Source organism: Desulfuribacillus stibiiarsenatis, assembly GCF_001742305.1.
Lineage (GTDB): Bacteria > Bacillota > Bacilli > Desulfuribacillales > Desulfuribacillaceae > Desulfuribacillus_A > Desulfuribacillus_A stibiiarsenatis.
On record NZ_MJAT01000001.1, the window covers coordinates 115,343 to 346,028 of the forward strand.

216 protein-coding genes, 2 tRNA genes, 1 other RNA gene, 1 pseudogene, 1 riboswitch and 1 other annotated feature (2 of these 222 cut by a window edge) are annotated in these 230,686 nt (G+C 38.9%); of the genes and pseudogenes, 173 read left to right on the forward strand and 47 right to left on the reverse strand.

Annotation, left to right across the window (positions count from 1 at the left end; genetic code table 11):
- From argB to ppaX, 27 genes are all read left to right on the forward strand, one after another.
- On the forward strand, positions 1-738 hold the 3' portion of the coding sequence (gene argB, locus BHU72_RS00480; protein WP_069700660.1) for an acetylglutamate kinase. It extends 132 nt beyond the left edge of the window; the window shows 738 of its 870 coding nt (coding positions 133-870); its start codon lies beyond the left edge, outside the window; it ends in the stop codon at positions 736-738.
- Entirely contained in the window at positions 735-1,916 is a 1,182-nt protein-coding gene (locus tag BHU72_RS00485) for an aspartate aminotransferase family protein (RefSeq protein WP_069700661.1), read from the forward strand. The genes argB and BHU72_RS00485 overlap by 4 nt, the downstream gene beginning before the upstream one ends.
- 158 nt (positions 1,917-2,074) lie before the next feature.
- Positions 2,075-3,190 carry a glutamine-hydrolyzing carbamoyl-phosphate synthase small subunit gene (gene carA / locus BHU72_RS00490; protein WP_069700662.1) on the forward strand — a complete coding sequence of 372 codons (1,116 nt, stop codon included), beginning with the start codon at positions 2,075-2,077 and terminating at the stop codon, positions 3,188-3,190.
- Positions 3,178-6,441, forward strand: a complete 3,264-nt coding sequence (gene carB, locus BHU72_RS00495) for a carbamoyl-phosphate synthase (glutamine-hydrolyzing) large subunit (protein ID WP_069700663.1) — start codon at positions 3,178-3,180, stop codon at positions 6,439-6,441. Before carA ends, carB begins: the two co-directional genes overlap by 13 nt.
- A gap of 480 nt (positions 6,442-6,921) precedes the next feature.
- Positions 6,922-7,854 carry an ornithine carbamoyltransferase gene (argF, locus tag BHU72_RS00500; RefSeq protein ID WP_245671820.1) on the forward strand — a complete coding sequence of 311 codons (933 nt, stop codon included), beginning with the start codon at positions 6,922-6,924 and terminating at the stop codon, positions 7,852-7,854.
- A 102-nt stretch (positions 7,855-7,956) separates the two neighbouring features.
- The gene (locus BHU72_RS00505) at positions 7,957-9,159 is read left to right on the forward strand and encodes an argininosuccinate synthase (protein ID WP_069700664.1); all 1,203 of its coding nucleotides are present in this window, start codon (positions 7,957-7,959) and stop codon (positions 9,157-9,159) included.
- Positions 9,160-9,317: 158 nt separating this feature from the next.
- A complete protein-coding gene (gene argH / locus BHU72_RS00510; protein WP_069700665.1) occupies positions 9,318-10,688 on the forward strand; it encodes an argininosuccinate lyase in 1,371 nt (456 codons plus the stop codon).
- A gap of 255 nt (positions 10,689-10,943) precedes the next feature.
- Entirely contained in the window at positions 10,944-13,379 is a 2,436-nt protein-coding gene (locus tag BHU72_RS00515; protein WP_069700666.1) for an NfeD family protein, read from the forward strand.
- Positions 13,376-13,669: an EscU/YscU/HrcU family type III secretion system export apparatus switch protein gene (locus BHU72_RS00520; protein ID WP_069700667.1), complete on the forward strand. Its 294-nt coding sequence runs from the start codon at positions 13,376-13,378 to the stop codon at positions 13,667-13,669. The genes BHU72_RS00515 and BHU72_RS00520 overlap by 4 nt, the downstream gene beginning before the upstream one ends.
- Positions 13,670-13,780: 111 nt before the next feature.
- Entirely contained in the window at positions 13,781-14,251 is a 471-nt protein-coding gene (gene fliS / locus BHU72_RS00525; RefSeq protein ID WP_083248155.1) for a flagellar export chaperone FliS, read from the forward strand.
- A gap of 19 nt (positions 14,252-14,270) precedes the next feature.
- Positions 14,271-15,095, forward strand: a complete 825-nt coding sequence (locus tag BHU72_RS00530) for a flagellin N-terminal helical domain-containing protein (RefSeq protein WP_069700669.1) — start codon at positions 14,271-14,273, stop codon at positions 15,093-15,095.
- A 204-nt stretch (positions 15,096-15,299) separates the two neighbouring features.
- Complete coding sequence (locus BHU72_RS00535) at positions 15,300-15,737, forward strand: YaaR family protein (protein WP_069700670.1); 438 nt, start codon at positions 15,300-15,302, stop codon at positions 15,735-15,737.
- Between the two features lie 385 nt (positions 15,738-16,122).
- Complete coding sequence (ftsE, locus tag BHU72_RS00540; RefSeq protein WP_069700671.1) at positions 16,123-16,809, forward strand: cell division ATP-binding protein FtsE; 687 nt, start codon at positions 16,123-16,125, stop codon at positions 16,807-16,809.
- Complete coding sequence (gene ftsX, locus BHU72_RS00545; protein ID WP_069700672.1) at positions 16,799-17,686, forward strand: permease-like cell division protein FtsX; 888 nt, start codon at positions 16,799-16,801, stop codon at positions 17,684-17,686. The genes ftsE and ftsX overlap by 11 nt, the downstream gene beginning before the upstream one ends.
- Positions 17,687-17,766: 80 nt before the next feature.
- Entirely contained in the window at positions 17,767-18,945 is a 1,179-nt protein-coding gene (locus BHU72_RS00550) for a murein hydrolase activator EnvC family protein (protein WP_083248156.1), read from the forward strand.
- A gap of 396 nt (positions 18,946-19,341) precedes the next feature.
- Positions 19,342-20,784, forward strand: coding sequence for a S41 family peptidase (locus BHU72_RS00555; protein ID WP_069700673.1), 1,443 nt, complete (start codon positions 19,342-19,344; stop codon positions 20,782-20,784).
- Positions 20,785-20,848: 64 nt separating this feature from the next.
- Complete coding sequence (locus BHU72_RS00560) at positions 20,849-22,156, forward strand: PDZ domain-containing protein (protein WP_069700674.1); 1,308 nt, start codon at positions 20,849-20,851, stop codon at positions 22,154-22,156.
- Positions 22,157-22,198: 42 nt separating this feature from the next.
- Entirely contained in the window at positions 22,199-23,113 is a 915-nt protein-coding gene (locus tag BHU72_RS15270; protein ID WP_083248157.1) for a chemotaxis protein CheW, read from the forward strand.
- A gap of 549 nt (positions 23,114-23,662) precedes the next feature.
- Complete coding sequence (uvrB, locus tag BHU72_RS00570; protein ID WP_069700675.1) at positions 23,663-25,633, forward strand: excinuclease ABC subunit UvrB; 1,971 nt, start codon at positions 23,663-23,665, stop codon at positions 25,631-25,633.
- 67 nt (positions 25,634-25,700) lie between these two features.
- Entirely contained in the window at positions 25,701-28,553 is a 2,853-nt protein-coding gene (uvrA, locus tag BHU72_RS00575; protein WP_069700676.1) for an excinuclease ABC subunit UvrA, read from the forward strand.
- A 53-nt stretch (positions 28,554-28,606) separates the two neighbouring features.
- Positions 28,607-29,329 carry a transglycosylase domain-containing protein gene (locus BHU72_RS00580; protein ID WP_176720356.1) on the forward strand — a complete coding sequence of 241 codons (723 nt, stop codon included), beginning with the start codon at positions 28,607-28,609 and terminating at the stop codon, positions 29,327-29,329.
- A 136-nt stretch (positions 29,330-29,465) separates the two neighbouring features.
- A complete protein-coding gene (locus BHU72_RS00585; protein WP_083248158.1) occupies positions 29,466-29,675 on the forward strand; it encodes a PspC domain-containing protein in 210 nt (69 codons plus the stop codon).
- Entirely contained in the window at positions 29,668-30,015 is a 348-nt protein-coding gene (locus tag BHU72_RS00590) for a phage holin family protein (protein WP_069700679.1), read from the forward strand. Before BHU72_RS00585 ends, BHU72_RS00590 begins: the two co-directional genes overlap by 8 nt.
- 165 nt (positions 30,016-30,180) lie before the next feature.
- Positions 30,181-32,133, forward strand: coding sequence for a peptidoglycan DD-metalloendopeptidase family protein (locus tag BHU72_RS00595; RefSeq protein ID WP_069700680.1), 1,953 nt, complete (start codon positions 30,181-30,183; stop codon positions 32,131-32,133).
- A gap of 241 nt (positions 32,134-32,374) precedes the next feature.
- A complete protein-coding gene (locus tag BHU72_RS00600) occupies positions 32,375-35,041 on the forward strand; it encodes an S-layer homology domain-containing protein (RefSeq protein ID WP_069700681.1) in 2,667 nt (888 codons plus the stop codon).
- A 257-nt stretch (positions 35,042-35,298) separates the two neighbouring features.
- Positions 35,299-36,114 (forward strand): prolipoprotein diacylglyceryl transferase, encoded by an 816-nt coding sequence (gene lgt / locus BHU72_RS00605; protein ID WP_069700682.1) that lies wholly within the window; start codon positions 35,299-35,301, stop codon positions 36,112-36,114.
- A gap of 3 nt (positions 36,115-36,117) precedes the next feature.
- Positions 36,118-36,753 (forward strand): pyrophosphatase PpaX, encoded by a 636-nt coding sequence (ppaX, locus tag BHU72_RS00610; protein WP_069700683.1) that lies wholly within the window; start codon positions 36,118-36,120, stop codon positions 36,751-36,753.
- A 108-nt stretch (positions 36,754-36,861) separates the two neighbouring features.
- On the opposite strand, the gene BHU72_RS00615 is transcribed toward ppaX, so the two are convergent.
- Positions 36,862-37,485 (reverse strand): YktB family protein, encoded by a 624-nt coding sequence (locus tag BHU72_RS00615; RefSeq protein WP_069700684.1) that lies wholly within the window; start codon positions 37,483-37,485, stop codon positions 36,862-36,864.
- Between the two features lie 289 nt (positions 37,486-37,774).
- Between BHU72_RS00615 and BHU72_RS00620 the strand changes: the two genes are divergently transcribed.
- From BHU72_RS00620 to whiA, 16 genes are all read left to right on the forward strand, one after another.
- Positions 37,775-38,302, forward strand: coding sequence for a metallophosphoesterase family protein (locus tag BHU72_RS00620; RefSeq protein WP_069700685.1), 528 nt, complete (start codon positions 37,775-37,777; stop codon positions 38,300-38,302).
- 567 nt (positions 38,303-38,869) lie between these two features.
- Positions 38,870-40,102, forward strand: a complete 1,233-nt coding sequence (gene hisZ / locus BHU72_RS00625; RefSeq protein ID WP_069700686.1) for an ATP phosphoribosyltransferase regulatory subunit — start codon at positions 38,870-38,872, stop codon at positions 40,100-40,102.
- Positions 40,090-40,713, forward strand: a complete 624-nt coding sequence (gene hisG / locus BHU72_RS00630) for an ATP phosphoribosyltransferase (RefSeq protein ID WP_069700687.1) — start codon at positions 40,090-40,092, stop codon at positions 40,711-40,713. The genes hisZ and hisG overlap by 13 nt, the downstream gene beginning before the upstream one ends.
- Positions 40,714-40,740: 27 nt before the next feature.
- Positions 40,741-42,021: a histidinol dehydrogenase gene (hisD, locus tag BHU72_RS00635; RefSeq protein ID WP_069700688.1), complete on the forward strand. Its 1,281-nt coding sequence runs from the start codon at positions 40,741-40,743 to the stop codon at positions 42,019-42,021.
- A complete protein-coding gene (gene hisB / locus BHU72_RS00640) occupies positions 42,022-42,624 on the forward strand; it encodes an imidazoleglycerol-phosphate dehydratase HisB (protein ID WP_069700689.1) in 603 nt (200 codons plus the stop codon).
- Positions 42,625-43,233, forward strand: coding sequence for an imidazole glycerol phosphate synthase subunit HisH (gene hisH, locus BHU72_RS00645; RefSeq protein ID WP_069700690.1), 609 nt, complete (start codon positions 42,625-42,627; stop codon positions 43,231-43,233).
- A gap of 32 nt (positions 43,234-43,265) precedes the next feature.
- The gene (gene hisA / locus BHU72_RS00650; protein ID WP_069700691.1) at positions 43,266-44,018 is read left to right on the forward strand and encodes a 1-(5-phosphoribosyl)-5-[(5-phosphoribosylamino)methylideneamino]imidazole-4-carboxamide isomerase; all 753 of its coding nucleotides are present in this window, start codon (positions 43,266-43,268) and stop codon (positions 44,016-44,018) included.
- Entirely contained in the window at positions 44,012-44,770 is a 759-nt protein-coding gene (gene hisF, locus BHU72_RS00655) for an imidazole glycerol phosphate synthase subunit HisF (RefSeq protein WP_069700692.1), read from the forward strand. The genes hisA and hisF overlap by 7 nt, the downstream gene beginning before the upstream one ends.
- A gap of 20 nt (positions 44,771-44,790) precedes the next feature.
- Positions 44,791-45,498, forward strand: a complete 708-nt coding sequence (gene hisIE / locus BHU72_RS00660) for a bifunctional phosphoribosyl-AMP cyclohydrolase/phosphoribosyl-ATP diphosphatase HisIE (RefSeq protein ID WP_069700914.1) — start codon at positions 44,791-44,793, stop codon at positions 45,496-45,498.
- Between the two features lie 25 nt (positions 45,499-45,523).
- Positions 45,524-46,348: a histidinol-phosphatase HisJ family protein gene (locus BHU72_RS00665; RefSeq protein WP_069700693.1), complete on the forward strand. Its 825-nt coding sequence runs from the start codon at positions 45,524-45,526 to the stop codon at positions 46,346-46,348.
- Between the two features lie 79 nt (positions 46,349-46,427).
- Positions 46,428-48,098: a tetratricopeptide repeat protein gene (locus BHU72_RS00670; RefSeq protein ID WP_069700694.1), complete on the forward strand. Its 1,671-nt coding sequence runs from the start codon at positions 46,428-46,430 to the stop codon at positions 48,096-48,098.
- A 44-nt stretch (positions 48,099-48,142) separates the two neighbouring features.
- Complete coding sequence (gene trxB / locus BHU72_RS00675; protein ID WP_069700695.1) at positions 48,143-49,069, forward strand: thioredoxin-disulfide reductase; 927 nt, start codon at positions 48,143-48,145, stop codon at positions 49,067-49,069.
- Between the two features lie 12 nt (positions 49,070-49,081).
- Entirely contained in the window at positions 49,082-51,019 is a 1,938-nt protein-coding gene (gene selB / locus BHU72_RS00680; RefSeq protein WP_069700696.1) for a selenocysteine-specific translation elongation factor, read from the forward strand.
- 134 nt (positions 51,020-51,153) lie between these two features.
- A complete protein-coding gene (rapZ, locus tag BHU72_RS00685) occupies positions 51,154-52,008 on the forward strand; it encodes an RNase adapter RapZ (protein WP_069700697.1) in 855 nt (284 codons plus the stop codon).
- 1 nt (position 52,009) lies between these two features.
- Positions 52,010-53,233, forward strand: coding sequence for a gluconeogenesis factor YvcK family protein (locus BHU72_RS00690; RefSeq protein WP_301553454.1), 1,224 nt, complete (start codon positions 52,010-52,012; stop codon positions 53,231-53,233).
- Positions 53,234-53,281: 48 nt separating this feature from the next.
- On the forward strand, positions 53,282-54,232 hold the full coding sequence (gene whiA / locus BHU72_RS00695) for a DNA-binding protein WhiA (RefSeq protein ID WP_083248160.1): 951 nt from the start codon (positions 53,282-53,284) through the stop codon (positions 54,230-54,232).
- Here the strand turns inward: whiA and BHU72_RS00700 are convergent.
- Positions 54,211-54,285 (reverse strand) — tRNA-Arg (locus tag BHU72_RS00700). The genes whiA and BHU72_RS00700 overlap by 22 nt on opposite strands.
- Positions 54,286-54,388: 103 nt before the next feature.
- On the opposite strand from BHU72_RS00700, the gene BHU72_RS00705 reads away from it, so the two are divergent.
- The 20 genes from BHU72_RS00705 to BHU72_RS00800 all read left to right on the forward strand — a co-directional run bounded on the left by BHU72_RS00705 (position 54,389) and on the right by BHU72_RS00800 (position 77,912).
- Positions 54,389-55,105 carry a cytochrome c biogenesis CcdA family protein gene (locus tag BHU72_RS00705; RefSeq protein ID WP_069700698.1) on the forward strand — a complete coding sequence of 239 codons (717 nt, stop codon included), beginning with the start codon at positions 54,389-54,391 and terminating at the stop codon, positions 55,103-55,105.
- A gap of 103 nt (positions 55,106-55,208) precedes the next feature.
- Complete coding sequence (gap, locus tag BHU72_RS00710) at positions 55,209-56,234, forward strand: type I glyceraldehyde-3-phosphate dehydrogenase (RefSeq protein ID WP_245671822.1); 1,026 nt, start codon at positions 55,209-55,211, stop codon at positions 56,232-56,234.
- A 66-nt stretch (positions 56,235-56,300) separates the two neighbouring features.
- The gene (gene tpiA, locus BHU72_RS00715) at positions 56,301-58,241 is read left to right on the forward strand and encodes a triose-phosphate isomerase (protein WP_069700700.1); all 1,941 of its coding nucleotides are present in this window, start codon (positions 56,301-56,303) and stop codon (positions 58,239-58,241) included.
- A gap of 165 nt (positions 58,242-58,406) precedes the next feature.
- Positions 58,407-59,945 (forward strand): 2,3-bisphosphoglycerate-independent phosphoglycerate mutase, encoded by a 1,539-nt coding sequence (gene gpmI / locus BHU72_RS00720; RefSeq protein ID WP_245671830.1) that lies wholly within the window; start codon positions 58,407-58,409, stop codon positions 59,943-59,945.
- 61 nt (positions 59,946-60,006) lie between these two features.
- Entirely contained in the window at positions 60,007-61,287 is a 1,281-nt protein-coding gene (eno, locus tag BHU72_RS00725; protein WP_069700702.1) for a phosphopyruvate hydratase, read from the forward strand.
- Positions 61,288-61,373: 86 nt separating this feature from the next.
- Entirely contained in the window at positions 61,374-61,604 is a 231-nt protein-coding gene (gene secG, locus BHU72_RS00730; RefSeq protein WP_069700703.1) for a preprotein translocase subunit SecG, read from the forward strand.
- 155 nt (positions 61,605-61,759) lie between these two features.
- Positions 61,760-62,461: an alpha/beta hydrolase gene (locus tag BHU72_RS00735; RefSeq protein WP_069700704.1), complete on the forward strand. Its 702-nt coding sequence runs from the start codon at positions 61,760-61,762 to the stop codon at positions 62,459-62,461.
- Positions 62,458-63,207 (forward strand): alpha/beta hydrolase, encoded by a 750-nt coding sequence (locus BHU72_RS00740; RefSeq protein ID WP_069700705.1) that lies wholly within the window; start codon positions 62,458-62,460, stop codon positions 63,205-63,207. Before BHU72_RS00735 ends, BHU72_RS00740 begins: the two co-directional genes overlap by 4 nt.
- Positions 63,208-63,225: 18 nt before the next feature.
- A complete protein-coding gene (gene rnr, locus BHU72_RS00745; protein ID WP_301553455.1) occupies positions 63,226-65,550 on the forward strand; it encodes a ribonuclease R in 2,325 nt (774 codons plus the stop codon).
- Between the two features lie 235 nt (positions 65,551-65,785).
- Positions 65,786-66,256, forward strand: coding sequence for an SsrA-binding protein SmpB (gene smpB, locus BHU72_RS00750; protein ID WP_069700706.1), 471 nt, complete (start codon positions 65,786-65,788; stop codon positions 66,254-66,256).
- A gap of 114 nt (positions 66,257-66,370) precedes the next feature.
- Positions 66,371-66,796, forward strand: coding sequence for a 4Fe-4S binding protein (locus BHU72_RS00755; RefSeq protein WP_069700707.1), 426 nt, complete (start codon positions 66,371-66,373; stop codon positions 66,794-66,796).
- Positions 66,777-68,522: an aldehyde ferredoxin oxidoreductase C-terminal domain-containing protein gene (locus tag BHU72_RS00760; RefSeq protein ID WP_069700708.1), complete on the forward strand. Its 1,746-nt coding sequence runs from the start codon at positions 66,777-66,779 to the stop codon at positions 68,520-68,522. The genes BHU72_RS00755 and BHU72_RS00760 overlap by 20 nt, the downstream gene beginning before the upstream one ends.
- A gap of 243 nt (positions 68,523-68,765) precedes the next feature.
- Positions 68,766-69,056 (forward strand): hypothetical protein, encoded by a 291-nt coding sequence (locus tag BHU72_RS00765; RefSeq protein ID WP_083248161.1) that lies wholly within the window; start codon positions 68,766-68,768, stop codon positions 69,054-69,056.
- A gap of 21 nt (positions 69,057-69,077) precedes the next feature.
- Positions 69,078-69,893: a S16 family serine protease gene (locus BHU72_RS00770; protein WP_069700710.1), complete on the forward strand. Its 816-nt coding sequence runs from the start codon at positions 69,078-69,080 to the stop codon at positions 69,891-69,893.
- Between the two features lie 54 nt (positions 69,894-69,947).
- On the forward strand, positions 69,948-70,556 hold the full coding sequence (locus tag BHU72_RS00775) for a DUF4328 domain-containing protein (protein ID WP_176720357.1): 609 nt from the start codon (positions 69,948-69,950) through the stop codon (positions 70,554-70,556).
- A gap of 152 nt (positions 70,557-70,708) precedes the next feature.
- Positions 70,709-71,061: a transfer-messenger RNA gene (ssrA, locus tag BHU72_RS00780) on the forward strand.
- Between the two features lie 150 nt (positions 71,062-71,211).
- Complete coding sequence (locus tag BHU72_RS00785) at positions 71,212-71,412, forward strand: antitoxin VbhA family protein (RefSeq protein ID WP_069700712.1); 201 nt, start codon at positions 71,212-71,214, stop codon at positions 71,410-71,412.
- Positions 71,405-71,614, forward strand: a complete 210-nt coding sequence (locus BHU72_RS15970) for a hypothetical protein (RefSeq protein WP_069700713.1) — start codon at positions 71,405-71,407, stop codon at positions 71,612-71,614. Before BHU72_RS00785 ends, BHU72_RS15970 begins: the two co-directional genes overlap by 8 nt.
- 98 nt (positions 71,615-71,712) lie before the next feature.
- Positions 71,713-72,099: a Fic family protein gene (locus BHU72_RS15975; RefSeq protein WP_218076065.1), complete on the forward strand. Its 387-nt coding sequence runs from the start codon at positions 71,713-71,715 to the stop codon at positions 72,097-72,099.
- A 296-nt stretch (positions 72,100-72,395) separates the two neighbouring features.
- Positions 72,396-77,912, forward strand: coding sequence for a DUF4011 domain-containing protein (locus tag BHU72_RS00800; protein WP_069700715.1), 5,517 nt, complete (start codon positions 72,396-72,398; stop codon positions 77,910-77,912).
- Positions 77,913-78,052: 140 nt separating this feature from the next.
- On the opposite strand, the gene BHU72_RS00805 is transcribed toward BHU72_RS00800, so the two are convergent.
- Positions 78,053-78,889 (reverse strand): hypothetical protein, encoded by an 837-nt coding sequence (locus BHU72_RS00805; protein WP_069700716.1) that lies wholly within the window; start codon positions 78,887-78,889, stop codon positions 78,053-78,055.
- A 401-nt stretch (positions 78,890-79,290) separates the two neighbouring features.
- On the opposite strand from BHU72_RS00805, the gene BHU72_RS00810 reads away from it, so the two are divergent.
- Positions 79,291-79,641, forward strand: coding sequence for a PadR family transcriptional regulator (locus tag BHU72_RS00810; RefSeq protein ID WP_069700717.1), 351 nt, complete (start codon positions 79,291-79,293; stop codon positions 79,639-79,641).
- Positions 79,625-80,929, forward strand: a complete 1,305-nt coding sequence (locus BHU72_RS00815) for an FtsW/RodA/SpoVE family cell cycle protein (RefSeq protein ID WP_069700718.1) — start codon at positions 79,625-79,627, stop codon at positions 80,927-80,929. The genes BHU72_RS00810 and BHU72_RS00815 overlap by 17 nt, the downstream gene beginning before the upstream one ends.
- A gap of 256 nt (positions 80,930-81,185) precedes the next feature.
- Here the strand turns inward: BHU72_RS00815 and BHU72_RS16290 are convergent, their stop codons facing one another.
- Positions 81,186-81,314: a hypothetical protein gene (locus tag BHU72_RS16290; RefSeq protein ID WP_301553456.1), complete on the reverse strand. Its 129-nt coding sequence runs from the start codon at positions 81,312-81,314 to the stop codon at positions 81,186-81,188.
- A 179-nt stretch (positions 81,315-81,493) separates the two neighbouring features.
- Between BHU72_RS16290 and BHU72_RS00820 the strand changes: the two genes are divergently transcribed.
- Entirely contained in the window at positions 81,494-81,928 is a 435-nt protein-coding gene (locus BHU72_RS00820) for a hypothetical protein (protein WP_069700719.1), read from the forward strand.
- A gap of 283 nt (positions 81,929-82,211) precedes the next feature.
- On the opposite strand, the gene BHU72_RS00825 is transcribed toward BHU72_RS00820, so the two are convergent.
- The gene (locus tag BHU72_RS00825) at positions 82,212-82,808 is read right to left on the reverse strand and encodes an exosporium glycoprotein BclB-related protein (RefSeq protein ID WP_069700720.1); all 597 of its coding nucleotides are present in this window, start codon (positions 82,806-82,808) and stop codon (positions 82,212-82,214) included.
- Positions 82,809-83,017: 209 nt separating this feature from the next.
- Here BHU72_RS00825 and BHU72_RS00830 point away from each other — a divergent pair, with 209 nt between their 5' ends.
- Both BHU72_RS00830 and BHU72_RS00835 read left to right on the forward strand, forming a co-directional pair.
- Positions 83,018-84,073, forward strand: a complete 1,056-nt coding sequence (locus tag BHU72_RS00830; protein WP_245671823.1) for a YheC/YheD family endospore coat-associated protein — start codon at positions 83,018-83,020, stop codon at positions 84,071-84,073.
- A gap of 270 nt (positions 84,074-84,343) precedes the next feature.
- Entirely contained in the window at positions 84,344-84,943 is a 600-nt protein-coding gene (locus BHU72_RS00835; RefSeq protein WP_083248162.1) for a CBO0543 family protein, read from the forward strand.
- A gap of 72 nt (positions 84,944-85,015) precedes the next feature.
- Here the strand turns inward: BHU72_RS00835 and BHU72_RS00840 are convergent, their stop codons facing one another.
- From BHU72_RS00840 to BHU72_RS16300, 3 genes are read right to left on the reverse strand one after another with little or no spacing between them, the layout of a single operon-like run.
- Positions 85,016-85,474 carry a hypothetical protein gene (locus BHU72_RS00840; protein WP_069700722.1) on the reverse strand — a complete coding sequence of 153 codons (459 nt, stop codon included), beginning with the start codon at positions 85,472-85,474 and terminating at the stop codon, positions 85,016-85,018.
- A 2-nt stretch (positions 85,475-85,476) separates the two neighbouring features.
- Positions 85,477-85,842: a hypothetical protein gene (locus tag BHU72_RS16295; RefSeq protein WP_301553457.1), complete on the reverse strand. Its 366-nt coding sequence runs from the start codon at positions 85,840-85,842 to the stop codon at positions 85,477-85,479.
- Positions 85,843-85,846: 4 nt separating this feature from the next.
- A complete protein-coding gene (locus BHU72_RS16300) occupies positions 85,847-86,257 on the reverse strand; it encodes a hypothetical protein (RefSeq protein WP_069700724.1) in 411 nt (136 codons plus the stop codon).
- A gap of 344 nt (positions 86,258-86,601) precedes the next feature.
- Between BHU72_RS16300 and BHU72_RS15980 the strand changes: the two genes are divergently transcribed.
- The 14 genes from BHU72_RS15980 (at position 86,602) to BHU72_RS00915 (ending at position 100,659) form a co-directional block, all read left to right on the forward strand.
- Positions 86,602-86,928 carry a hypothetical protein gene (locus BHU72_RS15980; protein WP_069700725.1) on the forward strand — a complete coding sequence of 109 codons (327 nt, stop codon included), beginning with the start codon at positions 86,602-86,604 and terminating at the stop codon, positions 86,926-86,928.
- Between the two features lie 201 nt (positions 86,929-87,129).
- The gene (locus tag BHU72_RS00860) at positions 87,130-87,669 is read left to right on the forward strand and encodes a methylated-DNA--[protein]-cysteine S-methyltransferase (RefSeq protein WP_069700726.1); all 540 of its coding nucleotides are present in this window, start codon (positions 87,130-87,132) and stop codon (positions 87,667-87,669) included.
- A 4-nt stretch (positions 87,670-87,673) separates the two neighbouring features.
- Positions 87,674-88,573, forward strand: a complete 900-nt coding sequence (locus BHU72_RS00865; protein WP_069700727.1) for a PstS family phosphate ABC transporter substrate-binding protein — start codon at positions 87,674-87,676, stop codon at positions 88,571-88,573.
- Entirely contained in the window at positions 88,557-90,053 is a 1,497-nt protein-coding gene (locus tag BHU72_RS00870; protein ID WP_069700728.1) for a hypothetical protein, read from the forward strand. Before BHU72_RS00865 ends, BHU72_RS00870 begins: the two co-directional genes overlap by 17 nt.
- 78 nt (positions 90,054-90,131) lie before the next feature.
- Positions 90,132-90,758 (forward strand): copper amine oxidase N-terminal domain-containing protein, encoded by a 627-nt coding sequence (locus BHU72_RS00875; protein ID WP_069700729.1) that lies wholly within the window; start codon positions 90,132-90,134, stop codon positions 90,756-90,758.
- Positions 90,759-90,975: 217 nt separating this feature from the next.
- Complete coding sequence (locus BHU72_RS00880) at positions 90,976-91,242, forward strand: autorepressor SdpR family transcription factor (protein ID WP_069700730.1); 267 nt, start codon at positions 90,976-90,978, stop codon at positions 91,240-91,242.
- A complete protein-coding gene (locus BHU72_RS00885) occupies positions 91,242-91,880 on the forward strand; it encodes an SdpI family protein (protein WP_083248164.1) in 639 nt (212 codons plus the stop codon). The genes BHU72_RS00880 and BHU72_RS00885 overlap by 1 nt, the downstream gene beginning before the upstream one ends.
- 56 nt (positions 91,881-91,936) lie before the next feature.
- Complete coding sequence (locus BHU72_RS00890) at positions 91,937-92,836, forward strand: CPBP family intramembrane glutamic endopeptidase (RefSeq protein WP_083248165.1); 900 nt, start codon at positions 91,937-91,939, stop codon at positions 92,834-92,836.
- Between the two features lie 101 nt (positions 92,837-92,937).
- Complete coding sequence (locus BHU72_RS15685) at positions 92,938-93,111, forward strand: hypothetical protein (protein WP_176720359.1); 174 nt, start codon at positions 92,938-92,940, stop codon at positions 93,109-93,111.
- Between the two features lie 774 nt (positions 93,112-93,885).
- Positions 93,886-95,244 carry a DNA recombination protein RmuC gene (locus BHU72_RS00895; RefSeq protein ID WP_069700731.1) on the forward strand — a complete coding sequence of 453 codons (1,359 nt, stop codon included), beginning with the start codon at positions 93,886-93,888 and terminating at the stop codon, positions 95,242-95,244.
- 79 nt (positions 95,245-95,323) lie between these two features.
- Positions 95,324-96,715 (forward strand): GGDEF domain-containing protein, encoded by a 1,392-nt coding sequence (locus tag BHU72_RS00900; RefSeq protein ID WP_069700732.1) that lies wholly within the window; start codon positions 95,324-95,326, stop codon positions 96,713-96,715.
- An 83-nt stretch (positions 96,716-96,798) separates the two neighbouring features.
- A complete protein-coding gene (locus tag BHU72_RS00905; RefSeq protein WP_069700733.1) occupies positions 96,799-97,299 on the forward strand; it encodes a hypothetical protein in 501 nt (166 codons plus the stop codon).
- Positions 97,300-97,453: 154 nt separating this feature from the next.
- Positions 97,454-98,677 carry a DUF438 domain-containing protein gene (locus BHU72_RS00910; protein WP_069700734.1) on the forward strand — a complete coding sequence of 408 codons (1,224 nt, stop codon included), beginning with the start codon at positions 97,454-97,456 and terminating at the stop codon, positions 98,675-98,677.
- Positions 98,678-98,964: 287 nt separating this feature from the next.
- Positions 98,965-100,659 (forward strand): methyl-accepting chemotaxis protein, encoded by a 1,695-nt coding sequence (locus tag BHU72_RS00915; RefSeq protein WP_069700735.1) that lies wholly within the window; start codon positions 98,965-98,967, stop codon positions 100,657-100,659.
- Between the two features lie 101 nt (positions 100,660-100,760).
- On the opposite strand, the gene BHU72_RS00920 is transcribed toward BHU72_RS00915, so the two are convergent.
- The 3 genes from BHU72_RS00920 to BHU72_RS00930 are packed head-to-tail and all read right to left on the reverse strand — an operon-like array spanning position 100,761 to position 103,372.
- Positions 100,761-101,708 (reverse strand): metal ABC transporter solute-binding protein, Zn/Mn family, encoded by a 948-nt coding sequence (locus BHU72_RS00920; RefSeq protein WP_069700736.1) that lies wholly within the window; start codon positions 101,706-101,708, stop codon positions 100,761-100,763.
- A gap of 30 nt (positions 101,709-101,738) precedes the next feature.
- Positions 101,739-102,611 carry a metal ABC transporter permease gene (locus BHU72_RS00925; RefSeq protein WP_069700737.1) on the reverse strand — a complete coding sequence of 291 codons (873 nt, stop codon included), beginning with the start codon at positions 102,609-102,611 and terminating at the stop codon, positions 101,739-101,741.
- Positions 102,611-103,372, reverse strand: a complete 762-nt coding sequence (locus BHU72_RS00930; protein ID WP_069700738.1) for a metal ABC transporter ATP-binding protein — start codon at positions 103,370-103,372, stop codon at positions 102,611-102,613. Before BHU72_RS00930 ends, BHU72_RS00925 begins: the two co-directional genes overlap by 1 nt.
- Positions 103,373-103,697: 325 nt before the next feature.
- On the opposite strand from BHU72_RS00930, the gene mntR reads away from it, so the two are divergent.
- The 8 genes from mntR (at position 103,698) to BHU72_RS00965 (ending at position 108,737) form a co-directional block, all read left to right on the forward strand.
- Entirely contained in the window at positions 103,698-104,201 is a 504-nt protein-coding gene (mntR, locus tag BHU72_RS00935; protein WP_069700739.1) for a transcriptional regulator MntR, read from the forward strand.
- A gap of 37 nt (positions 104,202-104,238) precedes the next feature.
- Positions 104,239-104,694: a protease complex subunit PrcB family protein gene (locus BHU72_RS00940; RefSeq protein ID WP_069700740.1), complete on the forward strand. Its 456-nt coding sequence runs from the start codon at positions 104,239-104,241 to the stop codon at positions 104,692-104,694.
- A gap of 131 nt (positions 104,695-104,825) precedes the next feature.
- Positions 104,826-106,292, forward strand: coding sequence for a stalk domain-containing protein (locus BHU72_RS00945; RefSeq protein ID WP_069700741.1), 1,467 nt, complete (start codon positions 104,826-104,828; stop codon positions 106,290-106,292).
- A gap of 140 nt (positions 106,293-106,432) precedes the next feature.
- Positions 106,433-106,508: transfer RNA gene (locus tag BHU72_RS00950), tRNA-Ala, on the forward strand.
- Between the two features lie 140 nt (positions 106,509-106,648).
- On the forward strand, positions 106,649-106,792 hold the full coding sequence (locus tag BHU72_RS15690) for a hypothetical protein (protein ID WP_176720360.1): 144 nt from the start codon (positions 106,649-106,651) through the stop codon (positions 106,790-106,792).
- A gap of 122 nt (positions 106,793-106,914) precedes the next feature.
- Positions 106,915-107,553: a dual OB domain-containing protein gene (locus BHU72_RS00955; protein WP_069700742.1), complete on the forward strand. Its 639-nt coding sequence runs from the start codon at positions 106,915-106,917 to the stop codon at positions 107,551-107,553.
- 108 nt (positions 107,554-107,661) lie between these two features.
- Entirely contained in the window at positions 107,662-108,294 is a 633-nt protein-coding gene (locus BHU72_RS00960) for a DUF488 domain-containing protein (RefSeq protein WP_069700743.1), read from the forward strand.
- A complete protein-coding gene (locus BHU72_RS00965; RefSeq protein ID WP_069700744.1) occupies positions 108,291-108,737 on the forward strand; it encodes a DUF488 domain-containing protein in 447 nt (148 codons plus the stop codon). Before BHU72_RS00960 ends, BHU72_RS00965 begins: the two co-directional genes overlap by 4 nt.
- A 155-nt stretch (positions 108,738-108,892) precedes the next feature.
- Here the strand turns inward: BHU72_RS00965 and BHU72_RS00970 are convergent, their stop codons facing one another.
- From BHU72_RS00970 to BHU72_RS00980, 3 genes are all read right to left on the reverse strand, one after another.
- Positions 108,893-109,090: a hypothetical protein gene (locus BHU72_RS00970; protein ID WP_069700745.1), complete on the reverse strand. Its 198-nt coding sequence runs from the start codon at positions 109,088-109,090 to the stop codon at positions 108,893-108,895.
- Positions 109,091-109,535: 445 nt separating this feature from the next.
- Positions 109,536-110,138 carry a class I SAM-dependent methyltransferase gene (locus BHU72_RS00975; protein ID WP_069700746.1) on the reverse strand — a complete coding sequence of 201 codons (603 nt, stop codon included), beginning with the start codon at positions 110,136-110,138 and terminating at the stop codon, positions 109,536-109,538.
- A gap of 98 nt (positions 110,139-110,236) precedes the next feature.
- On the reverse strand, positions 110,237-110,617 hold the full coding sequence (locus BHU72_RS00980; RefSeq protein WP_069700747.1) for an RrF2 family transcriptional regulator: 381 nt from the start codon (positions 110,615-110,617) through the stop codon (positions 110,237-110,239).
- A 343-nt stretch (positions 110,618-110,960) separates the two neighbouring features.
- Between BHU72_RS00980 and BHU72_RS00985 the strand changes: the two genes are divergently transcribed.
- From BHU72_RS00985 to helD, 9 genes are all read left to right on the forward strand, one after another.
- On the forward strand, positions 110,961-111,386 hold the full coding sequence (locus BHU72_RS00985) for an NfeD family protein (protein ID WP_069700748.1): 426 nt from the start codon (positions 110,961-110,963) through the stop codon (positions 111,384-111,386).
- Positions 111,387-111,405: 19 nt separating this feature from the next.
- Positions 111,406-112,326, forward strand: coding sequence for an SPFH domain-containing protein (locus BHU72_RS00990; protein ID WP_069700749.1), 921 nt, complete (start codon positions 111,406-111,408; stop codon positions 112,324-112,326).
- A gap of 523 nt (positions 112,327-112,849) precedes the next feature.
- Entirely contained in the window at positions 112,850-113,233 is a 384-nt protein-coding gene (locus BHU72_RS00995) for a nuclear transport factor 2 family protein (RefSeq protein WP_069700750.1), read from the forward strand.
- 19 nt (positions 113,234-113,252) lie between these two features.
- Positions 113,253-114,134 (forward strand): VOC family protein, encoded by an 882-nt coding sequence (locus tag BHU72_RS01000; protein WP_069700751.1) that lies wholly within the window; start codon positions 113,253-113,255, stop codon positions 114,132-114,134.
- A gap of 197 nt (positions 114,135-114,331) precedes the next feature.
- On the forward strand, positions 114,332-114,748 hold the full coding sequence (locus tag BHU72_RS01005; RefSeq protein ID WP_218076067.1) for an ArsR/SmtB family transcription factor: 417 nt from the start codon (positions 114,332-114,334) through the stop codon (positions 114,746-114,748).
- Complete coding sequence (locus tag BHU72_RS01010; protein ID WP_176720361.1) at positions 114,748-116,667, forward strand: heavy metal translocating P-type ATPase; 1,920 nt, start codon at positions 114,748-114,750, stop codon at positions 116,665-116,667. Before BHU72_RS01005 ends, BHU72_RS01010 begins: the two co-directional genes overlap by 1 nt.
- Positions 116,668-116,857: 190 nt before the next feature.
- On the forward strand, positions 116,858-117,439 hold the full coding sequence (locus BHU72_RS01015) for a GerMN domain-containing protein (RefSeq protein WP_069700753.1): 582 nt from the start codon (positions 116,858-116,860) through the stop codon (positions 117,437-117,439).
- Between the two features lie 170 nt (positions 117,440-117,609).
- Positions 117,610-118,827 (forward strand): HD-GYP domain-containing protein, encoded by a 1,218-nt coding sequence (locus tag BHU72_RS01020; protein WP_069700754.1) that lies wholly within the window; start codon positions 117,610-117,612, stop codon positions 118,825-118,827.
- Between the two features lie 153 nt (positions 118,828-118,980).
- Entirely contained in the window at positions 118,981-121,275 is a 2,295-nt protein-coding gene (helD, locus tag BHU72_RS01025; RefSeq protein ID WP_069700921.1) for an RNA polymerase recycling motor HelD, read from the forward strand.
- Between the two features lie 80 nt (positions 121,276-121,355).
- On the opposite strand, the gene BHU72_RS01030 is transcribed toward helD, so the two are convergent.
- Positions 121,356-121,775, reverse strand: a complete 420-nt coding sequence (locus BHU72_RS01030) for a universal stress protein (protein WP_069700755.1) — start codon at positions 121,773-121,775, stop codon at positions 121,356-121,358.
- A 307-nt stretch (positions 121,776-122,082) separates the two neighbouring features.
- Here BHU72_RS01030 and BHU72_RS01035 point away from each other — a divergent pair, with 307 nt between their 5' ends.
- The 3 genes from BHU72_RS01035 (at position 122,083) to BHU72_RS01045 (ending at position 125,829) form a co-directional block, all read left to right on the forward strand.
- Positions 122,083-123,543, forward strand: a complete 1,461-nt coding sequence (locus BHU72_RS01035) for a SulP family inorganic anion transporter (RefSeq protein ID WP_069700756.1) — start codon at positions 122,083-122,085, stop codon at positions 123,541-123,543.
- 104 nt (positions 123,544-123,647) lie between these two features.
- Positions 123,648-124,067: a universal stress protein gene (locus BHU72_RS01040; RefSeq protein WP_069700757.1), complete on the forward strand. Its 420-nt coding sequence runs from the start codon at positions 123,648-123,650 to the stop codon at positions 124,065-124,067.
- Positions 124,068-124,257: 190 nt separating this feature from the next.
- A complete protein-coding gene (locus tag BHU72_RS01045) occupies positions 124,258-125,829 on the forward strand; it encodes an ammonia-forming cytochrome c nitrite reductase subunit c552 (protein WP_069700758.1) in 1,572 nt (523 codons plus the stop codon).
- A 62-nt stretch (positions 125,830-125,891) separates the two neighbouring features.
- On the opposite strand, the gene BHU72_RS01050 is transcribed toward BHU72_RS01045, so the two are convergent.
- Positions 125,892-128,723: a histidine kinase N-terminal 7TM domain-containing protein gene (locus BHU72_RS01050; RefSeq protein WP_083248169.1), complete on the reverse strand. Its 2,832-nt coding sequence runs from the start codon at positions 128,721-128,723 to the stop codon at positions 125,892-125,894.
- 278 nt (positions 128,724-129,001) lie between these two features.
- Between BHU72_RS01050 and BHU72_RS01055 the strand changes: the two genes are divergently transcribed.
- Positions 129,002-131,410, forward strand: coding sequence for an EAL domain-containing protein (locus tag BHU72_RS01055; protein WP_069700759.1), 2,409 nt, complete (start codon positions 129,002-129,004; stop codon positions 131,408-131,410).
- 63 nt (positions 131,411-131,473) lie between these two features.
- Here BHU72_RS01055 and BHU72_RS15285 read toward each other — a convergent pair whose 3' ends face one another.
- Positions 131,474-131,650 (reverse strand): YgaP family membrane protein, encoded by a 177-nt coding sequence (locus BHU72_RS15285; RefSeq protein ID WP_083248170.1) that lies wholly within the window; start codon positions 131,648-131,650, stop codon positions 131,474-131,476.
- Positions 131,651-131,829: 179 nt separating this feature from the next.
- On the opposite strand from BHU72_RS15285, the gene BHU72_RS01060 reads away from it, so the two are divergent.
- A complete protein-coding gene (locus BHU72_RS01060) occupies positions 131,830-132,183 on the forward strand; it encodes a DUF2512 family protein (protein ID WP_069700760.1) in 354 nt (117 codons plus the stop codon).
- A gap of 97 nt (positions 132,184-132,280) precedes the next feature.
- On the opposite strand, the gene BHU72_RS01065 is transcribed toward BHU72_RS01060, so the two are convergent.
- Complete coding sequence (locus BHU72_RS01065) at positions 132,281-134,341, reverse strand: molybdopterin-dependent oxidoreductase (protein ID WP_069700761.1); 2,061 nt, start codon at positions 134,339-134,341, stop codon at positions 132,281-132,283.
- 79 nt (positions 134,342-134,420) lie between these two features.
- On the opposite strand from BHU72_RS01065, the gene BHU72_RS15990 reads away from it, so the two are divergent.
- The 10 genes from BHU72_RS15990 (at position 134,421) to BHU72_RS01115 (ending at position 143,545) form a co-directional block, all read left to right on the forward strand.
- Complete coding sequence (locus BHU72_RS15990; RefSeq protein ID WP_069700762.1) at positions 134,421-134,999, forward strand: 4Fe-4S dicluster domain-containing protein; 579 nt, start codon at positions 134,421-134,423, stop codon at positions 134,997-134,999.
- On the forward strand, positions 134,996-136,621 hold the full coding sequence (locus BHU72_RS01075; RefSeq protein ID WP_069700763.1) for a PucR family transcriptional regulator: 1,626 nt from the start codon (positions 134,996-134,998) through the stop codon (positions 136,619-136,621). Before BHU72_RS15990 ends, BHU72_RS01075 begins: the two co-directional genes overlap by 4 nt.
- A gap of 336 nt (positions 136,622-136,957) precedes the next feature.
- Entirely contained in the window at positions 136,958-137,266 is a 309-nt protein-coding gene (locus BHU72_RS01080) for a hypothetical protein (protein ID WP_069700764.1), read from the forward strand.
- Between the two features lie 12 nt (positions 137,267-137,278).
- A complete protein-coding gene (locus tag BHU72_RS01085) occupies positions 137,279-137,929 on the forward strand; it encodes a TorD/DmsD family molecular chaperone (protein WP_069700765.1) in 651 nt (216 codons plus the stop codon).
- Between the two features lie 15 nt (positions 137,930-137,944).
- Positions 137,945-140,158 (forward strand): molybdopterin-dependent oxidoreductase, encoded by a 2,214-nt coding sequence (locus BHU72_RS01090; protein WP_069700766.1) that lies wholly within the window; start codon positions 137,945-137,947, stop codon positions 140,156-140,158.
- Positions 140,159-140,174: 16 nt separating this feature from the next.
- Positions 140,175-140,738 carry a 4Fe-4S dicluster domain-containing protein gene (locus BHU72_RS01095; protein WP_069700767.1) on the forward strand — a complete coding sequence of 188 codons (564 nt, stop codon included), beginning with the start codon at positions 140,175-140,177 and terminating at the stop codon, positions 140,736-140,738.
- Between the two features lie 142 nt (positions 140,739-140,880).
- On the forward strand, positions 140,881-141,138 hold the full coding sequence (locus BHU72_RS01100) for a hypothetical protein (protein ID WP_069700768.1): 258 nt from the start codon (positions 140,881-140,883) through the stop codon (positions 141,136-141,138).
- A gap of 60 nt (positions 141,139-141,198) precedes the next feature.
- Positions 141,199-142,059, forward strand: coding sequence for a nitroreductase family protein (locus tag BHU72_RS01105; RefSeq protein ID WP_069700769.1), 861 nt, complete (start codon positions 141,199-141,201; stop codon positions 142,057-142,059).
- A gap of 39 nt (positions 142,060-142,098) precedes the next feature.
- Positions 142,099-143,151: an asparaginase gene (locus BHU72_RS01110; protein ID WP_245671831.1), complete on the forward strand. Its 1,053-nt coding sequence runs from the start codon at positions 142,099-142,101 to the stop codon at positions 143,149-143,151.
- A gap of 214 nt (positions 143,152-143,365) precedes the next feature.
- Complete coding sequence (locus BHU72_RS01115; protein ID WP_069700771.1) at positions 143,366-143,545, forward strand: hypothetical protein; 180 nt, start codon at positions 143,366-143,368, stop codon at positions 143,543-143,545.
- 12 nt (positions 143,546-143,557) lie between these two features.
- Here the strand turns inward: BHU72_RS01115 and BHU72_RS01120 are convergent, their stop codons facing one another.
- The 4 genes from BHU72_RS01120 to BHU72_RS01135 all read right to left on the reverse strand — a co-directional run bounded on the left by BHU72_RS01120 (position 143,558) and on the right by BHU72_RS01135 (position 147,704).
- Positions 143,558-144,703 (reverse strand): YibE/F family protein, encoded by a 1,146-nt coding sequence (locus BHU72_RS01120; protein WP_069700772.1) that lies wholly within the window; start codon positions 144,701-144,703, stop codon positions 143,558-143,560.
- Between the two features lie 168 nt (positions 144,704-144,871).
- Positions 144,872-145,567: a LutC/YkgG family protein gene (locus BHU72_RS01125; protein ID WP_069700773.1), complete on the reverse strand. Its 696-nt coding sequence runs from the start codon at positions 145,565-145,567 to the stop codon at positions 144,872-144,874.
- Entirely contained in the window at positions 145,567-146,973 is a 1,407-nt protein-coding gene (locus BHU72_RS01130; RefSeq protein ID WP_069700774.1) for a LutB/LldF family L-lactate oxidation iron-sulfur protein, read from the reverse strand. The genes BHU72_RS01125 and BHU72_RS01130 overlap by 1 nt, the downstream gene beginning before the upstream one ends.
- Entirely contained in the window at positions 146,970-147,704 is a 735-nt protein-coding gene (locus tag BHU72_RS01135) for a (Fe-S)-binding protein (protein ID WP_301553458.1), read from the reverse strand. The genes BHU72_RS01130 and BHU72_RS01135 overlap by 4 nt, the downstream gene beginning before the upstream one ends.
- Before the next feature lie 366 nt (positions 147,705-148,070).
- Here BHU72_RS01135 and putP point away from each other — a divergent pair, with 366 nt between their 5' ends.
- The 10 genes and pseudogenes from putP to BHU72_RS01185 all read left to right on the forward strand — a co-directional run bounded on the left by putP (position 148,071) and on the right by BHU72_RS01185 (position 159,523).
- Entirely contained in the window at positions 148,071-149,576 is a 1,506-nt protein-coding gene (putP, locus tag BHU72_RS01140; protein WP_083248173.1) for a sodium/proline symporter PutP, read from the forward strand.
- Positions 149,577-149,774: 198 nt separating this feature from the next.
- Entirely contained in the window at positions 149,775-152,138 is a 2,364-nt protein-coding gene (locus BHU72_RS01145; protein WP_069700775.1) for an anaerobic ribonucleoside triphosphate reductase, read from the forward strand.
- A 121-nt stretch (positions 152,139-152,259) separates the two neighbouring features.
- The gene (locus BHU72_RS01150; RefSeq protein ID WP_069700776.1) at positions 152,260-153,066 is read left to right on the forward strand and encodes a dimethylarginine dimethylaminohydrolase family protein; all 807 of its coding nucleotides are present in this window, start codon (positions 152,260-152,262) and stop codon (positions 153,064-153,066) included.
- A gap of 263 nt (positions 153,067-153,329) precedes the next feature.
- A complete protein-coding gene (gene nrdG / locus BHU72_RS01155; protein WP_069700777.1) occupies positions 153,330-153,827 on the forward strand; it encodes an anaerobic ribonucleoside-triphosphate reductase activating protein in 498 nt (165 codons plus the stop codon).
- Between the two features lie 41 nt (positions 153,828-153,868).
- Positions 153,869-154,309, forward strand: coding sequence for a CBS domain-containing protein (locus BHU72_RS01160; RefSeq protein WP_069700778.1), 441 nt, complete (start codon positions 153,869-153,871; stop codon positions 154,307-154,309).
- Positions 154,310-154,383: 74 nt separating this feature from the next.
- Entirely contained in the window at positions 154,384-154,740 is a 357-nt protein-coding gene (locus tag BHU72_RS01165) for an ion channel (RefSeq protein ID WP_069700779.1), read from the forward strand.
- A gap of 43 nt (positions 154,741-154,783) precedes the next feature.
- The gene (locus BHU72_RS01170; protein WP_069700780.1) at positions 154,784-156,262 is read left to right on the forward strand and encodes a potassium/proton antiporter; all 1,479 of its coding nucleotides are present in this window, start codon (positions 154,784-154,786) and stop codon (positions 156,260-156,262) included.
- A gap of 19 nt (positions 156,263-156,281) precedes the next feature.
- Positions 156,282-157,222: pseudogene (locus BHU72_RS01175) on the forward strand (arsenic resistance protein).
- A 166-nt stretch (positions 157,223-157,388) separates the two neighbouring features.
- Complete coding sequence (locus tag BHU72_RS01180; protein ID WP_069700781.1) at positions 157,389-158,501, forward strand: aminopeptidase; 1,113 nt, start codon at positions 157,389-157,391, stop codon at positions 158,499-158,501.
- 110 nt (positions 158,502-158,611) lie between these two features.
- A complete protein-coding gene (locus tag BHU72_RS01185) occupies positions 158,612-159,523 on the forward strand; it encodes a DUF2935 domain-containing protein (protein ID WP_069700782.1) in 912 nt (303 codons plus the stop codon).
- A 93-nt stretch (positions 159,524-159,616) separates the two neighbouring features.
- Here the strand turns inward: BHU72_RS01185 and BHU72_RS01190 are convergent, their stop codons facing one another.
- Positions 159,617-159,883, reverse strand: coding sequence for a GlsB/YeaQ/YmgE family stress response membrane protein (locus BHU72_RS01190; RefSeq protein WP_069700783.1), 267 nt, complete (start codon positions 159,881-159,883; stop codon positions 159,617-159,619).
- Between the two features lie 237 nt (positions 159,884-160,120).
- On the opposite strand from BHU72_RS01190, the gene BHU72_RS01195 reads away from it, so the two are divergent.
- From BHU72_RS01195 to BHU72_RS16310, 8 genes are all read left to right on the forward strand, one after another.
- On the forward strand, positions 160,121-160,609 hold the full coding sequence (locus BHU72_RS01195) for a peroxiredoxin (protein ID WP_301553461.1): 489 nt from the start codon (positions 160,121-160,123) through the stop codon (positions 160,607-160,609).
- Positions 160,610-160,959: 350 nt separating this feature from the next.
- Entirely contained in the window at positions 160,960-161,172 is a 213-nt protein-coding gene (locus BHU72_RS01200; RefSeq protein WP_069700785.1) for a hypothetical protein, read from the forward strand.
- 72 nt (positions 161,173-161,244) lie between these two features.
- Positions 161,245-162,048: a metallophosphoesterase gene (locus tag BHU72_RS01205; RefSeq protein WP_069700786.1), complete on the forward strand. Its 804-nt coding sequence runs from the start codon at positions 161,245-161,247 to the stop codon at positions 162,046-162,048.
- 203 nt (positions 162,049-162,251) lie between these two features.
- On the forward strand, positions 162,252-163,652 hold the full coding sequence (locus tag BHU72_RS01210; RefSeq protein ID WP_069700787.1) for a protoporphyrinogen/coproporphyrinogen oxidase: 1,401 nt from the start codon (positions 162,252-162,254) through the stop codon (positions 163,650-163,652).
- A 175-nt stretch (positions 163,653-163,827) separates the two neighbouring features.
- Positions 163,828-165,618, forward strand: coding sequence for a B12-binding domain-containing radical SAM protein (locus BHU72_RS01215; RefSeq protein ID WP_069700788.1), 1,791 nt, complete (start codon positions 163,828-163,830; stop codon positions 165,616-165,618).
- 72 nt (positions 165,619-165,690) lie between these two features.
- Positions 165,691-166,887 (forward strand): M20 metallopeptidase family protein, encoded by a 1,197-nt coding sequence (locus BHU72_RS01220; protein ID WP_245671824.1) that lies wholly within the window; start codon positions 165,691-165,693, stop codon positions 166,885-166,887.
- Between the two features lie 57 nt (positions 166,888-166,944).
- Positions 166,945-167,223, forward strand: coding sequence for a stage VI sporulation protein F (locus tag BHU72_RS01225; protein ID WP_069700789.1), 279 nt, complete (start codon positions 166,945-166,947; stop codon positions 167,221-167,223).
- A 506-nt stretch (positions 167,224-167,729) separates the two neighbouring features.
- Positions 167,730-167,852: a hypothetical protein gene (locus BHU72_RS16310; RefSeq protein WP_301553462.1), complete on the forward strand. Its 123-nt coding sequence runs from the start codon at positions 167,730-167,732 to the stop codon at positions 167,850-167,852.
- A gap of 287 nt (positions 167,853-168,139) precedes the next feature.
- Here BHU72_RS16310 and BHU72_RS01230 read toward each other — a convergent pair whose 3' ends face one another.
- Both BHU72_RS01230 and BHU72_RS01235 read right to left on the reverse strand, forming a co-directional pair.
- Positions 168,140-168,595 carry a hypothetical protein gene (locus BHU72_RS01230; protein ID WP_069700790.1) on the reverse strand — a complete coding sequence of 152 codons (456 nt, stop codon included), beginning with the start codon at positions 168,593-168,595 and terminating at the stop codon, positions 168,140-168,142.
- A 697-nt stretch (positions 168,596-169,292) separates the two neighbouring features.
- The gene (locus BHU72_RS01235) at positions 169,293-169,790 is read right to left on the reverse strand and encodes a hypothetical protein (protein ID WP_069700791.1); all 498 of its coding nucleotides are present in this window, start codon (positions 169,788-169,790) and stop codon (positions 169,293-169,295) included.
- A gap of 35 nt (positions 169,791-169,825) precedes the next feature.
- Here BHU72_RS01235 and BHU72_RS01240 point away from each other — a divergent pair, with 35 nt between their 5' ends.
- The 3 genes from BHU72_RS01240 to BHU72_RS01250 all read left to right on the forward strand — a co-directional run bounded on the left by BHU72_RS01240 (position 169,826) and on the right by BHU72_RS01250 (position 172,209).
- Positions 169,826-171,001 carry a S8 family peptidase gene (locus BHU72_RS01240; protein WP_069700792.1) on the forward strand — a complete coding sequence of 392 codons (1,176 nt, stop codon included), beginning with the start codon at positions 169,826-169,828 and terminating at the stop codon, positions 170,999-171,001.
- A 64-nt stretch (positions 171,002-171,065) separates the two neighbouring features.
- Positions 171,066-171,521 carry a hypothetical protein gene (locus tag BHU72_RS01245; RefSeq protein WP_141709215.1) on the forward strand — a complete coding sequence of 152 codons (456 nt, stop codon included), beginning with the start codon at positions 171,066-171,068 and terminating at the stop codon, positions 171,519-171,521.
- A gap of 355 nt (positions 171,522-171,876) precedes the next feature.
- A complete protein-coding gene (locus tag BHU72_RS01250; protein WP_069700794.1) occupies positions 171,877-172,209 on the forward strand; it encodes an AMP-binding enzyme in 333 nt (110 codons plus the stop codon).
- Between the two features lie 54 nt (positions 172,210-172,263).
- On the opposite strand, the gene BHU72_RS01255 is transcribed toward BHU72_RS01250, so the two are convergent.
- Complete coding sequence (locus BHU72_RS01255; protein ID WP_176720362.1) at positions 172,264-174,057, reverse strand: M1 family aminopeptidase; 1,794 nt, start codon at positions 174,055-174,057, stop codon at positions 172,264-172,266.
- Positions 174,058-174,231: 174 nt separating this feature from the next.
- Here BHU72_RS01255 and BHU72_RS01260 point away from each other — a divergent pair, with 174 nt between their 5' ends.
- Genes BHU72_RS01260 through BHU72_RS01270 form a run of 3 tightly spaced genes read left to right on the forward strand, consistent with a single transcriptional unit; the run spans position 174,232 to position 175,826 of the window.
- Positions 174,232-174,450, forward strand: coding sequence for a hypothetical protein (locus BHU72_RS01260; protein WP_176720363.1), 219 nt, complete (start codon positions 174,232-174,234; stop codon positions 174,448-174,450).
- Positions 174,451-174,464: 14 nt separating this feature from the next.
- Positions 174,465-174,680 carry a hypothetical protein gene (locus BHU72_RS01265; protein ID WP_069700797.1) on the forward strand — a complete coding sequence of 72 codons (216 nt, stop codon included), beginning with the start codon at positions 174,465-174,467 and terminating at the stop codon, positions 174,678-174,680.
- Positions 174,681-174,692: 12 nt separating this feature from the next.
- Positions 174,693-175,826, forward strand: coding sequence for a GerAB/ArcD/ProY family transporter (locus tag BHU72_RS01270; RefSeq protein ID WP_069700798.1), 1,134 nt, complete (start codon positions 174,693-174,695; stop codon positions 175,824-175,826).
- A 134-nt stretch (positions 175,827-175,960) separates the two neighbouring features.
- On the opposite strand, the gene BHU72_RS01275 is transcribed toward BHU72_RS01270, so the two are convergent.
- Complete coding sequence (locus BHU72_RS01275) at positions 175,961-177,043, reverse strand: NAD(P)/FAD-dependent oxidoreductase (RefSeq protein ID WP_069700799.1); 1,083 nt, start codon at positions 177,041-177,043, stop codon at positions 175,961-175,963.
- Between the two features lie 143 nt (positions 177,044-177,186).
- Here BHU72_RS01275 and BHU72_RS01280 point away from each other — a divergent pair, with 143 nt between their 5' ends.
- The 5 genes from BHU72_RS01280 to thmT all read left to right on the forward strand — a co-directional run bounded on the left by BHU72_RS01280 (position 177,187) and on the right by thmT (position 179,277).
- A complete protein-coding gene (locus BHU72_RS01280; RefSeq protein WP_069700800.1) occupies positions 177,187-177,639 on the forward strand; it encodes a hypothetical protein in 453 nt (150 codons plus the stop codon).
- Positions 177,640-177,800: 161 nt separating this feature from the next.
- Entirely contained in the window at positions 177,801-178,268 is a 468-nt protein-coding gene (locus BHU72_RS01285) for a hypothetical protein (protein WP_069700801.1), read from the forward strand.
- A gap of 106 nt (positions 178,269-178,374) precedes the next feature.
- Positions 178,375-178,608 (forward strand): ferritin family protein, encoded by a 234-nt coding sequence (locus tag BHU72_RS01290; RefSeq protein ID WP_069700802.1) that lies wholly within the window; start codon positions 178,375-178,377, stop codon positions 178,606-178,608.
- Between the two features lie 30 nt (positions 178,609-178,638).
- The gene (locus BHU72_RS01295) at positions 178,639-178,926 is read left to right on the forward strand and encodes a spore coat protein (RefSeq protein ID WP_069700803.1); all 288 of its coding nucleotides are present in this window, start codon (positions 178,639-178,641) and stop codon (positions 178,924-178,926) included.
- A gap of 165 nt (positions 178,927-179,091) precedes the next feature.
- Positions 179,092-179,277: a 2-hydroxymuconate tautomerase gene (gene thmT, locus BHU72_RS01300; RefSeq protein WP_069700804.1), complete on the forward strand. Its 186-nt coding sequence runs from the start codon at positions 179,092-179,094 to the stop codon at positions 179,275-179,277.
- 144 nt (positions 179,278-179,421) lie between these two features.
- Here thmT and BHU72_RS01305 read toward each other — a convergent pair whose 3' ends face one another.
- On the reverse strand, positions 179,422-180,654 hold the full coding sequence (locus BHU72_RS01305; protein ID WP_069700805.1) for a DUF445 family protein: 1,233 nt from the start codon (positions 180,652-180,654) through the stop codon (positions 179,422-179,424).
- Positions 180,655-180,849: 195 nt separating this feature from the next.
- Here BHU72_RS01305 and BHU72_RS01310 point away from each other — a divergent pair, with 195 nt between their 5' ends.
- Positions 180,850-181,824 carry an NAD(P)H-dependent flavin oxidoreductase gene (locus BHU72_RS01310; protein WP_069700926.1) on the forward strand — a complete coding sequence of 325 codons (975 nt, stop codon included), beginning with the start codon at positions 180,850-180,852 and terminating at the stop codon, positions 181,822-181,824.
- Between the two features lie 110 nt (positions 181,825-181,934).
- On the opposite strand, the gene BHU72_RS01315 is transcribed toward BHU72_RS01310, so the two are convergent.
- Positions 181,935-182,186: a DUF3243 domain-containing protein gene (locus tag BHU72_RS01315; protein WP_069700806.1), complete on the reverse strand. Its 252-nt coding sequence runs from the start codon at positions 182,184-182,186 to the stop codon at positions 181,935-181,937.
- Between the two features lie 175 nt (positions 182,187-182,361).
- Between BHU72_RS01315 and BHU72_RS01320 the strand changes: the two genes are divergently transcribed.
- The 11 genes from BHU72_RS01320 to BHU72_RS01370 all read left to right on the forward strand — a co-directional run bounded on the left by BHU72_RS01320 (position 182,362) and on the right by BHU72_RS01370 (position 192,127).
- Positions 182,362-182,793 (forward strand): Fur family transcriptional regulator, encoded by a 432-nt coding sequence (locus BHU72_RS01320; protein WP_218076068.1) that lies wholly within the window; start codon positions 182,362-182,364, stop codon positions 182,791-182,793.
- 468 nt (positions 182,794-183,261) lie between these two features.
- The gene (locus tag BHU72_RS01325) at positions 183,262-183,702 is read left to right on the forward strand and encodes an RrF2 family transcriptional regulator (protein WP_069700807.1); all 441 of its coding nucleotides are present in this window, start codon (positions 183,262-183,264) and stop codon (positions 183,700-183,702) included.
- Positions 183,703-184,887, forward strand: coding sequence for a cysteine desulfurase NifS (gene nifS / locus BHU72_RS01330; protein WP_069700808.1), 1,185 nt, complete (start codon positions 183,703-183,705; stop codon positions 184,885-184,887). It abuts the gene before it with no gap.
- Between the two features lie 91 nt (positions 184,888-184,978).
- Positions 184,979-185,425, forward strand: a complete 447-nt coding sequence (gene nifU / locus BHU72_RS01335) for a Fe-S cluster assembly scaffold protein NifU (protein WP_069700809.1) — start codon at positions 184,979-184,981, stop codon at positions 185,423-185,425.
- Positions 185,426-185,440: 15 nt separating this feature from the next.
- Positions 185,441-186,370 (forward strand): peptidase U32 family protein, encoded by a 930-nt coding sequence (locus BHU72_RS01340; RefSeq protein ID WP_218076069.1) that lies wholly within the window; start codon positions 185,441-185,443, stop codon positions 186,368-186,370.
- Positions 186,371-186,431: 61 nt separating this feature from the next.
- Positions 186,432-186,749: a rhodanese-like domain-containing protein gene (locus tag BHU72_RS01345; protein WP_069700811.1), complete on the forward strand. Its 318-nt coding sequence runs from the start codon at positions 186,432-186,434 to the stop codon at positions 186,747-186,749.
- A 98-nt stretch (positions 186,750-186,847) separates the two neighbouring features.
- The gene (locus tag BHU72_RS01350) at positions 186,848-187,132 is read left to right on the forward strand and encodes a hypothetical protein (RefSeq protein ID WP_069700812.1); all 285 of its coding nucleotides are present in this window, start codon (positions 186,848-186,850) and stop codon (positions 187,130-187,132) included.
- A gap of 337 nt (positions 187,133-187,469) precedes the next feature.
- A complete protein-coding gene (ilvA, locus tag BHU72_RS01355) occupies positions 187,470-188,684 on the forward strand; it encodes a threonine ammonia-lyase (protein ID WP_069700813.1) in 1,215 nt (404 codons plus the stop codon).
- A gap of 75 nt (positions 188,685-188,759) precedes the next feature.
- Positions 188,760-190,004, forward strand: coding sequence for a CapA family protein (locus BHU72_RS01360; RefSeq protein ID WP_069700814.1), 1,245 nt, complete (start codon positions 188,760-188,762; stop codon positions 190,002-190,004).
- 86 nt (positions 190,005-190,090) lie between these two features.
- Positions 190,091-191,650 (forward strand): putative glycoside hydrolase, encoded by a 1,560-nt coding sequence (locus BHU72_RS15295; RefSeq protein ID WP_083248180.1) that lies wholly within the window; start codon positions 190,091-190,093, stop codon positions 191,648-191,650.
- A 33-nt stretch (positions 191,651-191,683) separates the two neighbouring features.
- Positions 191,684-192,127, forward strand: a complete 444-nt coding sequence (locus tag BHU72_RS01370; RefSeq protein WP_069700815.1) for a 2-thiouracil desulfurase family protein — start codon at positions 191,684-191,686, stop codon at positions 192,125-192,127.
- 95 nt (positions 192,128-192,222) lie between these two features.
- Here BHU72_RS01370 and BHU72_RS01375 read toward each other — a convergent pair whose 3' ends face one another.
- Complete coding sequence (locus tag BHU72_RS01375) at positions 192,223-194,292, reverse strand: ABC transporter ATP-binding protein (protein ID WP_069700816.1); 2,070 nt, start codon at positions 194,290-194,292, stop codon at positions 192,223-192,225.
- A complete protein-coding gene (locus tag BHU72_RS01380; protein WP_069700817.1) occupies positions 194,289-196,175 on the reverse strand; it encodes an ABC transporter ATP-binding protein in 1,887 nt (628 codons plus the stop codon). The genes BHU72_RS01375 and BHU72_RS01380 overlap by 4 nt, the downstream gene beginning before the upstream one ends.
- Before the next feature lie 240 nt (positions 196,176-196,415).
- On the opposite strand from BHU72_RS01380, the gene BHU72_RS01385 reads away from it, so the two are divergent.
- On the forward strand, positions 196,416-197,585 hold the full coding sequence (locus BHU72_RS01385) for a LysM peptidoglycan-binding domain-containing protein (protein WP_083248181.1): 1,170 nt from the start codon (positions 196,416-196,418) through the stop codon (positions 197,583-197,585).
- 255 nt (positions 197,586-197,840) lie between these two features.
- Positions 197,841-198,716 (forward strand): mechanosensitive ion channel family protein, encoded by an 876-nt coding sequence (locus BHU72_RS01390; protein WP_069700818.1) that lies wholly within the window; start codon positions 197,841-197,843, stop codon positions 198,714-198,716.
- A gap of 150 nt (positions 198,717-198,866) precedes the next feature.
- Here the strand turns inward: BHU72_RS01390 and BHU72_RS01395 are convergent, their stop codons facing one another.
- From BHU72_RS01395 to cimA, 4 genes are all read right to left on the reverse strand, one after another.
- Entirely contained in the window at positions 198,867-199,700 is an 834-nt protein-coding gene (locus BHU72_RS01395) for a MetQ/NlpA family ABC transporter substrate-binding protein (protein ID WP_069700819.1), read from the reverse strand.
- A gap of 100 nt (positions 199,701-199,800) precedes the next feature.
- Positions 199,801-200,481: a methionine ABC transporter permease gene (locus tag BHU72_RS01400; RefSeq protein WP_069700820.1), complete on the reverse strand. Its 681-nt coding sequence runs from the start codon at positions 200,479-200,481 to the stop codon at positions 199,801-199,803.
- Positions 200,471-201,502, reverse strand: a complete 1,032-nt coding sequence (locus BHU72_RS01405; RefSeq protein WP_069700929.1) for a methionine ABC transporter ATP-binding protein — start codon at positions 201,500-201,502, stop codon at positions 200,471-200,473. Before BHU72_RS01405 ends, BHU72_RS01400 begins: the two co-directional genes overlap by 11 nt.
- Positions 201,503-201,607: 105 nt before the next feature.
- A riboswitch (SAM riboswitch) is annotated at positions 201,608-201,717 on the reverse strand.
- A 120-nt stretch (positions 201,718-201,837) separates the two neighbouring features.
- Complete coding sequence (gene cimA, locus BHU72_RS01410; RefSeq protein WP_069700821.1) at positions 201,838-203,457, reverse strand: citramalate synthase; 1,620 nt, start codon at positions 203,455-203,457, stop codon at positions 201,838-201,840.
- A gap of 286 nt (positions 203,458-203,743) precedes the next feature.
- Between cimA and BHU72_RS01415 the strand changes: the two genes are divergently transcribed.
- From BHU72_RS01415 to BHU72_RS01435, 6 genes are all read left to right on the forward strand, one after another.
- Entirely contained in the window at positions 203,744-205,126 is a 1,383-nt protein-coding gene (locus BHU72_RS01415) for a sensor histidine kinase (protein WP_069700822.1), read from the forward strand.
- Positions 205,074-205,721, forward strand: coding sequence for an accessory gene regulator ArgB-like protein (locus tag BHU72_RS01420; RefSeq protein ID WP_069700823.1), 648 nt, complete (start codon positions 205,074-205,076; stop codon positions 205,719-205,721). Before BHU72_RS01415 ends, BHU72_RS01420 begins: the two co-directional genes overlap by 53 nt.
- Entirely contained in the window at positions 205,708-205,836 is a 129-nt protein-coding gene (locus tag BHU72_RS15300) for a cyclic lactone autoinducer peptide (protein ID WP_176720364.1), read from the forward strand. The genes BHU72_RS01420 and BHU72_RS15300 overlap by 14 nt, the downstream gene beginning before the upstream one ends.
- A gap of 12 nt (positions 205,837-205,848) precedes the next feature.
- The gene (locus tag BHU72_RS01425; RefSeq protein WP_069700824.1) at positions 205,849-206,613 is read left to right on the forward strand and encodes a LytR/AlgR family response regulator transcription factor; all 765 of its coding nucleotides are present in this window, start codon (positions 205,849-205,851) and stop codon (positions 206,611-206,613) included.
- A 136-nt stretch (positions 206,614-206,749) separates the two neighbouring features.
- Positions 206,750-208,276, forward strand: coding sequence for a hypothetical protein (locus BHU72_RS15995; protein WP_218076070.1), 1,527 nt, complete (start codon positions 206,750-206,752; stop codon positions 208,274-208,276).
- Between the two features lie 124 nt (positions 208,277-208,400).
- A complete protein-coding gene (locus tag BHU72_RS01435) occupies positions 208,401-209,147 on the forward strand; it encodes an EcsC family protein (protein ID WP_069700825.1) in 747 nt (248 codons plus the stop codon).
- Positions 209,148-209,203: 56 nt separating this feature from the next.
- On the opposite strand, the gene BHU72_RS01440 is transcribed toward BHU72_RS01435, so the two are convergent.
- The 9 genes from BHU72_RS01440 to BHU72_RS01480 all read right to left on the reverse strand — a co-directional run bounded on the left by BHU72_RS01440 (position 209,204) and on the right by BHU72_RS01480 (position 220,293).
- Positions 209,204-209,776 carry an indolepyruvate oxidoreductase subunit beta gene (locus BHU72_RS01440; RefSeq protein WP_069700826.1) on the reverse strand — a complete coding sequence of 191 codons (573 nt, stop codon included), beginning with the start codon at positions 209,774-209,776 and terminating at the stop codon, positions 209,204-209,206.
- Positions 209,776-211,551 (reverse strand): indolepyruvate ferredoxin oxidoreductase subunit alpha, encoded by a 1,776-nt coding sequence (gene iorA / locus BHU72_RS01445; RefSeq protein ID WP_069700827.1) that lies wholly within the window; start codon positions 211,549-211,551, stop codon positions 209,776-209,778. The genes BHU72_RS01440 and iorA overlap by 1 nt, the downstream gene beginning before the upstream one ends.
- Positions 211,552-211,623: 72 nt before the next feature.
- Positions 211,624-212,910 (reverse strand): phenylacetate--CoA ligase family protein, encoded by a 1,287-nt coding sequence (locus BHU72_RS01450; protein WP_069700828.1) that lies wholly within the window; start codon positions 212,908-212,910, stop codon positions 211,624-211,626.
- Between the two features lie 23 nt (positions 212,911-212,933).
- Positions 212,934-214,235 carry a TRAP transporter large permease gene (locus BHU72_RS01455; RefSeq protein ID WP_069700829.1) on the reverse strand — a complete coding sequence of 434 codons (1,302 nt, stop codon included), beginning with the start codon at positions 214,233-214,235 and terminating at the stop codon, positions 212,934-212,936.
- On the reverse strand, positions 214,232-214,726 hold the full coding sequence (locus BHU72_RS01460; RefSeq protein ID WP_069700830.1) for a TRAP transporter small permease: 495 nt from the start codon (positions 214,724-214,726) through the stop codon (positions 214,232-214,234). The genes BHU72_RS01455 and BHU72_RS01460 overlap by 4 nt, the downstream gene beginning before the upstream one ends.
- Positions 214,727-214,744: 18 nt before the next feature.
- A complete protein-coding gene (locus BHU72_RS01465; protein WP_069700831.1) occupies positions 214,745-215,824 on the reverse strand; it encodes a TRAP transporter substrate-binding protein in 1,080 nt (359 codons plus the stop codon).
- Positions 215,825-216,098: 274 nt separating this feature from the next.
- Entirely contained in the window at positions 216,099-216,530 is a 432-nt protein-coding gene (locus BHU72_RS01470) for an ACT domain-containing protein (protein ID WP_069700832.1), read from the reverse strand.
- 28 nt (positions 216,531-216,558) lie between these two features.
- Positions 216,559-217,857 (reverse strand): phenylacetate--CoA ligase family protein, encoded by a 1,299-nt coding sequence (locus tag BHU72_RS01475; RefSeq protein WP_069700833.1) that lies wholly within the window; start codon positions 217,855-217,857, stop codon positions 216,559-216,561.
- 264 nt (positions 217,858-218,121) lie between these two features.
- The gene (locus tag BHU72_RS01480) at positions 218,122-220,293 is read right to left on the reverse strand and encodes a cell division protein FtsA (protein WP_069700834.1); all 2,172 of its coding nucleotides are present in this window, start codon (positions 220,291-220,293) and stop codon (positions 218,122-218,124) included.
- A gap of 250 nt (positions 220,294-220,543) precedes the next feature.
- Positions 220,544-220,768, forward strand: a binding site (T-box leader).
- A 57-nt stretch (positions 220,769-220,825) separates the two neighbouring features.
- Here BHU72_RS01480 and hisC point away from each other — a divergent pair.
- From hisC to BHU72_RS01520, 9 genes are all read left to right on the forward strand, one after another.
- Positions 220,826-221,935 carry a histidinol-phosphate transaminase gene (gene hisC, locus BHU72_RS01485; protein WP_069700835.1) on the forward strand — a complete coding sequence of 370 codons (1,110 nt, stop codon included), beginning with the start codon at positions 220,826-220,828 and terminating at the stop codon, positions 221,933-221,935.
- Positions 221,936-221,966: 31 nt separating this feature from the next.
- A complete protein-coding gene (locus BHU72_RS01490; RefSeq protein ID WP_069700836.1) occupies positions 221,967-223,034 on the forward strand; it encodes a bifunctional 3-deoxy-7-phosphoheptulonate synthase/chorismate mutase in 1,068 nt (355 codons plus the stop codon).
- Positions 223,035-223,125: 91 nt separating this feature from the next.
- Positions 223,126-223,296, forward strand: coding sequence for a DUF896 domain-containing protein (locus BHU72_RS15305; RefSeq protein WP_083248184.1), 171 nt, complete (start codon positions 223,126-223,128; stop codon positions 223,294-223,296).
- 161 nt (positions 223,297-223,457) lie between these two features.
- Positions 223,458-223,613 carry a DUF1540 domain-containing protein gene (locus BHU72_RS01495; protein WP_069700837.1) on the forward strand — a complete coding sequence of 52 codons (156 nt, stop codon included), beginning with the start codon at positions 223,458-223,460 and terminating at the stop codon, positions 223,611-223,613.
- Positions 223,614-223,719: 106 nt separating this feature from the next.
- Positions 223,720-223,932, forward strand: a complete 213-nt coding sequence (locus BHU72_RS01500) for a hypothetical protein (RefSeq protein ID WP_069700838.1) — start codon at positions 223,720-223,722, stop codon at positions 223,930-223,932.
- Between the two features lie 251 nt (positions 223,933-224,183).
- Complete coding sequence (locus tag BHU72_RS01505; protein WP_069700839.1) at positions 224,184-224,651, forward strand: NapC/NirT family cytochrome c; 468 nt, start codon at positions 224,184-224,186, stop codon at positions 224,649-224,651.
- A gap of 284 nt (positions 224,652-224,935) precedes the next feature.
- Positions 224,936-226,117: a tryptophan synthase subunit beta gene (gene trpB, locus BHU72_RS01510; protein ID WP_069700931.1), complete on the forward strand. Its 1,182-nt coding sequence runs from the start codon at positions 224,936-224,938 to the stop codon at positions 226,115-226,117.
- 221 nt (positions 226,118-226,338) lie between these two features.
- Entirely contained in the window at positions 226,339-227,157 is an 819-nt protein-coding gene (locus tag BHU72_RS01515) for a MotA/TolQ/ExbB proton channel family protein (protein WP_069700840.1), read from the forward strand.
- A complete protein-coding gene (locus tag BHU72_RS01520; protein ID WP_176720365.1) occupies positions 227,150-227,926 on the forward strand; it encodes a flagellar motor protein MotB in 777 nt (258 codons plus the stop codon). Before BHU72_RS01515 ends, BHU72_RS01520 begins: the two co-directional genes overlap by 8 nt.
- A 102-nt stretch (positions 227,927-228,028) precedes the next feature.
- Here the strand turns inward: BHU72_RS01520 and BHU72_RS01525 are convergent, their stop codons facing one another.
- From BHU72_RS01525 to BHU72_RS01535, 3 genes are read right to left on the reverse strand one after another with little or no spacing between them, the layout of a single operon-like run.
- Positions 228,029-229,168: an acetoin utilization protein AcuC gene (locus tag BHU72_RS01525; RefSeq protein ID WP_069700842.1), complete on the reverse strand. Its 1,140-nt coding sequence runs from the start codon at positions 229,166-229,168 to the stop codon at positions 228,029-228,031.
- Positions 229,158-229,817 (reverse strand): acetoin utilization AcuB family protein, encoded by a 660-nt coding sequence (locus BHU72_RS01530; RefSeq protein ID WP_069700843.1) that lies wholly within the window; start codon positions 229,815-229,817, stop codon positions 229,158-229,160. Before BHU72_RS01530 ends, BHU72_RS01525 begins: the two co-directional genes overlap by 11 nt.
- A 12-nt stretch (positions 229,818-229,829) precedes the next feature.
- Positions 229,830-230,459: a GNAT family N-acetyltransferase gene (locus BHU72_RS01535; RefSeq protein WP_069700844.1), complete on the reverse strand. Its 630-nt coding sequence runs from the start codon at positions 230,457-230,459 to the stop codon at positions 229,830-229,832.
- Between the two features lie 154 nt (positions 230,460-230,613).
- On the opposite strand from BHU72_RS01535, the gene acsA reads away from it, so the two are divergent.
- Positions 230,614-230,686: the start of an acetate--CoA ligase gene (gene acsA, locus BHU72_RS01540; RefSeq protein ID WP_069700845.1), read on the forward strand. It continues 1,658 nt past the right edge of the window; the window shows 73 of its 1,731 coding nt (coding positions 1-73); it begins with the start codon at positions 230,614-230,616; its stop codon lies off the right edge, out of view.

The following is a 230,686-nucleotide window of genomic DNA, read 5'->3' on the forward strand; positions in this document are numbered from 1 at the left end:
GATTTAGTGCTGATGAAGCAAGTAAATATTCATCCAGTTGTTGTTCATGGCGGTGGACCGGAAATTACCAACCTTTTGGAGTCAATGGGCGTAGAGGTTCAGTTTGTAAATGGCTTACGTGTAACGGATCAAGCGGTCCTTGATGTGGCAAGTATGGTGCTAGTTGGGAAAATCAATAAGCAAATCGTGTCGCAAATTCAGTCGTATGGTGGAAAAGCGATAGGCCTGAGTGGTATTGATGGAAAGCTTTTGCTTGCGAGAAAGAAACAAAACACGAAAGTTGATTTAGGTTTTGTAGGTGAAGTGGAGCAAGTCAATTGCAAGCTGTTACGTGGCTTAATCGATGAAGGATATATTCCTGTCATTGCACCTTTAGGTGTAGATGACCAAGGCCAGCGTTATAATATCAATGCAGATACGGTGGCAGCAGCAGTCGCAGGAGAGCTTCGGGCTGAGAAGTTTGTTTTATCGACGAATGTTCCTGGTATTTATATAGAAGAAAACGGGGTTAAAACAATTATATCTGCAATAGGCGCTAAGAAGATTGAGGAATCGATTGACAATGGTCAAATCAGTGGAGGTATGGTGCCAAAGGTAGAGGCGTGCTTAGAAGCTTTGAACCGTGGCGTGAACACTACGCATATCGTAGATGGTAGACAAGAGCATGTATTGCTTTTAGAACTTTTAACAGATACGGGTGTAGGAACTATGGTATCGAGGGAGGATGAAATATCATGAGTTTAATGAACACCTATAATCGCTGGCCAATTCAACTGGAACGCGGGCAAGGAAGTTATGTGTGGGATACGGAAGGTAAGAAGTATTTAGACTACACATCAGGGATTGCAGTGAATCAGTTCGGGCATAACTTTCCACCGCTGGTTCAGGCGATTCAGGCACAAGCAGAGAAGCTGATTCATTGCTCAAACTTATTTCATATTCCTTCGCAACAACAATTAGCAGATGCACTAGTACAAGAATCGGGCTATGGGAAAGTGTTTTTCTCAAATAGTGGTGCAGAAGCCAATGAGGCTGCGATTAAGTTAGCTCGTCGCTACCAGCAAAAAGTCCGTGGAGAATATAGATACGAGATTATTACCTTTGAGAAATCCTTTCATGGACGCACATTGACGACAATCACGGCAACGGCGCAACCGAAATATCAAGAAGGATTCCAACCCCTTCCTGAAGGATTTATCTATTGTCCACTTAATAACTTAGAAGCAGTAGAGCAGGCAATCACGGATAAGACAGCAGCGATTCTTTTTGAACTTGTGCAGGGAGAAGGCGGGGTACACATTGTAGACCCTCAGTTCTTACAAGGTCTGAAAGTGTTAGCGGAAAAACATCAATTATTGTTGATTGTCGATGAAGTGCAGACAGGTATGGGACGTACGGGTACGATGTTTGCGTGGCAACAATTTGATTTTCAGCCTGATATCTTTACATTAGCTAAAGGCTTAGGGGGAGGAGTTCCGATTGGTGCTTGCGTGGCAAAGGAAACTGTAGCGGAAGCGTTTGTCCCTGGAACCCATGCATCAACATTTGGTGGAAACCCACTTGTTACAGCGGCTGCCAATGCCATTATGAACGAAATGAAGAAGGAAGAAACAAAGCAACAAATCCGAACCAACAGTGAACAACTAACAGAAAAATTACAATTGCTACAACAAGATTTTTCTGATTTAATAGTAGAAATGCGAGGAATGGGACTAATCCGCGGGATACAATTCGTAGATTCTGTGCCTGTCCTTGATATGATTGCTAAGTTCCGCGAGAAGGGCTTATTGCTAGTACCGGCTGGAGATAACACTTTGCGCCTATTGCCGCCACTTAACACCTCTTTTGACGAAATAGAGGAAGCTTTTACGGTGATTCGCGAAGTCCTCAACGATTTGACATTAGTAAAAAGTTAAAAGCAGCTAAATCTATCTTCAGCATACGATATGATTACGATACGACAGTCTACATGTATTGTGAATTATCCGAAGCACTTCTATTAGGTTAACCGAAAACATCTATTATTTAAGTTTAAAAGAAGATTCGATAACAACTAGAACAAGGGGGTACGAGGATGAAAGGGAAATTAGTGCTGGAAAATGGTGCTGTCTTTGAGGGGAAACTCATTGGAGATACGAAAGTAACCTACGGAGAGGTTGTCTTTAATACTGGAATGACAGGCTACCAGGAAGTTTTAACAGACCCGTCCTACGCAGGACAAATCGTCATCATGACATATCCTTTAATCGGAAATTATGGAATTAACGTGGATGACCATGAGTCTTATCGATCTCATGTGGCGGGCTTTATCATTGGGGAAATGTGCCCTACACCAAGTAACTTCCGCAGTTCGTTCACGGTAGATGAATATTTAAAATCGCAAGGCGTAGTTGGTCTATCTGACATCGACACTCGCCAATTAGTGAGAATGATACGCGAGAATGGGACGATGAAGGGATACATCATTCCAAACAGTCAATACGGTGTTGTGACGGTTAACGGCCTTGATTATCCTGAACTGCCAAAGGACTTAGTTGCCAGAGTAACTCGTAAGAATCGAGCAACCTTCGAACCAGCCAATGTAAAGAATCCTACCCATCATATAGTGATTTATGATTTTGGACAAAAACAAAATATGGTTCGTGCGTTACATGCCCTTGGTTGCAAAGTGACAATCGTACCGTATTTTACAACGTTAGATGAAGTTATGAAACTAAACCCTGACGGAATTCTTTTCTCCAATGGACCTGGGGATCCGATGGACCTTGTAGATATTACTCCGGAACTGAGAAAAGTAGCGGAAGCGTACCCGACGATGGGTATTTGCTATGGCCACCAAATGTTAGGGTTAGCGTTCGGTGCGAAAACAACGAAATTACGCTACGGCCATCGTGGAAGTAACCACCCAGTAAAAGACTTACGAACAGGTAAAGTGTATATTACTTCGCAAAATCACGGATATATTGTAGAACCAGATTCTTTAGCAGCTACGGATATGGTCGTTACACATATCAATGTGAATGATGGTACAGTAGAGGGAATTCAACATAAATCGTTACCAATTTTCAGTGTTCAATATCATCCGGAAGCATGTCCTGGACCGAAGGATTCGCTATACTTTTTCCAGGATTTCATCATGACGATTAATGAACATAAGGAAAGGACGCGTGAGCTAGTTTGCCCAAAATAGATTCCATTAAAAAAGTTCTTGTAATCGGTTCTGGCCCTATTATTATTGGGCAAGCGGCTGAGTTCGATTATGCAGGAACTCAAGCATGCAACGCATTGAAAGAAGAAGGCATTGAAGTTGTGTTAGTGAATAGCAATCCAGCGACGATTATGACGGATCAAGGGATTGCCGACAAAATATATATTGAGCCGCTAACAGTACGTTCCTTATCGCAAATCATCGATAGAGAGCGTCCAGACGGAGTACTTCCTACATTAGGAGGACAGACTGGATTAAATCTTGCGGTCAAATTATCCGAAGCTGGAGTTTTAGAAAAATACAATGTTAAGCTCCTTGGAACCTCGTTAGAAGCGATTAAAAAGGCAGAAGACCGTGATCTCTTCCGCACATTGATGCTGGAGATTGGACAACCGATTCCAGAGAGTGAAATCATTGATAACTTAGTAGAAGCTGAACAGTTCGCTGCTCGCATAGGATTTCCGTTGATTATTCGCCCTGCCTATACTCTTGGTGGTTCTGGCGGTGGAATCGTAGACGATCACGAGCAGTTAAGAGAAACAGTCAGTCGTGGGCTTTCGCAAAGTCCGATTGGTCAGGTGCTAATTGAAAAAAGTATCAAGGGCTGGAAAGAAATTGAGTATGAAGTTATGCGTGACTCCAATGATACTTGTATTACCATTTGTAACATGGAGAACTTTGACCCTGTTGGGGTTCACACAGGCGATAGTATCGTTGTTGCTCCTTCACAAACATTATCGGATTGTGAATACCAGCTATTACGTACTGCGTCCTTAGATATCATTCGTTCACTAAAAATTGAAGGCGGTTGCAATGTCCAACTTGCCTTAAATCCATATAGCTTTGAATATTGCGTAATTGAAGTAAATCCTCGTGTAAGTCGTTCCAGTGCCCTGGCATCAAAAGCTACAGGATATCCTATTGCAAAAGTAGCCGCAAAAATAGCAATTGGTATGCATTTAGACGAAATCATTAACCCTGTTACTGGTCTTACGTATGCAAGTTTTGAGCCAGCACTTGACTATGTAGTTGCAAAAATTCCGCGTTGGCCGTTTGATAAGTTCCCAGAAGCGAACCGCAAACTCGGAACGCAAATGAAAGCGACGGGAGAGGTCATGGCAATTGCTAGGACAATGGAAGGCGCTTTATTAAAAGCCGTTCGTTCCTTAGAAATTAAGGTACAAACTCTTTTGCACCCAGTATATGCAGAGTGGACCCTGGAGCAATTAACGGCAAAACTTGCGGAACAACCAGATGATAATCGTTTATTTATCTTAGCAGAAGCACTACGCAAAGGCATGACTGTACAGAAAGTACGTGACATCACAGAGATTGATCCATTCTTCGTGGAAAAGATATTAAACATCGTCCGCTGGGAAGAAGAAATTAAAAAGGCAAATCTTGATGAGGTTACTTCTGAACAACTGCGTTTGTGGAAAAAAGTTGGATTCTCTGATGCGTATATCGCTGACTTAATCAATATGGGTGCACTTAGTAGAGCGGAAGATGATGCATTACTTACACATTTAGATGTGCGTAAACGCCGTAAGCAGCTCAATGTGATCCCTTCATATAAGCTGGTAGATACATGTGCTGCAGAATTTCCGGCAAAGACTCCTTACTACTACTCTACCTACACAGGTGAAGATGAAGTAGAGAAAACGGACAAGGAAAAGATTCTTGTTATCGGTTCAGGGCCAATCCGTATTGGTCAAGGAATTGAATTCGACTATTGTTCCGTCCATGCGATTTGGGCGTTGAAAGAAGCTGGTTATGAAGCAGTCATCATTAACAATAATCCGGAAACAGTAAGTACAGACTTTAACGTAGCAGATCGCTTATATTTCGAACCATTAACATTAGAAGATGTACTAAATGTAGCTGAAAAAGAAAACATCAAAGGTGCTTATGTGCAATTTGGTGGGCAAACAGCAATCAACTTAGTGCATGGTCTACGTGATTATGGCATTCAAATCCTTGGAACATCAGTGGAAGGTATTGACCTAGCAGAAGACCGTGACAAATTCCGTAGGTTACTTGACCGTTTGCAAATTCCTCAGACAAATGGTGCAATGGCAGAAAATGTCGAAGGAGCATTAAAAGTTGCTGAAGATATCGGCTATCCATTAATGGTTCGCCCTTCTTACGTCATTGGTGGGCGTGGCATGCAAGTCATATATGAGCAATCGGAACTAGAGCGCTATTTAGCAGAGGCAGTGGACGTTTCCCCTGGTCGCCCGGTACTTTTAGATCAGTATTTACCAGGTAAAGAAGTAGAAGTTGACGCTGTATGTGATGCGGAAGATGTATTAATCCCAGGAATTTTCGAGCATATAGAAAGGGCTGGCGTTCACTCAGGCGATAGTATGGCCGTGTATCCTCCGCAAAACGTTAGCCAGCAAGTATTAGATACCCTAATACTATATACGACAAATATTGCCCGGGAAATGTCGATTCGTGGATTAATCAATATCCAATATGTAATAGTTGATGAAGTGGTATATGTGCTAGAGGTAAATCCTCGTGCATCTCGAACTGTGCCGATCATCAGTAAAGTCACGGATACACCACTGGTGCAGTTGGCAACTCGCATTGGTCTTGGTGATACTTTGAAAAATATGGGCTATACGAGCGGACTGATTCCAAATCGTGATTTTGTAGCTGTTAAAGCGCCTATATTCTCCTTTGAGAAAATGAGTGACGTGGATATTTCTTTAGGGCCTGAAATGAAATCTACGGGTGAAGTATTGGGAATTGCTCGTAACTTTGTAGGATCACTTGGGAAGGTATTTGCTACAGGGCATATTCGCGAAGCGACAGAGCAGAGACAGCCAGGATTATTATGCTCGATCTCTGACCGTGAGAAAGAAGCAGGCGTTGCACTAATGAGAAAGTTCGCAAGTCTGGGCTTTAAGTTATATGCAACACCAACCACAGCAAAAGCATTAGAGGATGCGGGATTAGAAGTGACAGAAATTCCGTGGCAGCTTGTGCAAATCCGCGAAATGTTTAGACGTAATGAGATTAATTTAGTCATCAACATACCAACTATCGGAAAAGATTCTTCACGACAAGGATTTAAGTTAAGAAGAATGGCTGTAGAGTTCGGAGTTGGATGTTTAACGGCATTAGATACAGCGGATGCGCTATGCCAAAGTATAGAAGAGCGTGATAAGTATTTGCCTTTTACTTTGGAAGAGTTTTTAAGTGGGGAATTCCTGCAGAAATTATAGCCTTATGTTTCGAAAGCGAGGTACTGCCTCATTCACTACAGTTCCGTCTTTATGATTTCTAAGTTCGGTTTCTAAATGATTCAAACTCGCTGTCGCTCAAACAATGAATCATTTTGCGAAACCTTCACTAACAAATCATTACAAGACTTCACTGGAATGCTCTTTCGGCAGCACACACTTTCCACCACAATACAAATGATCAACTCATGAGTATGTGTGGAAATGTATGTAACGAGTGGTTTTTGTGAGAGTAAGAATGGTTCGATGAATGATTTTAGCGGAGCCTTTATGGAATAACTTTGCGATAAGGATTTTCTTAAAAGTTTCACTGTCTGAGCGTAGAGAGTTTGAAACTTGAAAATCTGAGCGTAGAGATTCCAAAGGTGTAGCTCTAATGAACGAATTGAACCGTTATACTCTAATGAACGAGTGTATATTTATTTTCACAGCCCCACAACTATTGAAAGCGAGGTGCTTTTTTTGAATATATTAAATAATTTAAAGGGTAAAGACTTCTTAACCCTTGCAGATTTTTCTACAGAAGAAATTCTTGCATTATTAGACCTTGCCATTGAATTAAAAGCTGGGAAAGGTCCACAAAAACCGCTAGCTGGCAAAACACTAGGAATGATTTTCCAAAAGTCTTCTACACGTACCCGCGTATCCTTCGAAGTTGGGATGTTACAGCTTGGAGGGCATCCATTGTTTTTGAGTAACAATGACATTCAATTAGGACGTGGAGAAACGATTTATGATACAGCAAAAGTACTTTCTCGTTATGTGGATGCAATCATGATTCGCGCTCACGGACATGAGCAAGTAGAAGAGCTGGCAAAGCATGCTGATATTCCTGTCATTAATGGTCTTACGGATACGTATCACCCATGCCAGGCATTAGCAGATTTGCAAACCATTTTAGAGCACAAAGGTAGACTAAAAGGCTTGAAGGTAGCTTACATTGGCGATGGCAACAATGTGGCGCACTCACTCATGATAGGTTGCGCGAAAGTTGGAATCGATGTAGCAATTGCTACTCCCGCTGGTTATGAGCCAGATGCTAAGATTGTTGAAAGAGCAAAATTAATTGCACAGGCACATGGAAGTTCTGTTGTAGTTACCAATGATCCAGTGGAAGCCGCGAAGAATGCTGATGTGTTGTACACAGATGTATGGGCAAGTATGGGGCAAGAAGCGGAACAAGAGAAACGCGTGAAGGATTTTGCAGGGTATCAAATCGACTCTCAGTTATGCAGTCATGCAAAGCCTGACTTTATATTCTTGCATTGCTTACCGGCACATCGTGGCGAAGAAGTTTCAGCAGAAGTGATTGATGGACCTAATTCTGTAATTTTTGATGAGGCAGAGAATCGCTTGCATGCACAGAAGGCAATCATGGTTGCTTGCTTAAGCTAGTTCTTTATTTTACGAATGTTTTATGATACATTGATTGATAGTGAAAAATATGAATATATAGTGATCTCGCGAGATCCAAATAAAAGGAGTATGATTATTCAAATGAGTAAAGAAAAAATTATTTTAGCGTATTCCGGTGGTTTAGATACTTCAGTAGCAATTAAGTGGCTACAAGAGAAATATAACTATGATGTAATTGCAGTAGGGTTAGACGTAGGCGAAGGTAAAGACCTAGAGTTCGTAAAAGAAAAGGCATTAAAAATTGGTGCAATAGCGTCTTACACAATTGACGCTCGTGAAGAGTATGCATATGAATTCGCACTACCAGCGCTTCAAGCAAATGCTTTATATGAAACGAAGTACCCTCTATCTGCTGCTTTATCTCGTCCTTTAATTTCTAAGAAATTAGTTGAAATTGCAGAAAAAGAAGGCGCAACTGCTGTAGCTCATGGTTGCACTGGTAAAGGTAACGACCAAGTTCGTTTTGACGTTTCTGTAACAGCTTTAAACCCAGATTTGACAATTGTTGCTCCAGTTCGTGAATGGGCTATGTCTCGTGATGAACAAATTCAATATGCACTTGAAAGAGATATTCCAGTACCAGTTACAAAAGAAAATCCTTTCAGTGTTGATGAAAACTTATGGGGTCGTAGCTGCGAGTGTGGCGTGTTAGAAGATCCATGGGCAGAAGCTCCTGAAGCTGCTTTCACTTGGACGAACTCTATTAGCAATACTCCAGATGAAGCTGAGTATGTGGAAATTGAGTTCAAAGAAGGCGTTCCAGTTAAGTTAAATGGAGAACAATTACCATTACATGAGTTAATTGTAAAATTAAATACAATCGCAGGTAAACACGGCGTCGGAAGAATCGACCATGTAGAAAACCGTTTAATCGGTATTAAGTCTAGAGAAGTTTACGAAGCTCCAGGTGCCATGGTATTAATTCAAGCACATAAGGAAATCGAGTTCTTAACATTACCTAAGGAAATCATTCAGTTTAAGCCTGTAATTGAGCAAAAATACGCGCAAATGATTTATGACGGCCTATGGTTCTCAGCGTTAAGAGATGTTCTTGATGGATTCATCAAAGCTAGCCAAAAGACAGTAACAGGTACTGCAAGAGTGAAACTTCACAAAGGTACTGCATTTACTGTAGGTAGAAAATCAGAGCAATCTCTATACAACCATGAATTAGCTACTTATAATCCAGAAGATACATTCGATCATGACGCTGCCATTGGTTTTATTAAGCTTTGGGGTCTTCCAACTAAGGTATATGCAATGGTAAATAAGAAGAATAAGTAATTCGCAACGCTAGTTGGGATTACAACTTAACATAAATGGAACATACAGAATTTAAATACTAATGAAGGAATGACTTACTTGGTGCTTGTATTGATTTGCTGCGGCAATTGATATGCACTAAGTTAGTCATTTTAATATGTAGCGAAGGGGTTTTAACGATGAAACTATGGGGCGGCCGATTCACAAAATCTACCCATAAATTAGTGGATGAATTCACAGCTTCTGTACTTTTCGACCAGAAGCTTTGGAATGAAGATATTAAGGGAAGTATTGCCCATGTCACTATGCTTGGGAAACAGGGAATTATCCCACAAGCAGATGCAGAAACGATTAAGAATGGTTTGCTCGTCATCCGTGAACGCATTGAAAACGATGAATTTACATTCTCCGTTACTGATGAAGATGTGCATATGAATATCGAGAAAGCCTTAATCGAAGAAATTGGTCCTGTCGGTGGTAAATTACATACAGGCAGAAGCCGTAACGATCAGGTTTCTACAGATATGCACTTGTTCTTATGTTCTCGTATAAAAGAAATTGTTGAATTGCTGAAGGGATTACAACAGGTTCTTGTGCAAAAGGCTGAGACGAATATCGATATAGTCATTCCAGGATATACCCACTTACAACGTGCGCAACCGATTTTATTTGCTCATCATATGATGGCGTATTTTTGGATGTTTCAACGTGATGTGGAGCGTTTCGAAGACGCATACAAACGTGCCGACATATTACCATTAGGCGCAGGTGCAATGGCTGGGACAACTTTCCCGATTGACCGCCAGTTTGTTGCGGATCAATTAGGATTTACTAATATTTATGAGAATAGTTTAGATGCAGTAAGCGATCGCGACTATATCTTAGAATTTTTATCTGCTGCTTCGATTACAATGATGCACTTATCACGTTTTTGTGAAGAGTTGATTTTATGGTCAAGTACAGAGTTCCAGTTTATTGAACTTGACGATGCATTCTGTACTGGCAGTAGCATCATGCCGCAGAAGAAAAACCCTGACGTAGCAGAGTTAGTTCGCGGGAAAACGGGTCGTGTCTATGGACATTTGATGTCATTACTAACGATTATGAAGTCCTTGCCATTAGCGTACAACAAAGACTTACAAGAAGATAAAGAAGGCATGTTTGATGTGGTAGAAACCTTGAAAATGTCATTGACCCTATTTGCACCAATGATTGAAACGATGAAAGTAAATGAAGATGTTTTGAAGAAGACTGTGAATCAAGATTTTGCGAACGCAACGGACCTAGCAGATTATCTTGTAAGAAAGCATTTACCGTTCCGTGATGCTCATGAAGTAATCGGAAAAATCGTGTTACATTGCATCCAGAATAAAAAATTCTTACCTGATTTAACGATAGAAGAATATAAGGAATTTTCGGATTTATTCGATAAAGACGTGTATCAGGTCATTGATCCGATCAACGTTGTGAATGCTCGTAATGTCCTTGGTGGAACAGCCAAACCTCAAGTTCTTCAGGCTATAGAAAAAGCGAAAATACTACTAGGATAAAGAACATAAAAAATATAAGCCCAGACTCACTTTTCAATTAAGTGCATTCTGGGCTTTCTTATGTTAGATAAAGGTAAACTTAACATAGATTCTATTATCATTTATATAAATGACGTCTAATTGGAAGAACTTTATTACTTTTTTTATACTTGTAGTTTATTAAGAAAGCTGTCAGAAAAACCGATAATATAAGTGCTAAGTATTTTTCGAGATGATATTTTCTAATTATAATTCATGAAATGTTGGTGAACCAATATGGAAATCACAAGTCATATAGCTTCTAATGTTCGAACATCAGACCCTAAATCCGATTTGCGATCGGGGCAGGTGGTGTCGGCTACAGTTAAGGAACGAATTTCTGACAGTGAAGCTGTCCTATCTATTCGTGGGCAGGAAGTGAAAGCGACCTTTGAAGGGAAAATCCCAGAAGGTGATCGTTTATTAGTTGAAGTCAAAAATGCTGAAGGAAACCAAATTGTAGTAAAAGCAATGGACGGGCAACAAGCACAGAGCCTAACTAAGCTTACGGCAGAAAGTGAGTTACAAGCAATTGCACAGAAATTTGGCGAAAAACTCACTCCAGAGCTTCGTCAAGCAATGCGTATGGTAATTGACTCAGGGATGCCGCTTTCTAAAGAATTAATTCAAGAGATTAAAAACTTTATTCATACAAAAATTGATACTTCGACTGTTGAAAATGCAAAATATGCTGATCGAATGAATCAATTGGAGAACAAATTAGAGACACTGCAAGCTGCTCTAGCTAAAAACATAAACATTTCTCAAGTTCATTTACAAGCCGTTCACGAAGCATTACATGGGTCGGGATTGACAGAAGCAATCAAAAATTTACAATTGCAGATTTCTAACAACCAGGGCTCTATTGCACAACAAGGGACATATCTCAATCATGAGCTTATTCAAACCTTAGGAAATATCAGTGCAAAGGATTTTCTTGTAAGTGTAGTGACGCAGAAAATGGCTGAAGTAGGCAATGAATTTAAGGATTTACGAAAAGAATTAACCAAAAACCTAGATAACCTATCTCGTTTAGTGGAACAGGGGGCACGCAATTCCTCCCAGTTAGCAATGCGCATAATTGAGCCAACCATTCAAATGCTTGATAAAGCCTTATTAAAAAGCGATATGTTCCTATTTACTGATATGAAAACAGAGAAAGTTATGATGAAAGCTAGCTCCGATTTAGCGGCAGCTAAAAGTTTATTAGCAAATGGTGATCGCGAAGGGGCATTCAAGCTGATCCAACAAGTCCAATCACAAATCAGTTCATTAAATTGGAAACCATCAGCGGACCGCGTACAGAGGTTTGTGATGGAAGGTCAGAATCAAATAGATTTCTTGAAACAACCAGTAGAAAAGCAATTGAGCCAAGTAAGCAATCAGTTTGCGTTACAAGTAAATAAAGAAAGTATTACTAGCCGCGAAGTATTTGAGTTTATGCGTTCTGTAGGCCTTAATTACGAAGCTGATTCTGCACAAAAGTTAGTTTCAAATACGGCACAGAGTGTCCCTCAAGGTCTAGCGCAAGGGATGATAGGGCTGCAATCAAATGGAATCAACCAGACAGCACAGCAAGCGCAGCAAAACGTCTTAAGTCAACAACAAAATCAGGCTAGTGCTGCCAATAAAATTATTGGAGAGATTCAGGAATTATTGCAGAAACCAGCAATTGCTAAGGCGATTCATACAGCTGTTCAACAATTGAACTTGCAACAGAATACTCAGGCCAACCAAACAATTCAAATAAACCAAACGAATCAAGAAGTATCAAACAACCCATCTCGTATCATAGGGGAGTCAAGTTTAGGACAGCAACAGATTCAGGCCGCTAACAATACAACAGTCAATCTGCAATCGACGGTCGAAGCAATGAAACAGTTACTTTCTAAAATCGATTTAGCAGTGCGCCAAAATTTAGATACACAACCTTTATTACAAGAGTTTCAAAAGACTTTTATAGGTGATGGAAAGCAACCCGGTGTTCCACAAGAAATAGCTCAACGGTTTGAGTTACTGAAAGAGGCTTTTCAGCGTAAAGATGGAAACTTCTCTCCAGCCATGCTAGCGCAAATGCAAGAAGAGCAAATGGGGAAACATCGTCAGAACCTGAAATCAATGTTAGTAGAGATGTTGAAGAATGGAGAAATGTTAAAAGGCTCAGCCCAGCAATCAGCAGAGCAAACGTTATCAAACTTGACAGGACAGCAATTATTGAGCAAAGTTGATTCTCAATCGAATGCTCAATCGATGTTTTTTCACTTGCCTGTAATGTTAAAGGAACAAATTGAGAACATAAAGGTTTTCGTTAATGGAAAAAGCAATTCAGAGAAAATCGATTGGGAGAATTGTAGTCTCTACTTCTTACTAGAGACAAAGAAATTAGGCGACACGGGAGTTCATATATCGGTCGTCAATCGAAATCTTTCACTAACCGTAAAAAATGATAATCCTATGATGAAAAAACTATTTGATCCTATGATGGACCGCTTCACGCAAAAACTCGACGAAATTGGTTTTCGAGTGAAAGGAATGAAGTTTGCTCCACTTACAGAACCAGTGTTATCGCAGAAAAGCTTAGCTAATGACAAAAAACTAGATAAAGAAACGAAGCAGAACAATGGATTTGCAGCATCTTATAATCAACAGAAGGGATTTGACTTCAAGATATGATGCAAAAATGGTTCAATCAGAAAAAGAAACGAGAACTTAGTGGTCCTTCTGCCGTTGCACTGCAATATAAAGAAGGAGAAGATGATAAACCAGTCGTCATTGCCCATGGACGTGGTGCTGTCGCACAAAGAATATTAGACTTAGCAAAAGAAAACGATGTGCCGATGCAAGAGGACGCATCCCTTGTAAGTGACTTGATTGATATGGATTTAGGCTCGAGTGTTCCACCGCAGTTGTATCATGTAATCGCAGAGGTTTTGATTATGTTAGAAGAAATAGAAAACTCCTAAGCAATAAAAATGGTTAAACATATTTTTGGTAATGCCGATAATTCATATAGTACTCATGGATGGAGACGTAAACACATGGATGTGGCCAACAGGAAACTGGAGGTGTCACTATTGACAAGCATAGTGGTAACAAAAGAAGAAGTATATAAGAAGAAACCAGAAGAACTAACAATGCTATTATACGAGGCACTAGAAAAGAATTTGATAGAAGCGGCTCAAGGTATCGAGAGCAACCAGATGGGTTTGGCAAACAGCAAGCTCCAAAAGGCCAATGATATTATTCAGCGTTTAGGGGCTGGAATTAATTACGAAGCAGGAATTATAGCAGATCAGCTGCATGTTCTATATGAATATTTAGCAGAAAAAGTCATAGTAGCAAACCAGCACAAAAATCAGAATCTATGCAAGGAAGTTTTAGTTATAGTCAAAAGACTTTCTGATTCTTGGAAAGAAGCTATGGACTTAGCGAAAAAGGGAACAGCTGGCGTGAAACGAAAAACTGGTAGCTATGACGATCAAATTGATTTCGCGTCAAGTTATACAGCTGCAACAGCAGAGAAAGCTCTTGATTATAAAAAATAGCATGGAGGGATGAACACTCGTGAGAATTAATAATAATATACAAGCGCTAAATGCGTATAATAATTTAAGTAAGAATCAGTTTAAAACATCTAGAAACCTAGAGAAACTATCATCAGGCCTTCGCATTAACCGTGCATCAGATGATGCAGCTGGATTAGCGATTTCTGAGAAAATGCGTGGTCAGATTCGTGGGTTAAGTATGGCTGAGAAGAACGCTTTAGACGGGATTTCGGTTATTCAGACAGCAGAGGGTGCTTTGTCAAGTGTCCATGCGATGCTTCAGCGTATGAGAGAACTGGCGGTGCAAGCAGCAAATGACACTTACACTACTTCTGACCGAACAGAGATTCAAGAAGAGATTAATCAGCTATTAGCATCGATTGATGATGCTGCTCAAAACACAGAGTTTAACACGAAAAAGTTACTAGATGGTTCTTTTGCAACTTCTGGTACTGCTTTACAACTCCAAATTGGGGCTAATGCAGGCCAAAAAATTGCAGTTACAATCGGTGAAATGGGTACTAGTGGATTAAGTTTAACGGGCCTAAGCGTATTAAACCATGATGACGCTAGCACTGCGATTGATACTGTAAATACGGCTATTGAAGCTGTTTCATCGCTCCGTTCCAAATTGGGAGCACTTCAAAACCGCCTGGAGCATACAATGAACAATCTTGCGACAGCCCGTGAAAACTTAACGGCTGCAGAATCACGCATCCGTGATGCTGATATGGCGTTAGAAATGACTGATTTTACACGAAATAATATTATTAACCAGGCAGCAACAGCGATGCTTGCACAAGCCAACCAATTGCCACAAGGTGTATTACAATTACTTCAATAGAAATGGTACAATAGAAAGAGCAAGGTCTACTTGCTCTTTTTTAGTACTATCAGATAGTATAAGTTATTAAATGTAGATAGTATAAGTGCAACTAAGGCATTCTCTTCGCCAAAGCTTGGCGAATGCCAAGTTTACTTTATACAATAACAATATTTGAATTGAAACATCTCCATAACTTTTGAATGCCGAAGAGGTGAAAACTAAATGGAAGTAAATCGCATACAACGGACGGGTACTACGAAAGCGACTGCTAAATCCGAAGGGATGACAGAAAAAATAACTTTTACAGAAATCATGCAAGGGAAGCGCGATGCCGCTCAAGTGGAAAAGTTCAATCAAAGATTAGTAGAGATTGAAAAACAGGGTCAGCGCCTAGCGGAACATCGAACGGTTGAAGACTTAAATAAATTCAAGAAGCTTGTCAAAGATATGATGGATGACACTGTTAAGTTTGGTCTAAGTCTTGAAGAACGCCAAGGCTTTAATCGCCGTGGACGCAGTAAAATATATAAAATTATTAAAGAAGTAGATAAAAAGCTCCTAGAAGTTACAGATGCTGTGCTAGATTCTCAAAAGAAAAATCTCGAGGTGCTTTCCCTAGTAGGTGAAATTAAAGGTTTGTTAATCAATGTCTATACGTAAGTAATAAAACTTATAATACGGGCGTATGAAATAATATGTGAAGTAAAATTGTGTCAAACCTTATCGTATACTCTAACTTAACAATAAATTATAATCACTAGAGCACATACGCTACTAGTGATTTTTCTGTAGAAGATGGCTATTTTTGCTGAAATGGGCAGGGTTATTGAATATTGTGTCGAATAGAATATAAGTGTGATTTAGTAAGGGTTTACATAATTTATGTGTTGGTTGGTACGAGCCTATACGTTATAATAAAAATAATGAGATTGTGATTTTTGTAACAATGTTATACTTTTAACCCTAAACCTTTACTTAAACTTAAAATTTATTTTAAATGTAACCAAATCTTAAACTTAAACTTAAACTCTAAAGGAGTATATACATGATTGAATTGTACGATGTCTGGAAGACTTACGGTAACGGGGTCGAAGCGCTTCGTGGTGTTAGTGTGAAAATCAAAAAAGGTGAGTTTGTATATGTAGTAGGCCCGAGCGGTGCTGGAAAATCGACATTTATAAAAATGCTATATAGAGAAGAGAAACCTTCCAAAGGAGCTATTTTTGTTAATGGTTTTAACGTTGATAAAATTAAAGAGCGTCAAATCCCGATGATTCGCCGCACAATTGGTGTGGTTTTTCAGGATTTCAAACTATTACCGAACCTAACTGCATTTGAAAATGTTGCATTTGCCCTGGAGGTTATTGAAACTCCTAAGAAACAAATTGCAAGAAGAGTGTTGGAAATGTTAGATCAAGTTGGCTTAAAGGGGAAAGAGCATTCCAAACCAAATGAGTTATCGGGTGGGGAACAACAACGTGTTTCGATTGCAAGAGCACTTGTGAACAATCCTGCAATCATTATTGCTGATGAACCTACGGGGAACTTAGATCCAGATACCTCATGGGAAATTGTTCGTTTATTAGAAGATATTAATTACAAAGGAACAACTGTAATCATGGCAACCCATAATAAAGATATCGTGAATCGTACGAAAAAACGCGTGCTAGCATTCGAAGGTGGAAAAATCGCCCGCGATGAACGTCGAGGGGGGTATGACGATGCGAATTAGTACAGTAGGTCGCCATCTCCGTGAAGGTTATAAAAATCTTTCTCGTAATTCATGGATGTCTTTTGCTGCTGTAGGGGCAGTTTCAGTATCGCTATTTATTTTGGGTGTATTTCTTCTCCTAGCGATGAATGTTAGTTATATGGCGGAAAAACTAGAAGAACAAGTAGAAATTCGAGTATTTGTGGATGAATTAGCAAATGAGAATGAAGTAGAGGCTATTGATGCCAAGTTAAGGTCCTTAGTAGATGTGAAGGAAGTTGTATTTATCTCTAAGGAAGAAGGCCTAGAGATTTTGAAGAAAGGCTTAGGAGAAGAGTCATCTGTCCTTGATGGTTTAGAAAATGAGAATCCATTACGGGATGCATTTTATGTGAAAAGCTTCCATCCTCGTCAAGTCGGAGATTTAGCGAAAAAGATTGAGAAGATTCCTTTTGTCGCGGAAGTGAAATATGGACGTGACACTGTGGAAGCACTGTTTAGCGTGACAACGATTGTTCGAAATGTGGGACTTATATTTTCTATAGGACTCGCTTTTACATCATTATTTTTGATTGCGAATACAATACGTCTTACAATTTATGCAAGACGTAAAGAAATAGAGATTATGAAACTTTGCGGTGCTACCAATTGGTTTATTCGTTGGCCGTTTTTCTTGGAAGGCATGTGGATGGGTTTTCTGGGTTCGTTATTACCAATTCTTTTAATAGGAGTGGGATATTTCGAACTGCTTCGTAGGCAGAAAACTTCTATTTATTTCTTAGAATTAATGCCATTTGATCCTTTTATTTATCAACTAGCAATACTGTTGACAGGATCTGGTGTATTCATCGGTGTTATTGGAAGTATGATGTCTGTCCGTCGTTTTTTGAAGATTTAGTCAAAAAGACCCTTATCTTGTCAAAACTTGTCTAGTATAGTAGAAATAGAGCGATTGGGACGGAGGAGTGACTGTAATATATGAGGAATCTATCGATTTTAAAAGCACTACCTGTTTTACTAGTGTTAGCTCTAGTACTTACAATTGTTACCCCAATGCATGGCTCGGCAAATCAAATGCTAGAGTTGCAAACTAAAATGGATGCGATTAAAAAGCGACAATCAGAGTCTCAAGCAAAAGCCAAAGATATTCAACAAGGTATTAACAGTGTGAAACAACAAGAGCGATCAGTAGTTACTCAAATTAATCAAATTCATCATGAAATCGAGTTAAAAGAATTAGAGTTAAATCAACTCACTTTAGATATTGAACAAACAGAAACGCAAATTGAAATCACTACGCTTGAATTACAGGAAGCAGAGCAAAGAATTATTAACCGCGATAGTGTTCTTAAATCGCGCGTACGCTCTATGTATGAAAATGGCCAAGTCTCTTATCTAGAGGTTTTACTAGGGTCTAGTGATTTCGTAGATTTCTTAAACCGTTATGAAGCTTTAAGTTTAATTGTTGAACAAGATTTTAGGATTCTTAAAGAAGACCAACAAGATCGAGATATGATTCAAGTAAAGAAGGATGAAATCGAAGAACAATTTGCCCAGCTTCAAAGCTTGAAAGAACAGGCTGAATTTGCGAAAGCCGATTTATCAGATAAGGAAAAGAAACAAAAGGTTGAGCTAGCGGAGCTTAAAGATAACCGAAGTTCTTTGCAGAAACAGCTAGATGAAGAAGAAGCAGCTCAAAAGAAATTGATTCAAGAATTAAATGAAGTTACAAAACAATTCCAAAGAATCTATCGAGGAACTGGTGCATTTACACATCCAGTACCTGAGCATACGCGTATGTCATCGAATTATGGGACTCGAGTTGACCCTATTACTGGGAAGAAGGGTGTATGGCATAATGGTGTTGACTTCGCCGCTAAGACAGGCACCCCGATACTAGCTGCAGAGGATGGCGTAGTGATTTTATCAGGTTGGGTTCGTGGTTTTGGATATACTGTTATATTAGATCATGGTAGCCAGATTACCACATTATATGGACACGCTAGCCAATTGTTAGTAAAAGAGGGGCAAACGGTACAGCGTGGACAGCAGATTGCAAAGGTTGGATCTACGGGAAACTCCACTGGGCCTCACTTACACTTCACTGTATATGAGAATGGTAAAGACGTATCACCATGGAATTATATTAAACAATAAAACTTGCGAAGTTTGCAAAAAGGGTTTTCCGTTAAGGATACCCTTTTTCTTATTTCTCAACTTTTCTTTTCTTATATTAGAAAGTTTGTTAATATGATGTATAAGAAGATTCATTTTATCCGAATATTAATCAGAAACATGTATACAAATTTATCTCAGCGTATTACTAATACTCCCACTTTTTAAGTAGCAGAAAGTGCTGCTAAGCTTCACCCACAAGGGGTACAGGCGAAATAAGTGCAACTAAAGTTCATCTGGAATAACATCCGTTTTCGTAAGGTTTTACCTTACAGAAAACTGGGTACTCTTGAGTAAAATTCCATCTGAACTAAGTTTTCTTTATATATAAATATTTAGGGCAAAATATCTCTACCAACACAGAATAGGAGTGTCATAATGAAATTGCAAATTCGCAAATTATTACTTCTCACGATGGTATGCGTTGCTTTAGGAGCAAGTTTTTATTATGTATATGACCAACAAGGCGCATCGGATTTTCCACCTTCGTCCCATGCGGAACGCGTTGCAACTACAGAAGATTTAACGAATTATCCGAAGGATTTTGAGAAACTATTAAAGGCCTATAGAGAAATTGACCAACGATATATTGAAGACGTTCCTACACAAAAGCTAATCGATGGTGCAATCCGTGGCATGTTAGAAGCATTAGATGACCCATATACTTCTTACATGAATCCAGAAGCAGCACAGGAATTTGACCATTCGATTCAATCTTCGTTTGAAGGGATTGGTGCTGAAGTCGCATCAGAAGCTGGAAAAGTGAAAATTGTCTCGCCGATCAAGGGTTCTCCGGCAGAACGAGCGGGTTTGTTACCTGGGGATTTAGTGTTCACTGTGAATGGTGAAACAGTGGAAGGGCTAACGCTAATGGAAGCGATTTTGAAAATTCGCGGTCCGAAGGGTTCTAAAGTTGTTCTTCAAGTGCAAAGAGAAGGGCACCGAGAGCTTATTTCTGTTGAAATTATTCGTGATACGATTCCCATTGAAACAGTGCACGCAGAGATGATAGAAGGAACGATTGGAAAAATTGAGATTACACAATTCTCGCTGAAGACAGCGGATCGCTTTGCTGCTGAACTGAAGAATTTAAAACAGCAGGGAATGAAAGGTCTAATTATTGACGTTCGCAATAATCCAGGGGGAGTATTAGAAACAGTAGTAAAGATATGTAGCCAGTTTATTCCGAATCAAGGGATTGTTCTACAGATTGAGAACCATAAAGGGGAACGTGAGGTCGTTCGTTCCACGTTGAAGCAAAGTGATTTCCCTGTAGTAGTACTTATGGATAAAGGAAGTGCTAGTGCTTCGGAGATATTAGCTGCTGCAGCACAAGAATCTGCTGGGTTTAAGGTTGTAGGTGTAAACTCCTTCGGCAAAGGTTCTGTACAGACGACAGAAAAATTCTCCGATGGAAGTGAAATGAAGTTTACTATAGCGAAATGGCTTACACCGAAGGGGAACTGGATTAATAAAGTCGGTGTGACACCAGATATTGAAGTGCAGCTACCGGAGGTTTTCACAACTGGTAGGATTCCTTCTGATGTAACGCTGAAATATGACGATAATAGTACCAATGTGCGAAGCCTGCAAATCTTTTTACGCCATTTAGGTTTCCCAACGGATAGAGTTGATGGGTATTTCAGTCGTCAAACGGAAAAAGCTTTAACGGATTTTCAGCAGAGCAAAGGTTTGCCGATGGATGGGGTAGTATCAGAAAAAGTCGCGCAAGCCCTGAATCAAGCAGTTGTTGACTCTTTAAAGGCTTCCGATACGCAATTAGCAAAGGCGATTGAAGTGTTGAAACAACAGATGAAATAGCAACTCACTAAATTGTAACTGAGATTTTGTTAAGAAAGACAGAGATAAATTAGGGGGAGCGGGAATGTTTCCGTTTGCAGATATTGGTTTGGCTATTTTGCACAACATGAAATTCTTGCTATTGAATCCATTCATTTATGTGGTAATTTTACTAATTACCTTGCAATATCGAAGGATGATTGAAAAAGAACGGAGTATGTACTCCGTTCGTATCAATTCAGTAGCAGACCAGACAATTCAATCGATTGGCTTTGGTTTTTTAGGTGGGTTGTTTGCAACGGCCTTACTACTAGTTGTCGGGGTCGTTTTAAATCCCTATGACATGGTTTACGTCTGGGTTGTCGCTGTGTTTGTTGCGCTGATTAACATACGTTATTTATGTTTTTCATACGCAACAGGAATCTTAGGCATTCTGGCATTCGTGACCATGTTACTACCGAATGGCGAAACACTGCCATTGATTGGCGGTTTATGGACGGGTGTATCGCAGTTGAATGTTCCTATGCTAATCGCTCTCGTTGCGATATTACATCTTACGGAAGCTATGCTGATTTGGATTCATGGGGATAAAAAGGCAAGCCCAGTATTTTTAAGTGGGAGTAGAGGCAAGCTAGTCGGTGGATTTACGATGCAAAAGTTTTGGCTGGTCCCATTATTTATCATTGTTGCGATTGACCCTGCAAGTTTACAAATGTCACCTAGTACTTCTCCAGATGGAGGGGGTACTATTCTTTTTCCAGATTGGTGGCCGTTACTGCCCCTTTCAACACTGCTTGGCAGTGGCGTGATTCTAGGCATGCTGCCTGTGCCAGCGGTGCTAGGCTATGGTGATATTGCAGTGTCACGCACACCACGACAAAAAGCAAAGCAAACGGCTAAATGGTTGGCTTTATATAGCGTAGTTTTACTTATGTTAGGACTTGTAAGCCAATACTCACCTTGGTTACTGCTATTGGCAGCATTGTTTTCCGCTGTAGCCCATGAGTCGATAATTGTTTTTACTCAGCGCAAGGAATTCTTAGACACACCTATGTATAGTAAGCCATTAAAGGGAGTTCGCATCCTACAAGTACTACCGAATAGTACTGCACAAAAACTTGGACTTACATCAGGTGAAGTAATTCTTAAGGTGAACGGGTTTCCAATCTATCATAAATCTGAACTTCACTATGCATTATCGTTACAGCCTGTGTATGTGAAACTTGAGATTGAAGATTTAAATGGTGAAATTAAATTTGCCCAAACCGCTTTGTATCAAGGAGAACACCATTCTTTAGGAATTATCTTAGTACCGGACGATGACGCAACCCATTATGTAAAAATAAATATCGATAATCCTTTAAAAATGTTATGGAAAAAATTCAGAAGATAATGATAAAATAATTACAGAGAGATTTTTTGGGAGGAAGACTAGATGCTAGAATCACATGAAATAAATACAATTCAAGAAGCGAGAAATCAAGGGCTAAAAACTTTTTTAATTCGTGTGAAGCTTCTTAAGGATACTCAGCTAAAAGGTGTACGTGCCTACATGGTATTTACCAAATTAGAAGAGTATGGTGAAATTTTAAAAAGCATACCAGCATCTGAATTACTGGAAAAGGGTGAATTCGAGCATTCTTTCGAGCTTGTATTTATTACAAAGGAACAAGAAGAGGGAATCATCGAAGATATTCAAAACATTTCTGAAGTAGAAGATGTGACCATAGAACCAATTGGAGATTTCGCATCAACAAATTCTCCAAGAACTACGATGACTTCTTCAGACACGCAAACAGTGGTTCTAGCAACGCCTAATAATATAAAAGAAGTAAATGCACCAGAAACAAATACAGTACAAAAAGAAACAGCAAAGAAAGAATCCCCGAAGAAAGAAGAACCAGTAGAAACATCGGAAACAGAAAAGAAATACATTGTATTTCAGGTAGGATCTGAAGAACTCGCTTTGCCAATCGATTATGTAATGTCGATTGAGCGCAGTATGAAAATTACTCGTGTGCCGAATGTGCATGCATTTATATTAGGGGTCATCAACTTACGTGGAATTGTCATTCCAGTCATTGACTTAAAGCACAAGTTCACGTATACCTATTCCGAGATGACAGATGCTTCAAGGGTCATCATCTGCCGTTTTGAAAACATTGAAGTCGGGTTTGTGGTCGATTCTGCGAAGGATGTATTAACTGTTAAGAACAAATTTATTGAAAATGCCCCTGATATTGAAAAGTCGGCAGCAACTGAATTTATTAAATCCTTAATTCACTTAGACAAGAGGATTATCATATTACTAGATGTAATGAAGTTGTTTAAAGGTAGCGATTTGAATTAAATTGCAAATCAAAATAAAGCAAATTAATTCAAATTATATCGAAATAAATCAAATTTAATCAATGAGTTGTAACGATTGAACTTACGGATAAAGGTGCTGAGAAATCAGCACTTTTCCTGTTCCTCTATCAGATTTTATATAAAGAAAACTTAGTTCAGATGGAGAGTTTTTACTCCACCTGAACTCTAGTTGCACTTATTTCGCCTGTACCCCTTGTGGGTGAAGCTTGACGGCACTTATCTCCCACTTATTGAAGTGGGAGTATTAGTAAACGCTACTGAGATAAATTCTTAGTATAGCAGCAACTAAGGTATGCACTGTACCTTAAGGGTTTGGTGCATGCATATATTTTCATATAGCGAACCGATACATTATAATGATATACGTCATAATGCTATACTTAGAAATATGATATAATATTATGATAACAATTCTAAACAAAGAATATTGCGCAGTAATTGTTAAATCAATCCAAATGTAAATTGGGTTTCTAACGAGGCTTAAGCGCATTGTGAGTCTCAACATATTATACGAGAGAGGTGATAGTGAATGTTCGAAGTGGTCTCTGAATATCAGCCAAAGGGTGACCAACCAAAGGCAATTGAAGAAATCGTTCAATCTGTTGAACAGGAGAAACAACGATTTACAACACTTTTAGGAGTTACTGGGTCGGGAAAGACATTTACTATGGCCCAGGCGATTGCCAAATTACAACGACCAACATTAGTGTTAGCCCATAATAAGACGCTTGCGGCACAGCTTTGCAGTGAGTTTAAAGAATTTTTACCAAATAACGCTGTTGAGTATTTTGTAAGCTATTACGACTATTATCAACCAGAGGCATATATTCCTCATTCTGACACTTATATTGAAAAAGATTCAAAAATTAACGATGAAATTGATAAATTACGACATTCAGCAACTAGCTCTTTATTTGAGCGTAGAGACGTTGTCATTGTAGCCAGCGTTTCAAGTATCTATGGTTTGGGATCTCCGGAAGATTATCGCAATCTTTTAGTTTCCTTGCGCGTAGGGATGGAGCAAAATCGCGATGATGTGTTACGTAAGCTGGTATCGATTCAGTATGAGCGAAATGATATTAACTTTACCCGTGGTACTTTTAGAGTCCGTGGCGATACATTAGAGATATTTCCTGCATCTCGCAGTGAGCACGCGGTTCGTGTAGAATTTTTCGGAGATGAAATTGATCGTATAACAGAAATCGATGTCCTCACAGGAGAAATCATCGGTGAACGTAAGCACATTGCAATTTTCCCGGCTTCCCACTTTGTTACTACAGAAGAGAACGTGAAACGTGCGGTTGTAGCGATTGAGAAGGAATTAGAAGAACGGCTGAAGGAGTTCCGAGATAATGGAAAGCTGCTAGAAGCGCAACGATTAGAGCAACGAACGCGCTACGACATGGAGATGATGTTAGAGGTAGGTTTCTGCTCTGGTATCGAGAACTACTCCAGACATTTAACAGGTAGAGAACCAGGTTCTACACCATACACCTTACTCGACTATTTTCCAGACGATTTTCTTGTCGTCGTGGATGAGTCACACGTCATGCTTCCGCAGGTTCGGGGGATGTATGAAGGAGACCGATCGCGCAAGCAAACATTAATTGATCACGGTTTCCGACTTCCTTCTGCTGCCGATAACCGCCCTTTGCGATTTGAGGAATTTATGAAGCGGATTAACCAAGCGGTCTTCGTGTCTGCTACGCCAGGACCTTTTGAAATTGAGACAAGCACAAAGGTTGTAGAACAGATTATTCGTCCAACGGGCTTGATTGATCCGGTCATTGATGTACGTCCGACGAAGGGGCAGATTGATGATTTACTGCACGAAATTCGCCAACGTATTGAGAAAAAAGAGCGTGTACTAGTAACCACACTAACGAAAAAGATGTCTGAGGATTTAACCAGCTATATGGGCGACGTCGGGATTAAAGTCCGTTACCTCCACTCAGAGATTAAAACGATTGAACGTATGCAAATTCTTCGTGATCTTCGACTCGGAGTTTTTGATGTATTAATTGGAATCAACTTATTGAGAGAAGGTTTAGATTTGCCAGAGGTATCGTTAGTGGCAATCTTAGATGCAGATAAGGAAGGTTTCCTTCGTGGTGAACGGTCTCTGATTCAGACGATTGGACGTGCTGCGCGTAACGTAAGTGGTACGGTCATCATGTATGGTGATAAAATGACAAATGCTATGGAAGTAGCGATTCGTGAAACCAATCGACGGAGAGAAATCCAGGTTGCATATAACGAGGCGCATGGAATTACGCCTCAGACCATCAATAAATCGATCCGTGAAGTGATAGAGGCAACGAAGGCAGCGGAGAGTAAAGCAGAGTATTTACCAAAGAATCCATTGCAGACAATGACCAAAGATGAGAGAAAACAATATATTCAGAGATTAGAGGAGCAAATGAAGCAAGCGGCTAAGGATTTGCAGTTTGAACGTGCCGCCGATTTACGAGATTTAATTATAGAATTAAAAGGATCTTAATCAATGAATTAAGGCTCCTAATCATTGAATAAGGCTCTTAATCATACGACTGAAAGGTGATACTCTAATGGCACTAGAAAATATTGTTGTTAAGGGGGCCCGCGCCCATAACCTTAAGAACATTGATATTACAATCCCACGCGATAAATTTGTCGTGCTTACAGGTTTGAGTGGTTCCGGTAAGTCGTCTTTAGCCTTTGACACAATCTACGCAGAAGGGCAAAGAAGATATGTAGAATCTCTATCTGCTTACGCGCGCCAATTCTTGGGGCAAATGGACAAGCCGGATGTTGATTCAATAGAAGGTCTTTCTCCAGCCATATCAATCGATCAAAAGACGACTAGCAGAAATCCACGCTCTACCGTGGGTACAGTTACTGAAATCTATGATTATTTACGCTTGCTTTTTGCAAGAATTGGACGACCGTATTGTCCGCATTGTAACATCCAAATTGCTGCACAAACGGTTGAACAAATGGTAGACCAAATTCTGAGTTTACCAGAAAAAACAAAAATTCAAATTATGGCTCCAGTCGTACGCGGACGTAAGGGTGAACATAATAAGCTCCTCGAACAGATTCAAAAAGAGGGGTTTGTTCGTGTGCGTATTAACGGTGAAATCTATGATATTAGTGAAGCTCCAAAATTGGAAAAAAATAAAAAGCATTCGATTGAAGTAGTTGTCGACCGTATTGTCGTCAAAGAAGATATAGCCACACGATTGGCGGATTCGATTGAAACAGCTCTCAAACTCGGAGAAGGGCTATTACTAGTGGATGTTATCGGTCAGGAAGAATTGCTGTTTAGTCAGAAGTTAGCCTGTCCAGATTGTGGTTATAGTAGTGAGGAATTAGCGCCGAGAATGTTCTCGTTTAATAGCCCTTTTGGAGCCTGTGAAACCTGCAGTGGTCTTGGTACGAATATGGTGGTGGATGAAGATTTAATTGTTCCAGATGAGAAGCTATCCATCGAGCAGGGAGCAATAGTTCCTTGGGCGGGAGTTTCATCTAACTATTATCCGCAGCTCTTGCAATCTGTTTGCAAACATTTCTCGATAGACATCAATACGCCGTGGAAGGAATTGTCGTCCGAGCACAAGTCGATTATTTTAAAAGGTTCAGATGCAATTATTGAGTTTCACTATGAAAATGACTTTGGTGAATCGCGGAGAACAAAGGTCGGCTTTGAAGGTGTGATTGGTAACTTAGAAAGACGCTATAAGGAGACGAGCTCTGATTATGTGCGCGAATTTATTGAGGGATTTATGAGTTCGCGTCCTTGTCCGAAGTGTAAAGGAGAACGTCTAAAGCCACAAAGTTTAGCAGTATACGTAGGAGATAAAAACATTTCTTACGTAACAAGTTTAACGATTCGTGATGCATTACAATTCTTTGAAAATCTGCAACTAACAGATAAAGAAATGGCAATTGCGCGCTTAGTTTTGAAAGAAATTCAAGAGAGATTAGGATTTTTAAGAGATGTTGGTCTAAACTATCTAAACTTGAGTCGTTCAGCAGGCACTTTGTCTGGGGGAGAAGCCCAACGTATTCGACTGGCTACACAAATTGGTTCTTCGTTAATGGGTGTACTGTACATCCTAGATGAGCCAAGTATTGGTCTGCATCAGCGTGATAATAACCGTTTAATTGCCACGTTGGAACGTATGCGCGATTTAGGAAATACTTTGATTGTCGTAGAGCATGACGAGGATACCATGCTAGCAGCCGATTGGATTATTGATATCGGGCCAGGGGCTGGAGTGCATGGCGGTCAAGTGATTGCCGAAGGGACTCCACAAGAGATTATGGAAAACCCGGATTCTATCACAGGCCAATACCTTAGTGGTAGAAAGTACATCGCTTTGCCAGAGGAACGCCGTCGCCCGAATGGTAAGATACTAGTTGTTTATGGAGCAGAAGAGAATAACCTGAAAAATGTTGATGTAGAAATTCCGATTGGCCTTTTCACATGCGTTACAGGGGTATCTGGTTCCGGGAAGAGTACCTTAATTAATGAGATTCTGCATAAGAGCGTTGCGAAAGAACTACAGAACTCGAAACAAAAACCTGGAAAACACAAGCAAGTGACTGGTCTTGAACATTTAGATAAAGTCATTGATGTTGATCAATCCCCAATTGGTCGTACACCGCGCTCCAACCCTGCAACTTATACTGGTGTGTTTGATGACATACGTGATGTATTTGCGGCAACTCAAGAAGCGAAGATGCGCGGCTATAAAAAAGGGCGCTTTAGTTTCAATGTTAAAGGTGGGCGATGTGAAGCGTGTCGTGGGGACGGGATTATAAAAATTGAAATGCATTTCTTACCTGACGTGTATGTTCCGTGTGAGGTGTGTAAAGGCAAACGCTATAACCGTGAAACCTTAGAGGTTAAGTATAAGGGAAAAACAATTGCAGATGTGCTAGATATGACGGTGGAAGATTCAGTAGAATTTTTCAAAAACATTCCGAAGATTCAACGAAAGCTGCAAACGATTCATGATGTTGGGTTAGGCTATATCCGTCTAGGGCAACCGGCGACTACATTGTCTGGGGGAGAAGCACAGAGAGTGAAGCTTGCGTCTGAATTGTATCGCAGAAGTACGGGAAGAACTTTATATATCCTCGATGAACCAACAACAGGTTTGCATATAGACGATATTGCCAGACTACTTCACGTACTACAGCGGTTAGTGGACAATGGTGATACGGTGCTTGTTATCGAGCATAACTTAGATGTCATCAAAGTAGCAGACTATATTATCGATTTAGGACCAGAAGGTGGCGATGGCGGAGGCCGCATTGTTGGTAGTGGTACGCCAGAAGAAATCGTAAAAATTAAAAAATCGTACACGGGACACTATTTAAAGCCAATTTTAGAACGAGACCGTTCGCGTAAGGAGCAACCAGTCATTTCATGATCAAAGGTATATGGAATACGATAACATTAATAATAAAGGGGATTCTCATCCTATTGGGGCTATTTGTTACGTATCATAGCGTGTCTGTTGGAATATATCTAGCGACATATCCACAGCTATTAACGAATAATGTGCTAGAGATTACCGATGGGGAAAGCCAGATCATTACGTTTCCAAGACAATTGCCAGTTGCGAATGAGAGTGAATTTGGCATACAATATGTTACCAAAGATGAGATATCTCCGGCTCTTTTTATGGCGATAGTGGCCATAGAAGATGCGCGCTTTTATGAGCATAGTGGTGTAGACTACTATGCCATATTACGGGCTGTCTATTATAACGCGTTTGCCAAGGAATATCTGCAAGGTGGCAGTACAATTACACAACAACTGGCCAAAAACTTATATCTAAATCCGGATAAACGATTATCACGCAAACTTGCAGAAGTATATTTAGCTAGAAAGCTGGAAGCACAGTTTCCTAAAGACGATATTCTAGAAATGTATGTGAACCAAAGCTACTATGGGCAAGGGATGTATGGGGTCGAACGAGCAGCTAATTATTATTTTCGGAAAAAAGCTCGACAACTAGACTATGCGGAGGCTAGTTTTCTTGCTGGCTTGCTACAAGCGCCATCCTTCTATAGCAACCCAAATAACCGTGAATTAGCGTATGTGCGTCAGGATTTAGTGCTTAAGCTAATGGTCAATCAGAACTTGATCCGCCAAGATGAAGCGGAGAAATCATTAGAAAGCTTTAGAAAAAGATTTCAGTAAATTGATAAGATAAATAATATAATGAAAATAAAATGGTAGGACAAATTGGTAGGATTTTTTCCGATTTTAAATAATACACATGAGTATAAGCTTAGTATTATTGATTCGTGGAAAATGCAAAGAATGGAGGGACAGTATGAAAAGGCTATTTCGATCGAAGCGATATAAGATGATTGGCGGCGTATGTGGAGGCATTGCTGAGTATTTCCGAATGGATCCGACAATTGTGCGCGTAATTTATGTCATGCTAAGCTTATTTACCACACTGTTTCCGGGTATAATACTGTATATTGCATTACTATTTATTATGCCATTGGATGATTCGGAGGAGTATATTGATGTTTAAAAGAAGAATATTGAGAATCTTAGGTAGTGCAGCGGCCTTATTAGTCGCAGAACAAGTACTGCCAGGTATGGAATTGGCAGACTATAAAATTGCTTTACTTGCTGCCGTCATATTTGCCATTATCAACGTAACAATCAAGCCAATCGTTAAATTGTTTGCGTTTCCGATTACATTTTTTACCTTGGGACTTTTTTCTTTTGTGATTAATGCTGGATTTTTTCTATTAGTTTCGCGCTTAATTGAAGGATTTGAAGTGGATGGATTTCTTACGGCCCTACTTGGATCAATTCTTGTAAGCTTTATCAATAGTGTATTGCACTCAATTATTGACAAAAAATAAATCCTTATAGATTAAAAGTTCTAGGACTTTTGATTCATTCTTTCTGAAAAAGCAGGAATATTGTCATTTCGTGTAGAATAAGTATCTTGGTGATTTGTGAAATTCTTTAACTTAAGTGCTTATTGGTAGAAGTGCTTCCGGTAGAAAGGGTGAATTTTTTTCTTTATGAAACAGAAACAACCTCACGAGAAGAAACGTACCGAAACAACAAACAGACAACGTAGACACACAAAACAGAATAGTGGGAAAGCAGAAATTACAATTTCACAAGCAGTAATTAATGAGATAGAAAAGACAAATGCTTTCAGAACTCAATCAACTGAAAATGAAAATGCTGGGAAGAAATCTCAGCAGAATTTGGCATATCAAGAAATTGAAAAGAAAAAAGTTAAAGATAAAAATGCAAATAAACAAGAGGTTTATATAAAAGAAGATAGGGTTGTAAACGTTGAAAAACTCAATGAGCAAAGAATATATGCTCAAAAACTGGTCGGTGAGAAGTTTAAGACTTTGATTCAAGTCTACAAAGAATATATACCAAATATAGACATATCTAAGTGGAAATCGGTTGTTCCAGAAGATGTAAAGAGTTCAACGTTGAATAGAATTAAGGCTGTTCGAAGTAAAGCTCAGTCTACATTACGTTTGGCTCAAGCGAAAGGAAGCTCAATCGCTTCATCGATAAGCTCGATGAAAGTAGTAGAAGACTTGAAATCTCATCAAGCTTTGAAGCAGTTGAAAGAAGTGAAAATTCTCCAAAACAAAGTCTTTATTATGTCATGCGTCGCGTTGTGTGTACTATTTGCTAGTTTAGGTATTGGCTATCAAGTGAAAGAAGCTAGGCATCAAGAAATGCTAGAAGCTAGTAAGGCCTATAAAGTGTATGTAGATGGAGCGTACATAGGTTTAGTCAGTGATGAAACGTTAATTAACGACTACTTAGCGAGTAATCTCAATACTTTGCAAGCTGCAGAAAACTTAGATACGCAAGTGGCTAATGAAATTAAAACAGAAGTCTATTATGATTTGAACAACGTTCCTCAAGATGAACAAGTCATGCAAAAAATGAAAGATTTAGTAGAGTTTCAAACCCGTGCATTTACGATTTATGTAAACGAATCACCAGTCGTTAAAGTAGCGAGTGCACAAGAAGCTCAAGATGTAATCGAAAAAGTTAGAACCGCTTATGTTTCAGATAAAGAAAACACTACATTAAAATTAGCTGTCATTAATGACAATGTTACGATTAAAGAAGAATGGACCAATGGACAGCTTTACGAAGTAGAAGATGCTACCAAGATTCTACTTACTGGAACGAATAAGCATGTGACGTATGAAGTATCAAAAGGGGATAGCCTTTCTGTCATTGCAAAAAAGACTAAAGTTACAGTCAGTGAGATTGTGTCTGCAAATCCGCAGAAGCTAAAGTCTGAAGAAACGATTATTCATCCTGGAGATCAGTTAGTGCTAACGGTTCCAGAGCCGTATGTAAATGTAGAAATCGTAGAAGAAATTCTAGAAGTGGAAGAAATTCCTTTTGAAGTAAACTATGTTAAAGATAACAAAATGTATACTTGGGAATCTAGAGTTCAAACACGAGGACAACGCGGTGAAAAAGAAGTTCTATACCGCATTACGAAAGTCAATGGTAATGAAGTAGAAAGAAAGATTATTAGTGAGAAGGTCATTTCTGAGCCGATTGACCAAGTAGTATACAAAGGTACGTTAGGTGCACCAGCTAATGGTACAGGGCAACTGATTTGGCCTACACAAGGTGGTTCGATTAGCTCACCATACGGTGGAGCTAGACGACATTCAGGAATCGATGTTCCAAGACCTACCGGTACTGCAGTTTATGCAGCAGATGATGGTACTGTAATATTTGCTGGATGGAATGGCGGATATGGACGTTTAGTTCGTATCACTCATACGAATTCCATGCAAACTTACTATGCTCATCTAAACTCAATTAATGTAGAAGTCGGACAGAGCGTGAAAAAGGGAGAAGTAATAGGGTCAATTGGTAGTACAGGGAACTCTACAGGACCACATTTGCATTTCGAAGTACGTATCAATGGTGGAACTGTGAACCCCCTAAACTATTATAAATCTCGTTAAGAAGAAATAAGATAACATCATACAGAAAGCTCAGCGGCACATCATGTGTCGCTTTTGTTTTAATATATATTTGTCTTATGTAAGAAAATAAATTTTCAATTTCTTGAAACAAAACTGGACATTCTTACGTATATATTGCGAGGAAATAGCAGGAATATAAGGATTTATGTAGAAATTAGTCAGTAGACGTGACCAAAAACGTGAGCAAAAATTATCAGGAGAGATTAGGAGAGATGATAAAGTGATCAAAAAACATTTCAGAACTACAGTGTGCATAGCAACGATGGTAGCTATTATCATCACAATCCTGCCTTTGGGTATTATCCAAGCGCAGACAACGTATTCCCCATTTCATGATGTTCCTACGACTCATTGGGCTTTACCACATATTGTAAAAAGTGAAATTCGTGGTGTCGTCTCTGGGTATGGTAACGGTGTGTTTAAGCCAGATCAGACGGTTACTCAGCTTGAGGCTGTGGTCATGGCAGTAAGAGCTATGGGGCTTGAGAAAGACGCGAATGACGTGAATCAATACGTGGATACATCAGCGCTTTCGCTTCCTACAACATGGAATGCGAGAGGATTTGCAAGTGTTGCGATTAAGAAGAATTTAATTGACACATCAACCTTTAGGCACGATGCGGGTGCTTCTCGTGCATGGACAGCACAACTGTTGATTCGTATGATTGGCATGCAAGGTCAACTAGATTCATTAGCTAAAACTACTTTTAAGGATGATAATCTCATTCCAATATGGGCTAAGCCATCTGTAGCGTTAGCAGTAGAAAAGGGTATTATCTCAGGTATGGCAAATCCTACGGGGGGATTTGATTATAAGCCTAATGATGCCGTGACGAGAGCACAATTAGCGACATTGATTAGTCGTTCCGATCGCTATATGAATGATGTGCAAGGACAATTACCGCTTGGCACAATCGAGAAGATTGATAATAATCAAATCACAATCGTGAAAAAGGATAATACAAAAGCAGTATATAGAATTACAACAACATCGTCCCTATATAATGCGAACTATTCACCAATAACAACAACTCAGCTGGTAGTAAATGAGCCAGTGCGTTTCCAAGCAAATGCTGCTGGAGATATCAGGTACATAGAAATCGTCAATCGGTCCGATTATAACAACCTTCCACAAGCAACAAAGGCCGATGCTATCAACGGGAGTATTGTACAGGTATACCCTGAGCAAAAAGTAATTATTGTCAAACAAGAAAACAATACGTTGTATACCGGTTCTATAGTGAATGATACAATCTTAAGAAATAGTGCGCAAAATAGAAGTATTGTGTTTGCTGATCTTCAAGTAGGTGACACGTTAGAATTAACGGTAAATGGGAGTGCCATCTCGACATTGAATGTCACGAAAGCAGCACAGTCAGGCCTGTTAAAAGGTTTAATTTTTGCTGTTGATATTGAAAAAGGGCTGTTAACATTAGAAAACAGTGGTCGATTCTCCACATACACGTTTGATGATACGGTAAGTGTAGAATATGCGGCCGTCCGATTTGCAACAATTCGAGACCTGAAAAAAGGTGACGAAATCGAAATTCAAATCGAAAATGAGAAAGTAAAGAAAGTGAAATTGATTACACCATTCCAACAAACGAACTTCTCAGGTTCAATCGTTGCTGTTGCGACTTCAGATAACATTGTCACAATACTAACATCAGAAGCTACTCCTAAAGCCTATCGAGTGAACAATAATACGGTATTTAGCATCCCAGATATTGTGAGCGGTGGCATTAAAGATCTAGAAATTGGCGATCAAGTCACGGTTGCGATTGATGGACAATTTATCAGTAAAATATCGGTGACAAACCGTCCAACGCAAGAGTCTGTGAAAGGGCAAATCGTCCTAATAAACACAACTTTAAGCATGATTACGATTGAATTGGCGAATAAAGAGTTACGTTCCTATAAATATGATAATACATTAGAACTTCAAATCGAGAGTGTGAGTAATCCGAGATTATCAGATTTGAGTGAGGGTACTTACGTAGCACTACGAGTAGACAAAAACACAATTCGTAAAATTACTGTCAATAATACGATTTCAGGAATCATCGAGGGATATGACAAGACACGTAATACAGTAACCATAAAGCATGATGGTGGTACGACGACATACACTTTAGATACAGGCTATGACATTCATATTTTCGATATCAACCGCCCTGTGTTAGAAGATTTAACTAGAGGAATGGAAGTCATAATCACGCTGAATCAAAACAGAATTCGTAAAATTGAAGTGAATAAGAGTATTACTTCGATGGTTACGGCAGTTATAACAGATTGGGATCGTCTAGAAATAGAAGACCCTACAAAAACAGGGGATAAAGTACGTTATTATATCTATGATAGTGTGAAATTTATTATTCCTGGTATAACAAATCCGAAGTTATCGGATTTCAAAGTGAAGGATGCAGTGAAAATCGACTTCGTTGGTTATGATATTAAACAAATCCAAGTATTGCCAACAATGGTTGGGTCAGTTGTTAGCGTAGATACAGCGAGAAATATCATAGATGTTCGCAGTCGTACGGAGAATAAGAATGTGGCTATTAATAATAAACTAGAAGTATTCTCACCAGCAGAAGTACTCATGTCTATTTCGAATCTAAAGGCTAATGATTATGTAAAAGTAATCACCATGAACGATAAAACGAAAATCTACCAGACAACTGCTGTAGATGTAGAATTCTACAGTGTAACACAAAACCGAGTATATTATTACGATAGCGCCCGTAGCTTTAGAAATATGGAGCTAGATCGTGATGTGCAAATCTGGAAAGATAACACGTATTATCTACCAGGAGATTTGAAGCAAGGGAACCAGATTACTATGTATCACTTGAACAATCAGATTATTGGGATACGAGTGAAATAATAAGCAAAAAACAAAAGAGATTAACAAAAGAGATAATCAAAAGTAAGAAATAAGAGAAAGAAATACTTGAAATGAGAAGGCTCTATGGGTGAATCCTGTAGAGCTTTTTCAATCGAGTGTGGCAGTTTTCAATATGATATGTCAGGTTTTCTATACGTATCCGTTATGTTATACTATCAAAAGTATAAGTTTTTTAAAATTAGCACGAACTGGAAAATTGTTTTGCAAGTAGAATCTACGGAGATAGGAGATATTATATGCTTTTTTCAGTCATTGATAGTGTGGCATTACAGTTAGGGCCCATTCAAATTCATTGGTATGGTTTAATTATAGGCTCAGGGATCTTTCTTGCGTTATATATTGCGCTTAGGGAAGTTAAGCGCTTGGGATTAAATCCAGATCATTATATTGATGTCGTATTAGTAGGTGTACCTGTAGCGGTGATTTTCGCAAGAATCTATTATGTAGCTTTTCAATGGGATTATTACGGACAGAATCCTGGTGAAATTTTTGCCATTTGGCAAGGTGGATTAGCGATTCATGGTGCCTTAATCGGTACAATATTAACAGGCTATATTTATGTCCGCATGAAGAAGATCTCGTTTTGGAACATGGGTGATATCGCAGCTCCTTCGATTCTACTTGGGCAAGCGATTGGTCGATGGGGAAATTTTATTAATCAAGAGGCTCATGGAGGACCGATTACTGAAGAGACACAATGGATTATTAATATTTTGCCCAATTGGATTGCTGAGCAAATGAATATTGGTGGTACTTATTATCATCCAACATTTTTATATGAATCACTATGGAGTATTGCAGGGGTATTGTTGATTATTTTCGTTTTAAGATATCAGACTTGGATTCGTCGTGGGGAAATATTCTTAAGCTATTTGCTTTGGTATTCAGTCGGAAGATTCTTCATTGAAGGTATGCGGACAGACAGTTTAATGATTACTGAATCTCTTCGTACAGCCCAGGTCATAAGTATTGTATTAATTCTATTATCTGTGTTTGCCCTATGGTATCGAAGAAAGTACGGTTATGCAGATGAGAAATATGGGGTGGAATAAAGTATGAAGTATCCTTATATATTATTTGATTTAGATGGCACGTTAATTGACTCCAATGAGCTAATCCTAACTTCTTTCATGTATTCACTAGAGCAATTCAACCCAGGGAAATATACCCGTGAAGACGTGCAGAACATTATGGGAAAACCCCTTCTTGAGATGATGACAACATTCAATGCGGAAAATGCTGAAGAATTGGTAAGAGTCTACAGAAAGCATAACTTAGAGCATCATGATTCATTAGTTACGTCATTTCCAAATGTTGTGGAGACGTTGAAAACCTTGCACGAAAATGGTCATAAAATGGCCCTAGTAACTACGAAACAACGCCAAGCCGCAATGAAGGGTTTAGCGTTGTTTGGACTCGATCAATATCTAGAAGCCACGGTTTGTTTGGATGACACGGATAAACATAAGCCTGACCCAGAACCGTTACGATTGGCAATGCAAGCAATTCATGCAGATCCAGAAAAGACAATCATGGTCGGAGACAATCCGGCGGATATACTAGGGGCTCATAATACTGGTGTGGCAAGTTGTGCAGTTTCCTGGTCTATGAGGGGTGCCGAGTATTTGAAGCAATATAACCCTGATTATTTGATTGATGATATGCTCGAGCTCCTAGATATAGTGAAGTAGTTTTCCTAGCCCATTGTAAGATTGTTAAAATTATATTTTCAATAAATCTAGACTTATCTAGACGAAATTAACTTAAATTCAAATGTATTTGTATACTTTTATTAACAATTAAAACGACAGACGATAGAGTGGGAATAGCTCTTCTATCGTTTGTTCTGCTTTATCTAAGAAACGATTACTATCCATATTCACAACTAACTCTTTCGAGAGGTCAATACCACAGGTTAGCTCACTCTTTTTCACGTGCTTTAATTGCTCGGAAAACTCTTGAAAAGTATCAACGGTCATCCGACTATGAGGTGTGCCATAAGGAACCGTATGATCTAATGACCACCGAAAGTTAGCTGGTATCGACTGGCGAATCATTGGAAGTTGACTATCCATATTGTTCGCGAAGATTGCCTTGTGATTCGATTCGTAAATTAGCGCGAATTGTATGTATACATGGTCCTTCCATAGGCCAACCTGGAAATGCGGAAGAGACTTATATCCTCGAGGATTTGTGGAAAAGGACACCCAAGTATCATCTGGTGGATTCACTGTTCGGCGGGCATGACGCGCCACGTGTGGATAAAAAGGTTGTCCCAGCTTTGCGCTTAAAAATGGTGCGATTCGGTCACCAATCGCATGCAGTTTTGGTCGAACATGTGTGATAATTGCGCCCATTCTAGGATCAAGACCTGGTATTTCTAAGATTTCGAAGTCGGATGCAGTAAATCCGGTGAAAGACATTCGTTTTACCCCTTTCAGTATATTACTACTATTGTGTCATATTTAGTGTTGAAATATAGATACATCTTGTGGATACGATATAAATGATAACATGAAATCAAATTCCTATGGTAATTGCAGTTATATATTTTCGATGAGTCTCTATATATGCAATAGAGTCTCTATGTATGCAATAGAATCTCTATGTATGCAATAGAATCTCTATGTATGCAATAGAATCTCTATATATGCAGTAGAACTGTATACATTATAGTTCTGTTTATATGATGTAATGAATTGAGGTGATTATATGAAACGGATTGGAATCATTTCAGATACCCATGGTCAATTAAGAACAGAAGTGTTAGAAGCTTTACGAGGCGTTGATGAAATCATTCACGCAGGTGATGTAGTAGGTGACGAGGTTCTACGAGAATTGCAACGGATCGCACCCGTTCATGCCGTTCGCGGAAATAATGACTACGGAGAATGGGCTATGTGCTTACCCAAAACACAAATGCTTGAGCACGAAGGATTTACATTATATGTCCTTCACATACTGCAAGAGATGGACATAGCACCAGGCGCTGCTGGAGTGAATATAATAATTAGTGGGCACACCCATAAGCCTCTAATCGAGGAAAAGGGAAACATCCTATATATAAATCCGGGAAGTTGTGGACCGCGTAGATTTTCTTTACCAGTCTCCGCTGTAATTTTAGAAATTGAATCGAAAAACTGCATTGCACATTATATAGACTTACAGGATTCAGCGAAAAACTACTCATATACCTTTGCATTACAATCATACAACCAAATCATCAGACTATATCCCTAGAAAAATCTACATTAGGCATAGTCATATGCCGGAATTTCTAGCTACTTTTGATTATTTTTGTATGCTATAACAGGAATACTATATTTTTTGTCGAAACATGGAGCATATGAGAGACAAAAATTTAGGAAAATGTAAGGTGGAATGGTACGTGGTCGACAAGAAAACTTGTGTCTCCTGTTGGAAAAACGAACTATGCAAATGCAGTGTAAGCATGTGTCCGTTTTGGGAGGCAAGCATCCAAGGTCAACAGGTATGTAGTGACTCGGATTTGATGAAAGCACAATAAAAGAGTTCGTCGTTCTGATAGTACTCCTTTTCTATTGAGAGAGGGGTGCTATTTTGCGTTTACGGTCTTATATACAGATGGTTCCTATAATTATTTATAGATTTATCTATTGTACATAGCAATGCTTTAGCAACACTTCAGTAATTTCTATATTTTCAGAAAATTCTCATCTTGACACTATCTCACACCTCATGATAGGATAATAGAAATATATTCTTCGCTTTATTATATTAGCAGACTAAAGCGTAAAAGTGCTAGTTTTTCTTGGGGGGGAGCAGAGAATGGCAAAACCATTAGTATTTGAGAAGCCATTTGGAGTTAGAGATTATTTGCCGAGTGAAGTACAGTGGAAGAAAGAAGTTGAGCGTAGAATTAGCTCTTGCATGGAACGATGGGGCTATAAAGAAATTATTACCCCGGCATTAGAATATTTAGATACGGTCGGAGATTCAAGCAATATCTTGCAAAACCGTTTATATAAGCTGATTGACCGCAATGGGAAAACTCTTGTATTACGACCTGATATGACAACACCAATTGCTAGAGTTGCAGCATCACTTTTAAAAGATGAGCCGCTCCCGTTGCGCCTATGCTATAATGCAACGATTTATAGAATGCAGGAAAAAGAAGCTGGAAGAGACACGGAATTCTTCCAATCGGGTGTAGAATTGATAGGGATTGAACAACCATACGCAGATGCAGAGGTGATTGCTTTAGCGGCTGAATCGCTAATCGCTGCTGGACTGTATGATTTCAAAATTGCGATTGGAGAAACGACGTTCTTACAATCCTTACTATCAGAAAAAGCGCCTCAACATCTAGAAGAATTGAAAAGCTTACTATTAAAGCAGGATTATGTAGGTTGGAAGACCTTTGTCGAAACGATTGATTTAGATGAGTCATCGAAAGAGTGTTTACGAGCTTTACCTCGACTGCAGGGTGGCAGGGAAATGATTGCCAAAGCAAAAGGCATGGTCCAAGATGCCAAAGGACTGGAAGCTCTCGATCACTTGGAAGCTGTATGGTCGATATTAGAGCAATATGGCGTCGCGCAATACGTCCATATTGATTTTACTACGTTACGAGGGCAGAACTATTACACAGGTATGATTTTTGAAGTATATACACCATCTGTAGGATTTCCGATTTGTGGAGGCGGTCGATATGATGACCTTTTACACGAATTTGGTAGAAAAGCACCTGCTGTCGGATTTGGTATGTGGCTCGAACGTTTAATTGATGCTTTAAACATGGAGACGAATGCAGCAGATACTTATTTATTTATTTTTGACCATGAGAATGTTAAGGAATCGCAGGCAGTCATTGAACAAGCAAAACGATGGCGCAATGTGGGCTGCAAAGTAGAAATAATCGGTGTAGCGAAAGAACAAAGCAATGCTTGCGTCATCGAGCGCCAAGCGACGAAAAAATATCGAGAAGTATGGACATATGATATGTGGGCATCACAACATCCGACACACACCAAGGAGGATGAATCTACATGGAAAAACTAGTGGTAGCTCTGCCGAAAGGACGCATCATGGAAGAGGCCGTTGATTTGTTACGTCAATGTGGTTTTTCGCTTCCGAAAAATGGTGATTTGTCGCGCAAGTTAATTATTGAAGATGACGAATCGCAATTAACTTTTATACTAGCAAAACCATCAGACGTGCCAATCTATGTGGAGTATGGAGCGGCGGACTTAGGTGTCGTGGGGAAAGATGTATTATTAGAAGAAAGTCGCGATGTGTATGAATTGCTAGATTTGCAAATTGCCGGTTGTCGACTGTCAGTTGCCGGAATTCCAGGCACACAAACACGGATGATTCCGAGAATTGCGACGAAATTCCCTAAGGTGGCCTTCGATTATTTCCGTCGTCAAGGGAAGCAAGTAGAGATTATAAAACTTAATGGGTCGATTGAAATCGCACCATTGATTGGTTTATCCGACCGGATCGTAGATATTGTATCAACAGGAAGAACCTTGAAGGAAAATGGTCTAGTAGAAATGGAAGAGATTATGACAATCACCAGCCGTTTAATTGCCAATCGTATGAGTTATCGTATGAAGCATCCAATGATTACACATATTGTAGATACTCTTGAAAAAATCATAAAGAAATAAAGTCATCAATCATAGAGGAGGGAATATATGGTCCAAGTTCAAATCATTGAAAGCAAAGACTTCTCCTATAATCGAAACGTAGAAACAGGCAATCAAGAGCAAATGAACGCAGTACTTCATATTATTAACGAAGTGAAAACCCATGGAGATCAGGCGGTCAAAGCGTTTACCAAGCAATTTGACCGAGTCGATATAGAGGAATTACTCGTAAGCGAAGAAGAGATCCAGGCAGCCTATGCAAAGGTTTCTCAAGAATATATACAAACGATTCGTGAAGCGCGTGATAACATTCGTCGCTACCATGAAAAGCAAAAGCAAAGCTCTTGGTTCACAACAGAAGAAAATGGTACAGTTCTTGGTCAGAAGGTAACTCCTCTAGATCGAGTTGGCGTATATGTACCTGGTGGAACAGCGGCATATCCATCATCTGTACTGATGAACGTAATTCCTGCTCAAATTGCTGGCGTACGTGAGATTGTCATGTGCACACCACCGGGGAAAGACGGAATTCCGCCAATTATATTAGTTGCGGCAAAGGAATGCGGCGTAACACATATATATCGCATTGGTGGGGCACAGGCAGTCGCTGCCTTGGCCTATGGCACGGAATCAATTCCAAAGGTAGACAAAATCACTGGACCTGGGAACATCTATGTAGCGATTGCCAAGAAGATGGTGTTCGGTATGGTAGATATCGATATGATTGCAGGACCGAGTGAAATCCTCGTTGCATGTGACGAATCAGCAGATGCTTCGTATGCTGCGGCAGATATGCTTTCGCAAGCAGAACATGATGTGTTGGCTGCTGCGTACTGCGTGACCTTATCCCGACAAAAAGCAGAAGAGATTCATCGCGAGTTAGAGATTCAGCTCGCGCAATTAAATAGAAACGAAATTGCCAAGCAATCGATTGAGAACCAAGCGAGAATTATCATTGCTCCAAATCGCGCAGAAATGGTGCGCGTCATTAATGAAATTGCCCCTGAACATTTAGAAATGATGGTAGAAGAGCCATTTTCTTACCTTGGGGAAATTCGACATGCGGGAGCGATTTTCTTGGGACGTTATAGCTCAGAGCCTGTTGGTGATTATTTTGCAGGACCGAATCATGTACTGCCGACCAGTGGGACAGCACGTTTTTCATCCCCGTTGTCGGTGGATGATTTTATCAAAAAATCAAGCGTTATATACTATAGTAAGCAAGCAATGATTGAGCACGGCAGAAAAATTGCAGGCTTTGCCAATGAAGAAGGACTAGATGCACATGCCAAGGCAGTGGCGATACGCATCGAAAAGGAGGGGCTGTAAATGGCGGAAAAAGCTACCTTGCGTCAGGCAGAAATTCAACGTACGACACAAGAGACGAGTATTTATGTGAATTTAAATATTGATGGCACAGGTAAAAGAGAAATTGATACGGATGTACCATTTATGTCACATATGCTCGACCTATGGGCAAAGCATGGGCTCTTTGATTTGCAGGTAAAGGGTCATGGAGATGTAGAGATTGATGATCATCATACTACGGAAGATATGGGAATCACATTAGGCCAAGCGTTTGCTAAGGCAATTGGTGATAAGGCAGGCATTAAGCGCTATGGGCAAGGTCTTGTGCCGATGGATGAGTCCTTAGCTGAAGTGATTGTAGATTTGAGTAATCGCCCTCATTTAGAGTACCATGCACAATATCCAACCGACACAGTTGGGACATTTCCGGTGGAGCTTGTGGAAGAATTTTTATGGAAATTTGCTTTAGAAGCGCGAATTACCTTACACGTGCGCGTTCAGTACGGAAAGAATACGCATCACATGATTGAAGCGATTTTTAAAGCGCTTGGTCGTGCATTAGATGATGCAACCCAATATGACCCTCGTATCCAGGGTGTTTTATCGACAAAGGGGGCGTTGTAATTGATCGCAGTGATCGATTATGGAATGGGAAACCTTAGAAGTGTAACGAAGGCCCTGGAAAAGCTTGGATATGCAACGAAAATTGTTGCAGACCCGCAGGAACTAAAGGGTGCAGACGGGGTGATTTTACCTGGGGTTGGCGCTTTTGGCGATGCAATGGAGAACTTGCAGGAGCAGAATTTCATTCCTGCAATTCACGAATATGTACAATCTGGGAAACCGTTTCTGGGAATCTGCCTAGGGATGCAGTTGCTGTTTGACAGTAGTGAAGAAATGGGCGAGCATCAAGGGTTAGGCCTTATCCCAGGGAAGGTTGTGCGCTTTCAAGGAGACTTTAAAGTGCCACAGATAGGCTGGAATGAGCTCAAGTTATATCATGAAACCCATTACCTATTTGAAGGTATTCCAGGCAGTCGCTTTGTGTACTTTGTTCATTCTTATCATGCGAAAGTGGAAAATCACGACCATGTCTTAGCATCTACTGACTATTTCGGAGAAGTTACGGCGATTGTTGGGCGCGATAATGTAGTAGGTATGCAATTCCATCCCGAGAAAAGCAGTGAAGTAGGGCTTAAGCTATTAGAAAACTTTGCGAAGCAATGTAGATAAAATTTATAATTAATATAAACGGAGGAGCAAACATGAATTTTACAGTGTACCCTGCTATTGATATGAGGGGTGGGAAATGTGTACGTCTATTTAAAGGGGATTTTGCCCAAGAGACGGTATATCATGAGGACCCAGTGTCCGTTTATAAACAATGGGTGGAGCAAGGGGCGAAGTTTGTCCATGTAGTTGACTTAGACGGAGCTAAGGATGGAAAACCTGCCCACTTAGAAGTTGCTACGGCAATGGTGCAGGCAGGCCAACAAGATGGTCACCAAACGCCTGTCCAATATGGCGGTGGAATTCGTTCTATGGAAACTTTGGCGCAGATTTTAGACGCCGGTATTGATCGTGCAATTATTGGTACATCAGCGGTAGAAGATAAGCAATTTGTAAAACAGGCGTTAGAAACCTATGGCGGCGAGCGTGTTGTGATTGGCCTTGATTGCCGGAATGGTTACGTAGCAACGAAAGGCTGGTTAGAAACGGCAGAAGTGAAAGCTGTCGATGTAGCGCGTGAGCTGAAGGAGTGGGGTGCGAAGATATTTGTATACACGGATATTTCGCGTGATGGCACATTAACGGGACCGAACATAGAGGAAATGCTGCATTTTGCGGAGGAAGCGGAAGTAGAAGTGATAGCTTCTGGTGGAGTCAGTAATTTACAGGATATTAAGGATTTAGCTGACCAAAAAGCACAAGGAATCGTTGGCGCAATTGTTGGAAAGGCGCTCTATACAAATGCGGTGACACTTCAACAAGTGAAGGAAGAAGGGATCGAATGTTAACGAAACGAATCATCCCGTGCTTAGATGTGAAAGATGGTCGAGTCGTCAAAGGGATTCAGTTTGTCAACTTGCGTGATGCAGGAGATCCTGTTGAGCTAGCGGCTTTCTACGATCAAGAAGGGGCAGACGAGTTAGTATTTCTAGATATCTCTGCGTCCCATGAGGGTCGTGCAACGATGATACAAGTGGTGGAACGTACAGCGTCTGAGGTATTTATTCCCTTCACTGTAGGTGGCGGTATATCATCTGTGGAAGATATTAAAGGTATTTTGCGCGCTGGAGCAGATAAGGTATCTCTGAATACGCAAGCAGTCCTGAATCCACAACTCGTTTCTGACGCTGCTAAGCGTTTCGGAAGTCAATGCATTGTAGTCGCCATTGATGCCAGATATCGTCCAGAGAGTGATGATTTTGAGGTGCTTACCCATGGTGGACGCAAGCAAACGGAATGGGAAGCGGTTGCGTGGGCGAAGGAAGTACAGCGCCTTGGTGCAGGAGAAATATTACTGACGAGTATGGATGCTGATGGTTCGAAGGATGGATTTGATATCGAACTGACAAAGCGCATTAGCGCAGCAGTTACTATCCCTGTGATTGCTTCTGGTGGAGCAGGAAATCAAGAGCATTTTGCAGAAGTATTCGAGCAAACGGGTGCCGATGCAGCATTGGCAGCGTCTATTTTTCACTATAAAGAAACTTCGGTAAAAGAAGTGAAAGCGTATTTAAAAGAGAAGGGAGTCGTCGTGCGATAATGAGTGATTCGATTATGTCTATGAATGCGATTGATGTAACACGTGCATTACAAACGATTGATTTTTCCAAAGCAGAGGGGCTTATCCCAGCGATTGTGCAGGATGTAGATACGAAAGAAGTATTGATGCTGGCATATGTCAATCGCGAGTCGTTACAGAAGACTGTAGAAACGAGAACGACATGGTTCTGGAGCCGTAGCCGTAATGAGCTATGGAATAAAGGTGCAACTTCTGGGAACACGCAAGAGGTGGTAGACATACGCTTTGATTGTGATGAAGATACCATTCTTATGCTTGTAAAAGCGAATGGTCCAGCTTGTCATACGGGCAGAGAAACATGCTTTTATCGTTCATTCTTTGACGGGTGGCCGAAACAAGCAGAGGATAACGGAGATGTGGAAACGCCGATCGCATCGACGATGGTTCCTGCTAAGAAAACAATGTCGTTGCATTTCTTGTATCAATTAGAGCAATATATTCATGAGCGCAAACATACTCGTCCAGAGGGCTCATATACTACGTACTTATTTGATAAAGGGATTGATAAAATCCTTAAGAAGATTGCCGAAGAAAGTGGCGAAGTGATTATTGCTGCGAAGAATAACGACACCACAGAACTGGTCTATGAATCAGCAGACTTAATGTATCACTTAATCGTATTGCTGCAGAATCAAGGAATTTCTCTCGATCAAATTGCTGAAGAATTATCAAAACGACATAAAAAGTAAGATATTCAATTAAAGGTGTGATTGCATGAAAAGACAACCTTACTTAGTGGATTATCATACTCATAACTACCGTTGCGGACATGCGATCGGGGAGCTTCGAGAGTACGTGGAAAGAGCTGTAGAGCTTGGGTTCCATGAGATCGGACTTTCCGATCATTTTCCTTTATTCCATATTCCTGCAGAACGAAGATTGCCAGAGATTACGATGGAAATGCATCAGTTAGAAGAGTATGTGCAAGAGGCAATAGCTCTGAAACAGGAGTTCGCCCAACAGATTGATGTCAAAGTTGGCATTGAAGCCGATTACGTGCCAGAGTGGGAAGACTACTTAGCGAACCAATTAAGACAATATCCATTTGATTATGTGCTTGGTTCAGTGCATTTTATTGGTGAGTGGGATCATTCTGATAGTCGTTGCACCCACGAATGGGACAACCGCGACGTAGATCAAGTGTATCGTCATTACTACGCATTAGTTAAAGCAGCAGCCGAGTCTAAGATATACGATTCGATTGCCCACTTCGATGTAATCAAGCGCTTTAACCATCATCCGACAAGTGACATGACAGAAAACATCCGAGAGGCTCTACTAGCTGTGAAAGCCGCTAATATTTGCGTGGAAGTCAACACTTCTGGCGAGTTTATGCCTGTAAAGGAAATATTCCCTTCGAAAACAATCTTACATATGTGCAAGGAATTAGACATACCCATTACAGTAGGGTCTGATTCCCATCGACCACATAATGTAGGCACAAACATCGAGAGGATATACGGGGAATTACGCGATTTAGGGTTTACTGAAATTGCAGGATTTGACCAAAGACGTAGATATCGAATTTCTCTCTTGTAACATTTATGATATACTATCTAAAGTAAACGGACCCAGCGAAACAACAGTTTCACAAAATACATTGGGCGGAGGATGCACTATGAATGCTAACAATAAAATCATCCCTCTCAAAGTTAATTCTAACTTTTTCTACGAGCGTGCTGTTCGTTGTTTAGATAAAATGAATTATAAGGGAGCTATTAAATATTTTCGTCGCGCGGTAGAACATGATCCGACGAGTGCTTTAAACCATTGTAACTTAGCCGGGGTATTATCAGAAATCGGTGAGTTCCAGGAAAGCAATAAAATCCTTTTCCATGTTGTGAGTAATATAGATCCTAAGGCAGTCGAGTGCTTTTATTATATAGCGAATAACTATGCCAACATGGGCGAGTTTGAGCGTGCGGCTACGTATGCGAACAAATATCTTGACGCGGATTTCGATGGTGAATTTGCAGCAGATGCGGAAGAAATGCTAGAGTTTTTCGGAGATGATGAATCAGAAGAACCTGCTCAGAATGACCTTGCAAGAAGACTGTTAGAAGAGGGGAAGTTCAAGGATGCCGCGAAGGAACTTGTGAAAGTGTTGGAAGAGAATCCAGACTACCAGGTGGCGCGCAATAATTTGGCTCTTACGTACTTCTACACGGGTGAGACTGACCAAGCGATTATAGAGTCGCATAAGGTGTTGAAATCAGAACCGAATAATATGCATGCTCATTGTAATCTCGCAGTATTTTATCATGAATTGGGACATCAAGAAGGAATGGAACGGGAATTGAACTTTTTGAAAAAGGTCATTCCAATCCATGACGATCATATATACAAGCTGGCATTGACTTTAGGAATGTTAGGAGAGCATGAACGCTCATACTACTATTTCCGACGTCTATTGAAAAACGAATTGACAGATGATCCGCAAATGTTCTTTATGACCGGTGTTGCGGCGGCAAACACTGGCCGTTATGATATGGCGATTAGCTATTGGCGCCGAACGATGCGCCTGGATTCGAAATCAGAAATTCCAGGATTTTATATTCAACTGATAGAACGTGCCATGCAAGAAGAAATCGAGCTTCAAGCGATTGGTTATTTCTACAGCTTACCTTTTGAGGATTATTTAAGAAGACTCGAGTTAAAGTCGAACAAAGGCATTACCACCGAGATTTTTAAGGATCCAGTGATTAAAATGTCAATGTATTGGGCCCTAGATTATAGTGATGATAAGACGAAATCGAATGTGATTCGTCTATTAAGTCTTGTGTTTGACAGTGAAGTGCAAGAGAATTTCGAGAAGTTTTTGTTAAAGCCTGAAGAAAGTGATGAAGTGAAGAAGTTAATTCTGATTCTTTTTCATCAATTCGATTTGGCAGGTCCATATCGGGTGTATATAAAGAAAAAACTTACGAATGTTACACAGGAGCAGGTAAGTAAGATGTATCTGACTTGGCGCCCAGAATGGCTTCAAGTATTAGAGTTAGCAATTAAGAGCCTGGATGAAAAAAAGCAAGAGTCGACGATATATATCGCGGACTTAGAGGCAATCTGGATTGATTTCTTAACGAAAAAGGGGAAAGAACTTGGCGAGCGATTCCACACTAATAGTTGGGTGGCAGCCTTAGAATATGCAGTTCACAAACTCCACAATTTGAAAATTACGCAAAAGGAACTTGCAAATAAATATAATATTTCAGTCACTTCTCTTTCTAGCAAATATCATGAATTATACGAAACTTGCCAACGGTTGCATAAGAGAAACAAGACCCAGTGAAACGTAAGCAAGCGATAGGATGATAGAAGAGCAGGGGGATTACAATGAGTGTAACGAATGATTCGGCAATCTATGATGTCATCATTATTGGTGCAGGGCCTGCAGGGATGTCTGCAGCTTTATACGCGGCGAGAGCCGGTCTAGCAACTTTAATTATCGAACAGGGGATGCCAGGCGGTCAGGCAGCTACCACAGATAGTATAGAGAATTACCCTGGGATAAAACATATCTCGGGGCCTGATTTATGTCTGAAGATGTTTGAACAAATACAGGATTTCGGTGTGAAAATCATCTCTGGTACAGCAACACATCTAGGCGGTATTGCCAATAACAGACAAATCACAGTGGATCAGAAGATATATACGGCGAAGAAAATCATCCTTGCCATGGGGGCAACGTATCGTAAATTAGGGATTCCAGGGGAAACAGAGCTTCGAGGGATGGGAGTTTCCTATTGTGCCACCTGTGATGGAGCATTCTTCCGCGACAAAGAAGTTGTTGTAATTGGTGGCGGTGAATCAGCCGTAGAAGAAGCAGTTTTTCTAACGAAATTTGTGAAACGTGTATCGCTTGTCCACCGTCGTGACACCCTCCGAGCATCTAGAATTGCTCAAAAGCGAGCAAAAGAAAATATTAAAATCTGTTGGTTCTTCCATACAATTGTGACAGAAATTCAAGGGAAAGATGCGGTCCAAGCTGTCGTCTTGAAGGATTTAGTCACGAATCAAGAAAGAGTCTATGATTGCGATGGAGTGTTTATTTACGGTGGTCTTGATCCGAATAGCCAGCTTGTTAGTGGTTTAGGCATTAGGGACGAACAAGGATATATCATCACCAATGAGCACATGGAAACGGTAATCGAAGGTATTTATGCTATCGGAGACATTCGCCAGAAACATCTTCGACAGGTTGTCACAGCAGTGGCAGATGGCGCCATCGCGGCTACAGCAATCGTACATTCTCTAAACTAAGCAGGTGAATTTATGAGTAATCGACATATTATCATGGGTACAGCAGGTCATATTGATCATGGAAAAACGACCTTGATTCGTGCCCTGACAGGTAAAGAAACAGATTATATTAAGGAAGAGAAGGAACGGGGCATTTCAATAGACATTGGATTTGCACCTTTACAGCTTTCCGACGGGCGGACGATTGGTGTCATCGATGTGCCTGGGCATGAAAAGTTCATTAAAAATATGCTTGCCGGAATCGGTGGCATCGACTTCGTGCTGCTGATTATTGATGTAAATGAAGGAGTTATGCCTCAAACGACAGAGCATTTTCACATCCTTGAGCTTTTGGGTATCGAACAAGGCATTATCGTTCTTACGAAGGTAGATATAGCAGAACCTGATTGGGTTGAGTTTGTCAAAGAGGATATCCGCGAGCAATTCGCTCAGACCATCTTTCGTAACGCACCTATCGTATCAGTTTCCGCAGTGACGGGAGCGGGGATTGATGAGTTAAAGCAGCATATTGCAGAAATCGCGGATACGGTAAAGACGAAAGAGGCAATTGCATCGTTTCGTCTGCCGGTTGACCGTGTATTCTCGATTGCAGGCTTTGGCACGGTAGTGACTGGTACGGCTGTATCAGGATCGATTCGCGTTGGGGATAAAATTGAGTTGTTGCCTGCTGGTAAAGACGCTAGAATTCGTGGCATCCAGCACCATAGCAATAAAACCGACATTGGGTACGCTGGCCAGCGTCTAGCATTAAACGTTGTCGGGTTAGACGTTGCGGACATTGAACGCGGCATGGTCATCTCGGAAACGAATATGTACAAGCCAACCACCCTTATCGACGTGCGTGTGCAAATGATTAACCCTTCACCAAGAGAATTGCAAAATCGCGCAAGAATTCGTATCTATACAGGTAGTAGTGAAGTCTTTGGGCGGATTATATTATTAGAGAAAGATGTACTGGAATCTGGGGAATCGGGCCTTGCTCAAATTAAACTTGAAGAACCAATTGTAGTGGAGCCGAAAGATCGTTTCATCATTCGTTTCTATTCACCAATGGAGACAATTGGCGGCGGTGTTGTCATTGAGCCACATCCAACGAAGTTCTATAAACGTTTGAAGCCAGAGGTCATTAAGGAGCTAGAAGCAAAAGAAAAAGGTGGTCTTGCTGAACGTATCCTTGATAGCTTGCGCAGATTGGGTGTAGCAAACGCGAAACAGCTGGTAACAGAAACCAAAGTATCCAGTCAAGTGATTATCGATAATGAACTGAAAAAACTCCTAGAAAATCAGCAAATTCAATATATAGCATCTGTTGACATGTATGTCCTGCGTGCAGAATTTCACTTCTTGTTAAAGACAACCCTATCACTAATAGAGACATATTATCAGAAGAACTGTTATACCCGCTTTGTTCCAAAGGGTCAAATCCACAGTGAGATTACTAGTGCTACAAGAAAAAGTACATATAAGCCAAAAATTCTGGAAGCAATCTGGGAACAACCAGAGTTCAAGGAGAAAATAGAATCGATAGGCGAATCTTTAGCGTTCGTTGATTATCAAGTGGAGCTTTCTGAACACGAGCGTCAAATCCTTAATAAAATTGAGGAATTGTATGTCGCATCAGGGGTAACGCCACCAAATAACCAAGATGTATTAGAGGGCAACATCGATATCAAGGATCATCAACAGCTTCTCAATCTATTGATGTATTTAGTAGAGCAAAAGCGCCTAGTACTTGTAACAGATGATATGTTTTTCCATGCACAAGTGATTCTTGACCTTCATCAGACAATCCAAAAGATAACGCAAGAGAAAGAAAAATTCACAGTCAGCGAATTCCGTGATGCCATTGGGGCAAGTAGAAAATTTGCTGTAGCGCTATTAGAATATTTTGATCGCGAAAAGATTACTCGCCGTATCGGCGATGAACGTTTGCTAATGAAGAAGCTATAAACGATAGGGCGTGCATTCACGTCCTTTTTCTACGCACTATATTTGTACTGTATTAAAAAAATATATGACGCATTTACTTGCTATAAGTAGAGCCATATAGAGTATAATAAAAGAAACATAAAAAGCGAGGTGGGATGATGAAATTGCTAGTTGTGACAGGTATGTCAGGTGCAGGAAAAACGGTCGCAGTTCAAGCGCTTGAAGACGTTGGATATTTCTGTATTGATAACATTCCACCAGTTTTGATTCCGAAATTTGCAGAGCTAGTCGAGCAATCGGAAGGAAAACTGAAGAAAATAGCGTTTGTCGTAGACTTGAGAAGTAGAGAATTCTTCCCTAGTCTGATGGCCGCACTACGCGACTTAGATCGCGACGGGAAAATTACTGCACAGGTACTATTTCTTGATGCCACAGATGAAGTATTAGTAAAGCGATATAAAGAGACTAGAAGACGTCATCCGCTTGCCCCTGAAGGTAATTTAGTCGAGGGAATTAAGGAAGAACGGAAAAAGCTCAATGAAATAAAAGGGATTGCCAATATAATTCTTGATACGTCCCAGTTAAAACCACAACAGTTGAAAGAGAAAATTACGGGATTCTTTTCCGATAATGAGAAGCAAGAGATGCAAATATCGATTGTATCCTTTGGGTTTAAGCATGGGGTTCCAATTGATGCGGATTTAATGTTTGACGTGCGCTTCTTGCCAAACCCTCATTATGTAGACGAATTACGCCCACACACCGGACAAAACCCGGCAGTTTATGATTATGTTATGCAGTGGCCGCAAACACAGACGTTTTTAGAGAAACTACTGAATTTATTAGATTTCTTGATTCCACAGTATAAGAAAGAAGGCAAAGCATCACTGTCCATTGCCATCGGATGCACAGGCGGAAGACATCGTTCCGTAGCAACAACAGAGTACTTGGCAGAGTATCTTCGTAATAAGAATTTATCGGTGCAAGTCACCCATCGGGACGGAACTTAGTATGAGAGCAAGAAATTCGAACCATTTTCGAAGGATTCGAAGGTATAAACGCACCTATGGTTTAATGTTTACGACCTTTGGAATTATTTTAATGGCGTTAGGCATTGCCATTTTATTTGAAAATTATTGGATTGCAGAAAAACCGCTATCGATAACTATCACTATCGCTACGCTAATCACAGTTTTTGGACTGATTATTACAATTTTTGGTTTTCTACATTATCATTACGGGATTCGCTTTCAATTTTTACGGAAGAACAATGAACTTCTTAAGGTTGTCGTGATAGGTGGTGGTACAGGACTGTCAATGTTGTTACGGGGTCTAAAGGAGTATAAGCTTGACCTATCGGCGATTGTGACAGTAGCCGACGACGGTGGCAGCTCTGGTAGATTAAGAGATGAAATGGATATGATCCCACCAGGAGATATTCGAAACGTACTCATTGCTTTAGCAGATACGGAGCCGCTCCTAGAGAAATTGCTACAGCACCGGTTCAACCGTGGTAAGAATCTTTCCGGCCATAGTATAGGAAACCTTTTGCTTGCCGCATTGCAAGAAATTACTGGAGACTTTAAATCGGGTATCCGTGAGATGAGCCGTGTTCTAGCCGTTCGCGGACAGGTCATACCTGTGGCGGAAGAATTGATTCAATTAGTTGCCAAGATGAAAGACGGACGAATCATTCGTGGAGAATCATCAATTCCTAAGGCGAATGGCACCATCCAAAGGGTTTTTTTGGAGCCAAAGGATGTTGCTCCAACACCTGAAGCTTTGCAGGCTTTGCAAAAGGCTGATGTGATTATTGTGGGCCCAGGAAGTTTATATACAAGTGTGCTACCTGTCTTAATGGTGCAAGGTATTACTGAAGCAATTCGAAATTCTACAGCCTCTAAGGTATATATCTGTAATGTCATGACCCAACCAGGGGAGACAGACCGTTATACTGCATACGACCATGTGAAAGCTATTTATGAGCATGTGGGGTATCAGCTGTTTGATACGATTATCTGTCATTCAGGAAAAGTCGACGAAGAAGTTAGCAAACAATATGACGAGCAAGGAGCTGCCCCAGTAGCAGTGCATAAAGAGAAATTAGAACGTTTAGGGTTAAAAGTAATTGCGAAAGACCTAGTCAAGCATCAAACCTACTTACGCCATGATGCGAAGAAAGTCAGTCAATTAATCCTACAGGTCATATCGCGTAAACCTATAGAACCTGATTAAACCAAGGTGCCAGTCGTGCTCTAATATACGGAATTAGGTGATGAATCAATGTCATTTGCAGCTCAGACAAAAAAAGAATTAACCTTTATCAATGCATCAGATTGCTGTAAAAAGGCAGAACTTTCTGCTCTGACGAGAATGAATGGGAGTATAGGAATCGGGCAAAAGCGAATGTATGTAGACATCAAGACGGAAAATGCCGCAATTGCACGCAGAATTTACTCCTTATGTAAAGATTTGTTCAGCATTACTCCTGAACTTCTCGTAAGGAAGAAGATGCGTCTTAAGAAGAATAATACGTATATCGTAAGAATCTCGGCAGAAGTGAAGCATATATTAGAAGAATTATACATCGTCGATGATGCGCTAAATCCTCTAGAGGGTATTGACCAACGACTAATTAAGAAGAAGTGTTGTAAGAAGGCCTATTTGCGCGGTGCGTTCCTTGCTGGTGGATCTGTCAATCATCCTGATGGCGCTTCCTATCATCTAGAGATTGCTTCTAGCTATCAAAATCATTGTCTAGAGTTGTGTAAAATTGCTAACTCGTTTCGATTGAAAGCAAAATGCATAGAGCGCAAAAAAGGATATATTTTATATATCAAAGAAAGTGAGCTAATCTCTGCGTTTATGAGTTTAGTTGGTGCCCATCAGGCATTGCTGCGTTTTGAAGATGTGAGGATTATTAAGGATATGCGAAACTCCGTCAATCGACTTGTCAATTGCGAGACCGCGAACTTGAACAAGACAATTGATGCGGCAATGAAACAAATCGAGAACATTAAATATATTGATGAAATGATTGGAATCGATAATTTGCCAGACAAACTGCGGGAAGTAGCAGAGTTAAGAATGCAGCATCCAGATATCAATTTAACAGAGCTTGGGGAAATGTTAGGGAAAAAAGTTAGCAAGTCAGGAGTAAACCATCGATTGAGAAAATTAAATGAGATGGCAGAACATTTGCGAAGTAGAAGTGGTGCGCCCAGAGGGAATTGAACCCCCGCGCCTGGCTCCGGAGGCCAGCGCTCTATCCGCTGAGCTATGGGCGCGTATAAAGAAGTGTGAGTATTAGTAATGCAGTTGAGATAAAAAGACGAAAAATGGGAGCACGTCCATAAAAGACGTGTAATTTTAATTATATAGGAGGAGCTTATGGACGGTCAAGAAGTTAATTTTCTTATAGCTTTTTTGTTTGGATTTGCATCAATTACATCTCCGTGTCTACTACCCATTATGCCAGGATTTCTTTCTTTTATAACAGGTATGACAATGAAAGATTTACAAGAAACGGGGGTAAAGAAGAACCCGTTTAAACAGAAGGCTTTCTTATATGCTTTAGCTTTTGTCGCTGGGTTTTCTGTAGTATTCATATCACTTGGTGCGACAGCTAGTATAGTTGGGCAATATCTATTAAGTCATTTGCCGATTCTAACGAAAGTAGCAGCTGTCTTTGTCTTTTTATTTGGTCTACATATGGCAGGAATTTTCCGTTTTACAAAATTAATGGTAACAAAACGATTAGAGTTTAATACAGTAAAAGGTGGAAGTTTCATAGGAGCCTTTCTACTTGGGGTTGCATTTTCCATCGGATGGACACCATGTGTGGGACCGATACTCGCAACAATTTTGGTTATGGCATCGAATGCAGAAACAGCAACGCAAGGGGCACTGCTTTTATCGGCGTACTCTTTAGGCAACGCGGTTCCATTTTTATTAATTGCTATATTTATAAATGCCTTCCAACGACAGTTAGTTAAGTACAGCAGGTACCTACCATACGTTGAGAAAATCAGTGGATATCTCTTAATGCTTGTAGGGATTTCTCTGTACTTCGGCTGGCTGCAAAGACTTGCTTACTTATTTTATTAAAAATTAAATATTAGTCCCATCCAACTAGATACGTAATCTATTCATAGAAAGCTCCGAACTGCAAAGACTAATAGCAAAATTTATGAAAAGTGGAGGGATTCATGTGCAAAAGGTAAACGTTGCGATTAACGGTTTTGGAAGAATTGGTCGCTTAGTTTCAAGAATATTATTAGAGGAGAAGTATAGCAATCACTTACAGCTAGTAGCTATCAATGATTTGACGAACATTGAAACCCTAGCACATTTGCTGAAATTTGACTCCATCCACGGAACTTACAACAAGGATATTACAATCGAAAGCGATGCTATCGTCATTGACGGACACAAGATTCATATTTGCAAAGAACCAAATCCTGAAAAGTTGCCATGGAAAGAAATGGGTGTTGATGTTGTCATAGAAGCTACGGGGCGATTTAAGGATCGAGAAGGAGTCGCGAAGCATTTAACAGCAGGCGCTAAAAAGGTGGTCGTTTCAGCTCCGACAAAAGGCGAAGATATCATGATGGTGATGGGTGTCAATGATCACTTGTATGATTCATCTAACCATCATGTGATATCCGCTGCATCTTGCACAACTACATGCCTATCGCCAGTGATTAAAGTGTTACATGAAACATTAGAAATCGAACGTGGCCTAATGACAACCATCCATTCCTACACGAATGATCAAGTGCTATTAGATTTTGCCCACTCTGATTTGCGCAGAGCCCGAGCAGGAGCATTGTCCATGATTCCTACGAGTACCGGTGCAGCCCAAGCAGTAGGGAAGATTATTCCAGAGTTATCCGGCAAACTAAGTGGTATGGCAATCCGTGTACCGACTCCGAATGTTTCGTGCATTGATTTAGTACTCAATGTGAAAAAGGACACTTCGAAGGAAGAAGTGAATCGAATCCTGCAAGAAGCCTCTCAAGGCGAAATGAAATCTGTTATGTATTACTCGGAGCTGCCATTAGTATCGATAGATTATAACGGTAGTAGCTATGCTACAATCGTGGATGCTTTATCGACAATTGTCATGGATGGAACAATGGTAAAAGTCATTCTTTGGTATGACAACGAATGGGGCTATTCCAGCCGCCTAATTGAATTAATTTCTCATATTGCACAAAAGGATGCAAAGATTTAGAATAGTTAGTTGAGAGTTTAATAAAGAAAACTGATATAAAGCAAATAAATGGCGGAGGGTAATCGAATGGCATGTAATAAGTTGTCAATTAAAGATATAGATTTACAAGGAAAACTTGTGTTTTGTCGCGTAGATTTCAATGTTCCAATCAATGCTGAAGGAAAAATTACAGACGATACGAGGATCGTGAAAGCGCTTCCTACGATTCAATATATGATTGCCAAAGGGGCTAAGGTGGTTTTAGCAAGCCACCTTGGTCGTCCTAAAGGACAAAAAAACCCTGAGTATAGTTTAAAACCAGTAGCCAAGCGTTTAATGAAATTATTACATACCGATGTGAAGATGGCGGAGGATTGTATTGGTCCAGAAGTCGAAGCAATGAAACAAATGATGAAGCCAGGAGATGTACTTCTCTTGGAGAATGTTCGTTTTGAAGCGGAAGAAGAAAAGAACGGCGATGCCCTAGCCCAGGAATTTGCCAAAAATATAGATGTATTCGTTAATGACGCTTTTGGTACGGCCCACCGCGCCCATGCTTCCACAGCAGGGATCGCGAAATTCGTGCCAGTTTCCGTAGCAGGTTTCTTATTAATTACAGAAGTAACGATGTTAGGCGAAGCCCTTGCTCAACCGAAACGTCCTTTCACAGCGATCATTGGAGGGGCCAAGATAAGCGATAAAATCCTTGTCATCGATAACCTTTTAGACCGTGTAGATAAGCTAATGATTGGTGGCGGAATGGCCAACACATTTTTGAAGGCACTAGGCTACGAATTAGGCAAATCATTAGTAGAAGATGAAAGAATTTCAATCGCCCAGGATATGATTGCTAAGGCGAAAAGCAAGAAAGTGGAGCTTCTGTTACCAACCGACGTAACAATTGCAAAAGAGTTCTCGGCTGACACGGAATACCGTAATGCGAAGATTGAGGAAATCCCAGCGGACTGGATGGCACTAGATATAGGGAGAGAGACCATAGAGTTGTACACGAAGGCAATTCAAGAATCAGCCACAATTATCTGGAACGGTCCTATGGGAGTTTTTGAATTAGAACCATTTGCGATTGGAACAAGTAGTGTAGCGAAAGCTTTAGCTGACCATGATGCGTTTACGATTGTCGGTGGTGGTGACTCCGTTGCGGCTGTAGAACATGCGGGATTAGCAGATAAGATGGACCACATTTCCACAGGTGGTGGGGCTTCGCTCAACATGCTTGAGGGTAAAAGGCTGCCAGGGGTTGAAATATTAAATGACCGTCTAACCCTAAGAAAGCCAATCATTGCAGCCAACTGGAAGATGTTCAAGACAATCGCAGAAACAGAAGTCTATATTGACAAATTGATGGCAAAAGAGTTGCCGAAACAGGTTGATATCGTATTGTGTCCCCCATTTACAGGTCTTGAGAGTGCAGCGATGGCTGTGACAGGAACAGAAATTAAAATCGGTGCACAAAACATGCATTTCGAGGCAAGTGGTGCTTATACAGGTGAGATTAGTCCAGTTATGCTTGGGGACTTAAATGTTCAGTATGTCATTCTCGGTCATTCCGAACGTAGAAAATTCTTCCATGAGACCAATGAAATCATAAATAAGAAAGTGCATACCGCATTTAAATATGATTTAACACCAATTTTATGTGTGGGTGAAACGATTGAAGAGAAAGAAGCCGGGAAAACGCTAGAAGTCTTAAAGCAGCAAATCGACCAAGGGATAGCATGGTTAACGGCAAACCAAGTGGCGAAAATGGTTATTGCCTATGAGCCAGTATGGGCGATTGGAACAGGTAAGTCGCCAACACCTGCGGATGCAAACGACTCGGTAAAAGCGATTCGTAAATATATACAAGAAATCTATGATATGGAAACAGCACAACAAGTGCGAATTCAATACGGTGGCAGTGTGAAGCCTGAGAATATTAAGGATTTCTTGACACAGTCAGACATTGATGGAGCACTTGTTGGTGGAGCGAGCTTGGCGGCAGACTCTTTTTATAGCATGCTTGTCTAATGCGACAACTCCCTCTTATGATGTTGAAGAGGGAGTCTTGTTAAAACCGAAGATAAAGAAAACATTAGTTGCACTTATTTCGAAGCTTGGCGGCACTTATGTCCCACGTATAGAAGTGGGAGCATTAGCAACGCCGCTGAGATAAATAGGGAGATGAACAAGTTGATAAATCGTGCGAAACCGATTGCACTCATTATTCTCGATGGATTTGGACTACGAGACGAAGTTGATGCTAATGCAGTGAAGCAAGCGAACACACCAAATTTCGACCAGTTGCAAAAAGACTATCCGTTTGTATCAATGGGCGCAAGTGGAGAACATGTGGGTTTACCAGATGGACAGATGGGGAACTCAGAAGTTGGTCATCTCAATATAGGCGCTGGGAGAATAGTGTACCAAGAGCTAACGAGAATTAGCAAAGCGATTCAGACTGGCGAATTTTTCGAAAATCCTGCCCTTGTGGATGCTATTCATTGTGCAAAACAGAATCACAAAAACCTTCACGTCATGGGCTTGTTGTCCGACGGTGGTGTTCATTCTCATAATGAACACCTATATGCCCTTTTGCAATTAGCAAAAAAAGAAGGCATAAGCGAAGTGTACATCCATGCATTTCTTGATGGCAGGGACACGTCTCCAGAGTCAGGAGCGAGGTATGTTCGTGAGCTAGAAGACCAAATTGAGACGATTGGAATTGGCAAGATAGCTACGATTCAGGGCCGTTATTACGCAATGGACCGTGATCGTCGTTGGGATCGTGTCCAAAAGGCGTATCGTTCGATGGTTCTTGGTGAGGGTTTGCCTACCAATAAACCATTTCAAGCGATGGAGGATTTCTATCGCAATGAAATCTATGATGAGTTTGTTTTGCCTACGGTAATCGTGAACGAAGAGCAATTACCGATTACAACTATCCAAGAGGGCGACTCTGTAATTTTCTTTAACTTTCGACCGGACCGTGCAATTCAATTAACTCGTGCGTTTACAGAGATACATTTCCCTGAAATCGATCGTGGTAAGGAGCCACCGAAGGTGCATTTTGTTTGTCTAACAGAATATAGTGAGACAATTCAGGCACGTGTTGCGTTCGAGCCGACGAACCTTGTCAATACATTAGGAGAAGTATTGCAGAATCATCAACTTACCCAACTGCGAATTGCAGAAACTGAAAAGTTCAAGCACGTAACATCATTCTTTAGTGGTGGGCGTGAACAAGGGTTTCAAGGGGAAACTAGATTATTAATTGACTCGCCGAGGGTTGCTACCTATGATTTAAAACCAGAAATGAGTGCCTATGAAGTGACGGAAGCAGTTTGTCAACAAATTGACCAAGATGCCTTTGATGTGATAATTCTCAACTTTGCGAATGCTGACATGGTTGGTCATACGGGTCAGCTACCAGCTGCTATCAAGGCGATTGAAGCTGTGGATGAATGTCTGGGGAAGGTTGTTCAATCTGTTCTATCCAAGGGTGGAATTGCGCTCATCACCGCTGATCATGGCAACGCAGATATGATGCGTTATCCAGATGGAGGCGTGCATACGGCCCATACAGTCAACCGTGTTCCAATGATTATTACCAAATCAGGTCTTCAGCTCCGTGAGGACGGAATATTGGCTGATATAGCTCCTACAATTTTGCAGTTATTAGGAATTGAGCAGCCAAAAGAGATGACAGGCAATACATTAATATTGAATTTTTAAATAGTTACGATAGAATAGAGAAAAACAAAAACTAGAGTTAAATGGAGGATTATGAAAAACCATGACAATTATCTATGATGTGTATGCTAGAGAGGTATTAGATTCCCGCGGAAATCCAACAGTTGAGGTAGAAGTAGAGCTAGAATCAGGTCACATTGGCCGTGCAATCGTACCATCGGGTGCATCGACAGGAGCTTATGAAGCTGTTGAGTTGCGTGACGGCGGAGACCGCTATATGGGTAAAGGTGTACTACAAGCAGTTGAGAACGTGAATGATATTATTGCACCAGAGTTAATTGGTGAAGATGCGTTCGATCAAGTGGGAATTGACCAATTGCTAATGGAGTTAGATGGCACTTCGAACAAAGGGAAACTAGGAGCGAATGCGATTCTAGGTATTTCTATGGCAGTCGCGAGAGCAGCAGCAGAGTATCTAAGTGTGCCATTATATACATACCTTGGCGGATTCAATGCAAGACAATTGCCTGTGCCAATGATGAACATCTTAAATGGTGGAGAGCATGCTGATAACAATGTAGATATTCAGGAATTCATGGTTATGCCTGTCGGTGCTGAGAACTTTCAACACGCATTACGTATGGGCGCAGAAATCTTCCATAACTTAAAAGCAGTACTAAAGGCAAAAGGTCTTAACACGGCAGTAGGTGACGAGGGTGGTTTCGCACCAAACCTGAAATCTAACGAGGAAGCACTCACTATCATCATGGAAGCAATTGAAAAAGCAGGATATAAGCCAGGGGAAGAAGTTTGTCTAGCGTTGGACGTAGCGGCTACTGAGCTTTATAAAGATGGAAAGTATCACTTAGAGGGTGAAGGTGTAACGAAAACAGCTTCTGAGATGATAGACTTTTATGAGACTCTAGCTCAAAAGTATCCGATTATCTCTATAGAAGATGGTTTAAGCGAAGACGATTGGGACGGTTGGAAAGAGCTTACGGATCGTCTTGGCAAGAAAGTTCAGCTAGTTGGTGACGATTTATTCGTTACAAATACAGAGCGATTAGAGCGTGGGATTAACGAAGGAATTGGTAATTCAATTCTAATCAAAGTAAACCAAATAGGAACTCTAACAGAGACGTTTGAAGCAATTGAAATGGCGAAGCGTGCTGGCTATACGGCAGTTATCTCTCACCGTTCAGGAGAAAGTGAAGATACGATTATTGCCGATATCGCAGTGGCAACAAACGCTGGTCAAATTAAGACTGGTGCTCCTTCACGAACGGACCGTGTTGCGAAATATAACCAATTATTACGTATTGAAGATAACTTAGCATACACTTCTGCGTACCCTGGGAGAAAAGCATTTTACAATTTAAAATAGTAAGTAAAAAGTAAGACTTGCCCTATAATTTTGAATATGGTATAGTATTTCTTGTTGAATAAACACCTGTAATAGGAGGTGCCATGATGGTTGTATTATTAAAAGTTTTATTAGCTTTAGTATCATTAGCACTAATCGCTGTTGTATTATTACAACCTGGAAAGAGTGCCGGTTTATCTGGTGCGATCACGGGCGGAGCGGAACAAATGATGGGAACTAAAGCAAAAGGTTACGAGCGCGTACTTGAAAGAATTACGAAATTCGTAGCAATCGGTTTTTTATTACTGAGCTTTATAGTTGCATATCTTGTGCAGTAATGGAAAATATCAACTCACCATATCATATGGTGGGTTTTTTACTTGTATAAGTGTATGAAAAGTGTAATATATATTTGTTTCGTGATATACTAAATTCAATAATGGAAAAAATTATGATGTAAATGTTATGACTTTGAATAAATGGAGGTAAGCGCATGAAAGCATGTTTGTTAATCCATGGGTTTACAGGTTCGCCCTTTGAGATAGAGCCGTTGGCGGAAGCTCTTCGCCAACAAGGTTACATAGTGGAAACACCTGTCCTTGCAGGTCATGGTCATGATGAGGACTTGCAGGATGTGTATTGGACAGATTGGATTCAATCAGCAGAAGATGCATTAAGAGAAATGATTGAACGGTATGAAACTGTATACTTGATTGGCTTCTCCATGGGTGCACTCATTTCAGCTTACCTTTCTACCAAATATCCTGTGAAGAAACTAGTACTGTTAAGCCCGGCGATTTATTGCATCAATTATAAGCAATTGTTCTGCACGATGTCAGAAGCGATCAAAAAGAAGTTTGCCGGCGACAAGATTGAAGGACTTGCCAGTGAACTCAAAAAATATTTGCAAAAGGCTACCAATACACCGATTCGCAGTGTCATTCATTTTCGACAACTAGCCGAACAGTTAACGCCATCTTTTGCATATGTTACAGCCCCGACACTTATAATTCAAGGCCATAAGGATGTAATCGTTGAACCAAGCAGTGCTACGAAAGCTTATGAGACGATTCAAAGTGTTGATAAGAAGCTAGTATTCTTAGATTTGTCTCCGCACATAGTATGCCATGGCGAAGAATCAGAACTGGTGAATCAACATGTGATTGAATTTCTAGCATCAGGGAGCAGCGCATGATTGTGGGAAAAAGCCGAGATTCATTTTTTTTACCAGGTGGGAACATTGGGATTTTATTGATTCATGGTTTCACAGGGTCTCCGGCGGAAATGCATGCGATGGGGGAATATTTACACCGTTTGGGATATACCGTATATGCTCCACTTTTAGCTGGACACGGAACAACTGTCCAAGATATGGCGAAAACATGTTGGACTGACTGGTGGCAGAGTGTAACACAAGGATATGAGAAACTCAAACTTGAAGGATGCACAGAAATTATCGGCTGCGGATTATCGATGGGTGGAATTCTTACATTGAAGCTAGCGTTGAACTATCCTCTGAAGGCACTCGTCACAATGTGCGCACCCATCTACTTAACGGACTCGCGCGCGTATTTATCGGGACTGCTTAAGTACGTGAAGAAGTATCAAGATAAAAACAATACGCACCCATACGAAGACATGGAAGCTTACCAACTCGCATATCAACAAATGCCGTTGGCTTGTATTCCTAGCTTATTAGAGTTAATCAATCAAGTAAGACCCTTGATTCGTCATATAGAAACACCGGCACTAGTCTTGCAGTCAGAACTAGATCAAACCGTTCAACCGAAAAGTGGCGAATATATTTTTCAAGAATTGAGGTCTTGGAAAAAAGAATATATTACATATTCGAAATCGGGGCATATTATTACTATCGACAAAGAGAGGAAGCATGTGTTTCAGGATGTTGCCAACTTCCTTGGATTTGTATGTAAAATGTAGAATAGACGAGGTGATTTCGTGTTAGATCGTGAGAATTTGTTGGAATACATGAGGGAATTAGAATATAGACCGATGACTGTCGATGAACTTTATGAATCATTTGACGGTGAAGATAGCGAAGACCTTAAAGATCTTATGAAATTATTGAACGATCTAGAAAGTGAAGGTAAGGTTATTCGTACCCGGGCGAATACATATGGTCTACCTGACCGCATGAACTTGGTGGTCGGTAAAGTACAAGCCCATGCCAAGGGTTTTTGTTTCGTTATGTCTGAGGATAAATCGTACCCAGATATTTATGTCAGTTCGGAGAATACCAATAATGCGATGCATAAGGATCGCGTATTAGTTAGACTTCTTTCTACGAAGGAAGGCGCTCGTCAAGAAGGCCAAATCATTCGTATTATCGAGCGCGCTAATAAACTAGTAGTAGGTACGTTTTTTTCTAGTCGCAACTATGGTTTCGTAGTACCTGACGACAAGCGACTTGCGAACAAAGATATATTTATTCCGAAGGAAGAAATTCTCGATGCGCAAGATGGATATAAGGTCGTTATTGAGATTACGCAATACCCAGAAGGACGCAATAGTGCAGAGGGGAAAATCATAGAAGTACTCGGACATATCAACACGCCAGGTGTAGATATCTTATCTGTGATACGTAAACACGGGATTCCTGAGAAGTTCCCGCCAGAAGCACTCGCTGAGGCAGAGCAAGTTCCAGATACGATCTCTGAAGCAGAACTTGAAGGTAGAAAAGACTTAAGAAACAAAAAAATCGTGACCATCGATGGCGAGGATGCGAAAGATTTAGACGATGCCGTATCGATAGAAAAACTAGAAAACGGAAACTTTCTATTAGGCGTTAGTATTGCGGATGTCAGCTATTATGTAAAAGAAGACTCCGCCCTTGATCAAGAAGCATTCCGCCGCGGAAATAGTACATACCTAGTCGATCGCGTGATACCGATGCTACCAGAGCGTTTATCGAATGGTATTTGCAGCTTAAATCCACGAGTCGATCGATTAACAATGACCTGTGAGATGGAAATCAATGAAGAGGGAAAAGTCGTGCGTTATGAGATTTTCCCTAGTGTAATTCGCACTCAAGAGAGAATGACTTACACCAATGTACGTAAAATCGTCGAAGATCAAGATCCAGAGCTAATGGAACGCTACAGTGACTTAGTAGAAGAGCTCATGATGCTTGCGCAACTCAAGGATATCCTAAGAAATCGACGTATGGAACGTGGAGCCATCGACTTTGATTTCGAAGAGACGAAAATCATCGTAGATTTAGAAGGAAAACCAATCGATTTAGTGAAAAGAGAGCGTAGCACAGCGGAGAAGATTATCGAAGAATGTATGTTGATTGCGAACGAAACCGTAGCAGAGCACTTCCATTGGTTAAACATTCCGTTTATCTATCGTGTCCATGAAGATCCAGCGATGGAGAAACTCTTTGCATTTAATGAGTTCGTGCATAACTTTGGATACTTCTTACGTGGTCTAAGTAACAAGGTTCACCCGAAAGCATTACAACAAATTATTGAACAAGTATCGGGAACCAATGAAGAGAAGATTATCAACACCGTATTATTACGTTCCATGAAACAAGCTCGATATGATGTGGAGAGCATCGGACACTTTGGACTAGCTGCTCAATATTATACGCACTTCACATCGCCGATTCGTCGTTATGCGGATTTAATTGTTCACCGCATGATTCGCAAGACATTAACATCACCGGCTATGTCAGATCAAAGTCTTAGTAAATTAGCGAAGAAACTTCAAGTAATTGGTGAACAAACATCTGAGAGAGAACGTATTTCTATCGATGCGGAACGAGAAACCAATGACCTGAAGAAAGTCGAATACATGGAAGATCGCGTTGGTGAGGAATTTGACGGCATTGTTACCAGTGTGGCGAATTTTGGGATGTTCGTTGAGCTTGAGAACTCTGTTGAAGGTATGGTGCATATCAGTTATCTCACAGATGACTATTATAACTACCATGAAAAAGCCTATAGCTTAATAGGCGAACGTACAGGTCGGACCTATCGCATTGGAGACCCAGTACGTGTACGTTTAATTAAAGCGAGCAAACAAGAGCGAACATTAGACTTCTCTGTCATCGCCGGCCCGCCAAAGAAAAGGGAACGCAAAGCACCTAAGACAATTGAAGTTTCTAGCGAACCAGAACGTAAGAAGGGTAAACGTAAGAGCCATAGCACATCTGAGTTTGCCGGTTATTCTCCGCGTGATAAGCGTGCCAAAGGAAAAATTGATGACAAAAAGCCGAAAAAGAAGAAAAAAGCAAATGGAAAAAAACGCAGAGATTAAAGAGTTTTGAAATCTCACCAATTGGGATTGAATTTGAATATTGATACATTCTGGGCTATACCTTCAAGTGGTATAGTCTTTTCCATTCCTTTCGCTAATGATTAAGGAATCCATCTATAAACTATTGTTTGCACAGACAGGCGAAAATCAGTAGAATAGAAACAAGGATATCCTTATGGTAACGAAAGAAGGTTTTGGGAATATCTGATAGGTTTTAGCAGGAAGGAGCCGCATGATGGCGAAACAAATCGGAATAAAAGAAGTCGCGAAAAATAAAAAAGCCTACCATGATTACTTTATAGAGGAAAAATTCGAAGCAGGCATTATGCTGACTGGTACAGAAATTAAGTCGATTCGTGCTGGGAAAGCGAATCTAAAGGATAGCTTTGCAACCATTAAGAACGCAGAAGTGTTTTTACATAATATGCATATAAGTCCATATGAGCAAGCCAATCGATTCAACCACGACCCAACTAGAGCTAGAAAACTTTTGTTACACAAATTAGAAATTTCGAAACTGATAGGTCAGACGAAGGAAAGGGGCTACTCCCTTGTACCTCTTTCCTTATACTTGAAGAACGGCTTTGCAAAGCTGGAGCTAGGTTTAGCAAAAGGGAAGAAACTATACGATAAACGCCATGAAGAAGCGAAGAAAGACGCTAAGCGAGAAATCGAAAGAGCATTCAGAGAACGTCAAAAAATGTAGTGTTAGCAACAAAAAATTCAACTAAAACAAATAAACAAGTTAAAAACATAAAATAACAGCCAGAACTACTCCATAAGAGTAAAAGTTGAAAAAGTAAATGGGAGAAGGATGCAAATGGCTAAAATATTACAAGTAGCCGATATGCATAAATGTATCGGCTGCTATTCGTGTATGCTTGCATGTGCAAGAGTTGTGAAGAAGAGCTTATCCCCTTCGCGGGCAGCGCTACAAGTCCGCACCGCGGGAGGATTTCAAAGCAGATTTATTGCTGAGATTTGTCGTGGATGTATTGATGCACCTTGTGCTGCTGCCTGCAACTGCGGAGCTTTGACGCCGCGTGAAGGTGGTGGGGTACACTTTCGACCGACTAAGTGTATCGGTTGTCAAGATTGCGTGAAAGCCTGTATTGTCGACGTCATTCAATTTGATGATTGTAAGAAGAAACCATTGATATGTATTCAGTGCGGCACCTGCGTACGTTTCTGCCCTCATAATGTTCTAGAAATGGAGGAGAGAAAATATGACGCGTCAGGGAATTAGAGTACTGGAAATTAACCTAACAGAAGCAAATATACAAATCCATCTACGCAAAGATTTACTTGCTTATCTTGGTGGCACAGGAGTAGCGGCAAAATTGTTTGAGGAATATGGCAGATTCGACCTTGACCCATTGGCAGAAGAACAGCCTGTCATATTTGCCAATGGACCGTTTGCGACAATTTATCCAGTGGCGACAAAAGTCATAGCTGTATTTCGTTCCCCTTTAACAGGAGAGTATGGAGAAAGTCACGCTGGTTTACGTCTTGCCCTTGCTATGCGCGGTGCTGGATACGATGCGATTGTAATCCATGGGAAATCCCCAAAGCCGACATTCTTAGTGGTAAGCAATGATGGAGTGAAATTTAAAAACGCGTCAGCAATCTGGGGTATGGGCGCCGGAGAAGTAGGGAATTTACTAAGGAAGCTAGCTCCAGGTGCAGGTCATCGAAGTGCTATTCGCATAGGTCCTGCAGGCGAACGCATGGTTTCCTTTGCCAATGTGAATGTGGATACCTATCGCCATTTTGGTCGATTAGGCATTGGTGCAGTATTTGGTGCGAAGAATCTTAAAGCTATAGTTGTGCACGGGAACCAAGATCATGAAGTTGATTCGATGCAAGAATATAAGAAAGTATATGAAGAACTTTATGATCAAGTCGTAGACACAGATATTATGGATAAATACCACGGACTCGGAACAGCTATCAATGTTATTCCGCTTAATGAACTGGGTGGTTTACCAACGAATAACTTGCAGTCTGGGCGTTTTGAGCATGCAGAAGAAATTAGTGGTGAAGCTTTTGCTGAGAAGTCTTTACTCCGTCAAGTTGCATGCTCCGGTTGCCCGATTGGATGTATTCATATTGGACTGCATCGTCAACAATTTGGTGAGGCTTATGAATACGAATCGAAAAGCATTTCCTACGACCATGAGCTAATCTTTGCCCTTGGCTCATTTCTAGGAATGTCGAGTCAGGAAAAGGTTTACCAACTTATCGATCGTGTCGAAGAGCTTGGCCTTGATGCAATTTCTGCAGGTGTAGTGCTTGGTTGGGTGATTGAAGCGTTTGAGAAGAATATGATTGACCAAGAAACATTAGGAACGACCGTTGCTTTTGACAATGTGGAAGGATGCATACACGTACTAGAAGGGATAGTTAAGCAGCCCAATGATTTCTACCGAGCTTTAGCAAATGGGACAGACGCAGTAGCGGAACAATATGGTGGTCTTGAATTTGCTATGACCATGGGCAAGACAGAAATGGCTGGATACCATACAGGTCATGCACATGTCATCGGACAATCGATAGGCGCAAGGCATTCCCACTTAGATAATGCGGGTTATGCAGTCGATCAGAAGTTTCGTAAGGATCAGGACCAACCAGAAGTATATAAAAAGATGGTGCAACAGTTAGTGGAAGAAGAGCAATGGCGAAATGTGGTTACTTCCCTGGGGATATGCTTGTTCGCAAGAAATATCTATACACCAGACGTGATTATAAGAGCCCTTGAGGCGATTGGCATTACCACGACTCAAAACCAATTGAATGAGCTCGGTAAAAAGATTTATCAATTGAAACATAAGTTACGAACGAAATTAGGTTTCAAAATTGACGACTTAAGATTTCCGAAGAGATTTTTTGACACACCGTCTCTAACTGGTACATTGACCCCAGAGACAATCAACAACATGCTTGACGAATATAAGAAATACGTAAATAAATAAACAAGTGCCATATGATTATCACTTTCTCCCTTGAGCATCAATACAATATAAGGGAGGGAGTGATTTTTTATGTTTTCGGAAGATAATCAATATTATGTTTTGCTTGTAGTAACAATTTTACTTGTTGGAATTATGATATTTACAGAACCTAGAGAAACTGACAACGGTAGAGAACTTATCTATTTTTAAAAAATTATAGATTAGCTGTGCCATGAAAATACCGTTTAGAATGGGGCGATGGGCTTGCGAAAAGAGTTAGATTGCAAAAAGAAAAAGTCAAACGAAATAAAACAGGACAATAACTCGAATAATAACGGCAATAGTAATACGTTAAGCCCTGCCTCGATGCTAGTTATACTTGCAGTTCTGTCTGGATCTTTAACAGTTGACTCAATTTCTATAGATAAGGACAAAACAGTACAGGTTCTGCTAGCAGGTAGCCTAAGGAGGAAAACAGAACTTGACAAAATGTTAGATGCTATTGGTGAAATGCCATTTGAAACGGTCTTAAAGGCAATGATGAGTAAAATATAAAACTATTTATCGAGGTGAAATATGGGACAAGATATACATGATGACGATAATTTTAGTTTCCGATTAACTCGCAAGGAGTGGCGTGTTACATTTTTGATAATTATTCTTCCGATTATTCTTATTCTTGTCTTAGGGTCTATATTAATAATACCTTACTATGCTGATTTTGTCGGATCAGGAGAAATTACATCTATTTCGGAAATCGGAGTGCAAGGTAGCGTGAATTTTGTAAGTATTTATGCTGGGTATACGGAGAACTATTTTGATAAATTTCTAGTCATGGCGATTACTGAGAATCGTGTCGTCTTCACGCCAATTGATAAGGAAATTATTGAAGATTATGAGTGGGAATTAGAATATGGAAAAGAGATATTACATGATGTCATAGAAAATGCTATTAATATTGCAATCGAAGAAAGCGGACAAGCTAGTGAGTTGTTTGAAGAACGGTGGGACGAAATTGTTGCAAGCACAGAAGAATTTTATGGCGATTCTATTGGCTTAATGCTAGCCATAGGACTCACGGAGGAATTAAACGATGAAGATTTCTCAAGAGGAGGCAAATATAAAATAGCAGGAACTGGAACTGTGGAGGAGGACGGTTATATAGGATCCATAGGGTTCTTGAAGGAGAAAATTTTGGCGGCAGAGGAGAATCATGTAGATTATTTTCTAATCCCTAAAGACAAGGAGTTTTTTAACGAATATGGTTTTGAGTATGGGATCAGTAATGAAGTAGAGGCGTATAAAATTAAGGAAGAAACAAATATTAAGGTTGAGATTATCCCAGTAGAAACAATTAATGAAGCGTTATCTTTTCTACGATCACTACCGTAGAATCAATAATTATGAAACAAAGGAGATGTGAAGATGAGGTCGCATTCGAATTCTATGAGTAAAGTATTAGTTATTCTTTTGCAAACATTGATTGTTTTTCAAATTATTATGACCCTATTTACTGCGTTGGAGGTTGTTAACCTAGATACGTTTGACCAAATGTTTGAAATTGCACTTTTGGTTGGAACGATTTTTACTTGGTTAGCCATAGTATCATTCATTGTATCGCTAATTTGGTTATATAAAGTCCATAAAGATTTACGCGAGGGAAACCATAATTACCCTATTTCACCAGGGGGTTCGGTAATTCACAATATAATACCAATTTACAATATCTATGGAGCTTGGAAAGTTTTTCGTACCATTGGTAATTATTTTCAAGAAAAAGGACATCAAATTGCTGAATATGGAAGAAAAGTCAACTCTTCTATCTTGTACATTTATTTATTAATTTTCGTTGCTATAGTTCTATCTGCGATAACACTTGGCAATATAGATTTTGAAACGTTGGAAGAACTTCCTCGAGCAGATTGGACAGTACTTGCCAATGATATAATCATGGTTATCATGTTGATTTTAAGTTTAGCACTTACCAAGGCTGTTTTTAAAGGGTTATATCAGCTTTTGCAACTGAAGAGAGAAATACCAAAAGATACTCTTTAGCATACTATACAAATAGGTCACTGCTAATGCCAACGAGTGCCACTTGTACAACACTCGCAGAGATGGTATAATTACTATTACAGTTGTGAAAGAACTGACTCGTTTTGAGTGCTGTCTAACCCACTTTATGTGGCGATGGCCCCAAAATGCCAGGGGGCGTTTTGGATTCGACGGGGATAGTTCGAGCATGAGCTGCGAGTAGGGGACCGTGCCCTCTTTAACAACATGGAAGCCAACAATAATTGGCAAACAAGAATTCGCTTTAGCTGCTTAATATAAAGTAGCTGCCTCACCACTCCATCGCCTGTGTGGCGTGAATGGGGCTCATAAATGCAGGCTAGTCATAGGGCATGCCGATGGTTCTGTGGCGAAACTTCATCGGATAGTCTAGAAGAATCCTGTCGTTGGGATACCTTTTAGGCGAATAACGAAATGACGACTACACTCGTAGACGCTGATGTGGCGATATCTTCGGACACGGGTTCGATTCCCGTCGCCTCCACCATTAAAACCCTCGACCACGATGGTTGGTGGAGTGAATATTGAATGTGAAATCCCTTGCAGAGATGCAAGGGATTTTTAGTTTTAGAACATTTGACACTAATTTGTGGTATAATATTTAGTAAAGGATAGGATTAGCAAAGGAGTTGATGATATGTCTCCAGAACAGCAATCTCGTCGAGTAACAGCAGTTAAGCTTGCCAATGCAGTGAATAAAATAGAAGGTGCTACAGTAACATCTCAAGCGAAAATGCTTTCAGCTAAATGGGCGCGAGGAGAGATTTCGGGTGCAGAAATGAAAGCTGCACTAGTTGCAGAGCACGCGCATTCAGCTGTAGGTAAACCTCATGAATGATCCCTATCTATATGAGGGAAGCTCTGTTCTGCACAATTTATTGAATATCCATGATGAAAAGAAATTAGAACTTGATGAAGCCGAACTCTCTCGAGCGAATATGATGTTACTGTACGAAAAGGGCTTTGATGATTTTTCTACACGATACATAAAATCTTATTCGAAGATGTGTATGACTGGGCAGGAGAATTTCGTACTATAAACATCCAAAAACATTAGCGTACGGTATGCTGATGTTAGTGACATCAAGAGAGAATTGGATTTGCATGGAAAGTTATAGATAAAATCCGATAGGATAAATTGAGTCGAGAGAACTTTGCTGCTCAAATTGCGAGAAAAATCCCCACACTATGGCAGGCACATCCTTTCCGTGAGGGTAACACACGAACTATCGTAATACTGATGACTTTTTTTATTGAACATTACGGTTTTCACTTTGATAAAGACCTTTTAGCTGTTAGTGCGGGATATGTCCGCAACGCTTTTGTAATGGCTAGCTTTGGTGAATATTCAGAATTTGAACACCTTGAGAATATACTGCTGGATGCAATCTGTACGGAGCCAATTGAGTATAAGGATGATTTAGAACAGGAGGAATCAATTCACGGGGCGAAATATCAGACGAAAGACTACACACCTGTTGCACATGAATACCGTGATGATAACGGAGAAGATAAGAAACAATAGCTATATAGATTATGGAACACATCTAAATCCACGATTAACAGAGTTTGTGAAGTGAATATTGAATTTGGGAGTCTCACTAGAAAAGTGGGGCTTTTTTACATGCTATATTTAACCTTTGAAGCAATGATATTAAAATCGAACGAAAGGATTCTGCAAAGGGTTAATAGGGTATTGGTATCTGAGATAGCGATAAATACTATTGATACATGGAATTTTGTGTATATCTCTGGTATAATGTGTTAAAATTACTGACGTTAATGGTTAAGAGGTTCCGTTAATTCTGAGAGGTGCAAGCTATGGCAAATATTGATTTCAAATTAGACATTTGGAAAAAGAAACTATTGGATTTAGGTAAGAGAAACCGATTAATTAACTTTCGAGAGTCTAAGCGTTCTAGTTTAAATATTACATCACCTGAGTTGGAAGATCTCTTTCAGCGCCTTGTTGGGGATGAAGATACTTTGACATTCCCTTATCCAATGGATAAGCAATTGGATGAAGAAGATTCTTATGAAGCAAGAACAGAAATCATTGGTGGTGACCTCGAAACAGATCATACAATAAAAGAGCAACAACGGACACTTAAAGCTCTTCGTGATAAGGCTAAAACAGCTATGGAAGAACAGGGTGTTAATATTCTTTACCTCTCCTTTGGATTTTTAAATTGGTCTGAAAGTACCGATTCTTCACTTAATATAGTATCCCCTTTAGTTTTAGTGCCTGTTTCTATTACAATAGCATCAATAACAGAGCCTTATAAACTAACAATTCACGAAGATGAAATTGTTGTTAATCCAACGCTAGCTCACAAATTGGAAAATGATTTTCGAATAATTCTCCCTGACTTTGACTTTCAAAACGAAGAAATAACAAATTTTTTAAACCGAGTAGCAGAACTAGTGAAAAGAAGCGGATGGAAAGTTGAGACAAGAACCAGTCTTTCTTTGCTATCTTTTCTGAAGATTAATATGTACTATGATTTAAACAATAATCTCCAAAAGCTTAAAAACAATGGAATAGTAAAAGCCTTATGTGGGGATTGTAGTGAAGTGACGGAGGTGCCAGAAGAACTTAATGATTATGATCATGATACAAAGGATAGACCAGTAAATATTTATCAGGTTGTAGATGCCGATTCGAGTCAACAGGATGCTGTAGCGCTCTCTAAGAGAGGTATTAGTTTTGTTTTACAAGGGCCACCAGGAACTGGTAAAAGCCAAACAATTACTAATATTATTTCTGAAGCTTTAGCTGGCGGTAAGAAGGTATTATTTGTCTCAGAGAAGATGGCAGCACTTGAAGTGGTTCATAGACGACTCACGCACTCTGGACTTGCTGACTTCTGTTTGATTTTACATAGCCATAAAGCGAATAAACGTGAAATACTGAAAAGTTTAGGAGATACACTAAGACTAGATCGTGTATCAGTTAAAGAAGATGCTCTGTATCAATTAGAGGTATTAAAGAACGAAAGAGAAAAATTAAATGCTTATTGTAAACAATTACATACTACTTGTTTACCACTAAATAGAACAATATATGAAGCTAATGGTATTTTAGCAAAATTGTACTACGCACCAGATGTGATTTTTTCTTTAGAAAATGTGGTGCAAACTACTCAAGAAGAGTTACGTAAATATAATTATTTATTGTCTACATTAGTCAATACTATTGGGAAATTAAGTGAAGACTATGCTACTAATCCTTGGAAGGGATGCATTGTAGAACAAGTGTCGCATGAGCTACGGCAGAATATAGACGTACGGCTTAATAAATTACTATCTCAGGTGTCGAGTATTTCCGCAGATATAAATCACGCTTTTCAAAAGTGTTCCCTAGATAATTATTTGACTATCAATACTATGAAAGATTATGAAGAACTGTTTGAATTTTGTGGTACATCAGCTGTAATACCACAATTGTGGCTTGAATGCAGTAATATTAAGGAATTACTATCGCAAGCAAAGGATTTTGATAAATTAAAGAAGGAACATTCAAATATTGCTACTAAATTATTAAGTGACTATACAAATGACATTTTCGAGTTAGATAGTCAACAGATAAGTGTGGGTGTAGATGAATGCCTTAAATCCCTTTTTTCTAAACTCGACAATGATTGTTATAAAGAAGAGCGAGATGTCTTTGTCTCAATGGGACGTCTATTATCGTTATGTAACGACTTAAATGCAGATATTAGAGCACTCTTATCTTTTGCGAATCATATATCAAATGAATTACAAATAAAAGAACCAAAGTCCTTGGTCGAAGTAAAGAAACTGTATGAATTTACATTTTCTTTCACACAAAAGATATTGCCTTCAGAAAGTTGGTTTGAAGCAGATAAAAGTAAAGTCCGATATGACCTACTAAAGCAAGCGAAAGAAAACCAAAAGGTCATAGATTCAATTAAAGCAGATATTTTTTCAGTTTACGAAAAGGAAGTTATAGGTGTTGCATACTCGGATATGCTTAAGAGGTTCAAAACTGAATATACTTCTTTTTTTAAAATATTTAAGAAGTCATACAAACAGGATTGTTTGGAAATCAGGGGGTTTCGAACCATTCCTGTAAAAAAAATACTAGATAATGAAATACTCGATTTGTTAAATAAATTAAAAACTATACATGAAAAATCTAAGTGGTTTGAAGAGCAGAATGGTATTTTGAAAGAAATGCTGGGAGGACTCTTTAATAATGAATTTACTAGCTATGAAGATATAGAAAATGCATTTACTGCTTTTGAAAAAATCACAGATTATTTTGATCAAATAATACCTTCTAATATTAAACAATTTCTTTTGAGTGGAGAAAATTACAAGATGCACTCTAAGAGAGTTTCTGAAATAGCAGCAACTATGAATTCATGTAATATAATTGATTATCGCTCAATTTTGATAGACAAGAATATTGAAACTAATGATTTAAGTGATACTCTGCAAGAGAGTGAAAGAATTGGATCTCTTCTTACTGTTTTGATGGTTGAATTAAATAAAATTGAATCAGTTTCTAAAGGTCATAAAGACTACGATTTCCATAAAAATAGCCTAGTTAGTCTTATGCGGTTACAAGAGATTGAAAGGTTAATTAAGACACAGGAGGAAAGGTTAAAAGACCAATATCAATTTTTATATAAAGGCATTGATACTGACTGGGAACACATACTATCTTCTCTATTGTGGGCTAGCAAATTCAAAGATTATATTCGGCAGTTTAATCTATCAGCTGAATTTCAGAATATGACAGTGTCGGGTAAAATAGCAGAAATAGCAAGTACTTGTGTTGGGCTATTAAGAGAATCGAGTGAACGGATGTCAGATAATATTGAATGGTTTGATAACCTTTTCGCAGATGAATACAGTATAAAAGAACTAAATATCTTTGCCTTACAAGATAAAATTGAGGGCTGTCTAGGAAATGTTGCAGGTTTAGAAGAATGGATAGATTTTACAAATGCAAGAAAAGACTGTGAAACAGAAGGACTGTCTAGTTTTATTAGCTTAGTGCTTGAACAGCGTATTGACAAGTCATTGATTATTGATGCATTTAATAAACGATTTTATCGGCTGTGGCTAGATGCAATCTTACCTCAATTCCCAGCAGTGCATGGTTTTCGCAGTCGAAACCATACTGAAACCATAAAAAGTTTTGCGAAACTTGATAAGGTTCAAATGGATATCACAAAGTTACGTATTAGAGAAAGGCTGATTTCAAATTTGCCAGATGTGAATAGAATAACATCCGCTGTGGATGAAGTCGGCATTCTAAGACGAGAACTTGGAAAACAGAAAAAAATAATGCCTATAAGAAAATTGTTTGCAAGAATACCTACATTACTCCCTTGTTTAAAACCTTGCCTAATGATGTCGCCTTTATCAGTAAGTCTATTTCTACAATCTGAAAGTTATAATTTTGACTTAGTAATTTTTGATGAAGCCTCACAAGTCTGTACTGAAAACGCTGTGGGTGCAATAATGAGAGCAAAACAAGTGGTGATTGCTGGAGATAGCAAACAGTTACCACCTACTAATTTCTTCAATGCCTCTATATCTGATGGGGATTTCGATACTGATGATGAAGAGCTCGATGATTCTATTGTTTATGAATCGGTATTGGATGAGGCTGTTACTGTACTGCCAGAACGATCCCTGAAATGGCACTATAGAAGTCGCCATGAAGATTTAATTGCCTTTTCGAATGCTAAAATATACCGAAATTCATTGGTTACATTTCCATCGCATGTGGATAAAGTACCAGACTATGGTGTTGAATATATCTATGTAGAGAATGGGGTATACGATAGAGCTGGGAAAAGAAACAATATTTACGAGGCTAAAAAAGTGGCTTCTCTTGTTTTTGAACAGCTATCTGAGTATCCTAAAAGGTCGATAGGTGTCATTACATTTAGTGAAGCCCAACAACAAGCAGTGGATTCTGCTATAAGAAAGTTGCGTATCGAGAAACCACTGTTTGAAGAGTTTTTCAATGAAGATAGAGATGAACCATTCTTCATAAAAAATATAGAAAATGTCCAAGGAGACGAAAGAGATACGATTATTTTCAGCATTGGATATGCTAAAGATGCTAATGGAGTCATGTATATGAATTTTGGACCTTTAAGTAAGGATGGAGGTTATCGTAGACTCAATGTAGCAATAACAAGAGCAAAATATAACATTAAATTAGTAGGTTCGATCCATCCAACAGACATTAGGCTTGAAAACACTAATGCGGAAGGTGTAAGAATGCTACGAACATATATTGAGTTTGCAATCAACGGTACTAGCGTTTTGGCAAATGAACTCACATATGATAAGTTCGTTAATGTTGAATCGCCTTTTGAAGAGTCGGTCTATGATTTTTTAGTTTCTAAAGGATTTAGCGTGCAGCCGCAGGTTGGTTGCTCTGGTTATCGTATTGATTTAGCAGTAAAACATCCGACGCTAGATGGTAGGTTTGCTCTTGGGGTAGAATGTGATGGAGCTACATATCATTCTTCTCGTACTGCAAGAGAACGGGATCGTTTAAGACAAAGTGTTCTTGAAGATATTGGTTGGAGAATTTATCGCATATGGTCAACTGATTGGATTAAAGATCCTGTAACTGAAGGTGTTAAGCTAGTTGAAGCTGTAAATAAAGCAATTTCAGAATATACAGAAGATATTTCGTATATCAATGCTTCCTTGGATGAACAATCTACACCAGAGATCAGTACTGAAAATTATCTGTTTGTTAACGACGTAGATGAACAAAGCAATGATGCAATAGATAATAATGGGTTCGGGTTTTCGACATATCAGGAGGCTGATATTTGGTCAATACCAAGAGTAGACTATTCAATAACAGATTTACGCAATATCATAGAACTTGTCGTAAAGACTGAGTATCCTATACACTTTGAGTTGCTTTGCAAGCGGGTCGCTCCAGTGTATGGAAATCAGAAAGCTACAGTTAAAATTCGCCGAGAAGTTGAATATGGATTGAGTAAAATGATGGGCAATATAGTTAGGAAAGGAGATTTCTTGTATCCTGTTAATTATGAGTCTATAATTCCACGCATACCAAAAGACAGTGGAAAAATAAGACCAATAATCTATATAAGTCCAGAAGAGCTAAGAAATGCTATGCTAATAATTATCTCCCAAAGTTTTGGAATCACAAAGCAGAGTCTTTTTCAAGTGACAGCAAGAGAATATCTGTTTAATCGTATGGGAGCTAATATAGTGGCTGCTTTTGATGAAGCATTTGAAATATTAATCATTAACAAAGAAGTTGAAGTAATTGAAAACAGGGTTACAGTCACCAGAGCTCAATAAAAGTAATATAGATCAAATAGCTTGGTTGATACTATAATAAATAATAAGGGAGTATCGCAAAACTACAATTACTAAGTAGTTTTGCGATACTCCCATTTACTGGAAGGATTCATTTAAGAATTGAATGTCATAGTCTTATCTCATTGCAAGAGATGAGTTCTATTTAAAGTAGCTGCTAGGTCATTCCAATAAAGTCGATCTGCTTTTGTATTAGTTCTCATATTATCTAATGCATTTTCCCATGATTTCAATAGATATTTATCTCCATCAGTTATATCTCTTAAGAGATTCTCAATAAAATTTAGATTGCTAAGTTCATAATCACTAAGTGAGAAATTTTTGAAGAATATAATAACATGCTCTAGTTGCCTTTGCTTTAAACGCTTACAATTATTTTTAGGCAAAACTGCTTTATCAAATAAAAACAATCGAATTGGATCAGCTAAAAACTTTGAACGAGCTATTTGATTGACCATATTGGTTGCATCATTAATTTTGGATAAATGGTTAATGTGATCTGGTATACGCTCACTATACAAATATCTTGTTATAGATGATAATGGTTGCTTAATAGCTTCACTAATATCAAAAGGTTTCATGTTATGATCATTTATTAGCTTTTTTACGTGATAATGCTTAAATATCCAAGATGTTTGTTCAAGTGTTATCACTTTATTTAGAATACGTAACAATTGAGCTTTCTCGTTAGACTCAGGTAATACACGGCAAAGAATTTCATTATTAGGTTCAAGTTCCATTAAGGCAGAGTATTCATTAAATCCTTCAATAAGTGTGTATGTAGAATTTTTATTTTTTTCGACTATCAATATAGGGCGACTGTAGTCAAAGTTTTTCAAAGTCTTTAGACGCTTTAAAGCTGTATCTGTAGTGATTCGATCATAATAAAATGTAGATATATATATAGGTTTAAGCTTACTGTGCGAAGCTAGTCTAATAATTGGCGATCTTACTTGCATTATGAACACCTCCTACAAATATTTTATTAAGGAAGGGGATTGTCTTATTATAGTTATTAAGAAAAAATTAGGTAGTCGGTTTTTCCGACACACTGATTTTGCAAGAAACGGTCGAGGGTTAAAATTATAGCGGATCGCCTCCACCATTAAAACCCTCGACCAAGGGTAGCTTGGAAGAGAGAATATTTAGAAATGAATGAAAGCCTTGCTGATGCAAGGCTTTTTTGCTGCTAATGGATTTAGGGGTGGCAAGTTTTTTTTGTGTATAAGACATTAGAACAGGGGGGATTAACTTTTTATATAAAGATTTTTAAAGATTTGACAATTCGAAAAGAATCTATTATTATACATAGATAATCGATGCATAGAATAACTATGTATAATGAGGGGAGGTGAGATACATGTCGGTAAATAAGGAGATGCTTAAAGGTAGTACTGTAGTATTAGTTTTAAGTATGCTTGACCGTGAATCCATGTATGGTTACCAGATGATTAAAGAAATTGAAAAGGAATCAAGCGGTATCTTTAGTTTCAAAGAAGGAACCCTTTATCCTATTCTCCACTCGTTAGAGTCAAAAGATATGATAGAATCCTATTGGTCTGGAAATGAAGGCAGAAAAAGAAAATATTATTGTATTACTACTAAAGGTAAATCAGAATTAAAGGAAAAACAACAAGAATGGGTTATATTCCGTTCAGCAGTTGATAAAGTTTTAACAGGGGGGAGGTTTTTGCATGGACTTAGGTCATAATAAAGAAATTCAGAATTATATTAGCAAAGTATGCACACAAGTTAGATTTCATGATGTCCATCAAGATGTAAAATTAGAACTAGAAGCTCATATACAAGAAATTATAGAAGAATATTCAAAACAAGGCTTTTCTGAAAAGCAAGCTGTCAAGCAGGCCCTTGTTCAAATGGGGGATGCTGATATTGTAGGAAAACAGCTAGATTTAGTTCACAAACCTAAGCCTGACTGGACCATTTTAGTACTATCCTTTCTTTTTGTGAGTATGGGATTATTAGCAATGTACTTGATACAGAAACAGAGTTTGCTTACATATGATATCAAATTATTTGAAAAAAGTTTACTCTATTCACTAATGAGTTTAATTGCTATTATCGGTTTGTACTATATTGATTACAGAAAACTAGAAAGGTTTTCTAAACATATTTATCTAGGTACCTTTATAATTCTCATTTTTACAGTTTTCTGGGGTATTCAATTAAATGGTAGTAAAAGTTGGTTAATAATAGGGCCATTTAGTGTTAATTTTGTAGCAGTAAGCCCTTTTTTATTTATCGCAGCCCTGTCAGGTATCTTTAATAAATGGGACTGGAGAAACCATTTTAAGTTGTTGCAAGGTTTAGCATTGTTCGCAATGCCGCTAATTTTGATTTTAATAGCACCTTCAATTTCAACAGGTGCTATTTATGTAGTAGCTGGTATTGTTTTAATGATTGTTTCAGGTGCAAAACTGAAGCAGATCCTATTAATACCAGGTTCAATTATGGCTATGCTAATTCTGTTTATTATGACTGAGCCACACAGACTTAATAGACTCTTTACATTTTTAAATCCTGAAAGCGATCCATCAGGAAGCGGATGGTTAAACATTCAGCTAAGTGAAATAATCTCTCATTCAGGGCTTTTGGGTCAAGGACTTACGTTTAACCCCCAAATAATACCTGAGCTTCATACTGACTTTGTTTTTGCCTTTATCACTTATACCTTTGGGTGGATAGCAAGTATTTTGCTTATTACTTTTGTTGTTATATTTTTGGTTCGCATTGGGGGTATAGCAAGACAAGTAAAAAGTAATTATGGCAAACTATTAATAAGTGGTTTTCTTCCCATTCTAGTAATACAGTTTTTATGGAATATATTTATGAATTTAGGACTAGCACCTTTAACAACAGTGGGATTACCTTTTATAAGTTATGGTGGTTCACAGCTCATCATTAATGCAGCGCTAGTTGGAATTATATCAAGCATTTATAGGCGAAAGAATATTTCCCAAAACTATTCATTATCTTAATTTATAACAATCTTTTATGATTTTGCGAGCTCCGTAGTTCTTGTGACTTGCATGAAAGTTATCTATTAGCTACTAGTGTATCGTCAGGCTGATGCACGTTAGCTTCATAGTAATAGCTGCTTCGCGGTAGTCGTATGACTTTACACATTGCTGTTATCAAGTATTTGTGTAGATTCTGGGTAATCACATTTACTTTAGCCTAGTATCAGCGTTGCTTGCTCTAAAATACCATTCCCCATTAAAAGACGCAGTTTTATTACGGTCGTGGGTTAAATTTTAGCGGATCGCCTCCACCATTAAAACCCTCGACCATGATGGTTGGTGGAGTACATATTGAATGTGAAATCCCTTTCAGAGATGCAAGGGATTTTTCTCCAATCATCATTTATCTTCATCCGCTAATAGCACTCAATATTAACCCATTTTTTGGATAATATGCTATAATTAATTAACAAAAAATGGAGATGATAAGTAAGTGATTATTTATTGCTGTGCTGAAGTTGAAAAACTAAGATAAAGTGAGAAAACAGAAGAAAATAAACTTTATAGTGGGAGGTGACCGCTATGGAAGAAGAGGTGAAATTCCGTGTAATTCACCCAAGACTGGTAGTGCAAATTATTACTACTTCTATATCAGGAATTATAATATTTATTAATTCTGGAAAAGACAGTTACATAAATATAGTATTTCTTCTATTGATTATTTTCTATATAGGCTTTCTAATTAGAAGGAAATATTTTACAAAATTAAGTTTGACTTTAGGTTTGAATTATATTGTGACAAATAAAGGGGAAAAGTATGATAGCTCCCAAATAGAGGTTATTTATATAGCTTTAGATAGAGTAGGCTTTAAATTAACTGGGGCTAGTATTATACCTATTGATTTACACATAAGTTTTCCTATTGAGATAGAACGTCAAGCCATGAATTCTATTAGAGAATGGGCAATGCGTAATAATAAACAAATAATAATTAAGCGTTTTATTTCGTGGTTGTAGTGAAGATTTCGGGTAAGGGTATGAATATTAATAAGGCCGCAGCATAATTATTCCTTAACATATGATTATGGAGTTCTTCAATCATTCATATTGAAAATTTTTATATCCGTTAAAATAAGAACAGAATGTATATGAGCTTCATAATATAGAAGCATATACATTCTGTTTATTTAACTACCTATTCTTCAACTATTTTAGAACAACGATGGGATCAAGCTAGAATAATTCTTAGTATGATTATCCCTTAGATAGCTATAATATCTCAGCAGGTAACTGGAATTGGCTAAATGATAGATACTCCAGCACTTGCAAAACCACTAACAATGGTAGCAATATCGATACCGCCTGTCACTGCGACCGAGAATACCATCATTATACGGGTTTCAGCCGTTACAGGAATGGAGAGACCAGTGGTGATACCACTAACATTAGTACCGATATTGACAATCCCAGTTAAAGATGGGGTTAGATTTACAATTGTACCTGGTATTGGACTAAAATTGTTATCCGGTGTAGTGGAGCTGTAAAGCTGTGCTGTGATGCTGACTTCACTTCCTATTAGCGATAACTCAGCTCCTACGCTAAAATAGGCAGCGATAGACGTGATTTCACCATCTCTCGGCATTGAAAAGGAAAAGCTTTCCAATCCAGTAGTGTCGATGATTCCACCAACGAGTAATGCAACTGTATTTGCTCCAAATCCAACTAGAGATTGAGTTCCAGCTAAGCCACCTAATACAGTTGTTAAGGTGGTAATAGGCCCTGAAGCAAATGGGATTATGGAACCTGGCCCTGGAGGCCCTTCTGGTCCTGGAGGTCCTTGAGGTCCTTGAGGTCCTTGAGGTCCTGGAGGCCCAGGAGGTCCTGGTAGTATACCCATATCATCATATCCTTTCTGTTTGTTTTATATTTCGCATTTCTAATATATGTTTGGAAGCATAAAAATGTTTGAGATTCATTCAAAATGTGTGTTCTGATCACACGAAAAACAAAATACTTTTCATATAGGTTGTTACATAAAACATCCTAATGGTGGACATGCACTATTTGAGCTAAAACGGTATATGCTAATTGAGAGAATGTTACAACATGGAGGAGAGAAAAATGGGGTATCTTCCCTTGATAGGCATTATGGTTTCTACAAATAGGGGCAGAATCTATGCTTTAAAACGATACCAGCAGCCTTATAATCTAGATATGAGAGTTTTCGCATTCACTCCAAAGGATATTAATTGGAAGAGTCGACGTATTAATGGAGTAAGTTGGACAAGGGGAGGATGGAAAAAGAGATCATTTCCATTTCCTGATGCGGTATACAACCGCTGTTATAATAAAACAAACACTATTAATAATTCGATTGAAAAGGCTATTGGTAAAAAATGTTTCAATATGATCACTTGTTTTAATAAATGGATTATATACAATATGTTAAAAAATTCGCAGATGGAAGAGTATCTACCAAATACTTTTCTCTATCATGAAGTAAACGTTGCTAATGTCCTAGAACAGTATAAACTGATGTATCTCAAACCAGTTTATGGTTCACAAGGTATCAATGTAAATCGGATAGAGCTAGTAGAAAATGGAGAAATCTTAATTTCCTCGCACAGCTTGCCACCAAGATATATTATTAGAGAAAATGAAGGAATACAAGAAAAGTTAAGTGAAGTTGTAAAACAAAAGAGTCGATATATATTGCAAGAAGGCATCAGCCCAAAACAGATAGAGCATAGTGATTATGATTTGCGAGTATTAGTACAAAAAAATATGAATGGTGAATGGGAAGCTACTACTATTTCGAACAGAGTGGCTTATGACAATTATTTTAATACATCAATATATAAAGCGATTTATAATGCCGAGATATATTTGCCTGAAATTTTGTTCAATAAAGAGGAAGGCGAAAGAATTCTTCAAGAATTGAAAGAAGTAAGTGTTAAAGTTGCCAGTATATTAGATTATCAAATTGGTTTATTAGGTGAGTTGAGTGTAGACTTTATGTTGGGTGAGAACAATAAACTAAAGATTATTGAGGTTAATGGAAGACCACAGAAAAATATTTATGACGATATAGAGGATTTGAAGAATAAAGATATAATTTACAAAAGACCTCTCGAGTACGCATGGTATTTATCGAGATTATAGAACAATAAACGGTTGATTATTATTGTGTTTTGAAATCCCGTGCAGAGATGCAAGGGATTTTTTGGTACATCAGAATTTATAAATTTTATCTGATGTATAAGTGCAACTAAGGTATTCTCTTCGTTAAAGCTTGGCGAATGCCAAGTTTTCTTTATCGTAAGTTTTCAAGAAAACGTAATATTAGTACTATATCGGGGGAATGTTATAAAGGGATTACTGATGCAATTTACATTTTATGCAAATTAATGTCATCAAGCTAAGGGGTTAATCATGAGCGAATATATCGAATTGATGAAAGAAATTTTATCTCAGCCTATGGCTCCTGATTACGAATTGGTAAAGGAGATGAAGTGGCAGTTATGGGTTGTTTCATTAAATCACTGGTACTTCGATGATATAAGGAAATGGACCTGGTGGTTAAGCTTAGCCTTCACCGTTGTTCCTCTGTATATTTGGTGGAAGGTGGTAGATAAGAAAAGACTTTTGGAAATAGTTATCATAGGACTATTAGCAAATATAACTTCTTCATTTTTGGATATTGTCGGTTCAGAAGCAGTACTTTGGGGCTATCCCGATCGGTTATTTCCTAATCTTCCAAGAGTTCTGCCAGTCGATTTTACCGTTATCCCCGTAACTTATATGTTGATTTATCAATACTTTCCTACTTGGAAGCATTATATAATTGCAATCGTGAGTATGTCTCTTCTTTTTTCCTTTGTTGCAGAACCTATCCTTGTTGCAATTGGTTTATATGAAATATATTATTGGGAATATATCTACTCGTTTCCGATATATATTGCTATGGGTATTGTCATTAGGTGGCTAACGGATACATTCCGAAATATTTATTTACTTCACAATAAACATTGAGGTAGTTAAGCTCTATAGAATCCAAAACAAAACGTGCTACCCTGGCAAACAGGCATAGCACGTTTTTAATGCTCAATCCAATTTGGCGACCCCCAGGGCCAGATGTTCCCAGAGGAGTGCCTCCGTTTTCTCTATAAGTGCTTCCGAACACTTAACAACTAATATTACTTCTGCTTTTTTTCCCTTTATTACCCTTGTTCTTCTGTGAATCACTTTATATATGACATAATCAATAGCGAATCCTATAATAAATCCAGTAACAGCTCCAATCATTCCCCAAAAGATAGGACCCCATTCCAGCACAAAACCTACACTTGCTCCAATCACGGAAAATGCGGTTCCAATCGCTGCACCCTTGTCAAACAAGCTAATCCCGTCAGCTCTGTGGAGCGTATCAAATAAACGTCTTTCTTCTACTCGATTATCCAAAGAAACACAAAGAATATTTTCTCTTTTTACTCCCGCTTCTTCCAATGCAGAAATTGCTAGCTCTATATAACTTGAATGCTCAAAGATAGAAAAGACCTGCATTACTACACCTCATTTGACAAGTCTGGAAATTTCACACGATACTGTTGGTAAAGTTTTTTGAAGAATTTTTTCTGTTCACTTTCAAAGAGTTTGTTATTTTCCACAGTATTCACATAAGAGTCATAAATGGCAAACCCGATGTGAGATGGTATGAATAGAAACCACTGGGGATTTAGTGCCTGTGTCGCTTCTTGAATATTTCCAAGGAAGATCAGATGAACAGCAACTAGGAAATTGGAAAAATATATAAAGACAATCATAAAAACCATCGTGAATACAGCTGTAAGAACTCGATGTATGTATAGTTGTCCCAATCCTGGAGTGAACAGTGACCACAAAACAGCCATTGCTGGTCTTCTTTTATCCAAATAGTTAAGGACCAATGGTATAGGAATTAAAATCAGCATTTTCCCGTTCTGCCAATAGGAATACTTTGTTCATATCAACGGAGGTGCGATAGCTGTCCCATATTCCAAATACATAAACAGGGAGATAGAGAAGCATCCATTTTGGATCCAAAACTTCCTTCGCCATTTCCGGTCTGCCTGTAAAAGTATACATAATGCCCAAATTGATGTTTGCCATATTATTTACAAGGATTTCCCAAAGAAATAGTGCATAGCCCCTTAAATATTTTGACAAGAGAAGATGTCCAAACCCAGGAAAAGCAGCTGACCACCAGGCTATGATATATGGATTTCGTAAATGCAGCTGTGTTGTGCCAACAACACTGACATGGGCTTTAAACCTACGTTCATTGTTGGTTGATTTAAAATTATTCATAAGGAAGCCCCTCAATCTATGTTGCATTTAGGTCTTGTTATGTAAGGAATATTTCTATGTAAGTAAAGCAATGGTAGTAATATGTATTATGTTCCGAGATATGGTAAATATGCAATAACTCGCACAACAAAACCATCGGCCGTTGGTGCATTACACGTTGACTATGAGAGTTCTTGCAGAGATGCAAGGGCTTTTAGTAGTCGCTTACAAAGTTGTAAATAGTATCTTTTTATAATCGGAATTACTATTTTGAAAAAAATATCTCCTAACTATCCAAAGTTAGTTCATTCTTAAAACATGTCCAGATTATAGTTCACGAATATACCCATTCAGTATCAAATTCTTTGCATAACAGTATTGGTAGATCGGCCGAATGGCTTTCTGAAGGGGTCTCTGTTTATGAGGCGAATCAATTTAGAAACCCAAAAGATTTTAACTATATTAGGGAAAATCAGTTTTCTACTCTAAGTGAATTGAGTGATACTAATAATACAAAAGAGTATGATCTAGGGTATGTGGTCGTTGAATTTATCCAAGTAACATGGGGAATTGATGCATTAAATAATCTAATTAAAAGTGGCGGTAATGTATCTGCCACTTTAAAAATCTCTACGCAAGAATTCGAAAAAGAATGGAATCAATATATTAGAGAAAAATATTTGAAAAGTTAAATTCTTAAAAGTGATTCCCCAAGCCCTTACAAATCTGAAAGGGCTTTTGTTTTGGAATTATAAGGACTATTAAGGGCTTTGGAAGCTAGGTTTCTTTATATAGGGTTTACTATGATTGCCTATTTCTATAAGATAGGTATAGACGATATCCCGTAGGTTTGAGGGCCCGTAATAATTACAAACGTTATAAGAGGTGGAACGATGGAAAAGCTATACATATATAAGTATGATTCACCGATTGGTACACTTACGGTCGCTAGTGATGGACACGGTATTACTGGTCTATGGACTAAAAACGAGCCATTTATAGAAAACGACGATACAATCCAAGAAGTTACCGCAAAAGAACTAGCGATTTTCGAGCAGACAAGACGTTGGTTGGACGCGTATTTCGCCGGGAAAGATCCTGGTTTCATACCTCCAGTGAAAACAGAGGGAACTGAGTTTCGGGAATCTATATGGAAAATCCTTTGCGAGATTCCACATGGACAGGTTATAACCTATGGTGATATCGCTAAGAGAATAGCGCTACAAACGGGGAAAGCAAAAATGTCGTCCCAGGCGGTTGGTGGAGCAGTCGGCAGCAACCCTATTTCTATCATCATTCCTTGTCATCGAGTTGTTGGTAGAAAGGGAGCCCTGACAGGCTATGCTGGTGGGATTGATGTGAAAGCCCGTTTATTAGAAATTGAAGGTCATGATATGTGCAAATTTAATAATCAGCATCAGAAAGAAGGTTAGAAATATGAGAAGAAAAACTATTATTTTAGGGATGATTTTAATAGTAACACTAGCTGTGCTTATTACAGGTTGTTTTGCGAAAGATACCAAAGAGACAATTGCTACGCCAAAGTTCACACTAGAAAACTATCCGAAAGTAGACGGATCTACAGTTACAATACCTTTATCGGAAGCTGTTGCAGCGAAATTGACTGGCAGTACATTGGAGCAAGTTCGCCCATACATATTACACAATAAGACCCATGAAGCATATGTCAATTTAATCGAAAAGAAAGCAGATATTATTTTTGTTACAAGTCCTTCGGAAGACGAATTAGCTTTAGCGAAAGAGAAGGGAATTGAGTTAGAAGTGATTCCAATTGTCAGCGAAGCCTTTGTCTTTTTAACGCACCGAGATAATCCAGTAAAAGGTTTAACGCTAGAACAGGTGCAAGGCATTTACGCAGGAAAGATAACCAACTGGTCACAAGTTGGGGGGAGCGATTCTCCCATTATTGCGTACCAACGCCCTGTGAATTCTGGTAGTCAAACAGGATTTCTTGATCTTGTAATGAAGGATATCACACCTATGGAGCCGCCAAAAGAACAAGTGATAGCTGGCATGGGAGAGCTTATTGATACCGTAGCAGCCTATGATAATAAAGCGAATGCATTAGGCTATTCCTATTATTATTTTGTCATGGATATGTGGGGAAATGAGAGTGTCAAATTACTAGAAATAGACGGAGTCTATCCAGATTCAGAGTCAATCAGGACCGGTGCATATCCTGTGACAACAGCCTATTACGCTGTGATTCGAAGCGATGAAGCACAGGACAGTTCCGTAAGAAAAATGCTTGCATGGATTCTTTCTGAGGCTGGTCAAAATGTGGTAGAGGAGGCAGGGTATGTTAAGATTCAGTAAGCTTGTTGTTGTTCTAATTTCAACAGGAATGCTTTTAACAGCCTGCATATCGCCAAAGTCCACACCGCCGAACGCACAGCCAGTTTCTCAGTCTTCAGTAAACCCAGCATCTCAACCAAACAATATCGTTTCTCCTGTAGCTACCTCTTATGTGGTGGATAACTTGATCGAGATTGAGACAATTAATGAGACAACCGAGGAGAATCACCAAAGAAGTTATATTCAAATTCGTGGACTCAAGAATCAAGCCATAGAAAATAAAATTAATAAGCAGATTGAAGATTTGTACCGGCAAATGCTGGTATATGCTAGTGGGGAAAAAGTAGTTCCTTACCGAGGGGCGGCAGCGATTGCTACGCCAGATACGGAAGTTGATTATAGCTATTTATCAATATCTAGCGATTTTAATTCGAATCAAGTATTATCTGTTGTAGCGAGCCTATCGGGAGCTTATAAAAACCCTGAGGTGCATTTTGCAAATTTTTCTATGGTCGAGACATTGAACTTCAATCTTGTGACGGGGGATACCTTCGGACTCCAACAGGTTTTTGCCGATGATGTGAATGAATTAGAAATTGCAAACGAGGCAATCCTTGCGTACTTAAAACGCAGATCCCTTACGCCAGATTTTGATTTTGATTATTATGCCAATTTTGAATTAATTGCACCTTTCAGAGGAATAAAGCCAGATCAGAAGTTCTATTTAACGAATCATGGTGTGAATCTTGTAATTGACTATGATAATCCAGAATTTCATGTTGGATTGTCCCATGTAACTGTGACAATCCCGTATTACGAGTATGTAGCAATCACGGAACGTTTTATCGACCGCGAATATGGAACCGATTCGATTTATACACAAGATAGCTCGAGCGTACAAAGAAAGCGATTTCTCAATGATTTTCAGCATGAAGTGAAGCGCGAAAATCTATCCTATGAGAAAAATGGAGTACAGTGGTACGTAACAACTGGATATCCTCCGAATATATCAAATGAATTGGTAGAGTTTATTCATAAGTTAAAGGTACAGAAAGAAAATGAGGTAACAATTGAGAGTCATACTGAATCGCCAATGTATGCTGAATTGAATCTATATGCCTTTAGAATGGGGCCATATGTGAATATTTCTTATCATTTATATTATGCAATAGATGATAAACCATTGTGGCAAGAGAAAAACTATGTGTTCACCCATAATGGCCAACGCATCGAGCTTGAGGATTTATTTGTAGAAGGGTACGATTATCGAGGTGTTATGCAAAAGCATATGCTACAATCCATTAATAACTACGGCATGTCTATCAATATAGATACTGTTGACCTTGAGGATATTTCGTTTACCATCAATGATACACACGTATCGTTTGCAACGAGTGCTTACACCACTTATCAGAATGAAGTGGGTATGACGCCAATCCACTTTTCCGTTTCTTATGAAGAGTTTGGCTTTGAATTTTTGAAATTATTTTCTATGCAATAAATATACACATAATTTTTAGACGGATGCAGCTGACACCTGCTACACTAGTGGTAAATAACTAGTTGGAAGGTGTTGTGTATGAAGAAAAGTTTGTCAATATTATTTATTATTATTTCAATCTTGGCAGTAAATATTGTGTTCGCAGCAGAACCAGCACCAGCGAACGTAACCGTGCATGTAAACGGGAATAAAATTACTTTTGATCAAGAGCCAGTCATCGTAAGTGGTCGAACGCTAGTCCCGTTACGAGCAATCTTTGAATCATTAGGGGCTTCTCTCAATTGGAATGAACAAACGAAAACAATTACAGCTACTAAAGGAGCCGATAAGATTATATTAAAAGTTGGTAACCTCGTAGCAACAGTCAATAATAAGCAAACTCAACTGGAAGTTGAACCAATCGTTGTAAATGGTCGAACGCTCGTACCTGCGCGGTTTATTGCAGAATCATTTGGTATGGTGGTGGGCTGGGATGCATCAACACGGAAGATTAGTATCGATGCTAAGGCAGCACAATTGAATGCTGAAGGCTTGTTACAAGCAGGTTGCATAACTTGTCATGGAATAAACACTATTTATCAGCAACGTTCAAAAACGGAATGGCCTGAAATCATTAATCGTATGGTGGGTCGCAGTAGCTATCCTTGGAAACCAGAAGAGGTGAAAACGATCTCTGATTTCCTGATTAATACTTACGGAAAATAGGGATGACCAATTCGCAACTTGGTTGTAAATATCGATTGTGTTAATAAATTCTTAATATGAAACAAGGGTAAAAGCTATTGCGACGCAATAGCTTTTGTCATATACTGTAATTAGATAATTGTCTAATTATTTAAATGTTTAAAAACAAGGGGCACTATACGCTAAAGAAATCGCAATAAAGATTGTTGAAGAATGTTGATACTATGAGGTGAAAGGTATGAATGAAACGTTTAAAGCACTGTCGGACCCAACGAGACGAAGAATCCTTGAATTGCTCAGGGAAAGAAATATGACAGCAGGTGAAATTGCGGATAATTTTGATATGAGCAAGCCTTCCATCAGCCATCACTTAAGTATTTTGAAAAATGCAAATTTAGTTCTCGCTGACAAACAAGGACAGAACATTGAATATTCTTTAAATACCACAGCAGTTCAAGAAGTAACGAAATGGTTTTTTGATTTTCGAGACAGGGGGAAGGAATAATGAATATGAAAATTAACAAAGGGATTTGGTTCGTAATAGCTTTATCAATTGTAGGGACATTTGTGATATATCCTAGTTTGCCAGAGCAGATACCAGTGCACTGGAATGTAAAAGGTGAAATCGATCGATATTCTGATAAATGGTTTGCTATTGTGACCGCATCGTTTCCGATACTATTTGCAGCACTAATGATATTCTTGCCTAAGATTGATCCGCGAAGGGACTCGTATCAAAAGCATCAGAAAGCTTACGTTATTTTCATGAATGTTCTATTAGTTTTCTTTGTACTGCTTCATTGGGTTACCGTGGGAGTTTCATTAGGGTATGAAATAAATGTTGGGTTATTCATTGGATCTGCTGTCGGGGTTCTGTTCATTGTTATCGGGAATTATATGGGACAGATTCGACATAACTATTTTTTTGGAATCCGTACCCCGTGGACATTAGCCAATGAACAAGTGTGGTTTAAGACCCATAGAAGGGGTGGCTGGATTTTTATCATTGCAGGGATTCTTTTTATCATCAATGGATTCACTGGGAATGAAACGCTAATCATTGGATCGTTAATTTTCCTATTCACATCAATCGCATATATTACAGTCTATTCGTACCTTGAATTTCGTAAAATTGAGAAATAATCAAAGTCAACGACTTAAGCTTTTCAAACAGAATATTACTGTGAAGGAGAATCGTTTTGAAAAAATATAAGAAAGCTCTTGTGTTTACCGCACTCACATATGTAATAAGCTTTTTGTTCATTTACTCCTTTATATTAGGAGGGGGGCAATGGGGGACGTTATTCGCTACTGCTGTAGCAATAGTTTACATGGCAATTCCTATGATTGTCTCGATATTTTTACTAAAAATTGTTTATAAAGAGCCATTGAGGAAAAGCCTCGGCATTTCATTTCGCTGGAATCGTTGGTTTGTCGTCGCTTGGTTCCTGCCTATAATATTGGTATTTCTAACTTTAGGAGTCAGTATGCTAATACCTGGAATTGTCATTACCCCTGGTATGGAAGAGATGTTTGCCAAATATGAAGGTTTAATTCCTCCAGATCAATTAGAACTATTGAAGGAACAAATCGCTTCTTTACCAATACACGTATTCTGGTTTGGAATTTTGCAAGGACTAGTTGCCGGGATTACAGTGAATGCGGTAGCGGCATTTGGAGAGGAAGCTGGATGGCGTGGATTTCTCCAAAGAGAATTTGCAGATTTAGGTTTTTGGCAATCATCCTTGGTCATTGGCATCATTTGGGGATTTTGGCACGCACCATTGATACTACAGGGACATAATTATCCTGAACACCCCGTTGCAGGTGTATTTATGATGGTTGTCTTTACAGTCCTGTTATCGCCACTAATCAGTTATGTGCGATTAAAGGCACGCTCTGTCATTGCGGCTGCAATTATGCATGGTACTATAAATGGCACGGTTGCTTTAGCAGTCATTATGGTCAGCGGTGGTACTGATTTGCTCGTTGGTGTAACCGGATTAGCTGGTTTGGTTGCTCTGGGTTTTATGAATATAGTCTTATGGATTTACGATAGAAAATTTGCAAAAGAGCCAATTCAAGTAAAAGCATGTTAGTCATAATATATCCTTTGCTGCCTTTATATTACATCTAAATCATCATGATTATATACAAATCGTATATAATCATGTGATATAACGAGTCGGTTGACTCAGTCATGCTTGAGTGCAATGGTTCGGTACTCGTGAACGCATTAATCTTTGGTGGTTTCCATTTAGTTAAGAATTTCGATAGGGAAGCTTTTATTAATAAAATTGAAGAACTAGAATCAACAGTGTATACATCACGGTTGATAGACGCAGTCATTGCTGCGGATTTAGAGCGCAAGTGAATACGATGATAGAATCTGATGAAAATCTAGACTTTCAGGATTCGAACGGATGGACTTCTACACCACTTATGCTTGCAATTAAGCAAGGAAATAGAGACGTTGAATTATAAGAACCTATAAATAACGTTTTGCAGATTGTAGATATTGTGGCATAAATAGATAAACAGGCAGGTTGTAAAATAATACTGCTTGTCTGTGTTTATCTAGGTTAAAAATACTTGCATAAAAGTAAATTGCGTGGTATATTCTAAGTAGTAAGAAGAACATCACATTTTAAGAGGCTCAACCATTCTATTCGGTGTTATTTTAAGTAAAATAGCTACGTTTAGAACAAAATTTACAAGTTTACCTATTTATGTTAGTAAAGTTAGTGGTTTGTTAACTTTAGTAAGTGTTTAGTATTTAGGTTAGTTGATTAAATTTATTGGTTGAGTATCGAAAGAGCTTTGGTTAATTGTTTTGTAATACGATGCAGTTAGTTCTAGATTCAAGTTGGTGTTTTCTGAATTCGGTAAAAGCTTAGTAAGATTATCTGGATTTGAAAGTGGTTTACAGATTTATGAACCAAGCACCGATGGTTGAGCCTCTTAAGATGTGATCGGGAAAAGGTGTTAATTGTTGACGAAAGTTAACGATTAACACCTTTTGCTATGTCTACGAACTTTAGTTGTTGATGTACGGGGAAATTATAAAAAGCACTTCAATTTGTCCTTGCGAAGCTGTTTCATCGTGTATAATATAGATAGAATATAGAGTTAGAAAAGGAGAGTTTCAATGGATACAGTAGTAATTGTAGTTCTTGTGATATTAGTAGCCCTTAATACTGCAATCATAATAAAGCTTAGCAAGGACTCAGGACAGGCTAAAGCGATATCAGAATTAAAAGCACAATTAGATATCATTGGGAAGCAACAGGAACAGGCAGATCATAGAATTCGTCAGGAGTTCGCCAATAATCGGAATGAAAGTAGTACCAACCTTCGTCATATTCGCGAAGAGCTATCGAATCAATTGGGTAAATTGATAGATTCCAATGAACAAAAGCTAGAGAAAATGCGCGAAACAATTGAAGAGAAGCTAAAGCTATTGACGGAACAAATCAATCAAAATGCTTTTCAAAATAGAGAAGAATTGCAACGCTCTTTAGAAAAAATGCGCGAAACGATTGAAGGCAAGCTAAAAGCATTACAGGAAGACAACAGCCAAAAGCTTGAACAGATGCGTGCGACGGTAGATGAGAAATTACAATCGACCCTTGAGAAACGTCTAGGGGAATCGTTTAAGCAGGTAAGTGACCGTTTAGAACAGGTACATAAAGGGTTAGGGGAAATGCAATCCTTAGCAACTGGGGTAGGAGACCTTAAGAAAGTATTAACAAATGTTAAGAACCGTGGAATTCTTGGAGAAATTCAACTTGAGAACATTCTTGAGCAAATTCTAACGCCAGAGCAATATGAGAAGAATGCTGCGATGAAGAAGGGAAGTAGTGAACGCGTAGAGTTCGCCATTAAGCTACCAGGACCTGATGAAGATACCAATAATATTTGGCTTCCAATTGATTCGAAGTTTCCACTAGAAGATTACCAAAGGCTCGTGGATGCCTATGAACAGGCCAATCCATTGTTGATTGAAGAAGCGATGAAACAGCTGGAAACGACAATAAAGGGCTGTGCCAAGACTATTCGTGATAAATACATTGTTCCTCCAAGTACAACAGATTTCGCAATTATGTTCTTGCCAATAGAAGGTCTCTATGCGGAAGTATTAAGAAGAAATGGACTATTCGAGACGTTACAGCGAGATTTCAAAGTCATAGTCACAGGCCCGAACACATTAGCAGCCCTATTAAATAGCTTGCAAATGGGCTTTAGAACCCTTGCGATTCAAAAGCGTTCCAGTGAAGTATGGACGTTGTTGAGCGCAGTAAAGACGGAATTCGGTAACTTCGGTAAAATTCTTGATAAAACCCACAAGAAACTAATAGAAGCAAGTAATCAAATCGAGACGGCAAGCAGGAAAACGCGCACGATTGAGCGCAAACTTCGTCAGGTTGAGGAACTTCCAACATCAGAAGCAGCGGCACTATTAGGCAGTTCAGATGATTTAGAGGAGATTGAAGGGGATATTGCGTGAGAATAGGTTCTCGGGCAATTGTCATAGCACTTGAAGATTCATAACTGAGTATAATGTGAAAATGGAGGGGTGAGCGAAGGTGAATATCTCAAGAAAGCATATAGCTTTATTAGTGATGGTTACTACCATACCTATGATCTTAGGTTATATATTTACACAATATCCTGAAGTACACTGGAACGCTCCCGAATTCCATTATTATTATATTATTTTAAGTAGTATTGGGAGTCTTTTTGTAGGGATATTTGCATACAAAGAATACACAAAATCTCAGGATTTTAAGATATTTTTACTCAGTATAGGTTTTATAGGAATCACGATATTCTATAGCATGCACGGATTCGTTACTCCAGGAAAGTCAATCACCGATTTTGCGCAACACGCACACCATATTAATGCGTTTGTGTTCTTTGGTGACTTAAGTCGATATTGGATTGGTGTGTTTTTATTCTTTTTGGTAATGAGTACTAGAAATACGACGTATTCGTTCAACAAGTTAGCAATTTTTTTGATAGTTATACTGATACTGGTCAGTTTTTCTCTCGTAGCGGTACAATTTCCTGATATGATTCCAACAATCAAGGATGAAAACGGTCGCGATACTCACTATGCAGAGCTAATTAAGGTAGTTACCCTGGTACTTCTAGGTGTTGCTTGCACTCGGTTTTTAGATTCGTATCGTATATTAAATAACACACCAATTCTTACCCTTGTAATTGCTTGTATTCTGATTATGGAGACTGTTGTACTCTTTATGTTATCTACACCATGGAGTTTATTATGGTGGATGGCCCATAACTTGTACCTATTGAGTTTTGTCAGTGTTGGGTTTGGGTTATATATGAGCAATCATTGCTCCGAGAAAATTGAATATTTCAATATCCAAAGTCAAATAAATGACTATATTAATCAGTTGAATGAAAAGCAACAGGAATTACTAGATACGAATCAGAAACTGAATGAGTTGGCGAGGAAGGATCCACTTACTGGATTACCAAATCGTAATTATATCAATTATTACATGGGAGATATTTTGGCTCAGAAAAAGAAGGCGAATGCTCCAATTGCCATTTTATTTATCGATCTTGATGGATTCAAAAGCGTGAATGATCAACATGGTCATGATATTGGAGATAAACTTTTGAAGGCGGTAGCAGAGTTGTTGCAGACCTGCGTTCGCGCCAATGATATCGTTTCCCGACTCGGTGGCGATGAGTTTCTAGTGATTTTACAAGAAGTTTGTAATCGAAAAACGGTGGTAATTGTTACAGAACGAATCATGGAATCTCTTACACAGCCAATTCAAGTAGATAATAAGAACTGTACAATCGGGGCAAGTATCGGCATTAGTATGTATCCGCAAGACGGGGAGGAGTTTGAACAGCTCATCCGTAAAGCCGATGTTGCGATGTACTGGGTCAAGGAAAATGGGAAGAACGCCTATAGCTTTTATGGAGAAACAGTTAAATAGCGAAAAATGATTCTATGCATATTTAGCATCCTTTCTTTATACACTGGCTATAGAGAGGATTTGTTTTTTCTAGGAGGATTTCTATGAATCCAACGTTAGAGGACAGTGAATATGTAGTTGATTCAAAAACGTTTGCGATGAATCTTTTATTGTATTGGTTCAGAGTACAAGCTGTGATCACAAACCATAACTTACGCATTACTATGCCGACTTTATTATTATTAGTGGTTCCATACCGGAGAACACATCAGAAGATTTTAGTGAAAGATATTCAGAAAGTAGAGATGCAAGCAGTATTTATGGTTAAGCGATGTATGCTTGGAATCATCGTTGGATATTTTGCTTTCTTAATGAGTAGCTCTTCACTGATATTGTCCGTATTCTTGTGGTGTATGAGTTTTATATTAATCTTGAATTCCCGGCCTGTAGTAGTGGAAGTTTTGGGTGCAAAGCATGATATATTAAGGATTGAAGTCTGTTTTTATGAAAAGAGTCATATAAGGGATTTTTTGAAGAATATGAATCAAGAGGAAGACAATTTGATATCGTTTCATGAAAGCTTTAAAACAACACATGTTTTATAGCTTTTTTTTTAGATTTTTACTATGATGGAGATACTACATACATAAAGTACAGCATGAACTAACACACTAGTAAATGTGAGATAATTCACTGATAAGTTTTGGGAAATAGGGTATAAAGATAGTAGAAGGAAAAAAGTGTCTAGGGGGAAAACCAATGAGCGAACTAATTGATAACCATCAAGTAAGGAAAGAAAAATTAAAGAGCATCATTAAAAAGCTTCACCAAGGAGTATCTTTTGAGGAAGTAAAGAAAGAATTCCAACAGGAATTTGGTAGTGTTTCCACTGTTGAAATTGCTCAAATGGAGCAAGCGTTAATGGAAGAAGGCATGCCAGCAGAAGAAATTCGCAGATTGTGCGATGTTCATGCTGAGGTGTTCAAAGGTAGTATCGAAGACGTACATAAGCCGACGAAAAACTGGGACGCTGTTCCGGGCCACCCAATTCATACGTTTAAGTTAGAGAATAGAGAAATTGAGAAGGTCATACAAGCAGTAGAGTCGAAATTAGCAGAATATGAAAAGCAACCAACAAAGGATGCTGGATATCAATTATTAGAGCAGTTAAACTTACTTTGGGATATTGATAAGCATTATAGCCGTAAGGAAAATCTATTGTTCCCGTACATTGAACGTCATGGTGTCACAGGACCTGCAAAAGTTATGTGGGGCGCAGACGATGAGATTCGCGGTTTGATTAAAACGGCAATTAAAATGTTGAAACAGGATGACGAAGGAAACCGCACGGAAGTCATTGCTACCATCAAAGCAGCTATTGAGAAGATTGCAAGTATGATATTCAAGGAAGAAGATATTCTTTTCCAAACAGCCAGTAGATTTCTATCAGACGAAGAATGGTACAAAATTGCCGAAGAGAGCGATGAAATTGGTTATTGCTTAACTGCACCAGCAGCAAAATGGAAGCCTGCTTCTATCCAAGATACAGATGTGACGGCTGATGAGCAAGCTCCGAAAGGGTATATCAAGTTTGATACAGGAATTCTAACAGTTCAAGAAATTAGTGCGATTTTCAATCACTTACCGATTGATGTTACGTATATTGATAAAGATGATGTCGTAAAGTACTTTAGCCATGGACAAGAAAGAATTTTCATGAGAACAAAGGCGGTTATTGGACGTAACGTTTCTAACTGTCACCCACCGCACAGTGTTCATATCGTTGAGACATTAGTGAATGACTTCAAATCTGGTAAGAAAGATAGTGAAGACTTCTGGATTCCATTAGGAGAAATGTATGTCCTCATCCGTTATTTTGCAATCCGTGATGAAAAGGGCGAATACATGGGCGCATTGGAAGTTACACAGAATATTAAGCCATTACAAGCGATTACTGGACAGAAGAGATTATTAGCTGATTAAAGATAAATATAAAAATATAGGCAGCTAGGGAGTTTTTTTACATCCTTAGTTGTTTTTTATATGCCAAATTTTTTATATGCTAAGTTTTGTTTGAATGCTTAGTTTTTATATAATATTAAATTTCTATAAAATACACAAATCAGCAAAGGATAATTCGTACACTTGTGGAATATATAAGGAAGTCTATAAGTCTTGCTATACCTAATTTTTAAGTCTTCTTTAAGGTTCATAGACAATAATGGACATTGTAATTTGTATAAATGGCATTAGGGAGGCAATTATCACAGATGAAATTAAAGCTTAAGGTTGGTCAGAGAATTTTTATTGGATTCGGTGTATTATTATTGTTAATGGTAATTTCGGGGATTGTTACGTTCTATAACATGAACAAAATTGAGTCGCTGAATAATCAGATTCTAGACGTTAACTATCCGAGTGTAAAAGCAGCAGAGCGGGTCCTCTTTATTACGTTAAATAAAGGGATGGATTTAAGCGAGTTTTTAATGACTGGTGATGAAAAGTATCTGAAAAATTATCAAGATAGCAAACCAAATCTATTGGCGGCCTTAGACGAAGTAGAACGCTTAGCAATTGATGATTCCGAACGGGAGAATGTCGCAGCTTTACGGAAATTAATTGAGCAGTACGATCAAAAGGCTGAACAAGCGATTGATTTAAAACGCAAAGGCTTGGGAGTCATTGCATCTGATGTTATGGTGCAACAAGTAATGCCTGTGTATAGGAAGATTAAAGTAGACGTCGATGTGGCGATAGCAGCGAAGCAAGCGGATACGAAAGTCTATGAACAAGAAATATTGGATAGCATTAGTATCGCAGAAAATGTTTCCACAATACTTACCATTACGAGTTTGATATTTGCTGGGCTGATTTCATGGCTTGTTGGTATTAGTATTACAAGACCGATTGCAAAGCTTTCAGAAGTGGCGAAACTAGTGGCAAATGGAGACCTACGAAATACAGTAGATAGTCAAAATGAAGACGAGATTGGACAGCTATCGAAGACGTTTAACACGATGGTCGTAGACTTACGCTCGGTAGTGGGGAAGGTCATGGAAACTTCGGAGAAGTTATCTGCTACTAGCCAGGATTTGGCGGCATCGACAGAAGAGACGGCTGCTTCCACGGAAGAAGTTGCTAAGGTTGTTACGCAGCTTGCAGACGGTGCAAGTGACCAAGCGAAACACGTAGATGATACAGTATCGGTGATTAATCAATTGTCTGTAGGGGCCAAGCAAGTGGCTTCGAATGCGTCTAGTGTCAATCTTTCTGCACAGAATGCGAACGAAGCAGCAAAGCAGGGCGAGAGAAGCTCTAAGCTTGCAATGAAGAAAATGGAGCAGTTACAGGATAGTATTCGAAATATTGCCAATACAATTAGTGAATTAGGGGATAGTTCTAAGCAAGTAGGACAAATCATAGATGCAATTAAAGCTATCGCGAGTCAAACCAATTTATTAGCTCTAAATGCTGCTATCGAAGCAGCGAGAGCTGGTGAGCAAGGTAGAGGATTTGCTGTTGTAGCGGACGAAGTTAGAAAGCTGGCAGAAGAATCTAGTAATTCGGCAGACACAATTAACAATCTTATCATTGCGATTCAGAATGGAACGGATAGAGCTGTGCATGCCATGGGAAAAGGTACGCAAGAAGTAAGTGAAGGTGTGTCTACAGTGAAACAAGCAACAGACGCATTTGAACTGATTGTGCGTGAGATTGACTTAGTTGCACAGCAGATTGATCAAGTAACCACCGCAAGTCTTCAAATGGCATCAGGTAGTGAACAGGTGGTGCAAGTGATGGAGACGATTTCTAATGTTGCGACAGAAACGGCGGCAAGCGCAGAAGAGATTGCTGCGTCCACTGATGAACAGAACTCTGCCATTGAAGCGGTTGCCGAACGTGCTACTGATTTAGCGCATTTGGCCGAATCCTTACAGCAGGCTGTAGCAAGATTTAAGGTGTAATATCTATCGGATAACAAATTATATAGCGTTAAAATATTCAAGCTGGTATCTGTCTGAGGCAGATACCAGCTTTTTATCTCTTGAAAATTGTCTTTAGTAGCCTATGGGCGGTTGCTTAAGCCTTTCACCAAAATCCCTACGTTGTGCTTCATCATATCAACATAAGACTCTGCATTGCTTCCTTCTTTTCCAATAGCGTCGGTGTAAAGAGCGCCTGCGATTGGTACTTTCGTTTCATTTTCGATGGTTTTCATATAACGGGTATCAACAGTGGTCTCGATAAAAAGTGCAGGCAATTGCTTCTGGCGTACGATATCTACTACTCTGGAAATTTGTTGTGGTGTGCCTTCTTCGTGGGCGTTTAACTCCCAGATTCCGACCGTTTCAAATCCATACGCATCGCCAAAATACTTCAGTGCGTTCTCACTCATGACAATCACTCGATATGATTCAGGTATCTTTGCAATTTCATCCAAGGTCCAATGATGCAGTTCACTTAGTTGTTGGATATACTCTTGTGCATTATCGTATAGTACTCTTGCATATTCTCGCTTCTGTTCTGAAAGAGCGTAATAGATGGTTTCGACATACGATTTCACTAGTGTTGGATTTAACCAAGCATGCGGGTCTGGTTCCGTACTTCCTTCTAGAGGAATCGGGGTAATATCTTCTGCTGCGAATACAACTGGAGCATTGGAAACATTTTGTAATGTGCGCAGAATCATATTTTCTAAGCCAAGGCCATTGAGAATCACTACATCCGCATCGTTGATTTTTCTCATATCACTTGGGATCATCTCATAGTCTTCTGGACTTTCGCCGATTGGGACGAGGTATTCGACCGTTCCGAGATCCCCGACAATGTTACTTGTAATATCAGCTAATATGGAAGTACTCGTGACAATATACATTCCTTCTTTCGCTACTGTTTCACGATCAGGAGAGCATCCCCCAAGAAATGTAGTCAAGAACAATAATATAGTTAAGCCAAGGGCTAGAATCAGTACGCGACTGTTATATGGGAAAAGATTTTTAAAGATATCTTTCATTTGATTGTACTCCTTTTAGAAAATAGTTCCTTATGTTTTTGCAATTTGCATTTTTCGAGAACGCCATTTCTGGGTGATTAGCCCTTGTTTCGGTGAGAATAAGAAGCTTAATGCAAATAATGTGGATGCGACTAGTACGATTGATGCACCAGTTGCTATATCATAGATAAAAGAAAAATAAACGCCAACTACCGATGAAAATACACCAAATACACTGGATAACAGTATCATAATCGGTAGTCGATCTGTAAGTAAGTAAGCAGTGGCACCTGGTGTAATTAACATGGCAACAACTAAGATAATTCCGACAGTCTTTAAAGAAGCTACCGTCACTAACGAGAGCAATAGCATGAGTCCATAATGAATTAGATTGATTGGCAGCCCGATAGCCTGTGCCATTGTAGGATCAAATGTACTAAGAAGGAGCTGTTTATAGAATAGAGCGATAGAAATCAAAACAATAGCTCCAATGATCGCAATCATTAATAAATCGCTTTGAGAAACGGCTAACACATTGCCAAAGAGTATATGCCATAGATCGACACCTGTACCTCTACGCATCGTGATTAACACAACACCAAGAGCAAAGGCAGCAGTAAACATAATGCCAATGGCCGAGTCGTCCTTAAGCTTACTGTGGCGCGAGATGTATCCAATCCCTAGTGCTGTTAGAACTCCAGTGAACACTGCTCCAATGAAGAAATTCAACCCTAACATATAGGCGACTACAACCCCTGGAAGAACCGCGTGTGAGATGGCATCCCCCATCAGCGCCATGCCTCGTAGAATTATAAAGCAACCGATTACACCGCATATGATTCCAACTAGTACTCCGGCAATCATCGCATTCTGTAGATATTGATAACTACCAAGCGCTTCGATAAAAAACATCAATTGATCCATTAATGATTCACCACCAATAACCCGTTTCTATTTCCGAACGACGCTACTTTACCGTCATACGCTTCACGCAAGCAATCTACCTGGAATACTTCTTCGCTTTTTCCATAAGCAATTAAACGGTTTTTCAATAAAAGTAAGCTATCAAAATAGTTCTCTGCCTTACTGAGATCGTGATGTACAACAAATAGAGTTTTGCCCTGATCCCGGATATCTTTCAAAATCTCCATAATCATCGATTCTGAAACAGCGTCAATCCCGACAAATGGTTCATCAAGAAATAGAACACTTGCTTCTTGTGCCAATGCCCGCGCTATGAATACGCGCTGTTGTTGCCCACCAGACAATTGACCAATCTGGCGTTTGCGAAATTCGTTCATACCAACCAGTCTCAGACTTTTTGTCACAATATCTCGATCCTTTTGATTCGGCCAACCATACCATGAAATATGAGGGTGTCTACCCATCATAACAACGTCCTCTACAAGAACCGGGAAATCCATATCGATCGATGAACGTTGCGGTACATAAGCAAGTTGTTTCCGTACATTATCAACCGACTGATTCCAAAAAGAAACCGTCCCTGTGTCCGATGGTATGAATCCTATCATTGCTTTTATTAAAGTAGACTTACCAGCACCGTTGGGGCCAATGATTCCAATAATTTGTTTAGGGGTCACAGAGAATGTTATATTTTCAAACACTTTTTTTCCAAAATAAGAAACTGACAGATTATTTACCTTAATGACAGAATGTGCGCTCATCTAAGCCCTCCTCTCGAACAACATGTTCGATTGTAAAAAGTTAACCACGACTAAAACTTTGACAATAGTACTATATTACGCTTGAGTGGTTTTGGTGTTTGTCTTTTTATAAAGAAAATTAGAGTTCAGATGGAGTTTTACTCCAGCTGAACTCTAGTTGCACTTATTTCGCCTGTGCCCCTTGTGGGTAAAGCTTGGCAGCACTTATCTCCCACTTTAGAAGAGGGAGTATCAGTAAACGCCGCTGAGATAAAGTAGACAAATGGCATATCATACAGCAAATTAACATATTCTGTAGTATGAGGTGGCGTTCAGGGGTGATGATTTGGCTGACAAAGAGAAGTTCTTCACCGCAAGGGGTTATGAAATATCAGCAGATGAGGACACACTAACACCGAGTATGGAAGACTATATCGAGATGATTTATCGCCTTAGTGGTAACGTAGGGCATACTAGGACCCATGATTTGGCTAGTAGTTTAAACGTACAACCCCCATCGGTAACAAAAATGATTCAAAAGCTCAATGATAAGAACTTAATTGTGTATGAGAAGTATGGAAATATACAATTGACTGTGCAAGGACAGGAGCTAGGGAAATACTTTCTAGAACGGCATAACATTGTGAAAAATTTCCTCATAGTATTAGGTATAGAGGAAAATGTGCAGAAGCACGTCGAGCAAATCGAGCATTATATAGGCTGGAATACGTTTCAAGCATTCCAGACCTTCGTAGAATTTATGGAAGAAAATGAACATATCCAAAAACAATACATTACGTTTCGAAACAATCGGGAAAAGTTCTTACTTTCTGAAAAAAATACGTTATAATGGAATAGGGATCGTCTGAATAGGTAGGAGAGATCGAATGACTAGACAAACTATTATTCCTATTTCCATTTTTGTATTGTGTATGGTGTTACTTATGGGATGCGGAGGTGCGAAAATGGGAAATGAAGATACTAAACCAACAATGAGTGATGTTGATTATGAAATTATTGATATTGAAGAATTAGAACTTAAGGAAAAGGAAGAAATCGTTACTTGGTACGATGATGTATTCGACCAAGAAGGTGTTCATAGTATGGATGGAACCAAAGGTTTTAGTAAGTATACGTATATATTAATAGCAGACGGTGAAAAGGCGACTGGCGGCTACGCAATCCAAATTGAGTCTATGAAAGGTAACGAGGATGAAATTCGGATTGTTGCGAAGGTAAGAGAACCGCAAAAGGGTGAATTTGTAACACAAGCGTTTGGTTATCCGCATTTGCTTCTACGCATTAATCAAGATTCCAGGAAAATACTCCTTGAAAAACAGTAGCTTTCACGAGTATCATAGAATTAAGATTAAAGAATCAAGCGATTGACTCGTTTGATTCTTTTTCAATCACATAGGTGTTTCTACGACGATGTTCGTTGTAATTGAAATAAATAACTACATCAGGAGGAAATATGACTAACAGATTAAATATACAATTGCGCTTCTATCTTTTAGCTGCTTTTATAATGACAATCATTTTAATAGTTTCAGTTACTACGACGGAGGCGAATACAAACCGAGATATTCGTGTGTTTGTCGATGGAAAGTCCGTGCAATTTCCTGACGTAAAGCCTTATATTGACGTGAACAATCGAACTTTAGTACCGCTTAGGGCAGCAGGGGAAGCGGCTGGTGCTAGTGTCGAGTGGAATGGTTATCTAAACCAGGTAACATTAATGAAAGGTAACAGAACTGTGGTGCTAACAGCAAATTCCTCCATTTATACTGTCAATGGACAAGCGCTCATGATGGATACGTCAATGGTCTATAACAAGCCTTTAGGACGTAACTATGTTCCGCTTCGTTTTGTTATGGAAGGTTTAGGTGCGGAGATTGAATGGCAAATGGTAGATAAAACGGATGTAATCTACGCTTTCACGCTTTATCAATCACAGGATCTAAAGCAATCTATGAAAATCGATATTAATCATGCGGTGAAAAAAGAAAACCTATTAAACAATAAGAGTTTCCAAGATTTCCGTAAAATGCTTATAAGCTTACCTTCCCACCTTGGATCTGGGTCGAATGTTTTGAGCTATGTGCAATACTACCTTCAGGTGCCAAGCGATTTCTATAAGAATACGAGTATCGAGTACTTTAAGAATCAGCCTGTGTACACGCAGAAAATGGATAACGATTTAATTGAATATTTAGCGCGCTTTGAATATGCAGATAAGGTTTCCGTACTCACATATCATCATTTACTAAAAGCTAGCGAAAATACTAAATTTCAGAATAATAGTGCTGTAATTTCCGTAGAGAGTTTTGAAGAGCAAATGAAAGTTTTGCATGAAAATCGATACCAAGCGTATGATCTTGCTGTACTAGAGGACTATGTAAAAGGCAAAATCAAGCTGCCGAAGCATAGCGTGTTTATTACCTTTGATGATGGCTATTTAAGTAATTACGTGTATGCGTACCCAATTCTCAAAGCTTACGACTATAAGGCAACAATCTTTGTTGTAACAGGAATGCTGAACAGTTATCCTGATTCATTCAATGCCGATAAGTTGAATTTTATTAGCTGGCAAGAGCTGGACAAGCATAGAGATGTTTTCCGTATTGAAGGGCATACACATGATCTTCATAAGCTGACGAATAACGTGAGTCATCTCGTCTCTCAGCCAAGTGAAATTGTTAGAAATGATTTGTTACTAAGTAGACAACTAATAGACGGTAAGTACTTTGCCTACCCATACGGGCAAGTCGATGCCACTGTGATTAATCTATTGAAACAAACTGGCTATACTATGGCATTTACGAATCGCTTAGGAACGGTTAGTCCAGGGAATGATATATACGTGTTAAAGCGCTATGGAATATACCCAAATACAAGTGTCTATGATTTTAAAGGCTATGTAGGTATTCCTCAGTGGTAATAGATTTGTAGAAGTTGTAATAGTAGTTGTAGTAATAACTTAGGAAATAGAGAAATTAGAAAAATGTACTTGTCATACCTGAGATTGATTCAGTATAATAAAATAGCTGGTGGAAAAATAATGCTGCAACATCAGCTTGCGGGGCCTTAGCTCAGCTGGGAGAGCGCTTGGCTGGCAGCCAAGAGGTCAGGGGTTCGAGCCCCCTAGGCTCCACCAAATCGCAGAAATACGAACTTCGTTTAAGTTCGTATTTTTAATGTGTAGGAAAATAATTACTTTTTGAGGCATGAGTGTAGACAGAGAGAAATTAAAACTCATAATCGATCAAATATCGGATCAAGATGCGTTGGAAGTATATGACTTTGTCGCAAACTGCTTTAGATGAATTAGCTGGTATTCGTGCATATCCACCAGATGTCAAAGAATCTCCACCAATGATAAAGAACACGATTCTCGTAACGAGGGTCGTGTTTTTTGCAATAAATCAAAAAAGTAGTTAAAAATTTTAACTCGACAAAAAAAGACAAAATTCGGGCAAGGAATTATTGGTAGTTTGTCGAATGAGGTAAGATAATAATCAAATTTACTATAAATGGTTAATTTAGTGTGGGAGGGTGGTAATGTGAAAAAAGAAATAATAATTTTAACAAAATCAATAAAAAGAAATGAGTACTGTGTTGCGGGAATAGAAGTATCAACAGGAGAATGGATTAGAATTGTGTCAAATGATAGATCTTCTGAATATGCAATACTAAAGAAGCATATGAATTATGCAGATGGAACAGAAGCAGATATATTTGATGTTGTTGAAGTAGATTTCATTAAACCAGTAGGTACTGACATTCAGCCAGAAAACTGGTTACTCAATGATGCAATTAAATGGGTAAAACGCAGGAAATCTAATGTAAGTGAGATACTACAGTTGCATCCATTTGATACACCAAGCTATATTTTTTATAATACGTCTAATGCAATTACAAAAAGAGAAATTGATTTAAATAACCATCGCTCTTTGCTGTTGGTAAAAGTTTCGAATGCATCTGTGTTTATAAAGACTTATGAGCGCAAAAGATACAGTATATGCTTCTCATATAATGGAAATAGTTATAAATTTATCTCAATCACAGATATACCGATTCGTAGTAAATTTAATAACAAAATCGATGGTTTTTATAATCTTGGTGATAATATTTCTGTAGTTTTTAGCCTTGCGGATGAATACAAAGGTCAATATTATAAAATTGCTGCACAAATTTTATAATATTGATTTATCAGATTACATAAGTTGAACCTCAGGAGGATATTTGTTGGGATTAAAGTGCGTTTTCATATATAATAATCCTAAGAATAACTTAAAGGGGATTTTAAATTGAAAAAGCTTTATACTATAGGTCATTCTACTCATTCAAACGAATATTTTTTAACGTTATTAAAACAAAATCAAATAAATTGTGTCATTGATGTTAGAAGTATGCCTTATTCAAAATATGCGTCTCAATATAACAGAGACGAACTTAAGAAATATTTAAAGAACAATGGATTATTTTATATATTTATGGGTAAGGAATTTGGTGCACGTCAAACAGATAAATCGCTGTTTTCAAGTGACGGTTACGTAGATTTTGAAAAAGTAATTAAAACTCCTTCATTTAAAAATGGAATGGACAGGGTTTATGATGGATTACAAAAAGGGTTTAATATAGCTTTTATGTGTGCAGAAAAAGACCCAATGGATTGTCATAGAAATATTCTTGTAGCTAGAGCGTTTTATGTGCAAAATTGTCAAGTTGTTAACATTCTTAATGATGGAAGACTGGAGACTCAAGAAGAAGTTTATCAGAGGCTTTTAGATTATTATTTTCCCACTAGAGAACAAAGAACAATTATGGATTTTTTAGATGGGGAAAAATCAGAAAATGAATTAATACAAGAAGCATTACGCTTAAGAAATAAAAAGATTGCTTATAGCGAAGATGAGAGCGAGGCGGTGCCGTTAATATGAAGCTATTTACCATAGGTTTTACAAAGAAGCCTGCCAGTACATTTTTTGATTTGCTAAAAAACAATAATGTAAAGACGGTAATAGATATTAGACTTAATAATTATTCTCAGTTAGCGGGATTTGCAAAAGGGAACGATCTGAAATATTTTTTGAAAGAAATTTGTAATATTGATTATACTCACAACATTGATTTAGCACCAACAAAGGAAATATTAGATAATTATAAGACAAAGAAAATAATCTGGTCAGAATATGTAGATCAATTTACTGATCTTTTAGAAAACCGATATATGGCTGAGTATATCTCAAAAAATATTAGTGAATTTGAAAACGCGTGTTTGCTTTGTAGTGAACTGAAACCAGACAAATGTCATCGGAGCTTAGTAGCTGAATATATAAAAAAAAGTTATCAAGAATCAAATTTCGAAATTAAACATTTATAAAAATAAGGGTAGTGAAACTAACTCTAACGGGAGAGCGCTTGGCTGGCAGCCAAGAGGTCAGGGGTTCGAGCCCCCTAGGCTCTACCAAATACAATAAAAACACGGTTCTCAAATTAAGAGGATCGTGTTTTTTTAGATATTGAGAAAAGACATTTCTAATCTTTTTGAGGGTCAAGATTTTCAGAGTTGTTTAAAATTTGAATCGTATTTTTATTCTCTATGTTGATAGGTGAAAAAGTTTGTAATTTTTCTTTAGAGTATCTCTTTCTAAAGTACCATATCAAAAGATATATTCCTGCGATAATTTCCCAAGGATTTGGGCTTCTTAAAATATCATTACTTAAGCGACTCATTAGACTTCCTATTAGTATTACTATGCTTACAATGTGAAAATTTACAAATGCTAACCAGAGCCAGCTTACTAATATATTGATAATCTGGATAAATGCTAAGAAATGCTAAGAAATGCCTCATATAAACACCTCAATTGTTTATTATTAGCAATTACCTATTCTAGATTAATTATTCATTTTTATATATTGTATGTGCTGAAAAATAGCAGTTAGAAATCAAATTAACCAAAAGACTGTTTTTCATATGTGGTGGGATGTAATTTTTTATGATTTATTTATATATTTAAGTATTTCTAATTCAAGATATTGCATGAAAAGTAGTAAGGATCATATTTTAATTAAAACAAATAGAACTATATAATGCCATGCGGTCAAGTTCGCATGGCATCAGCCTTTTATCCTCGATTTTCCCATCATACTCATAGATGAATTGAGACTTTTTCAGTTACTCCCCTTTTTTCACTGCTAAAATAGTATAGATAGCATCATTAATTTTAGTCTTCTTCACAATTGTAAAACCAGTTGATGTCAATGCTTTTTCAAGATCCTTTGAGCCAATACGAATGGACATTGGTGGTCCTTCTACTATTAAGTCGTCCTTTTCGTACTCCAGACATAACAAGTGCCCCTCTATTTCTAGAACCTCAAATATATTTGAAAGTGCTTTAGTAAGAGAACTCACTTCGTGGAGTATTAAGGATGCCATAGCAAAATCAACACTATCATTATTAATACTTAAGTTTTCAATATATTCTGGAACAAGCTCAATATTAGTAAGTCCTTTTTCTTTAGCCTTTTCCTCTATAAAGCTGAGCATACGTCTATCAGGATCCATAGCGTATACTTTGCTAGATGTGCTTTCTGCCATGGGAATTGTAAAAAAGCCTGAGCCGGCACCGACATCGAGTAAAGTATGATTTTGTTGAATTGGCATCTGGCTAATAAGTGCTTCAGGTGGTATGAGGCGCTCCCGTTGCTTGCTTTCTAAAAAGGCAATTTTGTTTTTAAATATTTGATCCAGTTGGTTGTAATGATGCATGTGATTCATAATAATACCTCCTATAAAATATAATGCAGACTGTAAATATCTATAATTAAGCTAAAAAAATGAGCAGACACAACTGCTTATATTTCAAGCTCATTTTTTTACACAATGTCATAAATACGTTTTTCTTTAAGCTGATTCACCATTTTCTCTTCGGCGTCTCTCATGACCATTTCTATTTGACAAGTGCGATTATCGCCCATTTCACAAGTGAAAAGCGCTCCGCTACCTTCAATGGCTTGGATTACGTCATAAAAGCTTATTTCAGTCTTAGGTTTCCTAAGACTATAACCTCCATTTACTCCTGGTGTAGACTGAATAAGGTCAGCTTTGACTAATTGAGTTAGTATCTTGGACAGGTAGGTAGGTGATATATTCATGTGATTAGCTAACGGCTGAAGACTTAAATTGTCTTTTCCTTCTTGCTTAACGAAATAGGCCATTATATGCAAGGCATAATTCGTTGCTTTCGTATACTTCATAGTTGCCCTCGCCCTCAAGAAGATAACACAGACTGTATTTATCTATGATTATACAATGTAGGTTTTACTATGTCAATAAGATAATGCCTTTAGATAATTTCCCCTCAGTAAAAGGTACGCATGGCCCATATCATTGAGAAACGTGGATGATCTTTCGGTTTTCGGTGAAGGATGGCTGGTTTATATTTCAAGGCAACTGATAAACGAAACTATTTTACAAATTATGAAAATATTTGATAAAGAAAGGGTAATAGAATCAATACGTCGAATATCCTTAAATAGAATAGAATTTTGCAAGTTTATACCAGGATCGAATACTGTAATTACTGGGGGTGCATAGAAATTGTTTTCAGAGTGGATATGGCTAGGGATTACTATTTTATTCATTATTCTTGAAGTTGCCGTTACAAGTTTTTTGTTTATTTGGTTTGCAATAGGGGCGCTTGCTGCTTTCTTATTTAGCTTTTTTATTGATAATATGTGGATTCAAATAACGATATTTGTTGTCGTATCTACTGTTGCTATTTTTGTTACAAAACCCTATGTCAAAAAATTAAAGGTTGGTAATGTAAAGACAAACGTCGAAGGGCTTACTGGGCAGGAGTGCCTTGTTATCGAGACAATTGATAACTCGTTAGATCTAGGCAGGGTAAAACTAAGGGATGTTGATTGGAGAGCTGTATCGATTCGTGATGAAATTATTGAAAGCGGAGTTCGTGTTGTAATAGAGGAAGTCGAGGGGAATGTTTTAAAAGTTCGAAAAAAATAAACGATTGAGGGGAATCTGGATGGAAATACTATTAATTGTAATTTTGGTGTTTATTGTTATAACTGTGTCTAATGTTCGTATTGTTCCGCAAGCGAAATCCTATGTTATTGAAAGGCTAGGCGGCTATCATTCCACATGGGGAGTTGGCATTCATATTAAGATACCGCTAATTGATAGAATTGCCAATAAAGTATCACTAAAAGAACAAGCGATTGATTTTGCTCCACAGCCTGTAATTACTAGAGATAATGTAACGATGCAGATTGATACGGTAATTTTCTTTCAAATTACTGACCCAAAAGCGTATACATATGGAGTCGATAATCCAATTCGTGCACTAGAGAACTTATCTGCTACGACATTGCGTAATATTATTGGTGATATGGAATTAGATAGCACATTGACATCTAGGGATACTGTAAATGTAAAGATGAGAGCAATTTTGGACGATGCAACAAATCCATGGGGAATTAAAATCAATCGAGTAGAGCTGAAGAATATTATTCCTCCGCAAGAGATCCAAAAGGCTATGGAAAGACAAATGAAAGCTGAGCGAGAGCGCAGGGAGAAAATCATTCAAGCAGAAGGTGAGAAAATGTCGCTTGTATTAGTTGCGGAAGGCCAAAGAGCAGCAATGATTCTCGATGCCGAAGGTAAAAAGCTTTCTATGATTTTGGATGCGGAAGGAAAAAAGGAAGCAGCTATTCGTGAAGCTGAAGGGGAAGCACAGGCAATTTTAACCGTTCAAGAGGCTACAGCTAAAGGGTTACAAATGATTAAAAATGTGCAAGCAGATGAAAGTTTATTAAGACTTAAGAGTCTTGAAACCTTTGCTGCTGTTGCAGATGGTCAGGCGACGAAGATTATCATACCTTCTGAAATTCAAAACATGGCTGGATTACTGACGAGTCTTACTGAGGTAGCTAAAGATAAAAAATAGTTTGTTTATTTACACAGAAGACGAAAGGAAAGCCATGTTCTTTTATGGAACATGGCTTTCCTTTTTATTCATAATTTGACTTTTCATCAATCAAAACGCCTTTTTCATTTACTTCTTGTAATACGTGGATTTGGTTTTCTTTGCAATCAATCATACCACCCGAGTATCCAAAAGGAGTAGACTGAATACCACAGCTTGGACTACCATCAATCCCAACGATCGCTTCTTACTTATCTTCATTCTCGTTCATCCTTATCAAGTGAGATGTTGAATGATTTTCATGCATGATTGTTATTTTTTGTGCGTATTTAATGCATTTTTGATAAAAGATAAATTATAAATGTCGTTAAATGGATACGTTACTATTCGTGCAACTTATACTGTTATAACTAATATTTACAAGTCAAGAGGAAATAGTAAGTTCATTAAAAGCATTGATTTATTGGTCAAATACATAAAAAGAGTTTAATATATGTCTCAAAGGTATATAAATACAGGGCTAATTCTAAAAGGAGGGGTTTATGTGTTAAAACTAATAATTGAAGCGGATTGCGGTAATTCCCCGGAAAAAGTGTTCCTTAAAGAATTTAATATTGCATTTGCAAAGGGTGATAGTAGCTTTATCATTGATAATGTTAGTGAAGATATAACATGGAACTTTATTGGAAATATGCTGATTCAAGGGAAGGACGAACTTGCGAAAGCATTTGAGGACATGAAAAACGATATAATAGAGGAATTCACTATAAATAGTATTATTGCCGATGGAACAGAAGGGGCTGTAAATGGTTTGTTGAAAATGGAAGATGGAAGAATCATTGCTTTCTGTGACATTTACAAGTTTTGCAGTGCTAAAGGTTCTTGTATAAAATCAATTACATCCTATGTAATTGAAATAAAAGAGTAAACAGAAGGGGGTAAATATTGTGCAAAAGATAGTTCCGCATTTATGGTTTGACAAAGAAGCGGCTGAGGCGGCGACATGGTATGTAAGCTTGTTTGAGGATTCGAGTATCATTGGCATTACTACGCTTCCAGACACCCCATCAGGTGATACTGAGATTGTTGACTTTAAACTTGCAAATTTTAGATTTTCAGCGATTAGTGCAGGTCCATATTTTACTTTGAATCCATCCGTTTCTCTAATGATAGCTTGTGGTACTAGTGAAGAAGTGGATAGACTTCATGAGAATCTAAGTGCTGGCGGGAAAGAACTCATGCCTTTAGATGAGTATCCTTTCAGTAAAAGGTATGCATGGATAGAAGATAAATATGGTCTCAACTGGCAGATAATGTTAGTTGGAAATACAGATGAACATCAAAGAATAAGACCAGCACTTCTATTTTCAGGAGATGCATGTGGAAAAGCAGAGGAAGCCATTAACTATTATGTTTCGACCTTTAAAGAAGCGAATAAAGGCTTCATAAATCACTATGCTCCAGAAGAAGCAATGGATAAAAGGGCAAAAGTAAACTATGGAGAAGTAAATCTCTATGGAACTCAATTCATAGTTATGGATCATGGCTATGGTGCTGATTTTACCTTCAATGAAGCTTTCTCGTTCATGGTACTTTGCGAAAATCAAGAAGAAATAGATTATTATTGGGATAAGCTTTCCTTTGTCCCCGAAGCTGAACAGTGCGGGTGGATCAAAGATCAATTTGGACTATCTTGGCAGATTGTACCTGCTAATTTTAACGAAGTTCTAATGAAAGGCACGAAAGAAGAAGTAAAACGTGTGACAGAGGCATTTCTGAAAATGAAGAAGTTTGATCTGGCTGCACTTGAAAAGGCAAGATTAGGGTAGATTATATGGACACGATTCTCATGAAGAGAGTCGTGTTTTTTCATATATTTATTTTTTTGTTTACATACAAAATGCAAATTGCTATACTAAAAAATAGTTGAGTATTTGAAGATTTATTCAAATACTCAACTGCACTCAAAAAATACTTAAAACCAATGAACTTACTTAAAAGTTGTAAGCACACTAGGAGGAATACTGTGGATAAGAATCAAGTAATTAATTGTTCTCATGATCATAAGTGTCTAGATGGTCATAGCTGCTCTCATGATAACAAATGTTCCAGTGAACAGGCGCTTCATGCTGTAATTAAGGATATGCCTGATGATGTTTTTTTCCTTCGTTTAGAGGAATTATTCAAAGCTATGGGTAGTCAAACACGACTAAAAATTATTTATTCATTAATGGGAGCTAAGGAGTTATGTGTTGAACATTTGGCGGAAACGGTCAACATGAGTGTCTCTGCGATATCCCATCAGCTACGGGGACTTCGCCAATTGCGCTTGGTCAAAGCTAGAAAAGAAGCCCAAAGTGTGTACTACTCTTTGGATGATGACCATGTAGCATTACTATTTGATACAGCGCGTTCACATTTATCTGAGGAGGAAGGTTGCTAGTGAAACAATTTTATACAGAGCATTTGCGAGACTTTAATATAGCTATTATTACTGCAATTTTGATAATTCTTTCTATAACCGACTTGCTTCCGGAAATATTTCTTATAGACACGGCACTTATTGCAGCGCTTATCGGTGGGTTTCCAATCTATAGTAGTGCGGTTCGTGCTTTATTATTTCAGCGAAAAACAAAGATTGGCCTTTTAGTTACGATTGCCATGATAGCAGCAATCTCCATTGGGGAGTATCTAGCGGCTGCGGAAGTGGCGTTCATTATGATTATTGGTGAATTGCTAGAAACATATTCGGTCAGAAAGTCCGCGAAAGCCTTAGAACACTTGTTACATATAGTACCAACGGAAGCAAGAAAGGTAAGCGCGATTCACGATTCCGCAGAGACTATCATATCTACTAATGAAATTAAAATAGGAGATATATTACTTGTAAAACCCGGGGAACGAATTCCTGCCGATGGCTCCGTAGTCGCGGGCAATACATTTGTAGATGAATCTCCCCTTACAGGTGAATCAAAGTCTGTTGAGAAATGTATAGGAGAATCTGTTTTTGGCGGCAGCTTAAACCAGAGTCAAGCCATCTACGTACAGGTAGATAAAGTAGGGGAAGACTCCCTGATTGGTCGAGTGTTGCAGCTTGTGAAGAAGGCCCAAGAAGAAAAAGCGCCTATCCAAAGAATCATAGATCGCGTGGCAAGTTGGTTTGTACCTATGAGTGTAACGATAGCAGCAATCGTTTTTTTGGTCACACAAGATATAGTTCGTGCGGTAACAGTGTTAATAGTTTTCTGCCCGTGCGGGATGCTTTTAAGTACTCCTACTGCTGTCATGACGGCTGTAGGTAGGGGAGCGCAACTTGGTATTTTAATCAAGGGAGCACAGGCACTGGAATCGATCAGTAAAGTGAAGACGATTATATTTGATAAAACGGGTACCCTTACGAAAGGCGAACCTGAGGTTATTGATATTGTGGTAACAGACTCAGAGTGGAATCAGAAACGTTTATATGAGGTAGCAGCGAGTCTAGAAGGATTTTCTGAGCATCATATAGCAAAGGCAATTACAAAAGCGGCTACGAAGAATGGCATCACTTGGGAACTAGCGAGTGAGTGGGAAACTGTAGCAGGAATTGGAATGGAAGGAACAGTAAATGGTGTAAAAGTATTTATAGGTAATGAAAAAGTATTGGAACATCTCCAAGAGGAAATACCAAAGACTGCGATAGATACGCGGAAAATTTGGGATGATACAGGACACACGACAATCTATATCGTTCATAAGGATAAACTCGTTGGAATGATTGCAATCGACGATCCTATCCGAGAAAATGCTCTAGCTACGGTGCGAGAATTAAGAAAAGCAAAGATACAAGACATTCGAATGGCCACAGGTGACAATGAATATGTGGCAAAGAGAATTGCTACTAGATTAGAAATCGGAAATGTATATGCCTCTTTACTGCCAGGTCAGAAATTAGACCTTGTAAAGGAGCTTCAGAAGAGTGGACACAAAGTGCTAATGGTTGGCGATGGAATTAATGATGCTCCTGCACTGATGCAAGCAGATGTTGGAGTAGCCATGGGGAAAACGGGAACGGATGTGGCAATTGAAGCAGCGGATATAGCCCTTCTTTCAGACTCGATTGACAAAATTCCACAGGCTATTCAATTAAGTAAACGTACGGTAAATACTATTAAAACAAATCTCTGGCTGGCGAATGGCATTAACGTACTTGCATTAATCGCAGCGGCGTATGGGTGGATTGGTCCTGTAATGGCAGCTATTGTTCATAACTTCGGTGCTATCATCGTTGTATTAAATTCATTACGTCTGTATCGATTCCATAGACAGAAAAAACAAGATCATTCTATTATTGAGCAAGAATTGATAATTGGACGAACATAAAATATTACAAAGAGTCAAGTCGCTTTTTTCAATCTGAATGAGTGATTCTTACAGATCAAGTGAAAAGTATGAAGTGGCGGGCTTGGGGGATAATAACGACTAGAGTAGTTGAAATTTCGCTTTACTGCTCCAACATGCTAAGATATCAAAAAAGCTATAGTCATTTAACACAACGAAGGAGGAATAAGCGATGAAGAAATATTGTTTATTAGTACTCATTGTTTTGCTAGGCATATCATTATTTACAGGCTGTAGTTGGGGCAAGAGCGACAATAATGTAAAGACGCCTGACACACCAAACAATCCAAGTACACCAAATACACCTGAGACGCCAAATACACCAAATACTCCAGAAACACCAGCGACAAAAACGGTCACCATCTATTATGTCAACGTTGAATATGCTTTGACAGGAAATGAAGATTTGAAATCAGTTTTACCAGTAGAGAGACAGATAACTATAGGTAATAAGGCTATTGAGGAATTGATTGTTGAGGAACTTCAAAAAAAACCTATAGAACAAGGGTTGGCAACAGAGCTTGAGCGGCTTACAATATTGAATGTCTATACCGAAGGGGATACAGCGTTTGTTAACTTTTCTGAACAAAATCTGAATGGTGGATCCCTTCAAGAGAGTTTAGCTCTTAGTCAGCTTGTAAGTTCATTAACAGCATTAGAAGCAATTAATCAAGTGCAGATTCTTGTGAATGGAAATGTCACGGAAACGTTTATGGGACATATTTCAATTGAAGAGCCACTGAGGAACGAGTAAAAACAGGAAAGCGCCATTAGGTGCTTTCCTGTTTTATTCAAATCAATTAAAGAATTATAAGAGGGGCAAAATTTTTATATAGTCCTATAATGCTATTTGTGGTAATGTATAACTTAGTTTTAACTACGGTCGATTACCGCACTCATTGTTTGACGTAATGGGGGAGCAACATGATATTGAACCTAAATGAGTTTCTGATGGCAGTATCCAAAGCTTTAGATTTCATAGAAGAAGATTTATTCGGTGTACCTACAAATCACTCCAAGAGGATTACATTGATAGCGTTGAAAATTGGGAAAGCTTTCGATATGACACAAGAGGAGCTCTATGATTTAGCTTCAATGTCATTATTACATGACAATGGGGCAAGTCTGAAGATTCTACACGATAATCTTCGCGGCAACCAAAAAGAAAAAATTATATCAATAGAAAGCATGCAAGAACACTGTATAATTGGTGAGGAAAATGTAAGAAGTTTTCCTTTTCTAACGAAGCCTATAAATGTGATTAAATATCATCATGAGCATTATGATGGATCAGGATTTTTCGGTTTGTCAGGAGCGGATATTCCTTTGATGTCTCAGATTATCCGCTTAGCAGATCAATTGGACTTAACTCTCAACTTACCGGAAGTGGCTGAGTCCCAATCTCAGATTTCAGATATCATAAGATATTTAGTAAAGCATAAGGGAACAATCTTTTCGCCAGTTGTAGTAGAGGCTGCAGAGGATTGTATGTCCTTCTCTGTTTTTTGGGACGAGCTAAAAGATGAGTCTATAGACCAAGCTTTGGCCGATCTTACACCTGCCTTTTACATAGACTACGACTATAAGAAAGTTCGTGACATAACAAAAACATTTTCAAAGGTTATAGATGCGAAGACTGCTTTTACACAGTTTCACTCAAGCTCATTAGCAAAGAGACTAGAGATAATGGTTAATAATTATTATGAGATGGATTCTGAAACAGTTGAGCAGCTACTGATTGCTGCGGACCTCCATGATTTGGGGAAACTAGCAATTAATAATAAAATATTAGATAAACCAAGCGCGTTGAGCGCTGAAGAGTTTTTAGAAATACAAAGACACCCTCAAATTGGATATATATGTTTACAGCAAATAAAAGGCTTTGAAAAGATTTCAGAATGGGTGCACAATCATCACGAAAAACTAGATGGTACTGGTTATCCACGCGGTATCAATCAAGATAGCCTAGATTTCCCCTCACGCTTATTAGCTTGCGTGGACATCTATCAGGCTATTAGGGAAGAACGACCGTACCGCCCAGCAATGAGTCATGAGCAAACAATGGATATCCTTGCTGGTCTCGTTGCAGATCATAAAATAGATAGGAATATAGTCAATGACATTGACAAGGTATTTGGTTAATTGCGATGAGGGGAACTGACAGTTAAATGTCGGTTCTTTTCTTATTGCTCAGGGTGATTGAATACAAGGATATGTGATTTCATGATATGATAAATATAGGATGTGCAAGTGCTCGTGCAAAATCGAATAAACTTTAATAGAAAGGAACTACATATGACAGCAAAAAAACACCCTGATTATAAAGGGGAAGTGAATCGCCTAGAGTTAACGAAAGAATACATTGATAAGACATTAGATGCAACAGAGACGTACCAAAAAATTTACAGTGATAATATTAAAGAGGCTATGATTGAGCTTGACTATCTCGACAGCTCGCAAAGCTATATTAACATCTTAATTAACAATAAGTTTATGGAAATGGCAGAGAAGAACTTTGAAAGCCTGACGAAATCAAGGAATAAACCATACTTTGCGCGGATTGATATCAAACAACAGACGAAAGATTTGGATCAATTTTACATTGGCAAGACATCTTTATTTAAAGCTGAGGATGGTACGCCACTAATTATTGATTGGCGATCACCAATTGCCAACCTGTATTATGAGAGTAGGCTGGGGGAAACCTCTTATGAGGCAGAAGGGCAAACACAACAGGGCGAACTAATACTTAAAAGACAATACACCATAGAGAACGGACAACTTGTCGATATATTAGATATCGACATTACGACTAACGATACTTTTTTACAAGCATCATTAGAAGCGCACGCTGACCAGCGATTAAAGGACATCGCCTCGACCATACAAGCGGAACAAAATCGCGTGATTCGCGCGGATATGGGAAAACCGCTTATTGTGCAGGGAGTAGCGGGTAGTGGGAAAACAACAATTGCGCTACATCGAATCGCCTATTTCATCTATACATACGAGAAAACCTTTAAACCTGAAAACTTGATGATTATGGCACCAAATCGTCTGTTTATCAATTATATATCTGAAGTTTTGCCGGAATTAGGGGTCGAGCGGGTAAAGCAAACGACATTTATTGACTTCATGGTAGAGGTTCTAGGTAATAAATACAAGATGATTGATCCTACGAATACCCTGATAGATATAATTCATAGAACAGGTCATGACGGTTCCAATAAGGATATCGAGTCGATACTTTGGACTATACGCTTTAAAGGCTCAATGGATTTTAAGGGATTGTTGGACGAGTATGTGAAAGACATAGAAACACAGTTTATACCAAAAGGCGACTGTTCCTTAGTTGGATACACAGTTATGTCAGAAACAGATATACGGGAAATGTTTACGAAAGATCTTAACTATTTGCCTGTATATAAGAGGGTGAAACTACTCAAAGCCAAATTATCAAAACAATTAAAACAGGTAGAGAAGGACTTGTTAAAAGAAATTGAAGAATTCTATGACCAAAAGATTGATCGACTCAGAGTGCAGGTGGAGGCAACAGAAAAGAGAAGGCTGAAAATTGTTTCTCTCCTTGATAGAAAAGAAGAAAAGCTCGAAACAGTGAAAAAGGCAGCGAAGGTCGCTGTAAAAAAATACATCGATAGACTTCCGAAGTTAAATGTATTCGAATATTACAATAAGCTCATGGTGGAAGAAGGTTTATTTGAGTTATATTTCAGTCGTCATTTAGGTCAAGCGGCACCGTTAGCGAATACGAATACTTTATGCGTACAAACAGCTAAACTTTTAAAAGAAAAGAAAATTACAGTGGATGATTATGCACCTATTGTGTATATCAAGTCAAAATTATTTGGATTTGATGAAAATATTACCGTCAAAGGGCTTATTGTTGATGAAGCTCAGGATTTTAGCGTGTTTCAATATTATGTCTTAAAGCATATTTTGATGACGAATGTCTTTACATTATTAGGTGATCTATCGCAGGGGATACATTCGTATCGAGGAATCAATGACTGGGATGAGTTACGGGAGCATGTCTTTGGACGTGAGAATAGCACGTACTTAACTCTTGTACAAAGCTATCGAACGACAATTGAAGTAATGAATTTAGCAAATAGAGTAATCCGAAAATTGAACAATCCGAACATCGTATTAGCGCAGCCTGTCATTCGTCATGGACAAAGGCCTGAAATCAAAGAGTTTGCCGAGAAATTAGACTTACTCAAGACGCTACATAATACAATAATAGAATTGAAGAAAGAGAATTTTAAATCCATTGCAATGATTTGTAAAACGAAGCAAGAGTGTGTGCTTGTGCAAAAATATCTATCGAAACATGCAAAGATAGAAACTAAAATTTTAGATGAAAAAGAAGAGAACTATGAAGCAGATGTTGTAATTGTTCCTTCATATTTTGTGAAGGGGCTAGAGTTTGATGTCTCCATCATCATCAATATTGAGGAGAAGTACGAGGATATAGAACTAGATATTAAGTTGTTATATGTAGCTCTGACAAGGCCTCTACACAGATTATATATGTATCACTTACCAAACATGATGCCATTACTATCCTAGTTTATTCTATTAAGAAGGAATCTACTCAATAATAAAAAGACACATGAGATACCTATAAAACGGGTTCATGTGTCTTGTATTTATTTCACGATCATAACAGGACAATTAGCCCCTTTTGCCACTTTATGACTGACACTGCCTAACATTAACTCTTGTAAGCCATTAAGGCCACGACTTCCAATCACAACTACATCGAAGTTGTTTTCATTGGCATATTCTATGATGGTAGGTGCTGGCTCACCTCTTAAGAACTTTATCTCATATGTAATACCAGCTTCAGTTGCTTTATTGATTGTATCTTTAAGACGTTCTTTGCGCTTTTCTAATACCCCAAAATTATCTAGCTGTTGCAATGCATCCGCTTTCGAGGTTTTACTGTCCACTACGTTCACAACTTCTACAATAGAATTCTCAGTTAATTTTGCCAAGGCGATTGCTCGATCGGCAGCTCTGAGAGAGTGTTTCGAACCGTCAGCTGCTAGTAATATCTTTTTATACATAGTAACGTCCTCCTCTATGGCAAGTTTGGCCATCTGTCCTCAAAAATATCATACATGATAATGGTAAGTTATGAAAGCAATTTGGGAAAAATACTAAGGAATATCTATAGAAACAATTTTGTTAAATAAAAAGCATTATGGAGTCTCATAGAGAACACAAAAGTATACGGTAGGTGACATGTGATAACGGAATTTTGTATCATGTTCATTCAATGATAAAATAGACTCTTATTGATTACGGATGCTATACCTAGAGTCAAGAGAAAGAGGCATGAATCCAATCAAAATTTAGAAAAGAGGTGGTAGCTTGAATATTCAAGCAATACGTAATGAATGGTTTAGCAATATTAAAGGAGACACACTAGCAGGAATGGTAGTAGCACTGGCATTGATTCCAGAAGCTATCGCCTTCTCTATCATCGCGGGATTAGACCCAATGGTAGGATTGTACGCTTCTTTTAGTATCGCCGTTGTAATTGCCTTTATTGGCGGGCGCCCTGGAATGATTTCGGCGGCCACGGGAGCAATGGCGTTGGTCATGATTACTTTAGTAGCAGATTACGGTTTACAGTACTTATTAGCAGCAACAGTTCTAACAGGTGTCATTCAAATCTTGTTCGGTGTATTTAAACTGGCGAAATACATGAAATTTATTCCAAGGTCTGTTATGGTTGGCTTTGTAAATGCGTTAGCGATCCTAATTTTCATGGCGCAGTTAGAGAATTTCGTAGACGTAACTTGGGTAATGTACGCGTTGGTTGCACTGACTCTTACAATCATTTATATATTGCCTAGACTTACGAATGCAATCCCTTCCACATTAGTCGCAATTGTTGCCGTAACAGCAATTGCCATTTATGGTGACTTAGGAGTTAGTACGGTGGGGGATATGGGTGCTTTACCTAGCACATTACCTGTGTTCTTAATTCCTTCTATCCCATTAACCATCGAAACGCTAATGATTATTTTGCCATTTTCTCTTGCTTTGGCAGTAGTTGGCTTACTGGAATCTTTACTGACAGCTCAAATCGTTGATGATATGACGGATACAGATAGCGACAAGAATAAAGAGAGCCGTGGACAGGGTATCGCAAACGTTGTGACAGGGTTCTTCGGTGGAATGGCAGGTTGCGCGATGATTGGTCAATCGGTAATTAACGTCAAGTCCGGTGGCAGAGGACGTCTATCCTCACTAGTGGCTGGAATATTTTTGATGTTCTTAATACTTGTACTTGGTTCTGTTGTGGTGGAAATCCCGATGGCTGCCCTTACGGGTGTCATGTTCATGGTCGCAATCGGGACTTTCGATTGGAACTCGCTTAAGACCTTGCATATGGTCCCAAGAACGGATGCAACTGTAATGGTGATAACAGTATTTACCGTAGTGTTTACTCATAACTTAGCAATTGGTGTATTAACTGGTGTTGTGCTAAGTGCATTGTTCTTCGGAGCTAAGATTTCTAAAGTTAAGGTCACTTCAGCCCTTTCTTCTGACAAACAAAAGAAAACTTATTATGTGGAAGGGCAGTTATTCTTCGTTTCTGTTACAGACTTTGTAGATTCCTTTGATTTCAAAGATGATGTTATGGAAATTGAAATTGACTTTACGCGCGCTCATCTATGGGATGACTCAGCCATTGGAGCAATAGATAAGGTAGAAACGAAATATGAACAAAATGGAGTGACTGTTACCCTTACCGGAATGAACAAGGAAAGCTCATTGTTGATGGACCGTATTGGTGGACTTTCTAAGAAATCAGGTCATTAAAAATTTATGATAAAGCGAACTTTATTCAGATGGAGATTAAATCTTCACCTGATTCTTAAGAGACTTATTTCAAGGATGATAATAATAAGTAAGGAGGGCTATTCATGTTTCAAAACATTTTGCTAGCGGCAGATGGATCTGATCACTCCGTTCGTGCAGCGGAACATGCTGTTCGATTAATTGCAGATAGGGAAAACGCTTTTGTTACAGTTGTATATGCAGTTGACGGCTCAACATCAAAGTATGATGTTCTGCATAACAAAGACAAGATTGAAATCTCTATAAAACGTAAAGAGAAGCTCAAAGGGGTAATCGAGATTTTAGAAGCTGCCAACGTGAAGTACGATAGTAAGATTCTGCACGGTGAGCCAGGAGAGGCAATCGTTGAATTTGCCAACAAGAACAGATTTGATTGTCTTGTCATTGGAAGTAGAGGACTCAATCGCTTACAAACGATGGTTCTCGGCGGGGTTAGTCATAAAGTTGCGAAGGGTGCCCAGTGCCCAGTAATGATAGTCAAATAAATGTTCAAAAGTCCTTGTATAAGGGCTTTTTTCTTTGTTTATAAACTTGTTACATATTTGTGACGGGGATTTGTATAAAAAAGTAACAAAAATTTTAAGTTTTGTGACAATCGTCACATACAATTCATTTCAGAAATATTACAATGAATTATGTAGAAAAGATAAAGATTAGAAAGGTGGACGAACAAAAATGAGTAAAACAAAATTAGTATTCGTATTTGCTCTAGTGGCGATGTTTTCATTATTCGTAGCTGTTGGTTGCGAATTAGAAGCAATGCCAGAAACTCCAGCTGCTACAGCTCCACAAGAGCCTGCTAAAGTTGGAACAGGACTTGATCCTAAAGAGTATAACAACCTAGCATTCAAAGATTTATTCCCAGCACATTGGACTTCTTACATGAAGAACAGTGATGACACAGTAATGACGAAATTTGCTGGATCAGTACCACACCAAAAACATAATGCAGTTGACGCTCTTCCTAAAGGTCACGCTGCACAAGCACAACCTTACTTAAAGAACCTATGGTTAGGTATGCCGTTCATGTATCAATATGATCGCGCTCGTGGTCACGTATTTGCAATCGATGATGTACTTCACATCGACCGTATTGACCGCTATTCAGATACACCAAACTTCGGAGCTGCTTGCTATGCTTGTAAATCAACTACAATTCCTAAGTATGTTGAGCAATATGGCGATAAGTTCTGGAGCATGAACTTCAATGAATTCCGTGGTGAGCATAATGGACAGATGCACTCAATCGGATGTTCAAACTGCCATGATCCTGTAACAATGAAGTTAGTAATTACACAACCTTCACTTGACGAAGCATTAAAGCGTCAAGGTAAGGACTGGAGAACAGCTTCTCATAACGATATGCGTGCACTTGTTTGTGCTCAATGTCACGTTGAGTATTTCTTCGAAAAAGGTGTTGACGGTGGTACACAATTAAAGCCGCGTTTCCCTTGGGATAAAGGTATGAACCCTACTGATATGTGGGCTTACTATGAAAGCGGTCGTGGAGCAGAAGATGGATTTAAGGGTCGTTTTGCTGACTTCACTCATGCTGCTTCAGGCGTTCCAAGTATTAAGGTTCAACATCCAGAGTATGAAATGTGGAAAGATGGCGTACACGGTGCTGCTGGCGTAACTTGCGCAGATTGCCATATGCCAAGAGTGACTGTTGATGGTCAGAAGATTTCTTCTCACCAATGGACATCTCCACTTAAGAATGATCAAATGATTAAAGACTCTTGCTTAACTTGCCATGCTGGCAAGACAACTGACTTCTTAAAGTCACGTGTTGAGTTCCACCAAGAGAAGACATTTAAGCAATTGTTAATTGCACAAGGTGAAAACGTTCGTGCTCACGAAGCAGTTCGTTTAGCTAGATTAGTAGAAGGTCATGACGCTGCATTATTAGCACAAGCAGTAACGAAGACTCGTGAAGCTCAATTATACTGGGATTATGTATCTGCAGAGAACTCTGTAGGATTCCACAACCCAACAAAGGCAATGGAAACATTAATTCTTTCTGAAAGAGCATCTCGTGACGCTGTAGAACTTGCTAAGAGAGCAACTGGAAATAAGATTAATGCTCAAATTGAGGGTGACATCAAGACAATCGTACCTCCAATTGAGAAGTTTAGCCGTGAATTACACATGGACGCTGAGTATTTAAAGACTAATAAGTGGTTATCATTATTAAAGCCACTTGAGAAGAAAGAAATGCTATGGGATGGAAATAAGAGATTAAAGTAATACAGTAAACGAAAAAAGCCGCATAAGCGGCTTTTTTACATACATAAAAGAAACCGTAAGCTCTAATCGTTAGAGTTTACGGTTTCTTCAGTTAGAGAATTATGTTCCAATTCGTTCATACAATCGACGAAAATCGATACAATATCGGGATCAAATTGTTTTCCTGCCTGCGCTTGAATCTCGTTCAATGCTGCTTGTTTGTTCATTGCATCTCTATAGGTTGTGCTATTCGTCATACTATCGTATGCTTCAGCAACTAATAGAATTCTAGAGTTTAGAGGGATTTCTAACCCACTAAGACCCTTAGGATATCCTGACCCATCCCAATGTTCGTGATGGGTTAGCACGACATCAGCCATGTTAGCCATTTCATTAACGGCGCTAAGAATTCGGTAACCTATCTCCGGATGGCGCTTCATTTCTATCCACTCATCAGCATTTAGTGAACCTGGTTTACTAAGAATCATAGGATTAATAGCAACTTTACCTATATCATGGATTAAAGCAGTTGTTTTTAATTCTTCTATCTCATGATCAGAGTATCTTAATTTCTTCGCAATCGTTTCACATAATTGACTAACGCGGATGGCGTGATCCTGCTCTTGTATATTCACAGTATGTAACTGTTGATTCACAGCCTCTACCATCGTACGTTTTACCTTTGGGCTAATCAATAGCTTATGACGATACATATAATCTTCGGCCTTTTTGAAAACATCTTGAATTTCTTCCGTTGCAGCGGTTTTTGTGCTCCAGCCGATTGCTAAGGATAATATCGCAGGTTCGAAACAAGCTTCTTTCTCTTGTTTTTTGATTCTATTCACAACTGCTTGCGTTTGCTCTAGGTTTGTCTTAGGAAGTAGCACAACGAACTCATCACCGCCCCAGCGTGTGATAATATCATCGGCACGACAAGCACTCTTGATTACCTCCGCCGTTTTCTGAATGAGTTGATCGCCGACAACATGACCAAAGGCATCGTTAATGAGCTTTAGACCGTTTACATCAATTATAATGATACTTAACGGGAAGTTAGTTGTTATATTTAAACGTGGTAGCTGTTCTTCGAAATATCTACGATTATAAAGACCCGTTAGTTGATCATGATAACTTAAATAAGTGATTTCCTGTTGGCGTTTCGTCTCCTCGGTAATATCACGGAAAACAACAACCACACCTTGAATCTTTCCATCTGCATCTAAAATCGGTGCTGCATTATCGGCAATTTTAGTATAGGTCCCATGCTTTGCTACTAAGATTTCGTGTTCTTCTAAACTATTAATCTTACCCGTTTGGAACACTTGTTGCACAGGGTCTCTGCAAGCTTCTCCTGTTTGTTCATTAATAATTTTATACACATCACTAAAATTGCGTCCCAAGGATTCTGTTTCTGAAAAACCCGTTAGTTTTTGCGCTACTTCATTTATCATAATGACATTTACATTTTTGTCCGTTACAATAATTCCGTCACCAACGGATAACAGAGTAGTGCGCAGACGTTCTCGTTCTTCAATAGTAGCTTTTTCTAGATTGATCCGCTCTGTGATATCAAAGCAGATGACAGCAAATTGCCCTTTTTTCGGGCTGAAGGAAGTTATAGAGAAATGTTTACCAACATCCGTTGAATAATTCTCGAATTTTATATAACTCCCTTCTAGTGCGACCTTTCCATAGGTTTCAATCCAATGAAGTTCGATATCGGGGAAGATTTCTAATACGCGCTTATTAACAACATCCGCTTTTCGCAATCCTGTCATTTCCTCAAAAGCATTATTTAGGTCGAGGAACCGATAGTCAATCGGTTGACCATCCTGATTACAAATGATTTCATGAAGGGCAACGCCTTCCTGCATGTGATCGAATAAGGCACGGTATTTCTCTTCGCTTTTCGTTAATGCTTGCTGAGTCTCAATCTGTCCACTTATGTCTCTAAAGATATAGATGCGACCACGATTACCATATTGGCCATCATCGACACGGCTCCACTGTATATCAAACCACACTTTCTTGTCTTCAGTAGCCCAATGACCTTCCTGTTCAATACCTACGAGTAAAGCATCCACCGATGTTCCAATGCGCTCGGTTCTGCCACCAAAGTACTGTGATGCGACAGGATTCATATCAATTATGCGATTATGCTCATTCGTAACGATAATGGCGTCTTTAAGCATCTCGAAAATAACAGCCTTTGACAACGTTGCTGAACGGAACATGTTAAAGTAATTGGTGTTAAAAATATAAATAATGGTAGTGATAATCGCACTTAATGGTGTTATATCTAAATTCATCGGGCTATTTCTTGTCGTAAAGATAATGGAAGTAATCCATGGTATGCTCGATGATAGAGCGATTAATAGAAATCTCAAGCTGTTTTTATCGTCTTTAAATTTATAGAAACTGTAAAACAATAAGGTATTTCCTGCGAAAATTGCCAGCGTTGTGAATGCGAGGAAGCCATAAAACCCGAATTGATAGTCTACACTTGTAATCATTAAACCATTCATATGTTCGATTTGGACATTAGTATAGAGTAAAGAGTCTACAAATGGTGTATTTACAATTAGTAGGGTTGTCACAGGGACTACCCAGATCCATATCATCCGTATAGGTGTTAGCCAACTTGACCACCCACAATACCGGATGGTAAAGAAGAGCCATAGAGCTGGAATAGCAGCAACGCCTAAATATTGAAAACGAAGCCAAGCGGCGGCCATCTGAACGTTTTCACTTTGCAAAGAAAAGAAATAGCCAATTGAATAGATTGCAACGGATATAAGCATTAATGCAAAACTCCAGGAGCCATCTACTTCATGGTGGCGAATAGCAAAGGCCGCTATTAGTAAATATAATACTGTTGCAATAAGTAACCCGAATAATACCAAAGCACTGTCCATCTAGCTGCCCTCTATTCTACTATTTTAAAAAAAACTAAAAATCACTATTCAATTATTTCTACTCAAAACGCGAAAATCCTGCTAACTTAAAGAATGAAAAGGTTAAAAAACGACACATATATCTAGCAATTCTTGTATATTTAAACTGCTTGTTAATCTGCAATTTCATGATTTATAATTTTCCTTCATCATACGTATATAAAAGTGACTTGGTTTGTGGTACTATGGTAGAAACGTACTAGTCAGACATAGATGAGAAAAGGCAGAGGAATAACTACGTGCAGAATTTTATTGCCAGCAAACCAGAGGATATAGTAAACAAAAAGAAACTAATACATCTTCCATTGTTAATAGGTTTATTAGCAATTTTAACTGTGGCCTTTTTTACATATCAAACAAGTAAATATTTATTGCTAGAGCAAATGAGAAATGATGGAATTAACATTGCGAAAATTTCTGCCAAGAAGATAGAACTAGAAAAAAAGAGTATGGATATTATAGATACATTGGTGGAAGAGAAAATTGCTATCGCTGGGCAAATTATTGCCAGTCATAAAGAGTTGGGCATCAACAACGACATTCTCAGAGAAATTGCAACGGATACATTTACAGATGAAATTAACTATTTTAGTGCCGAAGGAATCATTCTTTATTCCACTATGGACGACTATATTGGATTAGGGCCAGTTGAAGGGCATCCAATTGAGGTTTTTCGTGCTAGTGGACTTGATGAACTCTATGAAGAGATTCGTAATGATACGGTGACGGGGGTTCCTATCAAACATGGATATAAGAGATTTAGTGATGGAACGTTTGTGCAAATCGGTATTCTGGAGAGTAAGTTCCAAATCTACAGCTATGTGTTTCACCAACAAAAAAGTGTAAAAGATTTGGCAAAGGAAGAAAACATCGCATACGCACTCATTCTCAACACCGATTTTCAAGCGATTGCAGATTCGGATATAGAAGATATTGGTGCAGAATATACAGATGATGAAGATTATGCGAGGGTACTACAGGGAGAGAGTCATTCGTTCTATTGGTTCTACGAGATGGCCAATACTGAGGTTCTAGAAGTAGCAGTACCAATCTACGAAGATGATATAGTTGTAGGAGTATTGGGAATAGGACTTTATTTAGATGCAGTGAAATCTTCGATTTATATTAATTTATTGATTACATTTGGCATAACGATTTTTGCAGCATTATCATATATTTATGTGAGTAATCGTAATATTATACAGCCAGTTTTAAGTCTGAATCGTAATATCCACAGTATTGACGTGGTGAACCACAGAGGTTACCGTATCCCGTATAAGGATAAAGATACTTTTAGCGGACTCTCGAAATCTATCAATCAAATACTTGATGAAATTAACGCATATATCTCCCTATTACACCAGAAAGATCAACGGATTAAACACATAGCGTATCACGACATGTTAACGAGTCTGCCGAATCACCGTTCGTTTGTAGAGAATCTTAAAGGCGAATTAGATAATCACCAAGCGGGTACTGTAATTCTACTAGGGATTGATAATTTCAAAGGGATTAATGCAACATTAGGGCATGTCTATGGGGATGAGATTCTGAAGAAAATTGCAGATGATCTCATGCAGATTCAACATGAGCAGTTACTCATTTCTAAATTTGATGGGGATAAATTCTTCCTTATTATGAAAGAAACAGATGAGACTGTCATAGAAGAAAATGTGCAAAGGATTTTATCGATTTTCAGGAATAACTTTACCATTGAGGGAAGTGAGCTTTATGTAACTGTTAGCATGGGGATTACTCGTTATCCGCAAGATGGGCATGATGTCAGTACATTAGTTATGAATGCAGATATGGCATTAAATGCTATGAAGAAGTCAGGGAAGAATGGATATTATTACTTTACCAACGAGATGGCTGAGGTTCTAAATGAAAAAATTCATGTAGAACATATCTTAAGAGGGGCTTTGAAGGAACAAGACTTCAAACTTCTGTATCAGCCTCAAGTGGACACGATGAATGGGGAAATCGTCGGATTTGAAGCGCTAATCCGTCTGAAGAATCATACACTTTCGCCGATGCAATTCATCCCTATTGCCGAAGAGACAGGAATGATTATAGAGATCGGAAGATGGGTCACTTCTGAGGTCATACAGCAATTAGCTCGCTGGAAACAGTTGGGTTTACCAGAGAAACCAGTCTCTATTAACTTCTCTGCAAAACAATTGCAAGATACGCAGTATATACAATTTTTAAAAGAACAACTAGATGCGCACAGTATTCCGGCAAAGCTAATCGAGATAGAAATCACAGAGAGTGTACTCTTTTATAAGAAAGATGTAACGATTGACTTTATTAAACAAATTAAAAATCTTGGGATTCAAATTGCAATCGATGACTTTGGAACAGGTTATTCTTCCTTTAGTTATTTAACATTGTTACCACTAGATAAGATTAAAATTGATAAATCGTTTATCGATGAAGTGATGAAAAGTAAGCATTATAAGATTCTCCGGGGTATTATTAAAATTGCCCATAGTATCGACTTAAAAATCGTTGCTGAAGGTGTTGAGAAGAAAGAGCAGTATGAGATATTGAAACGCGAAAACTGTCAATATCTCCAAGGATATCTATTTAGTAAGCCTTTGGAGATAGAGAATGCTACAGCCATTTACGACCAAAAACTTATATAGTGCATGGTATTGTGATTGATATAGCTATTTACGGGTTGACCAACCCATGTAGTCGTAGAATACTCAATAAGCAAGTCCACCTTCAATAAATTGAGAAACAGCTATGACTGTCGCCCAGATTCCCTTAGAACCCTTTAAAGTTCTAGTGGCAACAAGAAGCAACAGGAGGATACCAATCATCACACGGATCATGCGATCGATATCGCCTAAGTTCTTTTGAAAATCTAAATGATATTTCATGATAAATCCCTCCTTGTGTTATTATGTGGGATTTATTTTTTTACATTCATTATTTTGCATAGATAAGAAATAGTTGTATTATCGACTTATTTTTTGAATTACGTTGGAAATGCTATGCGGATAAAAAGATATTCTGTGGTCCATACTATTACCATCTTATGGAGAAAGTAGGTGGTAATATGAATAATACAGCGATGGCATTAGTAGTTAAATTTGTTTTGACATTTGGAGCTGCAATTCTTGCGTTTTATATGATTGATGGTAATCCTATCGGTTGGGTATTCTTTGTAGCATTAATAGGTACTGTAGCTAACTATATTCTAGGGGACTTAATCGTCCTTCCAGCTTACGGGAATGTATTTGCAGCGTTTGGCGATGGAGTCATGGCAGCAATCATTGCATATGGAGTCGCTATGTTTAGTACTGTATTTATAGTTAGTAACACTTCTCTTTTTGTTTTCCTCGCAATTGTTGTAGTGGCAGAGCTATTCTTCCATATGTATTTAAAGAGGGATAGAAAAGTTGCACCTTAGCTTGTTTAATATCATAGGTTGTAAAAGCTTTCAATTCGTAGAGCAGCTTAAGAGAGACCAGTCTTTATTGGGGACTGGTCTCTTAGTTTTACGATGATTATATTCTTTTAATATGCACAAAAGAATGATAGAAAGCAATGCCTTTACTCCCCGTCGAATGTGTTCCCATGTCTGTCTTTTCACCTGTTATTAAGTCATTCACAAATGAATTTGAATTGTTTAACCATCCTTGATAATATAATACAACGTTCGGTGCAACATCGCGCGATATTTTAATTTTCCCAACAATATAACCTTTCGCATTGTAGATTTGAGCTAGTGTCCCTTCAGCAAGCATTTCTTTTTTTGCTATAGCTGGATGGATAATGATATGCGGTTCTAACCCTAATTGCTGAATCCATGGCATATTCTGAAATTGCGAGTTAATAGCAAATTGTGCATGGGTTGTAAGAAACCAATAAGGATACGGTGATGTCTTCAAATCTATAATATCTGCAGGCAAACCTGCCATAGGAGAAAGTTGTGTATCTTCCGCTCTTTTAGAGAAAAACTCGAATTTTCCAGAAGGAGTTTGGAAATTTAGGTCACTCCAAGCTGTAGGTAGTTTCATTTGTTTAGGACTCTCTAATAACTCTCGCCAATGGGTAATCTCTAGCTGCTGATAAATTTCATCAGTAAACTCTTGATCGATTAATTGCTCAGGCGTCATATTTGTTGGGAATTTGCAATAACCAGGCTTTTTTTGATTTAATGTTTTTGATAGTAGCTGAGCAATTTCTAATTCGCTTTTACTTTCAAAATATGGGTTAATTGCTGGTTGATTTATAGCAATCCAATGATGCCAGTAACTAGTTACTACATCCCATTCCTCAAATTGAGTTGTGGTGGGCAACAAAATATCTGACTGTTGAGCCGTAGGAGTTAAAAATTGGTCTACTGTGACAATTAGATCAACACTTTTTAAAGCTTGCATTAAGGCTTTTCGATTTGGTGATTGTGTGAGGAGATTACGTCCAGAAATCCACAATAGTTTGATAGGAGGATCATTGATTCTTGCTAATTCGTTAGTAAAGTCGTTAATATCATAGAATCGCGTATTCGTATTTTTTTCTCGCATGAGTATGTTATAAGTAAATTTCGATGTTTCTTGGTGAGCGTAGTGGACACCACCACCGAGAAGGCCTATATTCCCTGTTAAAGCAGCTAACGCATTTATTGCACGGATGGTTTTGCCGCCATGTATATGACGTTGCAATCCAAACCCTGCCCATAAGAATACCGGCTTTGATTGACTTATAAGGGAAGCTAGAGTTTCAATTGCTTCTACGGATTGACCACATTGCTTCGCGATAAATTGTAAGTCGAGCTGTGATAAATATTGCAAATACAATTCCCAACCGTGCGTATATCTTTGTATAAATTCGTTATTTTGCCAGTTTTTTTCACAAATAACTTTGGCTATTCCTAGTGCTAAATAGATATCTGAGCCTGGGCTGACTTGGAAAAAGTGGTCTGCCTTCTTAGCTGTTGTAGTATATATGGGATCAATGACAATAATTGTTGCGCCATTTGCTCTCGCTTGAAAGATAAACGGCATACTATGGACGGCTGTCCAAGCTGGGTTTACACCCCAGAGCACAATTACTTTAGCATGTATGATGTTGAACGGGTCCGATGTTAAGGAATTTCCATAGTCGTAGAATTGTGCATCTAACCCTGCAGACCAGCAGGGCGAACCAATAGCCTGAGTTGTATCTCCGAGGCTGTTGAACATCCCTTCTACCGCGTGATGGAGTAATCCGAAATTACCGGAGTATTTATTTAGTGCAAGTGATAAATGGGAGGCATATCTATCGTGCAAACTTATAATACGATTAGCAATTACATCCATGGCCTCGTCCCAACTTACTTCTTTCCAACGACCGGACCCTCTATGTGATTGTATCATGGGACGTTTTACTCGCTCCGGATGATACACGCGGTTTACATAGCTATAGCCTTTAGCGCATAACTTGCCATTTGTATAAAGATGTTTAGGGTCACCTTCTACCTTTTTTAATACACCATTTTGAACATAGGCAAGAATACTACAAGTATCGTAGCAATTTCTCGGACATGCATGGCGTGTTATAGTGAAGGGATTATCATATAATGACATTAAGAGCACCCCAATATATAATGAAGGTAATGTGAATGATTGGATTATAACACAAATCGTTTGTGTTTGGAGTGATACCTTGAATAAACAAAAGGGCTTTCTTATCAACTTAGACAAATGCATTGGATGTAAAGGGTGTGAAATGGCCTGTCAAAATGAGCATAGGTTGTTAGAAAAACGGAGAAGGAAAATAACTGGTTTTGATGATCGGCAAAGGGATGTTTCCGGTTTTATTTCGATGGCATGTAATCATTGTGAGAGCCCAGCGTGTATAGCGGTGTGTCCAAAACATTGCTTTAAGAAACGCAGGAACGGTATTGTGTTTCACGATGCTCTCCATTGTTCAGGGTGTAAAAGTTGTGTGGGTGCTTGTCCCTTTGGTGCGCCTAAATACATCACTATAACCGGAAAAGTGGATAAGTGTAATATGTGTGCAGAAAGACTAGAACATGGGTTACAACCAGCTTGTACAAGTTCATGCATCACGGGAGCTTTATCTCTTATAAATTTGTCTGCTAATGAAAATATGTATTGCCGACTGCCTGCCAATATAAAAATGGCACAATTCACAAAACCGTCTGTCAGATTTATTCTTCCCAATAAACCTAAACAATATTGGCTGAAAGCAGATAAGAGTGGAGAGGAGGGCTTAACGTGACTGGACATCGTGCTCAATTACGACAACTACTATATACTGAGATGTTTACTGGCTTTCAGTTGATTTGTGGCGAATTGACAAACCAGCAAATCATATCAAAAGTTATGCCTTTTTCATTGTTATCTATTGAGAAGGTAGATAGGCTGGATAAAATATTAGTAACAATTGACCAAGAAACGGATCTCTCAACATGGGTAGAGACAGTTGAACAGTTTCAAGCTCAGATTGTCGGAATTATCGTATGTGGGAAAGATTCTAATAAAAATCTGAGGTTAGTTTCAGAGAATATCCATATCATACAAAGTCCTCTAATTTATACTGAACAGGTTGAAAGTGAGGATATTATAAATCAATTTAAATTCGTCGGAAGTCTAGTTGAGCAAAATAAATTATTGGATTATATATCATCGAGTAATCGAAGTTTCTTTAATATTTCAAATAAACAGGGGATAGTTCATCTATGGACTTATCTTGAGAATACCATTAATCAAAAACTTATAGTATTAAACTCACGTCTAGAGCCACTCACGCTCATTGAATCAGTAAACACAAATACTGAGTACATAGAGGAATTGCAGCACTTACGGAAGTATTTCCAATCTTTAACCCATCCGCTTGATGAAATTGAGCATGTTGTCATTAATCTAAGCCAACAACAGTTTTCTTGGACCTTGATTAGAATATTCATTGATACTACCATAGGATACATTGCAATCCCTGAGAACAAATATAAGCTTGATGAAATAGATGTCGCTTACGTACAGAAGATAATTCCAGTAATTATTACAGAAATACAAAAACAAAAAGAAATAATTGAAACAAAGAAGCTATATAAGCAAAACTTTCTATATGACTTATTACATAACAATTTAGAAGATTCCGCTAATATTATAATTGAACAGGGAAATCTATGGGGTTGGGATTTAACAAAACCCCATCATTTAATGCTTATTGACATTCAGCGTAAAGATAAAAGGAAACTAACAATGGATTCCTTAATGAGCCATCGCACTACCATAAAAAACGTTGTATCAGGTTTATTAAACTCACCTATTATCGAAGAATTCCATGGGAAAATCATTGTAATGTATTCTGATAATCATCAAGTAGATCGTAAGAAACAAAAAGAAGGTATAAAAGATTTAGCAGAAAGAATTTGGACTAGTATGGATAAGCATGACGCAAAAACCGATTATAAGATTGGTATAGGTCGATTCTACCCAACAATAGAAGAGTTATGTCGTAGTTATCAAGAGGCTAAAACTGCACTAGATTTAAATCGACATATTGAAACTAGTGTGATTCATTTTGAAGACCTTGGTGTCATGAGATTATTAACGAATATTCGTAATGAATTGCTGGATGATTTTTTTAGGGAGTATTTGCTAGAGCTTATGACATTCGATGAACAAAACAATACAAATTTCTTACATACTTTGCAAGTGTATTTTGCCGAGAATGGAAATATGAAATCCACAGCTCAGAGAATGTTTCTTCACACCAACACACTGCGCTATCGGCTGAAGAAAGTGGAAGAAATACTGGGTGTCGACTTACAAAAACCAGAGCACTTTGTAAATTTGTATGTAGCAGTACTAATCTATAGCTTAAATAATCGTTAATAGAAAATAGAAAATAGAAAATAGAAAATAGAAAATAGAAATTAGAAATTAAAATATTGATTGTTAAAGTAGGAGCTTAGTCTAAGCTCTTATTTTTTTTACTATCAGAAAGTATAAGTTTTTAAATGTAGATAGTATAACGGCAACTAAGGCATTCAACTTTGTCAGAAGGACTTGGCGAATGCCAAGTTTTCTTTATGGATTAAGAAGAATTTGTGTTGTAAAAAGTACAAAAGTTGAAGCAAAACACTGAAAATATCACAAATCTATTCACATTTTATTCATATACAATGAACTTAAGCTAGAGAAGTGACATTCGGTAAGGGGGATTAGAGATTGAACAACCGACGTTGGGCTATTTTCCTCGTATTGATTACCTTTATCCTTGGAGGATGTCAAAAAAATATACAACCAAAACAATCACTAGCGCCAGATACTACTACCATTCAAGTACTGCAAGAACATAAAGAGAAAGAGCAAGTGTTTAAAAGTGGTTCCAGTAATGAGGATTATGTGGGTATTGTAAAAGAAAAAAGTCATCAGCTAGCTATAGAAAAGGAAGACGAAACAACTCCTGGAGTTCGTAAGATTACGATTAAATGCGGAGTTCAGATTGAGCTTCCTAGTGCTAAGTTAAGAAAGTAGAGGTGAAGGAATATGACAATAAATCTATTACAAGTAGAAATGAATCAAGCGAAGTTGTCCCTATATCATATACTCTCACAATATTATCTAAAAGGTGTACAGAAGTTGAATAAAGATATCGTACAAACGCTTAGAGAAATCAATATAGAAGAATATCCTGACATCCAATCGGGTATTCAAAGAATTATTGAAGGTCTGTCGCAGGATGAAGATAGCTATTTGCAGACGAATTATGAATACAGCAAACTGTTTGTTGGGCCAGAAAAAGTAGTAGCAACACCTTACGAGTCTGTATATCGAAGCAGAGACCGATTGCTAATGCAAAAAGAGACCATTGATGTAAGGAACTTCTACCGGAAACTTGGCCTAGAAGTAATAAAAAAAGGGAGCCAGCCCGACGACCACTTGGGTTTAGAGTTGGACTGCATGTGTTATATGCTTTATCAATCATTAAAACAGCCAGAAGAACAATTTTACAATAATCTATATCGTGATTTTATTAAAAACCATATCAGCCAATGGGTCCCAAAGCACTGTGAACTCGTGCTTGAATATAGCAAAACATTAGTATGCACTGGAATGGCTCAATTGCTAAAGGGACTAATAGCATTGGAACTATCAAGTATTGAACAAAGTAAGCAAGAGCTAGACGTACTATCATAAGGAGGGGAACCAAAAATGGGAGAAGAAGTAAAATTTTCAAGAAGATCCTTTGTTAAAGGGGTAGCAGCAGTAGGTGCTACTGCAGGAATTGGGTATGGTGCATATAGTCTAACCGGTCTGAAAGAGGTTGAACCAATCGATGCACCAGTACCAGGAGTTACACCTTCGGCGACAAGTACATTTTATAATGCTTGTCCTAGAAACTGCTATGATACATGTTCACTTGTAACAACGGTAGAAGAAGGTGTTATCAAGCGAGTATCAGGAAACCCAGATAATAGTTATACTCGCGGAAAATTATGTGTCAAAGGAAATAGCTATACAAGAAGCGTGTATTCGCCAGATCGAATTCTATATCCAATGAGACAAAAAGGCAGAGGAACAGGAAACTGGGAGAGAATCAGCTGGGATGAGGCATTTACTGAAATTGCTCAAAACATCATAAAAATCAAAGAAAATTATGGTAGTACCTTACCGATATGCCTTAATAAATACTCAGGTAACTTTGAAATTATGCACTACGGAATTGAAGGCACCTTATCAAGTATAGGATATACATCAAGAGCTACTGGGACACCTTGTTGGCCAGCAGGCATTGATGCACAAACCTTCGATTTTGGAACAATCTATAATAATGATCCTGAAGATTTGGTGAATTCAAAGTATCTCATTTTATGGGGTGTTAACCCTGCATGGTGCTCGGTTCATTCGATGTACTTGGTAGAAGAAGCAAAAAGACGTGGTTGTAAGATAGTAGCGATTGACCCAATTCTGACGGCAACAGCATCAAAGGCTAACGAATATATTCAAATTAAACCAAGCACTGACGGTGCACTAGCTTTAGGTATGGCGAAATATATTCTTGACAACAAACTATACGATAGTCAATGGCTAGAGAGCAATGCGAAAGGTCATGAAGAATTCTTTGCTTATTTAAAGGATAAAGTTACAGTGAAATGGGCTTCTGAGAAGACTGGAGTACCAGTGGAAGTCATCGAACAATTAGCTAAAGAATATGCACAGGCGGATCCTGCGAATATCTGGATAGGTTATGGAATGCAGCGACATACCAATGGTGGAGCTAGCGTTCGCGCAATTGATGCCCTTGCTGCGATTACAGGAAACATCGGCAAACCAGGTGGCGGTGCACAATATGCACAATTAGAAACTTGGGGCTTTAATTATCACGCAATGGTTCACGATGCACCAGAAGGTAGTCAAGGTGATGGAAACCGTGCGATCAATATGAATAATTTTGGTGCAGAGGTGTTAGCTGCCCAAGAGCCACCAATTAAAATGTTATGGATTGCTGCTCGAAATCCTGTTGCGCAAGATCCTGAGACTTCTGTAGTGCTAAAGGCATTTGAATCGATGGATTTTGTTGTGACGGCAGACATGTATATGAATGAAACTGTGCGTATGTCAGATATAGTTCTTCCAGTAACAACTCTATTCGAAACACCGGGGGTTAACGTGAGTTATTGGCACTACTGGTTAAACCTAAATGAGCAAGCAATTCAATCATTAGGCGAAGCAAAGAGCGATGTAGAGATTGCAATGGGGTTATCGGCTAAGATGAATCAATTAGCACAAGGATCTTGCACGTACCCTACGGAAGGTAATCTTGAAGAGTGGGTAGAAAAGGAATGCAATGAAGGCATATTCACGCAATTTGGCCTTAAAGACTTTAAAGACCTGAAAACTAAGAAATCAGTAAAAGCAAAAAATAATCTTATAGCATGGGCAGACGGTAAATTCCGTACCCCATCAGGAAAATATGAACTTTATTCGGAAGAGGCAGTGAAGTTCGGTAACAAAGCTTTACCAGAATATATTGAAGAGCTACAGACTCCGGCGGAGTACCCTTTCCGATGCATATCTCCACATTGGAAATTAAATCTTCATAGCCAGTTCCAAAATCTTGATTGGGTTGAAGCGATTCATAATAAGCCGTTTATCGAAATTCATCCAAAAGTGGCTCAGAAGATGGGAATTAAAGATGGCGATTCTATTAAAATGTATAACGATCTAGGATTTATTGTAGTACCAGCAAAAATAACAGCTACTATTTCCGAAGATATTGTTGTTGTGTATGAAGCATGGTATAAAGATAAGGATTTCAATGTTAACTTTACTACAAAAGCAATTCCAGCAGACATGGGTGCAAAAGCTACAGGGATGCCAGGTATAGCGTTCCACGATAACTTTGTCAATATAACTAAGGCATAGAGGAGGGGTGAGCAAAATGACAAAAAAATTAGGCTTTTTAGTGAACTGTGAAAGATGTGTTGGTTGCCATACGTGTGAAATGGCATGCAAGAACTACTATCAGCAAGATCCAGGCATTCGTTGGAGAAAAGTTGCGTTAGTAAAGGAAGGAATCAATACTACAGTGCCTGTTAGAGAGTACATTTCACTTGCTTGTAATCACTGTGAGGAACCCGCTTGTATGAAGGTGTGTCCAGTATCTGCTTATGAGAAGAGAGAAGATGGTATTGTTCTTCATAAATACGACCTCTGTATTGGATGTAAGCTATGTATTGAGGCTTGCCCTTACACAGTGCCGGAATATAATAAAGATAAAGAAAAAGTAGAGAAGTGCCATATGTGCTACGAGAAACTTGATAAAGGTGAAAAGCCTGCTTGTGTGGCTGGATGTCCATTAGATGCTATTGATGTTATAGATTTAAATAGTACAACAGAAACGGGATTTACAACGGAATACGCTGGTTTTGCAGACCCTAGCGTAACGAAACCTTCAACAAGATTTATTAAACCAGTAGAGATTAAACAAATCCGTAGAGATTAGTATAAATGAATGTTAAAGAAACAGACCTTGAAATATACAATCGGGTCTGTTTTCTTTGTTATCAATAAAGTTATATAGTAAAATGAGGTAACGAAGGCTTCGAATTAAAATTATGAGCAATAATAGGAAGGGGAAGTTTCTATTGGATCACGTAGTCTTTATCGAAATCATATTCTCAAATACGCAACGAATACTTCTATCAGCGAAAACCGAGCCAAGCCTAGAACATATCACAGCTTTACTCAATGATCTAATCGCACAGTTACAAAAGGGAGAAGGCACCACTTACGTAGATGCGAAACATGGAGAAGGAAGTCAGAGAGTGTATCATTTCACCATTACAAGCTCTGATGAGCCAGTGCTAGTATATATTGATAAAATTCCTCTTATTGAATTCTAAGTCATAACAATGCACCATTATACGTAAAATATTTTTCGAAATAGGATTGGAGGAGTTTAAATGGCACTTACAAAAAAGGTTTTCGCAAAACCTATGACAGACATCATCACAGAAAGAATTTCTGTACGTACATATAATCCTAAGGGGCTCACGGAAACGGTAAGAAACGATTTGATAGAGTATGGCAAAACAATCATACCCCCTTTTCAGAGTAAGATTCGGTTTGAGATCATAGAAAATGACGGCATTGCTGACAGTACGAAAGGCAAAATTGGAACTTATGGAGTAATCAAAGGCTCTAAGTATTATATAGCAGCAGTTGTGGAGAATGGCGAGAAGAATTTAGAGGACATCGGTTATACACTCGAGCAGCTTATATTATATGCGACGTCAAAAGGACTCGGCACTTGCTGGCTTGGCGGGACATTTACGAAAAGTAGTTTTGAGCGAATGGTACAACTTAAGGAGCATGAAATACTACCGATTATAACGCCAGTGGGTTACCCAGCAGAGAATAAAAGCCTCATCGAACGAATGATGCGATATCTCGCTAATTCTAAAAACCGTAAGCCTTGGGAAGAACTGTTCTTCAACCAAGATGTTCAATCTCCATTAATCCAGGAGGAAGCATCGTCCTATAAAGATGTATTAGAGATGGTAAGGTTAGCACCTTCCGCATCGAATAAGCAGCCGTGGCGTGTTGTTAAGGTAGATAATCAATGGCACTTCTACCTTGCGCATAATCGTACCTATAGCAAGGCAATGCGTTATAATCTACAACGGATTGATTTAGGGATTGCAATGTGCCATTTTGAATTAACGGCATCCGAATTAGGATTACAGGGTTCGTGGCAAATACAATCGAATTATCCTTCTGTCAATTCTATGGATTGGGAGTATATTGCAACCTGGCAGGGTTAAGATAATTTTATAAGGTAAAACCCTGGGGGAATGATAGTGATGAAGAAAATCTTAGTGTTTTTTACAGGTGGGACGATTGGGAGTAAGCAAAGCGGAGACACCATTGATGTAGAATCTAGTACGGCACATATCATTGGTTTATATGAATCGTATTCGGACAAGGAACACGTAAACTTTACGGTTAAACAGAAGATAAACCTTCTGAGTGAGAATATTGTGCCTAAAGATTGGGAGTATATCATCCATGAGTTAAAAGTTGCCATCCAAGAAAATCAATACGATGGTGTCATTATCACCCATGGAACGGATACTCTACCGTATTCCGTGGCGGCCGTTAGCTTTCTCTTCCATGACACGACGATTCCTATGGTGTTCATTGCAAGTAATGAACCTGTCGTTGATCATCATAGCGACGGATTTATTAACTTTAATGCTGCGGTTGATTTAATTGTTAACGATCCGATTCCTAGAGTTCTATTTATTTTCCAAAACACCAGGGGTAATATCCATGTGTTTTTAGGCACTAGAATTCAGCAATCGCTCACGTTTCAGCACTCGTTTGATAGTTTCGAACTGTTAATTTGGGGAGAAATGTGCAATCGTCGTTTGCGCATGTATCATAAGCCATTGCCTGGCCAAGAAGAACAAATACATGATGTACAAATATTAAAGCCTTTACCGAAAAAGCTAGACATACAACCTAGATTTGATGATCGAATTTTGTACATACAACCATATCCAGGACTAAGCTATGATATGCTTTCTTTCGGGAGTAAAAAGCCAAAGGCAATTATCCATGATATGTATCATTCAAGCACCTCATCCATTCGTGAAAGCTACTCAGTGATTGACTTTATTAAGCGCTGCCAGCATGAGGGGATTGATGTTTTCCTTACATCCTTTGAAGATAGAGCTGCGTCTTATACCACAACTCACGAGATTTTGAAAAGTGGCGCTATTCCCGTTTACAACATGCTAAAAGAAACGAGCATTGTGAAGTTAATGTTAGCCTACGGAAACGGCTTAAGTGCTAAAGAAGTGATTCGGTTTATGAATGAACAGACGATTTATATAGAGCACTTACACAAATAATGTATCCAGTCGATTACAATTACATCACCAAAGTAAAGAAGTTTGCAGAGTCTGCAAACTTTTTTAGTATAGATTATCTATAGTGGGGAAAGCATATAATATCAGAGCAAGTCTATCGGTCATACGCGGAAATCTCTAACAATGGTTCACTGTAGTGCATATGATACAGTAAAAGATTCAGCTTCATTAGTTTTTACGAAGGGGAGTGTGTAATTTGATTAAGACAGTGAGTATGGAAGACATTGAAAAAATCACAAGAGATTTAGAAAGTGAATTACGTGAAAAAGCAATCGAATATGACGTGAATAATGAGACAGCAGTTGGGAAAAAATTCATTGCTGGACAAATCATTGGACTCAATTCAGCACTCCATAAAATAAAAAAACTATTATAATAAAAGCATTTTTTATTGGTTTTGGTGATCTTTCTCTAACGCATGATCAGATTTTGGTCTGAGTAGGAAACCAGATATAATAGCAGTAATCGGTATCGCGAAGATTAACCCAATGCTACCAGACAAAGCTCTTACTAATTCTGTAGCTAGAAAATCCATATTCATCAGTTTAATAAAGGGTTGTTCATAAGCCATTAAAAGTAAAAATAATGGGATCGAGGCACCCGTATATGCTAAAATTAGCGTATTCGACATCGTGCCCATAATATCTTTTCCAACATTCATGCCTGAATTTATTAGCTCTTTGAAGCTAAGGTTCATGCTTTTTTTGTGTATTTCTTCCATAGCCGATGCAATGGAGATACTAACGTCCATAACAGCCCCTAGGGCACCGATAATAATACCAGCTAATAATAAGCCGCGGAAATTAAATGTAATTTCTTGTGGGATATATAGTAGCATTTGTGCCTCTTCGCCAGATAAGCCCTTCAAGTTCGCTAACGAACTAATGAAAATAGACAGCAGCGCTGCAGTTGTTAGACCACCTAGTGTGCCTAAGCTTGCAGCTAACGTTTTCTTGGTGAAGCCACATACAATCAAGAAAGTTATAGTAGAGACAGCGAGTCCTGTAATCAAGGCTAGCGGCACAGGGCTATATCCCTGGAATAATAACGGCAGCATTACCTTTCCTATAATAAGTACGGTTAACCCAAGAGTAATGACAGATTTCACACCCTGCATACGACCAATGAGAATTAATAATAGAATGAAAGCAGCTACCAGTAGATATATATACCGATCGCGAATGAAATCCATCATGTGGGCCTGCATAACCCCGTCCTGTTCTTCTAAGAACATAAGAATACGATCCCCTTCTTTAACCCAAAGGTCATAGGCAGGATTGCCAAACATCATATTTTCTGATTCAATAATCTTTCCTTTGTATGTGCCATCTAAGATTTCTACTTCAAACCTTTGCATGTCGGCCTTCATGCCACCACCATAGTCAAAGTTTCTCTTTTCCTCGATAATCTTAATAACTCTTCCCTTCACATGTTCAGTAGGTACTTCTAAATTCTCTACTGTTTGTCCCAAAACCGAAGTAGGGAGAACTAGAAATGTAAGGATTAATACAATAGCTAGAAATCTATGGTTCATGTTAACCTCCATGGAATTTTTAATGAGTGATTAATATCTAAAAGATTATATCATAGAAACATTGATATCTCACGTATTGAGTAAGAAAAAAACACTAGGTTTGATATGTCGTTACCAACATATCAAACCTAGTGTGCTATTAGTTACTTCTAAGTTGTGAATGCGTATTTAATCTTTTTCAATGATTACTGCTATTTTACTCGGTCCGTGGACGCCAATGCTTAAGTCCATTTCTATATCAGCGCTTCGGCTAGGGCCAGTAATGAAGTTCACAGAAGAAGGTAACGCATTCGAGTTCGCTAAGTCAATAAATACTTGGGATGTGTGTTTTACGAATTGACTTGTCTTGACTATCGCAATGTGCAAGTTAGGCATAAGGCTAATGCTTCTTTCTTTGCCGATGCCAGCTTCTAAGACGATGGAACCTGTTTCTGCAACGGCATATTTTGCACCTGTGATGCCTGTATCTGCATCCTTAGCAAAGAGTTTATAAGCAACGGTAGAATCTTCACTGGTCATCAATTCATACCCGTATTGCCCTAAGTTTTTTATTGGATATGCCTTAAGCGTTGGATCACTCCAGCTAATGATTTTTTTTGCGTTCGTTTCCTTTAATAGTTCAAGTAGGTGCTGGAACGTTTCCTCAGGAGAATTGCTTATCTTGACAATGCCACTTAACGCTTCCAGCTCATTCTTGAATTTATCAACTAGCGCTTCCGCAGTATCACCAATTTCAGCATAGGTAATCGCGTAATGACGACGTATTTCTGCTATGTCTTTCAATGCTTCAGTTTTTTCTGTTTTCGGGATTCTTGCAATGCGTTCTGTGACATGACGGAGGAAGTTCTGTTTAGTAGTCGCCATTAGTTGTCACCTCGTTTCAATTCTCTCCAACGCTCATGGAAGGATTTTTTAGCTAACGCTGGGAAATCTCTGGTTTTCGTCCATTCTGATATTGGTGCAGGTAATCCACCACGGATTTTTCCATCTCGTACCCATGGAATCTGTGCTTTACGACCAACTTTCTTTAGTAATGCATATTGCGTTTGGCTAGAAAAGGCCCGTGCATACATACCGAACGCCATTTTTTCGGCTGCATTGCCGCTGTATTTGACTTTATCTTTCCTTAACTCTAGAAGCTTTTCATGTAAAGGAATCTTCACAGGACAAGCATCCCAACAAGCAGCACATAAGCTTGACGCATAAGGAAGCTCTCCCCATTTCTCAAGTCCATCAAGAAGTGGTGTAATGACGGCTCCAATTGGTCCTGGATACACCCATCCATATGCATGCCCGCCAATTTGACGATAGACAGGGCACACATTGAGACAAGACCCGCAACGAATACAATTGAGAACTTCTTGATATTTGCTGCCTAGGATACGGGATCGTCCGTTATCGACAATCACGACATGGAGTTCTTTCGCGCCATCCGCCTCATTTTGCTTGCGCGGACCATTGAGCACAGATACATAGGTAGTGATTTTCTGGCCAGTTGCGCTTCTTGGAAGCAAGTTCAACATTGTATCAAGTTCGATGAAGGAAGGGAGAATCCGCTCCATACCCATGATGACAATTTGTGTATCTGGTAGGCTGTTCACCATACGACCATTTCCTTCATTGGTGAATAGCACGACAGAACCTGTTTCTGCAATCGCGAAGTTACAGCCTGTTATCCCCACTTCCGCATCTAAGAATTTCTGACGCAATACTTTGCGTGCAAAAGCGGTAAGAGCTGGCGTTTCTGCAGGTAACCGTTCGCCAGCGACCTCGGAGAACAAGTCAGAAACAGATTCCCTTGTGTGGTGAATGGCTGGAACAATAATATGGGAAGGTGTTTGGTTGGCTAGTTGAATAATATATTCCCCTAAGTCCGTCTCAACAACTTCTATATCGTCCTTCTCGAGGTGGTGATTTAAATGCAGTTCTTCCGACACCATCGACTTTGATTTTACAACTGATTTCGCAGACTTGTCTTTGCAAATTCGATGAATGTGAGCGACAGCTTCTTCTGCTGTTAACGCCCAGTGTACATTACCGCCATTCTCTTCTACTTTATTGGTGAATGTTTCTAAGTACTGATCTAAATGTAGAATTGTATGACTTCGAATCGCTTGAGCACGCTCACGCCATTCTTGGAAATCGACTAAAGTTTTTAATTGATTCACTCTTCCGGTGCGTAATCGGTTGGTTGCACGTTTTACAGCACCTCGAAGGAAGTCGTCCTGTAAGGCTTCACTGACTCGATCATGAAAATCCGACTTTGTCATCCTCTTAGCCCCCTATCTAATAATTCCGCGACATGCATCGTTTCGATTTTGTATCCTTTGCGACTCAGGCCACCACTGATGTTCATCAAGCAGCTTAAGTCCGAGCCAACTAAGATGTCAGCACCGGTGCTCATGACGTTCTCAATTTTCTCGTTAAGCATGGCATTGGAGATATCCGCCATCTTGACCGAGAAAGTCCCACCGAAGCCACAGCAGTCCTGATTTTCTGGTAATTCAATGTATTCGATACCTTCTATATTAGTAATTAAATCGATTGGAGCGTCTTTCACTCGTAATAGTCGAGACATGTGACAGGAATGGTGATACGTAACTTTTGCTTTATATTTGGCGCCAACATTCTTAACCCCAAGAACCTTTACAAAGAATTCAGAGAATTCATATAAGCGACTAGCAAAATCCTTGGCCATCGCTAAGTGCTTAGGGTCGTTCTTGAATAATATCGGGTAATTATCTCGGACCATCGCAGTGCAAGATCCGGAAGGACTTATCACATAATCTGTATCTTCGAACGCGTATAACAATTCCTTCGCAACCTTTGCAGACTCGTCTACATAACCTGAATTAAACGATGGTTGACCACAACAGATTTGATCCTTCGGAAAATCTACTCGTAAACCTTGCCTTCTTAGCAACCTGTAAGCACTTTCAGCAGCTTGTGGAAAAAACATGTCGGCTACGCAAGTTGCAAACAAAGAAACCTTTTTGCTCAACTGTAACCACTCCCTCGGATAATTTCTATTTTACTTTCTCCAATACTATGGAAGCATATGCTAATTCCAATAAAACACAAGGTGGAAAATGATGGATTTTAAAAACTGCAAAAAAAGCACTCTTTCATATTAACGCATTAAGGTGTATAATTTTTCAGTAGTGAATGATGCTTGCGACACATATATCTTAGAACATACAGCAATAGATGTCATGGGAGAGCATTGTTAGTTTAAAGAAAATATAGGGGGGAACTGCATGGAGTATTCATTAACAGCAGCAACTTGGTTTTGGTTTCTCGTGCCAATGCCGCTCATGATCGTGTGGGCGATTTGGACATATTTCCGCGAAACAGGAGGTGAGAAATCGTGACAGCGACTTATACCACGTTTATATTATACTTAGTTGTCATGCTGGGAATCGGTGTGTACACCTACCGTATGACGAATGACCTCTCAGATTATGTGTTAGGTGGGCGTAAACTCAATAGCTGGGTAGCAGCATTGTCGGCTCAAGCCAGTGATATGAGTGGTTGGTTACTATTGGGGTTACCAGGGGCAGCTTATGCATCAGGTATGGGATTATGGAGCATTTGGATAGCGATTGGTCTTGCTGTAGGAACTATGGCAAACTGGCAATATGTTGCGAAGCCATTACGTCGTTATACACAGCTTGCAGGGGAGTCCTTAACAATCTCCGAGTTTTTCGAGAACCGTTTTAAAGACAAGTCACATTTATTACGCGTAGTATCTGCAATTTTTATTTTGGTATTTTTCTTATTTTATACAGCTTCAGGATTAGTAGCAGGTGGAGTATTATTCGAATCAGTATTTGGCATTGAGTATACAACAGCTCTATTAGTTGGTGCTGTCGTTATTATCTCTTACACCTTCTTAGGTGGTTTCATTGCTGTAAGTTGGACAGATTTGTTCCAAGGAACTATCATGTTTATTGCATTATTGATCACACCGATATTTGCGATTCAATATATGGGTGGTCTAGAAGCATTATTTACGAAGATTGGAACTATTAATACGGACTTATTAGATATCAATGCCAACGTAGCATATGACGCAACTGCTGCACTGCCGTGGAGCTCTGCAGGCTCGTTAACTTTGATTGGAATTATTTCGGCTGCTGCATGGGGGCTTGGCTACTTCGGACAGCCACATATCTTGACTCGTTTTATGGCGATTCGTTCTGCGCAGCAAGTACCGAAAGCTCGTTTGATTTCAATAATTTGGGTAGTATTGTCGTTATATGGTGCAATTATTGTTGGTTTTGTAGGGATTGCGCTTTTCGCAGATCAACCGTTAGCAAACCCAGAGACAGTATTTATTGATTTAGTTCAGAAAATGTTTAATCCTTGGGTTGCTGGGTTCTTATTGGCAGCGATATTAGCAGCAATCATGAGTACGATTGACTCTCAACTGTTAGTATCTTCTAGTGCTTTGACAGAAGACTTTTACCGTACATTCTTCCGCAAGGATGCATCACAAACAGAGTTAGTATGGGTTGGTCGTGGGGCGGTAATTTTAATTGCAGTGATTGCAGTGATGCTGGCATGGACAAAAGGTAGTGTCCTACAGTTGGTTGCATATGCATGGGCAGGTTTTGGAGCGGCATTTGGTCCTGCGATTATTTTCTCATTATTCTGGAAGCGTATGACGCGCAATGGAGCTTTATTCGGTATGATAGTTGGTGGCCTTACGGTTATTCTATGGAAATACACGGGATCAGCAATCTATGAAATCGTACCAGGTTTCTTATTTGCCTCAATTGCAATAGTCGTTATTAGTTTACTAGATAAAGAGCCATCAGCAGAAATTCAAGAAGAATTTGCTAGGGCACATAAGCCTTTGGCAGACGAATAAAGAAGTGTTTCGCCTCTATCCAGTAATTAGGATATTGGTGTAAGCAATGGATGAAAAAAGTAGCAAATCAAGAGAAAAAAGCAGGTCCATATAGCCTGCTTTTTTGTATGCCGATATATAAGACTTTCGCACCTTGCCACAATATATTGAGTGTGATATCTTGAAATAGCACAAATTGTAGTGTTGGGGGAGATACATATGGCTTTGAAATTAGCCGAATTGACGTGGCAGATCGTCAAGCGTGATGGGAGAATGGATCGCTATAATTATGAGAAGATTTATAGCGCGATTAAGAAAGCGGTTCTCCATGTAGAGAAGGGTAATCAGGAAATTGCATCGAAGATTGCAGCTGAAATAGCACTAGAAGTAGAAAACCATTTAACCTCTATGCGATCCCAAATATTTGAAGTAGAAGGTATACAAGATTTAGTAGAAAAGATTTTAGTAGAGAAGAACTATTACGATATAGCGAAGACATACATAATTTATAGACAAAAGCGTAGTGAAGTGCGGGACAAGGCTTCTATGCTAATGCAAGTCTTTAATGATATTGTCTTTACCGATGCTAAGGATAGTGACATTAAAAGAGAAAATGCAAATGTTGATGGCAATACAGCGATGGGAACCATGCTGAAGATTGGATCGGAATCATCGAAGGAATTTGCGAGAATGTATCTTTTAAAACCAGAGCACTCCAAGGCTCATATTCAAGGGGATATCCACATTCATGATTTAGACTTTTTGCCTACTGGCACTCTTACTTGTTGCCAGATTGATATAGAGAAGCTTTTCAAGCAAGGATTTAGTACAGGCCATGGACATTTGCGCGAGCCGCAAGATATCTCTAGTTACGGGGCATTGGCTGCGATTGCAATCCAGTCGAACCAGAATGATCAACACGGCGGGCAATCGATTCCAAATTTCGACTATGGACTAGCTCCGGGAGTTCGTAAGACATTTGTTAGAGAGTACCGTGATGCTTTAGTAGAAAAGCTTTCTTGGGAGCTAGAACGCGATGAATTTCAAGAGATTTTAGTGGAAATCAAGGAGCTTTTACAAGATCAATTGGACAAGCTTACTATGGCATATGAAGTTAGCTACCAAAAGGAAGAGAACAAGCGACTTTCTGAACGCTATAGCTTAGAGCAAGCAGCAGTGGCGAAAATCCAGAAATTCGCATATAAAGCCGCTCATCGCAAAACAGAAAAGAAGACGTATCAAGCGATGGAAGCGTTCTTACACAACTTAAATACGATGCATTCTAGAGCAGGCGCTCAAGTTCCTTTCTCTAGTATTAACTATGGAACGGATACGACGCCAGAGGGACGTATGGTGATTCATCAGCTATTATTAGCAACAGAATCCGGCTTAGGTAACGGCGAAACTCCTATTTTCCCAATTCAAGTCTTTAAGGTCAAGGAAGGGGTTAACTATAACCCAGAAGATCCTAACTACGATTTATTGAAACTATCGTTCCGTGTATCAGCTAGAAGATTGTTCCCGAATTATGTGTTCTTAGATGCGCCATTTAATAAAAAGTACTACAAGGAAGGCCGTCCAGAGACGGAAGTCGTTACGATGGGCTGTCGAACTCGTGTCATTGGTTCAGTTCATCCAGAAAGCGATGGCATATCTTACGGAAGAGGGAACATTTCCTTTTCGACGATTAACCTACCGCGTCTAGGAATCCAGCATCAAGGGGATATTGCAGGATTCTTCCAAGCCCTTGATGAAAAAGTAGAGCTTGTGATTGCACAATTACATGAAAGATATTTATTGCAAGCGCGCAAGAAGGTGAAGAACTTCCCGTTCTTAATGGGGCAAGGCATTTGGTTTGGTGCCGATGTCTTAGGTCCAGAGGACGAGATTCGCGAAGTGTTAAAACACGGAACCCTTACTTGTGGATTTATCGGATTAGCTGAATGCTTGAAAGCATTAATTGGCGTTCACCATGGCGAGTCTGAGCAAGCGCAGCAATTAGGTATTACGATTATTGATCGCATGCGCAAGCAATTGGAGGATGCTTCAGAGAAATACCGCCTCAATTATACATTGATTGCAACACCAGCAGAAGGGTTGGCTGGGCGTTTTACACGCATCGATCGTAAGAAATTTGGTGCAATTGAAGGTGTGACTGATCGCGAGTATTACACCAATAGCTACCATGTACCTGTGTATCATGATATAGCTGCCTACGATAAGATTGTGATAGAAGCGCCGTATCACGGCTTATGTAATGCAGGGCACATCAGCTATATTGAATTGGATGGCGCTGTGAAGAATAACCTAGAAGCATTTGAGATGCTAGTACGTGCGATGAAGGAGAATAACATCGGTTATGGTTCAATTAACCATCCAATCGATCGTGACCCTTTATGCGGATATACAGGAATTATTGATGATACTTGTCCAGGCTGTGGTCGTGAAACAGTGAACGGTCCACAAGTGGAACGCATTCGTCGCATCACAGGCTACCTTGTAGGGACAATGGATAAGTGGAATGACGGTAAGATAGCAGAAGAGAGAGAACGTGTCAAACACGGAATCAGATATAATAATTAACAGACTAGCGACCTAGAGTAACTTCTAGGTCGTTTTGTTAATGTATGAAGTATTGCGAAATGACCCTCTGGAGATAATAAACAAAAAAAATCACTTGTGAAATATAATTCGGAGGTACATCATGGAGGTCCTTATCAGAAATGATTTTAACACGTTAAAAAGTTGTATCTTATGTTATCCATGCAATTTAGAACAAACGGGAAAAAACAAAGCGAATCAGCAGGTGAATAAGGAATTAGCAAGCGTACAATATAACAACCTAGTCAATCACATAGCGGAGCATGGTGTAAAGGTACACTTTGTACCTTTGAATGGAGGTCCATCGCAGGTATTCACAAGGGATATTGGCTTTATTATTGATGATATTTTATTTATATCAAAGATGACGAGTGCCATAAGAGAATCGGAAATCAATACTTTGAAGGAAGTTGCTGAAACATACGATTTGAAACCTCACATCATGGAGAATTATGTAGAGGGTGGAGATATTATTGTACATAATGATGGTGTTTTTATAGGACAAGGAAACCGTACAAATGAAAAGGCAGTAGAGGAAATCGACGCTGTTCTTAGAAAGCACAATAGGTCCACTAAACTCGTAAAAGTATCCTATGACGTTTCGAAAATCCACTTAGATTGTGTGTTTAATGTTCTCGATGAAGACACATGTATCATAACGAGTGGCGTGTATAACCCTGAAGAGGTTACGAAATATTTCAAAAAGGTTATCAAAGTAACAGATGAAGATGCAAAAGATTTAGCCACAAACATCGTACAGATTAGTAAGGATACGCATCTGTGTAGCAGTGAAAATTTTAGCAGAATTTTGCAATCTCACGGCTATCAAGTCACATATATAGATTTTAGCGAAATCATAAAGTGTAATGGCAGTTTAGGTTGCTGTGTCTTACCAATGCAGCGTGCGTAAACCAAGCGTGATGGAATGCAATACGCATAGATGGAACCAATTTGCATAATTACTCTAAATGGCATAGTTACTTCAATATGATAGAGACTCCTCTTACGGAAGCAGCACCTAGAGGAGTTTTCTTTATTTAACCTACGATTCTAAATATCGTTATAAAATATCGCATCTCACGATAGATAAAGATATAATAGATGCAGAGTGTTGTAAATGCTAGGAATGTAAGAATAATCGATAGATAAAGTAATAGGAAATGAGTGTTGAGTATGATTCGTTACGCTAATTTTATAAAAGAGTCCATCGTTGATGGAAAAGGGATTCGACTCGTAGCTTTCTTGCAAGGCTGTCTATTTGGCTGCGAAGGTTGCCATAATCCTAAATTGCAGGAGTTGTCGGGTGGAATCGAAGTTACAGATGAAGAATTCACACAGTTAATTCTCAAGCAAGTCAATCCGCTACATCGCGGCATAACCATATCTGGTGGAGAACCGACACTACAAGCGGAAGCGTTAGAGAAAGTGTTACGTATTGTGAAAGCTGCAAAGCCACAATTAGACATATGGGTCTTCAGTGGGAATACTTTTGAAAACGTTAAAGACTTACCGATGATGCAATATGTGGACGTCCTTGTGGATGGTCCATTTATTTTAGAGAAGAAGAGTTTAAGCCTAAATTTCCGCGGATCTACGAATCAACGGGTGATTGACATGCGACAATCGCTAACGGAGAATCGCGTAATAGAACTATTGCTTGATGAAACCTAAGTAAGGCTATCATAAATAAGTCTAATAGAGGAGGAATCCGAATGCCAAAAGTATCCGACGTATATATGGAAATCACAAAAGAGCCTACCACTGTCAACGAGAATGATTCGTTAGAAACAATTCGCAAAACATTATTGGAGAACCCTGTATCTCGTTGTGTCTATGTCTTAAATCATGAACAACGATTTATAGGGATCATTACGGTGAAAGAGATAATTACAACGATTGGATTCAGAAGTAGCTCACGTGGTAGCCAATCTTTATCGCTTAGAAATATGCTGCAATATCTATCAAAAGACATAAAGGCAAAGGACATAATGAGGCCGCCTATCGCTGTGAAAGTAGAAGATAGTTTTCAAGAAGCGATTCGCTTAATGATGCTTCATGGATATGAAGAAATTGCTGTAGTCGATGGGGAAAATCGACTAATCGGGGACTTGAATTCATATGAAATATTAAATTGTATTACCTTAGATAATTAGATGTTAGATGCCCTATAGCCTAAAATAATTGTTACATACATATAGTGAGAATAAAACCGACTAGGAAGATTAAGATGATTACTAAGAAAAATCTTCAATTGCTATTGTTTGTAACTATATTTTATATAAATGTGATAATTTATTTCTCTTTACTATATGTGCTGTTTGACCTTTTCAATCTTGGTTATATATATGATCACTATTCTACTATTGAACATCAAAGACAAAGCTTAGATATAGTAACTCGTTCTATGTACTTTAGTGCGATTACGTTATTCTCGACTGGTTACGGGGACGTGACACCTTTTGGTCTTACCAAAATGATTGCTATGATTCAGTCGATGTTTGGGTATATTCTCCAAGCAAGTTTTATTCTGCACTTTATTAAGATAAACTTTTTTCATTCTAGGAATAGCAGGGGATCGTTCTAGTATTCATTCTAGAACGTTCTTTATTACCGATTGGAGTGGTTTGATGCAACAACAATTAGCATCCATTGATTATTCGATTTTACTAAGTGCACTTCTATTAATTATTGGGGTATTAGCAACCAAATTCTCCACAAGGCTAGGAGTTCCTGCCCTAGTTTTATTTATAGTCGTAGGAATGCTGGTAGGAAGTGATGGACTAGGCTACATATACTTTGATAATGCGGAACTCGCACAATTCGTTGGGATATTGGCACTCGTCATCATTTTATTTGAAGGTGGGTTGCAGACCAATTGGGCAAATATCAGGCCAATAGTAAAACCTGCATTATCGCTTGCTACCCTGGGTGTTTTATTCACTACAGCAACTGTAGCGATTGCTGCAAAAGTCCTCTTGGATGTATCGTGGGTAGAAGGTCTTCTCTTTGGTGCAATCGTTGGGTCTACTGATGCTGCTGCTGTATTTTCGGTCTTAAAAGGGCAGAACATTCGGCCTAAGTTAGAGGCTACCCTTGAAGCGGAGTCTGGATCAAACGATCCGATGGCGATGTTTCTAACAATATCACTGATTGAAGTGCTTCTTATCTATCAACCATCTTACTGGATGTTAATTAGCTCTTTCTTCTGGCAAATGGGTATAGGATTGTTGTTAGGTATTCTGTTTGGAAAATTTAGTTCCTATGCCATTAACCGTATTAACTTAGATTCCAGTGGACTATATCCAGTGTTTGCCCTTGCATTTGCATTGTTAGCATACAGTGTAACAGCGCTAGTAGGAGCCAGTGGTCTCCTTGCGGTGTATGTCACGGCGTTGATTATAGGGAATAAGGATTTAACCTATCGTAATTCCATCTTTAGATTTAATGAAGGGTTTGCTTGGATTGCGCAAATTTTAATGTTTATTATCCTCGGCCTACTTGTGTTCCCGCGCCAATTATTCACGTGGGAAATCATCTTGAACGGGTTCATCCTTTCTTTTGTTTTGATATTTGTAGCAAGACCACTTGCTGTATTTGTGTCAACTATCCGTATGGGCTTCTGCTTTAAAGAAAAGGTGTTTATATCCTGGGCGGGATTGCGGGGAGCTGTTCCTATTGTTCTTGCGACTTTCCCAATGACTGTTGGTTTAGAGAATAGTCAATTATATTTCAATATTGTATTCTTCGTTGTATTAACTTCGACTCTCTTACAAGGATCAACGATAGCTTTCTTTGCAGAGAGACTAGGTTTAACAAGTGAGAAAAGAGTAGAATCCATGCACTCCTTAGAACTTGTATCGTTAGGAAACGCTAATGCAGAAATCATTGAATATGTTGTGGCTGAGGACTCTGTGATCATGGATAAACAATTAAGAGATATTTGTTTTCCTAAAGATGTTCTGATTAACGCAGTTATCCGTGCAGGAGACTTAATTACGCCGTCGGGAGAGACAAGGATACAAGAGGAAGATATATTGTACATTCTAGTGAATAAAAGTAGGAAAACTGAGCTGAAGACTTTCTTAAAGATGGAACAATTGTTGTAATGAAAGATTGGAGAGAACCATGGGGATTTTAGAAAAGTTACATACAGTGATCATGATTGCTGCTATTGCCATAGGGTTATTTTTAGGGCAGTTTGAGCAAATAGCAATGTATAGTGAGCATCTGATTGTACCGTTTTTATTATTAATTCTATATGGACTATTTCTGGACATCCCGATGGATGAAATGGGGACGGCTTTTCGCAACGTGCGTTTTACTGGGACAAGCCTAGTAATGAATTTTCTATGGACACCAGCGTTGGCATGGATTCTTGGTTCCATTTTCTTGTACGATTACCCCGCCCTATGGATTGGATTTATCATGCTGATGGTAACGCCATGCACAGACTGGTATCTCGTTTTTACGAAGATTGCCAAAGGAAATGTCACGCTATCAACGGCGATCTTACCAATCAATCTGATATTGCAAGTTATTCTATTGCCACTCTATTTATTGATTTTCACTGGAGTTATGAAAACAGTTAGTATGTCGTTTCTATTGGAAAGTATTATTATCGTCATTGTCGTACCATTTTTTCTAGCACTGCTTACACTTTACATTATGCAGAGATTAGATAAACAGAAATTTTTCAAAGATAATTATGTACCTTTTTTTGCAAAGGGACAAATACTATTTCTGAGTGTCGCCATACTTGCGATGTTTGCGTCGCAAGGTAAACTGTTAGTGGATCGCGTCGACATCTTGTGGCTGCTAATGATTCCAGCTTTGTTCTCGGTCGATGGATTAGCAGAGCTATGAAATTCACATACGAGGATTCTACGAGCCTGCATTTAACGACGCTAGCGAGAAATTCTCCATTTGCACTTGCAATTGCTGTAACGGCCTTTCCTGAAGAACCGCTCATCGCATTAGCGCTAGTCATCGGGCCATTAATTGAACTGCCTATTTTAGTCCTCGTATCGCAAATACTATTAAGAATTCGTGAACATGCGAAATCATGATTACGTGTCACTTATCACTTAACATGATGCTATTCGAAGAAATGATAAGATGATGGCGAAAACGTAGGGTAAGAACTGATAGTTGGTTATCAGAGTGAATGTACTTTGTGATATTTGTAAAGAATGATTCTATGGAATTACTAATTTCAGATAGGAGGACAAAAAAATGGACGTAAGGGTACAAGAACTTGCGAAAAAGTTAATTACATACTCAGTAGAATTAAAACCTGGCGAGAATTTATTAATCGAAGTTGTCGGGCAGAACATACCCTTAGTGCAAGAAGTGATTAAAGAAGCATATCGTGCTGGTGCAAACCCATTTGTCACGATTAAAGACCCGCAGATTAACCGACAATTGTTATTCGGTGCCAATGCCGAACAATTAGATGCCATTGGGGAATGGGAATTAGCGAGGATGAAGGCGATGGATGCTTATCTTGGCATCCGTGGTGGGAATAATGCTAACGAGATGGCAGATGTCCCTGGAGACAAAATGAAACTGTATATGGAGCATCTGATGCATAAGGTGCATGGGCAAGAACGAGTTCCGAATACGAAGTGGTGTGTGATGAGATATCCGAATGAATCGATGGCACAGTTGGCCAATATGAGTACGGAAGCCTTTGCCAATTTTTACTTTGACGTTTGCAATCTTGATTATGCGAAGATGTCAAAGGCTATGGATCCATTAGTAGAGTTAATGAACCGTACGGATCAATTAAGGATAACAGGTGTTGGTACAGAGCTTACATTCTCAATCAAGGACATTCCAGCGATTAAATGCGATGGGAAAATGAACATTCCAGACGGGGAAATATTCACAGCTCCTGTTCGTGATTCCGTCAATGGTTATATTTCATACAATGCACCTGCTGTGTATCAGGGTTATACCTACGAGAACATTCGCTTAGAATTTGAGAACGGCAAAATTGTGAAGGCTACTGCTAACAATACAGAGAAAATCAATGAGATTTTTGATACGGATGAAGGGGCACGATATGTTGGAGAGTTTGCGATTGGTGTAAATCCATATATTCACACTCCGATGAAGGATACGCTCTTTGATGAGAAGATTCGCGGTAGCTTCCACTTCACACCTGGCAAGTGTTACGATGAAGCAAGTAATGGCAATCAATCAGCCATCCATTGGGATTTAGTATGTATCCAAAACCCTGAATATGGTGGTGGAGAGATATATTTCGATGATGTGCTAATTCGCAAGGACGGATTATTCGTCATTGATGAACTCAAGGGGTTAAATCCTGAGGCTTTGCGTTAAAAATTTCTTGTTACAATATTCATTGTAGCTTCTAAAAACATTCCTCTTCTAAAAATATCTCCTTCGACATACATATGTATGAGGTCATGTTAAGGGAGGGGATTTTTCTTTTGAAACCTACGAATTATAATCAAGTCGCACTATTTGAACACCGTTTTTGGTTGCAAGTACTAGGGGATCATGCCCGCTTTATTTTTGACAATTTGTCGCCAGATGAGAAGGAAGAAATCCAAAAAGCTCATTACTTTATTTATGTTTTTGACCAATTACTGAACAAAGCTAGAACGAACTTATCAGAAGCAGCAATCATGGAGTTGAATCAAGAAGCTACGTTATATGCACAAGAAATTCGCTTATTTAAGTTGCATTTAATTCAACGTCAATTAGTAGGGAATATCGTCATTGGATTACCACCGACGTTTATCAATCACATGGTAACAGAGGTTGAAGAGTATCTGCGTGTTTTATGTTTCTTAATTGATCACAAGATTCCTGTGTTTCACCCCATTGATCTTCATCTTGCTTGGTTACTGGATGCAGCAGGGCATGCGGCCGCAGTCAGTGGCGATGTAGATATGGTGGAAAAGAAAGTAATCGAAAAAAGCGATGAGTTTACCGAACGTTTTGAAGAAATGTATATTAAGGCTGTTGAGATTGCAGATTATATGCGTACAGGGCTAACACAATTTCCAGCTTTAAATCGTTTTAATGTCCAGGTAGCAGATGAAATCACAATGTTTAAAGTGTTCCTTCGTGAATTAGAGAAGTTAGAGCTAAGTAAACAATTACTTGGCACAGTTACTGCTTTAATGCTTGATCATATGGCCCGCGAAGAGTGCTATTACTTAGTAAAGCTAGCACAGGTAACAGCGTTACAGCCACCGCCATGTGATCCAACGAAACCAAGGACGGAAATGAACCCATGTCAGGAAGTTCCTACACAACCAATAAAGTCTATGACAGTTGCGGAGGAACAGGATACCCCTGAAGCTCAATCAGATAGTGATGCCGAAGAACAATAGAGAAAAAACTAAGTCAATAGAAAACTAAGACGATTAGAAAAAAAGACGATTAGAACATTAAAAGAACCCGCGAGATGCGGGTTCTTTTGCAGTTTAATGCTTATCTTCAACTCGGGCTTCCCCAAATCGGAACATATTGACGATAAATAACAAAATTACCGCACCGACAATTGCCATGATTAATGAACCGATTAAACCGTAAGTTGTATAGCCGATTAAGTCAAGAACAAAGCCCCCGATAAAGGCACCGATAATACCTACAATGATATTTCCGCCAATGCCGAAACCTCTTCCGCGCATAATCTGACCTCCGGCCCAACCAGCAATTAAACCTATAATTAGAAACCAAATAAAGTTCATAAAGATTCACCTCCTTTGGGTTCTAATCTTATATTTTCTCTTTCGTGTGGTTAACATGCATAAAAACCATGCCAAGCTATTAACAGTAATGGTAATTTTAAGTCCATATTTATCAAAACAAGCCGTTAATAGGTGGTTTATAGAAAATATTTACACAATTTATGTTGACTTATATTTGCCTGCGAACAAATAATAGTATGGTGATAAAATAAAAAATTTTACAAGGAGGAAAGAAACATGCCAAAAGGAGCTACACATACAGCAACCATAAAAGTTGGTGATAAAGCCCCAGAATTTGAAATGAAAGCATGTGGTCCAAAAGATCGGATTAAACTTAGTGACTACATAGGCAACAAAAACGTTTTCTTAGTCTTCTACCCTCTGAATTGGACCCCGGTTTGAACCAATCAAATTCCTTCGTATGAGAAAGAGATTTCTCGTTTTGAAGGTTTAAATACCCAAGTATTGGGTATTAGTGTAGATAGTGTACCAAGTCATGAAGCGTGGCAGAAATCACTTGGAGGCATTTCCTTCCCGTTAGGATCTGATTTTTATCCACATGGAGCGATTGCCCAAAAGTATGGTGTGTTAAGGGAAGAAGGTATTTCTGAACGAGCGTTGTTTATCATTGATAAGGATGGAATCGTCCAATATATCGATGTTCATCCGATAGAGCAGCAACCGGATAATGAGGAAATATTTAAGGTATTGGAAAAACTACAATAATATTATAAAATAGAGATATTGAGCAATATAAAGTAAACGGGGCTTTTATTTTAATAAGAGCCCTTTTTATATGATTTGAGCTTATTGTTTTGAAGAATGCAAGTATTTTAATATGTTAACATTTTGTGAAATTCATAATATAAAGAAAACTTAGTTCAGAAGGAGATTTTAATCCATCTGAACTCTAGTTGCACTTACAAAGAAGACTTCCCAACTTATTGGGTTAGTCGCACTTGTGCTTGTAGCGTTCGAAGCTTGGCGGCACTTATCTTCCACTATAGAAGTGGGAGTATTAGAAACGCCGCTGAGGTAAAGAAGGTATCGTAGTAAAATAGAAGGTAGGCGGTAGAATGTTTACGAAATTCTTATTTCTTATGTCTGTCCTAATGATTATCTGGTCAATCATTGAAATCGTTTCGCCTAAGATTGTTTTTAAGCTGTATCAGAAGATTGGGTTCCTACAACTACCAGAACATAACGCTATGAAACTGATCCGAATTGATGGTGTTATTAGTTGGGTGATTTTTACACTGATTACCGGATACCTTTACAAGAAATTATAAACTTCACTTGGCTTATGATACGTGATTAGCACGTAAGAAGAATAACTAAAACATGAAAAGGGAGTGACAAGTATGATCCTATTATCAATCTTGATTTTGGGCTTTTTAGGTATGTGCTATACGTACTGGAATACGTTCCGACCGATTCTGCGTGAAGTTCAAGTTGATCTTTCAAGAGGGAAATACGACATTGATGGATTACGCGTCCTACATCTTTCTGACATGCATATGGAAAGGATATCTGTTACCCCAGAGAAAATGTTTGAACATATCGCTACCACAAAACCTGATATGATTGTCTTAACGGGTGATTATCTTGATCAAGCTGAGAACCTTCCGAAATGGAAACTGTATATGGAGCAATTAGCCAATCTGAAACCTAGATATGGAATGTTCGCAGTATTAGGAAATCATGATTATCGTATTCAAGATAAAGTACAAGAGCTTATTGAAATTATGGAGTCGTTCGACTGTAAAGTGCTTTTCAATGAGTCTGTCCAAATCCAACACAACCAACAAACGATTAACATCATCGGAATTGATGACTACCATACCCGTCGTAGCAATATTCAGCAATCGTTTAAAAATGTAAAAGAAGGCGCGACGATTGTAATTACCCATGATCCCAATATTATATTGCATATGGATAAGGAGTATAGAATCGATTATCTAATGGCAGGGCATTTACACGGTGGACAATTCAACATACCGTACGCATTCATGATATATCCCATGGGAGCATTGCCAAGGAACAAGATGTATAAAGGGCTATTGGATTACAAAGGAACGCGACTGTATATTAGCGAAGGCTTAGGGCAAAGCGCATTAAACGTAAGGTTTAATTCCCGTCCAGAAATCACATTGCACAAATTGTAAAATTAATTCTAAAACGTCACCTGAATGGTGGCGTTTTTTGTATGACAATTAAGACATTCAACTGCAACAGAGGAATAGGTATAAGTCGGTTTGCTATAGGCCTGAGAATAATTGTAAAATATTTAAAACATTTGTAAGGAATTGTATGTTTTGTAGTAATCAGTAAAAACTAAACGTAACACAAAATGATTAGAGGCGAATCTATGAATTATCATCAAGATGAACCACCAAATCAGCAATATGTGAACGCGGATGTCATTGTCATTGGAGCAGGTCTCGCAGGTTTGACTGCCGCTTATGATTTGCAAAAACAAGGGAAAAAAGTATTGGTTCTAGAAGCAGAAAATCGAGTCGGTGGTCGCATATTCACAGACCAAGTCGATGATTCTATATTTGAGGTAGGAGCTCAATTCGTTTCAGGGTTTTATATAGAGACTATGAAATTGATAAAGGAATTGGAAATTGATAGTTATCTTGAACAATTTCATAACGCGATGTTCATGGACATCAATGGAACATTTCAGATTGCCGATCAAGATTCACTTTGGCATCGAATGTTTCCTCCAGGATTAACGATAATTGATCGTTTAAGTTTATTAGCAATATTCAAAGATTTAATAAAATACCGCAAACAAATAAGCTTTCAACACATTGAGAAAAGTGCTGGAATCGATCAAATGACAGTTGAAGAATATGCATTAGAAAAGTTAAATGATAGGATTTTGTCAAAGACGATTGATCCAGTATTATCATCCATGTTCTTCATGTTACCATCAGAGCCTAGTATTACGCTGTATATGTCTTTAATCAAGAACAGCTTAAAGTTTAATCTGTTTACGTTAAAAGGCGGTATGCAACGACTTCCGGAGGCTCTGGCGAACCTCTGTGATGTGAAACTAGGATATAAGGCAACGCAAGTGTTAAAACGGCAGTGGGGCTGGACGGTTATAACGGATCGAATGCTGAGGCTAGATGGGATGAATGATAATAGAAGATCACATGAGGTCTGGAATGCTTCTCAAGTTGTAGTGGCGATTCCGAGTCACTATGCCGATGCGCTTTTTCCTAATGCTTTTGACTTGTCGATAGCACAATCAAATTTCTTAAAGAAACAATATTACTCGAAAACAACATGTGTAGCACATGGTTACAATTTCCGTTTCCGACCTGGCGCTTTTAGCTTTATTACACCATCGACTGAACACGTTGGCATTTCTTCCATATCCCTAGAACACGAAAAATGTGCAACACACATTCCAAAAGGATTAGGCGTTCATTGCGCGTATACCCATAAGAACTTCACTTCAAAGATCGCCCATTTACAACCAGTGGAAAAAAAGCGAACAATACTTCAAGAAGTAGAAAAAATCATACCGAAATACCGCCAGCATGTCACTTGGTCTAAGTTATATGATATGCCGATTGGTCTCCCTTGCCCGTATGTTGGGAAAGCACAAGAGGTAGTTGATTTTCAGAATGATCAAAGAAAGAATGCTAGAAGTGGATTGGTCTTTTGTGGTGATTATCTGAATTGGTCTTCCATTGAAGGGGCCATCGTAACGGGCCATACGGCAGCTAATATACTAAGTAAAGTAAATACTTAGTAGAGCAGATTATTAAGTAGAGTAGATTATTAAGTAGAGCAAATTGTTATGTACCAATTATTAAGAAAGTAAATCCTAGTTGAAGTTGGGCTAGGTTTTTTTTAATTTGGCAGCTTTTATAGTATAATTAAGATGTTACAATGAGTGTAGCGAATGTAAAAGAAGGATGAAACTTATGAAAAAAATTGTGCTAGTTTCTTTAAACGCAAAATACATACATACGAACCTCGCCATCCGATACTTAGAAACATACTATCGTGAGCATTATAATGAACAGTATCCAGTCGAGTTTGTACGCAAAGAATATACAATAAACCAACAGCTAGCGGATATCGTGGCTGATTTATATCTACAAAAAGCTGATGTGATTGGTTTTTCGTGCTATATTTGGAATGTGGATTCGATTCTTAAAGTGATCCGGAATTTTAAGAAAGTAGCCCCAAGGGTAAAAATCGTACTCGGTGGCCCTGAGGTGAGCTTCGATTCCAAGGAACGAATGCTTGCGTATCCTGAAATTGATTACATCATCTGTGGTGAAGGTGAGGATGCATTTGCAAAGCTAATGCTAACTTTAGATCTTCCATCCACAGAATTACAAGATACCCTTATAGGAATATCATACAGAGACCCAATTTCCCAGGAAATCATTGAGGCCAAGCAGCAGGTGAAAATCAAAGAACTGGCAAAAATCCCGTCACCTTACGGCGACAATTTTGACCCGTTAGATTTTCAGTATCGCATCATCTACTACGAGAGCTCTCGAGGATGCCCGTACTCTTGCCAATACTGTCTTTCGTCAACGGATCAAGGTGTGCGCTTCTTCCCAATCGAGCAAGTGAAAAGCGATTTGAAGAAGTTTATAGAGGCGAAGGTCAAGCAAGTAAAGTTCGTTGATAGAACCTTTAACTGTGCACCTAAATATGCGATGGATTTATTCCGCTGGATTATCGAGCATCAACAGGGATTCACCAACTTCCACTTTGAAATTTCTGCTGATTTATTAACGGATGAAATGCTTGAATTCTTAAAGGGCGCTCCGTTAGGATTGTTTCAGTTTGAAATTGGTGTCCAATCTACCCATGATCAGACATTAGACGCAATCCAGCGCAAGATGGATTTTCAAAAGTTAAAAGAGGCTGTCCTACGATTACAAGAAGGCGCCAATATCCATCAACACCTCGATTTGATTGTCGGATTACCGCACGAGGATTTCCAACGCTTCGCACAGTCCTTTGATGATGTATACAAGCTACAGCCAGACAAGTTACAAATGGGTTTTCTTAAGGTATTAAAGGGCTCCGGCATGAGAATGCGAGAGCAGGAATACGGTTTTATCTACATGGACGAGCCACCATATGAAATATTACAAACGAATGATTTAACCTATGATGATGTCATTCTTTTGAGGGATATTGAGCATATTCTCGATCACTATTATAATTCTCATCAATTTACACATACATTGGCGTACTTAATAGCACAGGAGAAGTCTCCGTTTGAATTCTATGAGCGCTTTGCTCAATATGCAAGCGCGCAGGGTTTTTTTGAAAAATCTCATAGTCAGGGTGCTATGTACGACTTTTTATTTGCTTTTGTCTCAGCAACTTCTGACTCAAACGATGCTAAGGTTTCAATTGTTAGAGATTTCATGAAGTTTGACTTTGTTCGATTAAGCCCACATGGTAAATTACCCGATGTCCTACATAATTATACAAGTGACGATTTGAAAAAGAAGAAACAGGTTTTGGTATCGGATCCAACTGTAATTGAACAATATTATCCGCAGTACGCGCAACTCAACATGAGGAATCTCAGTAAATATGTGCAAATTGAATCATTTCAGTATGACATCATGAATACGATGGAGCAAAGAACTACATATTATCTGTTTGTTTACCATGATGACCCCTTGAATTTTAAAAGGGCAGATTGGTATGATGTGACTGAACAGATAAAGCAGATATGAGTTCAGATAAAGAAAACTTAGTTCAGATAGAGTTTTTATGAGATAAATTCCTTATTGGAAAGGAGAATTCCTTTGACCGAAACCGTTGGGCATTGGGTGGACTATATAGATAAGCAGTTAATCGAGCAATTGAGTGAATGGCGCAGGATTCTGCATCAACAGCCAGAGCTATCGAATCAAGAGTGGGAAACAGCTAAACGAGTGAAGAAGTGGTTGTCCGAAATGGGGGTAGAAATTGTTGAATACCCAGATATACCAGGATTTGTTGGGATTGTTAGCGGTTTAATAGACGAGGAGATTGCGATTCGTGCGGATATGGATGCCTTGCCAATCCTTGATGAGAAGGTCTGTGGATATACTTCCAAGAATACGGGAGTCATGCATGCTTGTGGGCATGATGGGCACGTGGCGATTTTACTTGGGGTGGCAAAGGTTTTGTGTGATATCCAGCGGCAAGGGTTACTGCAGAAGACCGTACGCTTGATTTTTCAACACTCTGAAGAACAAGTACCTGGTGGTGCCCGTGCTATGATACAAGCAGGCGCTCTAGGCAAAGCGAAACGAATATTTGGCGCTCATCTATGGGCTTCCCTTGAGGTCGGAACAGTGGCAATGAAACCAGGTGTTATTATGGCAGCAGCTGATCGATTTATCATCCATATCCAAGGCAAAGGCGGCCACGGCTCTATGCCTCACCAAACCATTGATGCAATCTTAGTGGCAAGCCACATCATCCAAGGACTACAAACGATTGTCAGTAGAAATATAGACCCATTGGAATCCGCCGTGATATCCGTGGGAACGATGCAAGCGGGAACGAATTTTAATATTATTGCAGACAAAGCCAAAATCACTGGCACAGTGCGAACGTTTCAACCAGAAGTTCGTGAAATGATACAAGAACGCATGCACCTGATGATTCAATCCATTTGTCAGGCCCATGGCGCTACCTGTGAAATCAGTTATATGGAAGGGTATCCACCGGTCGTCAACGACTCGAAGCTGGCTACTGAAATTGAGCAGGAGTTCCATCAAGTGCTGCTATCAGAGCAGATAATTGCAATGAAACCAGTGATGGGTGGAGAGGATTTTTCATACTTTTTGAATGAGATTCCTGGGGTATATTTCTTCATCGGAGCAGGGAATCAGTCGACAGGGATTGTGTATCCGCAGCATCATCCTAAATTTGACATTGATGAACACAGCTTGACGATTGGTGTGAAAGCGTTTTTGGCAATTCTTCACCTAGAATGCAGAAAAATGGGCTAACCACGAGGGCCACTTCTTCATACATTATAATGTAAATCTATGAAGGGGTGAGTATCCTTGTCGAATAACATTTTTGAAGATGAGAAGTTCCAGCAGTTTGTAGGTAAGCATGGTGATCAATTAAAGAACTTAGCGAAAACAATTAGCCCAGAAACTCTAACAGATGAAAAGCAGTTAAAGGGCACGCTCAAGATGTTAGCGAAGATGGCGAATGTTAAAACAGATGACGATAAGTTAGATCAATTAGTAAAGACATTGAAGAAGCATAACTTTAATCCGAAGGATCCAAGTTCACTGAATAGTATATTAGATAGTGTAAAACAGAAGAAGAAGTAATTTCTAGGACACCTAAGCAGTAATTGCTATAGGTGTTCCTTTTTAACTATGTAGCTTTGCGTTAGTTTTGTTTTCAAAAGGGCGTGAAGAATGGTTGAATGTTTATTTCAGAAAAGTAACACCTCCCATACAATAGTAAGGTAGACAGGAGGTGATTGTGAATGAACTTTTTATCAGGAAACGTAGGGATCATTCTAGTATTGTTTATCTTATTAGTGATTATCTTTAACTACAACTCAGCGCCGTTATGTAATACCGTGCGTTACTAATTTTTGAACACCTCGATATACAAGGCAAGCTTCGGCTAGCCTTGTATATTTTTATTTTCCCCATTTTTCGCCAGAGACTTGGTAACGCTGTTGAGATAAATCAGACTGGAGTGCGGATGGGTTTTTTACTGTGAGTGAAACACTTAGAAACGGGCGCTATAAATAGGCGAGTGCTGATATCGAAATGGATGCAACGGCCATACAATAAACCGAGAACAAGAAAAAAGGAGGTTTAACATGCAAGCTTCAACGAACTTCTTCGCAGGTTTTGGCTTCCACCACATTATTATCTTCGGTTTCTTCTTCTTCTTTTTCTTCTTCGGTTTTGGTGGCTTTGGTGGCGGCGGTTTTATAATCTAAATGTTACGAATATAAGGAGGTGAGCAGAATGGCTTGGTTAAAATCTAATACTACTTTAGTATTAGTACTGTTCATTCTTTTAGTGATAATCGTTTCCTACAACCCAGTAGTTTAGTGAATCGATAAAGATACTCTATTGGGGAGGTGAATCCGAATGCAATGGTTAACAAATAACGCTACATTGATTTTAGTATTATTCATCTTGTTAGTAATCATCGTGTGCTACAGCAGCCCAGTAACTGGTTGCTAATGAATGGAATATCAGTTCTACAAAAGGCTAGCACGTGCTAGCCTTTTTCATTTTGTTGTTGACCTAGCTGACTACTAAGGTTGTTAAGCAAGTCAGACAATTCTTTGTTTTGCAGTAGATTGACTGCTTTCTCAACCTGCTCTGGATTCACCCTTGCAATCAGTTGCTTGAGACCATGTAATGGATTGCTTGGTTGAGGCTCATAAGGATGGAAGAGACGTCCTCTCTGATTTTGCGGGCGTGTCAAATCAGTCAGATTGATATTATACTTCTCAAGAACAGTTGCAAGCTGCGTAAGGAGTACTAGTGATTTCTCAATTGTGGCAAAGGTAGAGATTAAGTCCTTCGTAATGGAGTGTATATCTTTAATGGTCATTGCTTCGCTTGGCAAAGCAGGAGCGCTAATTTCTTGAACGGAAGCAGTTTTCTTAGTAGCAGTTTTCTTAGTCGACTGTTGTGTAGCTTTCTTCACTTTGACTCTCGTTTTTTTCATATCGATCACCTTCTCTTAATAGCATTTGGTTGCAATAACCATGAATTTCATAGACGATATAGCCTATGCACGTAGAGCCCAAGGTGTTCCAAGACTTGAAAGCCTTCTCTATGGCATAGGCAATTGCCAAGTTTTAAAAATAGGTGTAGAGAATAGGCAAATGTGCCTTACGGATTTTCGCTTAGTACATAAAATAAAACGAACAAAGAAATAAAGGAGGTTTTCTAATATGCATGCAAATACATCTTGTGGATGTCGTAGACCTTTTTCTTTTAGTTGGATTTGGTGGGTAATAATCATTGTGTTTTTCCTCTTTTTCTTCTTCTAGAAGAAGTTGTAAGAGATTCTAATAGCCTTGAAAGGAGTTGACGCGCATGCTACAAGGTAACATTTCTATTATCTTAGTTCTGTTTATCCTTATAGTGATTATCGCTTGCTAATTTCATGTGTTAATAGTGTTTATTCTATTAGTAATCGTAATTGGTTACTAAAATATGCTTAAGTAATAGGGGTAAGGACAGTCAAGGCTAGCGAAAGCTAGCCTTTCTCCTTACCGTATTTTCATTTGGATAGCTATAAGATTAACAAGTATTGTCCTCTCAAATCCAATGCTTTTACTGCCCAAATTCTAAAAGTATAGACCTTTACACAGGCGACATTTCTCCCACATCATATAATGCTAGTGTAAAGAATTGCTTTAGTTATTTTCTGACCCTTCATCAGATTGGAGACCAGAGGTTAGCAAATCGATCACAAACGGAGATTGTAAAATGCTGATAACTCGCTCTAATTGATTCATATCAATCTTTTTCACGAAATCTGCAGCCATTTTCACAATGCCAAGGCCACCTAGTGCACTACTACCACCAGCGGTTGACACGTTTGCTTGATAGTTATCTAGGATTGCTAATACTTTAATCATTAAATCTAGAGAACGGTCAACGGTACTGAGAGTACCCATAAAATCTTTCGTAACTTTATGGATGCTTTTAATATTCAATTCCTCAGTCAGAGGTAATGCCGTTGGTTCAGGTGCTAAATCTAGTTGTTGTCTTACTAGAAATGGAGAGAATCGATGTCTTGGTAATACCTCCGCACTAGTGTTCATTGTGGTAGGTAGATTACCGTCCACAGTAGTTTCAAGTCCTTGATACGGTCGAAACGGAAAATAGACTTGACGATTATTGGTTGTCATTGTTTCACCTTCTCTAAAAAAATGGAGTGATAATTATGAAAGTTCGATTTCATATACCGTTAGCTATTGCGGCATTTTTAGCTACTACTTATAAGCCCTATCAAAAACTATCAAAAAGAAATAGAAAGATTATCGTATTTAGAAATTGGCATATGGAACGTGAACTTCATAAGAGTCTTGACTATCTGAAACATAGAGGTGCACATCCAATTCATGCACTTCCAAGTATTCGAGCAGTTACATGCCAATTTTATGGGAACTGTAACAAGCGTGATCTATTAAGAGATCCTAACATATTGAGAGTTGATGATGACATAGAAGTCACAATCAAGCCCTTGCCATTTCTTTTCCCATACATGCATATGCCAATTACCAGTCGCACAATTGTCCCATGGGGAGTAGAAAAGGTTCATGCCCCAGAAGCATGGCAATACGCGACAGGGCGTGGTGTAAAAGTTGGAGTCATTGATACAGGAGTCGATTTATCGCATCCAATGCTGGTGGCGAATCTTCGTCAGGGTATCAACATTATAAATCCTGATATTTCCCCACAAGACGATAATGGTCATGGAACCCATGTTGCTGGAACAATTGCGGCGTCAGGTGGACCAGGAAGTTTAATAGGGGTTGCACCAGAAGCTGAGTTATATCCTGTAAAAGCATTTGATAAGCACGGCAAAGCGTTGCTTTCAGACATTGGTAAGGCTGTAGAATGGTGTGTCGAGAACGATATTCGGTTAATCAACATGAGTTTTGGAACTAGTAGTTCGAATCAGACGTTACAAGAAATTTACTTACAAGCATATGAAAGAGGAGCAGTTATGATTGCTGCGTCCGGTAACAACGGCCCTGACGGAGCGATGGGTTATCCTGGTCGATATCCATTTACGATTGCGGTCGGTGCGACGGATGAAGAAGATGAAATCGCTAGCTTTAGTAGTCGAGGGGTTCCGGTGAATATATGTGCTCCTGGGGTTGATATTCTGTCATGTTGGTTACACGGTGGCGTCAAGCGTCTCAAGGGAACATCGATGGCGACTCCACATGTAACGGGTACGGTGGCACTCATGCTCGAACGGTATCCACAGCTATACTTCGGTCAGATTCGACAAGTTCTATCCGCTACTACCACAAAACTTCCTGGTATTGCAAGGACTATGCAAGGTATGGGACTACTCAATACTGAAAAGGCAATCGAGATGCTTTTCTAAGGATTGATGATATAGCCTATGCAGATGATAAATATTTGGTGATTTTATTAAGGAGGTGATAATTATGTGCTCTGGAAAATCATTCTTTGGAGGATTATTCGGTAGAAGAAGTTGCAGTTGTCAACAACGATGCACTTGCCAAAAAACATGCACTTGCCAAAAACCATGCTCTTGCCAGCGTCCAGTGGCTAGACCTATAGTGAGTCCATTTACAGGACCTCTTGTAAGCCCAGTTAGAAACCCTATTACAAGTCCTATCACAAGCCCAGTATCAAGAATCCCTTCTGCTGCTCCGATCTCTCTACCATACCCTGTATTCACACCACAACCATATCCAGTAGAAGTTCGTAGACCAGTACTTTGTCCAGTACGTGTTCCTATTGTGCCAACACCAGTTTGCGTACCTGTCCGCGTACCACAACGGGTTGTAAGAACTGTTCCAATTCGAGTGCCAATCCCAACGCTTGTATCTCCGGTGCGTGGTGGTTGCGCTCCTAGAAGAGGATTCTTTGGATTCTAATCGAGGTTTTACTACTATTTATGAAAATTTCATATACATGCAAAGCTGCTTCATGATTCGTTGTGAAGTAGCTTTTTCCGCGTGTTCCTAGTAGAAGCAGGTAATTTCTATAACTTTGGAAAAAGGTTATAAAAAACAAAAGCGTAGGGTTGCATTTTCACGAGGAAGTTAATATAATAGTTATATAACAGTAGCGTATAATGCTTAATGTAGTAATACAAAATATAGATATATCTGTAACAACATTTCATAAACAAATGCAATAGGTACGAGTTAAAGCTATCGACGTAAATACGCCGCAACAACAGAATGTACACGTAGTACATACCATACTTTTAACAAAGGGGTTGTAATCATGGAGACTTGGAGTCCTTTTTATTACCAACATCACCATTTTGAATTAGAGGATCTTTTGAAGCAGCACCATGCGATTGTAGATGTGGGTGTGGTAGGAGTTCCTGATATTAGTCAAGGTGAATTAAGATTCGCTTATTTATGTTTGCAAAATGGTGTTATCTTTGATGAGAGTCTAAAGGTGGAGTTAAATCAATTTATTTCGGAGAAGTTTGCGAAAGATTGTGTGCCTAACCACTACTATATTGTAAAAGAGTTGCCGAAGACACGCAGTGGGAAACTGGCAAGACAACAATTAAAGACATGGGCGGTAGAAAATGTGCAACAAGCATAATTGCAAAAAGAAAAGCTAAGGCTGACGTGGTTTATAAAAACCTGAGTCAGCCTTTTAATTTAGGTACATTACGTTGATTGTTCCCAGATTACGATCATAGTCCCATGTATATTGTGTAGTACTAATATGCTTTAGAAGTTCCAAAGGAATCCACCATGTTCCGTTCAGTTCATGGGCAGGCAATGAGAACGTTAATTGCTGTTCGTAATAAATTTGCCCATTCGATTCATCAATTGTCAGCGGACTACCAATCCGCTTAAATAGGATATCTTCTAGAATTGAAAGTGGAATATAGACTTCCCAGTCGATATAGCGGACTTGTTCTGTTGACAAATGATGACCATTGAGCTTAATTGGTAAAGGGGTCGCCTGTAATTGAAAGGGTGTTTGCTGTAATGGTCCTGTTACCCACTGTTGGAAATATTGATGTTGCCCTTTCAATGTATCACGTAACGTGGAATTCAAATCCTCGATACCGATTGTTTGGCCTTTATAATTGTCAAATAAGGTCCGTAGAAAATAGTTATACTTAATCTCTCCTAGTTCCTCACGTAACGTCAGAAACATATCAGCGGAACGATAGTACCAAAAATCGAAAAACTCATTGCGATTGGCAAAATTCATTAATGTCCGATTCATCATTGCATTCGGTTTCTGGGCAATTAATTGCTGATTTTTGGTACGGAAATAGTTACGTAATTGTTGCGCTCTTCCGCTTCCGTAGCGAGTTTCTAGGTATAACACAACAGCATGTTCCACCAATCCCTCATCAATCCAACCTTCTGTGATTTCCTGATTTCCAACGGCGTTGTACCACCAGATGTGAGCGAACTCATGAGGCAACCAACGTTCAAGGATATTTTGCTGGTATAAATCTTTTGAGTATATCGCAATATTGGGATACTCAAGGGCAAAGTTCGTACCCCAGCTTGTCTCGGCAATTGAGATTGTCCGATAAGGAAGTTTGCCGAACACATCTTTGTATAATGGATAGCAATACTCAATAATATCTTGAACTTCTTCTAGCCGTTGGTTTCCATTTAATGCGATTTGGATTGTAACATCATCGTCGGTAGGGAATTCATAGATTGTATAATGCTTACTGCCAACCATCGCGAAGTTGCGTACCATCGATTCCTGCCAGTGGTATTTTTTGAGTTGCTCTTGAGTTCCTTCACTGACTAGAGAGCCAGTTGTTACCCATTGAATATCTGGCGCGCATAGGAGATACACATCATAATCGGCATATTGGAAGTAAAAAGGGTCGCCATAACCGACGGGTGTAGGACGGGCAATCCATTGCATGTTTTCATCTAATGTTCCCAAAATTGGATACCATGTAGTTAGTAGCCAGATATCGTCTTTCACGCCAAATCGAGTTCCCATTCGAGGAACCCTTGTGCGAAATGTGATTTCGACTTCAATGGTTTCTACTTTAGAAGGGAACAATCCTTGTTTCAAAGCCACAGTTAGCTTATTGTTGCGAAAATCAAAGGAAGTAGCGCTATTGTTCAAGGATACTTGTAATATATCCATGTTTTGCATATTCCCAGGGGAAAAATTATAGAAGGCCAGAGTTTCCGTCGTTGGCTTTTTTATTTTTAAAGTGACATGGCCGTTAATCTCAGCTTTCCGTTCATCAAGCTGTGCTTTTACAATGTAATGGGGACGCTCAAGTCCGTTCGTATTGTATTCCAAATCCAATTCACTTTCAATGATATCATCGGGTGTCGGTAGGGTCTGTTCGTGGCGCTTGAAAATGTTCTCGGAAATGTACGTAAACAGATTGATCTCGTATTTCGTATAAAGATGATATGTGGAAATGCTAGCAATGACAATTATACTCATGATGACTGTTGAAATTATAGTCCCCCGCAACATATCACTTCCTTTCCGAATCGGAATCCATTCTTCCTTTTAGCAATCCCTTCTATTATATCCATTACCAAAAGATAAAAAAAGAGCATAAAAATAACAAGTATCGTAGAAAATATCGATATATGAATTTTTTTACATGGAAAGGTGATAGTTATGGGTGGCGGAGTTTCTCAGCAAGATTTAACCAAGATATCTTTCGAAGAGGCAATTGAATTGAAGGAACAAATGATTAAGAAAACAGCAAAGGTCATGCAAATCCTTGATGACGATGAAATGAGTAAGCTACTTCAACCGTTTATCGTACAGGATGAACAGCACTTGAAAATGCTTAAAGATAAGATGGATAAGCTGAATTTAATGTAGCAGGAGGGCTTGTAATGAACAAAGTCAGTTGGTTGAAGGACGTCTTAGAAAACAAGGTGTACCGTCAAACCTTTTTTAATAATGTTATGGTTAAAATGACCAATCCAGAGGCAAGGCAGTTTTTCGCTCAAATGCGTGATGATGAAATGCGACAAATCATAATCTTACAGCAGAAGATTGACACGTATACAAAAGCGAAAAATCCAGTCAACATATCCCCATTTCGTTAGGAGCTAATCAATATGGCTATACATAGACCGCTGTCTTCTCTGGAAATAGAAAAAGGGAGGATTGGTTATCAACAGTTGTTTTTCCTTATCATTACATTTATCATTTCAACGGCAGATATTATTCCACCACAATTGTTAGCAGAGATTGCCCATGAGGATGCCTGGATTTCTGTCTTGATCGCCACGGCGATGGCTGCTGCTACGGCCTGGATTGCGGCGAAACTTCAGCTTAGAATTGGCCGCAGGAACATTGCTGATGCGGCAGACACGTTGTTTGGCCACATTTTAGGAAGAATGGTATCTTTTTATTATATATTTGTATTCATCCTGTTAGGAGGAGTCGCCTTACGGGAAATAAATGAAGTATTGTTGAATGTATTCTTAGACAGTACACCGATGACTGCCCTCGCCATTTCCATGATACTTCTTGTGGCTTATGGAGTTCATCATAAATTAGAGGTGTTTTGTCGCGTTAATGAAATCTTAACACCACTTGGGATTCTTACGTTAATACTTGTCATTCTTTTTAATGTTACAGAGATTCATTTTCAATACTTTCTACCAATTTTTTATGACGGTATCATGCCATCAATCTATGGGGCGATTATTCTGTATTGCTGGTTAAGTCAAGTAAGTTTCATTATATTAATGGCAGGACCGCATTTGCGTACGATTGATAGCAAGTTACCACAAGTAGGTATCAGTGCTGTATTAGTAGTAGGTGTCATGCTAATGTTAGGAGTTCTTGCAATTGCAATTTTTGGGGCAGAACGTACTGCACAATTTCAGTTCCCGGCACTCGAAATCGTACGTAATATTGATGTGTTTGATTTTATCCAGCGATTAGACGCGTTTATTCTAGGAATCTGGGTTGGTGGGATAGCGATAAAAATAATAGCAATTTACTATTTCGCTTGCATGACGATGAGCCAATGGTTCCGCATTCGCAATATAAACATGACAATTGCGCCAGTCGGATTGTTAACAGTTCTAATCTCAATCTTAGCATTTGCCGATATGCAGTCGTTCGTCCATTTTATTAGGTATTATAAGCCTACATTTACGATTATAGCGACGATAGGAATTCCGATATTGATGTTAATCGTCAGTTATTGGCGTAAAGTTAATGAGATGCCAATAAAATAACAATCAACTTGAGAATTAGTATAGAAAAATCGAAACAAGTCTGAACATAAAAAGCATCAAGTGGAGCAAAATATTACAGCTCACTTGATGCTTTATCTTTGCATTCTTTTATTCGACGATAGTCAAATCAAGAACTATTTTGGCTTCAGTGGGAAATGCTTTTGGATTGCATTGAGAATCGTAGCTGTATGACCCATGTAGTTAATATTCGTACCGTATACAAGCTTAGAGACGATAGGATTTCCGAGTAACGTGACAAGAATATCGTAGTGGGTATTGTTTAAGGTATCGATTCGCTCTCGAATCGCAATCGAGCTTTTTATTATATCGCCTAGTTCCTGGGCTACTTCGTCAAACGGCTGATTCGTAATGATTGACTTTGCCGCTAAATTTCCGCTGGCAATTGCTGAGAATTGTCCAAAACCAAGAAATGGGTCAAGAAATCCTCCGCAAGTTCCCACGAATATCACTTTCCCAACTTGTTTTGGATACACGTAATTTGCTGTGTGATCTTCTTCCCATTGATCTACTACATGGTAATTCAACTTTTCTAAATCGAGGAACAGATTCCAATAATATTCAAGCTCTTCTTTTGTCGTATTGGGAACAATTAGAATCAAAGAAGCACGTTCACGACTGAAGGGTGTAAGATACGCATACCCACTCTTCATGTAGTTGGTATTCGTCCACATGATAAGCTTATTGGGGTCGAAATTCCCTAGTACGACGCTTCCTCTTACCCACGTTTGCAATATAGGTTCAGCATTTCCCATTTGGTCCGTCGGCTGTTTATTGTTTCCCGTAGCAACCACTATGTAATCGAATTCATCCTGTAGCTCATCGAACTTCGCGTGAGTATTAAAAATGATTCTGCTCTTTACTTGTGAAGCCAATTGGTTTTCTAGAGTCCCTTGGTCCTGTCCGCGCTTAAAAAGCCAACCAAGGTTCCCGTGTACTGTGCGAGTCCGGTTGACGGTATTCATCTCTATTGATAATAAAGGTGCTAACGGAGCTAAGTGAAGCTTATAGTTTTTCCGAATATGCGTTAAAGGCTCTTTAATTGGACGGTATATCAGCTGTAGCAGTGCTCCGACGTGATGATACAACTCGCCAACTGTGTGACGTTCTTCAAAGATTGTGGGGTGTATACCATGTAATTCTAACGCATGGGCACAAGACAGTCCCGATACACCTGCCCCAATAATAGCAACCTTCATATAAATCCCCTCCATTTTGTTTGATTAAACATAATTTTTGCATTTTATGGGGATTTTATAAGCGATAACTTATGGAAATGCTAAAGTGACAACTTAGGAATATAGAAAGCACATCGATACTATTGAGAGGAGTACGCAATGTTATGTCATGGATTATTGTTTTTGTAGCTAGTTGGATCTTATTCTTTATCTTAAGAAGGCCAGACCCGACGTATAAGACTTACATTGCAGGAGTACTTGCGATTTTGATGCAATTAAGCATAGATATCAATGCTCATTATCTTGATTTATATTATATCCATAGTATCTATTTATCCTTTCATGGTTCACCACTTTGCTTTACTTTCGGTCCAGTGTTTGTCATGGGTGTCTTGTTTGTTCAATACCTACCTTTTTGTAAAACATGGCAAATATTACATATTGGAGTATTCGTTACATTATTCTTCGTATTTGAGCTTTTCGTACTTTGGTTAGGTGATTTAGAATATGTGCATTGGAACTACTATGCAAGTATGTATATAAATGTTATGGTTTTCCTTGCTTTAGCTTGGTATGGAACGTTATTTGTACAAGAGAAAAGGCAAGAAGAACGGTAAGCAAATGGACAAGTAAATCGACAAGCAAATCGACAAGCAAATCGGTAACATAAGTCTTAAATCTGGGGTGTTTAATGTTTCTTTATTTACTTGGATGCACACTGATATCCATCGCGTTAATTACTTGGTGTAAATATATAGTGAAGAGAGAGGTGGATTAAATGGCTTCCCTATGGTGGTTAATTTTTGCTGTGGTTGTCTGGGGGATTACGATTGCTCTGGTGAAATGGGAAAACTTCAAGCGCCACTGGATTGCTGGAATTATTGGTATGATCGCAGTGATTATCATTGATTCTCCATTGTCTAAAGGAGGCATCTATCTCTTTCATCAGCCGATGATTCAAGTATTCAATCTTCCTTTATTCTACATTATAGGACTGTATGCTGGTGGTGTATTTATAGTGCATTTCTATCCGTGGGGGAATCCAATCAAAGGGCTACTGTTTCTCATACTGGCTGATTTCATCTTTTTGTCTTTTGAAGTGTTTATGGATTATATCGGATTATTTGAACACGTACACTGGAAATTTCTGTATAGCTTTTTTATTAATATTACGGGTTTTCTACTGACTCTTTATTTTTATATTATTGTCCAGCATTTATTAGGAAATAAAAGCTACAGCATATAACATTTTCACAAACATTTTCAACGGATAAATGAATAGTAGGATGCTCACTCTAATAGGTGCGAAGACAAAAAATAAGCTTCGTAATCCAGTCGAAAGGTGGTTACGTATGTCTAACATGAGTCCTATGAAGCAGATGACACTATCTGAGAAAGATTTAATGTACATCAATGACGAATTAAATACTGAGTTATTGATGGTGAAAAGATATCATGAAGCGGCTCAACAAGTGACGGACCAAGAATTACAACATGCGTTCCGTCAAGCGTGTGACATGCACCAACGACATTATCAGACGATATTATCCCACCTACAAGGAATGAGCCAAGGACAAATGCAATAAGCAGGCACTAATGATAAGGGGGAATCGAATGTGCAAACCGCTTCTTTCACTGATCGTGATCTATTAAATGAAATGATTTTGCTTGAAAAACATGCATCAAGTCTGTATCATACAGCAACCATTGAAGCAAGTAGTGAAAAGCTGCATCAAGATTGTGGTAGTATTATGCAGGAAACACTGCAATGCCAACGAAAGTTATACAACTTGATGACGCAAAAAGGTTGGTATAATACGCAAAATACAGACCATCAACAGATTTCTCAATCGTATCAAAAGTTCTTAGGGGAAATGCAGAATCAGTTCCCATCTTCGCAGTGATAGCTTCTTGCGGACCTGTCGTGTACAGGTCCTTTTCAAGTAGTTTTCCGCAAGTGTGGGGTATCTCTTTAATTCGCTTGCAATTCCTTGAAAGTACAGCATATAACGAGGTATAATAAGTCGTTAGCTCATTCGTATCATACATAACATTAAGGGGGAAAAAGTATGCCTTTTGTGACGGTGGAAATGTTAGAAGGACGCACATTAGAACAGAAACGGGCTTTAGTTGAAAAGGTAACAGTAGCAGTTGAGGAAGCAATTGGAGTACCGAAAGAAAGAATTCATGTGTTTGTGAAAGATCTTAAAAAAGACGAATATGCTCACGCAGGAGTTTTAACAATTGATAAGTAATTCTGAACATTCAAATCGCCACAGCGGAAATTCTCGCTAGTGGCGATTCTCTTAGTGAGGCTTGTTTTGCGTCACGGCAACTATGGCATTTTAATGCGAGACGTAGCGCTTGTGTGCTTTGCCGAAGCTAGGCGCATGCCGAACTTATAAGAGCCGTGAAAGTAGATATTGTAGAATCCCCATCAGTCCTCCTAAAAGTACCCCGAAATACGTAATATACAATAACTCTCGATTGGCTACCTGTAGAATCATTGCCTCTAATTTCTTGGAAGGGAACGCAGCTACTTGCGATCGAACGACTTCGTGAATGTTAATAGAAGCTATTAATGTGTCAACATGCCTTTGGACGTACTCTAATCCGCTACTCAAGATTGCTTGAATGATTTGGTCGACATAAGGTTCCAAAGTCTTTTCATACTTTTGCAGCGGTGTATGTAAGAAGTTATTCACTAGTTTACGAACAATCATTTCTAAACTTTCATGGAGTTGCGCTGTGTGTAATGCTGTTTGAATTGTTTTATGAATCGTCTTAGTGAGGACACGCTCAAATTGAGCTGCTTGCTCTGGCCAACGGATGATGAGATCTAGTATTGTACTTTCTAATATGGAATCCCAATTTTTTTGTAAGGAGTCTTTCACGAGTTGCTTAACTGTATCGCTTTCAATAGCTTTTTGTAGCTTTTTGATAATGCTTTGTAATATTTGATCATCAGCAATCACAGAGAAAAATAGCTTTTTCATCAGAGGGTTTTTGATGTCAAAGGATTCTTCTAACATTTGTATCATAGCTATTTTGGTCTGGTTTTCGTTTAATTGCTTAGAAAAATACTCTAGTAGTAATTCTATTGTATGATCGACATTTTGCTCGATTGTATCTTGGAATACCTTTGGTATTATGGACGAAATCTGCTTCTGACCGAACTGTTTTATAAACAGTGAATGGGCTTCTTTAATGTTTGTCCTAGTATTTACATGAATCATTTGACGTACGATCGAATCTTTTAAGAGTATAATGATACGCTCTTTATCAAAGCCGAATGAGTCTATAAGAGTTTCTAGTGTGTAACCCTTCTTCATAGATTCTGACCAATACGCTTTTAATATATCATGTAATTTTTTTTGAAAATTCACTTTAGTAAATGCATGCGCAATTACACTTGGTGTTAGAATATAATCGGAAACTACGGAGGCTATTTTTATAGCTAATTGATCTTGTTTACTAGGAATTAAGCCAGGTGTAAAAGGAATTCTATTTTTGCCTATATATAAGGGTTGATGGGGCCTGAAAAGCATTTTTATTGCTAACATGTTTGTGCTTCCACCGATAAGTCCACCGATGAAAATAGCTAATATAAGATGAAGAAATTGTTGGTCCATAGATAATCTCCTTATATAAAGTTTAACGTTATTTGGTTAAGTATGGTTATCCTTTTATAATATAAGGGAAAAATGTTAGAAACACAAATAATTAAGTAGTTGAACAAAAACAATATTCATTATATTATTTATGAAAGAATACAAATGTTGTATTATAAGGATATGATGAGAGAGAATTGGAGGAAATATAAAGTGATGTCTATACCACAGCTTAAAGTTGCTCATATGATGCCAAAACTTCCGATTATTCAAGGAGGAATGGCGGTGCGTGTTTCCACTGCGAAACTTGCTGCTGCTGTTGCAAATAATGGCGGTATTGGAATTATCGCCGGCACTGGGTTTTCTATAGAACAGCTTAGAAAAGAAATCCGTAAGGCTAGAGAGTTAACGTCAGGCAAAGGTTATATTGGAGTGAATATTCTATTTGCTGCTCGTCAATTCGCGGAACTAGTACGTACTTCCATGGAAGAGAAGATTGATTTTATCATATCGGGGGCAGGATTTTCTCGAGATATATATGCTTGGAGTAGGGAGTTCCAAGTTCCTATCGTTTCGATTGTTTCATCAGCCAAGTTTGCAAAGCTTGCGGAAAGAATGGGTGCGGCAGCCATCGTAGTGGAAGGAAAAGAAGCAGGTGGCCATTTAGGGACAGACCGTTCTGTGAAGGACATCCTACCAGAAGTTGTGAAGGAAGTATCGATTCCTGTAATAGCAGCAGGTGGAATTATTGATGGCAATGATATTGCGGAAATGTTAAAAATGGGTGCCTCTGGTGTCCAGATGGGTACGCGCTTTGTCGCTAGTGAAGAGTGTGAAGCAGCGGATTCGTTTAAGGACTTATTCCTAAAGGCTGTTCCAGAAGAGGAAACAGTGTTAATTAATAGTCCAGTAGGGCTACCAGGGCGTGCTCTACGAAATGCGTTTACGGATAAAATCGCTGGTGATGTTGAAGTAGGGATTGAGAGCTGTCGTGCATGCCTGAAGCACTGTAGTCAACGTTTTTGCATCTTTGACGCGCTAGAGCGTGCGGTTGATGGCGATGCAGAGGGTGGTCTTGTGTTTTCAGGAGAATACGCGCATCGTATCAAGGAGATATTACCTGTCAAGAAGATTATGGAGCAATTACAGGCAGAGTTAGAAGTAGCCTTATCGAAAAGTGTACAAGTGTAATTACAATAACATATCTATTACTATAGAAAGTAATCAAATTATAGGTAATGTATTCTAAATAAATGAACCTAAAAAGAGAACCTAGCGGTTCTCTTTTTTAGTCTTAAATATTAACGATTGTTGTCAAGCATTTTTACTAAAGCATTAGCGATCGCTTGTTGTTCTTGCTCGTTACTGTTAACCCACATTTCCTTTAATAACTGTTCTTCGCGGTTTTGTGGTTCAACGCTTTCAGCTAAGAAATCACCAACTTTAGTTGCAGCAAGGGCAATGCTATCTTGAGACATACCCATTGACTCTGCTTGGCTAATTCTTTTTGCTAAATAGCCTTTCCATTCATCAAAGTTATCTAAAACTGACATGTTGGAACCTCCTTTTGTTGATTTGCAATTGTTAGTGCAGTAATATTGTTCGTAAAATTTCTGTTCTTTATGCAAAATTAGTGAAAAGGTCTTACACACAAATTCTAGCTTTAATTTAAATATTATGTTAAAATCAGACTAAAATATAAACAACTCTTCAAAGGAGGGTGAGATAATGATTTCTGCACAAGAAATTATTCGTGAATTGCATAGCTGTAATGTAAGGGTAACTCCACAACGATTGAAAATTCTTTCCTACTTAAAAGGAACGGATACTCATCCAACGGCTGAGGAGATTTATCAAAATGTGAGTGAAAACTGCTATGGACTTAGCTTAGCAACAGTATATAACACATTAAATCTTCTTAAAGAGCATAACTTAGTACTTGAGCTAAAGTATGGCGATTTAGCGAGCCGTTTCGATGGTAATGTGATGGAACACTACCATGTATACTGCAAAAAATGCGGTAAAGTATCAGACTTTATGGGATCGCCTGTAAATGAAGTGAAATTAGAGGCGGAAGAAGCGACAGGATTTGCGATTGAATCTGTACGTTTAGATTTGTATGGATATTGCGGAAGATGCCAAACTAAGCATGATGCGTAAAAAACTGCGAAAGCAGTTTTTTTACTATCAAGAAATATGTTTTTTAATGTAGATAGTCTAGCTTTGCATTAGCAACACATCAGCAGTAAACTGCTGTGTTTATGCGTCAGTGCAACTAAGGCATTCTAAAAGCGAGACTTATGCACCTGTGTGCATCGCAATAGCTTGGCGAATGCTAAGTTTTCTTTATCTTTAGAAAAAAAGTTGACAAGATTAGTAGACAATCATATACTAAAGGTGAGTAATTTAGTATGAATTATCTTTTCATAGGCTTTTTATATGCATATACCTTACTAGTTTAGTCAACATTATAGATAAAGAAAACTTAGTTTAGATGGAGTTTTTACTCCACCTGAACTCTAGTTGCACTTATTTTGAAGCTTAGCGGCACTTATCTCCTACTTATAGAAGTGGGAGTATTAGTAATCGCCGCTGAGATAAATTGTTTTACCCGAGGGGGTTTGCGGATTGAAATTAACTTCACGTGGACATTATGGTTTGATGGCATTAGCCCATCTTGCGATGAAGGCTGATACTGGACCTGTGCCTTTACGAGTGATAGCTACAACTGAAAAGATTCCAGAGCAATATTTAGAGCAGTTATTCGTGGATTTACGAAAAGCGAACATTATTTCAAGTATTCGCGGCGCCAAAGGTGGCTATCAGTTATCACGGGACCCAGCAGAAATTTATGTCGGCGAAGCAGTTAGAGTCCTAGAAGGTCCGATTGCTCCTGTTGACTGTCTGAAAGAACATGATGGAGATTGTTGCGACAAAACAACCCATTGTGCGACAAAAATGGTATGGGAGCGGTTACGCGATTCAATGACGGATGTCCTAGATGACATGACGTTAGCAGATATAGTCAATCAAGAATTACAGTTTGGTGATAAAAAGGGGAGTATATAGATGAGAAAAATATACTTAGATCATGGGGCAACGACTCCTATGCGTAATGAAGTAATCGATGCGATGGTAACCATTTATCGAGAGGAATTTGGAAACCCATCAAGCATTCATCAATTCGGTAGAAGTGCGAAGAAGCAATTAGAGGACGCACGTGCTAAGGTTGCAAAAGCAATAGGAGCTGATGCAAAAGAGATTATCTTCACTGGAAGCGGAACAGAAGCAGATAACATAGCGATTCTTGGAACTGCTCGTATGAAGGCGAAGCAGGGAAAAGGAAAGCATATTATAACGACTACAATTGAACATCATGCAGTATTAGATACTTGTAAATTGCTTGAAAAAGAAGGCTTCGAAGTTACGTATCTGCCTGTCGACGAACACGGAATACTAGCTGTACAATCTGTACAGGACGCATTGCGTGACGACACGATTCTTGTTACGATTATGCATGCGAATAATGAGATTGGCTCCGTTCAGCCAATTGCGGAGATTGGCCAGTTATTGAAGAACCATCCTGCCGTGTTCCATACCGATGCCGTTCAAACGGTAGGTAAGCTTGCTGTAGATGTCAATGAGCTAGCGGTGGACCTTCTGGCGATTTCAGCCCATAAGATTTATGGCCCTAAGGGTGTAGGTGCTTTATATGTTCGTAAAGGGATCCGCGTAGAGCCTTTAATGATAGGCGGAGGACAAGAACGTAAAATTCGTCCAAGTACCGAGAACCTAGCAGGTATCGTAGGATTAGCAGTTGCTATCGACTTAGCAGTGAGCGAGCTGGCTACGGAATCAAAGCGACTAGAAGGATTGCGAGATAAACTGATTCATGAGTTATTGACAAAGGTTCCTGAAACAAAGCTTAATGGCCATCCGGTACATCGCTTGCCACACAACGCAAATATAAGCTTCGAATATATTGAGGGTGAGTCTTTAATCCTTAGTATGGATATGAAGGGCATCGCTGTATCCAGTGGATCTGCTTGTACTTCGGGATCATTAGATCCATCACACGTGTTAATGGCAATGGGTTTATGTCACCAAACAGCCCACGGAAGCCTGCGTATGACACTCGGCAAGGATACAACGGAAGAAGATATCGACTATGTGATAGCTGAACTTCAGACGATTGTAGCGCGTCTACGCGAAATGTCTCCTGTATGGGAACAATATATCAAATCAAAAGCGTAAAATTATGTAATTTCAATATATACATTAACTTGGTTGATTTAAATTTTGGTTGTTAAAATTTTGTGCGAATTACTATGAAGGGGTGCTTATTATGTATACAGAGAAGGTAATGGATCATTTTACAAATCCTAGAAACGTTGGCGAGATTCCAGATGCGGATGCAGTCGGTGAAGTAGGGAATATGAAGTGTGGCGACATCATGAAGTTATATCTTAAGATCACAGACGATGGTGTGATTGAAGATGTAAAATTCAAGACGTTTGGTTGTGGTGCAGCAATTGCTACTTCGAGTATGTCAACAGAGCTCATTAAAGGTAAAACAGTAGAAGAATGCTTGAAACTTACGAATAGTGCTATTGCAGAAGCGTTAGATGGGCTTCCTCCAGTAAAAATGCACTGCTCTGTACTTGCAGAAGAAGCATTAAAATCAGCTTTATTAGATTACAAGAAAAGAACGGGTAAAGACATTCCAATCTCAGAAGAAGATCTTAAGGGTGATGATGATCACCATGATCACGACCATGATTGCGAAGAATAAACAGCAATGAACACTTTGAATCAAACATTACCTGAAATTCATGTCTATGCCCCTAGCTTTGAGCATGGAATTGCTGCTTTTAATGCTGGAGCGACCATTGTAAGTGTGAATGGGCCCGTGCTAGGCCTGCGTGGCGAGAAGTACCACGTAAGCTGGCAACAAATTCAGCAATTAATTACCTATGCAAAGAAGATAGGGGTCCATAGACAAGTGCATTTGCGGTTGAATACGATGATACACAATGCCGACTTACCGGATGTTCGTGAAGCGTTAACACAAGCGCAGAACATCGGGATAGAAGGGATTGTGTTTAGTGATGCCTCGATTCTTGCGCAAGCAAAAGCGCTTGACATTACGATACCACTGATATTAGCGACAGAAACCACAGTGACGAATAGTGAAATGATTAACTTTTGGCATGAGCAAGGTGTATCGAAAGTCTTGCTATCTCGGGAGTTAAGCATTTCAGAACTATGTAAGCTCTCAGAAACGGTAAATGGCGCCCAGTTAGAGTTACAGATTCATGGTCCAGTAGGAATCTTTCATACGTTGCGGCCAGTGCTAGAGAACTATGCTACATTTTTAAATGAGAAGCAGAACAATTTTACTCAGGGTCACGTGTCGCTTGTGGAAGAAAAACGCGAAGACGAATATTACCGTATGTTTGAAGATAGCAGAGGGGCATACATTTTTAGTTCTTCTGATATTACGTTATATGGGTTCTTAGAGCAATTATCAAGAATTCCACTACATAGTTATTTGATTAATATCTATGAACAACAAGCTGTAGACTCAGTAGATAAAGTGGTGCGCCTTTACAAACAGGCGATTGACGCTATTTATGAACACACTTTTTCCTTGCCAGTGGATTGGAAAGAACAATTAACAACGATTAACCGATATCCTGTGACACAAAAATTTATTGAATTTGGTGCCCCACAGTAACAAAAGTAGGCTCCTGCGATATTATGATGTTAGGCTACAATTTTATCGGAGGTGCGATGTAGTGAATTGGAATATTTCCCCGAAAGATTTTGCGAGGGTGTGTAAAAAGCGTGACCGCGATAGTTATATAGTTCTAGATGTTAGGGAGGAGGATGAATTTCTTCGATATAGCATCCCTAACTCCTTATGGATTCCATTAAGTGAAGTTGTGAAGCGCTCGTCAGAGCTTCCGAATCATAAAGATATATATATTGTTTGCGAACACGGAATTCGTAGTGTGCATGCTACGTTACTTTTATATGATTTAGGCTTCACTAATGTGTTTAATGTGATGGGTGGCTTTGAAAAACTAGCGAAATATGAATTATTAACTGCCTAACAAGTAATGGCAACAAAAATTGTGAAGATAGATATTGATTAAATTCCTTTTACAAGGTATCCTAGTGTTAGGATTGCTTTTAAAAAGGAGTGCGTGTAATGAATGATCTTGAAGTTTTGAATGAAATACTAGCAGCATTCGAATCTGGCAAAAACATTAGAACGTGTATTCAGTTTGGAACAGTACAGGGATGTTTCGTCGTAGAGACCATTGAACAAAAGGAGCATGCCAATCAATGGATTTTCCGTGGAGGAACCTTTATGCTGAGTACGGGAAGATACCAGTTCCTGCGTAAAGTGGAGGAAGGGAATCTGGTCCGTTATATTTTTGCACCTAAGTTAGAGGCACACCCGAAGAAATTAATTGCGTTTGAAATATCATAAATGTAGCTAGAAGTGCTTAATTTTACTAGCTAGCAATAGAACTATAAGATTACTAAAGATAATTAGAACTTTAAGTTTACTTAAGATAGATGGAATGGAGTTAGCATATTGCTAACTCCATTTTGATGTGCGCAAATTTCATACTAATGATTCCCAACCCATGCTGTTTTTTGAAAAATTTTCATTCAAATAGGAAAGACTATAGAAAGAAGATCGTGTTTAGATAGTGGGTAAACCCTTCTGTTCCGTAGGACATCTTAATTGGTTTCGATAAAAGCAAAATAATAAAGAAAGCAAAAAAGCCAATAAAAGCAAAAATAGTAAAAGGAGATTCTGCATGTATAATAAAATCGTAGAGGCACAGACTCGGATTCAAGCTGTTGCACATAAGACACCACTTGTGTATTCAAACATTTTCAGTGAGATTTCTGGCTGTAATGTATTCTTGAAGTATGAACATTTACAGAAAACAGGGTCGTTCAAAATTCGTGGGTCATATAACAAAATCAGTGCTCTATCTGATGAAGAAAGGAAACACGGTGTAATCGCATCCTCGGCAGGAAACCACGCCCAGGGGGTTGCTTTGGCAGCTACTAAATCAGGGATACCGTCTACCATTGTCATGCCTGAGGGTGCTCCGTTGGCTAAGATTGCAGCAACGAAGGGATATGGAGCGGAAATTGTTCTACACGGACAAGCGTTTGACGATGCGTATCAGAAGGCACGTGAATTACAGCAGCAGACAGGTGCAACTTTCATTCATGCCTTTGATGATGAAGAAATTATTGCTGGCCAGGGAACAATCGCTCTCGAGTTGTTGGAGGACTTGCAAGATATAGAGGCAATCCTTGTTCCAATTGGTGGTGGAGGCTTAATTGCGGGGATTGGTGCAGCAATCAAAGAGACTCATCCTGATATTCAAGTCATTGGCGTGGAAGCAGCTGGAGCAGCAAGTATGTATGCGTCTATTCATGATAAGGAAAGAAGGGCACTACAGGCTGTGAATACAATTGCTGATGGAATTGCCGTTAAGGAGCCAGGGGAGAAGACGTATCAAATGGTACGAGAATATGTTGATGAGCTAGTCACTGTGAGTGATGAGGACATTGCAAGGACGATGCTAATACTGTTAGAAAGAGCGAAGCAAATGGTTGAGGCATCCGGTGCAGCGGCACTTGCCGCACTTGTTTCGACACCAAATGAACAGTTTCGAAATGAAATGAAAGGCAAGAACGTCATAGCCATCCTATCTGGTGGAAATGTCGATGTGAATCTGATATCACGGATTATCCAACAGGGACTTATGGAGGCAGGTAGATACTTCCGCTTTCTTACCTCTGTTCCTGATAGACCAGGAAATCTGCAAAAAGTCATTGCTATTCTTGCAACATTAAAGGCGAATATCATTTCTGTCGAACATTTCCGCGTGGGTACGCGAGTATCTCTCGGTAGGACGGAAATTGAATTTGTTGTCGAAACAACCAATCAACAGCACATTGAAGAATTAATAAATAGCTTAGAAAAAGAAGGATATCCACTGATAAAAGTCTAATTGTATAAAGAAGACTACATAAAAACTCAATTCGTGTAATTCGATTTGCATAAATAGAAGGGGGAGACGTCACAGATGTTTATGAAAGCCATTAAGTCTCTAATTATATTTGCATGTATTGCTATGACGGGAATTATGTTGTATTTAGGCAATCAGATATGGAATCAAAATGTGCAGCAAAAGGAGCAGGAGCGATCTCTAGTTCGCATTGAGAACAATATCAAAGACCAACTGTCATCGAATGCAGAGCAACCAGTACCACCTAAAAAGCCGCAGCCAAAATCTTTAACGATTGCTGCTGTAGGAGATATCATGGTACATATGGAACAAATTCAAGGTGCACAGACAACGGTAGATGGGCAAAAAGCATATGACTTTAACCCTGCCTTAGCACAGATTTCACCATTTCTAAAAAAGGCAGATTTCATCATGGGGAATTTGGAAACTACGATTGCTGGCGTAGAGAATCGAGGATATTCTGGATATCCGGAGTTTAATGCACCTGAATCATTGCTATTCGCTTTGAAGAAAGCGGGATTTGATTATGTCAGTACAGCGAACAATCATTCACTCGATCGAAGAGAAAAAGGTGTCATTAAAACAATTGAAAATCTTGAAAAAGCTGGTTTATTATTCTCAGGAACTGCTCGTTCTCAAGAGGAACGAGACCTACATGCAATCGTAGAACGCAATGGGATTAAGCTAGCGCTATTATCCTATACCTACGGAACCAATGGAATTCCGATTCCTACTGGTAAAGACTATCTTGTGAATCTTATCGATAAAGAAAAAATGAAATCAGATATTACTAGTGTAAGGGATGCAGTAGACTTTGTAATCGTGAGTATCCATTTCGGTCACGAGTACCATCGTAAACCAAATGCTCAGCAAATTGAAATCAGTAATTTTCTTGTTGAGCAGGGGGTAGACGTAGTTTTAGGAAGTCATCCACATGTCATTCAGCCAGCTACATGGATCGACAATTCCTTTGTCATCTACTCGATGGGGAATTTTGTTTCTGCACAGCGGGGGGACTACAAGGATAACGGAGTTGTAGTGTATTTGAATTTGCATATTGATGAAGATGGGAACCGCGCCATCACCAATGCGAAATTCCTGCCAACCTATGTTTCCAAGTACACTCATCAAGGAAAGAGTAATTACCGTGTGTTAGCTGCGGAGAAAAGCATACAGGACTTTGAAGATAAAGTCGACCCGTTACTTCGTGAATTTGACTACCAAAAGCTCAAGCAAGCATATAAAGATACGACGGAACATTTACAACAGGAATCATTTCCAGTGATGCAAATAAGTCAATAATCGATAATTCCCATATCTTTTCTAGCACAAGAATTTTATAATAGAATCATAACATCTCTGTTGAGAAGATACATGGGGGAAACGAAATGAAGAAAACCAGCAAGATACTCAGCATATTATTATGTATTACCTTATTCTCTACGCTGTTAGTCGGATGTGGGGGCTCTATGGGAGCCTTTAACAGCAATCAAGATCAGGGGAAGATTGAAGATTCTGCGAACCTGAATGAAGATACTAATGGTGAGGAAAACGAGGATAACAAGGAAAACCCAGAACTAGAAGTAGAACAACCAACGGTAGCGAAATTTGTCAGCCCTTATAATATTCAATATCCAGATGCCGTTCGTGGAATCTACGTAACTAGCCACTCTGCTGGTGGTGCAAGATTTGAAAAGCTATTGGATCTGGTAACTACAACAGATCTAAATGCGATGGTGATTGATATTAAGGATGATCACGGGTATATTACCTATCCATTGGAAGATGGCCATCCATATAAAGACTTAAGCAGAAGAAACATTAAAGATGTTCCAGCTATGATGAAAGTCCTAGAGCAACATCAAATTTATCCGATTGCTAGAATAGTAGTTTTTAAGGATTCTGTAATGGCGCAAATAAAGCCAGAATGGTCTTTTAAGGAAAACGGCCAAGTGTGGAAGAATCGTCGCGGAGAATCGTTTATAAACCCATTCTTACAAGAGGTATGGGATTATAATGTGGAAATAGCAAAGATGGCAGCGGAATTAGGGTTTAAAGAAATTCAGTTTGACTATGTGCGCTTTCCTGAAGGATTTGAAAACAGAGACGACAGTTTACAATATGCGTTTGGTGCATATAAAGATAGAAAGCCGACGAAGCTTATCGAATTGGAAGAAACATATCAAGTAGAGATCGCTAGCTATCAGAAAAATCATAGTGAACTGTTACAATTAAAAGAATCACTGCAAGGTAATATCAACCGTTTAGATGCAGAAATTGCACAAGCAGCGAGTCAAGCTCCTGCGCAAGGAACGAACACTCCAACGGCGAAAGACCCTAGAAAAGCAATGCTTGAAAAGGAAATGCTTGATTTAAATAAGAGAATTACAGATTTAGAAAAGAGAAAACCGAAGGAACCAAACTTCACAGCGAAGGATATGAATGTTCATGCACGTGTCGATGCGGTAACGGACTTTGTAGCTTATGCGAAGGAACAATTGAAGGATTACGATGTGCAAGTTTCTGTTGATATTTTCGGTTATACAGCGACTTTGCCAGAAGCGCCAGGAATCGGGCAAAACTTCTCCAAGATTAGCTCGAACGTGGATGTCATTTGCTCGATGATTTACCCCAGCCATTGGACGAATAACTACTTTGGTATTCCTAGACCTGACATTGAACCATACCGCCTTGTAAAAGAATATATTAAAATGGAAAATGCTAAACTAGCAGAACTGCCAAAACCACCAGTCTCTAGGCCGTGGATTCAAGATTTCACTGCGTCATGGCTAGGTTCTGGTAATTATAAGGTATACGGGAAGAAGGAAGTAGAAGATCAAATTCGCGCTCTGAATGAAGATGGGGTGTGGGAATTTTTACTCTGGAATGCTGGCAACAACTATACACAAGGGGTCAATTATGTTCCAATCGGTAAAAAACCACAATAAAGAATGATTAGGAATTCTAGAAGGGTGAAACCAATGATCATTGTAAGCGCATGTCTTGTTGGATATCCTTGCAAATATAACGGTACTGACAATAAAATAGAGCAGATCTACCAACTTATACAGGACAATAAAGCGATAGCTGTCTGTCCGGAGGTTTTAGGAGAGTTGTCGACTCCTCGGGAACCAGCAGAAATCGTTGGTGGTACTGGTGAGGAAGTTCTAGATGGAAAAGCAAGAGTAATGACTTGTAAGGGTGAAGATATTACGCAGGCATTTATGATTGGAGCAGAGGAAGTTCTAAGGATTGCTCAACAAGCAAATAGTGTAAAAGCAATTCTAAAAGAAAGAAGTCCATCATGTGGCAGCACTATGATTTATAGCGGTGAGTTTAATCAAAGGAAAATTCCGGGATGTGGTGTAACGACTGCGCTACTTCGTAGGAACGGAATTGAAGTAGTTTCGGAAGAATCAATCTGATATGAAAAAGATGACATCGCGCAAATGTCATCTTTTTTTACAACTTGGGAATTATTATTTTTGTACATGAGAGTTTTAAAATCTGTTTCTTTGCTCTAGTGATATTGTAGCTTATACAGAGTATAGTAGAAATTCTTCTTACCAAGCAGTTCCTCGTGAGTGCCTTCTTCTACAAGTCTTCCTTTATGAATCACTAAGATGCGGTCAGCCTTCTGAATCGTCGATAGGCGGTGCGCCACAATGATTGTCGTTCTACCGTGGGAAATTTTCGGTAGAGCATCCTGTATGAGTTCCTCTGTATACGAGTCGATATTGGCAGTTGCCTCGTCAAGTAATAGAATCTTTGGCTCATGGGCCAAGGTCCTTGCAAAAGCTAGTAGCTGTCGCTGTCCTGTTGATAGTGTCGATCCACGTTCTGTTACAGGTTCCTCGTACCCTCTAGGGAGCTGCTGAATAAAGGCATCTGCATTCACGTAACGGGAAATCTCCCTCACTTTTTCATTGGTAATATCAGGGTGGTTCAAATGGATGTTCGATTGAATATCCCCTGTAAAGAGAAATACATCCTGCTGCACAATCCCTAACAAACTGCGTAAATGAGCTTTCGGTAGCTCTTTAATATCGATATCATCAATGGTGATAGAACCACGACTTGCTTCGTAAAATCTGGCGAGCAAATGTAAGATTGTTGTCTTACCTGAGCCTGTAGAGCCGACAATAGCAACAGTCTCACCCGGATTAACAGTAAAGCTAATATTCTTTAATACATAATCCTTCTGATTATAAGAAAAACACACATCTTTAAACTCAATTCTACCAGCAATCGGCTGTTCATGAACGAGAGCTGTGGTCGAATCGGGGATTTGTTCAGGTTCATCTAAAAGCTGGAAGACTCTTTCAGAAGAAACCATGGCCGACTGCATGACATTATATTTCTCAGCTAAATCGCGAATTGGTCGGAAGAATTGCTCCGTATAATGAATGAAAGCATATAGCACACCAAATTGAATTGTACCTTGAACCACGGAACTACCACCATACCATACGAGTAAAGCTAGTGTAAGGGCATACACGAAATCCATCGAAGGTCGGAACAGGGCGAACAAGATTAAATCTTGGAAATTTGCTTTAAAGTGTGCCGTGTTAATTTGATAAAATTCTTCATACTTTCTTTTCTGTAGTGCAAAGGCTTGGATTACCTTGATGCCTGATAAACTCTCTTGGATGTTTGAATTGATTTTCGCTAATTGAATTCGGATTTCACGAAACACTGCACGGGCTTTTAAACGATAGAAAAAGGTAATAAACAACATCAGTGGTACTGTTGCAAACGCTACAAGGGCTAATCGATAGTCCATATACAGCAATACTCCCATAATGCCGAAGATCATTAGCAAATCTTTAAATAAATTCACCAATACCGAAGTATAGAGCTCATTGAGGTTTTCCGTATCATTGGTAATACGGGTCACAAGTCGACCAACGGGATTATTATCAAAATAAGAAATGCTCATCTTTTGTAAGTGTGTAAAAGCTTGCTCACGGATATCAAAGACTACCCGCTGTCCAATGTATTGGAGCAAATAAAATTGTAAATATCCCATTGCAAAACCAGTCACTATAATGCCGAGAAATAACAGTGCTATCTTCGTCAGAGCTTGAATGTCATAGTTTCGAAATTGCTGCATTTCCTCAGCTAAAAGTTCCCTTCCAGGTTGGCCTTCGAAGATATATCCTCCATCCTCGCGAATTGTTACCTTGCTCGGACTACTAGGATTAGCAATCATCCCATCAATGAGAAAGTGTGCATCTTCATAAACGACAATTTGTCTGACCTGTGCTAGTTGAATCTGCAAATCCAGCGGAATTTCATTAACGCTTGATAGCTCTCGTAAACGTTTGTCGCGAGTCAAGACCTCGTTGCCAATAGAGAATTCACCAGCTTGACTTGTAATCATTGGTATATGCAGGCCATTAATATGATCATCAATAGCAACTTTTATCATGTATGGTCGTGCTAATTGCGTTGCGGTAATTAACATCACTAACACTACAGTGAGAGCGAATAGATGTCGGTAAGGCTTGACATACCGCAATAAACGCATCATTAGCTTACTGTCATATGATTTACCGACACCAGTTTCTTCACTTAGGGTATACTTCATACAAGTTCACTCCCCTCTGGCAAGAAACCATCTAATTGCTGCTCTAATTGCTGCTGATGATACATATGATAATATCTGCCTTGAAGATCTAGCAACTGCTGATGTGTTCCATGTTCGACGATTGCTCCATCTTCAAGAAATAGAATGAGGTCTGCACTTTGTACCGTCGATATTCTATGGGCAATGATGATCGTAGTTCGGTCTTTCATGAAGTCTTTAAGACGTGATAAAATCCGTTCTTCGGTCTGTGTATCCACAGCGGATAAGCTGTCATCCATAACGAAAATTTGAGGATTGCGGATAATCGCGCGTGCTATGGAGATTCTTTGCTTTTGCCCACCTGACAGCGTTACACCACGTTCACCGACCAAAGTGTCATACCCATCAGGAAGTTCTAAAATGTTTTCATGAATATCGGCAATGTAAGCAGCCTTCTGAATTTCTTCAATCGAACTATTAAATGCCCCAAATGCGATGTTCTGCTGAATTGTAGTAGAAAACAAAAACGAATCCTGAGGGACGTAGCCAATCGTACTATTAAGTTCAGCCAATGGAATGTCAAATATGTCCTGGCCACCGATGAATATTGAATTTTGAGGCGGATTATATTGTCGCACCAAAAGATTGATGATTGTCGATTTTCCACATCCTGTTTTTCCTAAAATTGCTGTCGTCGTTCCAGCTTTACATGTAAAAGAAACATTCTTAAGGACGGGTTGCAAATCTTCCCCATAGGAAAACGTAACATTTCGAAAATCAATATCCAATTGGTTTTCCCCGCTAAGTGTAGTCACATCTGTTTCAGATGTTTCAGATGTACCAGATGTTTTAGGCGCTTCAGACATAGTAGAAGTAGTATTTTGTAAGCTCAGAGGTTTTTCATTAAATTTGGATAATTCTTGATTATGGGTGTCTGCAATATCAGGTGTAACTGCCAGCAGAGCGTTAATTCGCGCTAAAGAAGCTGAGCCCCGTTGAAGCATATTGTATACCCAACCGAAGGCCATCATTGGCCATGTCAAAAGCGCAAGATACCCGTAAAAAGCAACAAAATCCCCTAAAGTAATATTCCCATCTAACACTTGAATGCTCCCATATGCGAGTACCAGTAGAAAACTAAGGGCAGCAATGAACTCCACCAAAGGGTCGAAAACACCCCATACTTTTGTTAAATGCATATTCTTTTCAAATTTATTGCGGTTTGCCACTTGAAAACGTTCAATTTCTCGCTGTTCTTGGGCAAATGATTTCACCACACGTATACCAGCAATATTTTCCTGAGAAACATCCGTCAAATCAGAAAAAGCCTCTTGCACCATACGAAAACGATTATGAATCAGCTTGCCAAATCGCGACACAACAATTGCTAAAAAAGGCATAGGAAGTAACGCGATAAGGGTTAGCTTCCAACCAACAGTAAGAATCATCATGACAATGGTAGCAGTACCGAGGATGACAGCATCGATTGATAGTATAATCGCAGGTCCCATAGCCATACGTATCGACTTAATGTCATTGGTCGCATGTGCCATTAAGTCACCAGTTTTCTTTTGATTATAAAAGGTAGGGGATAGCTTTAGAAAATGAGCAACTAACATATTTCTTAATTCAAACTCAAGAAATCGAGCGGCGCCATTGACGAAGAAACGCCAAAAAAACCGGAAGATAAAGATTCCGATTGCAAGGCCAATAATCTTAAAGGCAAATTCATTCAGTCGATCCGCGGAAATATAACCGCTTTGTATCTCATCGGTAAACTGTCCCAATATTCTAGGAAGTAATAATTGTAATCCATCGACAATCAATACAGCAATAATACCAAGGATATATCGGTGGTAATGTTGTTTGAGAAACCAGAACATTGTTTTGAATTCTTTTAACATGTCGCATCATTCCCTTGTTGCTAACTAAGTACTTTTATTCTAGCACAAAACCGAGAAACAAACATTTGTATTTTCCATATCGCACCTATCCATACATTATTTATATGATGATATCTGCCGTCTAAATATATAGAATAGATATATACTATTGTGATATATCTCACACATTTCGAATCATTTGTAGCATTCGTTCATGACTTACTAAAACAACATCAGAATCTGACAACAAGAGGTGTAAACATGGAAAACAACAAAAAACATACAATTGGAATGTGGAAAAAAGCAATCGTTACAGGACTAGCAGCTTCTTTATTTGCAAGTACACCTACATTTGCATTAGCGGCAACGTACCAAGTGAAGGCGGGAGATACATTATTTCTTATTAGCCAGCACAATAAAATTACCGTAGATCAACTGAAAGTTAGTAGTAGCTTAACAAGAGACCACATTTTTGTTGGGGAAGAACTGATTATTCCAGAACCATATACAGTGAAATCTGGCGATACTTTATTCTTACTAGCAAGACGCTTTGAGACATCAATGGATGCCATTACGAGAATTAATAATTTACGTACGGATATGCTTGCTGTTGGCCAAGTACTTTTGATTCCGATGAAATCACCAGCACCAGCACCAACACCAGCACCATCGCCTGCACCGCAAGTCACGACATACACAGTGGTAAGTGGAGATACCTTATGGTTAATTGCAAGCCGCAACAAGATTACAGTGGATGCATTGATGAAAGCGAATCAATTAACAAGTACTACGTTGCAAATCGGGCAGGTGCTAGTGATTCCTAATACTGCACAAGAAATCCCTCGTGTGACATATGGAACATATACGGTGAAACAAGGAGACAATAGCTGGAATATTGCTATTAATCACGGTATGCCTTTCCAAGAATTCCTTACATTGAACAAATTCACTGACAAAACGATGCTGTCTATTGGACAAGTAGTTCAAATCGCAATTTATAATATTCCAGTCCAAAATCCTGTACGTACAGACCGTGGTGCGTATCTTGATTGGTGGACAGAAGTTCAATATGTATTCCCAATCGGAGCAGTAGCGAAAGTAACAGACCTCTACACAGGATTAACTTGGAATGTAAAGAGAACAATCGGTGCGTTTCATGCGGATAGTGAGCCATTAACATTAGCGGATACGAGAATTATGCAACAAGCGTGGGGCGGGGTCTGGAGCTGGACTCCTAGACCAATTTTAGTGGAAGTGAATGGACACCGTATCGCAGCTTCTGCGAGTTCAATGCCACATTCTATTCAAGCCATAATAGATAACGGTTTTGAGGGGCATTTCGATATTCATTTCGCGAATAGTATTCGTCATGTGGACGGCCTTGTGGATGCACAACACCAAAAAGCAATCAATATTGCGGCTGGTAAATAGTCAATCAAGTATTAGTAAAAGCACAATGCTTGTAAGAATGCTATGCTTGTAAGAATGCTATGCTTGTAAGAATGCTATGCTTGTAAGAATGCTATGCTTGTAAGAATGCTATGCTATATTGTTGGAACACAATTAATGTAACAACATTCATAGTTAAAAGGGGAGACAATTGACGTCTTCCCTTTTAATTTATACAATAGCTGCATATAATGAAGACTAGTGTGAATTTTAATAAAAAAAGGTAGGGGAGACGTAATGGGTATTTTAGAAGAATTATGGATTAGTGCATATCAGTACATAACAGATATTGAAATGTGGATACGAGTCATCTCAGTTACCATCAAGATTTTGGTGATTATTGTAGGTGCGCGTATCATTGTACATGTAACACGCAAGACAATACAAGAGGTTGTAAAAAAGCGTGATAACAATCTTCTCATGATGGATGAACGACGAATTAATACCGTTAGTACACTACTCTCCAATGTAGTTGGGTACGTCGTGTACTTTATTATGGGGCTTATGATTCTAACGCAGTTCTTCGAAGTGACACCAATACTCGCAGGTGCAGGGGTCGTTGGATTAGCGGTTGGTTTTGGTGCTCAGAGTTTAGTAAAGGATGTCATCACGGGATTCTTTATTTTATTTGAAGACCAATTTGCTGTTGGTGATTTTGTGAAAGTTGGCAACTTCCATGGCACAGTCATTGATTTTGGTTTAAGGGTCACGAAAATTAAAAACTGGTCGGGGGAGATTTATATTATCCCGAATGGATCCATAGGAGAAGTAACGAACGTCTCTAAGGCAGATTCAGTCGCAGCGGTGGATATTGGAGTGGCATATGAGGAAAATGTTGGCGAAGTAAAGAAAGTATTAGAAACAATCCTTGAACAAGCAACGCAAGAGATTGAAGATATTGTTGGGGAAGTGAAGGTCATGGGTGTTCAAGAGTTAGGACCTTCGGAAGTAATTTTACGTGTAACGGCTGTTTGTAAGCCAGCAGCACATTGGGGAGTTTCTAGGGCACTCCGGGAAAAGATTAAAGAAGAATTCGATTTGCGTGGTATAGAAATTCCATACCCTCGCTTAGTCACTTATAAACGGAGTGAAGGGGCAACCCAAAACCCATAGAGAAAATAAGAAGAATCATATCATAGAGTCGAAGAAATCTATATTAAGCATAATATACGAAAAAGGATGCTCACACTACATGAGCATCCTTTTTTCACATGATAATTTCTTATCGTATTAAGTTAAAAGGTAAGAAAGAGAAACAGAAAGTTAGTAACGAACTTGTGCTGGAACTACTGCGCCTTCGTACTTCTCTTCAATAAACTGTGCAACTTCAGCGCTTAATAAAAGTTCAGCTAATTTGTTAATTGCTGCGTTTTCCTTAGATTCTGCACGAACAGCTAAAACGTTTACATAAGGAGATTCTGTACCTTCAATGATAAGAGCATCATTTGCAGGAACAAAGCCAGCTTGTAAAGCGAAATTCGTGTTAATGATTGCTAAGTCATACTCATCAATCGTAGGAGCTAATAATGATGCATCAACTTCAGTGAAGTTTAAGTTCTTAGGGTTCGCTACGATATCTTGAAGAGTCCCTTTAAGGCCAACACCTTCTGTTAACGTGATTAGACCCTTAGACTCTAATAGTGCAAGTACACGACCAACTTCGCTTACAGCGTTAGGAATTCCTACTTTTGCACCATCTTGCAATTCATTGATATCGCTAATTTTCTTAGAATATCCACCCATAGGCTCGATGTGAACACCAATTAAAGAGATGATATCGTTTCCTGATTCTGTTACATAGTTCTCTAACCAAGGCTTATGTTGGAAGTAGTTCGCATCTAAATCCCCACCAGCAAGTGTTTCATTTGGCATTGTGTAATCGTTGAATACGCGAATGTTAAGATTTACACCTTCTTTTTCAAGAAGCGGCTTAATGAACTCCAATACTTCAGAGTGAGGAACGTCCGTTGCTCCTACTGTAATTGTTACTACGTCAGTTGCTGGTTTCTTAGCGCCACCGCAAGCTACCATTGTGAAAGCAAGAGTTGCGATAAGTGCAATCGCAAAAAGTTTTTTGAAAGTGTTGTTCGTCGTCATTATGTGACCCCTCCATTATTCCTTAATACCCAATACGGTGTATATAATCCGCTGAATATTAGGTTTTTTATCGTCTGTTTTGTTTTCACTGCAATCTATATTAACGGTGGTTGACTCTTTTGGAGAGCCAGTCGCCGATTGTTTGTATAATTTGCACCATAAACACTAGCAATAAAATACAGGTATACATCACGAGTGGTTGATTCCGTTGAAACCCATACCGATATGCCATATCACCTAGACCGCCACCGCCAACTACACCAGCCATCGCTGTGTAACCAACAAGTGCAACTGCTGTAACAGTAATGCCAGCAACGAGTCCTGGTAGAGCTTCAGGAATCAGTACTTTCCATATAATCTCTCGAAGGTTTGAGCCCATTGCCTGAGCTGCCTCGATGACTCCTCGATCGATTTCGTTAATTGATGTCTCTACTAATCTTGCGAAAAAAGGTGCTGCGCCTACAGATAGGGGCACAACCATTGCTTCATAAGAGATTGCAATTCCCATAATCTTACGCGTCAGGGGAATGAGCATGATTAATAGTAGGATGAATGGTATCGAACGCAATATGTTTACGATTGAGCCGATGGTTTGGTTAAGAGTTCTATTCTCTAAGATATGTCCTTTACTTGTTAAAGCAAGTATGAGTCCGAGTGGAATCCCAATTGCTGTCGCAAGCACTGTCGGCCAGAACACCATATACAGGGTTTCATATAAAGCGACGGAAATTTGCGACCAGTTTAGATTTAGAATATCTAGCCAAAGTTGTCTAAGGTCCATTGCTAAACACCTCCATTGACACCCCTAGTTGAGTTAAATAGCTTTTCGCTTGTAGTATCTGGTCTGGAGCCCCTTCCATGGTAATCACAAGGGTGCCATATGGTGTATCTTGGATACGGTCAATCTGTCCATGGAGAATATTCACCTGTAAATCGAAATTTTTGATTAAATCACTGATGATAGGGGCACCCGTTGTTTCTCCAATGAAGGAGAGTTGTAATAAGCAATGGGAATCGGAATGCGCTGTCGCAAATTGCTCTAAGATTGCAGTAGGAACCTCTATGTTCGTCACTTGTTTCACAAATTCCCGAGCAATATTTGTCTTAGGACGACTAAAGACTTCAAGTACACTGCCAAGCTCAGCAATTGTACCGTTGTCTATCACAGCCACACGATCGCATATTTTCTTAATTACTTCCATTTCGTGAGTGATCAGGATCATTGTTAGACCCAGATTTTCATTGATATCCTTCAAAAGTTCAAGAATCGACTCTGTGGTCTTAGGGTCTAATGCAGAAGTCGCTTCATCACACAAGAGAACCTTCGGATTGTTGGCAATTGCCCGGGCAATGCCGACTCTTTGCTTTTGCCCACCACTAAGTTGAGCAGGGTAGGATTCAGATTGCTGGGTTAGTCCTACTAGTTGGATTAACTCAGCTACACGTTTTGTGATGTCAGCCTTCTTCATACCGGCGATTTCTAAAGGGTAAGCAATGTTATCTCGGACCGTACGAGAAGAAAGTAAGTTAAAGTGTTGAAAAATCATGCCAATCTCTTTGCGTTTTTCTCTTAGTTGTGACGGTGTGAGATGGGTGATTTCGTCACCATCAACGAATAAATTACCGGACGTCGGTTCTTCCAGCATATTAAAGCAACGGATTAACGTACTTTTTCCTGCACCACTATATCCAATAATCCCGAAGATTTCTCCGCGATGTATTTCTAGATTGATTTCTTTTAATGCTTCAACGGATTGACCTTTTACATGATAGACTTTTTGTAGATTTTGCACTTGAATGATTGGTTCCGTCTTCAAATCTATCATCTCCCTTACGATATAAATGACGTTGCTAATAAATAAATAAAAGCGCCCTTCAGAGAAGGGCGCATAATAATTGAGTGTCCTTTCTCATCTCTCAAAGCAAAATCGCTTTGCAGGAATTGGCACCATAGTGATTTACCATCACCGGTTGCCGGGTTTCATCGGGCCAGCCCCTCCACCTCTCTGGATAAGAGTATTCAGTTAGTTATTCAAAACTATTATTCAGAACTATTTTTCAGAACTATTATTTAGAAGTATTTTTAGAACTAGTATGAATAATAACACGATAGTTCCGATGGGTCAAGTGGAATTTATTAGTGATTTAAAATTCCTTTACGCTCGTTTTGCGAAGCTGTTTGTAAAGCGTCGTTCTCTTTGCCTAAGAGCGCATAACGAATACTGTCCGCTAAAGCATACCAGCTAGCTTCAATAATATTTTCGGAAACCCCTACAGTACTCCACGTATTTTCACCATTGCTAGATTCAATTAAGACGCGAATCTTCGCTGCTGTGCCATCCTTTTCGTCAATGACACGCACCTTGTAATCCGTCAAATGAACATTTTTCAAATCTGGGTAAATATCTTCGAGTGTCTTACGCATGGCATTGTCTAAAGCATTGACAGGACCGTTTCCTTCTGCTGCAGAAATGCACACGTTGCCATTGACGTTAAGCTTCACGATGGCATCACAAGTGACTCGTTGATCGCCCCGTTTTTCTAATAATATTTTAAAGGAATCTAACGATATCACGTCTTGAAGACCAGTGAATGCTTTTCGTAGCAATAGCTCGAAAGACCCTTCAGCAGCTTCAAACTGATACCCTTGATGCTCCAAATCTTTAATTTCTTGTACGATATTCTTTGCTTGAGGATGGTCTTTATCGACATCAATTCCCAATTCTTTTGCCTTAAATAAGACGTTACTTAACCCTGCAAGCTCAGACATTAAGACGCGGCGTTGGTTGCCAACGGTTTCTGGTTCAATATGTTCGTAAGTTTTCGCATTTTTAAGGATGGCACTGACATGCATACCACCTTTATGGGTGAAGGCACTTCTACCGACAAATGGTTGGTTGGGGTGATGCACGACATTTGCTACTTCACTGACGTAACGAGATGTCTTCGTAAGGCGTGTAATTAATTCTCCAATACAATCATAGTTAGATTTCAATTGAAGATTTGGGATAATCGAGCAAAGGTTGGCGTTCCCACAACGCTCCCCAAAGCCATTCATGGTACCTTGAATTTGTTCTGCCCCAGCATACACAGCAGCTAAAGAGTTAGCCACAGCAAGCTCTCCGTCGTTATGGGCATGGATGCCAAGGGGAGTATGTAGCTCAGCTTTCACTTTCGTGACGATTTCACTAATTTCGTGAGGTAGGGAGCCACCGTTTGTGTCACACAATGCAAGCCAATCAGCACCGCCACGTTCCGCTGCTTTTAACGCTTCGATTGCATAATCAGGGTTCGCTTTATAACCGTCGAAAAAGTGCTCTGCGTCAAAGATAACTTCTACATGCTTAGACTTTAAGAAAGCAATGGATTCTTCAATCATGCGCAGGTTTTCTTCTAATGTGGTTCGGAGTGCTTCAATGACCTGAAAGTCCCATGTTTTCCCGAAAATCGCTATCGCTTGTGCACCAGATGCAACCAGAGCATTTAAGTTCGCATCCTCCGATGGGTCGGAATAAGCCCTGCATGTGCTTCCGAAGGCCGTTAGCTTAGCGTGGGTGAAAGTTGTCGCGGACGCTTGTAAGAAGAATTCCATATCCTTCGGGTTAGAACCTGGCCATCCACCTTCTATATAAGAAATACCCAGACGATCTAGCTTTTTCGCAATTTTCAGCTTGTCTTCGCTGGATAAGCTAATGCCTTCACCTTGGGTACCATCACGAAGCGTCGTATCATAAATATAAACTTTCTTTCTCGTCATTATTGGTCACCTCTAGCCATTTAGAAATTCTCTATATTTTCTGTCAATTGTTTTCGTGTGTTCAATCAATATACCATATCTGATTATGAAAAACTACTGGAAAAACCCCCGTGCTACTAATCTACTGATATAGGAAGTAGAATTCGACTATGATATACTAGTTTTAACAAATACATACAATTTTCGCACCGAAAAGTCGTAGTTTCAGTCGAGAAAGTTCGGTTTTTAGGAACGTTGGAAGGAGATATGTAATGAAAAGAGAAACAATTACTAGGAGAGATGCACAATGATTACTATTGAATCGTTTTTATTTCAATCCGTTCCCGAAGCGATAGTATTTACAGCTTTTGCATTAGCAATGGCTGGGTATATGATTCGTGACCATCTGATGAAAGTCTTATTAGCAGGCTTTGTATCTGCTTGTATTGCAGTATCACTTTGGTTTCTAGAAGTCCCTTTTTATGTAAGATTTCTTCTTCAAATACCGCTTTTGTGGATTGTGCATTATTTTGTGTTTCGTTATCGTTTTAGCAGAGTAATGATAACAATTACAATCAGTATGGGTGTAATTATTATTGCTGAAACAATTAGTATTGAGGCAGTAACACTTGTGACGTATCTAACATTTGATGATTTGATTAATAGCAATCTATTAAGAATTATTGTACCGAGTGGAGGGTATACAGTTTTAATTTTATCTACATACATTTTAAATAGAAAACGATGGTCATTATTTAGAGGAAACTCATTTTCTCAAGAAGTCAGAAATAAAAAAGTAGATTTGTATATATTTGCTCTAATTGCTCAGTTGCTAATTGTAGTCATGTTTAACCTTAGTTTAGTAAATGGATTTTATCAACAAAGTGTACTGTTATTTAATATTATGACGTTAACTATTGTTACTTTAACACTATTATTATTATTCTTCGTGCAATACTTAATTTCTTCTGCAGAAAAGGCAGGGGAATTGGAGGCACATAAAGACTATTTGAAGAGTGTAGAAGAACTATTTGTCACAATACGGGGACAAAGACATGATTTCATTAATCATATTCAGGTGTTAAATTCATACATGAAACTCAAAAAGTACGACTTGCTCGATGAGTATATTAGTAACTTGACGACGGATGTTAGAGAGATAAGCAAAGTTCTGGTTCCAGATAATCCTACCCTAAGTGCATTATTGCAAACAAAAAGTGTATTGTTTGAACGTGATGAAATTTTATTTATGCTAGATTTAAAGGGAGACTTATCAAAAATCCCTTTAGATAAGCTTGATCAAGTAAAGGTACTTGGCAACCTATTAGATAATGCGAAAGAAGCTATATTGCAAAATCAGGTTCAAGTTAATAAAAGAAAGATATCATTAGTTATTATAGAGCAAGCAAATGAAATACAGTTTAAAGTGTCTAATCTTGAGCCGATTCTATCAAAAGAATCGATAGCGAGAATGTTTGAGATAGGATATACAACAAAAGAAAATCATACTGGTATTGGATTAGCGATTGTGAACCAGATAGTTACTAAATATCGTGGGTGTATCAAGGTTTGTAGCTCTCACGAAGAGGGTACTGTATTCGAAATTACCATTCCGAAAGAAGGGGCTGAGTTTACTGATGAAGGGAATCTCCAGAGGGATAGCGGAACATATTGCGAAACACTCCAATAAGTCCGTATCGGTAAATGTCATGGCCTATGTACTGGAAGCTCTATTAGGGGAAATAGTGAAGATAGCAGTTTTTCTTGCTATTGCTTTAGTATTCAATTGTGTAGTGGAAATGACAGCGGTTTTAGTAGGCTATATGTTGATGAGAATCTTTACTGGTGGGCCACACTGCACATCCTATATGAGATGCCTAATCTTAGGAATAGTTTCATTTACACCCCTAGCCCTAATTAGTTACAAAATAGATAGTCAGACAATTCTAGCATTTGTGGTTATTTTATCTACTCTTTTCTCAACCTTTGCCATCTTTCAATGGGTTCCAGGACATTGGCATCAAAGAAAGCTCAAAAGACCAAAGGAATATTATCAGAATGCATCAACAATATTGTTAATCATTTTTCACAGTGCATCTACTGTGATATTGCTTTCAAATAACGTAGAGTTGTATTCAGTCGGACTTGCTGTGCAGCTTGGAATAATATGGCAAGTCACTAATGTTTCCCCTATTGGTTATAAATTGGTCCATATTGCGGATCGATTTATGATAAATGCTTTTTCAATATTCCATAAAGGAGGAACTGTCCATGATGAGTCTTAAAGTGAAGTTCTATTCAATCGCTGCTAGCGTACTTGCTGTAGTTGCTGCTACAGACTTTTCAATTGCTAGCTTCGGATCATTTTACCAACCAGAGATTCCAGAAGAATTAAAGTAAGGGGAAACATATATGGATTATGAGGTGCAAGTCATCATCGCTGAAGATCATCCAGCCATACTAGAACATTTAGCATGTTTAGTCGAAAACTTCGAATCATTCAAAGTCGTTGCCACGGCAATGAACGGAGAGGATTTTGTACAGCATGTCCGGCGTTTCTGTCCGGATGTCGTATTCGTCGACATTGACTTGCCGCTCATAAACGGGTTAGAAGCAGTAAAGCAAATACAACAAGAGGGTTTTACCCCGCTTGTTGTATTTTTCACTGCTCATTTAGACCATGCCCTTGATGCTTATCAGCTCTCCGCTGTGGATTATATTACGAAACCAATTGATGAAGATAGGGTATATCGGACGTTAAATCGCTTATCCGACCAGATGAAGAAAGACCGCAGCTACATCTCTTCGATTCAAGAGGTTTTTCTTGATCCAGGACGAATCTATATAAAGGATGGCCATGGTGTTGTTTTTATTAAGCAGCAGGACATTCAATTCGTGACGAAGAAGGATAAGAAGTGTGTCATTATAACAAAGGATAAAACTTTTGAAACCAATGAAAGCATGGGAGAGATTGAGCTTAAGCTAAATAAACGAATGTTTATCCGTTCGCATAAATCGTTTATCATTAACTTAACGAAGGTACAACAAATTAGCCCTTGGGGAAAAGGGGCTTATGTGATAAACTTTGAAGGAACAACGGAAGAAGCGTATATCACCCGAGATAAAGTCCATATGATTTACAAGATATTGAACATACCGTATAAAGAAGAACACTAATGGAAATCAAAATGGAAGTCGAAATCAAACCCAGAACCTCTTAGGAGGTTTTATTTATTTCATACACGAAATTACATATAGTAGAATGAATAGATAATATGATGGGGAATTTATATAAGCAAGAGGGGGAACATATATGGAGAAACAGGAGGATATCACAACCACCACTCATAAAATCAAGCGATTTGAACGAATACTTATACCTTTTGTAATATTTACAGGGGTATTAATTACGTATTGGATTACTGATAACTTCTTATATGGGAACGAATGGAATGGCGAATGGAAGAAAGCACAAGGACTAGGAAACATAATCACACTTCATTATGAATCGGTTGAGCCACTACAAACGGTTCAATTAATATCTAAGCATGAAATTACGGGAATTTTACAAGAACGAGATACTGACGTTGGTACGGTGTATTTGTTTTCCGATAGTACTACAGAAGAAGCAGAAATCGCGGTTGGCTTTGAGAATCACGGGGGAGAAACCTATCATCTTGGTTTTGTTGGAGATGTTCGTTCATTGGAATTAACTAGCATCACGCAAATGAGTATGAATGGCTTAGAAATACTAAGAGTTTCAGGAGTCTATGGCGCAAATGCTCCTGTGACGCAGTATTATGCCATCGAGAAAGAAGTGCCACTCCCATATCTAATTGTTGACACAGGTTATACCACTGAGGTTGATTTAGACGGGGATGGAGTGATAGAGATAATCGCTCAGCATGGAACGCCAACTACAACTTCTCTATACCGTTACTATCAAGACAACTGGCAGGTAACGAATGTGAATCAAGCACTACAAGTATTATCTGTTCGATATGATGACACAAATAAAGAATTTGAAGGATACCATGATAATCACAAGACAAAGCGATATCAATTTATCACTACTGTTTCCGAAGTTGGCAAGACTAACTCAGGACTTCAAGAGATTGTAGGAAAAGATATAAATGAAGCAGTAAAGCAGGCTATTTTGTCGCATAACTCCTTTTATAAAGAGGGGGAAGTAGCGACTGCGGGGCATGTCATTCTAGATACTCAGGAAATGCCTAATGGAGATACGGTTGTATATACTATTGCTAGTTTTGGAACCTTTGGTTTTGAAAATGGTATTTTCACGAAGATTAGTGGCACTGGTAGTATTCCTACAGTCATGATATTTTCTAAGCCTAAAGACGGCAACTATGTGTTCGAAGCTTATAAGGAACCTATGGATGGTTCGTATTACGTCGACTCCTTAAAGAAATTATTCCCGAAAAGATTGCACAAACAAGTATTAGCTTCACAAGAATCGTATCAAGAAGTGATTGAACAGCTAGAACAACAAGCGAAGGAGTACTTGCAAACTATCGGACGCGAAGCAATTGTTCAAGCAAAGCATGTCGAGAAGAAGCTATCAACCATTCACGTAGAAGCTTCTAATAAGATTTTTGCAGAGCATACCAAGTTCGACCAATTTCTTAATGACTGTCCGTATTGGATTGGAACGAGAGAGCGTGTTGAAAACGGTATCCGTTATATCTACAAAACAGAGCAAACGCTAGATACGGAAGGCTTCGATGTAATAATTTTTTCAAAAACAGATGCGCACGGGAATATAATCGAGCGTAGGGAATATAAGATTGTAGGTCCAGAACCTATAGTAGTAAAAAAATAGGCATGAAATTCTGTAAATATGGTAAACGAAACTCTGTAAAGGGATAACTAGGCAATATATGATGATAGAAGGTAATAAATGATGGTAAAAGGGCTTTGCATTATGATCGCGAGGTGATTTTGGTATGAGCTACGAGGATATGGTGATGGGGGAGCTGCAGCAATGGCAAAGCAGGATGACGAAAAAGCCATCGCTAGTGGACCGCGCAACGAAGGGTATACAGCGTAAAGTAAATCGTGTAATTCCAGAGAAAGCGCACCAAGTGATTACTGCAGCTATCAAGAACATGGTGCGCGCAGTGTTGTTTGGCTCAGAGTACATTACACAAAGGCCTCGGCGCGTGGGCTCATTAGAAGAGCGCGAGGTCCTGGTGAAAGAGAAAATCTCGAAGTACAAAAAGACGGCTGCTGCCAGCGGAGCGGGAACAGGCGCCGGTGGAATCTTGCTCGGGCTTGCGGATTTTCCTATTTTACTAAGTATTAAAATTAAATTCCTTTTCGATGTTGCAAGTATATACGGTTACAATATTAGTGATTATCGGGAGCGGCTTTATGTTTTACATATTTTTCAGTTAGCTTTTTCTAGCCAGGAGAGACGAAATGAAGTCTATCAACAAATTGTTGATTGGGATCGAAAAGCGGAAGATATGCCAGTGGATATTGAATCTTTTCCTTGGCAACAGTTTCAACAGGAGTATCGCGATTATATTGATTTAGCAAAAATGTTTCAGCTTGTTCCAATTATCGGGGCGTTTGTAGGGGCATATGCGAATTATAAGCTATTAGATAAGCTCGGAGAAACAGCGATGAATGCATTTCGAATGCGGAAATTGCCTTCCTATACTTATGGGTTGTTTGACGAGTTGAAGTGAAGATTTGACGAATTACAGTAAGGAATTTATCGAGTTTCAGTAAAGAAGGGTACCAGTTAACACTGGTAGCCCTTTTCAAATGCAAGTTTATTTAATTCAAGAAAACGGCTAGGGATGATTTTCTCAAGCGCTTTTTCCCATATCGACTTTTCGATTGGTAATTGCTTTGCCAAGTATCCCATTAGAACAACGTTAGCAGCTTTAGGAGTACCACACTCCATTGCCATTTCTAAAGCGTTTATTGATTTCACTGCGACCCCAAGATTATCAAGCGTTTGAATGACCTCATTTGGGTATTGGGCGATGCCCATAATCACTGGCATTGGCTCGATAACCTGATTGCTGATAAATATTTTCCCATTGGGTTTAAGGTATTCTGCCCAACGGTACCCCTCTAAAAGCTCGAAGGCGGCAATAAAGTCGGCTTCACCCTTATCAATTGTAGGAGAGGAAATGCTATCACCAATACGAACTTGGGTTACTACGCTACCACCACGCTGGGACATTCCCTTAATCTCTGACATTTTCACATCATAATCCGCGTCAATGGCAACTTGACTCATAAGCTTACTCGCAAGTATTGTTCCTTGTCCACCGACACCAACTAATAAAATATTTAATGTATCCATTAGCAGCAGCCCCCAGTTCCACAAGATCCCTTATCAATCGCATCAAAGTTACATACATTAGAGCATAAATCGCAACCATAGCATAAAGTCTGGTTGATTTGGATTTTACCATCCTTAAGGACAATAGCCGGGCAACCGATTTGCATACAGACCTTACAAGTCTTACAGTTTTCGTTAATCGTAACTGGCTCGTACTTGTTGGTATCAACAAATATACAAGGATGTTCTACTATTATCACAGAAGGCTCGCCAACGGCCAACTCTTGTGAGATTAGATTTTGTAATTGTGTTAAATCAAATGGATGAGCTTTGAATACGCGCTCTACACCGATAGCTTTACATAATAGCTCAAGATTTACTTCACGGGCATCGTCACCCATTAATGTTTTACCACTACAAGGGTTATGCTGTTGTCCCGTCATAGCAGTGGTACGGTTGTCTAAAATCAATGTAGTCGTTTGACTGCCATTGTAGACGATATCCATTAAACCGTTGACGCCCGTATGGAGGAATGTAGAATCTCCAATGACAGCAACTGTTTTCCCTTTGAAATCAGGATTTGCAAGTTCCATTCCGTGAGCACCACCAATGCTATATCCCATACAAATCGTCGTATCCATAGCGTTGAGGGGAGCTAATGCACCAAGGGTGTAGCAGCCAATATCTCCTGAGACAACAAGCTTCATTTTCTTCAAAGTGAAGAATACACCACGGTGTGGACAACCAGGGCAAAGAACTGGTGGACGCATTGGTGCAGGTTCTGTAGCTAAATTCTCAGCAACTGCAGCTGCAGCCTCAAGGTTTGCAATCGACTCTCCAAGAATGCGCTGACGTAGGATTTGTACGCTTAACTCACCGATGTTCGGGAGCACATCTTTGCCTTTTACGTTTACGCCCATGGCACGAATCTGTTCTTCCATAAAAGGCTCTAATTCTTCAATGATGTAAAGTTCATCGACTTGACTAGCAAATTCTTGAATCATATTTTTCGGTAGCGGATAGGAGAAACCTAATTTTAGAATCGAAGCCTCAGGAAGTGCTTCCCGTGCATATTGATACGATACACCGCTAGTAATGACACCGATTTTTTTATCTTTCCATTCGATATGGTTCACAGGAGTCGTTTCACTGTATTCTTCCAATTTGCGCAAACGGTCTTCGATGACCAATCGACGTTGACGAGCGAACGCAGGAACCATTACGTATTTTTTATCATTTTTCTCATAAGGTTTGACAGGGACTTCTACACGGTCATTGATTTCAACAAGACTTAAAGAGTGGGAGATACGCGTTGTCGTTCTAAGCAGTACTGGAGTGTCAAACTGCTCACTAATTTCTAACGCAAGGCCCACCATCTCTTTCGCTTCTTGGCTGTTACTAGGCTCAAGTAATGGAATCTTTGCAAATTTCGCAAAAAAACGATTGTCTTGCTCGTTCTGTGAGCTGTGCATGCCTGGGTCATCTGCAGAAATGATGACTAGACCACCAGTAACGCCAGAGTATGTCACTGTCATTAACGGGTCAGCAGCGACGTTTAGACCTACGTGTTTCATTGCAACAAGTGCTCTAGCACCACCGATTGATGCCCCAATCCCTACTTCAAGAGAGACCTTTTCGTTCGGCGACCATTCACTATAAATGGTATCTTTGTATTTGGATATATTCTCCAAGATTTCAGTGCTTGGAGTTCCTGGGTATGCAGCTGCTACACGAACACCATATTCGTATGCTCCGCGAGCAATCGCTTCATTTCCTGACATAAGTTGCTTGGCCATTGAATTTCTCCTCCACATTTTCAATATTATATATGTTTTCTTTATCTATAAGCCAGGAGTATTAGTAAACTACTAAACTACACTAAGATGCCGTTGATCTATGACACGAACTGCTTTACCGGCGGTACGCTCAATAGACTTCGGTTCCAGTAAACGAACCTTTGCTGACACGGACAATACGGTTTTGATTTGGTCTTGCACTCTTTTCTCTAGCTTTTCTAAATCGCGGTAGTTTCCGGTAAAGAAGCTTGGATCCATTTCTACTTGTACTTCGATCGCATCTAAGTGACCTTTTCTAGTAACAATCATCTGGAAGTGGGTAGTTACGCCTTCTGTAGTTGATAGAACACTTTCAATTTGCGAAGGGAAGACGTTCACACCACGAATGACAAGCATATCGTCTGTTCTGCCCATAACTTTTTCCATTCGTAAGCTTGTACGGCCACATTCACAGGGTTCTGCTATCAACCTACTAATATCGCGTGTTCGATAGCGAATTACAGGGAATGCTTCTTTCGTTAATGATGTGAATACTAGCTCGCCCTTCTCACCAATAGGAACGGGTTTTTCTGTTACCGGATCAATGACTTCTACTAGGAAATGGTCTTCATTGATATGCATTCCGTTCTTGCAGTGGCATTCACCGGCAACTCCTGGTCCAATCAGTTCACTCATTCCGTAGTTATCTGTAGCAATAATCCCTAAACGGTCCTCAATTTCTCTGCGCATATCATCTGACCACGGCTCAGAACCAAACATTCCAATCCGCAATGATAAATCCTTACGAGGGTCAATGCCCATCTCATCCATAACTTCTACTAAATGCAGTGCATAGGTAGGCGTACAGATTAAAACGGTCGTTTTGAAGTCCTGCATTAGCATAATTTGTTTTTTCGTTTGGCCAACAGAAGCAGGTATTACTAAGGCACCTAGCTTTTCCAGTCCATAGTGTAGACCAAAGCCTCCAGTAAATAGCCCATATCCGAAGCATACTTGTGCTCGGTCCTTAGATGTTACGCCAGCATTTTCGGCAATTCTAGCAACTACTTCCGACCAAGTATCTAAGTCGCGTTTGGTATAGCCTACGACGGTTGGTTTCCCCGTTGTGCCAGAGGAAGCATGTACTCTCACAATATCATCCATATCAGCAGCGAACATATTAAACGGATAATTGTCTCGCAAAGCGTCCTTCACCGTAAATGGTAGTTTCTGAACATCATCTAAAGACTGAATATCCTTCGGCGTGATGCCAAGGGATTGAAAGGCCTCACGGTAATGTGGCACTCTTTCATAGACTCGTTCTACAGTTTCTTGTAATCGAGAGAGTTGTAGTTCTCTTAAATCTTGCTCAAATGTCATCCGCTGACAGCTCCTTTTCTAATTTATAAGAGACGCGGAAATAATAAAGCGATTTGTGGGAACACGATAAGAATGGCAATACAGACAATAATAGCAAATAAGAATGGCCATATCCCACTAAATATTTCCATGACGTTTACGTCCTTAGCTACTCCTGCTACCACATACACATTGGCACCAACTGGTGGAGTAATTACCCCCATTCCAAGTGCAAGTACAACAATTACACCGAACCATATTGGGTCATATCCTAAGGCAACAGCGACCGGATAAAAAATCGGTGTTGTCATTAACACAAGTGCTAAGCCATCGATGAATAATCCTAGTAAAAAGTACACGAACAATATTAAAATCAAAACCATAACGGGAGGTAGTGGAGCTTCTACTGCTAGACTTGCAATACTCGTCGGTAATCCAGTAATGGCGAGGAATCGACTATAGATAAAAGCAGTTGCTACTAAGAATAGAATCATTGCCGATAAGCGGATTGTTTCTTCTAGGGACTTCACAAAGCCATCCCAGCTTAAGGACCTACGTGCCACAGACACAGCTAAGGTTGCGAAAACGCCAACGGCACCTGCTTCGGTAGGTGTGAATAATTCTCCAAATAACCCACCCATAACAGCTACGAAAATCACAACGACTTCCATACCACCGGAAAATAACGCCCGTATTTTCTCTTTAAAAGGTACATAAGGACCTGCTGGTGCAGCTTCAGGATCGCGTACTGCTTTAATATATATGGTAACCATGAACGCAACCATTAACAAAATCCCTGGCAATATCCCAGCTAAGAAAAGCTTAGAAATAGATTCTCCTGTGGCTACTCCGTATAAAATGAAGATGACACTGGGAGGAATCATAACCCCTATAATAGCTGAGGAAGCAATGGCAGCTGTAGAGAATGAACGCTTGTAGTTATAACGATTCATTTCTGGTAAAGCAACGGCACTCATCGTAGCCGCTGTTGCAGTCGTTGAACCACAAATCGCACCAAAGGCTGTACATGCTACGACGGTAGCAATCGCAAGGCCACCAGGAAGGTTGCCAACAATTTTATACGTAGCATCGAAAATTTTCGAACTTAGCCCTGAATAGTACGCAATGAATCCCATCCATACGAAAAGTGGAACCACAATTAAGGAATAGGATGCAAAGTTACTATAAAGTGTTTGTGTTGCTAGCGATATCGCAGCGTTCATATTTGTAAGATAAGTGTAACCGCCCATACCAATCACTAGCATAATAAAGGCAACAGGCATTCTTAAAGATAAGAATAAGAAAAGAATTATAATCGATAATATGGCAATTTCTACTGGTGTCATGGCTGGTCTCCTTTTATAATGGCGATAAATGATTTTACCCAATCTTTACATACCACAACAGCAAGAATGAGAAATCCAAGAGCAATCAGATAAAAGACCGGGCCCATAGGAATCCCTAAATGGCCCGTTGTAAGTCCTCGATCTGACATTCTTACACCATAACTAAAGGTTTGATAAGCTAGTAATGTAGTAACTGTTAATACGAATGTGTTGGTAAAAGTGTCGACAATTCCTTGCTTGCGTTTTGATAATTTTTCGACGAAGATACTAACAAATATATGTCCCTTCGTCTGTAAGGTATGTGCTAAGCCAAGGCCAACAATAACGGCCCCTAAGATTTCAACAATTTCTACTGTCCCAGGTATTGGCTTCCATATAATTCGCATAATAATGTTCGATACGATTAAGAGCATAACAGCAACCAAAGCAATCTGAGCAATCTGAGCAAAGCGAAGGGAAATTGCCGCTATTATTCTTTCTAAAGAATTCATTGCAGAAACCCTCCCGTATTACTTAAATTCGTTTCCGTATTGTGCTGAGTATTTTTCGTCCAGTTCACGAACCTTTTTCAGGACGTCTTGACCATTGACTCCGTTTTTCGATACATCAGTAGCCCATTTGTCTTGTACATTACTGATGGCATCTAACCATTTCTTCTCTTCTTCAGGAGAAAGCTCAATGACGTTCATACCGTGTTTCTCAATTGCGTATTGAAGACCAACTATTGCATGCTCTGCTCGTAAGGTGCCATATTTTTTCACAAATTCTGCGTTGACTTCATCGAATATCTTTTGAACATCAGCAGGTAAGGAATCCCACGTCTTTTGGTTCATTACTTTTACGAAAACAATATTGTAAAGTGATGGTGCTTTAACAACGTTCTTCGTTACTTCAGCAATCTTAAAGCCTTTTAAAATATCAGTAGGTCCTAGAATACCTTTTACAATCCCAGAGTCTAGAGCTAAATATGCTTCGCTCATTGACATCGATACAGGTGTACCACCAAGTGCTTGAATAACCGGAACGGAACCGCCTGCAACACGAATTTCCATGCCTTTTACATCTTCTAATGTATTTATTGGCTTATTACTGATGATATCCCCAGGCCCAGTTGCCCAGAAGTGCATCACCTTAACATCTTTGTATTCCTTTTGGATTGCTTCGTATGTATCAAATGCTTCTTGAATTGCTAAAGAAGCGACAAGGGCGTTATCATTTTTTAAGCCTGGTAGTTCAAAAGCGGAAGTAGCTGGGAATACTCCTGGAGTATAAGAAGGTGCTGTTGTACCAATGTCGGCAATACCGTCAGATACACCTGCATAGATTTCTGTTGCTCCTAATAATGATCCACCTGGATGCAATACGATATCAATCGTGTGTGGCGTTTCTGCCTCGACACGGTTCTTAATTTCTTCTACCCAAGCCTTATGACCATCAGCAACCTGAAAGTCTTCACTTGGCCAAAAAGTAGCAAAGTTAAGCTTAATGTTTTTTCCGCCACTTTCACTGGTTGGTTTTGCTGATGAACAGCCTGTGAACACGAATGCTACCATGGAAATGATTAGCATCAAAGTTAATATTTTTCTCATTAGTGGGCCTCCCATATATCTGTTTTACCATCTCGCTTAAAAACCCAAAAGCATAACAGCTTTAAAGCGATAAAGTGATTTTTTATGATTATAACAGAAGACGAGCTCCTTTGTCAGTCCTTTTTTTCAAAATAGTTAGAATTTTAAGAGAAAAAAAGAAAAAGAGCCATTTGGCTCTTTAGTACAGAAAAATATAGATTTTGCTATGTTATAGGACATCAAATGGAAGAAATAATCTTAATATGTCAATTATGTTGATATCTTTAAGGATCAACTATAATTGATAGACCTGTGCACCCTTTAATACATTGACTTGGTTAGCCAAAAGCGTTTCAATTGCCTTTTCGACGGTTTCTACACGGAACACAACTAGCGCTTCGTTGTTCTTTTTCTCTAGAAACGCATATAAGTATTCGATGTTAATCGAGTTATCATCAAGAATTTGTAGCACTCGGCTTAGTCCACCCGGTTGATCGTCAATCTCTACCGCAATTACATCCGTCTCACTGACTGTAAATCCTTTGCCTTTGAGTACATCATAGGCTTGATCTGGCTTATTAACAATCAATCGTAAAATTCCAAAATCAGTAGTGTCTGCAATCGACAATGCACGGATGTTGATACTGTTATCACCTAATGTCTTCGTTACATCTGCTAATCTACCAGACTTGTTTTCAAGAAACACAGAGATTTGTTTGACTAACATAAGCATCACCTTTCTTATGGGGTTTTCTTTATAGGTTTCTTTTATCGATAATACGTTTTGCCTTGCCTTCGCTACGCTCGATTGTCTTAGGCTCTACAAGTCGAATTTTTGCTGAGATGCCTAAGATACTGTCAAGTTCCTTGCGAATCGTACGTTCTAACTCTTCCAAGCGCTTAATCTTGTCGGAGAACATGGATTCAGATACTTCCACGAGAATTTCAAGCTCATCTAAGTTACCCTTACGTTCGACGATTAGTAGGTAATGCGGCTCTGTATCACCAATTGATAGAAGGACGCTTTCCACTTGAGAAGGGAAGACGTTCACCCCGCGAATAATTAACATATCGTCAGAACGTCCAGTGACACGCGTCATTTTCACATGACTACGCCCGCACGAACATGGGTCGATTGTTAGACGGGTAATGTCGCGAGTACGGTAGCGTAGCATCGGGATACCTTCTTTAGAAATTGTCGTAATGACTAATTCACCTTCTTCGCCATAAGGAAGTACTTCTCCCGTATCAGGATTGATAATCTCCGCAATAAAGTGATCTTCAAAAATATGTAAACCATTCTTCTCATGACATTCAGCAGCCACACCTGGCCCCATGATTTCACTAAGACCATAGATATCATATGCATCAATTTGCATGCGATCCTCAATTTCCTTACGCATTTTCTCGGACCAAGGCTCAGCACCAAAGACACCGATTTTCAAATGCAAATCTTCACGGGGTATATCTGATTCTGCAAGGACCTCGGCTAAAAACAGGGCATATGAAGGGGTGCAGCATAATACAGTTGCCTGGAAATCATGCATCAGTTTGATTTGTCGTTTCGTGTTCCCGCCGGAAATCGGTACTACAGTTGCACCTAGATGCTCGGCTCCATAATGTACGCCAATTCCGCCAGTAAATAGACCATAGCCATAAGAGTTCTGTACGACACTCTCAGGGGTTGCACCGTAGGAGGTTAGAGCGCGGGCCATAAGTTCTTTCCAGACCTCAATATCACCTTTGGTGTATCCAACCACCGTAGGATTGCCAGTTGTACCCGAGGAAGCATGTAAACGCACAATATCTTTCTTAGTAGCAGCAAAAAGACCAAACGGATAGTGGTCACGCAAATCCTGTTTCGTTGTAAACGGGAGTTTTTGTAAATCTTCTAAGGATTGGATGTCAGCAGGTTTGATGTTCAAATCATCAAATTTTTGACGATAAAAAGGAACGTTATCGTAAATACGTGTAAGCATTTTCTGCAATTTCTGTAATTGCAACGCTTCCAGATTCGACCGTTCCATTGTCTCTATTTCTGTATTAAAATGCATAAAAATCCCCTCTCTTTATAGAACTTTTATCTCAGCGGCGTTACGAATACTCCCACTCTACAGAATGGTTTTTCTATTCTTAAAATAGTTAGAACCATTACGTACCCTTAGGTGAAAGTAGAAGTATTCGTAACGCCAAGCTTTGAACTAAGTTTTCTTTACATTTCATATGAACTTAAAACTCTGTAATTCTACAAAAAGAGAGGTTATCCTGCCAGTTTTCTGACTTTTTTGAAAAATTATTTTATTTAAGCTGCGGAAGGTTTAAGATTCAATCCATTCTAGTTCGATGACATCGCCGGTCTTAATCGATGCATCGAAAGTAGCTGGCATATGATTCAGGGTCATTCGCAGTCGACTAGAATCCTTTGGTTTCTTCGACATAATATCTATATATTTAAATATATCGTTAAACATGATTTGAATATGCTCTTTACGTATGATTGAAATCGAGTCCAGATCTTTTACGCGTGAATCCAGTTTTGCTGGCGCACCATTTAACGTTACACTTATGCCTGGGTGCTTCATCGTAATCGTCTCTTGATTCACACGGACAGAAACCTCGAAGCTCCGTAGTAATTCTGGTTCCACAACATCAGTGATTGAAAGCTCCTTAGCAGTCGTATTGCGAACTTCAATTTGGTCACCTTCGCGCACCCTTTGGCGTAATGTACCTACTTGGTCATTGATATATATAGTGCGGGAATCTGTGCTACTACCTGGGAATCGCTTCTCTTGTCCGTTGATAGTAACGGTCATGTCCTTATTGGAGAAATCAAAGTCCGTAACACCACATGCTTCCATCGCTTCTTTAACGGTTGAAGGTGGATAGCAGAGAAACTGATCACGATCTTGCAAAGGTGTGCTTAACTCTGTAGCTTGACCATTCTTGAACAATAATACCGGTAGCTCTTTACGTTCTCGATTGTAATAAATTGTGAGTGGTTTTAAATCTTCCATTGTTAAAATGTCTGCCAGCATTGCAGATGCATCTTGTCCGTCTTTGCCTTGTTCGACGATTAGTTCATCGCCTTCCTGTACAGGACTTTCTAATGATGCGATATTGCCGTTTAAAATGATTTTCGCTGGAGTTCCTAGCTCACCTCGTATCATGCGTAAATGGCCATTTACTTCCACGCTAAGAGCCATTCCAGGCTTACCGTGTAGCTTATTCATGTCGATGCCTGCAGCAATTAAAGCATCGCCAACAGTTAGTTTCTTTAAATCAAAGACGCGAATTTTCTTTTGATTGACAATTAAATTTATAAAATCAATTTTGTGAGACTTGGCTGACATGACAATCCCTACAGGTGTAACGGCTTCAGGGCCTTTTAATAGATTATGGTCACCAATTAAATTCTTAATCGCATCAGCACCACGTACAGCTACACGCTCTTTCGGCAAATGTAGTTGCTGTGCTAATAACTCCGGCAACAACGGAGTCATACTTCCGCCGCCTACCAACATTACCGCTTGTGGACTTTGTTTATTTAACTCTAAAATCTTCTCTGCAATTTTCTTCGCTAAGTTTTCAACAGTGCCTCGAATTTCTGAAATAATCTCTTTACTCGCAGCTTCATAAGGGAAGCCAAGCACATCTTCATAGATAACGGTTTCATTATGTAGGGAACGTTTCAGTTCTTCCGCAACGTTAAAATCTAATAGATATTTCTGGCTGATTGCTTCCGTAATCTCATCACCAGCAATCGGTACCATTGCGTAAGCGGTAACGGTACCTTCGGCGGTAAGGGCGATATCTGATGTCCCGGCACCAATATCCACTAACGCTAAGTTTAATTTGCGCATGGTAGCAGGAATTAACACGTTAATGGCTGCTATTGGCTCTAGGGTTAAGGCTGAAATCTCCAATCCTGCACGATCTAATGCCGCCTGCAAAGAATCTACAACGATTTTTGGGAGGAATGTAGCAATCACATCAATTGTCGCTTTTTCTCCAAATTGGTCGATGATACTTCCAATCGGGATATCGTCTAACGTGTACTCTACAATCGAATATCCAACACAATGATACTTCGTTTTGTCGATTCCTTCGTTTTCTTTTACAAGAATTTTCTGTGCCTGTTGCACTGCTTCTAGTTCAAATGCAACGACTTCATCTCTAGTAGTAAAAGGCTGATCTTTAATTACCCGGGAAATCTTTGTGCGTACTGTTTTTAGAGATCTTCCTGCAGCTGCTACTGAAGCATGCGTTAAAGTAATATTCGTCTGGTTTTCAATCCGTGTCTTAATTTTTTGAATGACTTCCGAAACCTTAATTACATCATGGATTTGACCGTCAAGCATCGATCGCTCTTGGTGTTCGATTACCTCACAAGCTTGAATCGACAGTTTATCTTCCTCTGGAATCGCAAGAATTCCTACGATACTTCGAGTACCTATATCTAAAGCAAATATTGGGGAATTCTGATCGTTCATATCATTCACCTCTAAACCTATTTTGTGCAATATCCATTAATTCGATAAATTTTTCATTTTACCTCTTTATTTTTCATTTTACTTGACGCCTAATCAATAAAGATGTTGATATTAGTCGATGTAGTTTCACATTTGGAATAGTAAGATTCTATAACAATTGTCCCAAATTGATATCTGTATAGAATTGCTTTGCGTATTGCATAATACATGGAATCGTGATATAATTCTAAAAATTAAGAATATGCAGCATTGCATTGCTATGAAGGAACTAAGTAAACTTAGAAAATCTACAAGGGAATAGGTGTCATTGACTGGAAGCACCTTAGACATTACTAAGTTGAAATTCACTCCTGAGCTAACGGCTGAAAGTAGTAGGCTGATCGTGCCGAGCGTTATATCGGATATTTGAGTGATTGCTATTGTTATAATAGCTATAACTCGGGTGGTACCGCGGAACCTATGTTTCGTCCCGAAATGGGATGTTTCATGGGTTTTTTTGATTCTATTTTTTCAGATATTGAGGAGGATAACCATGGTGTCAAAGAATTTATCGAGATTTGTAAGAAACTGTTTACATGATTTAAAGCCTTATGTACCAGGGAAACCAATTGAAGAAGTAAAACGTGAATTGGGTTTAACGGAAGTAATTAAATTAGCATCCAATGAAAATCCAATTGGTGCATCGGAAGCTTCTAAGGAAGCGACAAGAAAGCTCCTCGATAATAGCCATATTTATCCTGATGGTAATTGTTATGAATTAAAGCAAGCGTTAGCTCAGAAACTAAACATATCCACAGAAGAACTAATTGTTGGAAATGGATCTGATGAAATCATTAAATTACTAGCAGAAGCATTCCTAAATCAAGGGGATGAAGTGATAGCACCGACACCTTCATTTTCTGAGTATTGGTTTGCGGCAACGGTAATGAACGCAACAGTAAAAGGAATTCCTTTAAAATCGGATTTCACCTATGACGCTGATGCTATGATTGGGGCCGTTACTCCAAAAACAAAGATGATGTTCTTATGTAGTCCTAATAATCCGACAGGAACGTATTTAGCGAAAACAGAACTAGAGAAAATCCTAACAAGTATACCGAATGATATAGTAGTCGTCATCGATGAAGCGTATTTTGAGTACGCTGATGCGCAAGATTATCCTGACGGCGTTCAATATATTCAGGATTATCCAGTAGTTGTGCTACGCACGTTTTCCAAAATATATGGTCTAGCAGCGTACCGCGTAGGGTATGGAGTTGCTCATAAGGACCTAATTCATTATATTAACCGTGTAAGAGAACCTTTTAACGTCAACAGTTTTGCCCAAGTAGCTGCTGTTGCTGCTTTAGCAGATGAGAAGCATGTCCAACAAAGTAAGAAAGTTGTAGAAGATGGCAAAGCATTACTATATAAGGCATTTGAAGAATTGGGATTAACATACATTCCATCTCAAGCGAACTTCGTGTTTGTCGATACGAAGAAGGATTCTAAGCAAGTCTTTACTAAGCTATTACACCGCGGCGTAATTATCCGCACAGGTGATATATTTGGGCAACCAACGTATATTCGTGTAACATTTGGTACACAAAAAGAAAACGAAACATTCATTAAAGAATTCCGTGAAGTTCTCGCTGAGTTATAAAAAAACAGGTAAAATCATAGGAGGTAATATCATGAGTGCAGAAGAGCTAAAGAGTTTAAGAAGTAAGTTAGATGAGATTAATGTTGAGTTGTTAGAGCTTATGACAAAGAGAGCAGAGATTGTTACTGACATCGGAAAGGTTAAAGCTAAGATTGGCACAAAGCGCTTTGATCCAGTCCGTGAAAGCCAGATGTTAGAAGAATTAGTACAATTAAATAAGGGACCTTTCTCTGATGATACAATCCGTCATTTGTTTAAACAAATTTTCAAAGCATCATTAGATTTACAAAAGATTGATCAACAGAAAGAACTCCTTGTAAGCCGTAAAATTAAGCGTACAGATACAGTGATTGAAATTAAAGGTCTTACAATTGGTGGCGAGGAAAAAGTGATTATCGCAGGGCCGTGCGCTGTGGAAACCTATGAGCAAACAAGAGCTGCTGCAGAGAAATTAAAATCGCTAGGTGTTAGACTACTTCGTGGGGGCGCATATAAGCCTAGAACATCTCCTTACGACTTCCAAGGTCTTGGGGAAGAAGGGCTGCAAATTCTACGTAAAGTTGCTGACGAACTAGATATGATCGTAGTCAGTGAAATCGTGAGCCCGAATGAAATGGAAATGGCTCATAAATATATCGATATGATTCAAATCGGCGCAAGAAACATGCAGAACTTCGAATTATTAAAAGTAGCAGGTGAAGCGAATATTCCGATAATTCTAAAGCGTGGTCTTGCTGCTACATTAGAAGAATTTTTATTCGCTGCGGAATATGTAGTTTCACATGGTAATAGCCAAGTTATATTATGTGAGCGTGGAATTCGCACATATGAGCGTGCAACAAGAAATACATTAGATATCTCAGCAGTTCCAATCTTGAAGAACGAATCTCACTTACCAGTTCTTGTAGATGTAAGCCATTCCACAGGACGTAAGGACATCGTCGTCCCTACATCGAAAGCAGCTTTAGCAGCTGGAGCAGATGGAATTATGGTAGAGCATCATCCGAACCCACCAGTGGCACTATGTGATGCAGCTCAACAATTAAATCCAGAAGAAATCGAGAACCTTTGCAATCAGTTAAAACCTTTCTTACGCTAACTGAGACAGCTATAGTCGAAGTGGAGTTGCGATTGTCCTTAAAACGTGTTAGGATATGTTCAAACATCCTAAGATCGTGGAGGGTTTCCAATTGATTACTAACGAGAAAATACACCGCATTAACGAACTAGCTAAGAAATCCAAAGAGTGTGGGCTCAACCGTGAAGAGAAACAAGAACAGTTAATATTACGACAAGAATATATATTATCAGTAAGAAAATCATTACAAGCGAATTTAGACAATATTCGTTTGGTAGACTAAAAAAAGCATGGGCATCGTAAGATGCCCATGCTTTTTTTATACCAATTTCTATACATTAGGTAGTTGTTTTGTTTGTTAAATCTTAACTAAACACACAAGATATACAAAGGATGATTATGATTCATTCAGGACATCATTATAAAAGAAGGAGGTGTTGATTAATGGCTAAAGACGTATTATGTGAAGTGAACAACTGCGTATATTGGACTCAAGGAAACAAGTGTGATGCAGACTCAATTTATGTAGTGAGCCAAAAAGGAAACAGAGCTTCTTCTCAAGAAGAAACAGATTGCAAAACTTTCGAAGCTTCTATGTAATAAAGTATGGACCAGTAAAAATGGGCGCCTCTGGGGTGCTCATTTTTAATAAATTAGTGCAAAGCTAAAGGAATATGATTATTGTGATTATGGGGGTGCGGATGAAATGAGAAAAACACGAAGGCAATTTATTCAAATAGGAGCATTTATGACATGTGTTAGCTTTCTTGGAACACCGTTTTATACATATATCAAAAAACAATTTGAAATATCCGCTGAGATTTCTTTTATAAAAACACCGATGATGCATGGAAATACACTCAGTACGTATATTTCGGAAAATGGAACAATGCATTACAAATCTATATATGAATTGTAAATTGTAAGCAATGAATAAACCGTCAATATTATGTCACAATATAGAAATAAACAATACAATTATAATCATTTGATATAATGCAATATTTTTACAATAAGAGTCTTTATTCGTTTAGGGGCATATGCCACAAATAAAATTGTTTTTTTACTAAGTACTTGAAACATCATGCTTGTTTTAGTAATATAGAATATGAAATGTGAATTTTTTTCGAACATTATACGAAGTTAACTGAAAGGAAGGAGGTAAGACAAATGGCAAAATTCGATAAAAAGAAATTATGGATTATTGGAATTATAGCTGCTGTAGTTATTATCGGTGGTAGTGTAGGAGCGATCAAGTATACCTCTACAAATGCATTCTGCGTTCTATGCCATACTTATGAAGAAAACTCTTGGATGGTAGGACAGCATCCTGAAGTTAACTGTATTACTTGTCATACAAAGGGACTTATCATGGATAAGACTGTAGGGATTAAGAAAGTTTTCTTAACTGCTACTGGAATGGTAGATCCATGGCATGATAAGTTACCAGTTAAATTTAAGGAAGAAAAATGTATTGCCTGTCACTTCGAACCAGCTACTGATGAGAATAAAGATCTTATCGATAGACATGCGAAGTACACAGAAAACGTTGAAGGTTGCTTAACTTGCCACGGTAATGTGGGTCACGTTCAAGAAATCTTAAACGAAAAGTACGAATACAGTAAGCAACAACAATAATAATGATAAAATGAGAGTCACTTGATTCAATCAGGTGGCTTTCTTTTTTTACATTTATTAACACATACTTAATAACGAGGTACGTAATGTTTTGTCAGACTATAACCTAAAGCGGCTATTTATGGTAAATGTAATTTACGAATTAAATTTATTCACACAAGAAGGAAAAAACGAAAAAGAATCGAATAATTATGAATAATGCGCAACAAACTGTCAGAATAGTTTGTGAACACAGCATAAGTAGAGGAATGAATTTAGAGGAGATGAGACTAGTGGAAAAAGAAATGAAAAGAGAAACTGGATATTACGGGGAGTTTGGTGGTAGCTTTGTACCTGAGGAACTTCAAAAAGCATTGAACCATATTGAAGAATCCTTCTACAAGTATAAAGACGATCCAGAATTTATTGCTGAACTTGATTACTACAATCGTGAATATGTTGGCCGTCCTAACCCGTTGTATCTCGCAGAGCGTTTAACGGAAAAGCTTGGTGGAGCAAAGATTTATTTAAAAAGAGAAGAACTAAACCATACTGGTTCACATAAAATCAATAACGTGCTAGGACAGACATTACTAGCGAAGAGAATGGGTGCTAAGCGCGTCATTGCAGAGACAGGTGCTGGCCAACATGGTGTTGCGACAGCAACGGCATGTGCCATGTTTGGTATGGAATGTGTCATATACATGGGAGAAGAGGATACGAAACGTCAAGCATTGAATGTGTTCCGTATGGAGTTGCTCGGCGCGAAAGTCGTACCGGCTACTTCTGGAAGCAGAACGTTGAAGGAAGCAGTAGATGAGGCGCTAAAGGATCTTATGATGAATTATGAGAATACCTATTATATGCTTGGATCTGCTGTTGGTCCGCATCCCTATCCGATGATTGTACGATACTTCCAATCGATTATTGGTCGTGAGGCACGTCAACAGATTCTTGAAAAAGAAGGCAAGCTACCAGATGTCGTTATGGCTTGTGTTGGTGGTGGCAGTAACGCTATAGGATTATTTCATCCGTTTGTAGACGATAAAGAAGTGAAAATCATTGGTGTTGAACCAGGTGGAACTGGAATTGAAGATGGACTCCATGCGGCACCATTAGTTGCTGGTTCGCCAGGTCTTATCCATGGTTTCAAATGCTATGTAGTACAAGACGAACAAGGCAATCCGAAAAAGACGCATTCAATAGCTGCAGGCCTAGATTATCCCGGTGTTGGTCCTGAACACAGCTTTTTAAAAGCATCGGAACGTGGGGAATACGTGGCAGTAACGGATAAAGAAGCTCTTGATGCGTTTCAACAGTTATCGAAATTAGAAGGTATCATCCCTGCCTTAGAAAGTTCCCACGCAGTAGCGTACGCTATAAAATTAGCGCCACAAATGTCAAAAGACCAAACGATAATTGTGAATCTTTCTGGTCGTGGAGATAAAGACGTACAGCAAGTTTTTGAAATGCTTAAGAACAAGTAAAGCTTTCAAAAAGTGTACAACGTAGCTCAATACACTATAATATAACTATATACAAATGCCGGGAGTGATTCTCCCGGCCTAATTTATTTGTCCCCTGAATATTACATAACTACCAATTGTAAAAAAAATATCACTTCTATAACAAAATGTGATAAAATTATACATATATCTGTATTTTTTTGCTTAAAAATTAAGATGATAGATAGATTAGGAGAGGTTTCATGGGCAAATTTGATGTACTAACTGCTGGTGGGATGTTTGCAGGAATAACGATCTTAGCTATTGCGATGTTTATGGGAGCAGACTATCAGTTTTCTGGAATAATGGCATTCGTCAGTGCATCATCACTTTTTATCGTTGTTGGTGGTTTATTTTGTGCATTAGCAATAAACTTTACCATGAAAGAAATGAAAGGCCTTATAGGTATTATGAAACAGGCTTTCTACGAAAAGGATTTTGAAATTATTGGATTAATTCAAACGTTTGCTAATTTAGCGTCAAAAGCACGCCGTGAGGGATTACTTGCATTAGAGCAAGAAGCAGATGAGCTTGCAGATCCTTTTATAAAAAAAGGGGTTATGCTAGCCGTTGACGGTACTGAGCCAGAACTAATTAAAGAAATTATGCAGGCGGAAGTCATTGCTGTTGAAGAACGTCACCAAAAAGGTATTAATATATTAGTAAAAGGAGGAGAAATGGCTCCTGCCTTCGGTATGTTAGGTACAATTATTGGACTAGTTCTCATGCTTGGTAACCTTGAGAACCCTGATACAATTGGTCCGAAAATGGCGATTGCACTCATTACGACTTTTTATGGTTCCTTAATTGCAAACTTAGTATTCATACCATTAGCGGGCAAGCTTACGAATAAAAGTGAGCGTGAAATATTTATTCGACAAATTGCAATCGAGGGTGTTCTAGGTGTTCAATCTGGACAAAACCCTAAAATCTTAGAGGAGAAATTAAAAGCTTTCTTATCTACTGCAGAGCGAGAAATCTACGATAAGAAAGACGAGCAAGGGGAAGATGACCGTGGGTAAGCGTAAACAGGCGTCTGGTGGAGCACCCGCATGGATGGTTACTTTTTCTGACTTAGTAACATTGTTATTGTGCTTTTTCATCCTATTGTTCGCATTCTCTACGATTGATGTAGTTAAATTTAAAGCGATTTCTGATTCGTTCCGGAAGAAGAGTATTGTTGAAGGTGGGGTTAACATCATTTCTCCTGACCCACCACTGCACGCGAATACGAATGTGCCACTAGATGAGGATAAACATAGTAAAGATGAGGAACAAAAGCAAGACGAGGTTGCAGCACTTCAAGAACAACAACTAGATACGTTATATGAAGCCATTAAACAGTATCTAGAAGAGAATAAATTAGAAACCGTTATTTCTGCTAGTCGCGATGATAAAGGTGTAACTCTTGAAATTCGTGATCGTGTATTGTTTGATTCGGGACGGGCGGACATTAAGCCAGAAGGTATACCATTCCTCGCTCGTGTCGGACAGCTGATTCAGAATATGCCAAATCCTATTGAAATCGAAGGACATACAGACAACCGACCGATATCGACGGCACAGTTTCCTTCAAACTGGGAATTATCTGCTGCTCGTTCTACGAAAGTTGTTCGTTACTTCATCACACAGCATCAAATGGCCCCTGACCGTTTCACAGCGTTAGGGTTTGCAGAATTTAAGCCGATTGCATCCAATGTTACGGCCGATGATCGTGCTTTGAACCGAAGAGTTGTTATTATTGTTGGGAAGTTAACTGATGAAGAACTATTAAGTCAAAGTAGGAATTAAAATTTAGTGAATAGTATACGTAAGCAAAAAAATGCCTGACTCAAGGGTGGTTACCCCAAAGTCGGGCATTTTCGTTTATCCATTGAAAGGACAATGGAACTCTTACAACTTATGAAGGACCTTCTTGACTGTTAATAAGTTCTTCTCATCGATTTCCGGTTTGCGAGGCACTGGCTCATACATTTTCTCTGGATCTTTCATAGAGTGAGGAAGGGCCACAGGTGCATTCACAGACCATTTGTCAATCCAACTCTTCGGGATTGGTGCTTCCCGAATATCTTGATGATTCATTTCTGCCCAGAGTAATGACCAAGCTCTAGGAACAACTCTCCATAAGTCATATCCCCCGCCACCAATGGCGACCCATCTTCCTTGACAGTATGTGTGCGCTAACTGATGCACAAGCTTAGGTATTTCAGCGAATATATTAATCGTAGAATATAAGTGCGTTAAGGGATCCAGATAATGGGCATCACAACCGTTTTGGCTAATGATAATATCTGGTTTGAAATTTTCCATGACGGCTGGCAATACTTCGTACAAAGCTTCCTTAAAAGATTCATCTTCAGTAAACGGCTCTAAGGGAATATTATAAGAATATCCAAAACCATCGCCTTCCCCGCGTTCATGGATATTACCGGTTCCTGGGAATAGATACTTCCCCGTCTCGTGAAAGGAAATTGTCATGACGTTCGGATCATGATAAAAGATAGATTGCACACCATCCCCGTGATGAGCATCCGTGTCAAGGTATAGAACCTTTGCGTTATATTTTAATTGTAAGTGCTTGATTGCTATGGCAGCATCGTTATATACACAGAACCCTGAGGCTTTATCGGCGAATGAGTGGTGTAAGCCACCACCAAGGTTAAGGGCGTGATGACACTGACCTTCCATCACCATTTCTGCAGCTTGCACAGTACCACCGACGATTAGAGATGTTACTCGGTGCATATCTAAGAATGTAGGCGTATCATCTGTCCCTAAACCATATGTTGATGACATGTAGTCTGGAGTAGTAGAAGCATGCTTCACGGCATCGATATATTCTTTACTGTGAACCGTACCTAACATTTCATCAGATGGAAGCACAGGTGTAAGAATCTGATTTGACTCGATGATCTTCATAGATTGCATTAAATCTAACGTCATTTGCAAACGTACGGGATTAAAGGGATGTTCCTCGCCAAAACAATATTGATAATATAAGGCGTCATGTAGCAATAGACTCTTACCGCTCATTACATAGCCCATCCATAGATAGCCCTAACGGACCTTTCACTGTGTAACCAGCTTTCTCGATTGCAGTACAAATACGCCTTGGGTCCATGGTTTGCACGCGGAACACTAATGTCTTCTGACCTGTTTTCTTGCTTGGTTTTAGATAAACACTTGTAACATTAATATTTAAGTTTTTGAAAATCAAAGCGACTTCTGCAAGCATTCCAGGTTTATCTGTCACATCAACTTCGATATGCGAGCTTGGTTGGTTCACACCCATTAACTCAACTAATGTGTGTAGGATATCAGTTTCCGTGACAATACCTACAAGCTTTCCCTTTTGAATCACGGGGAGGCATCCAATCCTAAACTCATAAATGACACTAGCAGCATCTTCTACGAAATCCAACGGATGAGCAGTAATTACATTCGTTATCATAATATCTTTTAATTTTGTACGTTGTAATAGATCATCTTGATCTTCATTCACCAAACGGGAAGGACATACATCTCGTAAATCACGGTCAGAAATCATACCTACAAGCACTTGATTTTCTACAACAGGTAAATGACGAATTCGATTTTCTTTGGAAATTCTTAATGCGGTAGCTAAAGAGTCTTCCGGTGATGCAGTGACAACGTTCTTTTTCATGATTTCTTCGATTAACATATTTATCCCCCACTAGAACATATGTCGATTTTTAAAGCGTAAATTATCAAAGGTCTCCATCGATTCCATCGGAACATTCGGACCAATCCTTGCCATCAAGAGGTTAGCTGGATGAGAGCAAATTTCAGGGTCATCGGTTGCAAAATACTCCATCCCTACGCTACTCATAATTTTCTCCATAATTTTGCGGTAATCCCATACCGATAAACCAGTATTCTTCAAATCCCAATGCCAGTAGTATTCAGTCGATATGACAATGAAGTTATCCATTTCAGGGTCCATAAATGCGATTTTCATCATTTTCTTCGCTAGACCAAACGCGCGGTATTCCTTAGAAACTTCGATTGCACCTAATTCTAACAGATCGTCCATATTGCCTTCTGCCCATCGTTCAAAAGGGTCAGGGTAGTGGAACGTGATATAGCCGACTAATGTATTACCGTCGATGGCGCCGATAATTCTGCCTTCTGGTAGTTCGGAAATTTCAATAAGAGCAGTCTTTTGTTCTGCTGGAGTTCGGAAGGCAACTAGCTCATGGTGAAACTCTAATTCGCGAATCGTATCTGGGGCTAAAGGTCCTGCAATCGTTAGTGATTTACCGCTCCCAAGATCCACTTCCGAGGAAAAATAATTTTTATTCATTTGTTTCCTCCTTAACTGTACTATATCATAGAATACTATTGACATACTATATTAAAATGTTATATAACAGATAGTATAAGAATATAAATAAGTTAGATATTTATAGTATATTTTACCACACAAAAAGGTAGAGGAAAAGAACAGGGGGTCCATTATGGAAAAAGAAATTATTGCTGCGGTTGATACAGATTGCAACTTGAGAAGTTATGAAGAGGCTTATGAGAATT

Bases quoted from the DNA above. Each gene is read 5' to 3' on its own strand.
- BHU72_RS00485 (WP_069700661.1), top strand. From the start codon at position 735: ATGAGTTTAATGAACACCTATAATCGCTGGCCAATTCAACTGGAACGC.
- carA (WP_069700662.1), top strand. From the start codon at position 2,075: ATGAAAGGGAAATTAGTGCTGGAAAATGGTGCTGTCTTTGAGGGGAAA.
- BHU72_RS00505 (WP_069700664.1), top strand. From the start codon at position 7,957: ATGAGTAAAGAAAAAATTATTTTAGCGTATTCCGGTGGTTTAGATACT.
- argH (WP_069700665.1), top strand. From the start codon at position 9,318: ATGAAACTATGGGGCGGCCGATTCACAAAATCTACCCATAAATTAGTG.
- BHU72_RS00515 (WP_069700666.1), top strand. From the start codon at position 10,944: ATGGAAATCACAAGTCATATAGCTTCTAATGTTCGAACATCAGACCCT.
- BHU72_RS00520 (WP_069700667.1), top strand. From the start codon at position 13,376: ATGATGCAAAAATGGTTCAATCAGAAAAAGAAACGAGAACTTAGTGGT.
- BHU72_RS00535 (WP_069700670.1), top strand. From the start codon at position 15,300: ATGGAAGTAAATCGCATACAACGGACGGGTACTACGAAAGCGACTGCT.
- ftsE (WP_069700671.1), top strand. From the start codon at position 16,123: ATGATTGAATTGTACGATGTCTGGAAGACTTACGGTAACGGGGTCGAA.
- ftsX (WP_069700672.1), top strand. From the start codon at position 16,799: ATGCGAATTAGTACAGTAGGTCGCCATCTCCGTGAAGGTTATAAAAAT.
- BHU72_RS00550 (WP_083248156.1), top strand. From the start codon at position 17,767: ATGAGGAATCTATCGATTTTAAAAGCACTACCTGTTTTACTAGTGTTA.
- BHU72_RS00555 (WP_069700673.1), top strand. From the start codon at position 19,342: ATGAAATTGCAAATTCGCAAATTATTACTTCTCACGATGGTATGCGTT.
- BHU72_RS00560 (WP_069700674.1), top strand. From the start codon at position 20,849: ATGTTTCCGTTTGCAGATATTGGTTTGGCTATTTTGCACAACATGAAA.
- BHU72_RS15270 (WP_083248157.1), top strand. From the start codon at position 22,199: ATGCTAGAATCACATGAAATAAATACAATTCAAGAAGCGAGAAATCAA.
- uvrB (WP_069700675.1), top strand. From the start codon at position 23,663: ATGTTCGAAGTGGTCTCTGAATATCAGCCAAAGGGTGACCAACCAAAG.
- uvrA (WP_069700676.1), top strand. From the start codon at position 25,701: ATGGCACTAGAAAATATTGTTGTTAAGGGGGCCCGCGCCCATAACCTT.
- BHU72_RS00585 (WP_083248158.1), top strand. From the start codon at position 29,466: ATGAAAAGGCTATTTCGATCGAAGCGATATAAGATGATTGGCGGCGTA.
- BHU72_RS00590 (WP_069700679.1), top strand. From the start codon at position 29,668: ATGTTTAAAAGAAGAATATTGAGAATCTTAGGTAGTGCAGCGGCCTTA.
- BHU72_RS00595 (WP_069700680.1), top strand. From the start codon at position 30,181: ATGAAACAGAAACAACCTCACGAGAAGAAACGTACCGAAACAACAAAC.
- lgt (WP_069700682.1), top strand. From the start codon at position 35,299: ATGCTTTTTTCAGTCATTGATAGTGTGGCATTACAGTTAGGGCCCATT.
- ppaX (WP_069700683.1), top strand. From the start codon at position 36,118: ATGAAGTATCCTTATATATTATTTGATTTAGATGGCACGTTAATTGAC.
- BHU72_RS00615 (WP_069700684.1), bottom strand. From the start codon at position 37,485: ATGTCTTTCACCGGATTTACTGCATCCGACTTCGAAATCTTAGAAATA.
- BHU72_RS00620 (WP_069700685.1), top strand. From the start codon at position 37,775: ATGAAACGGATTGGAATCATTTCAGATACCCATGGTCAATTAAGAACA.
- hisZ (WP_069700686.1), top strand. From the start codon at position 38,870: ATGGCAAAACCATTAGTATTTGAGAAGCCATTTGGAGTTAGAGATTAT.
- hisG (WP_069700687.1), top strand. From the start codon at position 40,090: ATGGAAAAACTAGTGGTAGCTCTGCCGAAAGGACGCATCATGGAAGAG.
- hisD (WP_069700688.1), top strand. From the start codon at position 40,741: ATGGTCCAAGTTCAAATCATTGAAAGCAAAGACTTCTCCTATAATCGA.
- hisB (WP_069700689.1), top strand. From the start codon at position 42,022: ATGGCGGAAAAAGCTACCTTGCGTCAGGCAGAAATTCAACGTACGACA.
- hisA (WP_069700691.1), top strand. From the start codon at position 43,266: ATGAATTTTACAGTGTACCCTGCTATTGATATGAGGGGTGGGAAATGT.
- hisF (WP_069700692.1), top strand. From the start codon at position 44,012: ATGTTAACGAAACGAATCATCCCGTGCTTAGATGTGAAAGATGGTCGA.
- hisIE (WP_069700914.1), top strand. From the start codon at position 44,791: ATGAATGCGATTGATGTAACACGTGCATTACAAACGATTGATTTTTCC.
- BHU72_RS00665 (WP_069700693.1), top strand. From the start codon at position 45,524: ATGAAAAGACAACCTTACTTAGTGGATTATCATACTCATAACTACCGT.
- BHU72_RS00670 (WP_069700694.1), top strand. From the start codon at position 46,428: ATGAATGCTAACAATAAAATCATCCCTCTCAAAGTTAATTCTAACTTT.
- trxB (WP_069700695.1), top strand. From the start codon at position 48,143: ATGAGTGTAACGAATGATTCGGCAATCTATGATGTCATCATTATTGGT.
- selB (WP_069700696.1), top strand. From the start codon at position 49,082: ATGAGTAATCGACATATTATCATGGGTACAGCAGGTCATATTGATCAT.
- rapZ (WP_069700697.1), top strand. From the start codon at position 51,154: ATGATGAAATTGCTAGTTGTGACAGGTATGTCAGGTGCAGGAAAAACG.
- BHU72_RS00690 (WP_301553454.1), top strand. From the start codon at position 52,010: ATGAGAGCAAGAAATTCGAACCATTTTCGAAGGATTCGAAGGTATAAA.
- whiA (WP_083248160.1), top strand. From the start codon at position 53,282: ATGTCATTTGCAGCTCAGACAAAAAAAGAATTAACCTTTATCAATGCA.
- BHU72_RS00705 (WP_069700698.1), top strand. From the start codon at position 54,389: ATGGACGGTCAAGAAGTTAATTTTCTTATAGCTTTTTTGTTTGGATTT.
- tpiA (WP_069700700.1), top strand. From the start codon at position 56,301: ATGGCATGTAATAAGTTGTCAATTAAAGATATAGATTTACAAGGAAAA.
- eno (WP_069700702.1), top strand. From the start codon at position 60,007: ATGACAATTATCTATGATGTGTATGCTAGAGAGGTATTAGATTCCCGC.
- secG (WP_069700703.1), top strand. From the start codon at position 61,374: ATGGTTGTATTATTAAAAGTTTTATTAGCTTTAGTATCATTAGCACTA.
- BHU72_RS00735 (WP_069700704.1), top strand. From the start codon at position 61,760: ATGAAAGCATGTTTGTTAATCCATGGGTTTACAGGTTCGCCCTTTGAG.
- BHU72_RS00740 (WP_069700705.1), top strand. From the start codon at position 62,458: ATGATTGTGGGAAAAAGCCGAGATTCATTTTTTTTACCAGGTGGGAAC.
- smpB (WP_069700706.1), top strand. From the start codon at position 65,786: ATGGCGAAACAAATCGGAATAAAAGAAGTCGCGAAAAATAAAAAAGCC.
- BHU72_RS00755 (WP_069700707.1), top strand. From the start codon at position 66,371: ATGGCTAAAATATTACAAGTAGCCGATATGCATAAATGTATCGGCTGC.
- BHU72_RS00760 (WP_069700708.1), top strand. From the start codon at position 66,777: ATGACGCGTCAGGGAATTAGAGTACTGGAAATTAACCTAACAGAAGCA.
- BHU72_RS00770 (WP_069700710.1), top strand. From the start codon at position 69,078: ATGGGACAAGATATACATGATGACGATAATTTTAGTTTCCGATTAACT.
- BHU72_RS00775 (WP_176720357.1), top strand. From the start codon at position 69,948: ATGAGTAAAGTATTAGTTATTCTTTTGCAAACATTGATTGTTTTTCAA.
- BHU72_RS00785 (WP_069700712.1), top strand. From the start codon at position 71,212: ATGTCTCCAGAACAGCAATCTCGTCGAGTAACAGCAGTTAAGCTTGCC.
- BHU72_RS15970 (WP_069700713.1), top strand. From the start codon at position 71,405: ATGAATGATCCCTATCTATATGAGGGAAGCTCTGTTCTGCACAATTTA.
- BHU72_RS00800 (WP_069700715.1), top strand. From the start codon at position 72,396: ATGGCAAATATTGATTTCAAATTAGACATTTGGAAAAAGAAACTATTG.
- BHU72_RS00805 (WP_069700716.1), bottom strand. From the start codon at position 78,889: ATGCAAGTAAGATCGCCAATTATTAGACTAGCTTCGCACAGTAAGCTT.
- BHU72_RS00810 (WP_069700717.1), top strand. From the start codon at position 79,291: ATGTCGGTAAATAAGGAGATGCTTAAAGGTAGTACTGTAGTATTAGTT.
- BHU72_RS00815 (WP_069700718.1), top strand. From the start codon at position 79,625: ATGGACTTAGGTCATAATAAAGAAATTCAGAATTATATTAGCAAAGTA.
- BHU72_RS16290 (WP_301553456.1), bottom strand. From the start codon at position 81,314: ATGATGATTGGAGAAAAATCCCTTGCATCTCTGAAAGGGATTTCACAT.
- BHU72_RS00820 (WP_069700719.1), top strand. From the start codon at position 81,494: ATGGAAGAAGAGGTGAAATTCCGTGTAATTCACCCAAGACTGGTAGTG.
- BHU72_RS00825 (WP_069700720.1), bottom strand. From the start codon at position 82,808: ATGGGTATACTACCAGGACCTCCTGGGCCTCCAGGACCTCAAGGACCT.
- BHU72_RS00830 (WP_245671823.1), top strand. From the start codon at position 83,018: ATGGAGGAGAGAAAAATGGGGTATCTTCCCTTGATAGGCATTATGGTT.
- BHU72_RS00835 (WP_083248162.1), top strand. From the start codon at position 84,344: ATGAGCGAATATATCGAATTGATGAAAGAAATTTTATCTCAGCCTATG.
- BHU72_RS00840 (WP_069700722.1), bottom strand. From the start codon at position 85,474: ATGCAGGTCTTTTCTATCTTTGAGCATTCAAGTTATATAGAGCTAGCA.
- BHU72_RS16300 (WP_069700724.1), bottom strand. From the start codon at position 86,257: ATGAATAATTTTAAATCAACCAACAATGAACGTAGGTTTAAAGCCCAT.
- BHU72_RS00860 (WP_069700726.1), top strand. From the start codon at position 87,130: ATGGAAAAGCTATACATATATAAGTATGATTCACCGATTGGTACACTT.
- BHU72_RS00865 (WP_069700727.1), top strand. From the start codon at position 87,674: ATGAGAAGAAAAACTATTATTTTAGGGATGATTTTAATAGTAACACTA.
- BHU72_RS00870 (WP_069700728.1), top strand. From the start codon at position 88,557: ATGTTAAGATTCAGTAAGCTTGTTGTTGTTCTAATTTCAACAGGAATG.
- BHU72_RS00875 (WP_069700729.1), top strand. From the start codon at position 90,132: ATGAAGAAAAGTTTGTCAATATTATTTATTATTATTTCAATCTTGGCA.
- BHU72_RS00880 (WP_069700730.1), top strand. From the start codon at position 90,976: ATGAATGAAACGTTTAAAGCACTGTCGGACCCAACGAGACGAAGAATC.
- BHU72_RS00885 (WP_083248164.1), top strand. From the start codon at position 91,242: ATGAATATGAAAATTAACAAAGGGATTTGGTTCGTAATAGCTTTATCA.
- BHU72_RS15685 (WP_176720359.1), top strand. From the start codon at position 92,938: ATGCTTGAGTGCAATGGTTCGGTACTCGTGAACGCATTAATCTTTGGT.
- BHU72_RS00895 (WP_069700731.1), top strand. From the start codon at position 93,886: ATGGATACAGTAGTAATTGTAGTTCTTGTGATATTAGTAGCCCTTAAT.
- BHU72_RS00905 (WP_069700733.1), top strand. From the start codon at position 96,799: ATGAATCCAACGTTAGAGGACAGTGAATATGTAGTTGATTCAAAAACG.
- BHU72_RS00910 (WP_069700734.1), top strand. From the start codon at position 97,454: ATGAGCGAACTAATTGATAACCATCAAGTAAGGAAAGAAAAATTAAAG.
- BHU72_RS00915 (WP_069700735.1), top strand. From the start codon at position 98,965: ATGAAATTAAAGCTTAAGGTTGGTCAGAGAATTTTTATTGGATTCGGT.
- BHU72_RS00920 (WP_069700736.1), bottom strand. From the start codon at position 101,708: ATGAAAGATATCTTTAAAAATCTTTTCCCATATAACAGTCGCGTACTG.
- BHU72_RS00925 (WP_069700737.1), bottom strand. From the start codon at position 102,611: ATGGATCAATTGATGTTTTTTATCGAAGCGCTTGGTAGTTATCAATAT.
- BHU72_RS00930 (WP_069700738.1), bottom strand. From the start codon at position 103,372: ATGAGCGCACATTCTGTCATTAAGGTAAATAATCTGTCAGTTTCTTAT.
- BHU72_RS00940 (WP_069700740.1), top strand. From the start codon at position 104,239: ATGACTAGACAAACTATTATTCCTATTTCCATTTTTGTATTGTGTATG.
- BHU72_RS00945 (WP_069700741.1), top strand. From the start codon at position 104,826: ATGACTAACAGATTAAATATACAATTGCGCTTCTATCTTTTAGCTGCT.
- BHU72_RS15690 (WP_176720360.1), top strand. From the start codon at position 106,649: ATGACTTTGTCGCAAACTGCTTTAGATGAATTAGCTGGTATTCGTGCA.
- BHU72_RS00965 (WP_069700744.1), top strand. From the start codon at position 108,291: ATGAAGCTATTTACCATAGGTTTTACAAAGAAGCCTGCCAGTACATTT.
- BHU72_RS00970 (WP_069700745.1), bottom strand. From the start codon at position 109,090: ATGAGTCGCTTAAGTAATGATATTTTAAGAAGCCCAAATCCTTGGGAA.
- BHU72_RS00975 (WP_069700746.1), bottom strand. From the start codon at position 110,138: ATGAATCACATGCATCATTACAACCAACTGGATCAAATATTTAAAAAC.
- BHU72_RS00980 (WP_069700747.1), bottom strand. From the start codon at position 110,617: ATGAAGTATACGAAAGCAACGAATTATGCCTTGCATATAATGGCCTAT.
- BHU72_RS00990 (WP_069700749.1), top strand. From the start codon at position 111,406: ATGGAAATACTATTAATTGTAATTTTGGTGTTTATTGTTATAACTGTG.
- BHU72_RS01015 (WP_069700753.1), top strand. From the start codon at position 116,858: ATGAAGAAATATTGTTTATTAGTACTCATTGTTTTGCTAGGCATATCA.
- BHU72_RS01020 (WP_069700754.1), top strand. From the start codon at position 117,610: ATGATATTGAACCTAAATGAGTTTCTGATGGCAGTATCCAAAGCTTTA.
- helD (WP_069700921.1), top strand. From the start codon at position 118,981: ATGACAGCAAAAAAACACCCTGATTATAAAGGGGAAGTGAATCGCCTA.
- BHU72_RS01030 (WP_069700755.1), bottom strand. From the start codon at position 121,775: ATGTATAAAAAGATATTACTAGCAGCTGACGGTTCGAAACACTCTCTC.
- BHU72_RS01040 (WP_069700757.1), top strand. From the start codon at position 123,648: ATGTTTCAAAACATTTTGCTAGCGGCAGATGGATCTGATCACTCCGTT.
- BHU72_RS01045 (WP_069700758.1), top strand. From the start codon at position 124,258: ATGAGTAAAACAAAATTAGTATTCGTATTTGCTCTAGTGGCGATGTTT.
- BHU72_RS01050 (WP_083248169.1), bottom strand. From the start codon at position 128,723: ATGGACAGTGCTTTGGTATTATTCGGGTTACTTATTGCAACAGTATTA.
- BHU72_RS15285 (WP_083248170.1), bottom strand. From the start codon at position 131,650: ATGAAATATCATTTAGATTTTCAAAAGAACTTAGGCGATATCGATCGC.
- BHU72_RS01060 (WP_069700760.1), top strand. From the start codon at position 131,830: ATGAATAATACAGCGATGGCATTAGTAGTTAAATTTGTTTTGACATTT.
- BHU72_RS01065 (WP_069700761.1), bottom strand. From the start codon at position 134,341: ATGTCATTATATGATAATCCCTTCACTATAACACGCCATGCATGTCCG.
- BHU72_RS01085 (WP_069700765.1), top strand. From the start codon at position 137,279: ATGACAATAAATCTATTACAAGTAGAAATGAATCAAGCGAAGTTGTCC.
- BHU72_RS01090 (WP_069700766.1), top strand. From the start codon at position 137,945: ATGGGAGAAGAAGTAAAATTTTCAAGAAGATCCTTTGTTAAAGGGGTA.
- BHU72_RS01095 (WP_069700767.1), top strand. From the start codon at position 140,175: ATGACAAAAAAATTAGGCTTTTTAGTGAACTGTGAAAGATGTGTTGGT.
- BHU72_RS01105 (WP_069700769.1), top strand. From the start codon at position 141,199: ATGGCACTTACAAAAAAGGTTTTCGCAAAACCTATGACAGACATCATC.
- BHU72_RS01110 (WP_245671831.1), top strand. From the start codon at position 142,099: ATGAAGAAAATCTTAGTGTTTTTTACAGGTGGGACGATTGGGAGTAAG.
- BHU72_RS01120 (WP_069700772.1), bottom strand. From the start codon at position 144,703: ATGAACCATAGATTTCTAGCTATTGTATTAATCCTTACATTTCTAGTT.
- BHU72_RS01125 (WP_069700773.1), bottom strand. From the start codon at position 145,567: ATGGCGACTACTAAACAGAACTTCCTCCGTCATGTCACAGAACGCATT.
- BHU72_RS01130 (WP_069700774.1), bottom strand. From the start codon at position 146,973: ATGACAAAGTCGGATTTTCATGATCGAGTCAGTGAAGCCTTACAGGAC.
- BHU72_RS01145 (WP_069700775.1), top strand. From the start codon at position 149,775: ATGGCTTTGAAATTAGCCGAATTGACGTGGCAGATCGTCAAGCGTGAT.
- BHU72_RS01150 (WP_069700776.1), top strand. From the start codon at position 152,260: ATGGAGGTCCTTATCAGAAATGATTTTAACACGTTAAAAAGTTGTATC.
- nrdG (WP_069700777.1), top strand. From the start codon at position 153,330: ATGATTCGTTACGCTAATTTTATAAAAGAGTCCATCGTTGATGGAAAA.
- BHU72_RS01160 (WP_069700778.1), top strand. From the start codon at position 153,869: ATGCCAAAAGTATCCGACGTATATATGGAAATCACAAAAGAGCCTACC.
- BHU72_RS01165 (WP_069700779.1), top strand. From the start codon at position 154,384: ATGATTACTAAGAAAAATCTTCAATTGCTATTGTTTGTAACTATATTT.
- BHU72_RS01170 (WP_069700780.1), top strand. From the start codon at position 154,784: ATGCAACAACAATTAGCATCCATTGATTATTCGATTTTACTAAGTGCA.
- BHU72_RS01180 (WP_069700781.1), top strand. From the start codon at position 157,389: ATGGACGTAAGGGTACAAGAACTTGCGAAAAAGTTAATTACATACTCA.
- BHU72_RS01190 (WP_069700783.1), bottom strand. From the start codon at position 159,883: ATGAACTTTATTTGGTTTCTAATTATAGGTTTAATTGCTGGTTGGGCC.
- BHU72_RS01200 (WP_069700785.1), top strand. From the start codon at position 160,960: ATGTTTACGAAATTCTTATTTCTTATGTCTGTCCTAATGATTATCTGG.
- BHU72_RS01205 (WP_069700786.1), top strand. From the start codon at position 161,245: ATGATCCTATTATCAATCTTGATTTTGGGCTTTTTAGGTATGTGCTAT.
- BHU72_RS01210 (WP_069700787.1), top strand. From the start codon at position 162,252: ATGAATTATCATCAAGATGAACCACCAAATCAGCAATATGTGAACGCG.
- BHU72_RS01215 (WP_069700788.1), top strand. From the start codon at position 163,828: ATGAAAAAAATTGTGCTAGTTTCTTTAAACGCAAAATACATACATACG.
- BHU72_RS16310 (WP_301553462.1), top strand. From the start codon at position 167,730: ATGCAAGCTTCAACGAACTTCTTCGCAGGTTTTGGCTTCCACCACATT.
- BHU72_RS01230 (WP_069700790.1), bottom strand. From the start codon at position 168,595: ATGAAAAAAACGAGAGTCAAAGTGAAGAAAGCTACACAACAGTCGACT.
- BHU72_RS01235 (WP_069700791.1), bottom strand. From the start codon at position 169,790: ATGACAACCAATAATCGTCAAGTCTATTTTCCGTTTCGACCGTATCAA.
- BHU72_RS01240 (WP_069700792.1), top strand. From the start codon at position 169,826: ATGAAAGTTCGATTTCATATACCGTTAGCTATTGCGGCATTTTTAGCT.
- BHU72_RS01245 (WP_141709215.1), top strand. From the start codon at position 171,066: ATGTGCTCTGGAAAATCATTCTTTGGAGGATTATTCGGTAGAAGAAGT.
- BHU72_RS01250 (WP_069700794.1), top strand. From the start codon at position 171,877: ATGGAGACTTGGAGTCCTTTTTATTACCAACATCACCATTTTGAATTA.
- BHU72_RS01255 (WP_176720362.1), bottom strand. From the start codon at position 174,057: ATGAGTATAATTGTCATTGCTAGCATTTCCACATATCATCTTTATACG.
- BHU72_RS01265 (WP_069700797.1), top strand. From the start codon at position 174,465: ATGAACAAAGTCAGTTGGTTGAAGGACGTCTTAGAAAACAAGGTGTAC.
- BHU72_RS01270 (WP_069700798.1), top strand. From the start codon at position 174,693: ATGGCTATACATAGACCGCTGTCTTCTCTGGAAATAGAAAAAGGGAGG.
- BHU72_RS01275 (WP_069700799.1), bottom strand. From the start codon at position 177,043: ATGAAGGTTGCTATTATTGGGGCAGGTGTATCGGGACTGTCTTGTGCC.
- BHU72_RS01280 (WP_069700800.1), top strand. From the start codon at position 177,187: ATGTCATGGATTATTGTTTTTGTAGCTAGTTGGATCTTATTCTTTATC.
- BHU72_RS01285 (WP_069700801.1), top strand. From the start codon at position 177,801: ATGGCTTCCCTATGGTGGTTAATTTTTGCTGTGGTTGTCTGGGGGATT.
- BHU72_RS01290 (WP_069700802.1), top strand. From the start codon at position 178,375: ATGTCTAACATGAGTCCTATGAAGCAGATGACACTATCTGAGAAAGAT.
- thmT (WP_069700804.1), top strand. From the start codon at position 179,092: ATGCCTTTTGTGACGGTGGAAATGTTAGAAGGACGCACATTAGAACAG.
- BHU72_RS01305 (WP_069700805.1), bottom strand. From the start codon at position 180,654: ATGGACCAACAATTTCTTCATCTTATATTAGCTATTTTCATCGGTGGA.
- BHU72_RS01310 (WP_069700926.1), top strand. From the start codon at position 180,850: ATGTCTATACCACAGCTTAAAGTTGCTCATATGATGCCAAAACTTCCG.
- BHU72_RS01315 (WP_069700806.1), bottom strand. From the start codon at position 182,186: ATGTCAGTTTTAGATAACTTTGATGAATGGAAAGGCTATTTAGCAAAA.
- BHU72_RS01320 (WP_218076068.1), top strand. From the start codon at position 182,362: ATGATTTCTGCACAAGAAATTATTCGTGAATTGCATAGCTGTAATGTA.
- nifS (WP_069700808.1), top strand. From the start codon at position 183,703: ATGAGAAAAATATACTTAGATCATGGGGCAACGACTCCTATGCGTAAT.
- nifU (WP_069700809.1), top strand. From the start codon at position 184,979: ATGTATACAGAGAAGGTAATGGATCATTTTACAAATCCTAGAAACGTT.
- BHU72_RS01350 (WP_069700812.1), top strand. From the start codon at position 186,848: ATGAATGATCTTGAAGTTTTGAATGAAATACTAGCAGCATTCGAATCT.
- ilvA (WP_069700813.1), top strand. From the start codon at position 187,470: ATGTATAATAAAATCGTAGAGGCACAGACTCGGATTCAAGCTGTTGCA.
- BHU72_RS01360 (WP_069700814.1), top strand. From the start codon at position 188,760: ATGTTTATGAAAGCCATTAAGTCTCTAATTATATTTGCATGTATTGCT.
- BHU72_RS15295 (WP_083248180.1), top strand. From the start codon at position 190,091: ATGAAGAAAACCAGCAAGATACTCAGCATATTATTATGTATTACCTTA.
- BHU72_RS01370 (WP_069700815.1), top strand. From the start codon at position 191,684: ATGATCATTGTAAGCGCATGTCTTGTTGGATATCCTTGCAAATATAAC.
- BHU72_RS01375 (WP_069700816.1), bottom strand. From the start codon at position 194,292: ATGAAGTATACCCTAAGTGAAGAAACTGGTGTCGGTAAATCATATGAC.
- BHU72_RS01380 (WP_069700817.1), bottom strand. From the start codon at position 196,175: ATGTTAAAAGAATTCAAAACAATGTTCTGGTTTCTCAAACAACATTAC.
- BHU72_RS01385 (WP_083248181.1), top strand. From the start codon at position 196,416: ATGGAAAACAACAAAAAACATACAATTGGAATGTGGAAAAAAGCAATC.
- BHU72_RS01390 (WP_069700818.1), top strand. From the start codon at position 197,841: ATGGGTATTTTAGAAGAATTATGGATTAGTGCATATCAGTACATAACA.
- BHU72_RS01395 (WP_069700819.1), bottom strand. From the start codon at position 199,700: ATGACGACGAACAACACTTTCAAAAAACTTTTTGCGATTGCACTTATC.
- BHU72_RS01400 (WP_069700820.1), bottom strand. From the start codon at position 200,481: ATGGACCTTAGACAACTTTGGCTAGATATTCTAAATCTAAACTGGTCG.
- cimA (WP_069700821.1), bottom strand. From the start codon at position 203,457: ATGACGAGAAAGAAAGTTTATATTTATGATACGACGCTTCGTGATGGT.
- BHU72_RS01415 (WP_069700822.1), top strand. From the start codon at position 203,744: ATGATTACTATTGAATCGTTTTTATTTCAATCCGTTCCCGAAGCGATA.
- BHU72_RS01420 (WP_069700823.1), top strand. From the start codon at position 205,074: ATGAAGGGAATCTCCAGAGGGATAGCGGAACATATTGCGAAACACTCC.
- BHU72_RS15300 (WP_176720364.1), top strand. From the start codon at position 205,708: ATGATGAGTCTTAAAGTGAAGTTCTATTCAATCGCTGCTAGCGTACTT.
- BHU72_RS01425 (WP_069700824.1), top strand. From the start codon at position 205,849: ATGGATTATGAGGTGCAAGTCATCATCGCTGAAGATCATCCAGCCATA.
- BHU72_RS15995 (WP_218076070.1), top strand. From the start codon at position 206,750: ATGGAGAAACAGGAGGATATCACAACCACCACTCATAAAATCAAGCGA.
- BHU72_RS01435 (WP_069700825.1), top strand. From the start codon at position 208,401: ATGAGCTACGAGGATATGGTGATGGGGGAGCTGCAGCAATGGCAAAGC.
- BHU72_RS01440 (WP_069700826.1), bottom strand. From the start codon at position 209,776: ATGGATACATTAAATATTTTATTAGTTGGTGTCGGTGGACAAGGAACA.
- iorA (WP_069700827.1), bottom strand. From the start codon at position 211,551: ATGGCCAAGCAACTTATGTCAGGAAATGAAGCGATTGCTCGCGGAGCA.
- BHU72_RS01450 (WP_069700828.1), bottom strand. From the start codon at position 212,910: ATGACATTTGAGCAAGATTTAAGAGAACTACAACTCTCTCGATTACAA.
- BHU72_RS01455 (WP_069700829.1), bottom strand. From the start codon at position 214,235: ATGACACCAGTAGAAATTGCCATATTATCGATTATAATTCTTTTCTTA.
- BHU72_RS01460 (WP_069700830.1), bottom strand. From the start codon at position 214,726: ATGAATTCTTTAGAAAGAATAATAGCGGCAATTTCCCTTCGCTTTGCT.
- BHU72_RS01465 (WP_069700831.1), bottom strand. From the start codon at position 215,824: ATGAGAAAAATATTAACTTTGATGCTAATCATTTCCATGGTAGCATTC.
- BHU72_RS01470 (WP_069700832.1), bottom strand. From the start codon at position 216,530: ATGTTAGTCAAACAAATCTCTGTGTTTCTTGAAAACAAGTCTGGTAGA.
- BHU72_RS01475 (WP_069700833.1), bottom strand. From the start codon at position 217,857: ATGCATTTTAATACAGAAATAGAGACAATGGAACGGTCGAATCTGGAA.
- BHU72_RS01480 (WP_069700834.1), bottom strand. From the start codon at position 220,293: ATGAACGATCAGAATTCCCCAATATTTGCTTTAGATATAGGTACTCGA.
- hisC (WP_069700835.1), top strand. From the start codon at position 220,826: ATGGTGTCAAAGAATTTATCGAGATTTGTAAGAAACTGTTTACATGAT.
- BHU72_RS01490 (WP_069700836.1), top strand. From the start codon at position 221,967: ATGAGTGCAGAAGAGCTAAAGAGTTTAAGAAGTAAGTTAGATGAGATT.
- BHU72_RS01495 (WP_069700837.1), top strand. From the start codon at position 223,458: ATGGCTAAAGACGTATTATGTGAAGTGAACAACTGCGTATATTGGACT.
- BHU72_RS01500 (WP_069700838.1), top strand. From the start codon at position 223,720: ATGAGAAAAACACGAAGGCAATTTATTCAAATAGGAGCATTTATGACA.
- BHU72_RS01505 (WP_069700839.1), top strand. From the start codon at position 224,184: ATGGCAAAATTCGATAAAAAGAAATTATGGATTATTGGAATTATAGCT.
- trpB (WP_069700931.1), top strand. From the start codon at position 224,936: ATGAAAAGAGAAACTGGATATTACGGGGAGTTTGGTGGTAGCTTTGTA.
- BHU72_RS01515 (WP_069700840.1), top strand. From the start codon at position 226,339: ATGGGCAAATTTGATGTACTAACTGCTGGTGGGATGTTTGCAGGAATA.
- BHU72_RS01525 (WP_069700842.1), bottom strand. From the start codon at position 229,168: ATGAGCGGTAAGAGTCTATTGCTACATGACGCCTTATATTATCAATAT.
- BHU72_RS01530 (WP_069700843.1), bottom strand. From the start codon at position 229,817: ATGTTAATCGAAGAAATCATGAAAAAGAACGTTGTCACTGCATCACCG.
- BHU72_RS01535 (WP_069700844.1), bottom strand. From the start codon at position 230,459: ATGAATAAAAATTATTTTTCCTCGGAAGTGGATCTTGGGAGCGGTAAA.